Here is a 224,307-nt window from a genome sequence, read left to right on the forward strand (position 1 = left end):
TGGGGGACTGGCATGGCACAAAGAGGGTGGATGGCAAGACCTGGTATGCCGGCACGCCAGAGTCGGACCGGTTCAAGGCCAACGAGTCTGGCCAGGCACTGCTCGTAACCATCGAGACGGCAACCCTTGAGCCAGTTGTCACTGTTGTTCCCACCGGCAAGTTCGGCTGGCGTCAGATCGAGCAGCAGATAGCTGTCGATTCGGATGTCGACGAGGTTGTACGGACGCTCGATGCAGTGGTCGGCAGTGATGTCCTTCACGTGCGCTTATCCGGGGCCTGCAACTTGGCGGGGCACCGCAAGTTGTTGGCCTCGCTCGAGGCTGCACGCGCCAAAGCGCGGGCCGTCCTCTGGGACTTGGCGGCACTGAGGCTCGAGCCCACCGAGGAAGACATTCAAGCGCTGCATGCCGACGGCTTCGTGGGCGAGGCGCTGCAGGAGCTGCGCGAGCAGCAAGCAGGCCCCGAGCCTGAACTTGCGCGGGACGCGATTCTGGCGCTGGCCCGGATCCTGGACGACCAAGTCCCTGGTAGGGGAGCTGGCGTATGAAGCTCAAGCGGTTGCGAATCGAGAACTTCAAACGCTTTCGTGCGCCCCTGGAGCTGGGCGACTTCGCCGACGGGCTGAACCTGTTCGTCGCCCCGAATGAGGCGGGCAAATCCACCGTAGCCGAAGCAATTCGGGCGGCTTTCTTCGAGCGATACAAGTCCAAGTCGGTTAGCGGCTTGCGTCCGTGGAGCGACAGCTCCGCGACTCCCTCCGTGGAGATCGACTTCGAGCTTGGCGGCAAGACCGCGCGGTTCAGCAAGGCGTTCCTAGGCAAGAAGCGATGCCAGCTGAACATCGACGGCAGGCACCTAGACGGGACCGAGGCCGAAAATCACCTAGGAGAGCTGCTGGGGTTCAGTTTTGCCGGTAGCGGCGGAACCTCGCCCAGGCACATGGGAATTCCTGGTCTACTCTGGATCAAACAGGGCACCTCGCACGAGCTCGCCCAGGCCGTCGGCTTTGCCAGCGATCAACTGCGCAACGCACTGGGTGACTCTCTGGGTGAGTTGGCTGCTACCGCTGGCGACGATGTCATCAAGGCCGTGGAAATCGAGCGCAATCAGCTCCTGACGCCAGCCACCGAGGCGCCCCGCGGTGTGTATGCGGAAGCGCTCAAGCGCCGATCGGAGCTGGAGGAAGAGCTAGAAGTCCTTCGCGCGGAGATTGAAGCATACCGAACCGCCGTCGATCGGCTGGCGACCTTGCGCCGCGATCATGGGCGAGATGGCGAAGCGCAGCCTTGGCTGGCACTGCGTGAGCAGCTCGCGCAGGCTCAGACCAAGCTAGACGACGCCACGGGGCTGGCCGACAGGCGGGCCGCGCAGGAGTTGTTGCTCAAACAGGCCACAACGCAGGTCGTAGCCGTGCGCCAACAGCTCCAACTCATGGAGCGCGACGAGGAGGCACTGGCCCTGCGCGAAGCGAACCTGGAGACGGCTCAGGACAAGCTGATCAAGGCACAAGGACTGCTTCAGGCCTGGGAGCCCCGCCACTCAGAGGCCACACTCGCGAGCACGAAGGCACGCGAGCGGTTGGTGGCAGCACGCCAAGTGGCCGCGTGGCAGGCCCAGGAGAAATCCGTCGCCGACCTCATGACACGGGTGCAGGCTCTGCAGCGGAGCCAGAGTCAGGCGCAGCTCAAGCAGGAAGAGCTGACGCAGTTGCAAGCCGAGGCGCTGTCGCTCGCAATGCCCAGTGTCGAACTCAAGCGGCTGCGCGAGGGCACCGAGCACCTGCGAACCGCTCAAGCGAAGCTGGACGCGGTGTCCACCGCACTGGAGTTCGAACTCCAGCCTGGCGCGAAGGTGCGGGTGGCTGGTGCCGAGATGAATGGCGCCGAACGCCTGACCGTCGTGACGCGCACGGGCATCGACATCGAGGGTGTGGGTCGCATCACGGTGCTGCCGGGCGGTGAAGATCTCCAGAGCCTGATCGGTGACCGCGATCGTCAACGCGATGAGCTGGCCGTGCTGCTGCAGAGCCTGGGCGTTGCGAACCTGGCTGCCGCAGAAGCGCGTGAGCGGCTGCACGCGCAGCGTGTGGCCGAGGCCAAGGCGGCCACATCTGTGCTCGCCGCGCATGCCCCGAAGGGGCTGGCAGCCTTGGAAGCGGACGTGGCTGCGCTGTCGATCAAGCTGACCGAGGCTAAGCAGACGCAGGAGACCATGGTGCTAGCGGTCGGGGCTGAGACTGCCAGCGTGCCCGTGTCGCAAGCGGAATCGGACGAATCTTCGGCGAGGACGGCCCTGGATGACGCGTCGGCCCAGTTGAACGAGGCCAAGCTCGCCGTCAGCGAAGCGAATGCACTGGTCAGTGCCGCGCAAGATGAGCTGGCCGCAGCCAGAGCCACACTCAACGACCCGCTGCGTGCGGACAAAAAGGCGGCCGCCAGCCACGCGCTGACCGATGCGCTCGCGCACGAAACCACGACCCGGGCAGATGTGGACGCGCTCGCCGAGCAGCTGCGCACGCTCAACGTCTCGATCCTGCAGCAGGATGTCGAGCGGTTCGAGCGCAGCGCCAAGCAGCTGGAGGCCGCGCATGGCCTGCGCGCGGGCGAGATCAACCGGCTCGAGGCCGAGCTCGAGGCTAAAGGTGCTTTGGGGCTGGAAGAAGTGGCAGCCGACAAGCAGCGCGAACTCGACCAAGTGCGGCGGCGGTGCGCCGAGCTGGAGCGCCGGGCCAAGGCGCTAAGCCACCTGTGGAAACTGCTCACCGAGAAGCGCTCCGCACTGGCGAGGCGCTTGCGTGCGCCGCTTCAACGGCACCTGAACCACTACCTGCAGATCCTGTTTCCGGGCTCGAGTATCGAGGTAAGCGAGGACCTATCACCTGGGCGCATCACCCGGATAGGCACCAACGGCGCCGAGACTGGTGAGTTCGAGGAACTCAGCGTCGGGGCTCGTGAGCAGATGGGCGTCGTCGCACGGCTTGCGTACGCGGATCTACTACGGGAGGCCGCCAAACCCACCTTGCTTATTCTCGACGATGCGCTAGTCCACACCGACAAGGATCGCCTAGATCAGATGAAACGCGTGCTCTACGACGCCGCTAGCAGGCATCAGATTCTCGTCTTCAGCTGCCACCCGCAAGCCTGGCAGGATTTGGGGGTTACCCCGCGCGAGCTGTCTCACACGACCAAGCCTAGCGCAGCCACCGGTGGCGGAGCAGCTTCCGAATGACGGCCAACGATCGCCAAGTCAAATCCGAGGAGAGATCGTGACCGACCGCAGCGCAACCGCAACTATCAAAGGCTACTTCTACCAATTCGACCAAACAATCGTGGAATTGCTCCAAGCGACCAAGCATGGGAGCATCACGGTCGAAGGAGTAGAAGACATCGATCTGGATGATGGCGATGACAGTGCCTTCGTACAGTGCAAATACTACGAAGGCACGGAGTACAACCACTCGGTGATCAAAGAGGCTGTCATCCATATGCTGCGGCATTTCCATGCCGTAGGCTGTCCCGCCGGACAATTATTCAAGTACCGACTGCGCGGCCATTACAAAGGCGGTCAACACAAGCTAGTGCTTCCACTGACAGATGAGTTTCTGAAAGAACACTTCCTGACCTATACGAAGGACAAGCAGGCCCACAAGGTGCACGAGGAACTGGCAATTACCGATGTGCAGCTTGTCAACTTTCGCGGTCTGCTAGACATCGACGTAAACGCGCTGTCCTACGATGAACAGCAGGACAAGGTGCTCCAGCTCCTTATGTCCGAGGTCCCAGAGTGCAAGGCCGGCGACGCGCTGAGCTTTTTCTACCCAGTGGCGATCAACGTTATTCAGGGGTTGGCCATCGAGGCGGACGAGGCCAAGCGGAAGATCACCAAGGATCAGTTCTTGAGGGCCATCAATCGCAAGGAGGTTGTATTCAACGCCTGGCTGCGTGAACACCTGGGGCGCGAGTACTTCGCGCGGATGATCCGCCGCAAATACTTCTACTTCGGCAAAACAAAGATGCCTAAGGCCTCGCGGTTCTTCTTGATCGACATGGCCGGGGAGTACGAGGTGGACAAGGCGACCCGTATGCTCGTTCGAATCGGCCAGGTCTTCTCTCACAAGGAGCTCCTGCGAACGCCTGCGGCCGACCGGTTCTGCCCCTACGTGCTACTGCGAGGCGTGACGCTCGAGCAGTTGATCGAGCTCAAGCTCAGCCTGTGGACACAGGGCGTGGCCTTCAATGATGGCTATCCTTTCCAAGGTGCCGAATTCTCGCCCGCCATGCTGGCAGCGGCCCCCACCAAGGACAACCTTTGGACTATCAAGTTCGTGCCAGGTGAGCAGCAGCTGGCTCCGACCATCACAGCTTGCACTGGATCGGTCGTCGAGGTCTACGATTTCCACAAGGGCACGCCGCTCGACGGAGCCCTCGTGCCTAAGTCCGCAGGGTGTCATTCGATAAAGAGTAACAGTGCCTATCTACTTCAGGAGGTCATGCAGGCATGAGCGATTCTCAAGACATCAAAGCCGAAGTGATAGCGGTCTTCCCCGACAAGGTCAAGATCTCGGTTGGCAATATCTCGGCGTTCGCCAATGACAATAGCCTCAAGGTGGGATCGTACTTGCGCATCACTGACAGTGAGGACTGCGCGCTCATCGCCATCATCGAGAACTTCTGCATTGAGGTGAATGACAAGGCTGAACGCCGCCACATCATCGAGGCGCTGCCGCTGGGAATCATCGCCGACGGCAAGTTCATCCGCGGCGGCGATACGCTGACCATTCCGCCCACGGGCGTGACCCCGGCGACGGAAGACGACATCAAGAAGATATTCGAAGACTCCGTCGAGCCGGCCAAAAAGTTCGCCTTCAGCGCGCTGGTGTCCAACGAGAAGATAGCCGTGCCGGTGGACGGCGATCGGTTCTTCAACAAGCACCTAGCCGTAGTTGGATCCACCGGTGCCGGAAAATCCCACACAATTGCCAAGATCATCCAGACGGCGGTGAGCGCGAAGAACGGTCAGTACGCACTGAATAACTCGCACGTCGTCATCTTCGACATTCACTCCGAGTACCGAACGGCGTTCCCTGACGCGAACTTCCTCGATGCGAGCACGTTGACCTTACCCTATTGGCTACTCAACAGCGAGGAGCTGGAAGAGGTGCTGTTGGATACGGGGGAGCGCGACAACTACAACCAGTCGGCCGTGTTCCGTTACTTGGTAACGGAGAACAAGAAGCGCCACAACAAAGGGGCGAAGAACGTCTTCTACGACAGCCCGCTCAAGTTCAACATCCATGAGGTGCTGAACGCGCTGTACAACATCAAGAACGAGACCGTGAACTCGAAGAATGAGGCGCGGTACATGGTGGTAGACGCAAGCTACACGCTGCCCTCTGATGGCAAGACGGGACAAGGGGATGGCCTCAAACTAAATACTGACCAGCGGCTAGATAAGTACTTTGCGAACCGGCTCGATTTTCATCCAACGAAGCGAGAGAGCATCACCGCAGGAAGCTATGCCGACAAATCGTTGGACAAGTTCTTCACGCGATTCGAGGGCAAAGTGGAGCAGGACCGCCTACAGTTCCTCTTCGGCCCCTCTGCAGACACAGCGACGCTTGAGGGAACTCTTAAGAGCCTGATTGGTTACGGGGAAAAGAAATCCAACGTCACGATCGTCGATCTGAGCGGCGTCCCATTCGAGGTCTTGAGCATCACCGTGTCGTTGATTTCGCGGATCCTTTTCGAGTACGGGTACCACTACAAGGTGATGCGGACTGCTGCAAAGGAGAAGATCAACACCGATGCACCGCTTCTGCTTGTGTACGAGGAGGCTCACAAGTACGTGCCCAACAGCGACTTGGCGCGCTTCCGTGCATCTAGGTTCTCGATCGAACGCATCGCTAAGGAGGGGCGCAAGTACGGTGTGACGCTGCTCCTGTCGAGTCAGCGCCCCTCGGAAATCTCCGAAACGATTTTCTCCCAGTGCAGCAACTTCCTGGCAATGCGGTTGACCAACCCAAGTGACCAAAGCTACGTCGCGCGCCTGCTGCCTGACACGCTCGGCAATCTGTGCGACAAGCTGCCAACCTTGGGCGCCGGGGAGGCTCTGCTGATCGGTGAGTCTGTGGTGATGCCGTCGTTGGTCAAGGTCCAGCGCTGTGACCCGTCGCCCTCGTCAACCGACATCCCGTACTACCAGCTCTGGAAGGAAGAGTGGAGGCAGCTTAACTTCGAGGGGATCAAGAAGGCTTGGCTTAAGGAGTAAGGGGTGAGGCCTATCCGGACTGCCATGAACCTAGCCTCCCTTGGCAGTTAGTCATATTCAGGTCTTTCAAGATTCGACCTGCTCGCTATGGGGCAGCAATGCGTCGAAGCAGACGTTTCTATGAGTGATGAAGAAGGTCAGCTTTCGCTGCCAAGTCGACCTAAGTGCCGGAGGACGGTTCCCAGCGCCTACCCCAGGCCTTCACAAAGATTGGCAGGCCCGGGGTGCTCGATGCTTGCGCTACAGTATCCGCCGGATCCGATGGAATCGGTGTGGCCGAGTTTGTGTGCCTAAGCAGTAAAGCAAGTACTGAATATTCGCAAATGACATACCTCGATTCGAAGACACCGTATCTCATGCAAGACACAGCTCCGGGCAAGAAGTACCAGTTGCGCCGAATGATTCTGATCAATGTAGGCACGAACAAGAAGGTGCCTAGCAACCGCATTACGCAGATTGACCCGCGCGGCGGAGCGTCGGTGGTGGGCCCCAACGGAGTGGGTAAGACCACGACGCTGCGGCTGATCCCACTCTTCTTCGGTTATCAGCCCAGCCAGCTCATCTCCTCCACCAGTGGCCAGGACGCCATGGTGCAGTTTGTGCTGCCTACTGACGTAAGCGCTATTGCCTTCGAATACCAGCGTGGCTCAAACAGCGACGAAGATCTGCGGCTGGCCGTGATGCGGCGTGAGCCCACCGATTCCAATGTTCCCTTCTACCGGATCTACAAAAGCGGGTTTCGTAAGGAATTCTTCGTCAACGAGGGGCGCTTCCTCAGCGACGCAGAAACTCAGTTGCAGATATCCAGCCTGGGTGTGGAGACCACCGGCAAACTCAACTCCAGCGAATACCGAACGGTGGTGCTGAAGACGCCGTCGGTGTCCAAGAACCGGGACAAACTTATACGCTGGAGCCATACCTTCTCGTTCGGCCCCAAGCAACTGGACAGCATGGATAGGCTGGTGGCCACGATGGTCAAGCAGTCGGTGAACTTCAACGACTTCGTGCAGGTCGTGGTGAGCCAAGTGCAAAACGACATGGGCATGAGCGGTGATCGCTCTAAGCTCATGTTCAAGCAAAGCGCTAAGACCATCGACCAGTGGCTGATCGATCACAAGGCGTGTGAGCAGGCGCTGAAGCTGAAGCCAGAGTTCCAGTTGCTGCGTGAGGCGCAGGAGGACTTTTACAAGGCCGAGAGCCGCCTGCGCGAGCTGCGCGGTGATGTGCTGGCGCTTGGCACTATGCGCCAAAATCAGGTGAAGAATCGTCAGGCCGAGCGCGAACGACTCGACGCCGAGTGGGAGGGTACTGTCAAGCGCGAAGATGCTGAACTCGCGCGCCTGCAGGAATCCGCTTCGAAGTTGAGCGAGGCGAGTGTGGTGGCTGCGAACGCATACGCTTTCGCGCTGAACGTGGCAGCCGAATTCAAGGACGTGGACTTTGCCAAGCTGCAGATCGCCTTGCAGTCACTGCCTATTCTGCGCGAGGATAGTGCCAGCAAGGCGGCCCAGATCCGTCTGGCGCGCGCAGGCATGGAGGGCATCGTTGCCGAGTTCCAAGCTCAGATTGAGGGCGAGAAAGAGACGAACACCAAGCGTCGCTTTACGATGGAGCAAGACAAGCAGCCCCATCGCGATCAGCACGAGACAGCCTCCAAGTCGATCAACAAGGCGCGCGATGAGGCGCTTGTGTCGGCTCGCTCGGAGAACAAGGCCATCCTGGATGAACTGAGCGGTCGCAAGGACGATCAGCTGGGCTTGCGCGGGCAGTTGCAGCAGCTCACCAACGCGGCACAAGCCTCCGAGGACGCCCTGCGTGCGCAGAGCGAAGTGCAGGAAAAGCACCGCAAGCATGAGCAGGGCATTGCGGAACTGGAAGGCGCTGAGTTGCGCGCAAAGAGCGCTCAGAACACCGCTATGCACGAGTTCGAGAGGCAAGAGCGATTGGTAGATGAAGCGCGCAAGGCGCTGGAGACGGCCCAGGCACTGCAGCAGGCCGCGCAAGAGCGCGCCACTCCGGCCAAAGGCACCTTGCTGGCGGCACTTCGGCAAAGCCCGGACGAAACCTGGAAGCCAACGCTGGCGCGGATCATAAATCCGGCGTTGCTCAGCCGGGCTGACCTGAGCCCGCAGCTGGTGGATGAAGCGGCCGCAACTCTGGGCACGCTCTATGGCTGGACCGTGGACACCCAGGCGATTGCCGCACCGGAATGGGCGGACGATGGCTTGGCCCAAAAGGCGGTCGAGGATGCCCAAGCCCGCATGAAGGGGGCTGACGAAGCTCTGGCCGAAGCGCGGCGGGTGTTGGGCATCAAAAACAAGGCGGTCGAGGATGCAGATTTTTCTGTGAATGTGGCTAGCGCGACGCTGAGCCAGCGCAGAAATCAGGTGCCCGAGTTGGAGCGGCAACTGGCTGCGGCCGACGATCGCGTGAAGAGCGAGCGCAAGAAGGCCAAGGAAAATGCAGAGAAAAAGCTTTCAGAGGTCAATGCCCTGATCGGCAGCCTGACCACTCAGATTCGCGATCAAGGGAGCAAGCACGAGCGTGAACTGCATGCCGTCAATGCTGACTTTGACAAGCAAATCGAGATGTCCATGCGCCAGCGTGATGAAGCCATCCTGGCCCTGACGAAGGGGATCAGCGAACTGGAAGGGCAACTGAAAGCGCGGATCACCAGCCTGGAGAAGCAGCGTGACGATAGGTTGCGCGAGAAGGGGGTGGACACCGACTTCATTGCCAAGCTGGAGGGTGAGCGCCAGGGCATCGACAATCAGATCAGCGAGATCAGCGAAAAGGAGCCACTAGTCAAGCGCTGGAAAGTATGGCGCGAGGCGGGTGGCCAGAGCTTGGTCATCACGGTGCAGCGCAAGGCACAGGATGCAGCCGCGGCCGTGACGGCGGCTGCGGAAGTGGTCACTGCATTTGAGCTGAAGGCCAAAGAGGCGAAAAACAGTTTCGAGAAGCGCCAGGGCGAGGACTCGGTCCAGATCAGCAAGTGGACTAGTGATGTCAACGAGCTCGCGGCGTTGGACGAAAAGCTGTCGAGCTACAGGGCGGGCGCTGCCGCTCCTCTCGAAGCATCTGTCATCGACGACACGATGTCCGTGAAGAACCTAAGCGTTCAAGTGAACGAGATGATCACCAAGCGAGATAAGCACGACGGCGTCATGTCCACCAAGGTCGTGTCCTTGCGTTCTTCATTGCTGGCCCACAAAAGCTCTGTGGCCGAGCTCGTATCGCAAAGCCTCAATGGCGCAGAGACGGTGACTGCAAGAGCGGCTGCTTTGCTTCTTTGCGAACGGCAGATCCAGGGGGCTGTTGTGGACAACATCCGCAATATGCTGGACACCATCATGCTCTACGCGGGCAAGTTCAGGAAGACGATCTCCGATTTCGAAAGTGGAGTCGATACCTTCAACAAGCGCCTGCAGAACAATCTGCAGGATGTGACGTGCTTTGAGCGCTTCCGAGGCTTGCGGCTGCTGATCAGCACCGATTTCGGGAATTTAGACATCTACAAGAAGCTCAAGGCGCTGGACGAGATCCAGAAGAAGCAGGCTTTTGCGGCCCCCACGGTGGGCGTGTTGCCAGCCAAGGAAATCAAGCAGGCCATTGAGGACTTCAAGAGCGTTTTGGGCTCGGACGGCAGCTTGGAAGTGAACTTGTCCAGCTACATCACGTTGGAGGGCCATGTGGTGGAAAACGGTATGCCCAAGGCTTTCCACCGCACCGAGGAACTGCAAGGCGTTTCCTCCAACGGCCTATCCACCCTGGTGCTGATTACCCTGCTGATCGGCATGCTGGACATGATCCGAGGCAACGAGCCGGTTTTCGTGCCCTGGGTGACTGATGAGGTGGCGACCTTCGATGCGAATAACTTCTCGGCCCTGATGCAGCTGCTGCGCGACAACCGCATCGATGTGGTCACAGGCTCGCCGGATCTGGGCATGACCCAGAACGAAGAATTCTCTCGCCGCTACGCCATTGAGGATCGCGGGGTGATCCGCGAGTGCATCGATGGTGACGTCGACGTCGAACTGGAGGTACAGGCATGAGAGCACAGGTCTACAACCGCCTGCTGGCCGGCGAATACATCTGCCATATCCGCTATCCCAGCGAGTTCAACTTCCTGGAGGACCAGCAAGAGCGCGAGTGCACCGAGGCCTGGCTGGAGCAGATGGACAAGCGTCTGGCCCGTCTGGGCCGCGAGGGCGCCTTCTTCATGGCGCCGACGTTCCTGGGTAGCGGCGATCAGGCGCGCATTCGCGCTGAGCTGCTCGCCTTCCGGGATGTCTACGGCCCGGCGGTGCAGATGCTTGACTTCATCCGTCAAAGCGCCTCGGGCTTTGCCTATCTTTCCCCGGGCGAGATCATTGCCCTGTACGAGCTTCAAACGGCTGTCGCCCAGTCCACGATGCTGGAGAACCAGCTCAAGGCGCTGGGGCGCCTGATCAGCGGTGCCTCGATGCACCTGAGCAACCACGACAACCTCAAGCGCATGATGGAGCACTTGGCCAAGGATGGCTACGTGTTGCTGACCAACAAGGATGCGGGCATCTACCAGGTCACGGGCAAGATCGACCAGCTCTATGCGGTGCTACAGTTCCTGGACGAGAACAAGGTGATCCCTGACACCGATGTCGATGATCGGGAAGATGACCATGATGGCGCGGTCGCCGGCGATCTGGTGGACACAGCACGCACCGATGCCGAGCTGGATGCTGACGCAGGACCCGCTGCGACTGCGCAGGACGGCGCCGAGGAGCTATCTTGAGCGAGCGCGGCGAACAGGTTCGTAAGGTCCTCGATGCCCTGTCCAAGCACGCCGAGCTCATCGCCGAGGGCTTTGAGGGGGCGGTGCTGGGCGGTGACAAGCAGCGCGACGCCGGCATTGAAGCGCTGTACCGCATGGGGGTGCTCAAGCCCTACGAAGAGGGCGAGTACCGCCTCAACCCCCTGCTTCGCGACTTCCTCGCCGAGAACCTGAGCAACTACCATGCGCTGCAGGCGCTGCGCAACGTCATCGGCCCGATCCAGGAGGCTGGAGCACGCTGGCAGGAAATGCTCCAGCTGAGGCGAAGCGGCTCCATGCGCGACTTCGCACGCATGGCCAAGGCCTTTGACTTCGCGACGGTGGACATCGCACACGCGATTGAGCACAACCTGGAGCGGCTGCACAACTTGCTATCCACTCAGTACGGCAATGTCGAGGACCTGCACGCCAAGGTGCGTCAGAACCGCTACTACGCCGGTCAAGTTAGGAGCTTCCTGCAGCATGTGCAGCGCATTGACACGCTGGTGGAGACAGTGAGCGCGGATGCGGTGGCCTACAGCTTGCTCGAATACCGCCATATGGTCATCAAGCGGCTTGCCTCACGACAGTTGCAGTGGACTTCCCAGATCAAGGACGCCCAGACCCAAATCAGTAGCCGCCTTTTCGAGGCCAAGCTGATGGAGCTGCGCCTCTCTCGCCTGGCGCGCTTTTCCATGTGGCTGTCCCAGCACAAGACCGAAGATGGCTGGGAAGTTCCCGTGGACGAGAGCACCGACCTCGCTATGCTGCGGCCCGACACGATTGAGGTGCGGCCGCAGCCGGATGTGCAGGACGTGGATCAGAGCATCCAGGATGCACTCGTTGGTATCGTGACCAAGATGCCGCTGGCCAAGCGGCTGGAGCCCCCGCGCGAGCCGCCCCCACCGCAGATGATCATCGAGGATGAGAAGAGCGAGCCGGTGGTGGAGTTGAACCCGCTGAAGGTTATGTTCCGGGAGCTGATCGAGAGCATTGAGCTCGCGCAGCAGCCTTTGTCGCTGCGTGAGTGGAAGCGCGGCCGCCCGGACTTGGCACAGTTCACGGACGGTGCCTTCCTCATGTTCCTGATTCAGCCGCTGCGCAAGGTTGGCATGGAGCTCACCTACGTGTGGCCGCCTGATCCCGATCCCTTCCCGATCAATGAACCCTTCCACGACATCCAGGTGCAGTGGGTGGCGCGTAAGCGGGCCTGAGCACAGAGAGCGGGCTGAACACTCAATCGATCCTTCCTCGCACCCATGGCCTTCAACATCCAGCAGATCCAGTTCCTGCAACGCCTGGTGGCCGACAAGCCCGGCCGGCGCCGCGCCGGCGACGCGGCACGCTATCTGAGCGAGCACCATTACCTAGGCACCATAGTGGGGCGGGAAGTCTTCTATCGCGCTGAGCATTGGTCGCTAGCGCAGCAATTGCTCAGCACTAGTGACCTGCCGGTGGCTGCGTTGGGGAAGGGGAACCAGCGCCCCACGCGCGCCGATGTGGCCGCTTTTGGTGGCCTGTCAGAGAAAGCGCTGAGTGCGCGGCCGCATGATGATTCTGTGGCGATCCAATGCCTAGGTGGATGCTCCCTGGATGGCCAGGAGATGCGTTCGCCGCCGGGCGCATACTTGGTGGTGCGTCAGGAGCAGGGGCTGCGCATTGGATGCGATCGTATCCTCTTGGTTGAGAATTTCGAGACCTTCCGGCGCCTGAATGAGTATTCTTGGCTAGACTTGCAGGCTTTGCGTGTATTGGTGGTCTACAGGGGAGACCAGCGGCTACCAATCTCCCAGGCGGCGGCATTGATCAACAAACGTCGCGAGCCAATCTGGGCCATGGTGGACTTTGATCCCGCTGGTCTTGTGATCGCCAACGCACTGCCAACACAGCGCTTGGAGCAGGTGATGTTGCCGCAATTGGACTGGCTGCGAGCCAATGCAGTTACGCACCATGGAAAGTACCTCTACTCCCAACAAACTCCCCAGGCATCGCAGGTGCTGGGGAAAACGACTCATAGGCAGATCAGCATGCTTTGGGAACTGCTGCAGAAACTTCAGAGTGGCATTACTCAGGAGGCGATGCGCTGGGCGCGATGAAACAGCTCTAGCTCATCGCAGGTTAGGTGCGATTGCCCGGCCTTACGACCAAGCGGTCCAATCTCCCTCATAGGACGCGCATCCGCTGCTGCCTACCTGCATGACCGCTGCAAAGTTTCAGATCCTGCCAGTGTTCGAGGCGCCAGAAAAGCAGCCTGAACAAGAAGCTAACCAGCGGATGTGCCAAATCAAGCGTGATGAACCGAGCAGCCGAATGGTCGGTTCCGAGGATCAAGTGAACGCTCAGAACAGGCGGAGCTCAATGACCGGTGCTGGCGATTGCTGCCACTCAGACATTGGATCTCGAATGTCGCAGATCAGCCTTAACCAGCCGTCCGTGGCAGCGCACCAGACGAAAGCTCATGGCCGAGACTGCAACTTCACCAGCACGTCAGGAAGCAAACGTCTCGGCAGACGTTGGCAATCCCCGCGTCGCTGGCGTGGGTCTCACGCAAGACTGCAACTCCGGTCAGTTTTGAGGCACGCATCCTGTGGTTGGGTGCAGGTTCAAGCTGAACGCACAAGAGCAACAAGCTCGTGTGGGTGCGGGTTGTAATAGCGCAGCGTCATCTGCAACGACCTCCAGCCCATGAGCTTTGCGAGAGCTGTGGCAGGCATCCGTGGGGCATAGCGTGAGGCAGCTTCGTGGCGTAGATCGTGAAAGCGCAGGTTTTTAATGCCAGCTCTCTCGCATGCACAAGCAAATGACGCGCCGAGGCCGTTCGAATCGTGAAAAGTGAATACGCGCCCATCAATATTTCGCGGCAGTTGGCGCAATGCTAGTTCTGCACGCTCGGAGAGTGGAACGATGCGTTTATCTCCGTTCTTCGTCAGTTCAAGGGTGATGATGTGGGTGTAAAAATCTACATGCTCCCAGGTTAGCTGCGCAATCTCACCTCGCCGCATACCAGTTTCGATCGCCAGCACAACAGCACAGGCCAAGCCAACGTTTTTACTCTTTCGGCACGCAGCCATCAGCTTAGCTTCTTCATCTGAAACAAGCCTACGTTCCCTGTGTTTTCCTGGGGAGGGCTTGCGTACATGCCTGGCCCAGTTCTCCACGGGAATCGACCATTCTTCACGAGCTGTAGCGAGAACGGCAGACAGCAAGATCAATTCTTCCCTAACGGTCTTGCCTGACACTTCTTCGCCAAGGCGCTCCTCTCTGTAATCGGAGAAGTCGGCGGATTGCAGGGCGGCAAGGCGTTGAAGTGCGATAGGGTGAGCAATGAGCCGTTTGAGACGAGAGCGCTCTGGTCCTTGGCCTCGTTTTGTTGGAGTCACCTCTTTGCCGTAGCGTTCTAGAAGTTGTCCTAGAGTCGTGCGCTCTACTTCAGAACGATCAGCGAAGATGCCTCGGCGCATCTCAGACTCAACTGTCGCGGCCCAATCACGAGCATCGCGCATGGTCTCAAAAGTTCTGGCCTGCGTTGGGAACCCTACTCTACGAATGGTTGCTTGATACTGATGCGGGCCGCGTTTGGTGAAAGTTGCCATCCCTTGTCTCCGGTTGGTTTGCCGGAAGGGGACGTCCCTACCGGGACAAGGTATAGGGAAAAGTGCAGCAAAAGTGCAGCGATAATTCCAAGAAAAACCAAAAGGGGTTACGACAACGTCGTAACCCCTTGATTCTATTGGTTGCGAGGGATGGATTTGAACCACCGACCTTTGGGTTATGAGCCCAACGAGCTACCAAGCTGCTCCACCTCGCGGTAACCTTGTGTATTTTTGATCTGGCGGTGGAATGTTCCTATCCCTGGCGCCAAATCAAGCAAGAGGCGGATTGTAGCCTATTTTCAGGCTCAAGATTTGCTCGTGCCTTCGCTTTCAAGCTGGGCCAGGGCGGTGGTGCTGTTCAGCGACAGCAGACCGGCCTTGGCGTAGATGGCCAGTTTGTCGCGCGTGTCCATCAGGTCCAGGTTGCGCATGGTCAGTTGGCCGATGCGGTCGATGGGGCTGAACGGTGCGTCTTCGACCTTTTCCATGGACAGGCGCTCGGGTGCATAGGTCAGATTGGGCGATTCGGTGTTCAGGATGGAGTAATCGTTGCCCCGGCGCAGCTCCAGCGTCACGGTGCCGGTGACGGCGCGGGCCACCCAGCGCTGGGCGCTTTCGCGCAGCATGATGGCCTGGGGGTCGAACCAGCGGCCTTGGTACAGCAGGCGGCCCAGCTTCAGGCCATTCATGCGGTACTGCTCGATGGTGTCTTCGTTGTGAATGCCGGTGACCAGGCGTTCGTAGGCAATGTGCAGCAGGGCCATGCCGGGGGCTTCGTAGATGCCACGGCTCTTGGCTTCGATGATGCGGTTTTCGATCTGGTCGCTCATGCCCAGGCCGTGGCGGCCACCGATGCGGTTGGCTTCCAGGAACAGTTCCACCGGATCGGCAATCGCTTTGCCGTTCAGTGCAACCGGGCGGCCTTCTTCAAAGGTGACGGAGACTTCCTCGGCCTTCACTTCGACTTCCGGCTTCCAGAACGCCACGCCCATGATGGGATTGACGATGCGGATGCCGCTGTTCAAAAACTCCAGGTCTTTCGCTTCATGGGTTGCGCCCAGCATGTTGCTGTCGGTGGAGTACGCCTTTTCGGCGCTCATCTTGTAGCCGAAACCTTCCTTGGTCATGAAGGCCGACATTTCGGCACGGCCACCCAGTTCGTCGATGAAGGTGTTGTCCAGCCAGGGCTTGTAGATTTTCAGTTGCGGGTTGGTCAGCAGGCCGTAGCGGTAGAAGCGCTCGATGTCGTTGCCCTTGAAGGTGGAGCCGTCGCCCCAGATGTGGACGTCGTCCTCCTTCATGGCAGCCACCAGCATGGTGCCGGTCACGGCACGGCCCAGGGGGGTGGTGTTGAAGTAGGTGATGCCGCCGGTGCTGACGTGAAAGGCGCCGGCCTGGATGGCGGCGATGCCTTCGTTGGCCAGTTGCGGGCGGCAGTCGATCAGGCGGGCCTTTTCTGCGCCGTATTCCATGGCCTTGCGCGGGATTTCGTCGTAATCGGCCTCGTCGGGCTGGCCCAGGTTGGCAGTGTAGGCGTAGGGTAGGGCGCCCTTGTTCTTCATCCAGCGCAGGGCGGCGGAGGTGTCCAGGCCGCCGGAGAAGGCGATGCCGACTTTCTGGCCGACGGGGACGGATTGCAGAATGGTTTGCATGATCTCAACTTTCTTGCTATTGAATATATAGCTATTAGCGCTTTATGGATAAGCGTTTGACGGTGATTTTGTTTAAATTTGCTGCGGTGGATACGAAGATGCCCGGCGGGCAAACCGGGCATTTTAGAGCCTGTTCTCCAGGCTGGCCGTCAAGGCCGCGGGCGTGGGCCGGGGTGCGGTGGCCGGTCTGCCGGTACGCCCGGCACGGCAATGGGCCGGGTGCGGACATCGACCACGATGGGGATGTCCGGCTGCGTGCTGCGGTATTCGATGCTCTCGGTGCTGCCCGCAGCCGGGGCCGAGCCGTAGCTTTTGCGCCCCGGCTGCACGTTGCCGGAGGTTGGGACCGAGCCGTATTGGTGGCTGGCCCGTGGCGGCTGCACGACCACCGTCGGGCCGGGGTCGTAGGGCAGTTCGGTGGTAAAGCGCCGTCCCCGGTATTCGTAGATCACTTCGTAGCCCTGCGGTACCTCTTGCTGCACGGTCGTGGTGCGGCAGCGCTGGCGTTGCTGGGGCAGGTCGAGGCAATCCTCCAGCGGCACGTTTTCCTGCACCAGGATCGGGGCGACGGAGATGACTTCGGCCAGCTCGGTCTGTACCGGTTGCGCCCAGGGCGAGGCGGTTACAAGGCAGAGGCTGCACAGGGTGGCGGGAGGCAATAGGCGCATGGCACTCTCCGGGGGATGTCGCCGGTTTAATCCAGCAGGGCTTGCCAGTCTTGCGGGGCAAAGCCAATGGTGATGCGGCCATTGGGCCACTGCACCACGGGGCGTTTGATGGCGCTGGGCTGGGTTTGCAGGAAGGCGGCGGCGCTGGCAGCGTCGGTGATGGCCGCCTGGTCGGCAGCGTCCAACTTGCGCCAGGTAGTGCCCTGGCGGTTGAGCAGCTTCTCCCAGCCGACGGCCTGCTGCCAGCGGGCGATGTCGGTGGCGCTGGGCGCTTCCTTCTTGAAATCGTGAAACTGGTAGTCCAGCCCCTGGTCCGCCAGCCACTGGCGGGCCTTTTTCACCGTGGTGCAATTGGGAATGCCGAAAACGTGAATGCTTGTACTGGTAGTCATGTTCGGGATGATGTCATGCTTTGCTGGGTGACAATCGCAGCCCTTATGCAAAGCACTACTTTTTCTACCCTGGCGCAGTGGCTGGAACACTGCGAGCGCATTCATCCGGAAAACATCAGCCTGGGGCTGGAGCGCGTGCGCGAAGTGGCCCAGCGCCTGCAACTGACCATGCCGTGCCCGGTGATCACGGTGGCAGGCACCAACGGCAAAGGCTCCACCTGCGCCATGCTGGAGGCCGTGGCCCTGCAAGCGGGGTATCGGCCTGGAGTCTATACCTCGCCGCACCTGGTGCATTTCGAGGAGCGCTGCCGCGTGCATGGCGAGATCGTCGCGCCCGATGACCTGCTGCCGCACTTCGCCGCCGTGGAAGCGGCCCGCCTGGAGGGCGAGGAAGTGTTGCTGACCTATTTTGAGTTCACCACCCTGGCCATCCTGCGGCTGTTGAGTCAGGCGAAACTGGACGTCGCCATTCTGGAAGTGGGCCTGGGCGGGCGGCTGGATGCCACCAACATCATCGATGCCGACTGCGCCATCATTACCAGCGTCGATGTCGATCACACGGCATTCTTGGGTTCCGACCGCGAAACCATCGGCCGCGAGAAGGCGGGCATCATGCGCCCCGGTCGTCCCGTGGTGGTCAGCGATCCGGTGCCACCGCAAAGCGTGATCGACCATGCGCAGGCCATCGGTGCCGATCTGTGGCGTTTTGGCGAGGATTTCAACTACAACGGCGATCCGCAGCAATGGGCCTGGGCCGGGCGCGGGCGGCGCTATGCCGGGTTGTCCTATCCCGCCTTGCGCGGGGCCAACCAATTGGTAAATGCGGCAGGCGTGCTGGCGGCGTTCGAGGCGCTGCGTGACAAGGTGCCCGTTACCGCCCAGGCAGTGCGCACCGGGTTGGCCATGGTCGAATTGCCCGGGCGCTTCCAGGTGCTGCCCGGCGAACCGGTGCTGGTGCTGGACGTGGCGCACAATCCGCATTCGGTGGCGGCGCTGGCGGCCAACCTGGGGTCGATGGGGGCCACCTTCCCGACGACCCATGCCGTATTCGGCGCGATGGCAGACAAAGACCTTGCGCCGATGTTCGCCACCATCAGCCCGCTGATCGACCGCTGGTACTTCACCGATCTGCCCATCGCCCGCGCCGCTCGCGCCGCCGATTTGCAGCAGCAATGGCGCAGCCTGGAGAAAAACGCCGCCCCGCAAGACGCCCAGCCGCCCGAGGCCGTGCTGCCGGCGGCCCCCGGCGCCGGCGTGCGTCTGAGCGTGCATCGCAACAAGCAGGCCGAGACGCCGCAGGCGTTGGCCGTCGCTGCGCAAAAGTTCAGCCAGACCTTTGCCCGACCCGAGCAGGCATTGCAAGCGGCCCTGGCTGCGGCAGGCCCGGCTGATAGAATTGTCGTTTTTGGCTCGTTCTACACAGTGGGCGAGGTGGTCAAAGACGGGCCGCCGCGCCTTCATGCCAAACACCTGGGCTAAGGCCCTTGCTACTCTGCATTTCATGGCATTTTTCAAGTTTCCCTGGTTCGGCAAGCGCAGCCAAGCGGCTGAACCAGCGCCCCTGCGCCATTCCTCCCGGGCCGCACAAGCCCAAAGCGTGGAGCAACTGCGCCAGCGGGCCCGCCATCGCCTGATGGGGGCTGCTGTCCTGATCGGTCTGGGGGTGATTGGCTTTCCGCTGCTGTTCGACTCGCAGCCTCGGCCCATTCCTGTCGATATCCCGATCGAAATTCCTGACCGTAACCAGGTAGCGCCCTTGGTCGTGCCCGGCGAGCAGGCGCAGACCCAGGGCAATACCCCGGACATGCAGCGCACCGCCAAGGCGCCGTCCCCGCAGGATGAGCTGGACGATGGCGAAGAGTGGGTTCCCCCTGCGGCCCCCATTCCCCAGCCGCCGCGCCTGGTGCCCGCCCCGGCCAAGCCGGAGCCGCCTGCGCCTGCGCCCAAGCCGGAACCCAAACCAGAGCCTAAGCCCGAGCCGAAACCGGAACCCAAGCCGGAACCTGCCCCCAAGGTGGAGGCCAAGCCTGCGGTTCGGACTGCCGAGCAGGAAAGCGCCCGCGCCCGTGCCTTGCTGGAAGGGCGCACGCCGCCTGCCGCCGCCACCCCGGCCCCTGCGCCGGCGGCGGCCCAGAACGGGCGCTTCATCGTGCAGGTGGGGGCGTTTGCCGACGTGTTTGCGGCCAACGAGGTGCGCCGCAAGCTCGAAGGCGCAGGGCTGAAGACCTACACCCAGGCCATCGACACCAAGGACGGGCGCCGCATCCGCGTGCGCCTGGGGCCCTTTGCCAACCGTGACGAGGCCCAGCAGGCCGCCGACCGGGCCAAGGGGCTGGGGCTGCCAGGGGCGGTGCTGACCCTGTAACCTTTCTCAACACGCTGCGCAGACACGATGCTTTCCCTGGCGACCCTGGATTTTCTGGTACTGGCCGTGCTGCTGCTGTCGCTCGCCCTGGGGGCGTGGCGCGGTCTGGTGTACGAGCTGTTTTTTCTCGTCGGCTGGGTGGTGGCGTTTTTCGTCACCCGCCTGCTGGCGCCGCAGTTGCTGACCTTTGTCCGACCCTATGTCGATGGCCTGGAGCCGACGCTGGTCTACGCCCTGGTGTTCGTGGCGGTGTTCATCGCCCTGGTCTTTATCTGGGGGCTGCTGGCCAGTCTGGCCAAAAAGCTGGTGCAGATCGCGGGCCTGCGCCCGGTAGACCGGGTGCTGGGCGGCTGCTTTGGCGTCGTGCGTGCCTTGGTGCTGCTGCTGGTGCTGACCATGGTGGTGCAAGCCGGGCTTTGGCATCGGCAGAGCTGGTGGGGCCAGTCCTACGCCGGGCCATGGTTGCAGCAGACGCTGGCGTATGTGCTGCCGAGCTGGCCGGCGTCGGACTGGCGGCGCTTCTTGCCGGAGCTGGGCGTCGCCTCGCCCTGAGTGAAAAAAGATTCCGGGCTGGCGGCGTTCTTTCCGATGCCGTGCGTCAGCCTGACAACCCAACGCGGGGGTAGCCCCGCCAATGATGGAAACTTCCTATGTGTGGAATCGTCGGTGTCGTTAGCACCACTCCTGTCAATCAGCTGATTTATGACGCCTTGCTGCTGTTGCAGCACCGGGGCCAGGATGCCGCCGGCATCGTCACGCAGCAAGAGCGCAAGTTCTTCATGCACAAGGCCAAGGGCATGGTCAAGGACATCTTTCGCACGCGCAACATGCGGGCGCTGCCGGGCACGGTCGGCCTGGGCCAGGTGCGCTACCCCACGGCGGGCAATGCCGCCAGCGAGGAAGAAGCCCAGCCGTTCTACGTGAATGCGCCGTTCGGCATCGTCATGGCGCACAACGGCAACCTGACCAATGCCCGCCGCCTGCGCCGCGAGCTGTTCGATACCGACCACCGCCACACCAATACCGAAAGCGATTCGGAAGTGCTGCTCAACGTGCTGGCGCACGAGCTGGCCCGCGCCAACAGCGGCACGCCCCTGAGAACGCAGGACATCTTCACGGCCGTGCGGGCCGTGCATCGGCGCATCAAAGGCTCGTATGCCGTGGTGGCGCTGATTGCCGGTTATGGACTGCTGGCTTTCCGCGACCCCTACGGCATCCGCCCGCTGTGCCTGGGCAAAGGCCCGGACGGCACCGTCATGGTGGCCAGCGAATCGGTGGCGCTGGAAGGCACGCTGCACCAGCTCGACAGCGACGTGGCGCCGGGCGAGGCGGTGTTCATCCACCTCGACGGCCGCATCGAGCGCGAGCAGTGTGCCGAGCATAGCCAGCTGCATCCCTGCATTTTTGAATACATCTACCTGGCCCGCCCCGACTCGGTGATGGACGGCATCTCCGTCTACCAGGCCCGCCTGAACATGGGCGAGACGCTGGCCAAGCGCGTGATCTCCACCGTGCCGCCCAACCAGATCGACGCCATCATCCCCATCCCCGAATCCAGCCGCCCCAGCGCCATGCAGCTGGCGCAGCGCCTGGGCATTCCCTACCGCGAAGGCTTCGTGAAGAACCGCTACGTGGGCCGCACCTTCATCATGCCGGGGCAGGCCACGCGCAAGAAATCGGTGCGCCAGAAGCTCAACGCCATCGGTAGCGAGTTCAAGGGCAAGAGCGTGCTGCTGGTGGACGATTCCATCGTGCGCGGCACCACCTCCAAGGAAATCGTGCAGATGGCCCGCGATGCCGGCGCGGCCAAGGTCTACCTGGCATCCGCCGCGCCGCCGGTGCGCTACCCCAACGTCTACGGCATCGACATGCCGACCAGCGAGGAGCTGATCGCGCACAACCGCACGGAAGAGGAAATCCGCCAGTGGATCGGCTGCGATGCGCTGATCTACCAGGACCTGGAGGCCATGAAGGTGGCCGTCGCCCAGGTCAATCCGGCCGTGGCGGGGTTCGAGGCCTCGTGCTTCGATGCGCAGTACATCACCGGCGATATCTCCGACGAACCGCCCGCCCATCCCCTGAAGCCGGTCAGTGCCGATGGCGAGGACGATGGCGAAGGCAACTCGCGCCTGTCGCTGTGAAGCTTGCCCTGCGCTGCATATGCTAAAAAAGTGAGCTTGTCCCGCTTGAAATATAAAGATTTCAAAGTTATAAGCTTCTGAAATTATTTAAATACAAGCGGTGTAAGCTCCTATTTTTGAGAATCCAAGGAACTGCCGTGACCTATAAACCTCTGCCACCCGGCCTGCATCCCGAAACCCTGGCCGTGCGCCAGGCCCAGCCGCGCAGCCCCTGGGGCGAGCATTGCGAAGCGCTGTTCATGACCAGCAGCTTCGTCCAGCCCGATTGCGCCACCGCCGCCGCGCGTTTCGCCAATCCGCAGGAAGGCTTTACCTACAGCCGCACCGGCAACCCCACGGTGGCCAGCTTTGAAGAGCGCCTGGCCGCGATGGAAGGCACCGAATGCGCCGTGGCCACCAGCACCGGCATGAGCGCCATCCTGCTGGTGGCGCTCACTGCCTTGCAGGCGGGCGACCACATCGTCGCCTCGCAATCCATGTTCGGCTCCACCATGAAGCTGCTGGGCGGTGAAATGTCCCGCTTCGGCGTGGAAAGCACCTTCGTGCCGCAGACCGATGCCAAAGCCTGGGCCGCCGCCATCCGCCCCAACACCAAGCTGCTGTTTGCCGAGACGCCGACCAACCCGCTCACCGACCTGTGCGACATCCAGGCCCTGGCCGACATCGCCCACAACCACGGCGCCCTGCTGGTGGTGGACAACAGCTTCGCCACCCCGGTGCTGCAACGCCCGGTGGCGTTCGGTGCGGACATCGTCGTGCATTCCGGCACCAAGTTCCTCGACGGCCAGGGCCGCGTCATGATCGGCGCGGTGTGCGGCACCACCGCCCTGGTCGACAAGGTCATGGGCACCTTCTTGCGCAGCGGCGGCCTGAACGCCGCGCCGTACAACGCCTGGACGGCGATGAAGGGGCTGGAAACCCTGGCCCTGCGCGTCAAGGCCCAAAGCGCTGCCGCACTGGAACTGGCCGCGTGGCTGGAAGGTCATCCCAAGGTGGCCCGCGTCTATTACCCAGGCCTCGCCAGCCATCCGCAGCACCAGTTGGCCATGCGCCAGCAAAGCGGCATGGGCGGCGCAGTGCTGGCTTTCGACGTGGTGGGGCAGGGCGCAGAGCAACTGCGTGCGCGTGCCTTTCACGTCATCGACAGTACCCAGGTGTGTTCGCTGACCGCCAACCTGGGCGACGTGAAAACCACCATCGTCCATCCCCCCACCACCTCGCATGGCCGCCTGACCGAAGAGCAGCGCCAGGCTGCCGGTATCCAGCAGGGCCTGATCCGCATCAGCGTCGGCCTGGAACACCTCGACGACCTCAAGGCCGACCTGCTGCGCGGCCTGGACAGCCTGCAATAACCACAACGACAACGATTTATGACCCAAAAAATACGCACTCGCTTCGCCCCGTCGCCCACCGGTTTCATCCACCTGGGCAACATCCGCTCGGCCCTGTACCCCTGGGCCTTTGCCCGCGCCAACGGCGGCGACTTCATCCTGCGCATCGAAGACACCGATCTGGAGCGCTCCACCCAGGCCAGCGTGGACGTGATTCTGGAAGGCATGGCCTGGCTGCAACTGACGCACGACGAAGGCCCGTTCTACCAAATGCAGCGCATGGAGCGCTACAAGCAAGTGCTGGCCCAGTTGCAGGAAAGCGGCCACGTTTACCCCTGCTATATGAGCATGGCCGAGCTGGACGCCCTGCGCGAGCGCCAGATGGCCAACAAGGAAAAGCCCCGCTACGACGGCACCTGGCGTCCCGAACCGGGCAAAACCTTGCCGCCCGTCCCCGAAGGCGTGCAGCCGGTGCTGCGCTTCAAGACGCCCAAGGACGGCGTCGTCGCCTGGGACGACAAGTGCAAGGGCCGCATCGAATTTCAGAACAGCGAGCTGGACGACCTCGTCATCGCCCGTCCGGACGGCACGCCCACCTACAACTTCTGCGTCTGCGTGGACGACATGGACATGCAGATCACCCATGTGATTCGCGGCGACGACCACGTGAACAACACGCCGCGCCAGATTCACATCTTTGAAGCCCTGGGCGCTGCCGTGCCGGTCTTTGCCCACCTGCCCACCGTACTCAACGAGCAGGGCGAGAAGATGAGCAAGAGGAACGGCGCCAAGGCCGTCACGCAATATCGCGACGAAGGCTACCTGCCCGATGCCATGGTGAACTACCTCGCCCGCCTGGGCTGGAGCCACGGCGACGACGAAATCTTCAGTCGCCAGCAGTTCCTGGAGTGGTTCAACCTGGATCACCTGGGCCGCAGCGCCGGCCAGTTCGACGAAGCCAAGCTGCGCTGGGTCAATGCCCAGCACATGAAGCTGACCGACGACGCCCAGCTGGCCGCGCTGGTCACGCCCTTTGTCGTCAAGGCCGGCGTATCCGCCGAGACGCTGGACGAACGCCTGCCGCAAATTTGCGCCCTGTTCAAGGACCGTTGCGAAACCCTGGTCGATCTGGCGGCCTGGGTGCGCCGCTTCTATCTGGACAGCATCGAGCGCAATGCCGATGACTACGCCAAGCACGTCACGGCAGAAGCCGCCCCGCTGCTGGACGCCTTTGCCGCCGCCCTGCAAACCGTGGAGTGGAGCAAGGAAGCCATCGCCGCCGCCATCAAGCAAGTGCTGAAAGACCAGGGCGTGAAAATGCCGCAACTGGCCATGCCGGTGCGCGTCCTGACCCTGGGGACGGCACAGACGCCTTCGGTCGATGCCGTGCTGTATTTGCTCGGAAAGCAAAAAGTTTTGGCGAATTTGCAGAACCGGTAAAAATCTGTCTATAATTCGAGTCTTCGCAGACAACGACAAATTAGTTTGAAGTTGAAAGCAAGGGGGTATAGCTCAGTTGGGAGAGCGCTTGCATGGCATGCAAGAGGTCATCGGTTCGATCCCGTTTACCTCCACCAAGATTTTTTGGAAACGAGAAATCGGTTCTTAGGTTTTGACCCTATCGTCTAGAGGCCTAGGACATCACCCTTTCACGGTGAGTACCGGGGTTCGAATCCCCGTAGGGTCGCCAAGTTTGCAGCACTTGGCTCGCAAGAGCGCAAAAGCTGTCTGCCAGGAGTGGTAGTTCAGTTGGTTAGAATACCGGCCTGTCACGCCGGGGGTCGCGGGTTCGAGTCCCGTCCACTCCGCCAGTTTGGGGGTATAGCTCAGTTGGGAGAGCGCTTGCATGGCATGCAAGAGGTCATCGGTTCGATCCCGTTTACCTCCACCAAGATTTTTTGGAAACGAGAAATCGGTTCTTAGGTTTTGACCCTATCGTCTAGAGGCCTAGGACATCACCCTTTCACGGTGAGTACCGGGGTTCGAATCCCCGTAGGGTCGCCAAGTTTGCAGCACTTGGCTCGCAAGAGCGCAAAAGCTGTCTGCCAGGAGTGGTAGTTCAGTTGGTTAGAATACCGGCCTGTCACGCCGGGGGTCGCGGGTTCGAGTCCCGTCCACTCCGCCAGATCCAAGGGATTGCATTTTTTGCAATCCCTTTTTTATTGCCCGTTTTCTGGAGACGCTGCGATGGCAATTGCACATTACATCAAGGAAATTGGCCGGGGTGCCCGAGGCGCCAAGGCATTGGAGCGTGACGAGGCTGCCGACCTGATGGGGCAGTTGCTCGATGGTCGTTTGAACGATCTGGAAATCGGCGCATTTTGTGTCGCTATGCGCATCAAGGGCGAAACCGTGGAAGAAATGTGCGGCTTCCTGGATGCCGTCCAGGCGCGTTGCCAGTTGTTGCCTGCCACGGAGCGTCCGGTGCTGGTGCTGCCCAGCTACAACGGCGCCCGCAAACTGCCGGTGCTGACCCCTTTGTTGGCCCTGCTGCTGGCACGGGAGGGCTACCCAGTGCTGCTGCACGGTATGCGCACCGAAGCGCGACGGGTGCTGGCCGGCGATGTGTTGCAGCTTCTGGGCGTACCAGGCTGGACGGCGATGCAGCCCCTGACCGCCGGGCAGGTGGCCCACGTTGCTACCGAAGTGCTGCATCCCGGTTTGGCCCGTCTGCTGGCCGTGCGTGAAACCCTGGGTCTGCGCACGCCAGGGCATAGTCTGGTCAAGCTGCTTGCGCCTTGCCAGGGCGCGGCGGTGCTGGTCGGCAGCTATACCCACCCCGAATACAGCACCCTGATGTGCGAAGTGCTGGCCCGCCGCAGCATGGCGGGCTTGATTTCGCGTGGGCTGGAGGGCGAAGTGGTCTGCGACCCGCGCCGCCAGCCGCGTTACGACGCCGTATTTCAAGGTCAGGCATATTGCGTGGCCGAACAGCAGGCAGGCACGCTGGCCGAGGTGCCGGGCCTGCCGGGGGCGATCGATGCGCAGACGACGGCGGAATACACCCGCGCCGTGCTGGACGGGCAGTTGCCGGTACCCCAGGCGATAGCCCGGCAGGTGGCGCACATCGTGGCTTTGGCGCAGCGCTTGTCCGGTAGTGAAAAAGCATAAAAAACGCCTGCAATGCAGGCGTAGCAGGCGCTGGGTGCTATGGATTATTTCGGTGCGAGGCGAATCGCACCATCCAGGCGGATGACTTCGCCGTTGAGCATGTCGTTCTCGAAGATGTGACGCACCAGCTTGGCGAAATCCTCGGGCCTGCCCAGGCGGCTGGGGAAGGGCACGCCCGCCGCCAGCGCGTCCTGCACTTCCTGGGGCATGCCGAACAGCATTGGCGTGCCGAAGATGCCGGGGGCAATCGTCATGTTGCGGATGCCGTTGCGGGCCAGATCGCGGGCAATCGGCAGCGTCATCCCGACCACGCCGCCTTTGGATGCAGCATAGGCCGCCTGGCCGATTTGCCCGTCGTAGGCGGCCACGCTGGCGGTGGAGATCAGTACGCCGCGTTCGCCGGTGGCTTCGGGGTCGTTCTTGCACATGGCCTCGGCAGCCAGGCGCAGCATGTTGAAGCTGCCGATCAGGTTGATGGTGATGGTTTTGCTGAAATTGGCCAGGCTGTGCGCCCCGTTTTTGCCGACGATTTTCTCCGCCGGAGCAATGCCGGCGCAGTTCACCAGTCCCATCAGTTTGCCCAAGGCGGTTGCCTTAGCGATGACGGCTTGCCCATCGGCCTCGTTGGTGACATCGCAGTGGACGAATGCACCGCCGATGGCTTGTGCCACTGCCTGCCCTTTTTCGTCCTGCATGTCGGCGATCACCACCGTACCGCCTGCGGCAGCCAGCATCCGGGCGGCGCCTTCGCCCAAGCCGGATGCACCTCCTGTGACGATAAAGACCTTGCCTTGTATCTCCATGGTATTCCTTGATGTGTCGTTAACGTAAACGTCAATTATGCGAAAGTTTGCGTGTGCTGCCTATCCGCAGGAATACCAGGGTGACCACGTCAGGCTTGGAGGAGGGCCGTGCCTGTGGAAAATTTGCGGGCAAAAAAAAGCCCAGCTAAAAAACTGGGCTTGAAGGGATCCAGAAACTGGGTTTCAAGAGGATCCAAGGAGACAACCGAAAACTTGCATCAGCAAGCAGTGGGAGGAATTATAGGGTAAACCCTTTTATCTGTCATTCCCCCTCAGCTGCCAAGGGATTTAGGCCTTGCCTTTGGGTGCCGGAGCGGCGGTGGTGACGGCCTTGATGTTGGCTTCTGCCATGTCCGAAGCTTGCTTCACGGCTTTTTGTACCGATTCAAAAGCGTTGTTGGCAGCCGAGACGGCGCTTTTCATCATGGCCACAGCGGTTTCCGAACCGGCAGGGGCGTTCTTGGCGGTGGCTTCGACCAGGCCATTGAAGCTTTGCTGGTATTGGCCGGCCTTGTCTTCCAGGGCCTTTTGCAGTTCAGCGCTGGTGTTGCTGGCGATGTTGAAGATGTGGCGGTTGTAGGCAGTAGCCTTCTCGGCCAGGGGCTGGAAGTAGGCAGTCTGCAGGTTCACCAGTTCTTGCACATCCTTGGCGGCAGCCAGGGCCTGGCTGTGGGCGGCGGCTTCGGCCAGGGCGGCACGCGAAGCGTTCACGTTCAGTTCGATCAGCTTTTCCACGCCTTCAAAGGCTTTGGCGGTCAGGCCGAAAACGGTTTCGATGTTGGCTTTGTGGGCGCTCAGGATTTGTTCGGGGGTCAGTGCCATGGTGTGTTTCCTTCAAAAGTAAGGGGGTCAAAAGGATGCTGCAACTCATGGGGACCAATTATGTTGCGGTGCAGCATGGGGCGTATTGTAGCCAAGCTGTCGCTGGGTGCAAGCTTTTTTGTTGCGGTGCAACAAAATGAAGTGTTTCTTTTGGTACCGCACTTTGTCGGATGCCTCATGGGTGCTGTGAAATTTTCTAAAAATAGGAGCATAAAAGGCCGATTGACAAAGGTTTATTCAAGCTTTTTGCATCAAAATTCGATACACTTGCGGGTGTTTCTGCGATGAGGGCTTGCGGCCTCTGGGGTGGGAACAATGGAGCCAAAGTGGGTGGCCCAGGCCCCCTGGATTGAAAAAAACGTAAGGAGAACTACTTTGCTCAGAAAAAATCAATGGCTGGCGCTTTTTATCGGGTGCTGTTTATTGCCCGGTGTGGCCAGTGCCGCCGAAATCGATGGTGCGAGTCTGTCTCTGGCCTGGGGTGTACCGTTTGCCGGTGTGCTGCTCTCGATTGCCGTGATGCCCCTGGTCTTGCCCAATGTATGGCATCACCATTTTGGCAAGATTACCGCAGGCTGGGCGTTGGCGTTTCTCATCCCGTTTGCGGCGTACTTCGGCATGCATGCAGCCTGGGTAAATCTCGTCCATGCGCTATTGGCGGAATATGTGCCTTTCGTCATTTTGCTGACGGCGCTGTATGTCGTGGCGGGCGGTATCTATATTCGGGGCAGCTTGCAAGGCACGCCGGGGTTGAACACGGCCATTTTGGCGATTGGTGCGGTATTGGCCAGTTTCATGGGGACGACAGGTGCGTCCATGCTGCTGATTCGGCCCTTGATTCGGGCGAATGCCCAGCGCTCACGGGTCGTCCACGTCATTGTGTTTTTTATTTTCATTGTGTCCAACGCCGGTGGGTCGCTGACGCCGCTGGGGGATCCGCCTTTGTTCCTCGGTTTTTTGAAGGGTGTGCCGTTTGCCTGGACGCTGCAGCACATCTGGCCAGATACGCTGTTTCTGGTCGGGATTCTGCTGCTGGCGTTCTTCCTGCTTGACCACTGGATGCTGCGCCAGGAGCAAAGCTACGGTCAGCCTGCGCCGGTCGATACCAGCGCACGGGAACGCCTGGGCTTTGACGGCAAATTCAACTTCGTCCTGCTGGCGGCGGTTGTGGGCCTGGTGCTGATGAGCGGGATGTGGCAAAGCCTGGTGGTTTTTGATATTGCCGGAACCGAGGTCGGACTGCCGGGGCTGGTGCGTGATCTGGGGCTGGTGCTGGTGACGGTGGTGTCTTTGTCCATGACGGCCCGCCGGGTGCATGAAGCCAATCAGTTCGGCTGGGATCCGATGTTCGAAGTGGCCAAATTGTTTGCCGGGATTTTCCTGACCATCATTCCGGTGATCGCCATGCTCAAGGCGGGTACCGAAGGGCCGTTTGGCACCATTGTGCGGGCCGTCACGAATCCTGACGGTTCACCCAATCCGGCGATGTATTTCTGGGCGACGGGGGTGTTGTCGTCATTTCTGGATAACGCGCCGACCTACCTGGTGTTTTTCAATACGGCGGGCGGCGATGTGGCCCACTTGACCACGGAAATGGCCACGACCTTGGCTGCCATCTCGGCCGGGGCGGTATTCATGGGGGCGAATACCTATATTGGCAATGCCCCGAACATGATGGTCAAGGCGATTGCGGAAGATCGTGGCGTGCGGATGCCAAGTTTCTTTGGCTACATGCTCTGGTCGGGGTGCATTTTGATTCCGTTGTTTGTTGTGATGACTTTCATTTTTTTCCGTTGATGGAAAGGTGAGCGATGCCCCGCCCCCATATCTTGATTGCCCGGGCGATTGCGCCGCAGGTGGTGGATTTCTTGCGCGAGCACTTCGAGGTGCAGGACAACCAGGCTGACGTTGCCTGGGACGCCGAAGCCCTGATAGCCCAGCTGCAGGGCAAGGATGGCCTTTTGGCGACGGGTATCCAGCGCGTGGATGCTGTTTTGCTGGCAGCCTGCCCCCGGCTCAAGGCTGTGGCGAACATGACGGTGGGCTACAACAACTTCGATGTGGCCGCGCTGACGGCGGCCGGGGTACAGGGCAGCAATACCCCGGATGTGCTGACGGAAACCACGGCCGATTTTGGCTTTGCCCTGCTCATGGCGACGGCCCGGCGCATTACGGAAGGGGAACACTTCCTGCGGGCCGGCAAGTGGCGCGAATGGCGCTATGACATGCTGCTGGGCGCCGAGGTGCATGGCAGCACCCTGGGCATCCTCGGCATGGGGCGCATCGGCCAGGCGATTGCCCGGCGGGCGGCCAAGGGTTTTGGGATGCGGGTGCTGTACCACAACCGCTCGCAGCTGGCGCCAGCGTTGGAGGTCGACTGCTGCGCCCGGTATGTGGACAAGGAGACGCTGCTGCGCGAGTCGGACCACGTCATGCTGGTACTGCCGTTTACGCCGGAGAACCACCACGCCATCGGCGCCCCCGAGCTGGCGCTGATGCGCCCGGGTGCCACCCTGGTGAACATTGCCCGGGGCGGCATCGTGGACGATGCCGCGCTGGCCCGGGCTTTGCGCACCGGGCAGATTGCCGCGGCGGGCCTGGATGTGTTCGAGGGGGAGCCCCAGGTACATCCCGATCTGCTGACCGTGCCCAATGTGGTGCTGACGCCGCATATCGCCAGTGCCACCGAAGCCACGCGGCGCAGGATGTGCCAGTTGGCAGCCGATAACCTGGTTGCCGTGCTGCAAGGGCAAGCCGCCTTGACACCGATCAACACGCCTGATCCGGTGGCACGGGCGCAGCGCTGGGGCGGTTGAAGCAAATTCTTCCGGTATTGGTGAAATCGGCTTCCAACGCCTTGCCGGCAAGTGTTGGAAGCTATTTTTTTGTGCGCTTTCGATGGGGGCGTCAGGTGGCGGCAAAGTGCGTGGAGAAAAATCCACGGTGCGTAGGGGAAATTACCAATTTTTGACGTAAAGCAAATTTGACCATTTTGCTCATGGGCTTAATACACAGCACGGGGGTCGTCCCCGGACAACAAACTTTTCACCATGATGAAGAAAACTCTGCTGGCAGCTGCTGCCCTGTGTGCCCTGACCTCCGGCGCTGCCATGGCGCAACAACACCAACAAGACGGCAAGTGGATGGTGCGTGTCCGCGCTGTGCATCTGGACAGCCACAACGGCGGTGCCGCTGGCGACAAAGGCGTCAGCATCAACGACAAGGTCATCCCCGAGCTGGACATCTCCTACTTCTTCACGCCCAATTTTGCGGCCGAGCTGATCCTGACCTATCCGCAAAAGCACGACGTGCGGTTGAACGGTGCCAAGATCGGCACCCTGAAGCACCTGCCTCCCACGCTGACGGCGCAATACCACTTCACCAACCTGGGCGCTTTCAAGCCCTACGTGGGCGCTGGTATCAACTACACCCGCTTCTCCAGCGTGGATATCCTGAATGGCGCTTTGAGCGTCAAGAAAAACAGCTGGGGCCCGGCCCTGCAAGTGGGTTTCGACTACGCTCTGGACAAGAACTGGTCGATCAACTTCGACGTGAAGAAGGTGTATATCGACACCAAGGTGAGTGGCGGCATCGGCAAGTTCAAGGTCGATCCCGTGCTGGTCGGTGTGGGCCTGGGCTACCGCTTCTAAAGCTGGCCTCTTGAAACGCAGTCTGGCTGCGTGATGACTCCAAGGTTTCAGGGAAAAGCGCCACCGTTTAAGTGGCGCTTTTTTTATAGCTGTTACCGCTTATCATTATTGAATTTCAGATTGTTCTCTATCTAAAATCCTTTATTTTCAAGAGAAAACAGCTCTCTTTTTTAAACAGCTTCCAGGGCGCGGTTCAGGTCTTCCAGCAGGTCGTCGATGTGTTCGATGCCGATGGACAGGCGCACCATGCCCTCGGTGACGCCGGCCTTGGCCAGTTCCTCGGGGTTGAGCTGGCGGTGCGTGGTCGAGGCCGGGTGCGTGGCCAGCGACTTGGCGTCGCCGATATTCACCAGGCGCAGGAACAGTTGCAGCGCATCCAGGAAGCGGGCGCCTGCTGCGCGGGCATCTTCGCCGGGGGCGGTTTTCAGGCTGAACGACAGGATGCCCGAGGCCTTCCCGCCCATCTGGCGCTGCACCAGGGCGTGGTCGGCGTGGTCGGGCAGGCCGGCATAGCGCACCCATTCCACCTTGGGGTGGCTTTGCAGGGTTTCGGCAATTTTTTGCGCGTTGGCGCAGATGCGATCCATGCGCAGGGGCAGGGTTTCGATGCCTTGCAGCGTGGCCCAGGCGTTGAACGGCGACAGCGCCGCGCCCATGTTGCGCAGCGGCACCACGCGGGCGCGGGCGATGAAGGCGGCGGCGCCCAGGGCTTCGGTGTAGACCACGCCGTGGTAGCTCACGTCCGGCTCGTTCAGGCGCTTGAAGCGTTCCTTATGTTCCGCCCAGGGAAACTTGCCGCTATCGACGATGACGCCGCCGATGCTGTTGCCGTGGCCGTTCATGTATTTGGTCAGGGCGTGGACGACGATGTCCGCGCCATGCTCGAACGGGCGGCACAGGTAGGGGCTGGGCACGGTGTTGTCCACGATCAGCGGCACCCCGGCGGCGTGGGCCACGTCGGCCAGGGCGCGGATGTCGGTCACGTTACCCAGGGGGTTGCCGATGGATTCGCAGAACACGGCCTTGGTGCGCCCGTCGATCAGCTGGGCGAAGCTGGCCGGGTCGCGCGGGTCGGCAAAGCGCACTTCGATGCCTTGCTGCGGGAAGGTGTGGGCAAACAGGTTGTAAGTGCCGCCGTACAGGGTGCTGGCGCTGATGATGTTGTCCCCGGTTTCGGCAATGGTCTGGATGGCGGCGGTGATCGCGGCCATGCCCGAGGCCATGGCCAGGGCGCCGATGCCGCCTTCCAGCGCGGCCACGCGCTGCTCCAGCACGTCGGTGGTGGGGTTCATGATGCGGGTGTAGATGTTGCCGGCCACTTTCAGGTCGAACAGGTCGGCGCCGTGCTGGGCGTTGTCGAAGGTGTACGAGGTGGTCTGGTACAGCGGTACGGCAGCCGAGCGGGTGGTGGGGTCGGACTGGTAGCCGGCATGGACGGCCAGGGTTTCGATGCGCATGGTGGTCTCCATAAAAGATGCGCAGCATAGCCTGTTGCAGGCCTGGGTGGGCTGTGGATCGAAGCGGGAAAGGGACTGCTCTTGTAATAAGAACCTGTTCACGATCTCGGCGCGGGTGTGCAGTCGCGGTCTCGGGCGCTCTGCGGCGTTGCAAATCCTCGCCATAGCACCGCTATGGCTGCGGTCTGCGCCTGGCAGATCATCCCGATCCGCATCCTGCACCCCTTCGCGCCGAGATCGTGAACAGGTTCTCAGAGCAGCTGGCGCATCCTTTGAAAAGTGCCTCGTTTTGGCCGCCAGCGGTTTGCCGGCTTGTGTCAGCCGTCCAGGCGGGGAACGGTTGCCCCGGCGTCGATGCGAAACACTTCCACGCTGAGCGTCAGGCGGTTGGCCTGCTCGCGCAGGGCATCCGAGGCGGCAGCCGCCTGCTCGACCAGCGCGGCGTTTTGCTGCGTGGCCTGGTCCATCTGGGCCACGGCCTGATTGACCTGGGCAATGCCGCTGGATTGCTCGCCGGAGGCCTGGGCAATCTCCTGCATCAGGTGCATGACCTGATCGACGTTGTGCAGTACGCCCTGCATCCCTTCGCCGACGGTGCCGGCCTGGGTGGAGCCGGCGCCGATTTCGCTGGTGGCGGCTTCGATCAGGGCCTTGATTTCGCGGGCGGCCTCGGCGCTGCGCCCGGCCAGGGCACGCACTTCGCCGGCCACCACGGCAAAGCCCCGGCCCTGTTCGCCGGCGCGGGCCGCTTCCACCGCAGCGTTCAGGGCCAGGATGTTGGTCTGGAAGGCAATGCCGTTGATGACGCCGATGATGTCGGTGATGCGGGCCGAACGCTGGGCGATTTGCTCCATGGTCTGCGCCATGGCGGTAACGGCCTGCTGGCTTTGATGCGCAGCGCCCGAGGCGCTGGTGGCCAGCGTATGCGCATGGCGGGCGCTGGCGGCGTTTTGCTGCACGGTGGAAGACAGCTCTTCCATGCTTGCGGCGGTTTCTTCCAGCGCGGCGGCCTGCTGCTCGGTGCGGGCGGACAGGTCGTTGTTGCCCGTGGCGATTTCGTGGGCGCCGGTGCGGATCTGCTCCACGCTGTCACGTACCTGGCCAATGGTGGTGCGCAGCGTCTGCTGGGTGCTGTGCAGGCTGTGCAGCAGCAGATGCACTTCGTTGCGACTATCGGGCGGGCAGGTGGGTAGGGTATTGCTGAGGTTGCCGGCCCCCAAGGCCTGCAGGCCGTGGACCACGCTTTGCACCGGCGCCAGGGTGCTGCGGGCCAGCCAGCGGATCAGCAGGGCAATGAGCAGGGTGCCCGCCAGCATCAGCACCAGTTGCAATTGCATCTGGCGGGTGCTGGCGCCCAGGTAATCCCGCACGTCGCCGTAGCCGTAGACCACCCAGTTCCAGCCGGGGATGGTTTTCCAGCTGATGAACTTTTCCGCCCCGTCGATGGCGATGCGCTCCACCCCTTCGGGGGCAGAGGTAAACCTGCTGCGCAGGGCGGCGAAGGCTTCCGGGGAGTTGCCGGCGCTCAGCAGGTCGCCCGGCTGGCCAAAGCTGCCGGCAACACGCAGCCAGTCCTGCCCCGCTGCGGTCGGGCGCAGCACGAAGAGCTGGCCATGCTCGGCCAGCTTGACCTGGGCCAGATCCTGCAGCACGGGGTCGATCTGGGCGCTGATGTCCAGGCGGCTGACGATGCCGGCGTAGACCTGCCCTTGCGCATCCTTGAGCGGCAGGACGGTGGCCAGGTGCCACTTGCCGCCGACCAGATCGGGAAAGTCCGCCGTTTTGCCTTGCTCCAGCGCCTGGGCGATCGGGCTGTCGGCCGGTAAAGCCTGCCCCAGGCGGTACGCGTCCTGATCCTGGTAGGCGCTGGCAATGCGCAGCCACCGGCCCTGGGCCTGGGCGTACACCTCGGAGACGACGCCGGTGACGCTGCGCATCAAGTCCTGGTTGGCGTTGATGGTGGCTTGCGGGGTGGTCAGCAGCGGCCAGCCTTCGTCGGTTTGCCCGGTGGCTTGCGGCACGCCGCCCATGTAGCGCTGCAGCACGGGGTACAGGGACAGGCCGCGCTCGCGGGCGATGCGGTAGACCAGCAGCAGGGTGCGCTCGTAGCCGACCAATCCGGCCCGGTTGGCATCGCGCACGTTGCTGATGGCGGTTTGCCTGTTTTGCCAGGTGATGGTGCTGGCCAGAATGGCCATGACGATCACGGTGATCAGGGTGGCGGCAACGAAGAGCTGGTTGCCCAGCGTGGCCCGTGCCATGCGGCCTGTAATGGGGTTGGACATGCGGCGCTCCGTTCGTTTTGGCTATCGGTGCCTGGGTTGTGCAATGCCTGCAATACCCAGGAGGCAATAACGATAGCAGCCGCATTCCCTTGTGTCAGCCCGGCGCTGGCAAAACCGCTTTGCCTGAAACGTGCTGAAAGTCTGCCGGGAAAATAGGTATGCGCCTCCTTTGCACTGGCTGCGGGAGGCGCATTTTTTGGGTGAACAGATTCTTACAGGCCGAGGGTGAGCTGGGCTTCTTCGCTCATCATGGAGCGCGTCCAGGGCGGATCAAAGACCAGGTTCACGGTAATGTCTTCGATCTTGGGCAGGGCCAGCACCTTGTCGCAGACCTCGTTGGCAATGGCTTCGCCCATGCCGCAGCCGGGGGCGGTGAGGGTCATGTCGATGGTCACGCGCACGTCGCCGTGGGCGTCGATGGGTTCGACTTCGCAGCGGTAGACCAGCCCCAGGTCGACGATGTTCACCGGGATTTCCGGGTCGTAGCAGGTGCGCAGGGTTTCCCAGATCAGCGGCTCCACTTCTGCCGTGGAAATGTTTTCCGGCACGACGATGCTTTCGGGCGGCTCCTTGCCGATGGCATCGGCGTCTTCGCCGCGCAGGCGCACCAGCTGGCCTTCCACGACCAGGGTGAAGGAGCTGCCCAGCGCCTGGGTGATCTGTGCCAGCTGTCCTTCGTGCAGTTCGAAGGGCTGACCGCTGGGAATGGTTTCGACGGTGACGCTGCGGCGTACCAGCACGTCCTCGCGTTGGCGGCGGTTCATCATGCGGCACCCCCTTCGGTTGCGGGGATGCCGTCTTCGGTGCTGGCGGCGTCCTGGTTGCCTGCAATGGCGTGCATCAGGGCGTGCCAGCCGAGCAGGGCGCATTTGATGCGGCTGGGGTATTGGCGCACGCCCGACAGGCTGACCAGTTTGCCCAGGGGGGCTTCTTCCGGATCTTCCTCGCCGGTCAGCACGGCGCGGAAGTGCTTTTGCAGTTCCTGGGCGACGGCCACGTCCCGGCCTTTGACGGCCTCGGTCATCATCGAGGTGGAGGCCATGCAGATGGCGCAACCCTGGCCGCTGAAGCGGATGTCCTGCACGGTGCTGCCGTCCAGCAGCAGTTCGACGGCCACGCGGTCGCCGCAGGACGGATTGGTGCCCTGGGCCTGGTGGCTGGGGTGTTCCAGGTGGCCGAAATTGCGTGGCGCACGTTTGTGCTCCAGCACGACTTCCTGGTAGAGATCGTTTTCTACAGAACTCATCGCAAAACTTTCAGTGCACGGGCGACGCCGTCGATCAGGCGGGCCACCTCTGCTTCGGTGTTGTACAGGGCAAACGAGGCACGGGTGGTCGGCCCCAGCCCTAAATGGTTGTGCAGCGGCTCGGCGCAGTGGTGGCCGGTGCGCACGGCGATGCCGCGCTCGTCCAGCAGGGTGCCGATGTCGTGCGGATGCACATCCTGCACAACAAAGGAAACCAACGCTGCCTGTGGGGACTGGGCCGCAAAGACGGTGACGCCGTCCAGCGCCTGCAGCCCCGCCACGGCCTGGGCACGCAGATGGTGGAGATGGGCATCGATACGGCTGCGGCCCACCTGCTCGATGAAGCGGGCTGCGGCAGCCAGGCCGACGGCACCGGTCACGTTGGGCGTGCCGCCTTCCAGGCGGGTGGGGATGGCGGCGTAGCCTGCGCGGTCGTACTCGACCCATTCGACCATATCGCCACCCAGGCGCAGCGGATACAAAAGCTCCAGCGCCTTGCGCTTGCCTGCCAAGGCGCCGGTGCCCATCGGGCCGTACATCTTGTGGCCGGAAAAGGCCAGGTAATCGCAGTCCAGATCGGCCATGGCCGGCATGGTGTGGCCCACGGCCTGGGCGGCGTCCAGCACCGTCAGCGCCCCGGCCTGCTTGGCCAGGGTGAGCATGGCCTCATACGGCGGGCGTTCACCGGTGGCGTTGGCCCCGGCGGTCAGGGCCAACACGCGGGTTTTGTCGCCGACGAGGGCTTGCAAGTCCTCGATGTGCAGGCAGCCCTGGGCATCGGGCATCAGCACGCGCAGTTTTGCGCCGGTCATGCGGGCAGCCTGTTGCCAGGGCACCAGGTTGGCGTGGTGTTCCAGGCCGCTGACGATGATTTCATCGCCCGGGCGCAGCCAGGCTTTGTCCGGGCCGGCGGCCCACAGCCCCTGGGCGACGGTGTTCAGCGCTTCGGTGGTGCCGCTGGTGAAGGCCAGCTCATGCTCCTTGCCGGCACCGATGAAGGTTTTCAGCGTGGTGCGGGCTGCCTCGAAGGCGTCGGTGGCGCGTTGGCTCAGGGTGTGCACGCCCCGGTGGATGTTGGCGCGGTCGTGCTGCTCGAAGTCGAGCATGGCCTGCTGTACCGGCAGCGGGGTTTGCGTGGTGGCGGCGTTGTCCAGGTAGGCCAGGGGCTGGCCCTTGACCTGCTGTTGCAGCACGGGAAACAGGCTGCGCAGCAATGCAGGCTGGAGCAGGGGGGACTCTGCGGCGGTCATACCTCGTCCTTGGTCAAGTGGGCGGTGATGGCCTGGGCCAGCCAGTCGCCTTCCAGCCACTGGGTGAGCAGGGCGCTGGCGCTGTCTTCGTCGCCTTCGATGCCGGGCAGGGCGCGTTCCAGCAGGGCGCGGGCCTTGCCTTCGATGATCAGGCGCCGCGCCGTGGCCGGATCGAGGCCGCGCTGCTGGGCGTAGAACAGGGCATCTTCCGGCAAGGCGCCCCAGGTGGCGCCGTGAACGGCGGCGACCTGATCGTGCAGGATTTCCAGGTGCGGGCGCAGGATCAGGCGCGGCTGGCCGTCCAGCGCGATGCCCCACAGGCGCTGGTGGACGTTGGCGTCTTGCGCACCAGGGGCGATATAGGTAAAGGCATTCGCCACGCTGCGGGACTTGCCGCTGGCCAGGGCCAGCATTTGCACGTGGCTGTCGGTACCGGGCGCGTTGTGGCGGGTGTAGACCTGCTGATCCACGTTCAGGCTGCCGGTGATTAGCAGGCCCGCATGGCGCACCTGGGCGCCGGGGCCGTGCAGATCGACGTCGCTGCGCTGCAGCTGGTAGGCGCAGCCGCTGGTGCATAGCGCCTGGTGGTAGCGGGCGTGGCCTTGGATGGACACGTTCTGCGTATGCGCGAGGTGGTCGTCCGCGTGGACGTCGGCAATGCGCAGGTGTTGCAGCACGGCACCTTCCCCCAGGCCAATGTGCATGTGCAGGTTTTGGGTGATTTGTGCCAGATCGGCCCCACGGCTGTGGGTGTGCAGCAGCAGGCAGCGGGCACCGGGGGCCACGTCCAGCACCAGCAGGGGCGCGTCCACGGCGTTGTGGGCGGTGTGATGAATGTGCAGGCGCACGGGCGTTGCATCGGCGCTGGCCGCCACCTGCACGCGCACGCCCTGGCGGCACAGGGCGCGGTGCGCCCAGGCGAAGGGGGCCGCTTCGCCGCTGGGGGCAGGCAGGCCGGCAAACAGAGCCTGGCGCTCGGTGGCGTCCAGGGCGCTGAGTTGCTGCACTTTGACGCTTGCCGCACCGCTTTGCACGGTCACTTGCCAGTCCTGTTGTGTTGCAGGGGCGGCGGCCGGGTTGCCCAGCCATGCTTCCAGTGCCGGCGGGGGCAGGTGGTGGAAGGCTTCGCTGTGGCGGGCGATCCAGCCGAGCGTTTGCAGGCGCTCCTGGGCGTGGGGGATATCGAGGATGTCGCTCATACCGGCCACCTCAAGCGTTGGCGCGGGCAAAGCCGGTTTCCGCGATGCTGCGAGCCAGGGCCAGGTCGCCGCTTTCGGCGATGCGGCCTTGGTCCAGGCGCAGCACCTGGTCGGGCTGCAGGGATTCGATCATTTGCAGGTAGTGCGAGACGACGATGAACGCCGTGCCCTGGGCACGCATCCGTTGCACCAGTTCGACCACGGCCCGCACGCCGTCCACGTCCAGGCCGGAGTCGATTTCGTCCAGCAGGGCCACGCGGGGCTGGAGCAGGGTCAGTTGCAGCAGCTCGTTGCGCTTGCGCTCGCCGCCGGAGAAGCCTTCATTCACCGGGCGGCCCAGCATGGCGGCGGGCATGCCCAGCCCCTTCGCGCCTTGTTTGGCGCTGTTCAGGAAGTCGAAGGCATCCAGCGGCGTTTCACCGCGCGATTCGCGCACGGCGTTCAGGGCGGTGCGGATGAATAGGTTGTTCTTGACGCCGGGGATGTCCGGAGGCGATTGGAAGGACAGGAAAAAGCCGGCCCGGGCGCGTTCGTGCGCAGGCAGTTGCACCAGGTCCTTGCCGTTCAACAGCGCCTGTCCGGCGGTGACGTGGTAGCTGGGGTGGCCTGCCAGGGCCATGCCCAGGGTGCTTTTGCCGCTGCCGTTGGCCCCCATCAGCACGATCAGGCTGCCGGGCTGCACATCCAGCGATACCGATTGCAGCACGGTGCGCTCGCCAATTTCCACGCGCAGGTCACGCACTTGTAGGACGGGGGTGGTTGTGGTCATGAAACTTCCTTGAATCTTGAATTTGATAGCTTTAACTGCTTGCCTGGCAAGCGTTTGAGTGCAATTTTGTGCGTATTTAACCGACCGCGCCTTCCAGCGAGACGGCCAGCAGGGCCTTGGCCTCCAGGGCAAATTCCATCGGCAGTTCTTCGAGTACGGCCTGACAGAAACCGCCGACGATGAGGGAGGTGGCCTCTTCCGGGTCGATGCCGCGCTGCTGGCAATAGAACAGACGCTCTTCGGAGATGCGGGTCGTCGTGGCCTCGTGTTCGACCATGGCGTCGCTGCGGGCGGTATCGACATACGGGAAGGTGTGGGCACCGCAATGGCCGCCGATCAGCAGTGAATCGCATTGCGTATGGTTCTGCGCTCCTTCGGCCCCGGCGTTGATGCGCACCAGTCCCCGGTAGCTGTTCTGGGCGTGGCCTGCGCTGATGCCCTTGGAGACGATGCGGCTGGTGGTGTTCTTGCCGATATGGATCATCTTGGTGCCCGTATCGGCCTGCTGGCGGTGGTTGGACACGGCGATGGAGTAGAACTCGCCGCTGGAGTCGTCGCCGCGCAGCACGCAGGAGGGGTATTTCCAGGTGATGGCCGATCCGGTTTCGATCTGCGTCCAGGCGATGCGCGAACGTTTGCCTGCGGCCAGGCCGCGCTTGGTCACGAAGTTGTAGATACCGCCCACGCCGTTTTCATCGCCGGGGTACCAGTTCTGCACGGTGGAGTATTTGATGTAGGCATCGTCATGGGCGATCAGCTCGACCACGGCGGCGTGCAACTGGTTTTCGTCGCGCTGAGGGGCGGTACAGCCTTCCAGGTAGCTGACCTCGCTGCCTTCCTCGGCAATGATCAGCGTGCGCTCGAACTGGCCCGTGCCCTGGGCGTTGATGCGGAAGTAGGAAGACAGCTCCATCGGGCACTTCACGCCCTTGGGGATGTAGACGAAGGAGCCGTCCGAGAACACGGCGGAGTTCAGCGCCGCGTAGTAGTTGTCGCTTTGCGGCACGACCGAGCCGAGGTATTTCTCGACCAGCTCGGGATGGTTCTGCACGGCGTGCGAGAAGGAGCAGAAGATCACCCCCACGTCGGCCAGTTGCTGGCGGAAGGTGGTGCCCACGGACACCGAATCGAACACCGCATCCACCGCCACGCCGGCCAGCTTGGCGCGTTCGTGCAGGGGCACGCCCAGCTTTTCGTAGGTTTCCAGCAGCTTGGGATCGACTTCGTCCAGGCTCTTGGGCTTGTCCTTGAGCGACTTGGGTGCGGAGTAGTAGGACAGGGCCTGCAAGTCGATGGGGGCAATTTGCAGGCGTGCCCATTCGGGCAGTGCCATGCCTTGCCAGCGTTTGAGGGCCGCCAGGCGCCAGTTGAGCAGGAACTCCGGCTCCTTCTTGATGCGCGAAATGGCGCGAATGGTGCTTTCATCCAGGCCCGGGGGCAGGCTTTCGGACTCGATATCGGTCACAAAGCCATGCTGGTAGGGGCGCTGCAAAGCCTGGTTCAGGGCTTCTTCCTGGGGCTTGTCCGGGCTGATGGGGAGGGTCATGTCTGGAGAAGATGCCATGGAGTTGTACTGTGTGGAATAAACATGGATATCGTATGTATCTTTGCCATGTCCGGCGCAAAGCTACAGGGAGTCCGTACTTTGTTTATGGAGATTCACACCAAAGCCGTCAGTGGCAATGGCACTGCTTTTCAAGATTTAGCTAAACCGCTCATTTTAAAAGCAGATAAGGTGTATCTATTTCTGGATATGGAAAGTACCCTCAAACAATAGGCTCTAAGAACGTGTTTCTGCATAAAAAAAACAGCGCCTGCAAATGCAGGCGCTGGCGGGTGAAAAGCCTGGGTCGGGTTACATCCGGGCGGGGAGGGCGGTCACGATTTCCGGGAAGACCCACAGAATGGCCAATGCCAGCACCATCAGCAAGAAGTAGGGTGCGCAGACACGGGCGATGTAGGTGATTTGCTTGCCCGTCATGCTTTGCAGGACAAACAGGTTGAAGCCCACGGGCGGCGTGATCTGCGCGGTTTCCACCGTGATCACCAGGAAGATGCCGAACCACAGCAGGTCGATGCCTGCGGCCTGGACGATGGGCAGCACCACGCTCATGGTCAGAACGATGGTGGAAATGCCGTCCAGAAAACAGCCGATCAGGATGTAGAAAATGCCCAGCACCAGGATCAGCATGGCGGGCGACAGGTTCAGGCTGCCGACAAATTCGGCCAGCTGGCGCGGCAGGCCGATGTAGCCCATCGACAGCGTCATGAAGGCCGCGCCGGACAGGATCAGCGCAATCATGCAATACAGCCGCGTTGCGCCGAACAGCGAGGCCTGGAAGCTCTTCCAGGTCAGCGCCCCCTGCGAGGCCGACAGCACCAGCGCCCCGGCCACGCCGATGGCGGCGGCTTCGGTGGCGGTGGCAATGCCGGTGTAAATGCTGGCCACCACGCTGGCGATCAGCAGGACGACGGGGATCAGGTTGCGGGCTTCATAGAGCTTTTGTTTGAAGCTCATGGACGTATCCGCCTTGGGCACCTTGTCCGGGTTGAGCAAGGCCCAGACTGCGATCCAGCCGCTGAACAGCGCGGCCAGCATCAGGCCCGGCAGCACCCCGGCCATGAATAGCTTGGAGATGGACTGCTCTGCCGATACGCCGTAGACGATCAGGATGATGGAGGGCGGAATCAGCAGCCCGAGCGTGGCCGGGCCACCCAGCGAACCGATGATCTGCGCGTCGGTGTAGCCGCGCTTTTTCAGCTCCGGAATGTTCATCTTGCCCACGGTGGCACAGGTGGCCGCCGAAGAACCCGATACCGAAGCAAAGATGGTGCAGCCGATCACGTTGGTGTGCAGCAGCCGTCCCGGCAGGGCGTTGACCCAGGGCGCAAGGCCACGGAACATGCTTTCCGACAGGTTGGTGCGGTACAGGATTTCCCCCATCCACACGAACAATGGCAGGGCGGTCAGTGTCCAGCTGCTGGCTGAACTCCAGATCGTCATGGCCATGGCGTCGCCGGCGGCGCGGGCCGTGAAAAACTCCATGCCGAACCAGGCCACGCCCGCCAGGGTCAGGCCCACCCAGACGCCGCCGCTCAGCAGAACCAGCAGCACAACCATCAGCATCACACTGGCAAAAATCTCATTCATGGTGGGCATCCTCTAATTCGGCGTGCGAGCGTTTGCCCAGCAGTTCCAGGATCAACTCGTCGCAAAAGGCAATGAAGAACACCAGCGTGCCCGCCACCATGAACAGTTGCGGAATCCACAGGGGGGTGGCGTCGATGCCGACGGAGACGTCTTCAATCTCCCAGGACTGGTAGGCCAGTTGTGCCGAGTAATACGCCAGGAAGGCTGCCAGGAGGGTGGCGATCAGCAGGGCCAGGACTTCCGCCACCTTGTGGGCACGCCCTTTGAGCATTCCCGCGAACAGCGTCACGCGGATGTGTTCCCTGGCCTTGAGCGTGCTGGCCAGTGCCATGAAGCCGGCGCCTGCCATGGCATAGCCGGCGTAGGCATCGGTGCCGGGGGCCGAAAATCCGAAGAAGCGGCTGGCAATGGTCAGCAGCACCATCAGCAGTACGCCGATCATGCTGAGGCTGGCCAGCCAGGCGCTGCCAGCGTAGAGAAGATCAAGCAGTTTTCGCATATACGTAGGGGGTAAAAGGTGCCGCAGCCATGCAAACCCCCCGCCGAGGCGGGGACTGGGAAGGGTCCGAGCAGGAGGGCGGTTGGCTTACTTCACGCTGGCGGCGTAAGCATCCAGCACGGTCTTGCCGTCGGCCCCGGCCTTTTCCAGCCATTCCTTGACCACGATTTCCCCGACCTTGCCCAGATCGGTCATGAGCTGGGCAGAGGGTTCCTCCACCTTCATGCCGCCATCGCGCAGCACTTTCAGCGAATGCTCGTCCACTTCGCGCGAAGTCTTCCAGCCACGTTCTTCGGCTGCGGCTGCGGCTTTGCGCAGGGCATCCTGCTGCTCCTTGGTCAGTGCGTTGAAGGCCTTCTTGCTGACGGTGACGGCGTTTTTCGGAATCCAGGCCTGCACCTTGTAGAAGTACTTCAGATGCTCGAACAGCTTGTTGTCGGCTCCGGTGGCGCTGGAGGTGATGAGCCCCTCGATCACGCCGGTCGCCAGGGCTTGCGACAGTTCGGCTTCTTGAATGGTGGTCGGCTGTGCGCCCACCAGCTCGCCGATGCGGGCAGTGGTGGGGGAGTAGACGCGCCATTTCAGCCCTTTCAGGTCAGCGCCGGAGGTGATGGGTTTGTTGCTGAAGATGCTTTGCGGAGGCCAGGCTACCGAATACAGCAGGATTTGGCCTTGCCGGTCCAGCTGCTTTTCCAGCAGAGGCTTTTGCGCCTGGTAGAGCTTGAAAGCCTGGTCATAGTCTTTCACCAGGAAAGGCAGGCCATCGACGCCGAAAATTTGCGATTCGTTCTGGAAGCTGACCAGAAAGAACTCTCCCATCTGCGCGTTGCCGGTTTGCACGGCACGCTTGATTTCAGGCATCTTGAACAGGGATGCGCCGAAGTGCGGCGTGATCTTGAGCGAGCCGTTCGTGGCGGTGTCCACGTCCTTGATGAACTGTTCGATGTTCTTGGAATGGAAGTTGAAGGCCGGATAGGGCGTGGCCATGTCCCATTTGGTCTGGGCGTGCAGACCGGTGCTGAGGCAAAGGCTGGCTGCCAAAGCGGCGGTTGCGCAGAAAGTACGACGCTGCATGAGAGTTCTCCTTGAAAGTGGAACGGTTGCGGGTGCGGTAGGAAAGATGCGGCAGGCACCGGTGCGGGCCAGCTTTCTCGGAGAAGGAAGTTAGCAAAACTGTTGGGCCGTTCCTATTAGGGTTTTCAACAATTCTGAATTTTCGTTGATCTTTTATCTTATGTTTGTTGGTTGATATGGTTTGAATTGTTCAACAAAAATGGTTTGTTAGTTGATTTGGCGTGCGTACACCGCCAGCACCATGCGCTCGGACTGCACCAGATAGGACTCCAGGTTCTGGGCTGCGGCGCTGGCCTGGCCGTCCATGAAAAGTTGCAGCAGGCGGGTGTTGAGTTCTACATACGGAGCATGAAGGTATTCGGGATCGTCCAGCAGGCTGAAAGCCAGGCGCAGTTCGGCAGCCAGATGCTCGAACATGACCGACAGGCGCGGACTGTCGCTCAGGGCCACGATGGCGGCGTGAAAGGCCATGTTGGCCGAGCCTACGCTGCGCCAGTCTTTGGCCTGGGTGGCGGCCTGGCCCTGGGCGACGGCCTGCTGCATGGCCTTGTGCGCCGGGTGCAGGGGCCAGGCTTTTTCCAGCGCCTGGCATTCGATCAGGCGGCGCACGCGGTAGATGTCAATGATGTCGGCCATCGAGGGCACGGCCACCGACACGCCCCGGTTGGGTTCGTGGCGCAGCAGGCCCTCTTTCATCAGGATGCGAAACGCTTCGCGCAAGGTGTTGCGCGAGATATCGAGCTGCTGGCTCAGCGTGTTTTCCGACAGGTGCTGGCCCGCACGCAGTTCGCCGTGGATGAGTTGCTGGCGGATGGCGTGGGCCACGGTGTCGGCCAGGCTGTGGGGGGTGGCAGGAAATCGGGGGGGCATGGTGGTGTCTCCGTTTTTTGAATGTCGGATTGTTGAACAATCCGTAAAGATTTTTGACGCATAAAGGATACATGATGGACATCAACAGCGATCTGGGCGAGAGCTTCGGCGCATGGCGCATGGGCGACGATGCCGCCATGCTGCGCGTAGTGACCAGCGCCAACGTGGCGTGCGGCTTTCATGCGGGCGATCCGGCAGGCATTTTGCAAACCCTGCGCGGCGCGGCAGAGCGTGGCGTGGTGGTGGGGGCGCATGTGGCCTATCCCGATCTGGTGGGGTTTGGCCGCCGCAACATGGACCCCGCCAGCCATGAACTGGTGGCCGATGTGATCTACCAGATCGGCGCCTTGCAAGGGCTGGCCGCTGCGGCAGGTACGCGGGTGCGCTACGTCAAGCCCCACGGAGCGCTGTACAACACCATTGCCCAGGACGAACGTCAGGCCCAGGATGTGATTACCGCCATCCTGGCCGTCGACCCCGGGTTGACGCTGCTGGCGCTGGCCGGTTCGCCCCTGGTTGGCTGGGCGCGTGCCCGTGGCCTGTCCGTGATGGCCGAGGCCTTTGCCGACCGCGCCTACAACGACGATGGTTCTCTGGTGTCGCGCCGCCTGCCCGGTGCCGTGCTGCACGATGCCGAACAGGTGGCCCGGCGCATGTTGCAACTGGTGCAGACCGGGGAGCTGCCATCCATCAGCGGCCGCCGTGTGCGTATCGAGGCCGATTCGATCTGCGTGCATGGCGACAGCCCCGGTGCGGTGGAGATGGCGCAGCGCATCCACGCCACCCTGAGCGGTGCGGGTGTGGCTTTGCGGCCTTTTGCCGTGTAAGGGTGGAGCGCGATGCGTTTCTTACCCGTAAACGATCAGGCCTTGCTGGTGGAGCTGGACGATCTGGCCCAGACCATGGCCCTGTACCGCCAGCTCATGGCCCACCCTGTGGAAGGGGTGCTGGAGCTGGTGCCTGCGGCCCGCACGCTGCTGGTCTTCTACCAGCGCGGGCTGACCAGCCCCGCCGTCCTGCAAGCCCGGTTGCTGCAATCCTGGGCGCAGGCCGAACGCGCCGGGTTGCAGGCCGCTGCCGGGCGGACGGTGGAAATTCCCGTGCGTTACGACGGCGAAGACCTGGCGGAAGTGGCCGAGCGGCTGGGCATCAGCCCCCGGGAGGTGATTGCCCGCCATACCGGCCAGCTCTGGCAGGCGGCTTTTGCGGGCTTTGCCCCGGGTTTTGTCTATCTGGCGGGGGGGCATCCTTGCTTTCAGATACCCCGGCGCAGTACGCCGCGCACCAGGGTGCCTGCTGGCTCGGTGGCGCTGGGGGGGGCATTCAGCGCGGTGTACCCGAATGTCAGCCCTGGCGGCTGGCAACTGATCGGCACCACGCCCATCGCCATGTGGGACTTGCAGCGGCCCGAGCCTGCGTATGTGCAGCCGGGCTTTGGCGTGCAGTTCCGCGATGTGGCCGAGGCGGTGGCGCTGGTCAGTCTGCCGCAGCAGGTACGGGTGGCAGAAAAAAATCAGCAAAATCGGCCTGAAACCGTTTGTGGTAAAGCGGAAAAAGCTATAGAAATTGTTAGCGCTGGCCTGCAAACCCTGGTGCAGGATGCGGGCCGCAACGGCCTGTCCGGCCTGGGGGTTTCGCCCTCCGGGGCGCTGGACCAAACGGCCATGCGCCAGGCCAACCGTATGGTCGGCAACCCGGTCGGCACCCCGGTGCTGGAAAACCTGTTGGGCGGCCTGCAATTGCGCAGCCGGGGCCACACCACGCTGGCCGTGGCCGGGGCCAGCCTGGAACTGCACGGACGCACTGCCGAAGGCCAGGAGTGGACCAGCCATAGCCCGGCCACGGTGGCGCTGAACGATGGCGACACCCTGACCCTGGCCAGCCCCGGTGCCGGCGTGCGGGCCTATGTCGCCCTGCGCGGCGGCTGGCAGGTGGCCCCCGTGCTGGGCAGCTGCGCCACCGATACGCTGGCCCACGTAGGCCCTGCTGCCGTGCAGGCGGGCGATTGCCTGCCGGTCGGGGGCGTGGAGCCTGCCGCTTTGCAGGCGGTACATCTGCCCGAGATGCGCGAAGCCCTGCCCCGGCCAGGCCAGACCGTGACCCTGGATGTGGTGCTTGGCCCGCGTACCGATTGGTTTACCGCCGAGGCGGTGGCCTTGCTGCAAGCGCAGTCCTGGCAGGTCACCCCCCAGTCCAACCGCATCGGGATGCGCCTGCTCGGGGCGCAGCCCCTGGCCCGCAGCCGCCATGACGAACTGCCCAGCGAGGGCACGGTGGCCGGGGCCATCCAGGTGCCTGTCAACGGCCAGCCGGTGCTGTTTTTGGCAGACCATCCGCTGACCGGCGGTTATCCCGTGATTGGGGCCGTGGCCAGCCACCACCTGGACCTGGCCGGACAAATTCCGGTGGGGTGCTGGCTGCGCTTTCGCGTGACCGCGCCGTTTATTGAAGGAGCAAGCCCATGATTTCCAAAGTTCTGATCGCCAACCGTGGCGAAATCGCCATCCGCATCGCCCGTGCCTGCCGCGACTACGGGGTGCAATCCGTCGCCGTCTATGCCGATCCGGATGCCGACGCCCTGCATGTGCGTGCTGCCGACGAAGCCTGGGCCCTGGAAGGCACACGCCCGGCAGAGACCTATCTGCGCGTGGACAAGTTGCTGGACATCGCCCGCCGCAGCGGGGCCGATGCCGTACACCCCGGTTATGGCTTCTTGTCCGAGCGGGCTGACTTTGCCCGCGCCGTCATCGCGGCAGGGCTGACCTGGATCGGCCCGCGCCCGGAAACCATCGAAGCCCTGGGCGACAAAGTGGCCGCCCGCAAGATCGCCCTGAAAGTGGGCGCTCCCCTGGTGGCCGGCACGGCAGAGCCGGTCGGCAGCAGCGACGAAGTGCTGGCCTTTGCCCGCCAGCATGGTTTGCCGGTGGCCATCAAGGCCGCCTACGGCGGCGGCGGGCGGGGGCTGAAAGTGGCGTGGCACATGGAGGAAATCGCCGAGCTGTATGAATCGGCCGTGCGCGAGGCGACGGCCGCCTTTGGCCGGGGCGAATGCTTTCTGGAGCAGTTCCTGGACCGTCCGCGCCACATCGAGGCGCAAATCCTGGCCGACCAGCACGGCCAGGTGGTCGTGGTCGGCACGCGCGACTGCTCCTTGCAGCGGCGCAATCAAAAACTGGTCGAGGAAGCGCCCGCGCCTTTCCTGAGCGCGGAGCAAAGCCAACACATCCACGAAGCGGCCCGTGCCATCTGCCAGGCGGCAGGCTACGTCAGCGCAGGCACGGTGGAGTTTCTGTTGAGTCGCAGCGGACAGATTTCCTTCCTGGAGGTCAATACCCGCCTGCAGGTGGAGCATCCCGTGACCGAAGAAACCACGGGCGTTGATCTGGTGCTGGAGCAGTTGCGGATTGCCGATGGCCATCCCCTGTCGTTCACCACCACGCCGCCCGTGCGCGGCCACAGCTTCGAGTTCCGCATCAACGCCGAAGACCCGGGTCGGGGCTATTTGCCCACCCCCGGCTGGATTACCCGCTTCGACGCCCCCGGCGGCCCGGGCGTGCGCGTGGATGCGGGCGTGGCCGCAGGCAGCAGCGTGCCCGGCAGTTTCGATTCGCTGATGGGCAAGCTCATCGTCACCGGCCCCACCCGCGCATTGGCCCTGGCCCGCGCCCGCCGCGCCCTGGCGGAGTTCCGGATCGAAGGCGTGGCCAGCGTGCTGCCCTTCCATCGCGCCGTGGCCAGCGATCCGGCCTTTACCGCAGAACAGGGCTTTGGCGTTCACACCCGCTGGATAGAAACCGAAATGGGCACGCAATTCGAGAGTGCCCAGCGCCCGCTGGAGCAGGGTGCCGAGCCGCTGGTGCGAGCCTTCATCGAACTGGATGGCAAGCGCGTCAGCCTGGGCCTGCCAGCCAGCCTGGGGCTGCGTGCTCAGGGCCACGCAACCCTGCCGCTGCCCGCCGCGGCTCCCCAGGCCGGGCAGCCGGGAGATGTGACGGCCCCCTTGACCGGCAGCCTGGTCGCCTGGCACCGCCAGCATGGCGACGAGGTACAGGCCGGCGAGGTGATTGCCTTGATGGAAGCCATGAAGATGGAAACCAGCATCGCCGCGCCGCAGTCCGGCATCCTGGAATGTCTGGCCGAGGCCGGGCAGGCCTTGAGCGTTGGGCAAGTGTTGGCCCGGGTGCGCAGCGCCTGATGCACAGGACAAACACGTTTTCAGAAAACCAGAGCGTTTTGAGCAAAACGGGCTGCCGTTTGGCCTATGCTCAAGGCGTAGGTTTTACTTGTAAAGGAGGTGCGCATGTTTAAGCATATTTTGGTTCCTGTGGATGGTTCTTCGACATCGATGCAGGCCGTGAGCAAGGCCGCTGGCCTGGCCAAGGCGTTCGGCAGCGAGGTCACTGCGGTCTACGTGCTTGATCCCTATCCCTTCACCGGGGTGGGGGCTGACTTTGCCTATGGTCAGGCGCAGTACCTGAGTGCCGCTACGGCAGAAGCCAACAAGGCCCTGGAAGACGTGAAGAAGCTGCTGGAGGAAGCCGGTATTTCGGTCAAGACCCTGGTGGGCGAGGGCCACGCCATTCACGAAGGCATCGTGCGGGTAGCGGAAAACGTCGGGGCCGATCTGATCGTGATGGGCTCGCATGGCCGCCGTGGGCTGGAAAAACTGGTGCTGGGCAGCGTGGCGCAGCGTGTTCTGCAGGCCGCGCACGTGCCGGTGCTGGTGGTGCGTGCCTGAGCGGTTTGCTCCTTCGCGCGATAAAGACCGTCTCTGCGGGCAATGCCAGTCAGTTAAGCGCTGACTGGCATTTTTTCTGTGGGGAGCTTGCTGCCAGAGCCGTTGCGCTCAATGGCGTGCCATTCAAGAGATATGGAAGCACATCAAAGATGCTTCATGTGCCTGGAAATAAATTTTTGGGCATATATGCAAACGGAATGGCGCATGGCATGAAGACATTGGCTCATAAAGATAATTACTATTGTGACAGCTGTTTATAAATCATGAGGAAAAGTAAGTTTATTCACGGCTCTGAAATAACGCGTTCCTTGGTAACTATATCACTAGGCATTGCTTTATTTGCTCTGTATTTTGGATGGCCTAAAGCAGAGATCAGGCTGCCGCCGAAGGAGCTTGCTTCTATCATCCGGGTAACTCTTACTTCTGACCCTGTCGTTGTTAAAGAAAATGGGCTTTTAGAAGTACAAGGAGCAGAAGAGGGCGGAAAATCTGGATGGTGGTACTTCGCTCCTGTCGAATCTCTTGTCAATAATTTGCGCAAAGATCAGGTGCTGGATGTCTTGGTCTCTCAAAGCGATGATTCTGCTTATGGTGGCCGAGGCTATATCTGGCAAGTCCATGACGCCAGCGAGGGGCGATTGCTCATGTCCGCAAATCAGGCGGCAGAGTATCGGTCTTATGAGAACTTCACGCGATATTTAAAACTCTGCATAGGCTTATTGCTGTCCACCATCGTAGGCATTGCTGGTTATAGAAATCATTTGAAAGTCGGCGGAAAGATGGTTGATATGGCGCGGTAGTTTCATATTATTTTTATAGCTGCTTGCGCTTGTTGTTGAACGATTTCAGATATAAATGATATTGAAATATAGTAAATCAAAGCGGTAAAAGCTATTTTTTCACTAGCTAAGAACGACACGACCCCCGCCCATGCGCACGGCCTGGTGCAATGCGCGGGCGGCCCGTTCAAGGGTTTGCTGTGGTGTTTCCTGGGGATGCTTTTGCACGAGGCCGACGCTCAGTTCCACGGTAATGCAATCCTGCGCATGCAGCAGTGGGGATTGCGCCAGTTCGCTTTGCAGCCGTGCCAGGGCCTGGGCCGCCTGGTCGGACGGGCTATCGGGCAAGACCAGGACCAGGTGCTGGTCGCTGGTGCGGCCAATGTCGTCCTGGGGGCGCAGGGTGTTGCGGGCAATCTGCACCAGGTGGCACAGCGCCAGTTCCGGCAAGGCCGATGGCGCTTGCGCCGCATCCGGGCCGGCCAAGGCCGTGGCGGGAAGCTGTGCCTGCATGACGGCTACGCTCAAGGGCGATTGCAGGCGCTCGCTGCGCACCGACTCGGCCAGAAAGGCTTCCTGCAGCCCCTGGCCGTTCAGGGCGCCCGTGCTGGGGTCGTGCCGGCTGGTGTCCTCCATGCGTTGCAGGCGGCTGCTCAGTTGGTGGATTTGCTGTTCCTGCGCCTGGGCCTGCTCTTGCAGGTCGCGCATGGCGCTCATGGCATGGTGGCTTTCGCGGGCCAGGCGGTTGCCGGAGGCCACCACCGCTTCCAGCAGCGGGGCCAGGTCGCCCAGGTGCTGGGCTTGCTGGATGCGCTGGGCGTAGTCGGACAATTGATCCTGGTGCTGGCTGCTGTGGCTGCTCAGGTCGGCCATGTGGCTGGCGTATTGGGCCAAAAGGCCCTTGATGCGGTCATGGGCCTCCTGCTGGCTGTTGTGCAGTTCAAGGTGGCGAAACAGCAGGTTCTTCAGGTGCAACTGGATGTGCTGCAACTGCGGCGTCGTCCATGCGGGCTCCATGGCTGTCTGCAGTTTTTCCGCCAGGCCTTGCAGGGGCGGGTCTTGCGTGGCAATGGTGCGCAAGTGTTCCACCGCCATCGCCAATAACTGGGCAATCGTGCGGGCGCGTTGGGCTTGTTCCTGGCTGAGGAAGGACAGGCGGTAGCTGTAATTGTGCAGCATCTGCTCCAGCGTCCGGGGGGGCGGAGGGGCTTGCCGCAGGAATTCCACCAGTTGCATGGAGATTTCCCGGGTACGCAAATCTTCCGGACCCAGGGCGCCGACGGTGTTTTCGATGAGGCGGGCCAGCTGTTCGGCCAGGCTTTCGGGCAGCACTTCCAGCGGCGTACTCGGGCAGGACAGGGCGGTGGCCTGGGCGTTGCCGGTCAGCTCCAGCTGGGCGTACTCGACGATGGCGGTTTGCAACTGCTGCCAGTCCTTGGCTTCGACGGCCTGCAGGAACGATTGGGTCAGCTGCTTTTGCCGGGGTGTTTGCGATGGCAGCAGGGTGCCGATGTGGCGCAGGCGCCGCTGGGGGAAGGCTTCATGGGGAAGCAGCCCGGCAACTTCTTCGTACACCGCCTGGTAGTTTTCGGGCGTGGGCGGCAGGCGGCGGCGTGCCAGAACCTGCAGGCTTTGGCGGGCAATATCGGCGGGAGAGCGGGGGCGCATAAACGGATAACGGGATGATGGATTTTGCGGGGCTGCAAAGCGCCGGGAACCGGCCGGCACAGACCTACAATCGGCAGCCGGTAGAACCCCAGGTAGACATGAAAATACTTATTTCCAATGATGACGGCTTCCAGGCCCCCGGTATTGTGGCCCTGCACCAAGCCATCGCTGCGATCGAGGGCGTTGAAGTCGAGGTCGTTGCTCCGGAACACAACAACAGCGCCAAGTCCAATGCCCTGACATTGCACGCCCCCCTGTACGTCCATCGTGCGGCCAACGGGTTTCGCTATGTCAACGGCACGCCGGCCGATTGCGTGCATATCGCCCTGACCGGGCTGCTGGGGTACCGGCCCGACCTGGTGCTGTCCGGAATCAACAACGGCGCCAACATGGGGGACGATACGGTGTATTCGGGCACGGTGGGCGCGGCCATGGAGGGCTTTCTGTTCGGCATACCGGCGATCGCCTTCTCGCAGGTCGAGCGCGGCTGGGAGCACCTGGAGGCGGCAGCGCAGAAAGCCCGGGCCATGGTGGCGCAACTGCGCCAGCAGCAACTGGTGGGGGCGGCCCCCTGGCTGCTGAACGTGAATATTCCGAACCTTCCCCTGGATGCGCTGGGAGCGCTCAAGCTGTGCCGCCTGGGGCGCCGCCATGCGGCCGAGCCGGTGATTACCCAGACCAGCCCCCGTGGCGAAACGATGTACTGGATCGGCAGTGCCGGTGCCGCCAAGGACGAGTCGGAAGGGACCGACTTCCATGCCACCGCCCAGGGGCATATCGCCATCACGCCCTTGAAAGTCGACCTGACCGATCACCAGCATCTGGGGTACTGGGGGCAGACCGCAGCGCGGCTGCAGACGGCGATGGGGCAGGCATGAGCCAGGGCAACCCACCGCGCCGGCCCGGTTTCCCGGCCCGCCTGCCTTCGCTGGCCAATGCCCAGCCAGCCCCGGTGCGGCCGGCCACGGCGCCGGGTTCGGTCACTGCCTCGGGCTGGGGGCTGGATTCGGCGGCGGTGCGCCAGCGCATGGTGCAGCGGCTGGCCGCTGGCGGGATTCAATCGCCCCTGGTGCTGCAGGCCATGGGACAGGTGCAACGCCATGGATTCGTCGACAGCGCCCTGGTCACCCAGGCGTATGAAGACACCAGCTTGCCCATTGGCTGGCAGCAGACGATTTCCAAGCCCAGTGTCGTTGCCCGGATGGTCGAACTGCTTCTCGGCGCCCCGGCAGCGAAGGCGCAGGGACTGGGGCGGGTGCTGGAAATCGGCACCGGCTGCGGCTACCAGGCGGCAGTGCTGTCCATGGTGGCGCGGGAGGTGTATTCCATCGAGCGTTTGCGCAACCTGCATGAAAAAGCCCGCAGCAATCTGCGGCCGCTGCGTCTGGCCAACGTGCATTTGCTGCTGGGCGACGGGATGCTGGGCTACCCCCGGGGCGGGCCGTATGCCGGGATTATTTCTGCGGCCGGGGGGCAGGCGCTGCCAACGGCCTGGCTGGAGCAATTGGCCGTCGGGGGGCGACTGGTGGCCCCGATGGTGCAGGAAAACGGGCAGCAAATGCTGCTGGTGGTGGAGCGCCATGAACAAGGTTTTACCGAATCGGTTCTGGAAGCCGTGCATTTCGTCCCCTTAAAATCGGGGGTTGCCTGAATCAGGAAAAGGTCTATGTGCAAGCAAAAAAAATTCAGTCTCGGGTTCTGTGCTTTATTGGTGGCCGGTTTTTTGGCCGGTTGTGCGCAAACCAATGAAGCGCCCGTTGAAACCCGTGGGGGCTTTGGCCGCACGGCAACAACGGTGGACCCCGCCACTTTGCCCGGGGCAGAGAATGCCGGGAAGCCGGGGTATTACACCGTCAAGCCTGGGGATACGTTGATCCGCATCGGCCTGGAACATGGCCAAAGCTGGAAAGATATTGCGCAGTGGAGCCAGCTTGCCAATCCCAATGTGATCGAAGTCGGGCAGGTCGTCCGGGTCGTGCCGCCCGGCACGGCCCCTGGCGAAGGACGGGCAACCCCGACCGCCACGGCGCCCGTGCAGGCCACGCCATTGCCGCCTGCGGGCGGGACGGCCAGCGCTCCTGCCGCCAGCAGCACCAATACCAGTACCGGCAGCGCCCCGACAGCACCCAGCGCCGATGTGGCCAGCCTGGGGCTGATCTGGCCGGCTGCCGGGAACATCATCAGCGGTTTCAATGAAACGACCAATAAAGGCGTGGATATTGCCGGCAAGGCCGGTGATCCGATCGTGGCCGCTGCGGCAGGGAAAGTGATTTACGTCGGTGAAATGCGTGGCTATGGCCAATTGATCATCATCCAGCACTCCAAGGACTACCTGACGGCCTATGCGCACAACCAGAAAATGCTGGTCAAGGAAGAGCAAACCGTCAAAAAAGGTCAGCACATCGCCCAAATGGGCAGCAGCGATACCGATCGCGTAAAGCTGCATTTTGAATTGCGCCGCCAGGGCAAGCCGATCGACCCCGTGCGCTATTTGCCAGCGCGATAAAACCGTTTTGCCCATGTGGCAAGGTGCGTGAATGGCGCTTTTCAGCCCGGCATAGTGCCGGGCTTTTATTTTTCAGGACGGGTTGGCGTGGCAGGAAAATCCATGAATCAGGATGCGGAAATGGCCGAGTTGCCGGAAACCGGGGAGGACGACGCCCAGGCCGTCGAGGTGCGTCAGCTTGCGCTGCCTGCGGCCTTGCACGGCAACCGTCTGGACAAAGCCCTGGCCGAGCTGGTGCCGGAATTTTCCCGCAGCTACCTGCAGCAATTGCTGGCGCACGGGGCCGTGCAGCTCAATGGCCGCGAGGCGCAAAAACCGGCCACCAAAGTCCGGTTGGGCGACCACCTGGCCGTGACCATGCGCCCCACGGCGCAAAGCCAGGCGTTCAAGCCCGAGGCCATGGTCCTGGACGTCGTGTTTGAAGATGCACACCTGCTGGTGGTGAACAAGCCGGCGGGCCTGGTCGTCCACCCTGCACCCGGAAACTGGAGCGGCACCTTGCTCAACGGCTTGCTGGCCCACCATGCTGGGGCCGTGCAAGTGCCCCGGGCGGGTATCGTGCATCGGCTGGACAAGGACACCAGCGGCCTGATGGTGGTGGCGAAAACCCGCGCTGTCATGGATGCACTGGTGGCGCTGATCGCCCGGCGCGACGTTGGCCGCCGTTATCTGGCCCTGGCCCATGGCGCGTGGCAGGGCGAGTCGATGCAGACGGTGGCGGCCGCCATTGGCCGCGACCCGCGCAACCGCCTGCGCATGGCGGTGGTCGATTTGCAGCACAGCCCCGGCAAAGAGGCGCGGACGGACATCACCTGCCTGAGCAGCACCGACGCCCACTGCCTGGTGCATTGCAAGCTGCATACCGGGCGCACGCACCAGATTCGTGTCCACATGCAGCATTTGCACCATCCCCTGGTGGCCGATGCGGTGTATGGCGGCGCAGCGGCGGGCGATCTGCAACGCCAGGCGCTGCACGCCTTTCGGTTGCAATTCATCCATCCTGTGACCGGAGAAGACTTGCATTTGCGGGCCGAGCCGCCCCGGGATTTTTTGACGGCAGCCGAAAAACTGGGCCTCCAGTACAATTGCCCGCCTTAGAACTTGTTCGTAAGGCAGCCATCGCTGCAATCGCCCGCCCGGGAGGGTCGGATCTTTTTATTTTTCCCAAGGATGGATATGGACGCGAAAAAGGTGCTTGAAGCCGCCCTTTTATGCGCCGCCGGGCCGTTGCCCGAGCGCGATTTGCGTATTTTGTTCGACGGCGCCGTCGATACCGCCGGCTTGCGCACTCTCTTGCAGGAATTGCAGCACGACTGGCAGGGCCGGGGGGTGGAGCTGGTGCAGGTTGCTTCCGGCTGGCGCTTTCAGACCCGTCCGGAAATGCGTGTTTTTCTCGATCGCCTGAACCCGGAAAAGCCGCCGCGCTACAGCCGTGCCGTACTCGAAACTCTGGCCATCATCGCCTACCGCCAGCCGGTGACGCGCGGCGACATCGAAGACATCCGGGGCGTCACGGTCGGCAGCCAGATCATCAAGCAGCTGGAAGACCGGGGCTGGATCGAGGAAATCGGCTACCGCGAAACCGTGGGCCGTCCGGCATTGCTGGCAACCACGCGCCAGTTTCTGGACGACCTGGGCCTGCAATCCCTGGCCGACCTGCCGCTGCTGGGCGGCGAAGACGAGCGCGATGCCCAGGACGCCCTGGTGGCGGCATTGCAATCCGGTCAGGACGAAGACCGTGCCGCCTTTACCCCCGATCTGTTTGCCGAGGATGGCATGGCGCTGGTAACGGCGCCCGATGCCGCCCCTGACCCTGCCGCCGCGGATGCGCCCGCGCCAGCAGCATCCCCCGCCACCCCCACCAACATCCCCCCTGCCCAGGGGCAGTGAGAACCCCATGCCACACCATCCCAAGAACGAAGCCGCCGCTGCGGTAGGTTATGACTTTGCCGACATCGTCGGCGGCGCCCTGGACGCCCAGGAACTGCAAACCGAGTCGGCGCACGCGGCGCAACAGCCGCACAAGCGCGTGCTGCAGCCGCTGGCCGAAGCGCCCAAGCTGCACAAAGTGCTGGCCCAGGCCGGCCTGGGTTCGCGCCTGGAGATGGAGCGCACCATCGCCGCAGGCCGCCTGACGGTGAACAACGAGGTGGCCCACGTCGGCCAGCGCGTGCAGCCCGGCGACATCATCAAGCTCGACGGCAAGCCCGTGCGCATCCGCATCGAACCGCCCAGCGTGCGGGTGCTGGCCTACCACAAGCCCGCCGGCGAAGTCGTCACCCACGACGACCCGCAGAACCGCCCCACGGTGTTCCGCCGCCTGCCGTATCTGGGGCAGGGCAAATGGCAGTCCGTGGGCCGCCTGGATCTGAATACCGAAGGGCTGCTGCTGCTGACCAACTCCGGCGATCTGGCCAACAACCTGATGCACCCGCGCTTCGGCCTGGAGCGCGAATACGCCGTGCGCGTGCTGGGGGCGCTGACGCCCGAGGAAAAACAGCAGCTTCTCGACGGCGTGATGCTGGAGGACGGCCCGGCTGCCTTCGGCAGCATCGACGAGGGCGGCGGGGAGGGCGCCAACGTCTGGTACCGCGTCACCATCAGCGAAGGGCGCAACCGCGAAGTGCGCCGCATTTTTGAAGCCCTGGGCCGCGCCGTCAGTCGCCTCATCCGCATCCGCTACGGTGCCATGCAGTTGCCGCGCGGCCTGCGCCGGGGCGCCTGGATGGAGCTGGACGAGAAAGACATCAAGGCCCTGGCCCTGGCCAGCGGCGCCGATCAGGCGCTGCTGCGCAAAAAGCCCCAGGCTCAGCCCAATGTGCGCCGTCAGTCCGACCGTGCCGGTTCGCGGGCCAAAACCCGGGTGCACGAGGCCGAGGAAGCCCGCCAGCTTCGCGCCCGCCGTGCCAGCAAGCCGCGCCGGATCAGCACCCCGGAAGTGGCCCCCGACCGCATCGGCCAGGACAGCCTGCTGCGAGCGCGGGTGGCGCAAAAACGCAAACCCGCAGGCGGCAAGCGCTGATAAGAAAAAAATAGCTGCTTGCGCTGTCTATACAAGAATTTCAGGTATGAATGATGCTGAAAACCTTGTAGAGCCAGCGGAAGAAGCTATTAAAAATATAAAATTCTGACCGCAGCCCCTGCCAGGAATCCTCGGCACGATTAGAATGCCGGGTTTTGCCCGGTCGCGGCAAAAAAGATTTTTTATTTCCAAGGAAAACTTCTCATGGCTCTCGAACGTACCCTCTCCATCATCAAACCCGATGCCGTTGCCAAGAACGTGATCGGCCAGATCTACGCCCGCTTCGAAGGCGCCGGCCTGAAGATCGCTGCCGCCAAGATGGCCCACCTGTCGCGCGGCGAAGCCGAGCAGTTCTACGCCGTGCATAAAGAGCGCCCCTTCTTCAAGGATCTGGTGGACTTCATGGTCTCCGGCCCCGTCATGATCCAGGTGCTGGAAGGCGAAGGCGCCATCCTGAAAAACCGTGAACTGATGGGCGCCACCGATCCCAAGAAAGCCGAAGCCGGCACCATCCGCGCCGACTTTGCCGACAGCATCGACGCCAACGCCGTACACGGCTCCGACGCAGCGGAAACCGCCGCCGTCGAAATCGCCTTCTTCTTCCCCGGCATGAACGTCTACGCACGTTGATCGCCCCTGAACCCCGTGCAGCCCGCGCTGCATGGGGCGCTGCCCGGTGCGGGCAGACCCCTCCATGACCGCCACCAATCTTCTGAATTTTGACCTCCCCGGCCTGATCGCCTATTGCCAGGCGCTGGGAGAAAAACCGTTTCGCGCCACCCAGTTGTTCCGCTGGATGCACCAGCGCGGCGCCACCGACTTCGCCCAGATGACCGATCTGGCCAAGTCGCTGCGCGAGAAACTGAGCGTCCAGGCCCGCATCGAAGGCCTGAAAATCCTCACCCAGCAGGAATCGCGCGACGGCACCATCAAGTGGCTGTTCGACGTGGGCGATGGCAACGCGATCGAGTCCGTGTTCATCCCCGAAGACGATCGGGGCACGCTGTGCGTCTCCTCCCAGGCCGGTTGTGCCGTCGGCTGCCGCTTCTGCTCCACCGGCCACCAGGGCTTCAGCCGCAACCTGACCACCGGCGAAATCATCGCCCAGCTGTGGTTTGCCGAACACTTCCTGCGCAAGCACCTGAACACGTCCGAGCGCGTCATCACCAACGTCGTGATGATGGGCATGGGCGAGCCGCTGCAAAATTATTCCGCCCTGGTGCCCGCCCTGAAAATCATGCTGGACGACCACGGCTACGGCTTGTCGCGCCGGCGCGTGACCGTCTCCACCTCCGGCGTGGTGCCGATGATGCAGCGCCTGAGCCAGGACTGTCCGGTGGCCCTGGCCGTCTCGCTGCACGCCCCCAACGACGCGCTGCGCGACCATCTGGTGCCGCTGAACAAGAAGTACCCGCTGGACGAGCTGCTCCAGGCCTGCGTGGACTACCTGGAATTTGCCCCGCGCGACTTCGTGACGTTCGAATACTGCATGCTGGACGGCGTCAATGACCAGCCCGAACATGCCCAGCAGCTCATCGCCCTGGTGCGCCGCCACGGCAATGGCAAGGCGTGGTGCAAGTTCAACCTCATCCCGTTCAACCCCTTTCCGCAATCGGGGCTGCTGCGCTCCAGCAACGCAGCAGTGCAGCGCTTTGCCCAGCAATTGAGCGATGCGGGCATCGTCACCACCGTGCGCAAGACGCGCGGGGACGACATCGATGCGGCCTGCGGGCAGCTGGCGGGCGACGTAAAAGATCGCACGCGAGCGGCAGACCGCATGGCAAAGCAACGTACCATTAGCATTCACCGCGCCCGCTAGGGGCGCGGTGGTCGTGTCTTGTTCTGTTGCTGGTTGAAAGGATCTTCATGCACACCCCAATCCGGATTTCGCCTCCTGCCCTTGCCATGGTGCGCCGATGGCATCGGGCCTTGGGGGCCGGGGTGTTGCTGGCGGCGCTGGCCGGGTGCGCCGCCACCGGCGCGGTGTCCAATCCGGGGCAGGAGCCTGGTTCGGCCTCCGAGGACGAGGCCCATCGCCTGGCGCACACCCGGCTGCAACTGGGGGCCATGCACTTCAGCGAAGGGCGCAACGAGATCGCCCTGGGCGAAGTGGCCCGCGCCCTGCAGGCCTATCCCGGCTATGTCGATGCCTACAACCTGCAAGGCTGGATTTATCTGGCCGAGCGCGACTACCTGAAGGCCGATGCCAGCTTCGACCGGGCCCTGGGCCTGCGCCCGGGCGATCCGGACATTCGCTACAACCAGGGCTGGTCGCAGTGCCAGCAAAAGAAATTCGACATGGCCCAGCTGCACTTCGATGCAGCTCTGGCCGCCACCCGGTTTGCCGATCAGGGCCGGGCCCGCACCCTGCTGGCCAAGGCCGTCTGCCTGCGCGAAGCCGACAGCCGTGCGGACACTCTGACCCTGCTGGCCCAGGCGTATGAACTGGACCCGGGCAATCCGACCATCGAACTCAATTACGCCCAGGCGCTGTTCGACCGGGGCGAGGCCCGCAAGGCGCGGTTCTACGCGCAGCGGCTCAATAACAGCGATCGTGCCAGCGCCGCTTCCCTGTGGCTGGGCATGAAGATCGAGCGCCAGCAGGGCGACGCCATTGCCGTGCGGCAGTTGGCCGATCAGCTGATCCAGCGCTTCCCTACCTCCAAGGAACGCGAAAAATTTGACCGGGGAGCGTTTGATGAGTGAGTCCACCAGCGAGGCGGTGCAACCGGCTGCCGCGCCCATCCAGGCCGGTGCGGCCTTGCGCCAGGCCCGCGAAAGCCGGGGCGTGGCATTGGCCACCCTGGCGGCGACATTGAAAGTGCCGGTCGGCAAGCTCCAGGCACTGGAAGACGAGGACTGGCAGCGCCTGCCCGACATGGTGTTCGCCCGGGCGCTGGCGCAAAGCGTCTGCCGCACGCTGCAGATCGACGCCGGGGCCATCCTGGCCCTGCTGCCCCAGCAGAAGGTCGCGGCCCTGCAGCCCCGGCTGGGCATCAACGAACCCATGCGCGAACGCGCCGTGCCGTCGATTTTCCCGACTGCCTCGGCGGGCGGGGGCGGGCGCTGGCTGTGGGTGCTGCTGCTCCTGATCGTTCTGGGGGGCGTGGTGTATGGCGGCCTGCTCTGGCAGAAAGACCTGCTGCAAGACGACGACGCCCCGGCGGCCCACGCGCAGGCCGATGAGGATGCGCCGCTGTTCCCGCCGTCGGACGAGGAGGGCGATGAACCCTCCGCCGTGTCCCTGGCGCTGGCGCAGCCGCAACCGTCATCGGAAGAAAGCGCCGCCCCGGCCGAGGCCGCTGACCCTGTGGCGTCTGCGCCCGCACCTGCCGAGCCGGCGTCTGCCGATGCCGCCGTGCCGGTGCTGCGCCTGCAGGCCAAGGGCGCGACCTGGGTGCAGGTCGTCGATGCCCAGCAGCGTCTGCTGGTGGAAAAAATTCTGCAGGAGGGGGAGGTGTTCACCACCTCGGCCCCCAGGCCGCTGACGGTGGCCATCGGCAAGGCCGACCAGACGACCGTGGAAATTAATGGTGTCCCGTTCGACCCCCGGGCCAAGGCCCGCGACAACGTGGCACGTTTTGAGGTGAAGTAACAAGTGTCCGATTCGATCTGGGCCGCCAGCCCCATCGCGCTGGCCGCGCCCCTACCGCGCCGCAGCCGCCAGGCCCGCGTGGTGTGCGGGGAAAACGTGGTGACGGTGGGCGGCGATGCCCCCGTGCGCCTGCAGTCCATGACCAATACCGACACCGTGGAGGCGGTGGAAACCGCCATCCAGGTGCGTGATCTGGCCCAGGCCGGTTCGGAACTGGTGCGCATTACGGTCAATACCCCGGAAGCGGCCCAGGCCGTCCCCTACATCCGCGAGCAGCTCGACCGCATGGGCTGCAACGTGCCGCTGGTGGGCGATTTCCACTACAACGGCCACCGGCTTTTGAGCGATTTCCCGGACTGCGCCCAGGCGCTGTCCAAGTACCGCATCAACCCCGGCAACGTGGGCAAGGGCGACAAGAAGGACAAGCAGTTCGCCCAGATGATCGAGATCGCCGCCCGCCACGACAAGGCGGTGCGCATCGGCGTGAACTGGGGCAGCCTGGACCAGGAACTGCTGGCGCAGCTGATGGATGCCAACGGCCGGCGCCCCCAGCCCTGGGATGCGCGGCAGGTGATGTACGAGGCGCTGATCACCTCGGCCATCACCTCGGCGCGGCGGGCCGAGGAGCTGGGGCTGAACGGCAACAACATCATCCTGTCGTGCAAGGTCAGCGGCGTGCAGGATTTGATTGCCGTGTACCGTGAACTGGCGCGGCGCTGCGACTACGCCCTGCACCTGGGCCTGACCGAAGCAGGCATGGGCACGCGCGGCACGGTGTCCTCCAGCGTGGCCCTGGGCATCCTGCTGCAGGAGGGCATTGGCGACACCATCCGCGTCTCGCTCACGCCCCAGCCGGGCGAGGCCCGCACGCAGGAAGTGGTGGTGGCGGCGGAAATCCTGCAGGCGCTGGGGATGCGTTCCTTCGTGCCCAGCGTCACCGCCTGCCCCGGTTGCGGGCGCACCACCAGCACGGTGTTCCAGGAGCTGGCCAAGGAAATCGACGACTTCCTGCGGGCGCAAATGCCCGTCTGGCGTGCGCAATACCCTGGCGTGGAAAGCATGAAAGTGGCCGTCATGGGCTGCATCGTCAACGGCCCGGGCGAGAGCAAACATGCCGACATCGGCATCAGCCTGCCCGGCACCGGCGAAGCGCCCACCGCCCCGGTCTACATCGACGGCGAAAAGGCCATGACCCTGCGCGGCGAGCATATCGCCCGGGAGTTCCAGCGCATCGTGCTGGATTACGTCCAGCAGCGGTACGCGAATAAAGCAATAGCTGTTTCCGCAGGTGCATAAACGGTTTCAAAGCTAAAATTACCTGAAATCCTTGTATATCCAGCGGTAAAAGCTCCTTTTTTTAATAATCCAGAACAACATGGCAAAACCCGAAAAACTCAGCGCCGTCAAAGGCATGAACGACATCCTGCCCGGCCAGTCCGAGCGCTGGCAGTGGCTGGAAGCGCAGGTGCGCGACCTGATGGACAGCTTCGCCTACCGCAACGTGCGCACACCCATCGTGGAACACACCCAGTTGTTCGTGCGCGGCATCGGCGAAGTGACCGACATCGTCGAAAAAGAGATGTATTCGTTCGAGGACAAGCTCAACGGCGAACACCTCACCCTGCGCCCCGAAGGCACGGCCAGCCTGGTGCGGGCCACGATCGAGAACAATCTGCTCTACGACGGCGGCAAGCGCATGTGGTACATCGGCCCCATGTTCCGCCACGAGCGCCCGCAGCGCGGCCGCTACCGCCAGTTCCACCAGATCGGTGCCGAGGCCCTGGGCTTTGCCGGGCCGGACGTGGATGCCGAGCTGATCCTGCTGGCCGTGGCCCTGTGGAAGCGCCTGGGCCTGTCCCAGTGGCGGCTGGAAATCAACAGCCTGGGCCAGCCCGAGGAGCGCCAGGCGCACCGCGCCGCGTTGATTGCCTACCTGGAGCAGCACCAGGACGTGCTGGACGAAGAAGCCCAACGCCGCATGTACGCCAACCCGCTGCGTGTGCTGGACACGAAAAACCCCGCCATGCAGGACATGGTGAACAACGCCCCCAGGCTGATCGACTATCTGGGCGAGGCCTCGCTGGCGCACCTGCGCGGCGTGCAGGCCATCCTGGACGCCAACGGCGTGCCCTGGACGCTCAACCCCCGTCTGGTGCGCGGCCTGGATTACTACAACCTCACCGTGTTCGAGTTCGTCACCGACCTGCTGGGCGCCCAGGGCACCATTTGCGCAGGCGGGCGTTACGACTACCTGATCGAACAGGTCGGCGGCAAGCCTGCCCCGGCGGTGGGCTGGGCGCTGGGCGTGGAGCGCGTGCTGGAGCTGGTCAAGGAACTGGGCACTGACATCCCCACGCCGCAGCCCGATGCCTATGCCATCGTCCCCGATGCCGCCGCCATGCCCCAGGTACTGCAAACGCTGACGGCCTTGCGCGAAGCGGGCGTGCGCGTGCAGATGCACGCCGCCACCGAGCAGGGCATGGGCAGCATGAAATCGCAATTCAAGAAGGCCGATGGCAGCGGTGCCCGCTTTGCGCTGATTTTCGGCAGCGACGAGCTGGCGCGGGGCGAGGTCACCGTCAAGGCGCTGCGCGACGGACAAGGCGCCCAAACCACCCAGCCGCTGGCCGAGGCGGCCACCTGGGCGGCCAGCCTACAATCACACTCCTGATTTTTTACCGCTGAAGCATTACTAGGGCACTATGGCAACGCATCTGGACCTGGAAGAACAAGAGCAGCTTGACCAATTCAAGCATTTCTGGAACCAATGGGGCACCCCGATCACCACCGTGCTGGTCGTCGTCCTGGGGGGCTTTGCCGCCTGGAACGGCTGGCAGTTGTGGCAGCAGCGCCAGGCCACGCAGGCCGCGGCGCTGGCCGATGCGGTGACCGTCGCCGTGCAAAGCCAGGACCAGGGCCGCGTGGCCCTGGCCTTTGAAGAATTGAAGAAGGAATACGGCGCCACCGTCCAGGCCAGCCAGGCCGCCTTGCAGGTCGCCAAGGCAGCCCAGGATGCCGGCAAAACCGATGCCGCCAAGGCCGCCTTGCAATGGGCCGCCGACCACGCCGAGGATGCGGGCTACCGCTCCACGGCCAAGCTGCGTCTGGCCGCCCTGCACATCCAGGCCCAGGAGCTGGATGCCGCCGCAGCTCTGCTGCAAGGCGATTTCGCCCCCGAATTCAAGGCCCTGGCGCAAGACCGCCTGGGCGATGTGCTGCAACTGCAAGGCAAAACCCAGGAAGCCATCGCCGCTTACCAGCAAGCCTGGCACCAGCTCGATGAGCGGCTGGAATACCGCGCCCTGGTCGCCTACAAACTCAATGCCCTGGGGATTGCAACCACGGCAACTACTGCACCGACGACGGAGTCCGCATCGTGATGAAGCCATCTTCCCTTCCCCTGTGGGCGCGTCGCAGCGCCCTGGCGCTGGCCGTTGTGGCCGGCTTGGCCGCCTGCGGCTCCAAGGCGCCCAAGCCTGCCGATCTTGGCCCCAACGTGCCTGTGCTGCCGGTGCGCCAGGCGTGGCACAGCAGCATTCCCGCCCTGAAAAACGCCAGCATCGCACCGCAGGTGGTCGGCCAGAATCTGGTGCTGGCCGCTGCCGATGGCACCGTGGTCAGCCTGGATGGCGCAACGGGCCGCGAGCAATGGCGCAGCCAGGTCGGCAAGGCCCTGCAAACCGGGGTGGGCAGTGACGGCAGTCATGCCGCTGTCGTTACCGTCGCCAATGATCTGGTGGTGCTGGGCCAGGGCGGTACTCTGTGGAGCAAGCCGCTGAGTGCTGCCTCGTACACCGCCCCGCTGGTGGCGGGCGGGCGGGTTTTCGTGCTGACGGCCGACCGCCATCTGACTGCCTACGATGCCCAGGACGGCACCCAGTTGTGGACGTTGCAGCGCGATGGCGAGCCGCTGGTGCTGCGCCAGCAAGGCGTGCTGGCAGCGCATGGCAATACGTTGCTGGCGGGGCTGTCGGGCCGTCTGGTGGCCTTGAATCCGGACAACGGTGTCGTATTGTGGGAAGCGCCCCTGGCCACCCCGCGCGGCACCAACGATGTGGAGCGGCTGGTCGATCTGGTCGGCCCCTATGCCCGCAACAACGACGTGGTGTGCGCCCGCGCCTTCCAGGCCAGCGTCGGCTGTGTGGATGTCGGCCAGGCCCGCCTGATGTGGACGGCGCAGGCCAAAGGCTCGGTCGGCATCGGCAGCAACAGCGAACAGGTCTTCGGCGCCGAAAGCAATGGCACGGTGCAGGCCTGGAGCCGGCGCGACGGTGCCAAGCAATGGAGTACCGAGCGCCTGCAGCTGCGCCAATTGACCGCACCGCTGGCGCTGGGGCGCTCGGTTGTCGTGGGCGACAGCACCGGGCTGGTGCATCTGTTGTCCAAGGACGATGGCAGCCCGCTGAACCGCCTCAGCACCGACAGCAGCGGCATCGCTGTTGCCCCGGTGGTGGTGGCCGATACCTTGGTGGTGGTGACCCGCAACGGCGGGGTGTACGGCTTCCGCCCGGACTAAAGCGTTTTTAAGATTGTTTGCATGAAACCTGTGATTGCCCTGGTAGGGCGGCCCAACGTGGGCAAATCCACCCTGTTCAATCGGCTGACCAAGTCGCGCGATGCGATCGTCTCGGACTTTGCCGGGCTGACACGCGACCGCCACTACGGGCAGGGCCGCCAGGGCAAGCTGGAATACATCGTCATCGATACCGGTGGCTTCGAGCCGGACGCCTCCCAGGGCATCTTCCGGGAAATGGCCAAGCAGACCCGCCAGGCCGTGACCGAGGCGGATGTGGTGGTGTTCGTCGTCGATGCCCGCGATGGTCTCTCGGCCCAGGATCATGAAATCGCCAACTACCTGCGCCGCCTGGGCAAGCCCTGCCTGCTGGTGGCCAACAAGGCCGAAGGCATGCAGGCCGGCGCCCAGCTCACGGAGTTCTATGAACTCGGCCTGGGCGAGGTGTACCCCGTCTCGGCCGCCCACGGCCAGGGCGTGCGCGGTCTGGTGGAGTTGGCCCTGGCCCCCTTGCAGCTGCCCGAGGAAGAAGAGCTGCCGGAGCTGGAAGACGGCGAGCTGCGGCCCATCAAGCTGGCTTTGGCCGGGCGGCCCAATGCAGGCAAATCGACACTGATCAACACCTGGCTGGGCGAGGAACGGCTGGTCGCCTTCGACTTGCCGGGCACGACGCGCGATGCCATCAGCGTGCCGTTCGAGCGCAACGGGCAGAAGTTCGAGCTGATCGACACGGCGGGCCTGCGCCGCAAGGGCAAGGTGTTCCAGGCCATCGAGAAGTTCTCGGTCGTCAAGACCTTGCAGGCGATCGAATCGGCCAACGTGGTGCTGCTGCTGATCGACGCCACCGAGGGTGTGACCGACCAGGACGCGCACATTGCCGGCTACATCCTCGACAGTGGCCGTGCCGTGGTGCTGGCCGTGAACAAGTGGGATGCGCTGGACGAGTACCAGCGCGAGCTGGTGCAGCGCTCCATCGAAACCCGGCTGGGTTTCCTGAAGTTTGCCAATCTGCATTTCATCTCGGCCACCAAGCGCCAGGGGCTGGGGCCGCTGTGGAGTTCCATTGCCCAGGCGCACAAGGCGGCCACCTGCAAGATGCCCACGCCGGTGCTGACCCGCGTGCTGCAGGAATCCCTGCAATTCCAGACGCCCAAGAAAGTCGGCGCCTACCGCCCGAAAATGCGCTACGCCCACCAAGGCGGCATGAACCCGCCGGTTATCGTGATTCACGGCAATTCGCTGAATCTGGTCACGGATGCCTATAAACGTTTTCTGGAAGGGCGTTTCCGCAAGGAATTCAATCTGGTGGGCACACCGCTGCGCATCGAGCTGAAAACCGCGGACAACCCTTACGCAGACAAAAACAAGAAATAAAATCCCTGCACAGCCGGGCAGCACGCTTGCGCAAGCACGTAAGCTTTGTTTGGCTGTGTTAAGGTGTCGGTTTACAACAACATATCTCAACACGGAGTTATATCGTGAGCAATAAAGGCCAACTTTTGCAGGATCCTTTTCTGAATGCCCTGCGCCGTGAGCATGTGCCCGTTTCCATTTATCTGGTCAATGGCATCAAGCTGCAAGGACAGATCGAATCGTTCGACCAATACGTCGTGCTGCTGCGCAACACCGTTACGCAAATGGTTTACAAGCACGCCATCTCGACCATCGTTCCCGGTCGCCCGGTCAATTTCAGTATCACTGAAACTGGCGACAGCGCTGCCGCTTGAGGCCGCAGCATTTCGGTGCGCGGGCGCCTGAATTTCAGCAGGCCAGCGCCGCATGACTGCACCCACATCCTCCCAAGCTTCTGCCACTCCGGTGATCCTCGTCGGGGTGGATTTCGGTTTGCCCCATTTCGATGCCGAGCTGCAGGAACTGGGCCTGCTGGCGCAAACCGCCGGCCTGGTTCCGGTGGCCAGTCTGGTGTGCAAGCGCAAGGCGCCCGATGCGGCCCTGTTCGTCGGCAGCGGCAAGGCCGAGGAACTCAAACTCCTGGCCGATATGCACGGTGCCGAGGAGGTGTTGTTCGACCAGGCCCTGGGCCCGGCGCAGCAGCGCAACCTGGAGCGCTATCTGCAGCGCCCGGTCAATGACCGCACCTTGCTCATTCTGGAAATTTTTGCCCAGCGGGCCCGCAGCCACGAAGGCAAGTTGCAGGTCGAGCTGGCACGCTTGCAGTACCTGAGTACCCGGCTGGTGCGCCGCTGGAGCCACCTGGAACGCCAGCAAGGCGGTATCGGTCAGCGCGGCGGTCCCGGCGAGACGCAGATCGAGCTGGACAAGCGCATGATCGGCGAGGCCATCAAGCGCACCAAGGAAAAGCTGCTCAAGGTAAAAAAGCAGCGAGGCACCCAGCGCAGGCAGCGCCAGCGCCAGGGCGTGTTCACCATTTCCCTGGTGGGCTATACCAACGCGGGCAAATCCACGCTGTTCAACGCCTTGGTGAAAGCCCGGGCGTATGCCGCCGACCAGTTGTTTGCCACGCTGGATACCACCACGCGCCAGATGTACCTGGGGCAGGCACAGACTTCGGTGTCCTTGTCCGACACGGTGGGTTTCATCCGGGATCTGCCGCACGGTCTGGTCGAGGCTTTTCAGGCGACTTTGCAGGAAGCGGTGGATGCCGACCTGCTGCTGCACGTCGTGGATGGCGCCAATCCCAATTATCCCGAGCAAATCCAGCAGGTGCGCCAGGTGCTGGCGGAAATCGGCGCTGCCGATATTCCGCAGGTGCTGGTGTTCAACAAGCTCGATGCCATTCCCGCCGGGCAGCGCCCGCTGCGGATGCAGGACGAATACGAGGTCGATGGCCAAATGTTGCCGCGTATCTTCGTCAGCGCTGCGGCCAACCAGGGCCTGGATGTTTTGCGCCAGTGGCTGGCTGAAACGGTATTGCAGGCGCAGGCGGCTTCTGCTTCGCTGGAATTTTTTGATGCCAACCCTATCTCTATCCGTCAGTCCGATACGGCATCCGATAGGGACGAAAGCTTACTTTGATAACGGCGGCTGCACCGCCTTCTTTGATTGAGACTTTGCGCATGAATTTTCACCATCGCCTCCCTCGTTGGGTCGCACTTCTGCCAGGCTTGCGCGGCATGTTCAATTTGAATGATCCCCGCTGGGGCCGGGGGGAGGGGAAAGACGATGACCGTGCTTCCGATCCCGACCCTGCCGACCGCCCACCTCCGCCTCCTCCGCCGCCGCGTGGCCGTGGCCCGCAAGGCTCCGGGGGCGGGCAGCCGCCCGATCTGGATGAACTGTGGCGCGATTTGAACCGCAAGCTTACGGGCCTGCTGGGCAACAAGGGCGGCGGTGGCGGCGTGCGCGGCAACAGCCCCGAGCCGGACATGAAAGGCACGGGCATCGGCATCGGACTGATTGCCGGACTGGCCGGGCTGATCTGGCTGGGTACGGGCTTTTTCATCGTGCAGGAAGGTCAGCAGGCCGTCGTCACGCAGTTTGGCCGTTACCACTCGACGGTGGGCGCGGGTATCAACTGGCGCATGCCATACCCCATCCAGAGCCACGAGCTGGTGTTCGTCACGCAGATCCGCTCGGTGGATATTGGCCGCGACATGATCATCAAGAGTACCGGCCTGCGCGAATCGGCCATGCTGACCGAGGACGAGAACATCGTCGAGATCAAGTTCGCCGTGCAATACCGTCTGAGCGACGCCCGTGCCTGGCTGTTCGAGAGCAAGAACCCCGATATTGCCGTGGTGCAAGCGGCGGAATCGGCCGTGCGCGAAGTGGTCGGCAAGATGCGGATGGACTCGGCCCTGGCCGAGGAACGTGACCAGATCGCCCCGCGTGTGCGCGAGCTGATGCAGACCATCCTGGATCGCTACAAGGTCGGCGTGGAAATCGTCGGCATCAACCTGCAGCAGGGCGGGGTGCGTCCGCCCGAGCAGGTGCAGGCGGCATTCGACGATGTGCTCAAGGCCGGACAGGAGCGTGAACGCGCCAAGAACGAAGCCCAGGCCTATGCCAACGACGTGATTCCCCGCGCCACCGGTACGGCAGCGCGGCTGGCGCAGGAGGCCGAAGGCTACAAGGCCCGCATCATGGCCCAGGCCGAAGGGGATGCGCAGCGCTTCAGCTATTTGCTGACGGAATACAAGAAGGCCCCGCAGGTCACGCGTGACCGCCTCTACACCGAGGCGCTGGAAGAGGTCTACAGCAACGTCACCAAGGTTCTGGTCGATTCGCGCCAGGGTTCCAACCTGCTGTATCTGCCGCTGGACAAGATCATGCAAAGCGCGGGCGCCGCCCCGCGTGCGGTTCAGGATGCCGCTCCCCGCACAGCGGTGCCCAGCGCCAGCGGGGCGGAACCGGCCCTGGATGTGCGTGCCCGTGATGTCAGCCGTTCGCGCGAGCGCGAGTCGCGTTAAACGCTAAGGAGTAGCAAGAGTGAATCGACTAGCTTTTTTCGCCACCACCGTATTGATCGCCCTGGCCCTGGCCAGCTCCATGCTGTTCGTGGTCGATCAGCGCCAGTTTGGCGTCGTGTATGCCCTGGGCCAGATCAAGAGCGTGATTACCGAACCGGGCCTGAACTGGAAGCTGCCGCCGCCGTTCCAGAACGTGCGCTACATCGACAAGCGTCTGCTGACGCTGGAGAGTACCGACACCGAACCCATGCTGACTGCCGAGAAACAGCGCGTGGTCATCGACTGGTACGTGCGCTGGCGCATTACCGACCCGTCCGAATACATCCGTAACGTCGGCCTGGACGAAACCTCGGGCGCCATGCAGCTCAACCGCGTGGTGCGCAACGCTTTCCAGGAAGAAATCAACCGCCGCACGGTGCGCGAGCTGCTGTCCAGCCGGCGTGAAACCCTGATGGCCGACGTGAAGAAGGAAGTGCTGGAAGCCGTGCGCCGGGGCAAGCCCTGGGGCATGGATGTGGTGGACGTGCGTATCACCCGTGTGGATTACGCCGAGACGATCACCGAATCGGTCTACCGCCGCATGGAGGCCGAGCGCAAGCGCGTGGCCAACGAGCTGCGTTCCACCGGCGCGGCCGAGGGCGAGAAAATCCGTGCCGATGCCGACCGCCAGCGCGAGATCGTTGTCGCCAACGCCTACCGCGATGCGCAAAAGGTCAAGGGGGAGGGCGATGCCGGGGCGGCACGCACTTATGCCGAAGCGTTCGGGCAGGATGCGCAGTTCGCCAAGTTCTACCGCAGCCTGGAGGCCTACAAGGCCAGCTTTGCCAACAAGGGCGATGTGCTGGTGGTCGATCCGGCCAGCACCGAGTTCTTCAAGTCCTACCGCAGCGGTGGCGCTGCGGCGGCGGCCAATTGATGCGACCGCTGCACTGACTTCGGGGCACAGGCCCTGGCCTATACCACAGCACAGGCCGCGTCCTTTTCCAGGGGCGCGGCCTGTGAGCCGATAGAATCACGTTTTTAACAGCTCCCCTCTTTTTCCATGTCAGCCTGGCTCCTGCCGGATCACATTGCCGACGTCCTGCCTTCCGAGGCGCGGCACATCGAGGAACTGCGCCGAGGTCTTCTGGATACGGCCCGCAGTTACGGGTATGAATTGGTCATGCCCCCTTTGCTCGAGTATCTCGATTCCCTGCTTACCGGCGCAGGGGAAGCGCTCAACCTGCAGACCTTCAAACTGGTCGACCAGCTCTCGGGGCGCACCTTGGGCCTGCGGGCCGACACCACCCAGCAAACCGCCCGCATCGACGCCCACCTGCTCAATCGTCCGGGGATTGCCCGGCTGTGCTATTGCGGCCCGGTGCTGCACACCCAGCCCGATCGTCCCCGTGCCACGCGCGAGCCGTTGCAGTTCGGGGCGGAAATCTACGGGCACGAGGGCATGGAAGCCGACGTCGAAGCGCTGGCCCTGGCGCTGGACTGCGTGCGCGGCGCGGGCGTGCGTGACTTCAGCGTGGACCTGGCGGACGTGCGCATCGTGCGCCACCTGTGTGCCGGGGTCATGGTCGATCCGGCCGTGCTGCAGCGCGTCCATGCCGCATTGGCGGCCAAGGATGCGACCGAGCTGTCCAGTCTTACCCGAGGCTTCCCCGCCGCCACCCGTGAAGGCTTGCTCGCAATTTTGCAGCTTTATGGGGACGTCCAGGTTCTGAAAGAGGCTGAAACAGCCTTGAAAGCTACGCCTGCCGTGCGGCAGGTGCTAGAAAATCTGAAATCTCTGGCCGCGCAATTCCCCGAGGTGAACTTCACCTTCGATCTGGCCGACCTGCGCGGTTATTCCTATTACAGCGGCACGCGCTTTGCCCTGTACGTGCCCCAGGCCAGCGATGCCCTGGTACGCGGCGGTCGGTACGACGAGGTGGGGGCCGTGTTTGGCCGCAACCGCCCGGCAGCCGGTTTCAGCCTGGACATCAAGCAGCTGGTTGCCGTGGTGCCTGTACGGCCCTTGAAGGCCGCCATTCGCGCCCCCTGGGCGCAGGATGCTCAGCTCCAGGCTGCCATTGCCCAATTGCGCCAATCGGGCGAAACCGTGGTCTGCACCCTGCCGGGGCAGGACGACCGGGTCGATGAATTTCGTTGCGACCGCACGCTGGCCCTGGTCGATGGCCAGTGGACGGTGCAGGCGCTGGTGTAAGTTTTCCTTCTCTTATGGATGTGGACGTGATGAACGCAAACAAAGCTCGTAATGTGGTCGTGGTCGGAACCCAGTGGGGCGACGAAGGCAAAGGCAAGTTGGTCGATTGGCTGACCGAAAGCGCCCAGGCCGTGGTGCGCTTCCAGGGAGGCCACAACGCCGGTCACACCCTGGTGATCAATGGTCAGAAAACCGCCTTGCACCTGATTCCCAGCGGCATCATGCGCCCCGGGGTGAAGTGCTTCATCGGCAACGGCGTGGTGCTGGCCGTGGGCAAGCTGTTCGAGGAAATTGCCGGGCTGGAGAAAGCCGGCGTCAGCGTGCGCGAGCGCCTGCGCGTCTCCGAAGCCTGCCCGCTGATCCTGCCCTTCCACCAGGCGCTGGACGTGGCCCGCGAAGCTGCCCGCGAAGAGGGCGGCCAGCAAAAGATCGGCACCACCGGCAAGGGCATCGGCCCGGCCTACGAGGACAAGATCGCCCGCCGCGCCCTGCGCGTGCAGGACTTGAAGCACCCCGAGCGCTTTGCCGCCAAGCTGCGCGACCTGCTCACGCTGCACAACCACGTCCTGGTCGAAGTGCTGGGCAGCCGCACGTTCGAGTTTCCGGATGCGCTCAAACCCTACGTCGTTCATGGCGAGGTGCAGTTCGATGCCGTCTACCAGGAGGCCATGCAGCAGGCCGAACAGCTCAAGCCCATGATTGCCGACGTTTCGCGCGAACTGCACGACACCTACGCGGCGGGCGGCAACCTGTTGTTCGAAGGCGCCCAGGGCACGCTGCTGGACGTCGATCACGGCACCTATCCCTACGTCACCTCCAGCAACTGCGTGGCCGGCAATGCCGCAGCGGGCGCCGGCGTCGGCCCGGGCATGTTGCACTACGTGCTGGGCATCACCAAGGCCTATTGCACCCGCGTGGGCAGCGGCCCCTTCCCGACCGAGCTGGATTGGGAAAAGGAAGGCACCCCCGGCTACCACATGAGTACCGTGGGCGCGGAAAAAGGCGTCACCACGGGCCGCGCCCGCCGCTGCGGCTGGTTCGATGCCGCGCTGCTCAAGCGCTCGGCGCAGATCAACGGCCTGTCCGGCCTGTGCATCACCAAGCTGGACGTGCTGGACGGCCTGACCGAATTGCAACTGTGCGTGGGCTACGAGCTGGACGGCGAGAAAATCGACATCCTGCCCCTGGGCGCGGACGATATCGAGCGCTGCAAACCGATCTACGAAACCATTCCGGGCTGGACGGAAACCACCGTCGGCGTGACCGACTACGCCAAGCTGCCGGTCAATGCCCGCCGCTACCTCGACCGCATCCAGGAAGTGACCGGCGTGCCGATTGCCGTGGTGTCCACCAGCCCCGACCGCGACCACACCATCCTGCTCCACAACCCCTACAGCGCCGACTAAGGCCCAGAGGATGATCCCCATGCTGACTGAAGACGGCAAGCACCTGTACGTTAGTTACGACGACTACCACGGCCTGATCGAAAAACTGGCCCTGCAAATCCATAAATCCGGTTGGGAGTTCGACACCATCCTGTGCCTGGCCCGGGGCGGCCTGCGCCCGGGCGACATCCTGAGCCGGATTTTCGACAAACCCCTGGCCATCATGTCCACCAGCTCGTACCGGGCCGAGGCGGGCACCCAGCGCGGGCATCTCGATATCGGCCGCTTCATCGCCACGCCCAAGGGCGAAATCGCGGGCCGTGTGCTGCTGGTCGACGATCTGGCCGACTCGGGCGTGACGCTGACCGCCGTGGTCAAGCGCCTGCAGGAAAGCTACCCGCCGATCACCGAACTGCGCACCGCCGTGATCTGGACGAAGGGCATCTCCAGCTTCCGCGCCGATTATTCGGTGGAAGACCTGCCCACCAACCCCTGGATTCACCAGCCGTTCGAGGGCTACGACACCCTCACGCCGGAAAAGCTGCTGAAAAAGTGGCAGCTCTAAAATGCTGATCCACGCACAGAGCGCCGCTTGCGGCGCTTTGGCGTTTATTTCCCGATCCATCCTTTCCCCTTCCCGCCATGAGCCAACCTGTTTTTACCGTTGCCGATATTCGGAAGACCTTCCTCGACTTCTTCGCCTCCAAGGGCCACACCATCGTCGAATCCAGCCCCCTGGTGCCCGGCAACGACCCCACGCTGATGTTCACCAACAGCGGCATGGTGCAGTTCAAGGACGTCTTCCTGGGCACCGACAAGCGCTCGTACAGCCGTGCCACCTCGGTGCAGGCCTGCCTGCGGGCGGGCGGCAAGCACAACGACCTGGAAAACGTCGGCTACACCGCCCGCCACCACACCTTTTTCGAGATGCTGGGCAACTGGAGCTTTGGCGACTACTTCAAGCGTGAAAGCCTGAAGTGGGCCTGGGAGCTGCTGACCGAGGTCTACCAGCTGCCCAAGGAACGTCTGCTGGCCACCGTCTACGCCGAGGACGACGAGGCATACGACATCTGGACGAAGGAAATCGGCCTGCCGCCCGAGCGCGTCATCCGCATCGGCGATAACAAGGGCGGGCGCTACAAGAGCGACAACTTCTGGATGATGGCCGACACCGGCCCCTGCGGCCCGTGCAGCGAAATCTTCTACGACCACGGCGACCACATTCCCGGCGGCCCTCCCGGCAGCCCCGATGAAGACGGCGATCGCTTCATCGAAATCTGGAACAACGTGTTCATGCAGTTCGAGATGCACGAGGACGGCAGCGTCACCCCGCTGCCCGCGCCCTGCGTGGATACCGGCATGGGGCTGGAGCGGCTGGCCGCCATCCTGCAACACGTCCACAGCAACTACGAGATCGACCTGTTCGACGCCCTGATCAAGGCCGCCGCCCGCGAAACCGGCTGCACCGACCTGGCCAACCCGTCGCTGAAGGTGATTGCCGACCACATCCGCGCCACCAGCTTTTTGATCGTCGATGGCGTCATTCCCAGCAACGAAGGCCGGGGCTACGTGCAGCGCCGCATCGTGCGCCGCGCGATTCGCCACGGCTACAAGCTGGGCCAGAAAACGCCGTTTTTCCACAAGCTGGTCAAGGATTTGGTGCAGCAGATGGGCGCGGCCTATCCCAAGCTGGCCGCGCAGCAGGAGCGCATCACCGATGTGCTGCGCGTGGAAGAAGAACGCTTCTTCGAGACGCTGGCCCACGGCATGGAAATTCTGGACAACGCCCTGGCCGATGGCCAGAAGCAGCTGCCCGGCGAAGTCGCCTTCAAGCTGCACGACACCTACGGCTTCCCGCTGGATTTGACCAACGACGTGTGCCGCGAGCGCGGCGTCAGCGTCGATGAAGCGGGTTTCAACGCCGCCATGCAGCACCAGAAGGACACTGCCCGCGCCGCAGGCAAGTTCAAGATGGACAAGCTGCTGGACTACCAGGGCGCAGCCAACCGGTTCACCGGCTACGAACATCTGGCCGAATCTACAAAAATCGTAGCTCTTTACGCGCAAGGGACGCCGGTTTCAGTATTGAATGCCGGTGAAAGCGGCGTAGTCGTGCTGGAAAGCACTCCTTTTTATGCAGAAAGCGGCGGTCAGGTAGGCGACCAGGGCGTCATCAGCGCCATCGGCGCGGATGGCAGCCGTTTTGCCGTGCAGGACACGCAGAAGATCAAGTCCGACGTCTTCGGCCACCACGGCGTGCTGGCCGCAGGCAGCCTGAAGGTGGGCGATGCCGTGCAGGCCCAGGTCGATGCCGACCTGCGGGCTGCCACCATGCGCAACCACTCCGTCACCCACATCATGCACAAGGCGCTGCACACCGTGCTGGGCGAACACGTCCAGCAAAAAGGCAGCCTGGTGAACGCCGAGCGCACGCGCTTCGACTTCACGCACAACGCCCCGGTCACGGCGGCGCAGATCACGCAGATCGAAGCCCTGGTGAACGCCGAGGTTCTGGCCAACACCGCCACCGATGCCCGCGTCATGGACATCGAAGCCGCCAAGGCCACCGGCGCCATGATGCTGTTCGGCGAGAAATACGGCGAAACCGTGCGCGTGCTGGACATCGGCACCAGCCGCGAACTGTGCGGCGGCACCCACGTGCAGCGCACCGGCGACATCGGCCTGTTCAAGATCGTGGCGGAAAGCGGCGTGGCCGCCGGCATCCGCCGCGTCGAAGCCGTTACCGGCCTGAACGCGCTGGCCTACCTGCAAGGGCTGGAAGCCACCGTCGATGCGGCCGCCGCTACCCTGAAGGCACCCACGGCAGAACTGACCGGCCGCATCACCGGCACGCTGGAGCAGATCAAGGCGCTGGAGAAGGAAGTCGCCCAGCTCAAGGGCAAGCTTGCCTCCAGCCAGGGCGATGAACTGCTGGGGCAGGCCGTGCAAGTGCAGGGCGTGAACATCCTCGCCGCGCAACTGGAAGGGGCCGACGCCAAAACCCTGCGCGACACCCTGGACAAGCTCAAGGACAAGCTCAAGACCGCCGCCATCGTCCTGGCCGCCGTCGATGGCGACAAAGTCCAGCTGGCCGCAGGCGTCACGCAAGACACCGTGGGCAAGGTCAAGGCCGGGGAACTGGTGAACTTTGTCGCCCAACAAGTCGGCGGCAAAGGCGGCGGCAAGCCCGACATGGCGATGGCCGGCGGCACCCAGCCCGCCGCGCTGCCCCAGGCGCTGGCCAGCGTGCAGGCCTGGGTGGCGGGGAAGCTTTAAGCCCTTCGTCGCGGGATAAATTGACCCGGCCAAATTGGCTGCCAGCGCTTGCTAGTCAAGCGCTGGCAGCTATTTTTTTGGTTGTTGCGGTTTTTTGCGGCCAGCCGAGCTGTATGAAAAGACCGCGAACCGGTTCCTAGCCCGCCAGCGCTGCCCAGTGCCGGAACAGCGCTGCCGCCAGAATCCCGGCGGTAATCGCGGGCAGGGGTTTTTTCAGCAGCAGCATGGTGCAGGCGGTGACCAGCAGGGCCAGCCGTGCGCCGTGGTCGCCCTGGGCGGCCAGGGGGGCGAGCAGGGCGATCAGCACCGAGCCGGACATGGCGCGGATGAACTGCTGCACGCGGCGACTGATGGGAACGAAGGCCATGATGAACACCCCGCCCCAGCGCGTCGCCAGGGTGACAACGGCCATGACGAGGATGATGAGCAGGGTGCCCAGGTCGGTCGTGGCGATGTTCATGCGGCGGCCTCTTCCTGCCAGAACGCACCGAGCAGGCCGCCGGCGATGGCTCCGGCCACGACGTGGCTGTTTTCCGGCAGGTAGCCCCAGGCCAGCAGCGATGCCCCGGCGGCCACGGCCCAGATGGCCAACATGCGCGGGTTTTTCGGGCCGCCGATCACCATGGTCAGCAAAAAGCAGCCCATCACCATGTCCAGCCCCCAGCGCACCGGGTCGGCAATGGCGCTGCCCATGAACAGGCCCAGCCAGGTGCCCAGAATCCAGAACAGCCACAGCGCCAGCCCGCCGCCCAGCAGCAGGCCCAGGCCACGGCCCGTTTCGTTGCGGCCCAGCGCCTGGATGGACAAGGCCCAGTTGGCGTCCGAGGCCACCAGCATGACGGCGTAGCGCTGCGCGGGCGGCAGATGGCGCAGCCAGGGGTAAAGGGTGGCGCCCATCAGCAGATGGCGGGCGTTGATGGCAAAGACCGTGATTGCCAGCGCAATCACCGGCACCTGCGTGCCCCACAAATCCAGCGTGGCGAACTGGGCTGCCCCGGCAAAGACCAGGGTACTCATCAGCACGATGGCGCTGCCGCCCAGCCCGGTTTGTACGGCGGCCAGCCCGAAGGCCAGGCCAAAGACGGCGACGAACAGCGAAATCGGCAGCAGGTGCCGAAAGCCATGCCAGACCTCGTGGCGGTTCAGCGTCATCGTTGGGGTGGGGGCGGACAGGGGCGGCACGGGGAGGGCGCTTTCAGAAAATACGGACAGGAACGGACTGGGGCAGGAGCATGGCCCGCTTTGTTCTGTATGAAAAGCGGATAATTCAGCGCATAGCCATCTGAAAAACGAATAGATAAACACCACAGGAACGCCATGACCTTCCCCGACCTGCAAGTGGACTGGCTCAAATGCTTCGTCACCGTGGTGGATGCCGGTTCACTGTCCAGCGCCGCGCCGCAGATGCACCGTTCCCAGTCGGCGGTGAGCATGCAGCTCAAGAAGCTGGAGGCCGCCCTGGGGCGGCAGGTGCTGCTGCGCGGCCCGCGCCAGCACCAGCTCACGCCCGATGGGCAGTTGCTGCTGGGTTATGCGCGGCGCATTCTCGACCTGCACGCCGAAACCCAGGCCGCCTTTCGCGGCGAAGAGCTGACGGGCCGGGTGCGCCTGGGCGTGCCCGATGACTATGCCGCCGCCTACCTCACCCCCGCGCTCAAGCGCTTTGCGCCCCGGCACGGCACGGTCGAGATCGAGCTGGACTGCGAGCAATCGACCTCGCTGATTCCCCGCGTGGAGTGCGGCGATCTGGATCTGGCGCTGATCTCCCGCGACCACGCGCGGCGTGGCACCTGGCTGTTTTCCGAGCCGATGGTCTGGGTCGGCTCCCCGCAGTTCGAGGTCTGGCGGCGCGACCCTTTACCCATTGCCGTGTACGAAACCACCAGCCTGGCCCGCGCCAGCGCCGTGCAATCGCTGGGCTTGCAGGGGCGGCGCTACCGCGTGGTCTACAACAGCTCCAGCCTGGCCGGGCAGATTGCCGCCGTGGAAAGCGGCCTGGCCGTGGCGGCGCTCACGCGGTGCAGCGCCCCGGCGCATCTGCACATTCTGGGCAGCGCCCACGGCCTGGGGCCGCTGGAGCCGATGGAAGTGGCGGCCTACCGCAGCCGTGCATCGCGCGGGGCCAAGGCGGTGGACAGCTTGTACCGCCTGCTGATTCAGACCCTGCGCAGTGCTGAAACAGCGTGAATGGGCATGAATGGCCGTGAGCAGGTTCCGGGATTTTTGTCGCTATTTGCCGCTGCGCAGACAGTTTTTGCGCCGGGGCGGCCAGCCGCTTGCAGTATGGTGCTGGCTTTGCGCCGATCAAGGAGACGAAACACCATGACGCAGACCCCCGAACTGCTGTGCGAAGTGCGCGGCCACGTTGGATTTATCACTCTGAACCGCCCCAAGGCGCTGAACGCCCTGTCCCTGGGCATGGTGCGCGGCCTGCTGGCCCAGCTGCTGGCATGGCGCGACGATGCCGACGTGCTGGCCGTGGCCGTGCGCGGCAGCCACAAGGAGGGCGTTTTCGGCCACTTCTGCGCGGGCGGCGACATCCGCTTCCTGCACCAGGCCGTACAGGACGGCAACCCGCAGGTAGAGGATTTCTTCACCGAGGAATACACCCTCAACCACCTCATCTTCACCTACCCCAAGCCCTACATCGCCTTCATGGACGGCGTGGTCATGGGCGGCGGCATGGGCATCAGCCAGGGGGCCAGCCTGCGCATCGTCACGGAAAAATCCAAGCTGGCCATGCCCGAGGCGCTGATCGGCCTGTTCCCCGACGTGGGCGGCGGCTACTTCCTCTCGCGCTGCCCGGGGCATGTGGGCGAATGGCTGGGGCTGGCCGGCGAGAGCCTGGCCGCCAGCGAGGCCATTGCCTTCGGCTTGGCCGATGCCTACCTGCCCGCCGCCGAACAGGCCGCGCTGTGGGACGCCCTGGGCACGCAAGGCTTTGCCGACGGCGCCGCCGCGCAAGCCTTTGTCCAAAGCCGCACCCAGCCCCAGGGGCCGCAGGCCGTGCGCGACACCGCCGCCATCGACCGCGTGTTTGCCCTGCCCACGGTGCAGGCCATCATCGACACGCTGGAGGCCGAGGCGGCCAGCGCCAGCGATTCTGCCGAATGGGCACAGCAGACGGCGGCGGCCCTGCGCAAACGCTCGCCGCTGCTGCTGCACGTCGTGCTGGAACAAATCCGCCGCGCCCGAGGCATGAGCATGGCCGAAGACCTGCGCATGGAGCGCGATCTGGTGCGCAACTGCTTCTTCCAGCGCCTGGGCCAGAGCGAAACCGTGGAAGGCATCCGCGCCCTGGCCATCGACAAGGACCAGTCCCCGCGCTGGAACCCGCCGCGCATCGAGGACGTGGCCGAGGCCGACTGGCAGGCATTCTTCACCAGCCCCTGGCCGGCGCACAGCCATCCGCTGGCAGCACTGAAGGATTAAGAAAAATAGCTTCTTCCGCTCGATATATATGGATTTCAGACTTGTTTTATTGTGAAATCCACTGTTTACGTGCGGAATAAGCTATTTAATTGGTAGTTCAACCTATTGCCCATAAAAAAAACCGCTACGGCGCAAGTGCTGCCGCAGCGGTTTTTTGCGTCCTCAGGACGTGGCGGGCTTACTTCTTGGCGAAGGGCTCGGGCCGGGGGGTCTTGTCGCTCGAAGGCGGCAGGATGGGCATTTCCAGCTTGGGCTGGTCGCCGGTCAGGGTTTTCAGGAAGGCGACGATCTTGGCGTTTTCAGCCGGAGTGAACACCTTGCCCAGCTGGATGCGGCCCATGGTGTTGACGGCCTCTTCCAGAGTGTCGGCAGCGCCGTCGTGGAAGTAGGGGTAGGTCAATTCCACGTTGCGCAGCGTGGGCACCTTGAAGTTGAAGCGGTCGGCATCCGAGCCGGTCACGGCCGCCCGGCCTTCGGCGGGGTTGTCGGTCTTGTAGGGCTCCACCAGGCCCATGCGCTGGAAGGAGTTGCCGCCTACCGCCACGCCGTTGTGACAGGCCACGCAGCCGCTGTCGCGGAACAGCTTGTAGCCTTCCAGCTCATTTTTGGTCAGGGCCTTCTGGTCGCCCTTGAGCCACTTGTCGAAGCGGGAATTGGGCGTGACCAGGGTTTCTTCAAACGCGGCGATGGCATCGGTCACTTCGCTGATGCTGATCTTGTCTTTCTTGAACACCCGCTTGAATTCGGCCTGGTAGCCGGGGATGGAGTTGAGCATGTCCACGGCCAGCTCGTGGGTGAAGGCCATTTCCATCGGGTTGGCGATGGGGCCGCCCGCCTGCTCCTTCAGATCTTTGGCGCGGCCATCCCAGAACTGGGCCACGTTCATGCTGGAATTGAGCACGGTGGGCGAGTTGATCGGGCCTTCGGCCCAGTTGTGGCCGATGGAGGTCTTCAGGTTGTCGCTGCCGCCCATCGAGAGGTTGTGGCAGGAGTTGCAGGAGATGAAGCCCGATTTGGACAGGCGCGGATCAAACCACAGCTTCTTGCCCAGCTCGACCATCGCCGGGTTGGTGACTTTGGCTGCCGGGATGGGCGAAATCGGTTCGTTGTCGGGCTGCATGGCCCAACCGGGAGCGCTGATGCCTGCGGCCAGCGCAGCGGCCAGCACGAGGGGGCGGAAGGTGTTTTTCATGATCGAACTCCCTATTAAAAAAGTGGTGAAAAAAACAGTGATCTTGTGTTGAATCACAGGGTTGAGCGATGTTTTACGCTTCCTGTAAAACAACCTATCGTTTACCCTAGAATTAAGTTTAGTTGAAACCATATGATAAAAATGGTTATTGCTGATTAAAACGCTAAGGAATCGTTGCAATTCGGCAGAAATTCGGTAGCGCCCCGACGGGGCGCGTTTTCATGAATGATCCACGTGGAGGTTTTGAGGATGACAAGCAAATACGATCAACTGGAGCGAAACGGCGCCAACTTTGCCGAACTGACCCCTTTGGGGTTCCTGGAGCGCTCGGCCAGCGTTTACCCCGAGCGTCTGGCCATCGTGCATGGCGCCTTGCGCCAGACCTGGGCGCAGACCTATGCCCGCTGCCGCCAGCTGGCCCATGCCTTGCAGCAGGCCGGAATTGGTAAAAATGATACAGTCGCCGTGATTTTGCCGAATACGCCGCCGATGGTGGAGGCGCATTTCGGCATTCCGATGGCCGGGGCCGTGCTCAATGCCCTCAATACCCGCCTCGACCCCGAGGCCGTGGCCTTCATGCTCGACCACGGCGAAGCCAAGGCGCTGATCGTCGACCCCGAATTTGCCCCGCTGATTGCCAAGGCGCTGCAATTGCGCGAGCGCACCGAGCCGCTGCTGGTCATCCAGGTCGAGGATGCGCTGTACGGCGATGCTGCCGTGCAGGTGGGCAGCGTCGGCTACGAAGACTTCGTGGCCCAGGGCGACCCGGAATTTGCCTGGGTGCTGCCCGAGGACGAATGGGACGCCATCGCCCTGAACTACACCAGCGGCACCACCGGCAACCCCAAGGGCGTGGTCTACCACCACCGGGGCGCGGCCATCAACGCCATCAGCAATGTGCTGGAGTGGGACATGCCCAAGCACAGCGTCTACCTGTGGACGCTGCCCATGTTTCACTGCAACGGCTGGTGCTTCCCCTGGACGGTGGCGGCCCGTGCGGGCGTGAACGTCTGCCTGCGCCGGGTCGAGGCCAAGGCCATCTTCGATGCCATCCGTGACCATGGCGTCACCCACTACTGCGGGGCGCCCATCGTGCAGTCGCTGCTCATCAACGCCCCGGCGGAACTGAAAGAGGGCATCCCCGCCGGCGTGAAAGCCATGGTGGCCGGTGCCGCCCCCCCCGCGTCGATGATCGAAGGCATGGAGGAAATGGGCTTCGACCTGACCCACGTCTACGGACTGACCGAGGTCTACGGCCCCGCCTCGGTCTGCGCCAAACACGATGCCTGGAACGATGTGGACATCGGCGAACGCGCCCGCCTGAACGCCCGCCAAGGCGTGCGCTACCACCTGCAGCGCGACGTGCGCGTGATGAATCCTGAAACCATGCAGCCCGTGCCCATGGACGGCGAGACCATGGGCGAGATCATGTTCCGCGGCAACATCACCATGAAGGGCTATCTGAAAAACCCGGCGGCCACCGACGAAGCCTTCCGGGGCGGGTGGTTCCATTCCGGCGATCTGGCCGTGCAGTACCCGGACGGCTACATCAAGATCAAGGATCGCAGCAAGGACATCATCATCTCCGGCGGCGAGAACATCTCGTCCATCGAGGTCGAGGACGTGCTGTACCGCCACCCCGCCGTGCTGTCCGCCGCCGTGGTCGCCAAACCCGATGAAAAATGGGGCGAAACGCCGTGCGCCTTCCTGGAAATCAAGGCCGGGGCGAATGTGACGGAAGCGGACATCGTTGCCCACTGCAAACAGCATCTGGCCGGCTTCAAGGTGCCGCGCCACATCGTGTTTGGCGAACTGCCCAAGACCAGCACCGGCAAGATCCAGAAGTTTGAGCTGCGCAAGCAGGTTGGGTCGAGCAGCGCCATCGGCGTGTAAATCGGCTGGCGCATTGACGTGAAGGCTTCCGGCGCTGTAGCAGCGCCGGAAGCCTTGTTCATGGCGTCTATGCCCAAAAGCGTTGCAACAGCTTTAACCGTCGTAGTCCGGTGGGGAGGGCGGGATGGCTATACTGGCCGCTTGCTCCGGGGTGCATGAAGGAAATTTTTCCAGGCGTGCTGAGATGGCGGCCCAAGCCGCTGAAACCGCGAACTTGATCTGGTTAATACCAGCGTAAGAAGAGCTGCCATTGGGAATGGGATGGAAACGTGCGCCTTGCTGCCAATGCGGGCGGTGCGTGCTGTCGGTTCCCGATCGATTGCGGAGCATGTCCTGTTTGTGTGATTCCCAAGGAGACTGCCGCAATGAATGCCCCCGACAATTTCGTCCAACTGCTCGCCCGCACGCGCGAGTCCTTCCCCGCCTCCACCAAGTCCTACATCGCCGGCAGCCGCGCCGATCTGCGCGTGCCGGTGCGCGATATTCAGCTGACCAACGGCGAGGTGGTCAGCGTCTACGACACCTCCGGCCCCTACACCGACCCCACGGCCACCATCGACGTGAAAAAAGGTTTGGAAAGCGTGCGTGCCGCCTGGATTGCCGAGCGCGACGATACCGAACAGTACGAAGGCCGCAAGCCCGTTGCTTTGGACGACGGCAGCAAGAGCGAGGACGCCGCCCGCCTGGCCCAGCTGCGCCAGGAAGCCGCCGCCCTGCAACGCCAGCCGCGCCGTGCCAAGGCCGGCGGCAACGTGACGCAGATGCACTATGCCCGCAAAGGCATCGTCACCCCCGAGATGGAATACGTCGCCCTGCGTGAAAACGGCAAGCGCGAGTGGATGGAGCAGTACATGCAGGATGCTGCCCGCGAAAAGCGGCTGGCCGGCAACCCCCTGGGCGCGATGATTCCCAAGGTCATCACCCCCGAATTCGTGCGTGACGAAGTGGCCCGGGGCCGCGCCATCATTCCCGCCAACATCAACCACCCCGAGGTGGAGCCGATGGCCATCGGCCGCAACTTCCTGGTCAAGATCAACGCCAACATCGGCAACTCGGCGGTGACTTCCAGCATCGAGGAAGAAGTCGAAAAGCTGGTCTGGGCCATCCGCTGGGGTGCGGACAACGTGATGGATCTCTCGACCGGCAAGAACATCCACACCACGCGCGACTGGATCGTGCGCAACAGCCCCGTGCCGATCGGCACCGTGCCGATCTACCAGGCGCTGGAAAAAGTCGGCGGCATTGCCGAAGACCTGACCTGGGAAATCTTCCGCGACACGCTGATCGAGCAGGCCGAGCAGGGCGTGGACTACTTCACCATCCACGCCGGGGTGCGGCTGGCCTACATCCACCTGACGGCGGCACGGCGCACGGGCATCGTCTCGCGCGGCGGCTCGATCATGGCCAAGTGGTGCATGGCGCACCACAAGGAAAGCTTTTTGTACGAGCACTTCGAGGACATCTGCGACATCATGAAGACGTACGACGTCGCCTTCAGCCTGGGCGACGGCCTGCGCCCCGGCTGCGCCAGCGACGCCAACGACGAAGCGCAGTTTGCCGAGCTGCACACCCTGGGCGAACTCACGCAGATCGCCTGGAAGCACGACGTGCAGACCATGATCGAAGGCCCCGGCCACGTGCCCATGCACATGGTGCAGGCCAACATGACCGAGCAGCTCAAAACCTGCCACGAAGCGCCGTTCTACACCCTGGGGCCGCTGACCATCGACATTGCCCCCGGCTACGACCACATTGCCAGTGCCATCGGCGCGGCCATGATCGGCTGGTTCGGCACCGCCATGCTGTGCTACGTCACGCCCAAGGAACACCTGGGCCTGCCCGACCGCGACGACGTCAAGCAGGGCATCATCGCCTACAAGATCGCCGCGCACGCGGCCGACGTGGCCAAGGGCCACCCCGGCGCCCGCGCCCGCGACGACGCCTTGAGCCAGGCCCGCTTCGATTTCCGCTGGCAGGACCAGTTCAACCTGGGCCTGGACCCCGAAACCGCGCAGGAATACCACGACGAAACGCTGCCCAAAGATGCGGCCAAGGTGGCGCACTTCTGCTCCATGTGTGGGCCGAAGTTCTGCTCGATGAAGATCACCCAGGAAGTGCGCGAATTTGCCGCCGCCAAAGGCGTGGCCGAGGCCGAGGCGCTGGCCGAGGGCATGGCCGCCAAGGCCGAGGAATTCAACCGTGCGGGCGGGGAGTTCTATATCCCCATTCACAAGGCTTGAAAAAAATAGCTGCTTGCGCTGATGAATAAAGGATTTCAGATGGTTTTCTATCTGAAACCCTTGATAGTAAAGCGCAAGAAGCTATCGGAATAATGAAAAAGCGGGCCATGACAGCCCGCTTTTTTTGTCTGCATTTTGGGATTGTCAGAAGGTTTCCCAATCGTCCTCATGGCCCGATGCCGAGGGGGCCGGTTTTTTCAGGGCCGGCGCTTGCAGGCTGGGGGTGGCGGCCTTGGGCGCCGGTGCAGGCGATGCCTTGGGGGCTGCGGGCCGGGCCGCCGGTGCCTTGCTGGTTGCGCTGGCGGAGGGCAGCTTGGCAGGGGCGGCGGCAGCGGGAGCCGCTGTGCGCAGCGGGGCTTTGGACACCTGGGACATCTGGGGCGTGGCGGCCGCTTGCGGGCGGCGCAGGGCAGCGCGGTTGGCGTCCTGTTCGCTCAGGCGGAACTGGGCCACCACGTCGATCAGGCGGGCGGCCTGCTCGCGCAGGCTGTCGGCAGCGGCGGTGGATTCTTCGACCAGGGCGGAGTTTTGCTGCGTCATCTGGTCGAGGCGGTGCATGGCTTCGCTGACCTGGCCGATGCCCTGGCTTTGCTCGGACGTGGCGGCGCGGATTTCGCCAATGATGTCGGTCACGCGCTGCACGCTGGCCACGATGTCGCCCATGGTGCTGCCGGCGTTGCCGACCAGGCTGGTGCCGCTGTTGACCTGGGCGACGGAGTCGTTGATGAGCTGCTTGATCTCCTTGGCCGCCTGGGCGCTGCGCTGGGCCAGGGTGCGCACTTCGCCCGCCACCACGGCAAAGCCCCGGCCTTGTTCGCCGGCGCGGGCCGCTTCCACGGCGGCGTTCAGCGCCAGGATGTTGGTCTGGAAGGCGATGGAGTCGATCACGCCGATGATGTCGCTGATCTTGTTGCTACTGGTATTGATAGCGTCCATGGTGCTGACCACCTGGGCCACCACCTGTCCGCCGCGCCCGGCCACTTCGGCGGCCGAGGTGGCAAGCTGGCTGGCCGTCTGGGCCGAGTCGCTGGTCTGGCGCACGGTGCCGGAGATTTCCTCCATGCTGCTGGCGGTGGCCTGCAGGTTGCTGGCCGTGTCCTCGGTGCGGTGGGCCAGGTCGTTGTTGCCCTGGGCAATTTCCGTGGCGGCGGTGGCGATGCTGTCCGAGGCATGGCGCACCTCGGTGACCAGACGGCGCAGTGCCTGCACCATCTGCTCCAGGCCGTGCAGCAGCGAACCGGCTGGCGCGGCGGGGATGGCAACGTCCAGGCGGCCCTGGGCCACTTCGTCCATCACCGCCATGGCCTGGGCGGGGTCGCCGCCGATCTGGCGTGTGACCGAGCGAAACACGGCAAAGCCGATGGTGGCCACCACCAGCATGATGACCAGCACCAGTGCCAGATCTTTCAGGATGACGGTGCGCACCATGGCGTCGATGTCATCCATGTACAGGCCGGAGCCGACCATCCAGTTCCAGCCGTCGATGCGCACCGCATGTTGCAGCTTGGGCACCCAGGCGGTGCTGCCCGGGCGGGTGAACATGGCGGGCACGAAGGCCTGGCCATTCTGGTTGGCCCGGATGGTGTCGGCCAGCTGCTTCAGGGCATCCCGTCCTTCGCCGTCCTTGAGCTTGCCGCTCATGTTCTGGCCTTCCCACTCCGGCTTGATGGGGTGCATGACGCCGACCAGATCCATCGTCCAGATGTAAAGGTATTCCGTCTTGCCGTCGGCGCCGCCGTAGCGGGTCATGCGCAGCGCCTGCTTGGCGGCGTCTTGCGCGGCCTCCTGGCTGATGGCGCCGCTATCGGCCAGGGCCTTGTAGCCCGCGATGATGCTGACGGCCGATTGCACGGCGGTCGAGAGGGTGGCCTTGCGCTCCTGCATGATGAGCGAGCGCTCCTGCAGGAGTGCCAGGGTGGCCATGGCGATGAGTGCGACCAGCGCACTGGCCAGCATGAGCAGGATCTTGGCTTTGAAGCTGAGTTTTTCCATGGAGGTCGGAGTTTGTGGGAAATCGTTGGGGGAAGGGGGGAAGATTATCCACAATCTACACAGGAAGAAACTGTTGCTGTCTGCCTGCCAGGGAACGGTGTGCCGTTGACTGGCACGCCGTGCCTGTTGTGGTTATGGGGTGGGGCCGGCTGGAGCCGTGCGCGGGGTGACGGGCAAGGCCGTCCTGCCTTCCCGGGCAGCAGCCACGGCCTGGCCCAGCTCGTACACCGCCAGGGCGTAGTAGCTGGACCAGTTGTAGCGGGTGATGGTGTAGAAGTTCTGCGTGCCGACGATGTAGCTGGGCGGGTTGCTGCCGTTTTTCAGTTCGATCAGCGCCAGCAGGCCGGGGTGCTGCTGGCCGTCTTGCGGGGTCACGCCCAGCGCGGCCATGGCTTCGGGGGTAAAGCTGGGCCGGATGTCCGGGGCCAGCAGCGTCGGCAGGTCCAGCGTACCGGCATCGAACACCGGCAGGTAGGCCACGGGCAGGCCGCTGACCCAGCCGTGCGCCTGGAAGTAATGGGCGACCGAGCCGATGGCATCGGCCACGCTGTTCATCAGGTCGATGTGGCCATCGCCGTCGAAGTCCACGGCCCATTGCTCCTGGCTGCTGGGCATGAACTGGCCCAGGCCCGTGGCCCCGGCATAGCTGCCCAGCGGCTGGCCGGGGTCGGTGCCTTCGCGCCAGGCGGTGGCCAGGAATTGCTCCAGCTCCCCCTGAAAGTAGGCCTGGCGCTGGGCCGCGCGGGGGTGGGCCTGGGGAAAGTCGAAGGCCAGTGTGCTCAGCGTGTCCAGCACGCGCAGATTGCCCATGTGCTGGCCGTAGATGGTTTCCACGCCGATGATGCCGACGATGATGCTGGCCGGTACGCCATAGGTGGTCTCGGCGCGGGCCAGGGTGTCGGCGTGGCGGTTCCAGAACTGCACCCCGGCGCGGATGCGGATCGGCTCGACGAAGCGGTTGCGGTAGCCGGCCCAGTCGGGCGCAGTGCTGGTGGCCTTGGGCGCGGGCGTCATCAGGCGCGGCACCTGGGGCAGAAAGCGGGCCTGGGCCAGCTGGTGGGCGACCCAGTGGGCGCTCATGCCCCGGCGTTGGGCGGCTTCAGCCACCCAGGCCTGCACGTCGGCGCGTTGGCTATAGGGCGGGCGGGGGGCGGGGGTGGTTTTTTTCGGCGCAGCACAGGCTGGCAGCAGGGCGGCAGCCACAAGGCTGATCCCGATCAGGCGAAGCAGAGATTTCATGTTTTTGGTGGTAGGGGCGGCCAGCGCACGGCCCGCAGGCTGCGGCGCAGGTGCGACAGGCTGGGGCGCGGCTGGCGGTCAGGCGCATAGCGCCATTGTTCCATGGCCAGCAGCCAGTCCTGGGCAGATTGGCTGCTGCTGCCCCAGCGGGTGTGCAAGGCTGCGGCCAGCTGGCGCGGCCCCAGCCAGGCGGCATCGGCCACGCCCAGGGCGATCAGGCGCTGGCGGGCCTGGCCCAGCAGGCGCAGCCAGGGGTCGTGCTGGCGCAGCCGGTGCCAGCGCAGCGCAGCGGCGCCCGCAGCCAGCAGGGCCAGCAAGCCGCCCAGGGCGATGCCGATGCGCGTGATGGAGAGGCCGCCGAGGTCGAACTTGTTGAACAGGTTGTTTTGCCGGGTGCTGTTGTAGTTGAGTACCCAGTCGTTCCAGCGGTAGTTCAGCGCCTCCCAGTTGGAGCGCAACTGGCGCAGCACGTCGATGCCGATGACGCGCCCCACCGTGCCGGAGAGCAGGGTGGGTGCAGGTTCCAGGCGTTGCAGCCGTTCGACCCGGTCGGGCGCGATGGCGGCGGTGGGGTCGATGCGCAGCCAGCCCTGTTCGGGCAGCCAGACTTCCGTCCAGGCATGGGCATCGCTCTGGCGCACCGTCCACAGGCCATCGACCGGGTTGCGCTCGCCGCCCTGGTAGCCGGTGACGATGCGGGCGGGGATGCCCGCCGAGCGCATCAGCACGGCAAAGGCCGAGGCAATGTGTTCGCAAAACCCGCGCTGCACGTCGAACCAGAAGGCATCGGCGGTATCGCGGGGAAAAACGCCGGGCGCCAGCGTATAGACATAGCCGCCCGTGCGCAGCTGCTGCAAGGCCGCCTGGATGAGTGCCCCGTCGTTGTCGCCATGCTCCTGGCGCAAGGTCTGGCCCCAGGCCCGGGTGCGCGGGTTGCTGTCCGCCGGCAGGCGGCGCAGGGCGGCCTGCCGGGGGTGGTCCAGCACTTCGGCATAGCGGTAGCGCAACCGGGCCTGGGCCTGGTAGCGCAGCACCTCGGTCACGGGCTGGGGCGTGAGCCATTGCGACTGGCCCCCCGGACGCACCTGCCGCTGGGCCAGCACGGGCGGCTGGGCCGTGGCATCCAGGGTCAGCAGCCAGCGCTGGCGGTGCGGTTCCAGGGTCACTTCGTAGGCCAGGGCGTCGTCTTCGGCGATGACGGGCGGATTGTCGGCATGGCGCAGCCAGGGGCTGGCGCTCCAGTTGCGGCCATCGAACTCGGTCAGCACCGGGCCGCGAAAATACAGCCGTGCCTGCGGCGGCAGGCCATCCGCAAAGCGCACGCGCAGGGCGATGCTGCCGTCCTGCGCCAGTTCGGCCACCTGGCCGACCTGCATGTCCTCGGACAGCCCGGTTCTGCCTTGCAGGTGGTCGCCGGGCAGGCCCCACAGCGGCGGCAGGCGCGGAAAAAAGACGAACAGCAGCACCATCAGCGGCAGTCCCCACAGCAGCAACTGCGCCGCCTGGCGCAGCAGTTGCGCCAGGGGCGGCTGGCCCACGGGGCGGTGGGCGTTGATGAGCGCGGCCAGCAGCAGCCACAACGCCAGCAGCGCCGCCAGGGCCGTGAGCAGGCTTTGCGATTGCAGGAAGACCGTCACGAGGCTGAAAAAGCCCAGAAAGAACACCACCATGGCATCGCGGCGGGCGTGCATCTCCAGGGTTTTCAGGGCCAGCAGCAGCATCAGCAGCGTGGTGCCGGCCTCGGCCCCGACGATGCTGCGAAACTGCAACGCCGTGCCCCCCACTGCCAGCGCCAGCAAAGCGGCCCGCAGCCAGCGTCCGGGCAGGGCACGGCTACGCCAGGCCAGGTGCGCCCGCCACAGTAGCAGGCCGACGGCCAGGGCGCTGGCCCAGACGGGCAGATAGGGCAGTTGCGGCAGCAGCACGCAGGCGGCGGCCAGCACGGCCAGCAGACCGTCGCGGGCGCTGCGCGGCAGGGCGTGCAGGGTGGGCAGCAAGGCGGGCATGGCTTTGAAGGGGCGCTTAAGGCTGGCGCACGTCGGCAACCACGCAGGCGCCGAAATCGGGCCGCGCCAGCCAGGCCAGCACCTGGGCGGCGGCATCGTCGGCAGAGGTCAGCAGCCCCTGGGCGTGCAGTTGGGCAAAGCGCGGCATGTCGGGAAAAGCGGCGGCATCGGCACTGCGCAGCTGGGCCTGCATGGCGGTGTCGATCACCCCCGGGGCCAGGCTGCACACCCGTGCGCCCCAGGGTTTGGGCGCTTCTTCCAGCGCCAGGGCTTCAGAGAAATTGTCCAGCCCGGCCTTGGCCGCGCAATACGTCGCCTGGCTGGCCATGCCCCGGCGGCCCAGGCCGGAGGAAATGTTCAGCACCTTTTTGGGCACCTGCCAGTCTGCCGTGCCGCGCAGAAAGGCGCTGGCCAGCAGCATGGGTGCTTCCAGCCCCACGCGCAGCGCGTGGCCGATGTCCGCCCAGGCGGTATCGGCCAGCGGCGCAATGGGCGGGATGACGCCGGCGTTGTTGATGAGGGTGGCGCTGGCGTAGGCGCTGCGCCCCGCCGTTTGCAGCCAGTCGAGCAACTGCTGGGCGGCAGCGGCGGGCTGGCCCAGGTCCTGCTGCCAGTGCCAATGCACGGCCCCGGCCTGCGCAGGCAGTTCCAGCGGCCCGCGTGCTAGGGTGACGAGGGTGTGGCCCTGGCGCCAGAGCTGGCGGGCCAGCGCCAGCCCCATGCCGCGCGAAGCGCCGGTGAGGATGAAGAGATGCGGTGCAGTCATGCCCCGATGGTGCCATGAATGGCGCTGCGGGAAGGCCAGGGCGACAGACGCCGAAAAATATCAAAAAAATAGCTGCTACCGTTGGTAATCATTGAATTTCAGCATTGTTTGATACCAATTTTCAATGACTGCCAGCGGTAGCAGCTATTCAATTTGATTTTTTGGTTGTTTATCCGCCCAGATAGGCCTTGCGCACCGCGTCGTTGGTCAGCAGGGCTGCGCCCGTGTCTTCCAGCACCACGCGGCCGTTTTCCAGCACGTAGCCACGGTCGGCGATCTGCAAGGCGCGGTTGGCGTTCTGCTCCACCAGGAACACGGTCACGCCCTCGGCGCGGATGGTCTGGATGATCTCGAAGATCTGCGCAATGATCAGCGGGGCCAGGCCCAGCGTCGGCTCGTCGAGCAGCAGCAGGCGCGGCTTGCTCATCAGGGCGCGGCCGATGGCCAGCATCTGCTGCTCGCCGCCGCTCATGGTGCCGGCACGCTGGGCAGCGCGTTCGCGCAGGCGGGGGAACAGGTGGAATACGTGTTCGATGCCGCTGGCGATCTCTTCCTTGGACAGGAAGAAGCCGCCCATCTGCAGGTTTTCCGTCACCGTCAGCGCCGGGAAGATGCGCCGCCCCTCCGGGGAAATGGCGATGCCCTTGCGCATGATGTGGTGCGAGGGCTGGTTGGTGATTTCCTCGCCCTCGAACTGCACCGAGCCGGAGGTGGCCTGCGGGTTGCCGCAGACGGTCATCAAGAGCGAGGTCTTGCCCGCGCCGTTGGCGCCGATCAGGCTGACGATTTCCCCCCGATTGACGTGCAGGCTGACGTGATCGACCGCGCAGATGGCGCCGTAGTGGGTGCAGAGCTGGTCGATGACGAGCATGGGGTGTTGCGTGTTGGTTGCAGCTTGCATCATGCCTCTCCCAGGTAGGCCTTGATGACCCGTTCGTTGCTTTGGATTTCCTCGGGCAGGCCGACGGCAATCGGCTTGCCGTATTCCATCACCAGGATGCGCTCGGAGACGCCCATCACCAGCCCCATGTCATGCTCGATGAGCAGGATGGTCACGCCGTATTCGTCGCGCAGGCGGCCGATGAGGTGTTGCAGGTCCTTCTTCTCCTGAGGGTTCAGGCCCGCCGCCGGTTCGTCGAGCATGAGCAGCTTGGGTTCGGTAATCATGCAACGGGCAATTTCCAGGCGGCGCTGGTGGCCGTAGGCCAGGTTGCCCGCCTCGCGGTTGGCAAACTCGGCAATGCCCATGTAGCGCAGCCAGTGCATGGCCCGCTCAATGGATTCCTTCTCCTGCTTGCGGTAGCTGGGGGTGTTGAACAGCCCGGCCAGCACCGAGGCCTTGTTGTGCTGGTGCTGGGCGACGAGCAGGTTTTCCAGCGCCGTCATGGTCTTGAACAGGCGCACGTTCTGGAAGGTGCGCACCACGCCTTTTCGGGCCACGCTGTGGCTGCCCAGGCCGTCGATGCGCTGGCCCTCCAGGTTGATGTTGCCGGACGAGGGCGTGTAGAAACCGCTGATGCAGTTGAACACCGTGGTCTTGCCCGCCCCGTTGGGGCCGATGATGGCAAAAATCTCCTTGGGTTGCAGGTTCAGTTCGATGCCGTCGACGGCCACCAGGCCGCCGAAACGCATCCCCAGGTTGTGTATTTCAAGTAAAGATCCGCTATGTGTCATGCTGTGTTCTTTCCGTCTATCGCGATAGCGGCTTCAAGCCTGGCCGGCAGAGCCAGCGGGGCTGGTATCCACCTTGATCTGGTGGCGCTGCATGGGGAACAGCCCCTGGGGACGCCAGATCATCATCAGAATCATCACCAGACCGAAAATCAGCATTCGGTATTCCGAGAACTGGCGGGCCACTTCCGGCAAGGCCGTGAGCAGCACTGCCGCCACGATCACCCCCAGCTGCGAGCCCATGCCGCCCAGCACCACGATGGCCAGGATCAGCGCCGACTCGATGAAGGTGAACGACTCGGGGTTCACGATGCCCTGGCGGGCGGCGAAGAACGCGCCGCCAAAACCGGCAAACATCGCGCCCAGGGTGAAGGCCGAGAGCTTGATCTTCATGGGACTCAGGCCCAGCGAGCGGCAGGCGATCTCGTCCTCGCGCAGCGCTTCCCAGGCCCGACCGATGGGCATGCGGATCAGGCGGTTGCTGATGAACAGCGTCACGATCGCCAGCAGCAGGGCCATCAGGTACAGGAAGACCACCATGTGCATCGAGTTGAACGACATGTCGAAGAACTGGTGGAAGGTCTGCGTGCCTTCCACGCTGGGGTTGCGAGCCATTTCCAGGCCCATAACGGTGGGCTTGGGAATGCCGGAAATACCGTCCGGCCCGCCCGTCCAGTGGGTCAGGTTCACCAGCAGCAGGCGGATGATTTCCCCGAAGCCCAGGGTCACGATGGCCAGGTAGTCACCGCGCAGCCGCAGTACCGGAAAGCCCAGCAGGAAGCCGAACAGCGCGGCCATGGCGCCCGACAGCGGCAGGGCCTGCCAGAAGCTCCAGCCGGCCCAGTGGTAGAGCAGGGCGTAGGTGTAGGCCCCCACGGCGTAGAAGCCGACGAAGCCCAGGTCGAGCAGGCCGGCAAAGCCCACCACCACGTTCAGCCCCAGCCCCAGCATGACGTAGATCAGCGCCAGGGTGGCGATGTCCACCGCATTGCGGCCGGCAAAGAACGGCCAGGTCGCAGCCATCAGCAGGGCGGCAAACATCAGGGGCTTGGCCCACTGCGCGGGCAGGCGCGGGATTTTGGGCAGGCCCAGGCCGACGCTGCGGGCCTGCAGGGCCGGGCGCAGCAACTGCACGACGAACACCGCCAGACTGCCCCACAGCACGTAGTTCCAGTGCGCATCCAGGCTGAGTTTCATGCCGGCGCGTTTCAGCTCCAGGCCGAAAATCGGGATGATGACCAGGGCGGCAATCACGGCGGCCAGCAGGGCCGGGAGAAGGTTGTTTTGAATCTTGCGCATTACACCTTCTCCACTTCAGGTTTGCCGAGCAGGCCGGAGGGGCGGAACAGCAGGATCAGCACCAGCAGGCTGAACGCCACGATGTCCTTGTATTCCGACGAGATATAGGCCGCCGCCAGGGTTTCGGCCACGCCCAGGATCACGCCGCCCAGCATGGCGCCGGGAATCGAGCCGATGCCACCCAGCACGGCTGCCGTGAATGCCTTGATACCGGCGATGAAACCGATGAACGGGTTGAGCTTGCCCACGGCCAGGGCGATCAGCACGCCGCCGACGGCAGCCAGCATCGCGCCCAGCACGAAGGTGAAGGAAATCACCTGGTTGGTGTTGATGCCCAGCAGGCTGGCCATGTGCATGTCCTGCGAGCAGGCGCGGCTGGCACGGCCCATGCGCGAGTGGCGGATGAACAGCGTCAGGCCGATCATCAGTACCACCGTCACCACGATGATGAGAATGCGGGTGTAGGGAACAAAGACTTCAAACCCACTCTCGTCGCCAAAGCGCAGAGCGCCTGGCAGCAAGGCAGGAACGGCCATGTCGCGGGCGCCCTGGCCCAGCGCAACCCAGTTTTGCAGGAAGATGGACATACCGATGGCCGAGATCAGCGGCACCAGGCGCGGGCTGCCGCGCAAGGGCTTGTAGGCCACCTGCTCCACGGCGTAGCCGTACAGGCCGGTGATGAACACGGCGACCACCAGCATCAGGCCGATGACCATCCAGATCGGCAGGCCGCTTTGCGTGCCGACGGCCGAAAGCGTGACCAGGCCGACATAGCCGCCGATCATGTAAATCTCACCATGCGCGAAGTTGATCATGCCGATGATGCCGTAGACCATGGTATAGCCGATGGCAATCAAGGCGTAGATGGCCCCCAGTGAGAGGCCGTTGAAGAGCTGCTGTAACAGCTGAGGGATGAAGTCGTTCATATACGCATTTCCTGCGCCCGGGATGCCGCAGGCAAATACCGGGACGCATAGCTTTTGGAACTTAAAAGCCCACAGGCCTCGTCAAGGGGACACTGTGGGCCATCTGAAAAAAGACGGATTACTTGTCGGCGGCCGACTTGCTGCCATCCTTATGCCAGGCGTATACGGGGAAGTCGAAGGCCTTCAGGTCGCCCTTGGCATCCCAGGCAACGTTGCCGGTGGGCATGGCGAACGAGGTCTTGTGCAGGTAGTCCGCCACCTTGTCGGCATCGTCCCCCACGGCCTTGATGCTTTGGGCGATCACCTGGGTGGCTGTGTAGGCGCCCATCTGGAAAGCGCCGGAAGCATCGCGGCCCTTGTCCTTGAAGGCCTTGACCAGGGCGGCGTTTTCCGGCTTGGAGGATGGGTCGGCCGGCAGAGTCACCAGCATGCCTTCCACTGCGTCACCGGCAATGGCGTTGATCTCGGGGTTGCCCACGCCCTCGGGGCCCATCATGCGCACTTTCAGGCCCTGTTCGGCAGCCTGGCGCAGCAGCAGGCCCATTTCCGGGTGGTAGCCGCCGTAGTACACGAAGTCGGCACCGGCGCTCTTGAGCTTGGTGATCACGGCGGAGTAGTCACTGTCGCCGGCGTTGATGCCTTCAAACAGGGCCACTTCGACGTTGGCTTTCTTCAGCTCGTCACGCACGGAGGCGGCAATGCCCTGGCCGTACGACTGCTTGTCGTGCAGCACGGCCACTTTCTTGGGCTTGGCCTTGTTGATGATGAACTTGGCGGCAGCAGGGCCTTGCTGGTCGTCACGGCCGATGGTGCGGAAGATGTAGTGGAAGTTCTTGCCTTCCGTCAGCGCAGGCGAGGTGGCCGAGGGGGTGATGACCACCACACCTTCGTTGTTGTAGATCGGGGCGGCAGCGATGGCGGCACCGGAGCAGACGGGGCCGACGACGTAGCGGATCTTGTCATTGACCACGCGGTTGGCGGCGACCGGGCCTTGCTTGGGTTCGCAAGCGTCATCGACCACGGTGGTTTCGATTTTCTTGCCGTTGATGCCGCCAGCAGCGTTGATTTGTTCGACGGCGGTGGCAACACCTTCCTTGACCATGTCGCCGTATTGCGTCAGGGGGCCGGTGGCGGGAATGACCATGGCAATCTTGATGGTGTCTGCGGCGTGGGCCTGACCCAGCAGGGCGGCGCCAGCCAGACCCATAGTAGCTACCAGAGTTTGCAGACGGAAGGGAATGTGCATGGTGCTTGTCCTCTCTTTAGATGGTGTTGATGCGCACATGAAGTTTTCGGTTGATGGACAAACGTTGCAGTTTGCAAGCTTGTCACATGGGGCGAGAGGATAAAAATTGCGTGTGCAAGCCAGCAAGCGGGTTTTTACTATGGCAGCCTTTCCTTTTCACGAGGTCGTGGCGTGTATATGGACGTCTGTCGGCTTGTTCCACATAAAAATAGCAATAAATCGTTGTTCTATAAAGGGTGAGGTGGAAAAACAAACGGAAGATTTTTATGCTTGCGCTTGCAGCTGCCATAAAGGATTATTTTTTGGCAAGGGTTAATACCTAGTAAAAAAATCGATCAAAAATCCGCCGGGCAGTGAAAAAACAGCGCCTGTCCATGGGACGGATGGGCAAAACCCAGGCTTTGGGCGTGCAGCAGCAGGCGCGGAGCCAGCGTTTGCACGGCCCCGGGGGCGTACAAACCGTCGCCCGCCAGGGGCCGGCCCAGGTGGGCCATGTGAACGCGCAACTGGTGGCTGCGGCCGGTGATCGGCTCCAGCCACAGGCGGGTGCAGCCCGGGGGCACGCCGTCTTGCCCGGGCGCTGTGCAGTAGCGGGTGCTGCTGGGCTTGCCGGCGATGGCATCGACCATTTGCCGGGGGCGCCGCTCCCAATCGCAGCGCAAGGGGGCATCCACCTGCTGCCAGCCCGCAGGCAGCGCCGGCCCGGCAGCAATGGCCACATAGCGCTTGTGCACCCGGCGCTCGGCAAAAGCCTGGCTCAGTTGTGCCTGCGCTGTTTTATGGCGGGCCAGGACGATCAGGCCCGAGGTGGCCATGTCCAGGCGGTGTACGACCAGCGCATCGGGCCAGAAAGCCTGGGCGCGGGCGCTCAGGCAGTCCTGTTTGTCATCGCCCCGGCCGGGCACGCTCAGGAGGCCCGCTGGCTTGACCAGCACCAGCAGGTCGGCGTCTTCATACAGGCACAGCGGGCGCGGCGTCATGGGCAATCATTCCTGGCGGCCATGCCAATCGGCCTTGGGGTGCAGCAGCTGGTCGACGATGGCGCACAGCTCGCTGACGTCGTTGGGTTTGTGGATCAGCGCCAGGGCACCGGCAGCCAGGGCCTGTTCGCTGATGTCGGAAGTGACGTAGCCCGAGGCAAGGGCCACCGGCAAGTCCGGGCGAATGGTCTGGGCCGCCTTGAGCAAATCCAGGCCGCAGTAGCCGGGCATGTTGTAGTCGGTCACCACCAGATCGAAGGCCCTGGGGGTTTCCTGCAACGCCTGCACGGCGGCACGCGGGTCTTCGAAGGTCGTGACCTGATAGCCCCGGCGGCGCAGCAGGCGCTGCACCAGCAGCACCAGGGCCGGATCATCGTCCACGTACATCACGTGGTGCTGCACCTGGGGGGCGGTGTGCAAGGCCACGGGCAGGGCGGCCGGGGGCTGGGGCTTGACCCTGGGCAGGCGCGGGGCGGTAAAAATGGCCGCCGTACTGGCCGGCAGCAGCGGGAAGTACAGGGTAAAACAGCAGCCCTGCCCGGGCTGGCTTTGCACCTCGACGGCGCCTTCGTGGGTGCGCATCAGGCCATGCACCACGGCCAGGCCCAGGCCGGTGCCCTGGCCGACGGGCTTGGTGGTGAAGAAGGGCTCGAAAATCCGCTCCTGGGTGGCGGCGTCCATGCCGGGGCCGTTGTCGCGTACCGACAGGGCGATGTAGTTGTCCGGCATCAGGTCGAAGCGCTGCACCAGGCTGAGCTGCGGCATGGCCAGATGGGCGCTGATGGCGATGCTGCCCCGGGGGGTGCCTGCGCTGCCGATGGCGTGGACGGCATTGTTGGTCAGGTTGAACAAGGCCTGCTCGACCTGGGCCGGGTCGGCCAGCATGGGCGGCAGGTCGGGGGGGGCGTCGATCGTCAGCTCGATGGCCGGGGGCAGGCCCATGCGCAGGAGTTTTTCCGTCTCCCGGATGGCCTGCAAGGGGTGGACGGCGCGGCGGGCGGGCGGTTCGTTGCGGCTGAAGGTGAGGATTTGCCGCACCAGATCGCGGGCGCGGCGGCCGGCTTTCTCGATTTCCAGCAGGCTTTCCAGCAACTGCGGGTGGTGCAGGCTGTCCGTCTTGGCCAGTTCGACGTTGCCCAGAATGGCGCCGACGATGTTGTTGAAGTCGTGCGCGATGCCCCCGGCCATGGTGCCCAGGGCCTGCATCTTGTGCGCCTCGCGCAATTGCATCTCCAGGGCGCTGCGCTGCGCTTCGGTACGCTTGCGGCTGGTCAGGTCGCGGGCAAAAACGGTGGTGCTGGTGCCGTCGTGTTCGAACGCCACGCTGACCTCCACCGCCACGCGCTGGCCGCTGGCGGTGTGCGCCTGCATCTCGCCCAGCAGCGCCTGGGTGGTGACGTGGGCCAGGGGCAGGGTCGCCGCCACGTCCGGCAGGAACCGCGAGAGGTGGCTGCCCAGCGCTTCTTCGCTGGCGCAAGCGAACAGGGCGGCTGCCGTAGGGTTGAAAACGGTGATGCGCAGGTCTTTGTCGACGCTGATGATGGCGTCCATCGAGGCGTTGATGACCGCCTCCAGCCGTTTTTCGCTGGCCAGCAACTGGGTGTTGCGCTGCTGCAGGGTGCGCCGCTCGGCCAGCAGCGGCCCCTGGTCGATGATGGCGCACATGAATTGCGCCGTGGGCGGCCCTTCCTGGCGGGGCACTTCGATGCAGGCGATGTGCAGGTCGCCCTGCATGGTGCTGGCGTCGCCCAGGTTGAAGACCATTTCATGCACTTCGCTTTTGCCGTGGGCGCGGGCCTGGGCGAAGGCCTGCTCCACCCGGGCGCGGTCGGCCTGGCTGACGAACGGCATAAAGGAGGCCAGCAGCCGGTCGCTGCCCTGGGGCTGGAAGGCGCCCAGGGCCATGGCGTTGGCCTGGATGACCATGTCGTGGGCATCGTCCAGCACCAGCAGGGGCAGGGGCACGCTGGCAAACAGGGCCTCGAAGCGCTCGGAGGCGCTTTCGGCCACGGCCTGGCTGTAGTTGAGTACCTGGTTCTGCACCTCCAGCTCGGCCTGGTAGTTGCGCAGTTCGGCAATCAGGGTGGCCAGCGGGTCGTCCTGCGGGAGGTTGGCGGCGCTCTCCAGGACATCCAGGGGGGGCAGCGCTGCATCCGCCTGGAAGGAGGCATCGCCATCAGGCAGTTGCTGACGGTGGACGAGGAAGGAAAGATCGGGTTGGCGCATGGCGGCAGCGGGGCAAGGGTGGGCCAGAGGCCGGTTTTACCACCGCTGGCGCGGTATGCAAGGGGGGAACGTTTGCGTTCTTTTATTGGCAGAAGCTTTGGTAGGCGGCCTCGTCCATCAGCGCGTCGAGTTCGGCGGGCGCATCCAGGCGCAGGGTGAACAGCCAGCCGGCGTCCAGGGGGGCACTGTTGAGCAGGCCGGGGTCGGCCTGCACGTCGGGGTTGAGGGCCAGGACGGTGCCGCTGGCCGGGGCGAACAGGTCGGCAGCCGCCTTGACCGATTCGATCACCCCGGCCGCCTGCCCGGCAGTCACTTGCGTACCGGGGGCGGGCAGGTCGGTGAACACCACGTCGCCCAGGGCGTCTTGTGCGTGGACGGTGATGCCGACAATGGCGGCTTCGGGGTTGCTGGCGTCAATCCAGACGTGTTCGGCAGAGTATTTGCGGGGCATGGTGGCAGGGTGGAAGCTGAAAAAGCGCAGCGGCAACTGTAGCGGGTTCCGGTAGCAAAAAGAACATAGCTGCTTGCGCTTTATTTACAATGATTTCATGGTTGTTTAACCTTGAAAATATTGCTATTCAATCGCAAGCAGCTATTTTTATTGAACATGCACGGCAAAGTAGCCGCTTTCCGCCACGCCCAGCCCCTGCATGGCCGCTTCGGAGGCGGCCCGGGCGGCCTTGAGCCAGCGCTGGCACACGTCCTGGGCATCGGGCGGCACGTCTTCGGGGGCGGCTTCCTGCAATTGCTCCAGCAACTGCAGGGTGTCGCAGACGGCCTCGGCGCTGCCCAGTTGGCGCTCCAGCACCCGGGCATAGCGGGCTTCGGCACGCTCGCGCAATGCGTCGGTCAGTTCGGGGGTGTCGCACAGCTCGATGCGGAATGTGCGGGCAGGAAGGGTGTCGGTCATGGTCTGCATAAATTACCTGTATGAATGAACAGTGACTGTGTAAATATACAGTTTATTTTCCAGGGCTGGCAAGTTTTTCCGTGGCACCCGGGCGACAAGGCCGTCCTGCCATGCTCGGGACAATAGGCCGCTTCGTTTCACCCCCTTACCAACAGGAGACAGCGCCATGGCACGCAGCGTGCAACAACTTTTTGACTTGACAGGAAAAACCGCCCTGGTGACGGGTGGCTCCCGCGGCCTGGGGCTGCAGATGGCCCAGGCCCTGGGCGAGGCCGGGGCGCGGGTGCTGATCACCGCCCGCAAGGCGCCGGAGCTGGAAAGCGCCGCTGCAGCCCTGCAGGCCCAGGGCATCGAGGCGCACTGGATTGCCGCCGACTGCGCCAGTCCCGAGGGGATTGCCGCCCTGGTGCAGCAGGCCAGCGAACGCCTGGGGGTCATCGACATTCTGGTGAACAACGCGGGTGCCACCTGGGCGGCCAAGGCCGAGGAGCACCCCCTGGCCGCCTGGGACAAGGTGATGGACTTGAACATCCGGGGCTACTTCCTGTTGAGCCAGGCCGTGGCCCGGGCGGGGATGCTGGCGCGGGGCGGGCGCATCATCAATATCTCGTCCATCGCCGGGCTGGGCGGCAATCCGATCGCCATGCGCACCCTGGCGTACAACACGTCCAAGGGCGCGGTACTCAATTTCACCCGCGCCCTGGCCGCCGAATGGGGCCAGCATGGCATTACGGTGAACGCGGTCTGCCCCGGCTTTTTCCGCACCAAGATGGCTTCGGGCCTGATCGATGCCATGGGCGAGGCGCAGATGTGTGCCCAGGCGCCCCTGCGCCGCCTGGGCGACGAGGAAGACTTGAAAGGCATCACCGTGCTGCTGGCCAGCGCCGCCGGCAAACACATCACGGGGCAGTGGCTGGCCGTGGACGGCGGGGTCAGCGCGGTGCTGGGGTGATGGCATGGCGGGCCGGGCCGCGGCGGTGCGGTTTACAAAAACTTCATCTGGGCAGGTGACAATCCCGCATTGCGCCAAATCCCTTGGGCGCGTACTGCCCGGCTTTAGCCGCCTGTCTGCATGATGCCTGTCTGCCTTCCATCCGCTTTGTTTTCTGCTCCTGTCTCTGTTCCTCCCCCCCTTCGCCAGACCGTCCGGCGCCTGCTGCTGCTGGGCGGAATGGCCGTTCTGACCGCCTGCGGACAGGGCACGGGAAACAACGCGGCGCAGGACGAGCAGGAGGTGCCCACCGTCGGCGTGGTGGTGTTGCAGCCGCAAAGCCAGGCCCTGCAATCGACGCTGCCGGGGCGCACCCGTGCTTTCCAGATTGCGGAAGTGCGTCCCCAGGTCAGCGGCATCATCCAGAAACAGCTGTTTACCGAGGGTTCCGCAGTGCGCCAGGGGCAGGCGCTTTACCAGATCGACCCGGCCTTGCTGCAGGCCAACCTGAACAGCGCCCAGGCTGCCCTGGCCAAGGCCCAGGCCACGTTGCAGCGTCAGCAGCTTCAGGCCAAACGTAGCGCTGACTTGGTCAAAATCGCCGCCATCAGCGCCCAGCAGGACGAGGACAACCAGGCGGCTGCCAGCGTTGCCCAGGCCGAGCTCCAAGCCGCCCGCGCCAGTGTCGAGACGGCCCGTATCAACCTGCGCTACGCCCGGATCGAAGCGCCCATTGCCGGGCGCATCAGCCTGTCCAACGTCACCCCCGGCGCGTTGGTGACAGCCAACCAGACGAATGCCCTGACGGAAATCGTGCAGACCGATCCGATGTACGTCGACTTCACCCAATCGACCGCCGAATTGTTGCAACTGCAGCGCGACTGGGCCGCTGGCCGCTACGAAAAAATCGATGCCGACAGCATGGCCATCGCCATTCAGCTCGAAGATGGCAGCGCCTACCCGCACCAGGGCAAGCTGCAGTTTTCCGGCCTGATCGCCAATCCCGGCATGGGCACCGTCACCTTGCGGGCGGTGGTGCCGAACCCGCACGGCCAATTGCTCCCGGGGATGTTCGTACAGGCCCGGCTGCCCACGGGGCTGGCCGCCAATGCCCTGCTCATTCCGCAGCAGGCGGTGACGCGCGACACCACGGGCCGCGCCACGGTGCTGGTGATCGAGGAGCAGGGGGGGGGCCAAGCTGGCCGTCAAGCGCCCGGTGGTGCTGACCCAGGCGGTCGGCACGGACTGGCTGGCCGAAAGCGGCGTGCAGGCGGGCGACCAGGTGGTGGTCGAGGGCTTCCAGCGCTTCAAACCCGGGGAGGCCGTCCGGCCCGAACCCATGTCTGCGCAGGACTACCGCCCCGCTGCGGTCGATTCCCAGGCGGCAGCAGCAGCGCTGCGGGCCGCCCTGAACGGCGGCAAATAAAGGCAGCAGCGCATGGCACAGTTTTTCATCAACCGGCCCATTTTTGCCTGGGTCATCGCCATCATCATCATGCTGGCCGGGGCGCTGTCGATCTTCGTCCTGCCGCTGGAGCAATACCCGGACATCGCTCCGCCGCGCGTCACCATCGGGGCGCAATACACCGGTGCCTCGGCCGAGACGGTGGAAAACTCCGTCACGCAGATCATCGAGCAGCAGCTCAAGGGCATCGACCATGTGCTGTACATGAGTTCCACGTCCGATGCCTCGGGCCGGGCACGCACGACGCTGACGTTTGCACCGGGCACCGATATCGACGTTGCCCAGGTGCAGGTGCAGAACAAGCTGCAATCGGCCATGAACCGCCTGCCCGAGGCCGTGAAAAGCCGGGGCGTGTTCGTAAACAAGGGCGGGCAGGACTTCCTGGCCACCTACAGCTTTTATTCCACCGACCCGGGCATGGCCTCGGTCGATATCGGCGACTACCTGCAAACGTATGTGGTCGATGAAATCGGCCGTATCGACGGCGTCGGTGACGTGAACGTCTTTGGCACCAACTACGCCATGCGCATCTGGATGGATCCGGCCAAGATGCGCAAATATGCCTTGATTCCTTCCGACTTGGTGGCGGCGCTCAATGCCCAGAACGCCCAGGTCTCGGCAGGGCAGTTGGGCGCCTTGCCAGCGGTGGAAAACCAGCAGCTCAACGCCACCATCACGGCCCGCACCAAGTTGCAGACGGTGCCGCAGTTCGAGGCGATCGTCCTCAAGTCCACCGAGGACGGCGCCGTCGTCACCATGAAGGACGTTGCCCGGGTGGAGCTGGGGCCGGATTCGCTGACCGTCAAATCCAAGCTCAACGGCATGGGCGGCGCCGGCATGGGCGTGGTGCTGGCCGATGGGGCCAATGCCATGCAGGTGGCCGATGCGGTGGTGGCCAAGCTCAACGCGATGAAGCCGTTCTTCCCCAACCAGATCGACTATTTCGTCAGCTCCGACTCCACGCCGTTCGTGCGGGCCTCGATCCAGGAGGTGATCAAGGCATTGGGCGAAGCCATGGTGCTGGTGGTGCTGGTGATGTTCATCTTCCTGCAGAACCTGCGGGCCACCCTGATTCCGGCGATTGCCGTACCCGTCGTGCTGCTGGGCACCCTGGGGGTGCTGGCGGCGGCGGGCTTCTCCATCAACACCCTGACCATGTTTGCCATGGTGCTGGCCATCGGCCTGCTGGTGGACGATGCCATCGTGGTCGTGGAAAACGTCGAGCGCGTGATGCACGAAACCGGCCTGTCTGCCAAGGAGGCGACACGCCGGTCGATGCGCGAAATCACCCCGGCACTGGTGGGCATCGGCGTCACGCTGTCGGCGGTGTTCGTGCCCATGGCGTTTTTCGGCGGTTCCACCGGCATCATCTACCGCCAGTTCTCCATCACCATCGTGGCGGCCATGGCCTTGTCGGTGTTTGTCGCGCTGACGCTGACGCCTGCGCTGTGTGCCAGTTTGCTCAAGCCCCCGGCTGCGCGAACCGGTGTCGTGCGTTCGGGGCTGCTGGGCCTCAACGACCGTTTCTTTGCCTGGTTCAACCGCAACTTCGATGCCACCGCCAACCGCTACCAGGGCCAGGTGGCCCGGATTTTGCAGCGCAGCAAACGGATGCTGGTCATTTTCCTGGCGGTGCTGATCGCCATGTGGATACTGTTGCAGCGCCTGCCCACTTCCTTTCTGCCGGATGAGGACCAGGGTTTCATCTACGTGAACGTGAACCTGCCGGCCGGCGCATCGGACGCCCGCCTGCAGCGCGTGCTCGACCAGGTGCGCGAATATTTCCTGCAGCAGCCCGAGGTGGTCAGCTTCAACCAGGTCTCGGGCCTGAGCGGCGACCAAAGCTCGGCGCGGGGCTTTGTACGGCTGAAGACCTGGGCCGAGCGCCCGCTGGCCAGCCAGTCGGCCGAACAGGTGGCGCACCGGGCCACCGAGGCGCTCGCCGACATCCGGGACGCCAAGGTCTTCGTCACGCAACCGCCGGCAGTGCGCGGCCTGGGGTCGAATGCCGGGTTCAACGTCATGCTCAAGGATGTGGGCGGCCTGGGCCATGCGGCCTTGCTGGCCGCGAAAGACCAGTTCCTGCAGGAAGCCCGCAAGTACCCCGAACTGACCAATGTGCGCACGACCAACCTGGACGATGCCACCGAGCTGCGCCTGCACGTCGATGACCGCAAGGCCGCGGCACTGGGCCTGGGCTACAACGACATCAACAACACCCTGTCCAGCGCCATGGGCGGCACCTATGTGAACGACTTCCTGCACAACGGCCGGGTCAAGCGGGTCTATATCCAGGGCGATGCCCCGTACCGTATGCTGCCCCAGGACATCAACCTGTGGAGCGTGCGCAATGCGGCGGGGCAGATGGTGGCTTTCGATGCCTTCTCCACCAGCTACTGGGACTATGGCTCCCCGCAACTGATGCGCTACAGCGGCGCCAAGGCCTACGAGATCATCGGCAGCGCAGCGCCGGGCATCAGTTCCGGCGTGGCCATGCAAATCGTCGAAGACATTCTGCAATCCATGCCCCCCGGCATCGGCCATGAGTGGACGGGTGCGTCTCTGCAGGAGCGCCAGTCGGGCGCCCAGGCGCCCCTGCTGTACGCCATCTCGATCCTGTTCGTCTTCCTGTGCCTGGCGGCGCTGTACGAGAGCTGGACGGTACCGCTGTCGGTGATGCTGGCCGTGCCGCTGGGGGTGCTGGGGGCGCTGCTGGCCACCTATACCCGGGGGCTGACGAATGACGTGTATTTCCAGGTCGGGCTGCTGACCACCATGGGGCTGGCCTCGAAGAACGCGATTCTGATCGTCGAGTTTGCCGTGCAACTGCAGGAGCAGGGGCACAAGCTGGTCGATGCCACGGTACAGGCCGTGCGCCTGCGCCTGCGGCCCATTCTGATGACCTCGCTGGCCTTTGGCTTTGGCGTGCTGCCCCTGGCCCTGGGTACAGGCGCCGGTGCGGGGGGACGCAATGCCATCGGCACCGCCGTGCTGGGCGGGATGCTGGCCTCCACCGTGCTGGGGCTGTTCCTGGTACCGGTATTTTTCCTGCTGGTGCGCAGCTGGTTCCAGAGCCGCAGCCGCCGGGACGAAGACACTTCCGGCACGCCTGCCGGGGAGGGCATGGCATGAAAAAGATAAATATAGCTGTCAGCGCTTTCAGGGCAAGCGTTTCAGCCACTTTTATTGCAATTCTTGGCGGCTGCAATCTGGCGCCAACCTACCACCGGCCACAGGATGTCGTTCCGGCCACCCTGGCCCAGACGGCGTCGCAGCAAGCGGTGCCGCTTTCCCTGGCCGCTACGCAGGCGCACCACCTGCAGTGGCTGCAAAACGCGCCGCTGCGCCAGGCGGTCGCTCTGGCCCTGCAGGAAAACCGCGATCTGCGCATTGCCGCCGGCAATGTGGACAAGGCCCGTGCCCAGTACGGCATTGCCCGGGCCGATCAGCTGCCCGGCATCAACGCCCAGTTGCAGGAGCAGCGCAGCCGCAGCAGCGCCGACCTGGCCGGAGGCACCAGCCGGGTCAGCCAGCAGATCACGGCCAATATCGGCTTTGCCAGCTACGAAGTGGACTTGTGGGGCCGTATCCGCAACCTCAAGGCCGCCGCCTGGCAGCAGTTTTTGCAGGTGGAAGAAAACCGCCGGGGGGTGGAAATTGCCCTGATCGCCGAAGTGACCAATGCCTGGCTGACCCTGGCTGCCGATCAGGAGCGCCTGACTCTGGCCGAGCAGACCTTGCAAAGCCGGGAGCAGTCCTACGCCCTGATGGAGCGCATGGCGGCGCTCGGGGCAACGTCTGCGCTGGCCCTGGCGCAAAACCGCAGCACCGTGGCCGCTGCGCGGGGCGACGTGGCACAATTTACCGCCCAGCGGGACCGCAGCCGCAATGCCTTGCAGCTTTTGCTGGGCGGCACGGTGCCCGAGGCCGTGCTGCCGCCGCCGGGTGTCCTGCAAACGCCCGTGGCGTTGCTACAGCCGCTGCCGCCGTCCTTGCCATCCAGCGTTTTGCTGACCCGCCCGGACGTGCAGGCGGCAGAACATGCCCTGATTGCCCAGCACGCCAATATCGGGGCGGCGCGGGCGGCGTTCTTTCCCAGTATCGGCCTGACGGCGAATGTGGGCAGCGGCAGTACCCAGCTCGATGGCCTGTTCACCGGGCCCAACCGCAGCTGGAGCTTCATGCCCGTCATCCAGCTGCCGATTTTCAACGCGGGCCGTCTGCGTTTCGGGCTGGAGGCCGCGCAGGCCGCACAGCGCGTGGCCCTGGCCCAGTACGAGAAAACCGTGCAAACCGCTTTCGGGGAGGTGCTGGACACCCTGGCTGACCGTGCCCAGTGGGCCGAGCGGCTGGCCGCCCAGTACGAGGCCGTGTCCAGCACGCAGACGGCGCTGACCCTGTCGCAAGCCCGGTTTGACGCCGGGATGGACGACTTTCTGACGGTGCTGGATGCCCAGCGCAGCCTGTACGCTGCCCAGCAAACGCAGATCACCCTGCGCCTGGCCGAGCAGCAGAACCGCATTACCTTGTGGAAGGTGCTGGGCGGCCAGGCGCTGCCAGCAGCTGAATGAGCGCCGCCTCGATCTGCCGGTAGCGTTGCTGCCAATCGCCTGCGACATGCACCAATGGCTGCCGGTGGGTGGTCAGCCACTGCGCCAGTGCAGCGTGAAAGGCCCGGCGCTGCGCCACATCCGGCTGGCAGCGCAGGCCGTCGGCCTGCCAGGGCAAGCCCTCGGGGTCGAGCAGGAACACTGCGTCGTAGCGCTGGCGGGTCAGCCGACCGGTAATCCATGCCGGGCTTTGGCCGAACAGCGCCATGCTCCACTGGTGGTTGCTCAGCAGATGGGTGTCCAGCAGCAACAGCGGCGGGCGTGGCGCCCGAGCGGCCTGTTCATGCTGCCATTGCCTTTGGGCGATGGGCGTGATGTCGGCTAGACAAGTGTCCCGCCCCAGGCCGTCCATGTATTCCCGCACGTATTCGGGCACCACGGGGGCGGCAAAGCGCCTGGACAGGGCCGCGCACAGCGTGCTTTTGCCTGCCGATTCCGGCCCGGTAAGCACCACGACCTTCATCGCGCCGCCCGCCATTGCCGCCAGCCGTACAGGGCCAGTCCGACAAAGCCTGCGTACAGCAGTGCCGTGGTCATCAACCCGGCGGCCCAGAACATGCCCACGTAGGCCACATCCAGCACGATCCACAGCGGCCAGCACTGCAGGCGCTTGTTGGCCATCCAGTACTGTCCGACTAGGCTGAAACCGGTCAGTGCCGCATCCAGCCAGGGCATTTGTGCATTGGTTTTCAGGTGCATGAAGGCACCGAGGGCGGCCGTCAGCACCAGGCCGATACCCAGGTCACGCAGCACCAACGGGGTGCGCAGGGTGGTGACGGGCAACGCCCCGTGTGCAGCATTGCCGCCGCGCAGCCAGCGCCACCAGCCGTAGGCTTGCAGCACCGCGTAAACGGCTTGCAGCAGGGTTTCGGAATACAGCCGGGCCTCGAAGAACACCACGGCATACAGCACCACCATGGCGAAGCCGACCGGCCACGCCAGCGGCTTTTGCCGCGCCATCAGCCATACCGACAGCACGCCCAGGACGGCGGCCAGATTTTCGATCCAGAACATTTTGGAAAAGCGCTACCTTGGCTGCAGGTTCGGGTGCCAGGTGCATACCCGGTTGCGTCCGGTGTTTTTGGCGTGGTACAGGGCCATGTCGGCCCGCTGCAGACACAAGGCGGCATCGACCTCGTCGCCGGCCAGGGGGCAAATGCCGAAACTGGCCCGAAATTCCAGAGCCCCGGCCGAGGTGGGCGCCGGGTTCTGCTCCAGGCTTTGGCGCAGCCGCTCGGCCAGCGCCTGGGTCTGGGCCAGGCTGGTACGGGGCAGAAGGATGGCAAATTCCTCCCCGCCCACGCGGCCCGGAACGTCCGACGTGCGCAGGCCCTGGCGCAGCAGTTGCCCCAGGTGGTTCAGCACTTCATCGCCCACGCCGTGGCCGTAGGTATCGTTGATGCGCTTGAAGTGGTCGATGTCCAGGAAAATCAGTGCCGCTTCGGGCGCTTCCTGGGTGCGGATGGCGGCGCATTCGCTCTCCAGCGCCAGCATGAAGGCACGGCGGTTGGGCAGGCCGGTGAGGGCATCGGTCAGGGCGAGCTGTTCCAGTGCCGTCTGGCGCTGGTGGCGGGCAGTGACATCCTGCACCAGGGACAGGCGCCCCAGCGCCTGCTGGTCGGTTTGCAACAGGAACTGCACGACTTCAAGCACCCGGCCATCGCTGAGTGCCACCGCTTCGCCTTGCGGCGCTTCCACATCGGGCTGCGTCGGCAGCAAGACGGTCTGCAATTCCTCGGGAATCCGGGCCAACAGCATGGAGCGGGTGATTTTCTGGCCCGGTGGCAGATGCAGCAACTGCGTCAGGGCGGGGTTGATGGTGATCTTTTCCGGTTCCAGCGGGTGTTCCAGCACCACCCCGCCAGGAAAACGCTTGACCAGCGCGGCGAGCTGCTCCTGCGCCAGATGCAGCCGCGCGATCATGCGCTGGCGCTGGACGCTGAAGTGCGCCAGCAGGGCCGCGCCCAGAATGCCCAGCAGGGTGCCGATGGCGCTGAATACCAGGTTCTCGTGAATACTCTTTTCCAGCGGTGCGAGAACGGCCCCCTGATCCACCCCGGCAGTGATGCGCAGGCCGAACTGGGGCACCATCTCCCAGGCATAAAGACGTTGCACTTGATCGACGGGCGAGACGGCAACGGCACTGCCGTGGCTGGGCGAGGCATTGAGGACGGTGGCCACGTCCAGAATGCCGGTGCGGTCCAGCACCTGCTCAGGGTGCAAGGAGCGGGCCAGAAAGCGGCCATCGGCACGCCGCAGGGAAATCACGTCGTTGGGCTGGTTGAAAACGTCATGGAAAAAGCTGGTCAGGTAATCGCAGGGGATGGAAATGACCAGCACGCCACCGAACTGGCCGTTGCGCTGCAAAGCGCGGCTTACCTGCACCGTCCATTGCTGCGAGACGCGGCCCAGCACAGGCGCTCCGACGTACAGCCCGGAAATCCTGCCTTCGGCGTGGACGAGAAAATGTTCCCGATCGGTAATGAGCACCGTTGTTTGCGGCTGTCCATGCGGAGCCAGGGAGGAATAGACGATTTTCCCCTGGGCATCGGCAATGGCCACCTGGGCAATGGCCTGGTCGAAAGGCGGCCGGGCGAAGGACGCCAGAATGCGTTCCTCGGCCGGTAGCTCTGTGGCCGCATGGGCGAGGGCGAAGTTGGCCGTGGCGTAGTCGATGCTGGAAAACAGCATGCTCACCTGGTTGGCGAGGACGTGGGCTACCTGGGTGACGCGCAGCTGGGTCTGTTTTTGCAGACTCTGTCGCTGCTGCTCGTGGCTGTTCAGCAGCACCGCCCAGTAGCTGAACGCAAGGAACAGCAGCGCTACCAGCCCGGCAACGGTCTTGCCGGGCAGAAGACGGAGCGAACAGAATGCAGGCGGCGAAGGCATAAGGGGAGTATGCCGCCTTCGGCTCTCCGGGCGCAGCATTCCTGTGCAGATTTCGGCGCAGACTCACGCTGCCTGCGCAGTTTTACAACAGGTTCAGCGCCCGCCCTGCACATCCATCTCGGCATAGCGCACCACACGGCTGCCCTTGACCAGTCGGTAGCCCAGCCAGATGGCGGCAAACAGCGGCAGGCCGATATAGGTGGCGATCACGCCATTCCAGTCGATGCGCTCCTGCAGGAAGGCCTCCCAGTTCTGCCCCAGGGTGATGACCAGGCACAGCACGAAGGCAAAAATCGGCCCGAACGGAAAAGCCGCTGCGCGGTAGGGCAGGGCGGCGGTGTCGAAGCCCTGGGCCTCGCAGCCCTTGCGGAAGCGGTAATGGCTGATGGCAATCCCCAGCCAAGCAATGAAGCCGCACATGCCCGACAGGTTCAGCAGCCAGATATACACCGCCTGCGGGCTGAAGATATTCGTCAGAAAGCACAGCGCGGCAATCGCCGTGGTCGCCAGCAGGGCGGGCAGCGGCACCCCCCGGCGGTTGACGCGGGCAAACAGCCTGGGCGCCATGCCTTGCCGTGCCAGCGCGTACAGCATCCGGGTGGAGGCATACATGCCCGAGTTGCCCGCCGACAGCACCGAGGTCAGCACCACCGCATTCATCACCGCCGCGGCCGAGAGCAGGCCGGCCCGCTCGAACACCAGGGTGAAGGGGCTGACGCTGATGTCGCCCAGCTCGTTGCGCAGCAGCTGCGGATCGGTGTACGGGATGAGCAGGCCGATGATGAGAATGGCGAACACGTAGAACAGCAGAATGCGCCAGAACACCTTGCGCACCGCCTTGGGCACGTTGCGGGCCGGGTCTTCGGATTCGCCGGCGGCAATGCCGATCAGTTCCGTGCCCTGGAAGGAGAAGCCGACGATCATCGCCACCCCGATCAGCGCCGCAAAGCCCCCGGCAAACGGTGCATCGCCCTGGGTGAAATGGGCCAGGTTGCCCCACAGCCCCTCGGGCGAGCCGCCGCGCAGGATGCCCAGCACCATCAGCAGGCCGATGGCGATGAACACCAGCACCGTGACCACCTTGATGGCGGAGAACCAGAACTCCGACTCGCCAAAGCCCCGGGCCGACAGCGCGTTCAGGGCAAACATCAGCGCCAGGAAGGCCGCGCTCCAGAGCATTCCGTTGGCATCCGGAAACCAGTAGGCCATGACCAGTTGCGCCGCCACCAGATCGACGGCAATCGTCACTGCCCAGTTGTACCAATAGTTCCAGCCCAGGGCGAAGCCGAAGCCCTCGTCCACGTACTTGGCCCCGTAGGTGGCGAACGAGCCGGAGACGGGCAGGTGCGCCGCCATCTCGCCCAGGCTGGTCATGAGGAAATACACCATCAGCCCCACCACGGCATACGCCAGCAGGGCACCGCCGGGGCCGGCCTGCGAGATGGTGGCCCCCGAGGCAACGAACAATCCCGTGCCGATCGAGCCGCCGATGGCGATCATCGACATGTGGCGGGCCTTGAGCGTGCGTTGCAGCGACGGGGCGGTGGGGGCTGGAGAGGAGGAGGTGGCAGAGGCCATGGGCAGTTCGCAGGAGGCGGGCAAAAAAACGAAAGGCCGCAAAGCGGCCTGGGGGAAAGCACTCTGGAGTAACGCAGGGGCGATTGTCTGCGATGACACGCATCGCATGAAACGATGGGGTTAAAGAGAGTGAATAAGAAAACAGGAGCTGCTTGCGCTGATATATATTGGATTTCAATAATAAATCATATTGAAACCGTTGATATATCAGCACAAACAGCTCCTGTTTTCCATCATCCTAGCAGCAGCGCATCGTCCGAGAGCTTTTCGCCCCGCACCTTCTCGAACATCTGCAACAGGTCGGGCACGTCCATGCGGGCGCGTTCCTCGCCGCTGACGTCCAGCACCACCTGGCCCTGGTGCAGCATGATGGTGCGGCTGCCCACGTCCAGCGCCTGGCGCATGCTGTGCGTGACCATCATGGTGGTGAGCTTGGATTCCTCCACGATGCGGCAGGTCAGTTGCAGCACGAAGTCCGCCGTGCGCGGGTCGAGCGCCGCAGTGTGTTCGTCCAGCAGCAGGATGCGCGAGGGTTGCAGCGCCGCCATCAGCAGACTGATCGCCTGGCGCTGCCCGCCCGAGAGCAGGCCGATGCGGTCGGTCAGCCGGTTTTCCAGGCCCAGGCCCAGCATGGCCAGCCGTTCGCGGAACAGGTCGCGCATTTCGGCCTTGACGGCGCGGGTCAGCTTGCGAAAGCTCCCCCGGCACTGCGCCAGGGCCATGTTTTCCTCGATGGTCAGGTCTTCGCACGTCCCGGCCATCGGGTCTTGAAAGACGCGGGCCACGCGCTCGGCGCGGCTCCAGACGGGCATGTTGGTCACGTCCAGGCCGTCGATCTTGATGGTGCCGCCATCGACGCTCTGGTCGCCGGAGACGGAGTTCAGGAACGTCGATTTGCCCGCCCCGTTGGAGCCGATCACGGTGACGAACTGCCCGGTGGGAATCTCCAGCGACAGGCCGCGCAGGGCCTTGGTCTCGATCGGGGTGCCGGGGTTGAAGGTCAGACGCAGGTCTTGCGCACTCAGCATAAAACTTCCTTTTTCGTGCGCGTTACGAAACGCGGGCGTTGAGCTTGCGCTTGAGCTGGGGCAGCACCAGCGCCAGCGTGACCAGTACGGCAGTGACCAGATTCAGGTCCTGCGCCTTCAGGCCGATGAAGTCGCTGTTCAGCGCCGCTGCAATGAAAAAGCGGTAGACGATGGCGCCCAGCACCACGGCCAGCGTCGCCCAGATGATGCGGCGCGACGGCAGGATGGATTCGCCCACGATCACCGCGGCCAGACCGATCACGATGGTGCCGATGCCCATCGAAATGTCGGCCCCGCCCTGGGTCTGCACGAACAGGGCGCCGGCCAGCCCGACCAGCGCGTTGGAAATGGCCATGCCCAGCAGCACCATCGCCCCGGTATTGATGCCCTGGGCGCGGGCCATGCGGGCGTTGGAGCCGGTGGCACGAATCGCCAGACCGCGCTCGGTGGCAAAGAACCAGTCCAGCAGCACCTTGGCCAGCACCACGATCACCAGCAGCACCAGGGGGCGCAGCACGTAGTCTTCCATGCCCTCGGGCTGGAGCTGGGTGAACAGCGTCGGCTCGGTAATCAGCGGAATGTTCGGGCCGTCCATGATGCGCAGGTTGACCGAATACAGGCCGATCATCATCAGGATGGAGGCCAGCAGGTCCATGATTTTCAGCTTCACGTTGAGCCAGCCCGTCACCAGCCCGGCGGCGGCCCCGGCCAGAGTGGCGCCCAGGGTGGCAATCCACGGGTTGAAACCGGCGACGATCATCACGGCGCAGACGGCCCCGCCCAGGGGAAAGCTGCCGTCCACCGTCAGGTCGGGGAACCGCAGCAGGCGAAAAGAGATGTAAACGCCCAGCGCGACCAAGGCAAAAATCAGGCCGATTTCAACCGCGCCAAGCAAGGAAAACAAAGACATGGGAGAGCCACCATCGAAGGGGGAGGAACGAAAAAAGGCAGGGGCCGCCGGCACCTGCCTTTGCATTGAACGCAGAGGTTATTGCACGACCTGGGCCGCCTTGTCCAGCAGCGACTGGGGCAGCTTCACGCCTTGCTTCTCTGCCGCGCCGGGATTGACGAACAGCTCCAGCTTGTCGCTGGTTTCGGGCTTGATGTCACCGGGCTTTTCGCCCTTCAGGATGCGCACCACCATGCGGCCGGTCTGCTCGCCCAGATCGCGGTAGTTGATGCCCAGGGCGGCAATCGCTCCGCGCTTGACCGAATCGGTGTCCGAAGCGACCAGGGGAATCTTCGCTTCCTGGCCGACCTTGACCAGGGCTTCATAGGCCGAAACCACGTTGTTGTCGGTATTCGTATAGATCACGTCCACCTTGCCGATCAGGCTGCGGGCAGCGCTGCTCACGTCCACGGTGCGCGGGGCAGAGGCTTCGACCAGCGTCAGGCCCGCTTCGGGCAGCAGTTTTTGCAGTTGCTTGACCACGACCACCGAGTTGGCCTCGCCCGGGTTGTAGACCATGCCCACGCGCTTGGCGGTGGGGACGACTTCCTTGATGAGGTCGATCTGCTTTTCCAGCACCAGCATGTCCGAGACGCCCGTCACGTTGGTCTTGGATGCGTCCCAGCCCGGCACCAGCTTGGCGACCACCGGGTCGGTCACGGCCGAAAACACCACGGGCACGGATTTGCTGGCAGCCACGGCAGCCTGGGCCGAAGGTGTGGCGATGGCGACGATGGCATCGGGCTTGTCGCCGATGAACTTGCGGGCAATCTGCGCGGCGGTGCCGGTATTGCCCTGGGCGCTTTGGTACTGCCACTTGAGGTTTTTGCCGGCCTCGTAGCCGGCTTCCTTCAGGGCGGCCTGCACGCCGTCACGCACGGCATCGAGGGCAGGGTGTTCCACGATGGCGGTGACGGCCACGGATTTTTCTTCGGCGGCGTGCGCTGCCGTCAGGCTCAACAGGGACAGGGCGACGGCAGATGCCAGGGCTTTCAATTGCATGGTTTGTCTCCAGCGGAACGGATGGGGGAAATTTGAGGTGGGGCAAGTCTAAGTCAGCAGGTGTGACGAAAAGCTTTGAAATCCCAGGGTTTGCACGCAGACCGGGCAGTGCTTGCAAAGCGCTTGCATAAAAATGCTCGAACGTGCTTTTTTATGCAGAATTTGTGAGTTTTTATGAAAAATAGCCCAGTAAATGGGCTATTTTTTGCAGAAAACCTGAAACTGACGCAGTTTTACATGCCTGCGTAGGTCGGCCCGCCGCCGCCTTCGGGCGTCACCCAGGTGATGTTCTGGGTCGGATCCTTGATGTCGCAGGTTTTACAGTGTACGCAGTTCTGCGCATTGATCTGCAAGCGCTTGCCGCCGTTGTTTTCGTCATCGACCATCTCGTACACCCCTGCCGGGCAGTAGCGCGTCTCCGGCGCAGCGTATTGGGCCAGATTGATATTGACCGGCACGCTGGCATCTTTCAGCAACAGGTGCGCCGGCTGGTCTTCGCTGTGGTTGGTGCCGCTGATGAAGACGCTGGAGAGGCGGTCGAACGTCAGCTTGCCATCGGGCTTGGGGTAGTGGATGGGCTGGCACTGGGCGGCAGGCTTCAGGTAGGCATGGTCGGGCTTGTCGCGGTGCAACGTCCAGGGGATATTGCCCTTGAGCAGGAATTGCTCGATGCCGTTCATCACCGAAGCGGTGGACAGCCCCTTCTTGAACCAGGCCTTGAAGTTGCGCGACTTGTACAGCTCGTCGTACAGCCAGCTGTTTTCAAATGCCGCTTCGTAGGCCGAAAGGGTGTCGCCCTGGCGGCCTGCGGCAATCGCCTCGTAAGCGGCCTCGGCGGCCATCATGCCGGTCTTGATGGCGGCGTGGCTGCCCTTGATGCGGCTGACGTTCAGGAACCCGGCTTCGCAGCCCACCAGCGCCCCGCCTGGGAAGACGAACTTGGGCAGGCTCAAAATCCCGCCTGCGGTAATGGCCCGGGCACCGTAGGACAGGCGCTTGGCGGGCTTGATGCCTTTGGCCTCGTCGCCTTCGAGGTACCAGCGGATATTGGGGTGGGTCTTCCAGCGCTGCATCTCCTCGAACGGCGAGATGTACGGATTGGCGTAATCCAGCCCGGTGATAAAGCCCAGGGTGACCAGATTGCCCTCCAGGTGGTACAGGAAGCCACCGCCATAGGTGTCCGGTTGTAGCGGCCAGCCGGCGGTATGCACCACGGTGCCCGGCTTGTGGCGGGCCGGGTCGATCTCCCACAGCTCCTTGATGCCGATGCCGTAGGCCTGCGGGTCTTTACCCGCATCCAGCTTGAAGTGGGCAATCAGCTGCTTGCCCAGGTGACCACGGGCGCCTTCGGCAAAGATGGTGTATTTGCCGTGCAGCTCCATGCCCAGTTGGAAGTCCCCGGTCGGCTCACCGTCCTTGCCGATGCCCATATTGCCGGTGGCCACGCCCTTGATGCTGCCATCGTCGTTGAACAGCACCTCGGCAGCGGCAAAGCCCGGGAAAATTTCCACGCCCAAAGCTTCGGCCTGATCGGCCAGCCACTTGGAGACAAAGCCCAGGCGCACGATGTAGTTGCCCTCGTTGTGAAAGCACTTGGGCAACAGCCAGTTGGGCGTGCGCAGCGAGGATTTTTCGCCCAGGAACACCATCGCATCGTTGGTGACCGGCTGGTTCAGGGGAGCGCCCTTGGCTTTCCAGTCGGGAATCAGCTCGGTCAGGGCCTGCGGGTCCATGATGGCCCCGGACAGGGTATGCGCCCCGGGCTCGGAGCCTTTTTCCAGCACCACGACCGATACATCCTGGCCTTTTTCCTGCGCCAATTGCTTGAGGCGGATGGCCGTGGACAGGCCGGCCGGGCCGCCGCCGACGATGACGACGTCGTATTCCATGGCTTCGCGCGGCCCGTACTGGGCCAGGATTTCTTCGTTGGTCATAAGGGGTGTCTCGTAAAGTTGGTAAAAAATAGAACGACCGTTCTATTGTATTGCCGGAAAATCGCCGCGCATTCTATGCCCCTAGCGGGCACTCAAGTCTTCCGGCAGGGCGAGTGTCTAGACGGCTTTGTTTCTGGGGACGCGGCCCATCAGATAGAACTCGGGGTTGGGCTGCATTCCGGTCACGCTGACCAGACGGTTGGAGAGGCCGAAAAACGCCGTGATTGCGGCAATGTCCCAGATGTCTTCATCGTCAAAGCCGTGGGCATGCAGGGTGGCGAAATCGGCATCATCGACTTCGTAGCTGCGCTGGCACACCTTCATGGCAAAGCCGAGCATGGCCTTCTGGCGGGGCGTGATGTCGGCGTTGCGGTAGTTGACGGCCAGCTGGTCGGCAATCAGCGGGTTTTTCTCGTAAATCCGCAGCACGGCGCCGTGGGCCACCACGCAATACAAGCATTGATTGACGCTGCTGGTGGCCGTGACGATCATTTCGCGCTCGCCTTTGCTTAGATTTCCTTCTTCCTTGAGCATCAAGGCATCGTGGTAGGCAAAAAATGCCCGCCATTCCGCCGGGCGGCGTGCCAGCCCCAGGAACACGTTGGGAATGAACCCCGCCTTTTCCTGTATTTCCAGAATGCGGGTGCGAATGTCCTCGGGCAACCCCTCCAGTGCAGGAAAGGGATAGCGGACGGGGCCGGGCGTAGCAGGTGTGGTCATGGCGGTGAAGTTTACGTTTACGGAAACGTCAAGCATAAGAGCGAAAAATCTTACGGGTTGCTGACAATTTATCCGGATAAACCCTTGCTGTTTCTCGCGAACTCAACTGGCTCCAACCAGCTTGTGTACCAGATCTGCCGTGGTATTCGCACCGTATTTGCGCATCAGCCGGGCGCGGTAGATTTCCACCGTGCGGTGGCTGATGCCGAGGACGCGGCCAATTTCCTTGGAGGTCATGCCGTCGAGCAACCGGGCGGCCACTTCACGCTCGCGGCTGGTCAGGTCGGCTTTCACGGGGCGCTGCTGGCTCAGGTCCTCGAAACTCCAGATGCCGCTGGCGTGCGGATTGCTGCGCTCCAGCGCCCGGCCCGTGACGTGGCACCAGAAGGTCTCGCCATTGGCGCGTTTCATGATGCGGTTGTCGCTGTAAAAACCCTTGGCGTTCAGGATCGGGGCCATGCGCTGGCCCTGGCGCTCGTACTCCTCCAGGCTGGGGTAGAGCAGCAGAAACGATTGACCGATCAGTAATTCCCGCGAAGCGCAGAACATTTCACAGACGCGCTGATTGCAATCCACCATGTGGCGATCACGTGAAACCACCAAGCCCACGGGGGCCATTTCAAAGGCCAGACGGTAATCCAGTTCCATCGATGTCATGGGTGATCTGCTTCTTTCATCTTTCAGGGTAGATCGCTAGGAAATACTACGTAGCACATTACGTAGTATCGTATGCGACATTCGTTCTAACAAGGAGGCAATGTGAAAAAACTCTACCCCAGTGCAAGCGCAGCGCTGCAAGGCGTGGTTGCCGATGGCCAGCTGCTGGCCGTTGGCGGCTTCGGCCTGTGCGGCATCCCCGAGGCGCTGATCGACGCCCTGCGCGACAGCGGCGTGAAGAATCTGACCGTGGTGTCCAACAACGCCGGGGTCGATGGCTTCGGCCTGGGCAAGCTGCTGGAGACGCGCCAGATCAAGAAAATGATCAGCTCCTACGTCGGCGAGAACAAGGAATTCGAGCGCCAGTACCTCGCAGGAGAGCTGGAGCTGGAGTTCACCCCCCAGGGCACGCTGGCCGAAAAGCTGCGGGCCGGCGGCGCAGGCATTCCCGCCTTCTTCACCAAGACCGGCGTCGGCACCCTGGTGGCCGAAGGCAAGGAACTGCGCGAATTCGACGGTGAAACCTATGTGATGGAGCGCTCCATCGTCACCGACGTCTCGCTGGTCAAGGCCTACCGCGCCGACAAGAGCGGCAACCTGCAATTTCGCCTGACTGCACGCAACTTCAACCCCGCTGCGGCCACTGCCGGCAAGCTGTGCATCGTCGAAGTGGAAGAAATCGTGGAAGTGGGCGACATTGCCCCGGACGACATCCACCTGCCCGGCATCTACGTCCACCGCATCGTGCATAACCCCACCCCGGAAAAGCGCATCGAAAAACGCACCCTGAGCGAGAAAAAAGGAGACTGATATGCCTTGGACGCAAGACCAAATGGCCGCGCGTGCGGCGCAGGAGCTGGAAGACGGCTTTTACGTAAACCTGGGCATCGGCATCCCGACCCTGGTGGCCAACCACACCGGCGACAAGGAAGTGTGGCTGCAATCGGAAAACGGCATGCTCGGCATCGGCCCCTTCCCGACCGAGGACGAGGTCGATGCCGACCTCATCAACGCCGGCAAGCAGACCGTCACCACGCTGCCCGGTTCGTCGATTTTCGGCTCCGACCAGTCGTTTGCCATGATTCGCGGCGGCAAGATCAACCTGTCCATCCTCGGCGCGATGCAGGTCAGCGGCAAGGGCGACCTGGCCAACTGGATGATTCCCGGCAAGATGGTCAAGGGCATGGGCGGGGCGATGGATCTGGTGGCCGGCGTCAAGCGCGTGATCGTGCTGATGGAACACGTCGCCCGCAAGAAGGACGGCACCACCGACCTGAAAATCATCCCCGAATGCACCCTGCCGCTGACCGGCGTGGGCGTGGTCGATCGCATCATCACCGACCTGGGCGTGATGGACGTGACGCCCGAAGGCTTGAAGCTGGTCGAACTGGCCCCGGACGTGACGTTTGACGACATCCAGTCCAAAACCGGCGTGCCGCTGCTGCGGTAGGTTGTTATTGAAGCCGTTGCTTCTCAAAAGATAGCTTCTAGCGCCCGCCATGCGGGCGTTTTGCATTGTTTCATAGCTGAAACTGTTGATTGGTGTGCGGTAGCAGCTATCGTTTATCTCTGGAGCTAACGAGAAAACACGGCCCCTTTGATCTGGCTACCCGCCTTCAACCCCTTGCTGGCAAACCAGCCCTGGTTCATCTCCAGCACAAAGCGCACCGGCACGCGCGAACAGTGGGAGTTTTCGTCCAGCGGCTGCATGTCGGCCAGATTGACGATGGTGCCATCGTCGGCAATGAAGGCGGCAGTCAGCGGCAACGGGGTGTCCTTCATCCAGAAGCATTGCACCCCGGGGCGCTCGAAGACGAACAACATGCCTTCGTGGGGCGGCATGCTCTGGCGCTGCATCAGGCCGATCTGGCGCTCGATCGGGCGGCTGGCCACCTGGGCATCGATGCGGAACATGCCGGCCCGCAGCTCCATGCGGGGCAAGTCCAGTTGCGGAATCTGCTGAGCTAGGACGTTGCTGGCAAGGCAGGCCGTCAGGCCGAGCAGGGAGGTCATTTGGCGCAGCAGGGCGGGCATGGGGCGTTACTCCAGGCTGAAGCAATGCACCTGGGTGCCTTGCGGGTTTTCCAGAAACCGGCGCAGGGTGTAGCTGACGGTGCGAAAGGACAGTTCCTCCCACGGGATGTCCGCCGGGGCGAACAGGCGGGCTTCCTGGGTTTCAAAGCCGGGGTCGAATTCCAGGCTGCGCAGGCGAGCGCAAAAGAACAGATGCACCTGGGCGGCAGGGGGCACGCTGATGACGGAGAACAGCCGACCCAGTTCGATGTCGGCGCCGGCTTCTTCATCCGTCTCGCGGGCGGCGCCTTGCTCCAGGGTTTCGTCCAGCTCCATGAAACCGGCAGGCAGCGTCCAGGTGCCGAAACGCGGCTCGATGTTGCGCTTGCACAGCAGGATGCGGCCATCGTCGGCCACGGGGATGGTGCCGACGACGTTGAGCGGGTTCTGGTATTGGATGTGGCTGCATTGCGGGCAGACGGCCCGCACGCGGGCGTCGCCATCGCCCGGCAACTGGTGGCACACGGCATGGCCGCACTGGTTGCAGAACCGGATGGGGCGGGGGTAGTAGGACATAGGCCGCGCGTCCGCTTACACCAGCCGCACTTGCAACGGGGCCAGCCCGGCCACGGTGGCATCCAGAACGTCGCCGCGCTGCACGGCAGCCACGCCGGCGGGGGTGCCGGTCATGATGAGGTCGCCGGCTTGCAGCTCCCAGGCGGTGGAAAGCGCCGCGATGATTTCCGCAATGTTCCAGATCATCGCTGCCGTGCTGCCACTTTGGCGCGGCTGGCCATTGACGTGCAGGGCGATCTGCGCCTGCTGTACGTCACCGGCTTGCGCTGCGGGGGTGATGGCGCCGATGGGGGCGCTGGCATCAAAGCCCTTGGCAATGCACCAGGGGCGGCCCTGCTTTTTCAGTTGCGCCTGCAGGTCGCGGCGCGTCATGTCCAGCCCGACGGCATAGCCCCAGACGTGGCGCAGGGCATCCTGCACGGCAATGTTCCTGCCGCCGCTGCCCAGGGCTACGACCAGTTCCACTTCGTGGTGCAAGTCGCTGGTCAGGCTGGGGTAGGGCATTGCTACCGGGGCACCCGCAGGGGCGCTGACGACGGCATCGGCCGGTTTGGCAAAAAAGAAGGGCGGCTCGCGCCCGGTATCGCCCATCTCCTGGGCGTGATCGACGTAATTGCGGGCCACGCAATAAATGCGGTGGATGGGAAAACGCTGCGTACTGCCGGTCACCGGCAAACTGGCTTGGGGCGGGGGCGAAAAGACGAAATCCATCGAAAACTCTCACGGAAAAAGCATGGCAAAACCAGCGCCCAAGTGTGCCATGCCCAGCCGGCGCTGAAAGCCTCTTGCTATGCTGCACGCGATGAAGAACGATGCACCTTTGCCCTTCGCCTGGCTGCAACCCGACTGGCCCGCCATCGCCGGGGTACACGCCATTTTTACTACGCGTGCCGGCGGGGTGAGTGCCAGCCCCTGGGACAGCATGAACCTGGGCGACCATGTGGGCGACGTCCCGCGTGACGTGGCAGACAACCGGGAGCTTTTCACGCAGGCGCTCACGCAGATCGGCGGGCACAGCGTGCAGCCCCAATTCCTGCAGCAGGTGCATGGGGTACAGGTTGCCCGGTTGCCCCTGGCCGCAGCCGACGGTCTGGCGTTTGATGCCTGCATCACCGCCGAACCGGGCCATGCCTGCACCATCATGGTGGCCGATTGCCTGCCGGTTTTGATTGCGCACCGCTGCCTGGGCATTGTGGGCGCGGCCCATGCTGGCTGGCGCGGTCTGGCAGGCAGCGCCGGAATCGGGGTACTGGAGCAGTTGTGGCATGCGTATTGCAGTCTGGCTCGTCAGCAGGGCGGCGGCAGCGCTGCCGACATTGCCGCGCAAACCCAGGTCTGGCTGGGCCCGTGCATTGGCCCGCAGGCGTTCGAGGTCGGCGCCGAGGTGGTTGCCGCCTTCACGGCGGCTGCGCCGCCGCAGGCGCAGCGCTGTTTTACGCCTGGAAAGGCAGCACACAAATGGCAGGCCGATTTACCCGCACTGGCCCGCCAGCGGTGGCAGGCGCTGGGCGTGCAGCACCTTTACGGCAACGATTCCAGCGCACCGTGGTGTACGGTGGGCAATCCGCTACGTTTCTTCTCGCACCGCCGCGATGCCGGTGTTTTGGGCAGCACCGGGCGCATGGCCGCTGCGATCTGGCGCACCGGCGTCTGAAGGCGGCAGTTCGGTGGCTGCCGCTGCCGTGGCCTGGGCGGCATCCCATTGCTGCTGCTCGTGCTGCCGCCGGGCACGCAAGCGGCGCTTGCGCTCGGGGGTGCCCAGAATGTAAACCAGGATGACGCAAGGCAGCAGGCCGTAAAAAATGAACGTTATCGCAGCGCCCAATAGGCTGCCGTTGGGGGCGCTGGCTTCGGCTACGGTCATCATCACGGTGACGTAGAGCCAGGCAATCACGATTAAATACATCTCGGTAGTATCGGGGAAGGGTAAACGCGGAAAAGAACGGTTTTTAAAGCCTAGTCAGGTTACTCTGGTTTATATTGTCACTCTGATGTGAATTGGCAACAATCTGACGAAACGTACTTATCAAAAAGGAGTATTGGTCTATGGCCTCGGAACCCATCTGGACGGAGGGCGTTCAACAATTTTTCACCGAGCATTGGGCCAAAGCCATGCAGACCTTCGGTCAGTTGGGTGCAGCCCCCTCAGCGGAGGCAGCCCAGGTGCAGTTTGACATGGAAAAACTCCAGTCGCTGCAGCAAAACTATATTGCACAGGCAAGCCAGTTGTGGAGCGGTGGCATCAGCAACCCGCCGCAGGTGCCTGATGACCGTCGCTTTGCCAGCCCCAACTGGGCCAAGAATCCCCTGGCTGCATTTACGGCAGCAGCGTATTCGCTCAATTCGCAGGCACTGATGGGCATGGCCGAAGCGGTGCAGGCCGACGAAAAGACCCGCCAGCGCATCCGTTTTGCCGTCGAACAGTGGGTGGCGGCCATGGCACCGAGCAATTTTTTGGCGCTCAACCCCGATGCCCAGCAAAAAGCCCTAGAAACCAAGGGCGAGAGCCTGACCAAGGGGCTGCAGAATATGCTGCAGGATATGGGAAAAGGCTATGTTTCGATGACCGACGAGAGCGTTTTTCAGGTCGGGAAAAACGTTGCCACCACCGAAGGGGCCGTTGTCTATGAAAACGAAATATTCCAGCTGCTGGAATATAAGCCGTTGACGGAAAAGGTCCATGAGCGTCCATTTTTGCTGGTGCCGCCCTGCATTAATAAATTTTATATTCTGGATTTGCAGCCCGAAAATTCGCTGATTCGCTATGCGGTCAGCCAGGGGCAGCGCACCTTTGTCATCAGCTGGCGCAATCCCGATGCCTCGTGCGCCGAACTGACATGGGACGACTATATCGAACGCGCCGTCATCGAGGCCATTGGTGTGGTGCAGGAAATCGCTGGTGCCAAGCAAATCAATGCGCTGGGGTTCTGCGTTGGCGGCACCATGCTCTCCACGGCCCTGGCTGTTCTGGCGGCCCGTGGACAAAAGCCGGTTGCCAGCGTGACCTTGCTCACGACCTTGCTGGACTTTACCGATACGGGCATCCTGGACGTCTTTATCGACGAGGCTTTCGTGCAGACACGCGAAGCCCAGATGGGGCAGGGCGGCCTGCTCAAAGGCCAGGAGCTGGCCGCCACCTTCAGTTTCCTGCGCCCCAACGACTTGGTATGGAACTACGTGGTCGGCAACTATCTGAAAGGGGAAACCCCGCCTGCGTTCGACCTGCTCTATTGGAACAGCGACTCCACCAATCTGCCCGGCCCTTGGTACGCTTGGTATTTGCGCAATACCTACCTGGAAAACAATCTGATCAAGCCGGGCAAGCTCACCGTTTGCGGCGAGGTGCTGGATATGGGAACGCTGGACATGCCGGTGTATATCTACGGTTCGCGCGAAGACCATATCGTGCCCATTCATGCGTCTTACGCGGCCACCAAGGTGCTGCCGGGCGAAAAACGTTTTGTCATGGGCGCTTCGGGCCATATTGCCGGGGTTATCAACCCGCCGGCAAAAAACAAACGCAGCCACTGGATTCGTAGCGACGGCGCATTGCCCGAAACGCTGGAAGCCTGGCAGGAGGGCGCCGAGGAATTGCCCGGCAGCTGGTGGAGCGATTGGTCGAACTGGCTCAAAGGCCACGCAGGCAAGCTTGTTCCTGCGCCCAAGCGCTATGGCAAGGGCACGAAATTCAAGGAAATCGAGGCCGCACCCGGCCGCTACGTACTACAAAAAGCATAAGAACGCTTCGGCGTTCCGAAGGCTGTTTTGTATTTCTTTACCTTTAAGGAAAACTTATGGAAGACATCGTCATTGTTTCTGCGGTTCGTACCCCGGTCGGAAAGTTCGGCGGCAGCCTGGCCAAAGTGCCCGCCACCGAGCTAGGTTCCATCGTCATCAAGGAGGCACTGGCTCGCGCCAATGTGGGGCTGGATCAGGTCGGGGAGGTCATCATGGGCCAGGTTCTGGCGGCCGGGGTGGGCCAGAATCCGGCCCGTCAGGCCATGATGAAAGCCGGTGTGGCCAAGGAAACTCCGGCCCTGACCATCAACGCCGTATGCGGCTCGGGCCTGAAAGCCGTGATGCTGGCCGCGCAGGCCGTGGCAACGGGCGACAGCGAAATTGTCGTTGCCGGTGGACAGGAAAACATGAGCCTGTCGCCCCACGTCCTCAAAGGTTCGCGCGACGGCCAGCGCATGGGCGACTGGAAGATGCAGGACACGATGATCGTCGATGGCCTGTGGGATGTATACAACCAGTACCACATGGGCATCACGGCGGAAAACGTCGCCAAGGAAAACGCCATTACCCGCGCCCAACAAGACGAGCTGGCCATTGCCAGCCAGCAAAAAGCCGCTGCGGCGCAGGATGCTGGCCGGTTCAAGGACGAAATCGTGCCGGTGGTCATTCCTCAGCGCAAGGGCGATCCGGTGGTGTTCGATACCGATGAATACCTGAATCGCAAAACCAGCCTGGAAGCCCTGGCAGGTCTGCGTCCGGCGTTCGACAAAGAGGGGTCGGTGACGGCCGGGAACGCTTCGGGCATCAACGACGGCGCGGCTGCCGTGGTGGTGATGAAGGCCAGCAAGGCCGCTGCGCTGGGACTCAAGCCCCTGGCCACCATCAAGGCTTATGCCACCAGCGGTCTCGATCCTGCCACCATGGGCATGGGGCCGGTGTTGGCCACGCGCAAGGCGCTCGATCGTGCGGGCTGGACTGTGGCCGATGTCGATTTGTTCGAGCTGAACGAAGCCTTTGCCGCGCAAGCCTGCGCCGTGAACAAGGTGCTGGACATCGACGCCAGCAAGGTGAACGTCAATGGCGGGGCCATTGCCATCGGCCACCCCATCGGTGCTTCAGGCTGCCGTGTGCTGGTGACCTTGCTGCACGAAATGCAGCGCCGCGACGCCAAGAAGGGTATCGCCTCGCTGTGCATCGGCGGCGGCATGGGCGTGGCCCTGGCTGTCGAGCGTACCTGAAACAGAGTTTTATTCCCGTGGGCCATTGCCTCGGCCGTGGTCCGCAACCATCCGATAGAGATATGCAAGGAGGAGATTTATGAGTCAGAAAGTAGCTTATGTGACCGGCGGTATGGGCGGCATCGGTACCGCAATTTGCCAGCGTCTGCACGACGATGGTTTCAAGGTGATTGCCGGCTGCGGCCCGACGCGTGATTACCAAAAGTGGCTCGACGAACAAAAAGCCCTGGGCTACACGTTCTACGCCTCGGTGGGCAACGTGGGCGATTGGGACTCCACCGTCGAAGCCTTTGCCAAGGCCAAGGCCGAACACGGCACCATTGACGTGCTGGTGAACAACGCCGGCATTACCCGCGACCGCATGTTCGTGAAAATGACGCCCGACGATTGGCGTGCCGTGATCGAAACCAACCTGAACTCCATGTTCAACGTCACCAAACAGGTGGTGGCCGACATGGTGGAAAAAGGCTGGGGTCGCATCGTCAATATCAGCTCGATCAACGGGGCCAAGGGCCAGGCCGGGCAGACCAACTACTCGGCTGCCAAGGCCGGGATGCACGGTTTCTCGAAAGCGCTGGCGCAGGAACTGGCCAACAAGGGCGTGACAGTGAACACCGTCAGCCCCGGCTATGTCGGCACCGACATGGTGCGGGCGATCCGCGAGGATGTGCTGGAGAAGATTGTGGCCACCATCCCTGTCAAGCGCCTGGGCGAACCCAAGGAAATCGCTTCCATCATCGCCTGGCTGGTTTCCGACGAAGGCGGCTACGCCACGGGCGCAGAGTTTTCGGTGAATGGCGGCCAGCACATGCAATAAGCATGGTTTGAACGCCAAGCAAAACGCCTGCAGCAATGCAGGCGTTTTTTGTTGGGCCCAAGGAACACCGGGCCAGTCTGCGCTAGGATGCGCGGCCCGGCCGTGCAATTTAGCGCTTGCGATCGCGTTCGTCTTCGGGCCAGATGGCGATGGGGGCAGTGGGGTTCATGACAGACTCCAAAGGGGAAGGAAGTACCAGGGTGCCGGGGCGTGCATTACAGACGGTACAGGCGTGCCGGGCTGCGCTTGCGGTCACGTTCGTCTTCGGGCCAGATGGTGATCGGTTGGGTAATCGTCATTGCTTTACTCCTTTATGGAACCCTTAACGCCGGGGCGGGACGCTTGGTTTACCGCCTCGGCCAACTTTTTCTGGATTTTTTTCGATGTCTTTGAGTGTGTGGCTGCTGTACGTATCGCTGGCAGCGGCGGTGATTGCTTCGCCGGGGCCTTCGGCGCTGTTGTGCGTTTCGCACGCTGTCGGGCATGGTGCCCGCAAGGCGGTGGGCACGATCGTGGGCGGGATTACCGCGTCCATGACGCTGATGCTGCTCTCGGCCCTGGGCCTGGGGGCGGTGATTGCGGCGTCCGATACCCTGTTCAGCGCCATCAAGTGGGCCGGGGCGGCGTATTTGCTTTACCTGGGCGTGAGTGCCTGGCGCAATGCCAGCCGGGCCGGCCCCCAAGCAGGGGAGGAGGTCGATGCGGATGCGCCAGCTGTTGCGGCTGCCGTGCCGGAAAGCACGGCCTCGTTCTGGACGCTGTACCGCAAGGGGCTGATGGTCGGGCTGGGCAATCCCAAGGATTTGTTGTTTTTCAGTGCCCTGTTTCCGCAGTTCATGAACGCCAGCGCCCCGATTGCCGGGCAGCTCCTGATTCTGGGCAGTACCTGGATGGTGCTGGACGGTTCGATCATGCTGGCCTATGTGTTGGCCGGGGCCAAGCTGCTGGCCCGGCTGCACCGGGGAGGCGCGGGGCGCTGGTTCGACCGGGTGACGGGCGGCGCCTTCGTCACGGCAGCGGCGCTGCTGGCCAGCAGCCAGCGTTGATCACCAACAAACTTTAATAAAAGAAGCTGTTTCCGCTTGTCAACTCTGAATTTCAGACTGAAAACAGTCTGAAATCCTTGCAAATCAAACGGAAAAAGCTCCTTTTATTTTTTCTCTATCGGGTCTTCCTCTGCTGCGTCGTCCATCAGATACGCCGCCGGGTTGTGGATAGCGGCTTCGGCGCGGAAGTAGCCCAGCACCGTAGGCACGCTTTGGTGCCCCGTCAGCGCCATGGTTTGCGCCAGGGAGATATTGCGCCGCCCGGCTTCCGTAACAAAGCCGGAGCGCAGCGAGTGGGCGGAAAAGTCCCCTGCCACCCCCGCCAGACGGCAGCGCTCTTGCACGATCAGGCGCACGGCCGCCGGACTCAGCCCCGCACCGCTGGCATCGACGTGGCCGCCCTTGCGGATGCGCCGGAAGATCGCTCCATCTTGAATCCCGCTGGCGGTCAGCCAGGCCTCCAGAGCCGCCCCGGCAGCGCCCAGCACGGGTTTGACGCTGTCTGGCGTGGCCCGGCCTGCCTGGTTGGTTTTGCTGACCAGTAACTCATACATGAAACGCCCTGGCCCCAGGCGGCGCAGGAAACGCATGTCCGCTTGCGCCACTTCGGAGCGCCGCCGCCCGCCGCTGCTCCAGGCAAACAGCAGCAGCGCCCGGTCACGCAGACCCGTCAGGCTGTCGTCGCAGGTGGCCAGAAGTTGCTGTAGCAAATCTTTCGTGAGGGCGGCTTTTTTCTGTACCCGTCCGCCCTGGCGGGCATAGGTTTTGCGGGCCCGCGATAGCACCTCGCGCACGCGTGGATCGTGGCATGGGTTGGGCAGATTGCGGCTTTGGTGCGCTTTCGATAGCACGGCCAGCCGATGCACCAAGGTGGCGTGCGCCGGTGCGCCCAACCGATTCTTGCAGCCCGATTGCACCAGGGCGGCATCCACTTCGGGCGGCAGTTCCCCGCGCAGGCCAGTGGCCGTCTGGCGCGGCGCATGGTCGGCAATGAACTGCAGCACCACTTCCACCGACAAGGGCAGGGCGATGGTTTGCCCCAGGCGCAGTTGCAGCCAGCCCGCCCAATAGCGCATGGCGCTGGCGTAGCTGCGCAGGGTGTTTTCCGCTTCGCCCTGGTGCAGCAGCTCCTGCAGGGCTTGCAAGGTGGTGGCGCTCAGGCTGGCCAAGGGGGAGGGGGGCGCTGCTGGAGCAGATAACGCCAGCGCATTGGGGGCGGCGGATGCCTTTCGGGCTGCCAGAGACGAATCGGTGCCTGTAAAGCGGTAGGTATGGTTTTTCTGCATTTGTTTGTATAAAATAATATGTAATACAAATGTTATTTAATAAAATTGCTCAATAATTTTTGATAAACTTCACTTATCGAAAGTAAATTATCGCCTATGTCGTACATCACCCCAAAAACCACCCGTGGCGTGCAGGAGCAGGATGTCTGGACTGCTGCCGATGCCGTTTTGCAACAGGGCCAGCGCCCGACGATCGAGCGCGTGCGTCAGCACATGGGGCGTGGTTCGCCCAATACCGTCGGGCCGATGTTGGAGAGCTGGTTTGCCCGCCTGGGCGAGCGTTTGGTGGCGGTGCAGGGCGGCGCCGAAGCAGAGGAAAGGCTGCCCCGGCCGGTGCAGGAGGCAATGCACACGCTTTGGCAGACCGCGCTGACCCAGGCGCAAGCCGTTGCGCAAGAGGCGTTGCAGGCGCAGCAAGCCCAGCTTGCCGACGCGCAGGCCGCCTTGCAGGCGCGGGAACAGCAATTGCAGCAGCGCGCGGACAACCTGCAGCAGCAAAAACAGGCGCTGGATGAGGCGCTGAAACTGGCGCAGGCCCAGCAGGCCGACCTTTCCGAGCGCCTGGACGCCATGCAGCAGCAACTGGAGCAGCGCGAGCAGCTATTGCAGGCGCAGCGCAAGGAGTTCGACGCCCTGCAACAGCAACGCGATGGGGAGCGCCAGCAGCACCAGGCAGCGCTGGCCGCAGCCGCGCAGGAGCGCCAGCGCCTGGCCGAACAGTTCTCCGGCAATGAAAAGCGCTGGCTGGGCGAGCTTGATCGCAGCCGCCAGGAGGTGGAAAAGCTCAAGAAGCAGCAACAGCAAGCCAGTCAGGAGGCGCAGGAGCTGCTCGCCCAGGCCCGCAGCCGTCAGGCCGAGCTGGAAAACGAATACCTTGCCGCACAAGGCGCCTTGACGACCACGCAGCACAGCCTGGATCTGGCCAATGAGCGCATCGGTGAATTGAAGGAAACGCTGCAGCAGCAACGTCCGGCCCCAGAGGTGGCCGCGCCGCGCACCGGCCCATCGCTACAGCGGCGGGCTTTGGCGCAAAAGAGCCTGACGCGACGGCGCTAGGCGTAGAGCTCACCGCTCCCCGCTGTCACACCCGGGAAGGCGGGTGCCCAATAGCAGCGCTGGCGATGTCGTGAGCCGGTCATTCGTTGCCGGTTGCCGTTACCGGAGCGAACAAGGCGCTGACCTGGGCGATATCGTCCAGACTCAGGCGACCTGCGGCCTGGCGCAGTTGCAGGTAGCCAAGGAGGACTTGATAACGAGCCCGCAGCCAGTCCTTTTCCGCATTGGCGGCTTGCACTTGGGCAGCCAGCACATCGGCGTTGATGCGCACGCCCACCTGGTAGCCTGTTTTGGTAGCTTGCAGCGCGGTGTTGCTGGAGACGACCGCTGCCGCCAGCGCGGTGCTTTGCTCCTGCGCGGATTGCCAGCCAAGGAATGCCTGGCGCACGGCCAGCTCCACGCTGCGTTGTGCTTCTTCGTAATCGGCCTGGGCTTTGGCGGCCAGGCTCAAGGTTTCGCGCAAGCGGTTCTGGGTGGCGAACCCGGCAAACAGCGGCAGCTGCAAAGTCACGCCAACGGTGCCAACCGTGGCGCGGTGCGGCAGGGGTTGGGTGAGGGTGCCGTCAGGATTGCGCTGCTGGCCGTAGCTGGCCTGCAAATCCAGGGTAGGGCGGTGGCCAGCCTGGGCTTTTTCGACTTCCAGCTGGGCCACCGCCCGGGCTTTTTCCGCCTGCAGCAGCAGGGGGTGGGTGCCAGGCAGATCGTCCAGCCAGACATCGCGCTGCGCTGCATCGACGGTGGGCAGGATGGCGGATGTGGGTAGCCGCCAGGGGCGGGGAGCGGCCCAGGTGGTGAGTTTTTGCAGCGCAAGCGCCTGCATCGCCACGTCGTTTTGTGCAGCCAACCATTGCGCCTGCACGCCATCGAGGCGGGCCTGGGCTTCGCGCACGTCGGTAATCGTCACCAGCCCCACGTCGAAATTGCGCTGGGCCAGCGCGGCCTGCTCGGTAATCGCCTCGCGCAGCGCGGTTTGCACCTGGAGCAGGTCGTGCGCCTGCAGCAGGGCGACATAGGCCTGCGCCACTTGCAGCAACAGTTTTTGCTGTGCGGCCATTTGCTGGGCCTGGGCCAGCTCCAACCCCTGCTGCCCCTGGCGGTATTGGCGCAAGTTGGCTGGGCGGTACAGCGGCTGGGTCAGCACGACGGCGGCGCTGCGCTGCCAGGCGGGCAGATTCTGGGTTTGCGCACCGATGGGGGTGTCCAGCCGCACTTCGCTATCGCTGTGCTGGGTGCTGGCCTGCAGGCCTATTTGCGGCAGCAGCAGGGCGCGGCCCTGGGCCTGACGGTGGCTGGCTGCGTCCACGGCGAGTGCCTGCGCCTGCCAGCCGGCATCGTGGGCCAGGGTGCTTTGGGCGGCATCCAGCAGGCTTTGGGCATGGCTGGCGGCCCATGGCCCCAGCGAGAGCAACAAGCACAGGGCGGCAAGCCGAAGGGGCCGGAAGGGTTTCATTTGTGGGCTTCGAGACGGTTAGTAATGCCCGATGCCCGGGTCGCACTCGTGCGCCCAGGCATCGATGCCGCCGGTGATGTTGGCGACATGGGCAAAGCCTTGCTGCACCAGATAGGCCGCCACGCGCATGCTGCGGGCGCCGTGGTGGCACAGGCAGGCGACGGGGCGTTCTTTGTCCAGCTCGTGCCAGCGGGCAGGAATGTCGGCCATGGGGATGAACACCTGCTCGAACCGGGCATCCTGGCCCAGGCGCACCACGTCGCATTCCCAATGCTCGCGTACGTCCAGCACCAGCGGCAATTGCTCCTGCCCGGCGAACTGGGCCAGCCAGCTGTCCATTTGGTTGGGGCGTACTTGGTAGAACATGCCGCCGACAAGGCCCTGGCGGGCTTAGAAAACGAATTTGGACTTGCCTGCAAAGCCTTGCAGGCGCGGGGCGACCGTGTCCCACGGTGTCGTGGTGGTGGTTTGCCCGCCGTTTTTCTGCACGATGGTGACGCGCATCATGGGCTGTTCGCCCACGATGGCGATCAGGCGGCCACCGTCCTTCAGGTGCGCCAGCAGGTGCGTGGGCACTTCGGCCACGGAGCCGCTCAGGACGATGACGTCAAACGGGCCGTCGTTCAGGGCGTCCTTGCTGCCATCGGCCACGCGCACGGTGACGTTGTGGCATTCGGCGGTGGCCAGGTTTTCACGGGCGGTTTCGGCCAGTTCGGCGTCGATTTCCAGTGTGGTCACGTCCTGGCACAGGCGCGAGAGCAGGGCGGCCATGTAGCCCGAGCCGGTGCCGATTTCCAGCACGCGCTCGTGCGGCTGCAATTGCAGGTCGTTGGCGATGCGGGCGTCGATTTTCGGGGCCAGCATGCACTGGCCGCGCTCGACGGCGAAAGCATCGTCGCGCAGGGGGATTTCCGTGTCCATGAAGGCCTTCTGGTAGTGCGCTGGCGGCACGAAGTCTTCACGGCGCAGGGTGTGCAGGGCGTCCAGAACCGCCGCGTCCTTGACGTTCCAGGGACGGATCTGCTGCTCCACCATGTTGTAGCGGGTGTGGGCCAGGGTATCTTGGGTGTCGTCGATCAGACTGTTCAAAGGCAAGCTCATGGTGGTATCGGCTTCTCATCAAGGAAATCGGGGAGCAGGTAACCGCGACAGGCCCGGGCACCCGCAAACCTGTCGATTCTACGAGGCGAATCGGGCCTGGGGGTGCAATCACTGTCGCACAGGCGGAGATTGCACTGCCAGGAACCCTTATTTTTTCCCGCCCAGCAGGTTGCCCAGCACCCCGCGCAGCAACTGGCCTGCCGCGCGATTGACCATCGAACGGGCCTGGGACTTGACGACGCTTTGCACCAGGCCGTCCTTCTTCCCGCCGCGCGGGCCGGTGCTGCCGAACAGAAATTCGTTCAGCCCCTGGGCCAGACCGCCGGAAGGTGCGCTTTGGCCCTCCTGGCTTGTCTGTGCGGCGGCATTGGCGCGGTCACGCAGGATTTCAAAGGCCGACGCCCGGTCGACCATGTCCTCGTAGACACCGGCCACCAGCGAGTTTTTCAGCAAATCCTGGCGCTGCGCGTCGCTGATCGGGCCGATCTGGCTGCCCGGAGGAGCTACGAACGCACGCTGGGTAACGTTTGGACGGCCTTTTGTATCCAAAAAGCTTACCAGTGCCTCGCCAACAGCTAGCTCTGTGATAGCAGCCTCGATATTCAGCCCGGGGTTGGGGCGCATGGTCTGCGCCGTGGCCTTGACGGCTTTCTGGTCTTTCGGCGTGAAGGCCCGCAGGGCGTGCTGCACACGGTTGCCCAGCTGGGCCAGCACGCTGTCGGGAATGTCGGTGGGCACCTGGGTGACGAAATACACGCCCACGCCCTTGGAGCGGATGAGGCGCACGACCAGCTCGATGCGCTCGACCAGCACCTTGGGAGCGTCGTTGAACAGCAGGTGCGCCTCGTCGAAGAAGAAGGCCAGCTTGGGCTTGTCCAGGTCGCCCACTTCGGGCAGGCGCTCGTACAGCTCGGAGAGCAGCCACAGCAAAAAGGTCGAATACAGGCGCGGCGACTGCATGAGCTGGTCGGCGGCCAGGATGTTCACCATGCCCCGGCCCTGGGCGTCAGTCTGCATCAGGTCGTCGATGTTGAGCATGGGTTCACCGAAGAACGCATCGCCGCCCTGGGTCTGCAGTTGCAGCAAGCCGCGCTGGATGGCCCCCACGCTGGCGGCCGAGATGTTGCCGTAGTCGGTGGTGAACTGCTTGGCGTTGTCGCCCACGTATTGCAGCATGGAGCGCAGGTCTTTCAAGTCCAGGAGCAGCAGGCCGTTGTCGTCCGCCACCTTGAAGACGATGGTCAGCACGCCCATCTGCGTGTCGTTCAGGCCCAGCATCCGGCCGATCAGCTGCGGCCCCATGTCTGAAATGGTGGCCCGCACCGGGTGACCCTGCTGCCCGAAAACGTCCCATAGCTGCGTGGGACAGGCCACCGATTCGGGTGGCTCGATACCGCGCTCGGCCAGAACCTGGGCCATTTTGGTGCCGATGCTGCCGCTTTGGCTGATACCCGTCAGATCGCCCTTGATGTCGGCCATGAACACGGGGACACCGGCCAGAGAGAGGCTTTCCGCCATTTTCTGCAGGGTGACGGTCTTGCCCGTGCCGGTGGCCCCGGTGATCAGACCGTGGCGATTTGCCAACGGTAAAAGCAGTTCGCACGGGCCGCTGGCGTTAAGGGCAATGGGCAGGGCTAAGACCATATTCGGGTTTCCTCTCGGAGGGCTTGAAGTCAAACGTAGAATCCTCGGTTCCCGAGATTAAACCAAGACAAAAGGAATTCTTGTGGCAGGACACAGCAAATGGGCCAATATCCAGCACCGCAAAGGTCGCCAGGACGAGAAGCGTGGCCGTATCTGGACGCGCATTATTCGTGAAATCATCGTTGCCGCCCGCCAAGGCGGGGGTGACCTGAATGCCAACCCGCGCCTGCGCCTGGCCGTGGACAAGGCCAAGGCCGCCAACATGCCCGCCGACAATATCAAGCGCAACATCGACAAGGCCACGGGCAACCTCGACGGCGTGACCTACGAGGAAATCCGCTACGAGGGTTACGGCATCGGCGGTGCGGCCATCATCGTGGATACCATGACCGACAACCGCGTGCGCACGGTGGCCGAAGTGCGCCATGCCTTCAACAAATACGGCGGCAACATGGGCACGGAAGGCTCGGTGGCCTTCCAGTTCAAGCATGTGGGCCAGTTGATCTTTGCGCCGGGTACCAACGAAGACCAGGTGATGGAAGTCGCCCTGGAGGCCGGTGCCGAAGATGTCATCGCCGACGACGAAGGCGCCATCGAAGTGCTGACCGCCCCCGGCGATTTTGAAGCCGTGAAAAACGCCCTGGAAGCCGCGGGCCTGACGCCGGAAGTGGCCGAAGTGACCATGCGGGCCGAAAACACCATTGCCCTGGAAGGCGAAGACGCCGAGCGGATGCAAAAGCTGCTGGACGTACTGGAAGACCTGGACGACGTGCAAAACGTCTATCACAACGCAGAATTATGAAAATACTCGTTATCGGCGGCGGTGGCCGCGAGCACGCCCTGGCGTGGAAGCTGGCCCAGTCGCCCAAGGCGACCAAGGTCTTTGTCGCGCCCGGCAATGGCGGCACCGCCCTGGCCGGCGGCAAGCTGGAAAACCTGCCGATCACCGATGTGACGGCCCTGCGCGAATGGGCGCAGGCAGAAAAAATCGGCCTGGCCGTGGTCGGCCCCGAAGCGCCGCTGGCCGCTGGCGTGGTCGATGAGTTTCGTGCCCACGGCCTGAAAATCTTCGGCCCCACCAGGGCAGCTGCGCAACTGGAAAGCTCCAAGGCCTTTTCCAAGGCCTTCATGCAGCGCCACGGCATCCCCACCGCCGCTTACGACACCTTCACCGACCCGACCGCAGCCCACGTCTACATCGACAAGCTGGGCGCCCCCATCGTCATCAAGGCCGATGGCCTGGCCGCAGGCAAGGGCGTGGTCGTGGCCATGACGCTGGAGGAAGCCCACGCAGCCGTGGACTTCATGCTGGTGGACAACAAATTCGGCGTGCAGCACAACGAGGGCGGCGCCCGCGTGGTGATCGAGGAATTTCTGGCCGGGGAAGAAGCCAGCTTCATCGTGCTGGTGGATGGCAAGAACGTCTGCGCCCTGGCCACCAGCCAGGACCACAAGCGTCTGAAAGACGGCGACGAAGGCCCGAACACGGGCGGCATGGGGGCTTATTCGCCCGCACCCGTCGTCACTGCCGACGTTTATGGTCGCGCCATGCGCGAAATCATCCTGCCCACCGTGCGCGGCATGGAAAAGGATGGCGTACCGTTCACCGGCTTTCTGTACGCCGGGCTGATGATCGACGCCCAGGGCCAGCCGAAAACACTGGAATTCAACACCCGCATGGGCGATCCGGAAACCCAGCCCATCCTGATGCGCCTGAAGACCGATCTGGTCGATGTGCTGCTGGCTGCGACCGACGGGCGTCTGGAGCAAGTCGAGCTGGAATGGGATCGCCGCACCGCGCTGGGCGTGGTCATGGCCGCGGCAGGCTACCCGGAAGCACCCCGCAAGGGTGACCTGATCACCGGCCTGCCTGCAGAAGCGGATGATGCCGTGGTGTTCCATGCAGGTAGCGAACTGGATGCAGACGGCAAGCCGCGCACCAGCGGCGGGCGCGTGCTGTGCGTCACCGCCCTGGCCGACAGCGTGCGCCAGGCCCAGCAGCGTGCCTACGATGCAGCCCGCAGCATCCATTTCGACGGGATGCAGTACCGCCGCGACATCGGCTACCGCGCCATCAAGGGGTGACGACATGACGGCAGTGGACAGCGCCAGCGTGCGGGCCTATTTGCTGGGCCTGCAAGAGCGCATCACCAGCGCCCTGGAGCAAGCCGAAGGCCCGCAAGGTGCCCGCTTCGTGCGGGACGCCTGGGCCAAAGGCCCCGAGGAGCGGCTGCAGGGCGACGGCGTGACCAGAATCCTGGAACGGGGCCGGGTGTGGGAGCGGGCCGGTTGCGGCTTTTCCCACGTGCGTGGGGCGCAGTTGCCGCCTTCGGCCACCCAGCACCGCCCGGAACTGGCCGGTGCGCCGTTCGAGGCCATGGGCGTGTCGCTGGTGTTCCACCCCGTCAATCCCTACGTGCCCACGGTGCATATGAACGTGCGCATGATCCGCGCCCAGGCCGCCGGGCAAGAGGCCGTGTGCTGGTTCGGCGGCGGCATGGATTTGACGCCGGTGTACGGCTTTGACGAAGATGCCGTGCATTTTCATGGCGCCTGCCGCAATGCCCTGGCGCCTTTCGGTGCCGATCTGTACCCACGTTTCAAGACCTGGTGCGACGAGTATTTCTACCTCAAGCACCGGCAGGAGCAGCGCGGCATCGGCGGCATCTTCTTCGACGATTTTGCCGAGCTGGGCCAGGAACAGGGCTTTGCCATGCTGCAAAGCGTGGGCGATGCCTTTCTGGGCGCTTACCTGCCCATCGTGGAAAAGCGTCAGGCCATGCCGTATGGGGAGCCACAGGTCGATTTCCAGCGTTACCGCCGAGGCCGCTACGTGGAATTCAACCTGGTCTGGGATCGGGGTACGCATTTTGGTCTGCAATCGGGCGGGCGCACGGAATCGATCCTGCTGTCGATGCCGCTGCACGCCGACTGGAGCTACCAGCGCCAGGACCCGCCCGGCAGCCCGGAGGCCGAGCTGCTCACCAAATACCTGGTGCGCCGCGACTGGATTAACGCCTAAATCTATAATTTTTTTATCCGCCCCGGTTCTTTTCATGCCGGGGCATTTTTTACTCCACCAGATTCACCTGCCCTGATGAGCATCCCCCAAGACACCGCCGCCAAAAAAGACCTGACCAAACTGCAACGCGCCATCATCGATGGGCTGGAGGATGTCAAGGCCCAAGACATCCAGGTCTTCAACACCGAGCATTTGTCCCCGCTGTTCGAGCGCGTCATCGTTGCCACCGGTACCTCCAACCGCCAGACCAAGGCCATTGCCAGCAGCGTGCGCGATGCCGTGAAGAAGGCCGGTTTTGCCGTGCCGCGCCATGAGGGCGAGGCCAATGGTGAATGGATCATCGTCGATTGCAACCAGGCCGTGGTGCATATCATGCAGCCGGCCATCCGCCAGTACTACCGGCTGGAGGAAATCTGGGGCGAAAAGCCCGTGCGCGTGAAGCTGGGCGGCGGCAAGGTCTCCAAACGCACCGCTTCGGAAGACGCCAGCGCCGACACCGCTGCGGCAGCCCCGGCGAAAAAACCCGGTGTGCGCAAGACGGTCGGCAGCGCAGCGGCCAAAACAGGCGCCGCCAAACCGCGTGTCGCCAGCACGGCCAAAGCCGGTACTGCCAAGACTAGTACAGCCCGTACCGCCAGCGCCGCCAAGGCCCCTGCCAAAAAAGCCGTGACCACCACCAGGGTGGCCGGCGGTGCCGCCGCTGCGGTGAAAAAGGCCCCGGTCCGTAAAACCGCCGCGCCCAAGGCCGATGCGGCCGTGAAGACCGTGGTCATCAAGCCCACCACCGCCCGTGGCGCTGCCAAGAAGCCCGGCGCGGTTCGCGCGGCCGCCAAGACAACCGCTAAAACGACCACCAAGAAGGCATGAGGCTGTTCATCGTCGCCGTCGGCCAGCATGTGCCCGACTGGGCACAGACGGCCTACGACGATTACGCCAAGCGTTTTCCGCCCGAATTGAAGGTGGAACTCAAGGCCGTGAAAACCGAGCCACGCAGCTCCAAGACCCTGGCCACGCTGTACGCGGCCGAGCGCAAGCGCATCGAGGCCGCCATCCCCAAGGGCTGCCGCATTGTCGTGCTGGACGAGCATGGCACGGCGCTGCGCACCACGGCCCTGGCCCAGCGCCTGAAAAACTGGCAGCTGGAGGGCGACGACGTGGCCCTGGTCATCGGCGGGCCGGACGGGCTGGAGCCGGAGTTCAAGCAGGCCGCACACGAGCGCATCCGCCTGTCCGACCTGACCCTGCCGCATGCCATGGTGCGCGTGCTGCTGATCGAGCAGCTGTACCGCGCCTGGTCGGTGAATGCGGGCCATCCTTACCACCGTGAATAAAAAGGAGCTGTTGCCGCTTGATCTGATTGGATTTCAGACATAAAACACTCTGAAATTCTTATGGGTACAGCGGAAACAGCTCTCTTTACCGATATGCCCCCCTGGATTTACCTGGCTTCGCAAAGCCCCCGGCGCAGCCAATTGCTGCAACAACTGGACATTGCCCACGAACTGCTGCTGCCCGGCAGCGATGAGGATGCCGAAGCGCTGGAAACGGTGCTGCCGGGCGAAGCCCCGGTGGACTACGTGCAGCGCGTAACCGGCCTGAAGCTGGAGGCGGCCGTCCGGCGCCATGCTCGGCGCGGCTTGCCGCCAGCCGCCATTCTGTGTGCCGATACCACGGTGGCACTGGGCGCTGCCATTCTGGGCAAGCCGCAGGACGGCACCGATGCCGCCCGGATGCTGACGGAGCTTTCCGGGCAGATGCACCAGGTATTCACCGCCGTGGCGGTGGCCTGGGAAGACCGGCGCTGGGCCGCGCTGTCGGTATCGCAAGTGCAGTTTGCCCAGCTCACGCAGCAGCAGATTGCCGCCTACGTTGCCAGCGGCGAGCCGATGGGCAAGGCCGGTGCCTACGGCATTCAGGGCAGGGCGGCGGCGTTCATTGCCCATATCGAGGGCAGCTACACCGGCATCATGGGCCTGCCGCTGTTCGAGACGGCGCAGCTTTTGCGCAGCGCCGGGGTGTAGCGATGTAACAATGCGCTGCACAAAGGGAGCGGAATGACACCAGAAGCCAAAGCACGCCAGCCGATTGACCACAAGCTTGAACAAGCAGGCTGGGTCGTGCAAGACCTCCGGCAGCTCAACCTGTCCGCCGCACACGGTGTGGCGGTGCGCGAATTTCCAACCGATACCGGCCCGGCGGACTACCTGCTGTTCGTCGATCGCCAGCCCGTCGGCGTCATCGAAGCCAAGCGTGACGGCGCGGGCCAAAACTTGCACGTTGCCGAAAACCAGTCCCAACGCTATGCCAGCGCCACGCTCAAATGGCGCAAGGGGGCCGCGCCGCTGCGTTTTCTGCATGAAAGCACCGGGCAGATCATCTGGTTTACCGACGCCGCCGACCCGCAGCCCCGCGCCCGCGAGCTGTTCCATTTTTTCCAGCCGCAAACCCTCGCCGAATGGGCCGCGCAGCCCGATACCCTGCGCACGCGTTTGCAGCACATGCCCCCGCTGCCCACGAAAAACCTGCGCGACTGCCAGATCAACGCCGTCACTGGATTGGAGCAATCGCTGACGAAGAACAAGCCCCGCACCCTCATCCACATGGCCACCGGCGCGGGCAAGACCTTCACCGCCATCACCGCCGCGTACCGCTTGCTGAAGTTCGGCGGCGCCAAACGCATCCTGTTCCTCGTCGATACGCGCAACCTGGGCAAGCAGGCGCACCAGGAATTCATGGCCTACACGCCGCCCGACGATGGTCGCAAGTTCACCGAGCTGTACAACGTGCAGCGCTTGGCCAGCAGCCGCATCGACCCGCACGCGCAGGTCTGCATCTGCACCATCCAGCGCATGTATTCCATCCTCACCAACACCGATCTGGCCGAGGAGGGCGAAGACATTTCCGCTGGCGATATTTCGCCCGCCGCGCTGCGCGAAAAGCTCGTGCAATACAACCCGCAGGTGCCGGTCGAGCAGTTCGACTTCATCGTCATCGACGAATGCCACCGCAGCATCTACAACCTGTGGAAGCAGGTGCTGGATTACTTCGACGCCTTCCTCATCGGCCTCACCGCCACACCCGACCAGCGCACCTACGGTTTTTTCCAGCAGAACGTGGTGGCCGAATACAACTACGAGCAATCGGTGGTCGATGGCGTCAACGTCGGCTACGACGTGTACGAGATCGAAACCAAAATCACCCAGAAGGGCGCACGGCTCGAAGCGAAGGAATGGGTCGATCACCGCGACCGCCAGACCCGCGCCAAACGCTGGGCGCAGACCGAGGACGACGTGGACTACAGCGCCAGCGACCTGGACAAATCCGTCGTCAACCCCGACCAGATCCGCAAAGTCTTGCAGGCCATGAAAGACGCCGTGGAGCAGCGCATCTTCCCCGAACGCACCGAGACGCCCAAAACCCTGATCTTCGCCAAGACCGACAGCCACGCCGACGACATCATCCGCATCGCCCGCGAGGTGTACGGCCAGGGCAACGCCTTCTGCAAGAAAGTCACCTACCGCGCTGGCGTGGGCAATGACGGCAAACCCGTGCCCGGCGACGACGCCGACAGCGTGCTCGCCAGCTTCCGCAACGACTTTTATCCCCGCATCGCCGTCACCGTGGACATGATCGCCACCGGCACCGACGTTAAGCCGCTGGAGGTGCTGCTGTTCATGCGCGACGTGCGCAGCAAAGGCTATTACGAACAGATGAAAGGCCGTGGCGTGCGCAGCCTGAGCGAAGAAGGGCTGCGCAAAGTCAGCAAATCCGCGCACGGCGCCAAATCGCGCTTCGTGTTGATCGACGCCGTGGGCGTGGAAAAGTCGCTCAAGACCGAAAGCCGCCCGCTGGAGCGCAAACCCGGCGTCAGCCTGGATGCGCTGCTCAAGCAAATCGCCGTCGGTGCACACGATGACGACACCGTGCAAAGCCTGGGCAACCGCCTGGTGCGCCTGGCCAAACAGCTTGACGACAAGGCGCTGGCCAAGATCAAGCAGGCCAGCGGCGGCACCGGCCTGCACGACCTGGCGCGTGACCTGGTGCAGGCGCTCGACCCCGACCGCATCACCGCCGACGCGCTGGATGCCGCCAAGGCCGCCGGCATCACCCGCAACGTGGAAACGCTGACCGACGCCGAACTGGCCGCCGCCAAGGCCAAACGCATCGCCGCCGCCTGCACCCCCTTCGATGCGCCCGCGTTGCGCGACGCCATCGAAGGTGCACGCCGCGAACGCGAGCAGATCATCGACACACCCTGAACGCCGACAGCGTGGTGCGCAGCGAGTTCTCTGAACAGGCCCAGGCCAACGCCGAAGCCGCCGTGCGCAAGTTCGAGGACTACCTGCGCCAGCACCGCGACGAAATCGCCGCCCTCGGCTTCTTCTACGACCAGCCCTACGCCCGCCGCTGATGCTCACCTCCGAAAAACTCTGGAGCGCCTACGCCCGCGTGCGTGAAGACAAGGTGCGCGGCGCCAGCCTGCGCCGGCAACTGGTGGACGTACTCAGCCTGCTGCGCTTCGCCCTGGGGCTGGACGCCGAACTCGCCCCCTTTGCCGACCACGTGGACAAGAAGTTTGCCGACTGGGTCTGGCGCCACAACAGCCAGCGCACCACCGCCTTCACCCCCGAGCAGATGGACTGGCTGCGCCTGATGAAAGACCACATCGCCACCAGCCTGCGCATGGAGCGCGACGACTTCGACTACGCGCAACTGGCGGGCAAGGGCGGCTTGCAGCGGGCGTGGACGGTGTTTGAGGGGCAGTTGGATGGGCTGCTGGGGGAGATGAATGAGGAGTTGGTGGCGTGAGTGGTTTGCCGTGTGGTTGGGCGCGTGCGACGCTCGGTGAAATTGCAACCTTTGAGATGGGGCAAGCACCCGCTGGATCCGCCTCTAATTTCGACGGAATTGGAACAATCTTCGTGAAAGCTGGCGAGTTCGGGGCGTTATATCCAGTCATCAGAGAGTGGACAACGGAGCCGAAGAAGTTCGCCAGGGATGGCGATGTTCTCATCTGCGTTGTTGGCGCAACATCCGGAAAGCTCAACTTGGGAATTGACTGCGCCATCGGGCGCAGCGTTGCAGCAATTCGACCAATTTCTGGCATTTCTCAGAAATCTATCTACTACCAGTTGCTACCGCGCGTTGAGTTATTGCGGGCAAATTCAACCGGCTCTGCTCAGGGCGTAATCAGTCAAGCTGATCTCGCAAAGTTGGATGTTCTTTTGCCACCCCGCATCGAACAAACCCGCATCGTCGAAAAGCTCGAATCCCTGCTGGCCGACCTCGATGCCGGCGTGGCCGAACTCAAGGCCGCGCAGCGCAAGCTGGCCCGATACCGCCAATCGCTGCTGAAAGCCGCCGTGGAAGGTGCGCTCACCGCCGAATGGCGCGAGGCGAACGTGCCGCAGGAAACCGGTGCGCAACTGCTGCAACGCATCCTGCGCGAACGCCGCGCCCGCTTCGAGCAAAAGCACGGCCCCAAGAAGAAATACAAGGAACCAGCCACCCCGGATACCTCGCAACTGCCCGCGCTACCGGAAGGGTGGGTGTGGGCGAGCCTTGACCAGATCGTCACTGAATCCTCTTATGGAACATCAGAGAAGTGCGGCTACGAAGCTGGAGGGACGCCTGTCCTCCGCATCCCAAACGTGGGCAGTGGAACGCTTGATTTGCGTGACATGAAGTTCTCTCAGGCTGCGTTGCAACTTGATGATGACAACGCGCTGGCAGTGGGCGATGTATTGGTCATTCGCACAAACGGGAGCATTGGTTTGGTGGGGCGGGCTGCTGTTGTCACGAAGCCATTGCCCGCACCGCACTATTTCGCTTCCTATCTTTTGCGCCTCCGTTGCGTGGAAGTCACTTGCACGCACATCTGGATTCAAACGCTGCTTTGCTCGCCAGCAGGACGGAGCTGGTTGGAACAGCGGGCCGCATCTTCTGCGGGGCAGCACAACGTCAGTCTTTCGACACTGCTAACGATGGCGATTCCACTCCCCCCACTCGCCGAACAACACCAAATCCTCACCCAACTCGACACCGCCCTGTCCGCCTGCAAAGCGCAGGAAAACGCCGTCACCCACGCCCTAAAGCAGGCCGCCGCCCAACGCCGCAACCTGCTGCGTGCCGCCTTTGCAGGCGAGCTGGTGCCGCAAGACCCCGCTGATGAACCGGCCAGCGTATTGCTGGCTCGTATTTGTGCGAAGCGGGTACAGGAGGGGAAAGCTGTGCGAAAAAGCATAAAACGGTCTGGCGCATCTACATGACCTCACGAATTCCCTTTATCCTCCCCGCTTGCTGCTCCACATTCCGGTGACCGCTTCATGAAAATCGAATCCATCCGCCTGGCCAACTTCAAGGCCTTCAAGGACATTCATCTGACCGACATGCCGCCATTCATGGTGGTAGTTGGTGCCAATGGTTCGGGCAAGTCCACTCTGTTCGATGTGTTCGGTTTCCTGCATGACTGCCTGAGGGGCAATGTCCGCCAAGCATTAGACAAGCGTGGGCGTTTCCCGGAAGTGTTGAGCCGTGGCTGCGACCCAGCCACGGATACCATCCTGATCGAATTGCAATACCGCATGGAAATCACCAGTGTGGAACGTCTGGTCACGTATTCCTTACAAATCGGTCAAGTCAATGGTTCACCTGTGGTCAAGCGCGAAATCCTGCGCTACAAGCGTGGCCGCTATGGCAGCCCATTCCATTTCCTCAATTTCACCAATGGTGAAGGCTATGCCATCACCAATGAGGAAGATTTCAGCAAGTCGGATGAAGAGCTTGAGCGGGAAAACCAGAAAGTCTCTCCTGATACGTTGGCCATCAAGGGCTTGGGGCAATTCGAGCGCTTCAAGGCTGCCAATGCCTTTCGGCAGCTGATCGAGAACTGGCATGTATCGGATTTCCACATCAATGCTGCGCGGGGCCGCAAGGAGGCCGCTGGTGATACCGAACACCTGTCCCCTACTGGCGAAAATCTGCCGCTGGTTGCTCGTTATCTCAGCGAGCAGCATCCCAAGGTATTCCAGAACATCCTCAACACGATGGCCAAGCGCGTACCTGGCATATCGCAGGTCGAATCCAAGCTGATGGACGATGGCTACTTGGCCTTGCGCTTTCAGGACGGTGCATTCAAGACACCATTTCTTGATCGTTATGTGTCCGATGGCACCATCAAGATGTTCGCCTATCTGGTGCTGTTGCATGACCCCAACCCGCATCCGTTGTTGTGTGTGGAAGAGCCGGAGAACCAGCTTTATCCACGGCTGATGGCAGAATTGGCCGAGGAATTCAGACTTTACGCCAATCGTGGCGGGCAGGTGCTGGTATCAACGCACTCGCCGGACTTCCTCAATGCGATCGAGATGGATGAGGTCTGCTGGCTAGTCAAGCGCAGTGGCTATACCGAAATACGCCGTGCAAAGGATGATGCACAGATCGCAGCCTATGTGAGCGAGGGCGACCAATTGGGCTATTTGTGGAAGCAGGGCTTCTTCGAGGGAGTCGATCCACAATGAGCAAAGAACTGGTGTTTCTTCTGGAGGAACGCTCGGCAGAGGCGCTTCTGAAAAGCCTGCTTCCCCGTTTTTTGGATCGAAATATCGTGCCGCGCCTGATTCCATTCGAGGGCAAGCAGGATCTGGAAAAGCAACTGATCCGTCGCATTCGTGGCTATCAGAATCCAAATGCCCGTTTCATCGTGATGCGTGACCAGGACAGCCATCAAGACTGCATTGCCTTGAAGCAGCGGCTGCTTGACCTGTGCGTTCAATCTGGAAAATCGGCTGCTTGCTTGATACGTATTGCTTGTACCGAGCTTGAAACCTTCTACCTCGCGGATCTGGCCGCTGTGGAAACCGCTCTGGAGATTCATGGAATTGCAAAGCAACAAGGCAGCAGGAAGTTCCGCTCACCCGATCATCTCGGCAGCCCGAGTCGTGAGCTGAAAGCACTGACACATGGGCAATACCAGAAAATCGCCAGCTCTCGGGAGATCGGCAAACACCTTGATCTGGGCAATACCCGTTCGGCCAGCTTCCACAATTTCCTGAGCGGCATCCGGCGGATGGAAGCCGAACTTTTAGCTTGAGTGTTCATCATGAACACTTCCACCCTCGTCCAGAAACTCTGGAACTTCTGCCACACCCTGCGCGATGACGGGGTGGGCTATGACGACTATCTGGAGCAGCTCACCTACCTGCTGTTTCTGAAGATGGCGCACGAGTATTCGCAGCCGCCCTATAGCCGCGATACCCACGTGCCCATCGGCTGCGACTGGCTCAGCCTGCATGGCAAGGTGGGCGAGCCGCTGGAGGCGCATTACCTACACATGCTGCACCGGCTGGGCGAGCAGCCGGGCATGTTGGGCGCGATCTTCTTCAAGGCGCAGAACAAGATTCAAGACCCGGCCAAGCTGGCGCGGCTGGTGCAGATGATTGATGCCGAAAACTGGATCGGCCTGGGCACCGATGTGAAGGGCGATCTGTACGAAGGGCTGCTGCAGAAGAACGCCGAGGACACCAAGAGCGGCGCGGGCCAGTATTTCACCCCGCGCGTGCTGATCGAGGCAATAGTGGAATGCGTGCGGCCCGAGCCGGGCAAGACGATTGCCGACCCGGCCTGCGGCACCGGCGGCTTCTTTCTGGGTGCCTACCAGTGGCTAATGCGCGAGGGCGCGAAGCTGGACAAGAAACAAAAGGAGTTCTTGCGCCACAACACCTTTTTCGGCAACGAGATCGTGGCCGCCACGCGGCGGCTGTGTTTGATGAATCTGTTTTTGCACAACGTGGGCGATATGGAGGGCGAGTCGTCCGTCGCGCGTGCCGATGCGCTGATTGCCGCGCCCACGCAAACGGTGGACTATGTGTTGGCCAATCCGCCGTTCGGCAAAAAAAGCAGCATGACCATCACTAATGAGGATGGCGAGGAAGACCGCGACGCGCTGACCTACGAGCGGCAGGACTTCTGGCAGAGCACGTCAAACAAGCAGCTCAATTTTTTGCAGCACATCGTGTCGATGCTGAAAACGACGGGCCAAGCCGCCGTGGTGCTGCCCGACAACGTGCTGTTCGAGGGCGGCGCGGGCGAGAAGATTCGCCGCAAGCTGCTGGAGACCTGCGACGTACACACGCTGCTGCGCCTGCCCACGGGCATCTTCTACGCGCAGGGCGTGAAGGCGAACGTGCTGTTTTTTGACGCACGCCCCAAGGATGGCAAGGTGTAAACCAAAGGCGTGTGGATTTACGACCTGCGCACCAACAAACACTTCACACTGAAAACGCGGCCCCTGCGGCGCGAGGATTTGCAGGACTTTATTGACTGTTACCACCCTGAAGACCGGCATGTGCGCCAGGCCACGGAGCGCTTCAGGTACTATCGCTATGACGAGCTGATCGCCCGCGACAAGGCCAGTCTGGATATTTTTTGGCTCAAGGACGAGAGCCTGGACACCCTGGACGATATGCCGCCGCCCGAGGTTTTACAGCAGGAAATCATCGAACACCTGGAAGCCGCGCTGCTGGCGTTTCGGGAGGTGACGGCCAGCTTGCCGAAAGCGGTGCGAGACAGTCGCTGAGAAATTGGATCAGGTTGGGAGCGTAAACACGCTTTCAGGCGCAGTGGCTGGCCAGGCGGGCCGTGTCGGGGATGTGGATTTCGCGCTTGTCCACGGTGATCAGCCCGGCGCTTTCCAGCTCGTGCAGCACGCGCGAGAAATACTCCGGCGTGATCGACAGGCGCGAGGCGATGGTGGCCTTGCTGACCGGCAGGGAAACCTTCAAGGCCGCGCTGGCGCTGCCGGCGGCGGCCGGGTTCTCCTGGTGCAGCAGGTAGCCGATGACGCGCTGCATGCCGTTGTGCAGCGAGTAGGCCTGCACGTCGTGTACCAGCCCGTGCAGGCGCCGCGAGATGCCGGCCAGCATCCGCATGGCAAAGCGCGGATCGTCCTCGATCTCGCGCACCACGGCGGCCTTGCCGACACTCAGCACGATGGATTCACTGAGCGCCTGGGCGTTGATGATGTAGGGCTTGCCGGTGAACATCAGCGCCTCGGCAAAGCTCACGCCCGGGCCGGCCAGTTCGATGACCTTTTCCTGCCCGGCAGGGGAGAGGGCAAACAGCTTGACCTGCCCGGTGACGGTGACGTGAAACTCCTCGCAGGGCATTCCCACGGTGAAAACGCTCTCGCCCCGGCCCAGCTTGCGCAGGCGGCAGCCGCTGGCCAGGCGCTCCAGGTCGGGCGGAGCGATTTCCTGAAATAACGGCAAATTGGCCAGGTAGCGGGGAATGTCAAACTGCTGAAGATCCATGGGCCGGGATTATTAAGGGAAAGTGCAGGGGAAACGGCCTGTAGGTTTGATTTAAGTCAATTTCAAAGGCGGGCGGGTTTGATCCCGGTGCTGGCGGGGCCGGCGCAAACACGTTCTAAGAACCTGTTCACGCTCTTTTCCTGGTGCCCGCAAGGCAGCCAACCGCCGCAATCTAGGCGCGTGCCGCAGGCCAGGCTGGTGGCCTGGTCAAGGTGCGCAACGACGAGTGCGGCGGTTGGCTGCCTTGCCCGAAGGGTTGCCCCGCCAAGACAGCATCTGCGGCGTTGCAAATCCTCGCCGCCCCACCAGGGCGTCTGCGGTTTGCGCCTTGCACCTGTCGCCTTGGTGGGGCAACGGGCACCAGGAAAAGAGCGTGAACAGGTTCTAACGTGTCAGGCCCGCATAGGCGGCGGCCAGACGGCCGACCAGGTCCTGCGGGCGATGTACCAGCGCGTAGCCTTGCGAGCCGAACAGGTGGGGCAGGTAGTCGTGCGCATCGGCGTCGATGGTGACGCAAAACGGTGTCAGGCCCGCCTGCCGTGCTTCGCGGATGGCCTGCCGGGTGTCTTCCAGGCCGTAGCGGCCTTCGTACACGTCCAGGTCGTTGGGCTTGCCGTCGGTGAGGATGAGCAGCAGGCGCTGGTGTTCGCCGCGTTTGCTGAGTTGCGCCGTGGCGTGGCGGATGGCCGCGCCCATGCGGGTGTAGTAGCCGGGGCTGATGGCATTGACGCGGGCGATGCAGGACTTGTCCCAGCGCTCGTCAAAGTCTTTCAGGTGGTTGATGCGCACCTTGGTGCGGCGCACCGAGGAAAAGCCGAGCATGGCAAACGGGTCGCCGCTGGCGTGCAGCGCCTCGCCAAAAACGTAGAGCGCGTCCCGGATCACGTCGATCACCCGGGTGAAGTCGTCCACGTGGGCGTCGGTGGACAGAGACAGGTCGGCCAGCAGCAGGGTGGCCAGACTGCGCTCGGTGCGCACGCGCTGCTGGAAGACGGGCGGGGTGCTGCTGCGCGGGCCCTGGTCGGCCTGGTAGCGGATCCAGGCGTCCAGGTCGATGTCGTCGCCCTCGGTCTGGCCGCGCACGCGGCCCTGGGCGGCCCGCAGCGCTTCCAGGCGGCGGCGCATCCGCCGCGCAATGGTGCGCAGGGCCACGGGCGGGGTGTAGGGTTCGGCATCGCGGGCAGTGTAGGTCTGCACGCTGCAATGCTCGGGCACCAGCGCCTGGCGCTTGTAGTCCCATTCGGGGTATTTCAGGCCCAGGCCCAGCGGCAGGTCGTCGTGGGCGGCGCTGGGCAAATCCAGATCGAACTTGACGCGCGAGGCGCTGGACTGGCCGTCCGGGGCAATGGCCAGCTCGTCCATGTTGTTGGCGGCGTTGAGCTGGTTGCCGTCGTCGTCATCGTCGTCGGCGCGGTTGACCTTGGTGAACTCGGTCCACGACATAAAGGATTCGGCGCGGAACATCATGATGAAGGGCGCTTCGTTGCGTTCGTCGCGGATGGCCTGCGCGGCGCGGCGGCGCCGGTCGTTGGCGCTGAGGTTCTGCGTACCGTTCTGTTCGCCGTCCTGGTCTTTGGTTTTGCGGGCAGCGTCCAGCACAGCGGGCGGCTGGCCCAGCCACAGCCAGAGGGGGGCGACGTCGGCCTGGCTCAGATCGCCGGGGCGGTCATCGGGCAGCGCCTCGCCCCGCAGGGCGCATTGCACGGCCCGCTCGGCCTGGGCGGCGCGGCCCCGCAGACGGGAGAGGTCGGGGCGCTCGGCCAGTTGCGCCCGGCGCAGTTTTTCGTAGTTCTTCTGCAGGCCGGGGAAGGTGCGCAGGGCGGCCCGGGTGGCGGCCATCTGGCTGGTGAGCCAGTCGCCGCTTTCCTGCGTCTGCGCAGCCAGTGCGGCCAGCCACAGGTACAGGGCGCGGTTTTGCGCGGCGTTGCCGAACACGCTGATGGCCGGGGGCAGGGAAAGCACGTCCGGCTGCCATTGCCCCAGGTAGGCGTGGGTGCCGCTGCCGGCCACACGTTGCAGAAAGCTGCGCTGGTTGTGAACCCGGGTGGCATTGGCCGGGGCCAGGCGCACGGCCTGCGCCCCGCCGCCGGCGCGGAACATCAGGCCGATGCTGCGCTGCACTTCTTCCAGGCGCACGGCACCGGGGTTGTCCCGGCCATCGGCGGCGCGGGTGATGAAGCGGTGCCATTGAATGCCAACCCATTCTTCCATGGTGCGAATCTCTCGAAAAAATAGCTGTTGGCGCTTGGTCTATAAGGACTTCAAGGATAAACCTCCTTGAAATCCTTTAATGACCAGCGCAAACAGCTATTGAATTTTTAAAGCAGGAACGATGGTGTCGGTAACGTTAGGCGTCGCCCAGCACGGCAACGGCCACTTCGGCCAGGGCCGATGCGGTATCGGCATCGTCGGTCAGGGCGTCGATCACGGCGGCCTGGCAGGCCGTCTGCAGGGGGATGCCGCTGGCCACCAGGCGTCCGGCCATCACCAGCAGGCGGGTACTGACGGTTTCTTCCAGGTCTTGCTCGGTCAGGCGGCGCAGGGCTTGGGCCAGGCCGACCAGTTTCTGGGCGGTCAGGGTGTCCACAGCGGCTTCGTGCGCGACGATGCGCAGCTCCACTTCCGGGGCCGGGTAGTTGAAATTGAGGGCGATGAACCGCTGGCGCGTGCTGGGCTTGAGGCTTTTCAGCACGTTCTGGTAGCCAGGGTTGAAGCTGACCACCAGCATGAAGCCGGGGGCAGCGGTAATTTGTTCACCGGTGCGCTCGATGGGCAGCACGCGGCGGTCGTCGGCCAGCGGGTGCAGCACGACGGTGGTGTCTTTGCGTGCTTCCACCACCTCGTCGAGGTAGCAGATGGCGCCCTGGCGCACGGCGCGGGTGAGCGGTCCGTCCGACCAGACGGTGCCACCATCGGTCAGAAGGTGGCGCCCGACCAAGTCGGAGGCCGACAGGTCGTCATGGCAGCTCACCGTGATGAGCGGGCGCCCGAGGCGGGCGGCCATGTGTTCGACGAAACGGGTTTTGCCGCACCCCGTGGGCCCTTTGATGAGCACCGGCAGCTTCTGCTCGAAAGCATGGGCAAACAGCGCCGCTTCGCCGCCTTGTTCGGCGTAGTAGGGGGTCTGCTGCTCGGGCTGCAGGTTGCGGGTATCGCTGTGGTCCATGGGGCGGGTTCTCCGTTAGCAAAAGGAAATTATGCGGCTTTCAGGGCCATCGCATCGGCATCGTTGGCAACGTGCTTGCCACCGACGAAGAAGCTGTAGAAGTACATGAACTGGCCGACCAGGAAGGTCACGCCGCCGACGATACGCAGCCAGTAGTAGCCACGCAGTTCGTCCTGGGTGTTCATGAAGGACAGGGCCTCGCCTTCCGGCAGCCAGCGTTGCAGGTAGGCCTGCATCACGCCGGCGATGGTCAATGCCAGCACCATGACGCACATGCCGATGGTCATGACCCAGAAGCTCTTCTTTTCCATAGACTGGGCTTCGGGGCTGTTGGCCAGGCGGCCACGCAGGTGCGGCATGGCGTAGCTGATGATGGTGATGACCACCAGCACATAGGCGCCGTAGAAAGCCAGGTGGCCGTGCGCGGCAGTGAGCTGCGTGGCGTGGGTGTAGTAGTTGACCGGTGCCAGCGTGTGCAGGAAGCCCCACACGCCCGCGCCCAGGAAGCCCACCACCGCCGTGCCCTTGGCCCACAGGATGGCGGCCTGGTTGGGGTGGTTGCGGCGGCGTTGCGCGACCATGTTGTAGGCGAACAGCACCAGCAGGAAGAAGGGGATGGGCTCCAGCGCGGAGAACACCGAACCGATCCACAGCCAGTAGCCGGGCATGCCGATGAAGAAGTAGTGGTGCCCCGTGCCCAGCAGGCCGGACATCAGCGCGAAGGCGATGACCAGGTACATCCACTTGTCGATCACTTCACGGTCCACGCCGGTGGTCTTCACCAGCACGTAGGCCAGCAGCGAGGCCAGGATCAGCTCCCACACGCCTTCCACCCACAGGTGCACCACGAACCACCAGTACATCTTGTCGCGCACCAGGTTTTCCGGGTTCACGAAGCTGAACAGGAAGAAGATGGCCAGGCCCCACAGGCCCATCAGCAGCACCGTGGAGATGCTGGTCTTGCGGCCCTTGAGGATGGTCATGCTGATGTTGTACAGGAAGCCCAGGGCGACAACCACGATGCCTACCTTGGTCGGCAGCGGCTGCTCCAGGAACTCCCGGCCCATCGTGGCCAGCAGGTCGTTGCCCGTGGCCTCGGCCAGCCGTGCGTAGGGCACGAGCAGGTAGCCCAGGATGGTGGCAGCGCCGGCGACCAGGAAGATCCAGAACAGCGCAATCGCCAGCCCGGGGCTGTGCAGCTCGGTCTCTGCCTCTTCAGGCACCATGTAGTAGGCCGCGCCCATGAAGCCGAACAGCAGCCACACGATCAGCAAGTTGGTATGCACCATGCGGGCGATGTTGAAGGGGATGTAGGGGAAGAACAGATCCCCGATCAGATATTGCAGGCCCAAGGTGATGCCGAAGATGATCTGACCCGCAAACAGCCCCATGGCTGCAATGAAGTACAGCTTGGCGACCGACTGGCTTTTGTATTTCAAGACTTGGTTTGTCATAGTTGTTTCTCCCTGGGTCAGCCTTCGATGTTGGGCGGCCAGTTTTCGGTATCGATCTCACCGGTCCACTTCAGGAATTCAACCATGTCGTTCAGTTGCTCGTCGGTCAGGTTGAATTGCGGCATTTGGCGACGCCCCGGGGCGTTGGTGGGCATCCCCTGCATCCAGGCCTTGATGAAGTCCGGGCCACGGCGCTTGTACACGTTGCCCAGCTCCGGTGCGAAGTACGCGCCTTCGCCCAGCAGCGAGTGACAGCCGATGCAGTTGTTCGTCTCCCAGAGGTGCTTGCCGCGTACCACCGATTCGGTGATGTTCTGGGCGTTGGAACGCTCGGGGATGCGCCGTTCGCTGTCAAAGATCAAACCGGCGAACACCAACCCGAAAAAGACGGTGCCTCCGTAGAACATGTTGCGGGCCATTTGTTTGGTAAACCCGCTGTGTGTTTGGCTCATGTGCAAGCCCTCCTTCTTAAAAGAACAATCAAATCTTCATCTTTTGTAGGAAAAAAAACCTTGAACTTAATCAAGGAACGTAGCGATTAGTACCTAAGGGAATACCAAAGCGAGGCCGCAAACAGCAGGACGGCCATCACCACGATCCACGCCAGCATCAGGTAGCGCCACAGGCGCGGGCCGTGGCGCAGCTCCATGAAGTCCTGGATGATGCACCAGCCCTTCAGGACGGACAGGGTCAGCACGATGCCCGCCGTCACCAGGGCCGACTGGCCGGTGGCGTTGTGTTCCCCCAGCCACCAGGTAAGGGCGGTGGCACTGAGCAGGATGCTCCAGATGATGTTCAGGCGCAGGTCGGTCATGGTCAAATCCGTTCGGAAAGCTATTGATTCAGGTGCTGTTACCGCTGGTATTCAAACAATTTCAAGGATAAACGATGCTGAAAGTCTTTTATTTCAAGCGGAATGTGCTATGAAAAATCAGCGCAACACGTACACCAGCGGGAACAGGATCATCCACAGCAGATCGACCATGTGCCAGAACACGGTGACGCTCTCCAGCGTATGGCAGTTCTCGGGGGTGTACCGGCCGTTGCGCGTGGGCGCCCAGACCAGGGCGAACAGCACGCAGCCGACCAGGGCGTGCAGGAAGTGAAAGCCCGTCAGCATCACGTACAGCATGTCGAAGGTGTTGCCGGCAAAGTCCAGGCCCGTTTCCCACTTGTGCCAGTACTCGATGCCTTTGACCACCAGAAAGCCGATGCCCAGCGCCAGCGCCCCCAGCAGCCAGTAAGAACCCTGGCGGCTGCGCCGGGTGCGCACGGCATGCAGGGCCCAGGCCGCGCAGGCGCTGGCGCTGACCAGCAGCACGGTATTGACCGCGCCCGACCACAGCGCCAGCTTGGCCTGCCCGGCGGCAAACACCTCGGGCTGGGCCAGCCGCGCCCCGGCAAAGCCGATGAACAGGATGGCGAAGGTGGTCATCTCCAGCAGCACCAGAAGCCAGATGACGAAGTCACCCGGCAAGGTGGCTGCCGCCGCGCCCGGGGCGGCAGTGCTGGAAGATTTATTTTCCGTCGATGTTTTAAAAGACGGGTTGGGCGTCAATGCGAGGTGCCCTCGCTGCGTGATATCTTGTTCCATACGTTGTATTTGCCCACCGGCTTGACCATGGGCAGACGCTTGACCTCCTTAAAGTTGCGAGCGTCCAGGACGATGATAGCCCCGTCCATTTCCCACACGCTGGCCAGGGCGTAGCGACCATCCTTGGTGAACTCGATGTGCGCCAGGGTCTTGCCCGGCTCGCGCACCTGGGCCACCGGCTCCAGCGTGCGCTTGTCGATGATGGTCAGCGTGTCCTTGGCGGTGGGGCTCATCATCGAATCCGTCCAGGCGTAGGGCGTGTTTTCATGGCTGCGCATGAAAAAGCCCGCGCCGGGCGTGGGGATGGTGCGCACGGTCTGCCAGTTCTTCATGTCGATCACGTCGATGGTGCCGCCGCCCAGGTTGGGGCTGGCCAGCACCGTGGTGTCCTGGTAGGCAAAGGTGATGCCCGAACCCAGGTGCGGCATCCCGGCGATGGGCAGGTCGGCCACTTTCACCCGCGCATCCAGGTTCACCACCTGGGCGCTGGGCTTGCCGTCGCCCTTGCGCGGGCGGGTGGCGCCCAGGGCGTGCTGGTAGCTCTGGTCGAAGAAGAAGTCGTCCAGCGGTTCGCTCAAAGGCGTGCGGCGCACGTTCAGGTAGCCGGATTTGGCGATGCCTTCCTTCATCTTGTAGTCATGCACCAGCCCGTCGTAGATCGGCGCGGCGTTCTTGTCGTAGGAGATTTCCCAGATTTCCGGGATGTCCTTGAGCGCCACGACAAAGCTGTTGCGCGGCGTGGCGTCGTACACCGCCGAGGCGCGGGATGTCGCCTTGCCGTCCTGCGTGGCGGCGTCGTAGGTCTTGACCAGATTCAGGTCGGCATCGAACAGCGCCAGGGTGTGCGGCAGGTAGTTGGCCGCCATGACCCATTGCCCATCGCCGCTGACGGCGACGTTGCGCATGTTCAGGCCCGCCCGCACTTCGGCCACCACCTCCAGGCGGTACAGGTCGTACTTGGTGATCCAGCCGTCGCGCGAGCCGAAGAAGACGTAGCGCCCGTCCGGGGTGAACTTCGGCCCGCCATGCAGGGCAAAGCGGCTCTGGAAGCGCTTGATGACCTCGAACTTGTCGCCATCGAGCAGCGAGACATGGTGGTCGCCCCCTTCCACCACCACGAACAGATTCATCGGGTCGGCCTGCCACAGCGGCGTGTCGGGCGTGCCCGCTGGCAATGGCGTGGCGATGCGCGAGGCGGTGATGTCCGCCTCCGTCCAGCGCGGCGCGGGCACGACCGGGGTGCGAATCCAGTCGGCCAGCGCCTGGATTTCCGCCCCCGAGAGCTGGTCGGCAAAGCCCATCATCTGCGTGGCCTGGCGGCCTTCGGTAATGACGCGCAGCACTTCCGGGGCGCGGGTGCGTTCCAGGCTTTCGGGCAGCAGGGCCGGCCCCATCAGGCCGGTGCGCTGCTCGCCGTGGCAGCTGGCGCAATGCTGCTGGTACAGGGCGGCGGCGTTGATGGTGGCTGCCGGTACGGCGGTTTGTGTAGCTTGTGCCGCTGCGGCGCTGGCCAGGGCGGTCAGGGCCAGGCCCAGCAGGGGAGGGAGCAATTTACGCATGGTCAGTCTCCGGGCTACGGCTGCGGGTGATGCGGGAAGAAGTACGGGAGGAGGATGAGCGCGAGGCCGGGGCCTCGAACGGCGTGCTGGCCGCGCCGACTTCCTCGTCGGTCAGGTAACAGCCGGGGTCTTCGAACCAGGGGTTGCCGGTGAGCTGCTGGGCACGCACGCGGGTGTTGCCGTTGCAGATCGCCAGATACTTGCAGCCCGCACAGCGTCCCTCGACCGGGCGCGGGTGCTGCTTCAGCCCCGCCATCAGCGGGTCGGACGTGTCGTTCCAGATTTCCGAGAAGGGCCGCTCGCGCACGCAGCCCAGGTCGTGGTGCCACCACATGGTGTCGGGGTGGACGTGGCCCAGGTTGTCGATGTTGGCCACCATCTGCCCGCTGGCGTTGCCGCCCCAGCGGGTCAGGCGCTCGGCCATGGCGGCTTCCCATTGCGGCAGGTGCTGGCGCACCCAGTGCAGCAGGAAGGGGCCGTCGGCATCGTTGTTGCCGCTGACGTAATCGTCCATGCAGCCGGCCTGCGCATCCGCCCAGGCGCGGTCGAACAGCAGGTTCATGGCGGCGCGGGTGGACTGGTGGTGGGCATCCTTGTCGCGGTGGATGTTGCCGCGCCCGGCGTAGTTCAGGTGCGAGAAGTAGAACTTGTTCGCCCCCTCGTCCTTCATCAGTTGCAGCAGATTGGGCAAGTCGTGGGCGTTCATCGCCGTCATGGTGAAGCGCAGGCCCACCTTGACGCCAAATTCGCCCAGAAAGCGCACGGCAGCCAGGCTGCGGTCGAACGCGCCGTCCAGGCGGCGGAACTTGTCGTGCGTGGGTTTCAGCCCGTCCAGGCTGATGCCCACGTAGTCGAACCCGGCCTGGGCGATGCGCTGGGCCAGGGGCCGGTCGATCAGGGTGCCGTTGGTGGACAGGCCGGTGTAAAAGCCCATCTCCCGCGCCCGGGCGGAGATGTCGAAGATGTCCGGGCGCAGCAGCGGCTCGCCGCCCGACAGAATCAGTGCGGGCACGCCGAAGCCCTTCAGGTCGTCCATCACCGTGAACACTTCGGGCAGGCTCAGTTCGCCCACGTAGTCGTGGTCGGCGGACAGGGCGTAGCAGTGCTTGCAGGTCAGGTTGCAGCGGCGGATCAGGTTCCAGATCACCACCGGGCCACGGGCCTGGCGCTCGCACACCTGGGGGTAGCAGCCGGTTTTTTCGGCCTTTGCCAGTTCGCGCATGTATTGGCTGATACGAAACATGAGAGGCTCCTTTGCTCGTTAATCTTTCAGGCGCAGGCCGGTTTTTTTCAAAATCGCCGTGGAATAGAGGATGTCGTGGCTGCGGCAGGCGCTGCCCAGAATGGCCGCTACCTCTTCGGCCTGGGCCTGCACCGCTTCCCGGCTGGTGCCGTGCAGCATGGCAAACAGGTTGTACGGCCAGTCCGGCAGGTGGCGCGGGCGGCGGTAGCAGTGCGAGACGCCGGGCAGCAGGGCAATTTTTTGGCCCAGCGCGGCCACCTGGGCGTCGTCCACGTCCCACACGCTCATGCCGTTGGCGGTGTAGCCCAGGCGGTAGTGGTTGGGCACGGCGCCGATGCGGCGGATCAGGCCGCTGGCCAACATGCTGGCCATGCGCTCACGCACCTGCTCGCCGCTGACGCCCAGCATGGCCCCCACGGCTTCGTAGGGGCGGGCCACCAGGGGCAGGCCGCCCTGGGTGGCGGCGATCAGGGCACGGTCAAAATCATTCAAGGCCATCGTCGGCTCCTTGGCTGGCCAGGGCGGGCAGGCGCAGCTCGACAAAAAATTCTTCTTCCTTGGGAAAGGCATACACCGGCAGGCCCGCCGCCTCCTGGATGCGGGCAATGGCGTCCTGCGCCAGCGCCGGGGTTTCGGCGGCGACGACGAACCACATGTTCAGCCGGTGCGTGCGCCGGTAGTTGTGCGCCACCTCGGGGAAGCTGTTGACGATGGTGTTCACCACGTCGAAGCGTTCCTCGGGCACGGCCAGGGCGGCCAGCACGAACTGCCCCCCGGCGCGTTCGATCTGGAACAGGGGGCCGAAGCGGGTCAGCACGCCTTGCGCCAGAAGCTGGTGCAGGCGCTCGATGACGCGGTCTTCGCTCCAGCCCAGTTGCGCCCCGACGGTGGCAAACGGGCGGTCGTCCAGGGGAAAGCCGCCGTGCAGGTGGTTGATGAGCTGGGCATCGGCGGGCGTCAGGCCCAGGAGGGTGGAAGGGGGAGTGGGCATAGTGCTTATCTGGTACAAATTTAATATCTGCTTGCGCTGGATATATAAGGATTCAAGGCATAAAGCATTCTGAAATCAAGGTATATCAAGCGGTAGCAGCTATCGCTTGAAGAGTATTGGCAAACCGCTGCGCCCCGGTCTGCTTGAAGCGGCGCAGGGAAAACAGGGTGGCCCGGGGCACTTCATGCAGGCGGGCGTGGGCCATGGCCTGTTCCACCGTCTGCAACACGGCAGCGCGATCACGCCCATGCACCATGCAGTACAGGTTGAAGTTCCAGCCCGCCGCCCGTACGCGCTGGTAGGCCAGCGTCACGCCCGGCACCTGGGCCAGGGCCAGCCCGCAGGCATCCACCTGGGCGGCCGGCACGTCGAACACCGTCATGGCGTTGGCGGAAAAACCCAGCTCGTGGTGGCGCACGACGACGCCAAAGCGGCTCATCTGTCCGGCATCCAGCCAGGCTTGCAGGCGTTGCAGCACGGCTGCCGTGCTGCACCCCAGGGCGCCGGCCCAGGCATCGAAGGGCTGTTCGACCAGCGGCAGCCCCTGCTCGGCCAGGGCCGCCAGGGGCCAGTCCTGCGCTGCCAGGGGGGCGGCCCAATGCGTGGCCCCGCTGGCGGTGGATTGCTCCTGGCGCAGGTCGAACCCGGTATCGATGCGGTAGGGCCGCACCATGGGCAGGCGCAGCACTGGCAGACCGGTGGCCGCCTCGATGCCTTGCAGCAATTGCTCGACCTGGGCGGCATCGCTGCCCGTGGCGACGAACCACAGATTCACCGGGTGTTCGCGTTCGTAGTTGTGATTGACCCCGGCAAAGCGCGAGACGATGGCCGCCACAGCCTCCAGCCTTGCGGGCGGCACCGCCATGGCCGCCAGCAGCGAAGCGCCGCCCGCGCCGGGGGCAAAGACGGCGCCGATGCGGCTCAGCGACCCGCGCTCTTGCAGTTGGGCATAGCTGTCCAGCACCTGCGCGGTCGGCACTTGCTCGGCCCGGGCAATCGCCGCGAAGGGGGCCGCGCACAGCGGAAAGCCGCGCTGCCAGTGGTTGAGCAGGGCCAGTTCGGTCGGGCTGTGGGGCTGCTGCATGGCCTAGAACCCCATGCGCTGGGCGCGGGCGGTAAAGAAGATGCCGCTGGGCGCATCCACATCCAGGCTGGCCTGCAACTGGCGGGTGTGGGTATCGAACACCTGCACCTGGTTGCTGTCGCGACAACTGATCCACACCGACTCGCCCCGGGGGGTGAACTCCATGTGCAGCACGGCCTTGCCCGGCTCGATGGTCTGCACCACTTGCTGGCTGGGGGTGTCGATGACCTGCACGCGGTGGTAATCGGGCACCGAGAAGTTCACCCACACCTGACGGCCATCCGGGCGGGCCATGACGAACACGGGCTGGCCCGCCACCGGGATGCGGCCCACTTCCTGCCAGGTGGTGGTATCGACGATCAGCACCTCATGGCGGCCAATGGCCGGCAGATAGGCGTGGTTGCCCGCAATGGCCCAGCCGCGCAGGTGGGGCATTTTGTAGACGGGCAGGGGCTGCTCCCCGCGCCCGTAGCCGCCCAGAATGCGCCGTGCCTGCGGCTGCGCGGCCCACAGATCGACCATGGCCAGGCCATCTTCGCCAAACAGCCCGGCAATATAGGTGCGGCCATTGGGCGAGAGCAGGGCGTCGTAGGGCTGCTTGCCGATGTTCTCCAGCGTGGTGATCCGAGGCTGGCGCGGGTCGCTGCAATCGGCAATGCAGATGGCGCCCGCATCGAACAGGCTGTAGATAAAGCGCTGCTGGGGCAGGTCGGCCAGCCCCACCACGCGCGAGCGTTCGCCATTGGGCATGGTGGCGGGCACGTCGGCCAGAAGCTCCAGCGTGGCGGCATTGAACACCTTGATGCCGCCGGGGGTGTAGTTTTGCGCCACCACCAGCGAACCATCGGCACTGATGGCTCCGCCAATCGAATTGCCCGCCTGCATCACGCGGTGGGTGATCCGCTGGGCCAGGATGTCCACGCGGGTCAGCCCCCCGTCGCGCCCAAAGACAAAGGCGTAGCGGGCATCGCGCGAAAACACCACCGAGGCGTGCGACAGATCGCCCAGCCCCTCGACCCGGCCAATGGCCTGGCGCGTGCTGGTGTTGATCAGCGTCAAGGCGCCCTTGGCGCGTTCGATGACGACACCCAGGTCGCCCGTGCCCTGCACTTGTGCAGCTGGGGCTTGGGAAGTCGTGCGGCTGCTGGCGCAGCCCGTTGCCAGCAGGCTGGCCCCGGCGGTAAGCGTGAGTAAAGCGCGGCGTTGCATTTAATGGGCACTCCTATGTTCTTCGGGGAAACCTTGGAAAAGTTGTTCGGCAATCCATTGCGCCTCCTGGGGCGAGAGCATGGCGCTCCACGGCGGCATCGGGGTGCCGGGAATGCCGTTGAGGATCACCGCTTGCAGGTACTCGGGCGGCTTGTGGGCCAGGGCCTCGCTGGTCAGCGCCGGGCCAAGCCCCCCGGTCAGGCGCATCCCGTGGCAGGAGCCGCAGTCTTGGCGCACCATGTGCTTGAGCGCCTCGACGCGCTGCGGGCCGGGCGAGGGCGCTTCCGCCCACACCGCGCCGGCGGACAGCGCCAATACGGCGCCCCAGGCCCAGCGGGAAAATAACGATCGGGTCATGGCAAATCCTTCGGCTCAGGCCAGACTGCCGGGGCAGTTCTGGAACAATTCATGGCTGTCATCGTGCCGTGGCAATAGGGAATAGTCCTTAAACTGGTTCAAGGACGCCTGCCACGAATCTCAGAACAATGCCTTCACCCCATTGCCAACAAGGAAAAACCATGGATTTTGTTGAAGATGCACGCTGGTTCACACCCAGCGCCGAGCACAGCGGACCAGGGCATGTGACCCTGATCGGCGCAGGCCCGGGCGCAGCCGATCTGCTGACGCTGCGTGCTGCCAAAGCCCTCGGTCAGGCGCAGATGGTGCTGTACGACAACCTGGTCAGCAAGGATGTGCTGGCCCTTGTCCGCCCCGGGGCGGAATTGATCTACGTCGGCAAGGTGTCCTCGCACCACACCTTGTCGCAGGAATCCATCATCGACCTGATGGTGCGCCTGGCGCAAAGCGGGCGCAGCCTGGTGCGCCTCAAGGGCGGGGACGGCTACATTTTTGGCCGGGGCGGGGAAGAGGCCCAGGCCCTGGCGCAAGCGGGCCTCACCTTCGAGGTCATCCCCGGCATCACCGCCGCGCAGGGCGCGGGGGCCTGCGCCGGCATTCCGCTGACCCACCGCGACTACGCCGCCACCCTGGTGTTTGCCACCGGGCACCTGCGCGGCAAGGACGAAGTGGCGCTGGACTGGCAAACCCTCTCGCGCCCGCGCCAGACCGTGGTGATCTACATGGGCATCGGCACCCTGCCCATCATCTGCCGCGAGCTGCTGGCCCACGGCCTGGCCGGCGACACCCCGGCCGCGCTGGTCGAACGCGCCAGCCTGCCCGACCAGCGCTGCGTGACCGGCACCCTGGCCCGATTGCCGCAACTGGCCCAGGACGAGCGCATCAAGGCCCCGGCGCTCATCATCATCGGCCACGTCGTGCGCCTGCACGAGCAGCTCTATCCTGCGCAAACATCCGCACCGGCATTGCAGGCAGTGCTTTGAAAAAGGCCATGAGTTTCAGGCATGATCGTCGCTGATTCATGCCTGAAACCCGGCCTTCCCATGCAACAACAAGACATTCTCATCAACTGGGCACCCCAGGAAACCCGCGTCGCCATCGTCGAAAGCGGCGCAGTGCAAGAGCTGCACATGGAGCGCACGCTCGAACGCGGTCTGGTCGGCAACATCTACCTGGGCAAAGTCGTGCGCGTGCTGCCCGGAATGCAGTCGGCCTTCATCGACATCGGCCTGGAACGGGCCGCCTTTTTGCACGTTGCCGACGTCTGGCACCGCCAGGAGGGCGGCGAAGCGCCCATGTTCACCCGCGAAGCGCCCGAACCGATCGAGCGCCAGGTCTTCGAAGGCCAGCCCATCATGGTGCAGGTCATCAAGGACCCCATCGGCAGCAAGGGCGCCCGCCTGTCCACGCAGATCAGCATTGCCGGGCGGCTGCTGGTGTTTCTGCCGCAGGACGACCACATCGGCATCTCGCAAAAAATCCCCCTGCAAGAGCGCGACGCCCTGCGCAAGCGCGTCCATGCCCTGGCCCACGCCAGTTGCACCCAGGAGCCGTGCGGCGGCTTCATCCTGCGTACCAACGGCGAAGAGGCCACCGACGCCGAACTGACCGAAGACATCGCCTACCTGCGCAAAACCTGGGCGCAGATCAAAACCGGCGCTCAAACCCAGCCGCCGCTGTCGGTGCTGCACCAGGACCTGAACCTGTTGCAGCGCGTGCTGCGCGATCTGGTTGGCGAACACACCAACAGCATCCGCATCGACTCGCGCGAGCAATTCGACAAACTGCTGGCCTTTGGCCGCGAATTCATGCCCAGTGCGGCAGAAAAATTGCAGCTCTACAAAGGCGAACGGCCCATCTTCGACCTCTACGCCATCGACCAGGAAATCACCAAGGCGCTGGGCAAGCGCGTGGACTTGAAATCCGGCGGCTACCTCATCATCGACCAGACCGAGGCGCTCACCACCGTGGACGTGAACACCGGCGGCTTTGTCGGCGCCCGCAATTTTGACGACACCATCTTCAAAACCAACCTGGAAGCCGCCCAGGCCATCGCCCGGCAACTGCGCCTGCGCAACCTGGGCGGCATCATCATCGTGGACTTCATCGACATGGCCCACGAAGAGCATCGCGAGCAGGTGCTGGCCGAATTCAAGAAACAACTCGCCCGCGACCGCGTGAAGACCATGGCAGGCAATTTCTCCCACCTGGGGCTGGTGGAAATGACGCGCAAGCGCACCCGCGAATCGCTGGCCCACATGCTCTGCGAACCCTGCCCCGTCTGCCAGGGCAAGGGCAGCGTCAAGACCGTGCGCACCGTCTGCTACGAAATCCTGCGCGAAATCCTGCGCGAAGCCCGCCAGTTCAACCCCAAGGAATTTCGCATCGTCGCCCACACCGACGTGATCGATCTGCTGCTGGAAGAAGAAAGCCAGCACCTGGCGGGCCTGAGCGACTTCATCCAAAAGCCCATCTCCCTGCAAGCCGAAGCCGGGCTGGGGCAGGAGCAGTACGACATCGTGCTGCTGTGACGTTCAGGCCGTTTGAAGAGGGAGCGGTTGCCCGCCAGGGCCGGTGCTTTGCAAGAAAAATATCGTTTTAGATTAGTTTTGCCAGTTTTCTAGCAAAATAAGCGGCTTCATAGCGAAATTGCACGCCATGTCCGACACCTTATTGGGCTTTCACCGGCTCGCGCAGCTCTACGGTATCCAGTTGGTACAGCCACTCTTCACCCGCAGCCGTTTCGGGTCGGTGCGCCAGCGCGAGGCGGAGGCTGGCGGGGAGGTGCGTACCTGGACGGCGCAATACCAGCCCGCAGACAACTTCCGTGGGCACTTCGAGTTCGGCTTGAAGTATGAGCGGCTGAATTTCGAGTTCTTCTCGCGCTTGTTCCATCGGGTCGATCCGCAGGAAGTTGCGGCGTGGGTGAGGGATGCACCCACCGGGAGCTACGCCCGGCGTGCCGGGTTCTTCTATGAATGGTTTACCGGTCGGCAACTCGCCGTGCCGGATACGGCGCCGAACGTAGGTTACGTCGATGCCATCGACGCCCGGCAGTACCTGGTAGCCCAACGTCCGGATCGTGTCCGGCGCTGGCGCGTTAATGACAACCTGCCGGGTGTGCGTGACTTCTGCCCAATGATTTTTTTGGGTGAGCAGGCGCAGCGTGGCTGGCTCTATGACGTGGCGGCAGGTGTCCAGTCGCTTGACGCCACCTACGGGCCGGAGCTGTTGCTGCGCAGTGCGGCTTGGCTGACCTTCAAGGAATCGCGGGCCAGTTTCGCCATCGAGCATGAGGCGGACAAGCAGGACCGGGTGAAACGCTTTGCGGCAGCAATCGGCACGTACAGTGGCCGTATGGCCGATCCGATGGCACCGGAGCAACTGCTCATGCTGCAGCAGACCGTGCTTGGCGAAGCGGCGTTGCGCGTCGGTATCCGCCAGTCGCCGGTGTTCGTCGGGGAGCGCAGTTTCACGGGCGAGATCATCTACTACATCGCTCCATCCGAGGAATTGGTGGACGGCATGCTCGATGCGCTGCGCAGTTTCGAGGCCCGCACGCGGGGCGTGAACCCGGTGGCACGTGCAGCGGCCGTGTCGTTCGCCTTCGTCTACCTGCACCCACTCGCGGACGGCAATGGACGCATCCACCGCTTCCTGATCAATCACCTGCTCGCGGCGGACAAGGTGGTGCCGGCGAACATCATCGTCCCGGTCTCGGCGACGATCGCCGGCTCTGCCAAGGGGCGTGCCGACTATGACCAGGCCCTGGAGGCTTTCTCCCGGCCGTTCATGCAGGTCTACACCGATGCCTACCGCTTCGGGCCGAAACGGCTTTGCCCGGATGGTGTCGAGACCAACTTCGAATTCCTTCAAACCGAGGACGCGCAGCATGCCTGGCGCTATTTGGACATGTCCGAGCAGGCACGTTACCTGAGCGGGGTGCTGCGCCAAACGGTCGAGCAGGAGATGGCCCAAGAGGCGCTGGCACTGCGCCAGTACGACGAGGCGCGGGTGGCAATCAAGGATTTCGTCGAGATGCCGGATACGGACGCCGACCGCATCATCCGCTCACTCAAGAAGGGCGACTGGCAGGTGAGCGGCAAGCTGCGCAAGACCCTGCCACAGATCTTCGCGGAGGACGGGGCCTTCTATGCCAAGCATGCGCAGATCATTGCCGCGGTTCGTGCTGTATTCGAGGGCAAGCGGCCCGAAGCCGAGGAAGACTAGCCCAGCGCCCCCCACCGTCACACCCGCGCAGACGGGTGTCCAGCAGCGGCGTGGACAGTGTACGCGGCGGTGATTTAGACAAGACCGCCACGGAAAAGAAATAAACATAACTACAATAAACCCATGAACATCACGTTCGACAGCGCGAAAGACGCCATCAATCAAGCCAAGCACGGTATTTCATTGGCCGATGCTGCTGGTTTTGAGTGGGAAAGCGCCATAGTCTGGCCGGACACCCGCAAAGATTATGGGGAGGCCCGCATGGTAGCGCTGGGGTATATCGACCAGCGCATCATGGCGATGGTGTTCACTGATCGCCCTGCCAACCAGCCGACCGAGCGCCGGATCATCAGCTTGCGCAAGGCCAACAGCCGAGAGGTGAAACGCTATGCCGAAACTTAAACCGCAAACCATCCTGCCCACAGCCGAGGAAGACGCCGCCATCACTGCCGCCGCAATGGCAGACCCCGATGCCCAGCCCTTCACCGATGCCGAATGGGGGCAGGTCAAGCCCCAGGCCCGGCGTGGCCGCCCGCTGGGCAGCGGCACGAAGATGCAAGTCACCCTGCGCCTGGATGCCGAGGTACTGGAGTACTTCCGCTCGACTGGCGCCGGATGGCAGACGCGGGCCAATGAAGTGCTGCGCAATTGGGTGAAGCGTCACGTCTGAGTAGTGTGGGGAGTCCACTCCCTTCCCACCGTCACACCCGCGCAGGCGGGTGTCCAGCAGCGGCGTTTATTGGGCGCACTGGATTCTCGCCTGCGCGGGAATAACGAGGGGGAGGGCGGGAATGCCGGGGGATGAGGGGAACCGGGTATGAATACTACAAATAAGAGAGCATTCACTGCTTAAAAATAAACAACATCAGCGAAAAATAACCAAAAAACCTTTAAACAACAAGCACAACAAGCTCTCTTTTTGATACCGGAATACAAAAATATTTTTTTCGTGACTTAACAATTATCAAGAACGATTCGTCTCTTCATTTGAAAGAATGCGCCAGTTCTTGCAGTGCAGCAGAGGGGCTGACAGCAAGGAAAACTTCCACATTCTTTTAGACAAGAGGCGAAATGAGAATCAATCGAGAGGTCAAGAGGGCGGGTTTGCGCCGCAAGGCAAGCGCCGTATCCACAGCGGTGGCGCTGGTGTGCCTGCACACCGGCATGGCGTACGCGCAGGAGCGGGCGGCGGAACAGGCTGCTGCTGACGACGGCTGGCGTGCCCCGGCGGCCAGTGCCAAGGCGCACAACGCGGCCACGGCGGGCAGCAAGACCTTGAACGAAGTCACCGTCACCGGCGAGCGCAGCGCCGACGAAAAAGGCCGTGACGACGTGTATGACAAAAACGTCACCACCGTGTACCAGGGCCGGGAGGAGCTGCAACGCTTCCAGGCCGCCAACCCCGGCGACGTATTCAAAGGCATGGATGGTGTCTACAGCATGGACACACGCAGCAGTCAGGCTATTACGCCCAACATCCGCAGCATTTCCGGCGAAGGGCGCGTGCCGCTGACCATCGACGGCACCGAGCAGTCCACCAACATCTGGTTGCATATGTTTGGTGCTGGCAACCGCAGCTACGCCGACCCGGCACTGTTCCGCAGCATCGAGGTGGAAAAAGGCCCGTCGCTGTCGCGTGGCATCAAAAGTGGTGTCGGCGGGGCGGTGAACATCCGCACCATCGAGCCGGGCGACATTATTCCCGAGGGCAAGAAGTTTGGTATGGAGTTCAAGGCAGACACTTCCAGCAACAGCATCAAGCCCAGCATTGACGCCAATTCCTTCTTTGGCAAAGACTACAAGACGATTCCCGGTGCCCGCCGCCAGGACGGCACCAATGTGATCATTCCCACCGAGGTGCGCAACAAAGGCAATGGCGAAAATTTCAATTTCGACAGCCATTCCGGGATGCTGGCCATTGCCGCTCGTAATGAAATCACGGATTTTCTGGCCTCCTACAGCAAGCGTACCCAGGGTAATTATTTTGCCGGCACCAAAAATGCGGATAAGTACAAAGGCCACGATCCCTACGATAAAAGCAGCACGGACTCCTACATTCCCAATGTCACCAAATTGTATGAAGCAGGGGATGAGGTATTCAACACAGCCAGCGAAACAAAAACCACGCTGCTAAAAAACAATTGGTATTTACCGAATGAGCAAAAAATCGGCCTGCAATTCATGCGAACCGATATCAATTTCGGTGAAACCACACCCGGCGATTCCGTGCTGATGTGGGGCTACCGCGAAGCCTTGGAACGGGCCAAGCCAGAAATTGACTGGGCTAATGCGCCACGTTTTGTCGCAGAAAAACCCCACTCTGAAATGAAGGTCGATCGTTACAAAATTGATTATGAGTTCAAGCCGCAAGGTTCAAAATGGTTGAACCTGGAAACCAGCCTGTGGCATACCAAAACCACAGGCACCCGCTACCAGAGCGGTATTACTCCCTACGGGATTATTGTTGATGAGGATACCAAGAGAGCGCTGGACATTGACGAATGGGCGCGTACTGAATATCCAGAGTTAATGGAAGGCGTTCCCGTTCCAGACCATGATGGCACCATTCACTCCAATGGTCGTCAATGGACCAGCCATGACCGCATGGGCCTGGACTTCAGCAACCAGATACAACTGGCATCCAATCTGCAATTGACCGTGGGGGGCAGCTTTCAACGTGAGAAATTGAATGACCGTGTGCAAAAAAGTAATAGACAAAGCAACGGTTTTTTACCTGATGGGGCGCTCAATAATATGATTACCGACCGTGTCGGTCCTCGGGCCGGTGAGCGAAAAGAATATTCCGCTATGGCAAATTTCAGCTATCAACCGACGCCATGGCTGACATTGACGGCAGGTACGCGTTATATGCGTTACTCTGGTAAAGATACCGGTATTGCAGAACGTCTTCGTAACAAAGAAGAATTCTTTAAGGCGCAAAGAAAATTGGTGGGTGTTGAGCTGCAATGGGGTGAGGCAGTTAGTCCGGCAGATCTGCAAAAACTTTTTGAATTAAGTTTGCAATCAAACAATGCATGGAAGAATATAACCCAAGCGGATTACGATGCTATCCACAATGGTGTAATAACCCCTGCCTGGCAGGCAACCATAGATGCTAATAATGCGATGAATACATTTACCCAAGGGCGGCAGTTATGGAGTCCCCCCAACGACGGTACGCCCTATTGGAAGAATACCGTCACTCTCCCGGTAGTGGGGGGAAAACCTGATTCTTCGAACAATCCCTTTGCCCAAGGCAGCTGGGATATAAATGAAGCCGTAGATGGAACGATCAATCCATGGTTCACCCAGAACAGTGAAGTGGAATATACGGGAAAGAAGGTTCCAAAAATAATTCCCATCACCCCATACGGCGAGAAGGTTTACCAGCAATTGGATGCCGGTCAAGAATGGGAAATGCCTGAAGAGCAATCGGGCCATGCCTGGAGTCCGGTACTGAGTGCGACGGCCCGAGTGGGGAAGTTTGGCACTAGTTTTATCCGCTATGCCCAAACCACCCGCTTTCCCAATATCTATGAGCTGACTTCCAGCACTATTGTAGATGGCGCAGGCACCTTGGGCACCATGGCCATTAATGGCGCCAGCAAGCCAGAGCGCAGCATCAATTTTGAAATTGGCTACGCCCATAATCTGACGCAGTTCTTTCCGAATTTACAATTGGCCGATGCCCGTATCAGCTACTACAACACGGAAATCAAGGATTTTATTGATAGAACCAGTACGCTGGACACCATTCAGTTCGATAAAAAGAAAACCAGCGGGATCGAACTGCAATCGCGCTTTGACAGTGGGCGGTTCTTTGGCAGTCTGGGTGGCTCCTATCGGCTCAAGCAGCAGATTTGCGACAAGGATTACGCCAGCAGCATGGACTTTTATTACAACCGTATTCCTACCTGCATCACCGGGGGCTTTCCTGGCACATATAGCGGCAGCAGCCTGCTGCCCCAGTATTCCCTGAATATGGCACTGGGCACGCGGCTGATGAATGAGCGCCTGGAGTTTGGCTGGCGCGGTGTTTACCATGCCGGGGCAAAAAACAAACAGCTCAATGGTCTATTGGCTGATGGTAATACCCCTGGTGGTATGAATAGCGGCATTCGGGATATTTGGTTCAGACACGGTGGGGTGGATGCGTTCTATTGGAAGTCGGTATTTCTGCACGATTTGTATGCACGGTTTGAAGTCAATAAGAAAGTGACGTTGAACCTTAACGTGATTAACGCCACCGATGAATATTACCTGGATCCCATGGCAAAAACCGTCATGCCGGGGCCTGGGCGCACCATCACGGTCGGGGCAACATTCAAGTTTTAATTTTTTTATCTTGTTTTTCGTAAAAAACGAGTCCACCCTTTTGTTCAACCCTAACTTTCTCTACTTTTTTAATTTAAAGGATATTTGTATGAAAAAATCCATGATCGCCATCTCCGTAATGGCTCTGATCGGCAGCGGCGCTGCTATGGCCGCATCGGGCGGCACGTCCAATCCCGCCGGTGTGGCAGTGGGCAATTCCAACCACATCATGTTCGGCGGCGGCAATTCCGGCGTGGCATTGAATGGGGCCGGTTCTTATATTGATCTGGCCGGCGGCCCGATCAAGGGCTCCAACACGGCGATTGCCGCACGTGGCAATGGCACCATTCTGAAAGCCACGGACATGGGCCTGCCCCTGCCCATTGATGTGGCCCAGGTTTGGAAGGCTTCGGCCACCCAGGGTACGTCCAAGTTCGTGATCAACAGCGTGCGCCAGATCACCACCCTGTCTTTCGCCCCGCAGTTTGGCGGTCTGGTGATCGGGCAGGTGGCCAATGCCAGCGGCGTGCCCCTGGCCGTGGGCAGCGGTGTGTATTTTGGTGAGTGGGCGCCCCGTGCCGCCGGTACGCCCCCCAGCAACAGCACCGACCTGAACATGGGCAGCAACAACCGCACCGTGTGGTACGTGGGCGATAACCCCACCACTTCCATGCCCACACTGACCAATGCCACGTACAACGTGATCGGCATTCAGGGGGTCGGCACGGCGTCCAACAACCTGCCCACAGCGCCCAAGCTGTATGGCGGTACTTTGACGGCTAACTATGTGGCGGGTGGCTCCAACAACTTCCTGACAGGTTCCATCAACAACGGCACCAATACCGTGAGTTTTGCTGGCACGACCATTCTTGCAACTGGCAAGTTTGGCAACGGTCCTGGTGGGGCACCCGGAACAATCGAAGGTCAGTTCTACAACAACGCATCCGCGTTGGCTGGTATTTATAAAGTTGACGGAACCCCTGCCGCCAATGTTGCTTTCGGTGGCAGCCGCAGCAACTAATGCCTGAACTTAGCAAATAAGTCCCAAATGAAATGGAGGCCGGTTCCGCCGACCTCCATTTTTGTTGCCCGGCCCTGGAAGAGCCTGCGTGTCAGGGGATGCCAGGGCTGTTTTGTCGGGTATGGGGGCAGAAGGGGAGCGCAATGCCACACCAGAAATTGAACCAATTGAACCGTTTGCGCCCGCTGGCCTTGCTGCTGGCGCTGGCGCTGTTTGTGCCCACGGCGCGGGCCGATGAGGACGACACCCGCTTTTTGCTGCACCAACAGTCGCGCCAGGCGGCCGAGCGCATGGCCGGGCCGGAAGATGGCCTGGTGCTGCAAGCCCCGCCGGGGGCCTTGGTGTACGAGGGGCAGGTGCATGCCGTGCCCTCTACCGTGCAGGCGCTGGAGCCGGCGATCTACATCGCCATCAACACCGGCCAGTGGGAGCGGCTGGCTGAGTTTGTGAGCCGCTACCGCCTGCTGCAAGGCCACCGGCCTGCCCTGGCACACATGGCCCAGGCCTTGCTGGCCCGTCAGCAAGGCGACGTGGCGCAGGCGCTGCGCCTGATGCAGTCCGCCCAGGCGGCCGAGCCGCAGGATGCCCGCATTGCCCTGGAGCTGGCGCGGCTGCTGTTCGAGGACAACCGGGATACCGAGGCCCGCGCCGCCTTCACCCAGGCGCAGCAGGCCGGGCTACCGCAGACGGTGCAGGGCTTGGTGCAGCAGTACCAGCAGGCGCTGGATATGCGCGGCGGCTGGCACGGCAGCATGGCCGTGGGCCTGGGGCACAACAGCAATATCAACCAGGCCAGCGGGGACGTGACGTGTTTTCTGGAGCTGGCAGGGATGTGCGTGTTCGAGCGGCGCATGCCCGAGGCCATTCGCTCCGGGCTGCTCAATTACGAGCTGGCCTTGCAGCGGCGCTGGCATTTGGGCGGCAACCACAACCTGCAATTGCGCCCGGTGAGCTATGGCAGCTATTACCAGCGCCTGGATGAAAGGAGTGGGGCGGCCATCAGCGATTACGGCAATGCCACCAGCGTGCTGTACCTGGGCTACCAGTGGCTGGATGCCCGGCGCACCCTGAACGTGACGCCGTATGTGGAGCATTTCTACCGCAACCGCCACACCGACTATCTGGCGCACGGCCTGCAACTGGAAGGGCAGGTGGCGGTGGGCAGCCGCTGGCGGCTGGGGGCCACGGCGGACACCAAGCGCTATGTGCATACCGACGAGGGGCGGCGCGTCAGCGGCAGCGATTACACGCAGCACCAGTTCGGGCTGTCGGCCAGCTATGCGCTGTCGCCCCGCTCGGTGCTGTACGGCGGGGCGGACATGGTTCGCAAAAAATACTCCGTGGCCCAGGCCAGCACCCGCGACAAGGTGCTGCGGACTGGCGTCTACCACGGGTTTGCGGGCAAGGCCGGGCTGTTCGTGAACGCCACGGGCATCTGGCGCAACAGCCGTAGCGATGCGTTCGATGGCTTCTGGGGGGTGCGTCGCCATGACAGGCAGCAGGTATTCATCGCCAGCATCGGCGCGAACCACTGGAAAGTGGCGGGCCTGACGCCCGAACTGCGCGTGCGCTACAGCCGCAACCGCAGCAATGCGGATTGGGCCTTCAGCTTCGAGCAGACCGAGGTGAGCATGATGCTGCGGCATAATTTTTAATCAAAAGTAGAGCTGTTACCGCTTGCCAGATAAGCATTTGAATGGGTTTTTAATGAAAAATATGCACACACGATCGACACCTGCTTCCCCCCTGCGCCGCCGCCTGCTGGCGGGCGTAGGTTCTGCCGCGCTGGCTGCCAGTTGGCCGGTGCGGGCGCAGCAGGCACAGCACGAGCAGGGGCCACGGCAGCGCCTGCGGTTGGCGGGGCCGATGGCGGCGGTGTCTTTCCCGCTGCTGCGGGCGCTGGAGAGCGGGGCACTGGCGCCGCTGGCCGAGCAGGTGCAGTTCCAGGTCTGGAACAACCCCGACCAGTTGCGGGCGCTGGTGCTGGGCGGCGATGCGGATTTTGTGGCGGTGCCCAGCAACGTGGCGGCCAATCTTTACAACCGGGGGGCGCCGCTGCGGCTGCTGGACGTGTCGGTGTGGGGAATGCTGTGGCTGGTGTCGCGCAATGCGCAGTGGCAGACGCTGGCGGATTTCCAGGGGCAGGAGATTGCCATGCCGTTTCGCTCGGACATGCCGGACATCCTGTTTCAGCTCCTGGCCCGCAAGCAGGGGCTGGAGCCGCAGCGCGATTTCAAGCTGCGTTACGTGGCCTCGCCCCTGGATGCGATGCAGCTTTTGATTGCCCGGCAGGTGGAACATGCCTTGCTGGCCGAGCCGGCGATTTCCATGGCGCTGCGCAAGACGCGCTCGTTTCCGGTGTCGATGGTGGCGCCGCAGTTGTACCGCAGCGTGGATTTGCAGCAGGAGTGGGCCAGGGTGTTCCAGCGCCCGCCCGAGATTGCCCAGGCCGGCGTGGCAGCGGTGGGCGCGGTGCGCGAGGATGCGGCGCTGCTCACGCAGGTGCGCGACATCCTGGCCGACGCCCATGCCTGGTGCCAGGCCCATCCGCTGGAGTGCGGGCAGATGGCCCGGCGCCATCTGCCTTTGCTCAAGCCCCAGGCGGTGGCCGATTCCCTGCAGGCGGCGCCGGCCATCTGGCGCACGGCGGCCCAGGCACGGCCCGATCTGGAGTTTTTCTATACGCAACTGCTGGACAGCGCCCCCGCCCTGGTGGGGGGCAAACTGCCCGACGACGGGTTTTATTTCTGATGAAAGGCCGCTATGGAGACAACGGCAAGGGCTGCCCAAATGGTGGCCAGGGGGGCACTGCGCGGCCTGGGCGCGGTGCTGGGGTATTTGTGGAGCGGCTGGGGGGCGATGGTCAGCCTGCTGCTGTTTTGCGGCCTGTGGGAGTGGGGGGCGCAGCACTACGGCGCATTGCTGCTGCCCGGCCCGTACGCGACGATGCAGCAACTGGTGCAGATGCTGCACGAGGGGCTGGCGGGCGGGCCGCTGCATATTTCCGCGCGGCGGGCCTTTTACGGGCTGGTCGCGGCTGTGCTGGCGGGCAGTGTGCTGGGCATGGCGGCGGGCCGGTCGATGACGGCAGCCATGGCGGCGCGGCCCTTGGTGACGCTGCTGCTGGGTATGCCGCCGATTGCCTGGCTGGTGCTGGCCATGCTGTGGTTCGGCATGGGCGATGCCACGCCGGTGTTCACCGTATTCATCGCCTGCCTGCCGCTGGTGTTTGCGGCGGCCATGCAGGGCGCCCGCACGCTGGACGACCAGTTGCGCGATGTGGCCCATGTGCTGCGCCTGCCCTGGTGGATGCGTCTGACCGATGTGTACCTGCCGCACATGCTGTCGTGGCTGTTCCCGGCCTGGATCACGGCGCTGGGCAGCGCCTGGAAGGTGGTGGTGATGGCCGAGCTGCTGGCCACCACGGACGGCGTGGGCGCAGAGCTGGCGATCACGCGGGCGCAACTGGACAGCGCGGCCTCGCTGGCCTGGATTCTGGCCGTGCTGGTGCTGCTGCTGGCTGCGGAATACCTGGTGCTGGAGCCGTTCAAGCGGCTGGCCGAGCGCTGGCGGCAGTAACGCGGGAGGCCATGCCATGCAACTAGAGATAAGGCATTTGACGCACCGCTACGCCCTGGAGGATGTGCTGCGGGACGTGAATCTGGACTTGTATGCGGGCGAGACGCTGGCGCTGGTCGGCCCCTCGGGCTGCGGCAAAAGCACGCTGCTGCACATCATTGCCGGGCTGCTCACGCCCACGCAGGGGCAGGTGCAGTCGAGCTTTCGGGGGCTGGGCTGCATCTTCCAGCAGCCGCGCCTGATGCCCTGGAAGGATGCGCTGGGCAATATCGCCCTGGGCCTGAAGGCGCTGGGCGTGCCCGGGCACCGGCGCCGCACCCAGGCTGCGCAACTGGCGCTGCGCCTGGGGCTGGCCGAGGGCGACCTGGGCAAGTACCCGCACGCGCTTTCCGGCGGGATGCAAAGCCGCGTGGCCCTGGCCCGCGCCCTGGTGACGCAGCCGGATCTGCTGCTGATGGACGAGCCGTTTTCCGCGCTGGACGTGGGCCTGAAGCACGAGCTGTACGGCCTGCTGCGCGAGCAGGTGGCCCTGCGCGGCACGGCGGTGCTGATGATTACCCATGACCTGATGGAAGCGGTGCGGCTGGCCGACCGCATCGTCGTCATGGCCCCGCAGCCGGGGCGGGTGCTGCGCTCCTTCATGGTGCCGCTGGCGCAGGAACAGCGCAGCGAAGCCTGGATTTACGAGCGCACGGCCCGTCTGGTACAGATGCCGGACGTGCGCGAGAGCTTCGGCCTGCCGCCTTTGGCGCCCGTCTCGTCCGCACCGGCAGATGGGGCGTACGAGGAAGCACAGACGACGGACATGGACATGGAAACAGTCGCCAGCGCAACGCCTTGCTGTGCGCAGGATGCGACACCGCACCGGGGAGGGTGCGCCGTATGAAAAAAATAGCTGAATGGCCGCTGTTCATGTGCGGTTTCCGGCCTTTTTTCCTGGCAGGCAGCGCCATGGCCTGCGCCGTGATGGCCGCCTGGCTGCTGATGCTGGGCGGGCCGTGGCCGCTGGACTGGGCGCCGCCCGGCGGCGTGGCGCTGTGGCACGGCTACGAGCTGGTGGTGGGCTTTGGCAGCGCCGCCGTGGCGGGGTTCTTGCTGACCGCCATCCCGGAATTTACCGGCACTGCGCCGCCGCCGTCCGGGCGGCTGGTGGGGCTGGCGCTGCTATGGCTGCTGGGCCGGCTGGCCTGGGGTATTGGCGCATGGCTGCCTGCGCCGCTGGACGTGCTGGCCGTGGCGCTGACGCATCTGCTGTTTACCGCCGGGCTGCTGGCGCTGCTGCTGCCGGCGCTGAACCACGATGCGCAGGCCCGGGGCCACCTGAGCTTTGCCTGGGCGCTGCTGGCGCTGCTGCTGGTGCAGTCGGGCTTTTTTGCTGCTTTGCTGTGGCACTGGAGCGATCCGCTGGCCTGGGTGCGGCTGGCGGTGGGGCTGATGATGGTGCTGATCATCCTGGCGGGCAGCCGCATTTCCATGAACGTGGTCAATCGCCTGGTGGAGCTGGGCAAGCCCGACCTGGCCGAACACGGGACGGTGGGCTACCTGGCGCGGCCACCCCGGCGCAATCTGGCCACTTTCTGCATCTGCCTGTGCAGCGCAGCGGAGTTTTTCAAGGGCAGCGATCTGGTCACGGCGTGGCTGACGCTGGCGGCAGCGGCGGCCATGTTCAACTTGCTGAACGACTGGCACATTGGTCGCCCGTTGCTCTACCGCTGGGCGCTGATTCTGTATACCAGCTACTGGCTGGTGGCCTTGGGCTATGCGGCCATCGGCCTGTCCATGCTGGGGGCGCCCTGGCTGCCCTCGGCAGGGCGGCACTTGCTGATGGTGGGGGCCATGGGCCTGTCGATCTTCGCCGTGATGAATGTGGCAGGCCGCATCCACGCGGGGCAATGGCTGGATACCAGCCGCTGGGTGCCGGCCACGGCGCTGGCCCTGGTGGCATCGGCGCTGCTGCGTTTTCTGGCCGGGCATTTCAGCCTGGCGCCGTGGGCGCTGGGGCTGACGCTGGCGGCGGGCCTGCTCTGGGTGGCGGGCTTTGCCGCCTACCTGTGGCGCAACGCCCCCCTGCTGTCCACCCCGCGCGACGATGGCCAGTCCGGCTGCGCCGAGCCTTTGGAGCAGGTGCAGGCGCTGGCACAGCCGTCCTCCCCCAGTCATCACCACTGAGGGTTCAGGCCCTGGCTACAGCAGATTGCAGCATTCGAACATGCTGCCCCCCAGGTGGGCCATGGGGCGGCGCAGGTCTTTGGGGCTGGGCGGGGGCAGGCCGGCTTCGTGGCACAGGCCGGCGATGTCCAGCAGCACCAGTTCCTTGTTGCGGCCCCGGCCCACCAGCCCCTGGCGCTTGAGCTGCGAGAGGTGGCGCGAGAAGGTTTCCGGCGTGATGTTGAGCTGGCGGGCAATGACCTGGCTGCTGGCGGGCAGTTGCAGCCAGGCCGTGCCTTGCTGGGCGTGCATGTCCAGCAGGTAGCTGACCAGGCGTTGTAGCGAATTGTTGATGGTCAGCAGGTCGATGCGGTGGATGGCCTGGGTGATGCGGCTGGCCAGAATCTCGACCAGGGAGAAGGCAAATTCCGCCGACTGGCGCGTGAAGGCCAGCAGCGGTTCGCGCGGCATCCGGTAGAGCTGGCTGTCTGTATTGGCATAGGCCGAAAGCGGGTAGCAGCAGGGCTGGGCGTACATCATGGTTTCGGCCACCAGGGCGCCTGCGCCCAGCAGGCGGAAGGTTTTTTCCTCCCCCGTCAGGCTGGGGCTGTAGAGGGTGATGCCCCCGGTTTCGATCCAGTAGAAGTGCAGCGCCTCGTCCCCCGCGATGAACAGGTGCTGCTGGGCCGACAGCCGCACCGGCTGCGCATACTGCACCAGACCGGCCAGCATCGCCGGGTCGGCCTTGGAAAATATCTGCGAGGTCGAGAGCGCGTGCTGTAGCGCCTTTCTACTCATGGGGATCATCAACGGCTTTCATTTTCTGGCCGCAAGCAATGCGCAGGCCAAGACCCGGTAGTGTAAAGCGTACAAAAATTTATGAGAATCATTCTCAATCTAAAATTTCAATCAAATCGGCTGGGGATGACAGTTTTTGCTACTTACAAAAGAGCTGTTTGCGCTGACAAATAAACAATTTCAGCAACTATCCATCAAAAAATTGTTTATTTATCAGCAGAAACAGCTATCTTTTAAGAAGAATTTCCGGTCAGGAAGGCCCTGCACGAATCTCGCTGCCAAGCCTCTCTGGAATCAGCTCAGACCGGCACGCCGACGATCACGCTGGAGGCCTTGAACAGCGCCGATGCCGTCACGCCCGGCGCCAGGCCCAGTTCGGCGCAGCTTGCGTTGGTGACGATGGCGGCCACGGCGCCGCCGCCCGGCAGGGCAAGCGCCACTTCGCTGTTCACGGCCCCTTGCTGTACGCGCGAGACGGTGCCTTGCAGGCAGTTGCGGGCCGAGAATCTGGTGCTGTCCGCGTCCGTCACCACGATCACCGACGTGGCCTTGACCAGTGCAAACGCCTCGCTGCCCGGCACCAGACCCAAATCCACCGCGCTGCCGTGCGTGACGATGGCGGTAAGCGGCTGGCCCATGCCGGGCACGTCCAGCACGATCTCGTCGTTCACGATCCCGGGGGTCACGCGGGACACCGTGCCGAAGAATTGATTGCGGGCGCTGGTGCGTACCCCCATGCGCCGGATCAGCAGCAAATCGTCGGCCACGCCCTGCGCCTGTTCACTGAGCTGGTCGACAAAATGGCGGTGCGCCCGCTCGATGACGCCAAAGCTGCGCACCAGCCGCAGGCCCCGCTCGGTCAGCCTGGTGCCGCCGCCGCCCTTGCCGCCGACAAGCCGCTCCACCAACGGCTCGCCTGCAAGCTGGTTCATGGCGTCGATGGCGTCCCACGCAGCCTTGTAGCTCATGCCCATGGCCTTGGCCGCCCGGGTGATGGAGCCATGGGTGGCAATCAGCGTCAGCAGCTCGACCCGGCCCGGGCCGCCCAGGCTGCGGCCATCCACGGTCATCCATACCGAGCCGCGCAATTCGATGCGTCCGCTGTTGTTGTCCTGCTTGGCTGTTGTGGCCATGTCTGCCCTTTCGTTGAAGATTGGCGGTGGCAAAAATCCTGTGCGCCGAGTATAGAAAGGGACAGGGGGCGGACCAGGCTATAGCGGCACCACGCGCACCCCGACATCTGCGGGCGGGGCGTGGTGCAGGCTGCTGGTGACCAGGGCATCGACGCCGCTGGTGGCGTAATCCGCCGCGTTGCCCAGGTGGATGCCGCCGGCTGCCAGCAGGCGCAGGTGCGGATGGCGCTGGCGCAGCGGCGGGCACCAGGCCCGCAGCGCCTCGGGGGTGGCCTTGTCGAACTGCACCACGTCGGCCCCGGCAGCGGCGGCGTGCAATGCCTCGTCGAGCGAGTGGGCCTCGATCACGCATTTCTTCTCGGCCAGCGCGTGCGCCACGGCTGCCAGCCGTTCGGCCAGGGCGTCCCAGCCGCCAAGCAGTGCCCGGTGCTGGGGAAAGACCAGCACCGTCTCGCCCACGCCCAGGCGGTGCGGGAAGGCACCGCCGCTCAGGGTGGCCTTGAGCGCAATGCGGCGCAGCCCCGGTGCGTGCTTGCGCGTGGTGAGTACGGCCACGCCGGGGGCGGCGGCCTGCACGGCTTGCACCATGCGGGCGGTGGCACCTGCCACGCCGCAGGCGTACTCCAGCAGGTTCTGCGCCACCTTCCAGGCCCGCAGCAGGTCGGCGGCATGGCCGGTGGCGGCCAGCAGCACGTCGTCCGCAGCCACGGGCGTGCCGCTGGTCAGCCAGTGTTCCACCTGCCCGCCGCAGTGCTGCACGATGCGGGCGGCTTCCTCGGTGCAGGCCGCTACCGAGGCGCTGCGGATGCTCAGGCACATGCGTGCCTGCTGGCCGCCGACGGCAAGCAGGTGGGTGGTCAGATCGACCAGCGGTGCATCCTCGGCAATCCAGACGTCGATGGTTGCGTGGTCGAAAAATACGGAGTTCATGGCATTCGACTTTTTCACAGGCACAGGCAGATGCGTTCGACCGATTTGCCGAAGAAGTGGTAGCCCGAGCCGCCCTCGGCCAGCAGGTCGAGCAGCTCGGCAGCGGCCAGCACGCGCGTGCCGCCGACCACGGTGGCGCCCCGGCGGGCAAAGGGTGCGGCACGCAGCGTGGCCGTGGGGCCGACCACGGCGGCCTGGGCACCGGGGCGCAGGTGGCTTAGCAGGTCGTCCAGCGTGCCGTTGACGAGCGTGGTGCCGGTGGTGATGAGTACGTCGGCCTGGGCGACGATTTCAGGGGCGCGGTCGGCAGGGGCGTAGAAGGGCAGTTCTTCGGGCTTGAGCGTGGTCGGGTCGAGTTCCAGCACATGAAAAGGCTGGTGGCTGCGCCGCAGCGCCCGCAGATAGGGCGGAAAGGCGCCGACCAGAGCCACGCGCTGGCCGAGGGCAATCGCCAGGGCATCGAAGGCATCGCCTTCCACCACGCGGGCGCCGGGGGGCGGGCCGTCGTGCTGCCACAGGGTTTCGGCCAGGGCGTTGAGCGTGGCAATGGCCAGTGCCCGGCGCAGGTCCTGCGGGCGGTACAGGTCTTGCAGCACCTCGGCGGCGCTGCGCCCGGCGATGCGGCCCGGCACGGGCATGGCCAGGGCGGAGCTGGGGCAGCAGACGGCCTCGGGCACGCCCTTGATGGGGGTGGCGCACAGGCCGCCCACGCCGTTGTCCAGTTGTACGCCGGTGAAGAAAATGCCCAGCACGGCCCGCTGGATGCGCAGGCGGTCCAGGGCCCGTGCGCCCAGGGTGTCGCGCACGTCGGCGTGCAGCTCGGCCAGCAGGCTGTGGGTGGCTACGGGATTCAGCATGGCGATTTCTCCCAGGAGATGAAGGCCCAGCGCATGGGCTGGCCGATGCGCTGGGCGGGGGTGGCGCGGTCGTACCAGGCGTGCAGGCGGGCGGTTTCTTCCTCGTCCAGCCCGCCCATCGACCAGGCGACGCGGCGGGCGTAGTCGTCGAAATCCGGCGCATCCGCCAGGCGGCTTTCCTGCGTGAGGTAGGACAGGCAGGGGTGGATGCCCATCCGGTGCAGGATGTTCACGAGGTAGATGTAGTCGGGCACGGTGGGCACGCTGCGGCCGATCACGCGCTGGATGGCCGGGTCGGTGAAGTGCCCGCCTGCGGGGTGGGTAAGGTAGACGCGCCGCCGTGCATGGGCGTCGATCCTGATCAGGGCGGCGGCGATGTCGTCCACCAGGGTGGCCCGCGAGGCGACGGCAATGTCGCACACGGGCACGTCGCTCCAGTCGTCTTCCCAGGCGCGGTGCAGCGCCTGGACGTGGTTGAGGCCTTGCGCGGCGGCCCGGGTGCGCAGGGCGTCGAGCATGGCGGGGCTGTAGTCCAGCCCCACCACATGCCGTAGCCGGGGCGCCACGGCCAGCGCAATGGTGCCGGGGCCGCAGCCGATGTCGAGCAGCGATTCGGCCCCGGTGAGATCCATGCGGGCGACAAATTCCTGCGTATAGCGGCTGTGGGGCGCCTTGGCGGCCATGCCGGCAGCGCGGGAATCCCAGGCGTTGGCCGTCTTGCGCGTGGGCGCGGCGATGGCGAGGTGGTCGCGGTACAGGCGGCCAAAGTCGATGGCTTCGATGGTCATGCAGTCATCCGGTTCAAGAAGGGGGAGAGGGACGCGGCCACGGCCGCTTCGCTCACGCCATAGAGCGCGGCCAGCGCCGCAGGCGTCGCGGTGGTTTGCGGCGTGCCGATGGCCATCAGCCGCCCGCCGCCCAGCAGTGCGATGCGATCGGCAATGCGCAGTGCGTGTTCGGGCTGGTGCGTGGTCATGAGGACGGCCATGCCGCCTGAGCGCAGGCGTTCGATGTGTTCCAGCACGCGAATCTGGTTGCCGAAGTCCAGGCTGGCCGTGGGTTCGTCCATCACCAGCAGCGCCGGCTCCTGCGCCAGGGCGCGGGCGATCAGCGCCAGTTGCCGCTCGCCGCCGCTGATGGCGGTGTAGACGCTGGCGTGCAGGTGGGCAATGCCCAGCATCTCCAGGCAGCGGCGTGCGACCTGCCGGTCTGCCGCACCCGGAGCGGCAAAGCGCCCCACGCGGGCGGCGCGGCCCATCAGCACCACGTCCTGCACGGTGAAGGGGAACAGACCCGCGTGCGCCTGCGGCACATAGCCCACGTGGCGGGCAAAGGCCGCACGCTGCCATGCAGCCACATCCTGCCCGCCGCAGCGCACCGTGCCCGCCAGCGGCGGCAGCAGGCCCAGCAGCGTGCGCAGCAAGGTGGTCTTGCCGCTGCCGTTGGCGCCCAGCAGGCACAGCACCTCGCCGGGCGCCAGGGCAAAGTCCAGCCCTTGCGCCACGCGGCGTCGGCCGTGGCCGATGGCGAGTTGCTGCGCCTGGAGTACGGTGGGGGCCGTCATGTCGACCTCCCGGTGCGGGCCAGCAGGAACAGGAAGAACGGTGCGCCGACCAGCGCCGTCAGGATGCCCAGCGGTACCTCGATGCCCGCGATGGTGCGGGCCAGGGTGTCGGTTGCCACCAGAAAGCCCCCGCCCAGCAGCAGCGAAGCGGGCAGCAGCCGTGAAAATTCCGGCCCCACCAGCAGCCGGGCCACGTGCGGCACCACCAGCCCCACCCAGCCGATGATGCCGGTCAGCGACACGGCCGCCGCCGTAGCCAGCGTGGCCCCGGCCACCAGCACCAGGCGCAGGCGGGCGACGGAGACGCCCAGTGCCAGCGCTTCCTCGTCCGGCAGGGCCAGCAGGTTGATGCGCCAGCGCAGCAATGCCATCGGCACCAGCCCCATGAGCAGCGCGGGGGCGGTGGCCAGCAGGTCGGCGGTGGTGACGGCATTCAGGCCGCCCAGCAGCCAGAAGGTGATGGTGGGCAGTTGCGCCATCGGGTCGGCCAGAATTTTGACCAGCGAGATACCCGCCCCCAGCAGTGCGCCCACGGCAACACCGGCCAGCACCAGTACCAGCACCGGGTCGTGCCGCTGCACCAGCCCTGCGACTGCCAGCACCACGCCGACGGCCAGCAGCCCGCCGACAAAGGCCAGCACCTGCACGACGGCAATCGGCAGGCCCAGGTAGATGGCCGCCACCGCGCCCAGTCCGGCACCGGCAGAGACGCCCAGAATGTCCGGCGAGACCAGCGGGTTGCGGAACATGCCCTGGTAGGTAGCCCCCGCCGCCGCCAGGGCCGCCCCGACCAGCAGGGCCGCAGCCACACGCGGCAGGCGGATGTGCCACACCACCGTTTCCACGGCGGCGGGCAGGCCCGAATCCACCCCCAGCAGGCGTGACACCACGGCATGCCACAGGTCGGCCGGGGCCACCGGGAATTTGCCCGAAGCAAAAGCTGCCAGCACCACGGCCACGAGCAGCGCAACGGCCAGCAACCAGCGCAGCGGAATTGCTACTGAAAAAGAAGCTTCTTGCGCTTGCATGGCAAGGGATTTAGCCCGGTTTTCCTTATATTCCATCCAGCAGCCTTCGCACCGCCTGCGGCGACAGATCGGCACCGTAGAACCCCTGGTAGAAGTGCCGCACCGCTTCGGGCAAAGGTTCCAGTGCGTGCAGCGCCGGGTGGCCGGGGTGCAGGCGCTCCAGCAGCCAGCGCACGCCGATCAGGCGGTTGACGCCGGGCGGCCCGTCCAGCCAGCCGAAGGGCAGGGCGGGGGCGCAATGCACGCGCCCGGTACGCACGGCGGCAATGCTGCGCCACAGCGGGTCGGCCAGCACACGGCGGGCAAAGTCGGCATCCTGGGTGACGATGACCTCGGGGTTCCACAGCAGCAATTGCTCCAGCGACACCCGCGTGAGCGAGCCTTCGCCCATCTCGGCGGCCACGTTGCGGCCAGCGCAGAACTCCAGCAGCTCCAGGTTGATGGAACCGGCCCGCCCGGTTTCCAGCCCGTCGGCGCCGCGCCCGTAATAGACGCGCGGGCGCTGCGGCGGCGGGACGCTGGCACGCACCCGGGCGGCCAGCGCCAGGGCGGCATCGGCTTGCCGTGCCAGTTGCTCGCCGCGTTCGGCCACGCCCAGCAGGCGGCCCACCTGGCGCAGTTGTGCGGCATGGTCGGCAATGCGGCCCTGAATCAGCAGCGTGGGCAGGCCCGTCTGCTCGCTGACGCGGCGCATGCCGGAGACGTAGGTGGCATCGGCCGTGCCCGCATCCAGCACCAGGTCGGGGGCCAGTTGCAGCAGCGATTCCAGCGGCACCGTGCTGCCGCGCCCGGACAGGCGGCCCGTATGCGGCAACGCCCGCAATTGCGGGCCGAGAAAGGCCCGCGCCTCTGCCCCCAGGGTCAAGGGCCAGCCCAGCAGCTTGTCCGGCGCCAGGGCCGCGACCAGCACACCGGCAGGCGGGCCGGCTGCGAACACCTTGCGCACGCGCTCGGGCGCAGGCAGGGCACCCGAACGTCCGCCGAATTGGGCAACGACCACGTCCTCTACGCCCTGGGCACGCAGGCCCAGCGGCCACGCCCCCAGCGCCAGGGCGGCTTGCAGGTACAGACGACGGCGCATCATGCCGGCCCCTGCTGCGCCAGGGCGCGGGCGCACCATTCATGCAGCGCGGGCAGGTGCAGCGGTAATTCCGCCCCCGCGCCGCCGGTAAAGTCGCGCCAGGCGGCCAGATGCCGGCGGGCGATGACGGTCAGCACCGGAATACCGGCGCAGGCCAGTGCGGCCAGCTCGTCGGCCAGGCCACGGCCCGTGGCCTCCAGTGCGCCGAAGCGGTTGGCCACGGCCAGATCGACCCGGTCGGCCAGCGCCTGGCGCAGCACCACGCTGGCCTGGGCGACGCCGCCCGGGTCGAGGCAGCAGCCCTGGGACAATGCGCCGCAGTCCTGCGAGATGCCGAATACCTGGCCGGTGCGCAGGTCGACGACCTGCATCGGCGGCTTGCGGCCCGCTGCTGCCGGCACATGCTGTTGCCACAGTCCGCCCAGCCGCCAGCCCTGCTGTTGCAGGTCGTGGCACACGGTGCGGATCAGCGCGTCGGCAGCCTCGCCGCGCGTGGCCTCGTCCGCGTAGACGAGGGCCGCCAGGCTAGAAGCGGTAGCGGGCATTGACATACCAGTACCTCCCCGGCATGGGGTAGCCGTCGGCCAGTTCGTACCACTTGTCGGCCAGATTGTTCACGCCCAGCTCCAGCGACACATCACGCACGGGCGTGTAGGTCGCCTTGACTCCGGTGGTGGCAAAGCCACCCAGCTGGCGGTAGGCGCCGTCGAAATTCACATGGCGGCCCCGTTCGGCCTCCAGCGTGGCATCAACGGCCCACTGTGCATTGGCCTGCCACTGGACGGCGGCAAACAGGCGGTGGCGCGGCGTCTCGACCAGCGTCACGCTGCGGTTGCTGAGATTGGTGCGGTTCAGGTAGGTATAGCTGGCGCTGGCATTCCACTGGGTGGACAACTGCTGCGCCAGCGACAGCTCCAGTCCCAGGTTGCGCGTGCGGCCCACGTTCTGGGCCTGATCGCACACTGTGCCACCGCACGCCGTGGAGGGCACGACCACGGTCTGAATCTGGTCGTTCACGCGGCTGTGGAACAGCGCGGCCTGGCCCTTGGCACCGACCCAGGGCTGGCCGGTCACGCCCAGTTCAAGGTGGTTGGCGGTTTCGGGTTGCAGGTCGGGATTGGGCAGCGCCCGGCCCATGCGGGCCGAGTAGCGGTCCTTGATGGTGGGAAAGCGCGTCTTGTGCGACAGCACGGCATACACCTCGTTCTGCGGCGTGAGGGCATAACCCAGCCGCAGCAGGCCGTTGGTGGCGTTGGTCGAGCCTCTGGGCCATACGGCAACGTCCCTGGCATCGCGCTTCTCGCGGCTGATGCCCACCGTCAGGTGCCAGCGGTCGGTCAGCACGATGCGGTCCTCGGCCACCAGCGAGGTGGTGACGTCGCGGTAGTACTTGCCCGCGTCGTCGTGCTCATCCACCTTGTAGTGCGCGGCAAAGCGCAGTTCGTGCCGGTCCAGGCTGTAGTTGGCCCACTCGATGGCACCGCCCTTGCTGGTGTCCTTGTAGGCGCTGGTCGGGTCGTGCGCCGTGTAACCGGCGTTGGTATACATGTCCAGGCCGTTCTTGTAGCTGTCGTGGTACAGCCGCGTCTTGAGCACGTTGTTGGTGCCGATGCGCGTGCTGCTCAGGAAGTAGATGCTGTCCTTGTCCCAATAGGGCCAGCGCCAGTAGCGCGGCTTGGTGCTTGTCGATGCGCCGGTGTAGACCGGGTTGCCCTTGCGGCCTTCCTGGCGCACGTAGCCCAGGGCGTATTCGTCGGTGGCATTGGGCGTCAGGCCCAGCTTGAACGACAGGCGCTTGTCGGTGCGGCTGGCGTTCTCGCGGTCGCTGCCGGTGTCGGTGGGCGCTTTCTTGTAATCCGTAAACCCCTTGGGCAGCGGGAAGCTGTCGGCATCCAGGTACGACGCGCCGATCTGGTAATACCAGCTTCCCTGGTTGCCGCCCAGGTTCACGGCGGCCTTGCGCATCTGGCCTGCGCCCAGGCCCAGCAGGGCATCGCCCTCAAAACGCTTGACCGGCTTGCGCGTGACCAGATTGATCGCGCCGCCCAGCGTGTTGGGGCCGTAGAGCAGCGAGGCATCGGCCTTGGCAACGCGGATCTCGGCCAGGTCGAAGGTGGTGAAGCGGCCGAAGTCCACATAGCCGTCGTAGGGCACGTAGAGCGGAATGCCGTCTACATACACCGGCACCTGGCGCGAATCGAAGCCGCGCACGTAGACCATCTCTTCGTTGCGTGCGCCGACGCGCGACAGGCTGACCCCGGGCAGCAGGCGTACCGCGTCGGCAACGGTGTCGGCATTGCGGCGTGCGATCTCTTCCTGGCCCAGCACGGCCTCGTCGGCAGGCTGTGCCTGCGTCCGCGTGCCGGTGACGGTCACCGTGCCCAGCTCGAACACGCCGTCGGCGGCATACACCGCCCCGGCGGAAAGCCCCAGCGCCAACAGCACTGGACTGGCCCGTTTCATGGATACCCTCGCTGCCATTTCTACCCCCTGATTCGTTATTTAAAAATGTATATAACGCCAGGCAAAAAAATGCCACCTTGCTGTTGTGCGCAGTGGCATCGCGTGCCTTGTGTATCGGAATATACGTTCAAATATAGCGAAATTGCCTTTCCAGCCTTCTGATATGGATCAAGGCGGAACCGAGGCAACGCTACGGGGTGTTCTTACTTAATTTGATAGTACCTTCCGCTTTAAAACAAAGGGTTTCATAGCGATAACGCCATAAAACCCTTTATATATCAGCGCAAGCAGCTATCGTTATAACTTCTTCAACCGCTCCAGCGCTGCCAGCAGGGTGGCATCTTCCTTGGCAAAGCAGAAGCGCACCACCTGCTGGTCGAACCCGTCGCCGTAGAAGGCCGAAAGCGGAATCGCCGCCACGCCGATGTCCTGCACCAGCCAGCGGCAGAAGTCCGCTTCGTTCATCCCGGTGACGCCGGAAATGTCCACGCACTGGAAGTAGGTGCCGCGCGTGGGCAGGGGCCTGAGGCGGGTGGCCTGCAAGCCTTGCAGGAACAGGTCGCGCTTGCGCTGGTAGAAGGCGGGCAGTTCCAGGTAGGGCGCCGGGTCGCGCATGTAGTCGGCCAGGGCGGCCTGCATGGGCGTGTTCACGCTGAAGACGTTGAACTGATGCACCTTGCGAAATTCCGCCGTCAGCGCCGCCGGGGCGGCGACGGTGCCGACCTTCCAGCCGGTGACGTGGTAGGTCTTGCCGAAGCTGGAGACGATGAAGGCACGCTCGGCCAGGCCGGGGAAGCGGGCCGCGCTTTGGTGCTGCTGGCCGTCGAAGACCATGTGTTCGTACACCTCGTCGCTGAGCAGCAGCACGTTGGTGGGGGCCAGCAGTTCTTCAAGCTGGCGCATCTGCGCATCGCTCCACACCGTGGCACTGGGGTTGTGCGGGGTGTTGATGACGATGAGGCGCGTGCGCGAGGTGAGGGCGGCGGCAATCTTGGCAAAGTCCGGCGCAAAGCTGCCGGGAGTGAGCGGCACGCGCACGGCAGTGGCCCCGGCCAGTGCGATATTGGGCACGTAGCTGTCGTAGCAGGGGTCGAGGACGATCACCTCGTCCCCCGGCTGGGTGCAGGCGAGGATGGCGGTCAGAATGCCCTGGGTGGCCCCGGCGGTGACGGTGATTTCGCTGCCCGCGTCATAGCGGCGGCCATACAGGGCGTGCATCTTGTCGCTGACCGCCTGGCGCAGCGCGGGCGTGCCGGGCATGGGCGCGTACTGGTTGTGGCCCGCCTGCATGGCAGCGGTGACGGCTTGCAGCAGGCGCGGATCGCAGCCGAAATCCGGGAAGCCCTGGCCAAGATTGACGGCCCGATGCTCCTGTGCCAGGGCGGACATGGTGGTGAAGATGGTGGTGCCCACCTGGGGCAGACGGCTGGGGAAGTGGGGCGTGGCAGTCATGGCAGGAAAAGGGAAGGGGAGAATTACAAACCGTAGTCGCTGGCTTCGCCCTGCATGGCCCGCACGATCAGGTCGCGGCTGAGGCGGTCGCTCAGGGTTTCGGCAAATTTGTAGACGAAATTGCGCAGGTAGGCGCCGCGCTTGAACGCCACGCGGGCCACGCTCTGGCCGAACAGATGGCCCAACGGGCGGGCCACCAGATCGGTGCCGGGGTCTTCGCGCATGGCCATTTCCGCGACGATGCCCACGCCCAGTCCCAGGCGCACGTAGGTTTTAATGACGTCCGAGTCGATCGCCTCCAGCACCACGCGCGGCTGCAACTGACGGGCGGCAAAGGCGGCGTCGACCTTGTTGCGCCCGGTAAACGACGGGTGGTAGGTGATCAGCGGCTCGATCGCCAGATCGTCCAGGCCGATGCGTTCCTTGGCCGCCAGCGGGTGGCCGGGCGGCACGACCAGCACATGCTCCCATTCGTAGCAGGGCAGGGTGACGAGATCGGGGTAGTCGGACAGGGATTCGGTAGCCATGCCGATTTCCGCCTGCTCGTCCAGCACCATGCGGGCCACTTCGTGCGGCGTGGCCTGGTGCAGGCTGATATGCACCTTGGGGTAGCTGCTGCGCAGCCTGGCCACGGCATGGGGCAGCACGTAACGGGCCTGGGTGTGGGTGGTGGCAATGCTCAGGGTGCCGCTGTCCTGGGCGCTGAACTGCTCGCCGATGCGCTTGAGGTTGCCCACCTCGCGCATGATGATGGCAACGCTTTGCAGCACATGCTCGCCCGGCTCGGTCACGCGCTTCAGGCGCTTGCCGTGGCGGGCGAAGATATCCACGCCCAATTCCTCTTCCAGCTCGATGATGGCCTTGGAGACGCCGGGCTGCGAGGTGTGCAGGGCCTTGGCTGCTTCCGTCAGGTTGAGGTTGCGGCGCACGGCCTCTTGCACGAAGCGAAATTGGTGAAGGTTCATAAAACACACCCTGAATAAAACTGAGCGTCATTATGAACTATTTATATATAAGACCGCAAAAAAGAGCGATCAGCGTCTAAGCACCAGCCAGCCGAACGCGGCCAGCGACAGCACGGAATACGCCAGCCCCGGCGCCGCAGCGCTCCACAGGGGCGACCAGTTCTGCAAGCTGCCGGCGTAGCCAAAGACGTTGTTGAGCAGGAAAAAGCTGATCCCGGCCATCACCCCGCCAAAGACATAGCCCGCAATCCCGCCGGAACGGAAATGCAGATAGGCAAAGGGCAGGGCCAGCACCACCATCACCAGACAGCTCAGCGGGTAGAACACCTTGCGCCAGAAGGCCATCTCGTACTTTTGCGCCGATTGCTCGTTGGCCTTGAGATGCTGGGCAAAGCGCCACAGCTCCAGCATCGGCATGTGGTCGGGCTTGTGCGCGGCTGCCAGGGCCATGTCGCCGGTGATGCTGCTATGGAAGGTGAAATTCGATAGCTGTTCCCGCTGAACACTCAACGCTTCCCCAGAAGAAGCATAGTCAAACTGGCTGCGCTGCACGTCATTCAGCTCCCATTTTCCAGTATTGGCCGCCACCTGGCCGCTGCGGGCGTGCAGTTGCTGGCGCATCCGTCCCTCGGTATCGAAGGCGAAAATGCGCACCGGCCCCAGGCGGCCATTGGCGTCGATGGCCCCCACGTTCACGGCCAGCATCTGCCCCTCGGGCGAGCGCTCTTTCAGCCAGGCGCCGGTGCTGCCGGCCGATTTGCTGGCCCCCAGATACTTGGCCTGGGCCTGCAAGGCCAGCCGCTGCGCCGCCGGGGCTGCGTAGTCGCCCAGGAAACCGGTGAACAGCACAAAGCCCAGCCCCAGCACCACCATGGTGCCCAGCGCCCGCCACGGCCCCATGCCGCTGGTGCGCATGATGGTGAATTCGGAACTTTGCGCAAACCGCGCCATGACGAAAATCGTGCCGATCAGCACGGTGATCGGCAGCAGTTCATACAGGTGATTGGGGATTTCCAGGGCTACGGCCAGCAGCGCATAGCTCAGGGTGTAGCCCGGCGCCCGGCCCACACTGCGCATTTCATCGAGCAGGTCGAAGAAGAAAAACAGGGCCAGAAAACCCAGCGAGACAAAGGCCACGGCACTGATGACCTCTTTGAAAATCAGGCGGCGAAAAATCTTCATGGCCGACCTCCCGCGCTACGGGTGAAAAACTCCCACAGCGTACATTGCCGATGCCGCATCAGCAGGCCGCCGATGCCCAGCAGCAAAACCCCGCCATGCAACACCAGCAAAAAGGCCCAGACATTGATGCGCCCGGCCGAGACCCAGCCTTGCCCGGCATTCACCAGGTTGTAGTAGACGACAAAGGCCAGCAACGCCAGCATCAGGCTGCTGCTCTTGCCGACGCGGGGGTTCACCCGGGTCAGTGCCAGCGCCAGAAACACCAGGGCCAGGCCGAGCAGGGGCTGGCTCAACCGCCAGGCCAGCTCGCCATGCCGCTGCGCGTCGGCATCGCCGAGCAGGGCGGTCGTGGGCAGCGCCCGCACGCTGTATTCGGTACGTGCCTGCGCATCGGCCTGCAACAGCACCCGGTAGCGGGCAAACTGCGTCAATTTGCTCGTCTGGTCGCTGTACCGGGTTTCCACCCGCTGGCCGTTTTCCAGCACGGCGTAGCGCAAGCCGCCCACCACCTCGACGTGGGCCGACTGGGCCGAAGTCACCAGCTCCTGGTCGGGACGCTTCTCCACCACGAAGACGTTGCTGGCGGCATCCGCGCTGAGTTTTTCCTTGTCAATGAAGAAGACGCGGCTGCCATCGGCCGATTCCTGGAACTCCCCCGGAGCGATGCGATCCAGGTCGCTGCGCTGCTCGAACTGCGTGCGCAGTTGCAACACCTGGTCATTGCTCCATGGCCAGACAATCAGCGACAGCCCCAGCACCGCCGCCAAAATTGGCCAGGCAAAGCGCAGAAAGGGCCGCAGCAGGCTCAAAAGCCCCTGACCACTGCTCATCCAGATGGCCATTTCGCTGTCGCGGTACATGCGCGAGAGGGTGGACACCATGGCGACGAACAGGCTCAAGGTCAGAATCGTGGCCAGATAGCCCAGCACGGTAAACCCCATGACAAGCAGCACGTCCGACGGGCTGATGACCCCCTTGGCCGCCTGCCCCAGCATGCGGATGAGCATCATGGTCATGACCACGGTAATCAGGACCAGCAGCGTCGCGCCAAAGCTGCGGGATAGCTCTTTGCGGATGGATGAATCGAATAACATTGGCTGAAAAGGAAAACCCCGATTATGAACTTTGAACTCAAAGCTTTAAGCCTTGGCGCAGCTGCCACGCTGCAATGCGATCTGTTGGTGCTGCCCATCACCGAAAAAATGGCCGGAAAAGCCGCTGCGCTGGAAAAATCCGGCGACGCCCTCTCACAATGGATCGCTGCCGCCCTGGCGCAGGGTGACGCCTCTGCCGCAGCGGGCAAGCAATTGCACGGCTACCAGGTCAGCGGCATCCAGGCCCGCCGCGTGCTGCTGCTGGGCGCAGGGCAGGGCAGCGCCAAGGAATTGCGCAACGCCCTGGCTGGCGCCGCCGGTTTCCTGAAAGCCGAAGGCGTAGCCCATGCCGCCGTCTGCCTGAGCGCCCTGGAAAGCCCGGACATCGCCATGGCCGTGCAAAGCCTGAACGAAGCGCTGTACCAGTACCAGCACACCAAGCCTTCGGCCAAAGCTGTTGCCATCAAAAAAATTACCCTGGGCGTTGCCAACAAACGCAATGCCAGCGCCGCTTTCGCCTTGGGTCAGGCCCTGGCCGCTGGGCAGACCCTGGCCAGGGAATGGGGCAACCGCCCCGCCAACCACGCTACCCCGACGCACCTGGCCCAAGTCGCCCAGGAGATCGCCCAGGCGCCCCAGATGCGTTGCAAAATCCACGGCCCCAAGGACGTCGCCAAACTGGGCATGAACGCTTTCCTGGCCGTGGCCCAGGGCACAAAAGAGCCGTTGCAATTCATCGAGCTGCACTACCAGGGCGCGGCCAAAAAACAGGCTCCGGTGGTTTTGGTGGGCAAGGGTATTACTTTTGACACCGGCGGTATCAGCATCAAGCCCGCCGCCGCCATGGACGAAATGAAGTTCGACATGTGCGGTGCGGCCAGTGTCCTTGGCGTGTTCGCTGCCTTGGCACAGTTGCAGCCAGCCATCAACGTGGTCGGACTGATCCCAGCCTGCGAAAACATGCCCGATGGCGGCGCCGTCAAACCCGGCGACGTGGTCACCAGCATGAGCGGACAGACCATCGAGATCCTCAACACCGACGCCGAAGGCCGCCTGGTGCTGTGCGATGCACTGACCTACGCGCAGCGCTTTGCCCCCGCAGCATTGATCGACATTGCCACGCTTACCGGCGCATGCGTCATTGCCCTGGGCGGCGTGCGCAGCGGCATGTACGCCAGCGAAGAAGGCTTGGCCGCACAGTTGCAGGCGGCAGGCGAGCAGGCCCTCGATCCCTGCTGGCGGATGCCTCTGGACGACGACTACGCCGAGGGGCTGAAAAGCAATTTTGCCGACGTCGGCAACGTCGCCGGCCGCGCCGGCGGCTCGATCACTGCCGCCAAGTTCCTGCAACGCTTTGCCGGAACCGCACCCTGGGCGCACCTGGACATTGCCGGCACGGCCTGGAAGGAAGGCAGCGCCAAAGGGGCCACGGGCCGCCCCGTTGGACTGCTGGTGCAGTATTTGCTCAACCGTGCGCAAGATGACTAACTATCCGCAAAAACAGCCGCCGCGGTTTGTGCCGACCCTGACCCAGACCGTCGAGCACATTGCCGCCGTCGCTCCTGATACTCAGGTTCCGCCTGCTGCGCTGCTGCCAGAGTCCCCGCCAGCCCCCGATTTATCGATCGATGCCAAAGCGTCGTCTCCATCCTGGCAACTGCTAGAGAGCCAGTTGGAAGAAAAAATCAACACGCTTATTGCCAAGCACCTAGGCCAACTGGAACAGAAAATCCGCGAAGAAATCAGAACCGCACTGAGAGAGTGGCGCGATAAGCCTTAAGGGATGCATTTTTAGATAAAATTCTCTGCAGTGAATTGATATTCAATATTACCAAATAATACGACAAAATCCACGTGGGATTTATTTCCCATAGCCAACATCATACTAAACATTACCTCTTCAAAGAATGCCTATTTACATATTATTGTAATAATAAAATTTGAAGTGTAAATAAGAAGAATCTTAAAATCAAAATGAGAAAATACAGTAGCACAATGATTAAAAAAATATTATTGACAGAACAACAACCATGGCCTTGTAGACCAGTGGGGCCGCATGGAAACTTTTCTGGCTGCTTGTAGTCGTAGCATCTCCCATTCAGACCGAACCCAAGGATTTACATCATGAAATGTCCTCATTGTGCCGACACGACGCTGGCCATGACACAACGCAACGATATTGAAATCGACTATTGCCCGAAATGTCGGGGGGTCTGGCTTGACCGGGGTGAGCTCGACAAAATTATCGAGCGTTCGAGCCAAACGCTTTCTTCGTCAGGATCTGCCGTGCAGCGTTCATCAGTTCCGCCTCGCGAGCATTACGACAATGGGTACTACAAAAAAAAGAAGAAACGCGAAGGATTCTTGAGCGACTTGTTCGATTTTGATTGATCGGCATAAATTCAAAGACCCTAGGAAATCAGAGCTCCTTGCTCTATAACCCCATTTTTTTCTTTTGTACAGGAACTTCTTATATGGCTGGTGCCAGTTTGCTGACCTTGCTGGACGATATTGCCGCCATCCTGGACGACGTGGCCGTGATGACCAAGGTCGCTGCCAAAAAGAGCGCAGCAATTGCGGACGACGTCACAACCATGACCAAGGTGGCAACGCACAAAACGGCTGGCGTTCTGGGTGACGACTTGGCACTCAATGCCCAGCAGGTTGCAGGTGTGCGTGCAGATCGTGAACTTCCCGTGGTGTGGGCTGTGGCCAAGGGATCGATGATCAACAAATGCGTTCTGGTTCCTGCCGCTTTGCTGATCAGTGCATTTCTGCCTGGCCTGATCACACCATTGCTGATGCTAGGCGGTGCTTTTTTATGCTTTGAAGGGGCCGAAAAGCTGCTGCACAAATTGCTGCACCGCAAAACGGATGCCGAGGCGGCCCACGCGCAACACGCTCACGCCAATGCCAATCCGGAAGTGGATCTGGTTGCTCTGGAAAAAGACAAGATCAAGGCTGCCGTGCGCACGGATTTCATTCTGTCCGCTGAAATCATTGTCATTGCCCTGGGCACGGTCGCTGCAGCCACCTTCGTTCAACAGATCGCGGTTCTGACCGCCATTGCCATTCTCATGACGGTAGGGGTCTACGGCCTGGTGGGAGGTATCGTCAAAATGGACGACCTGGGACTCTGGCTATGCCGTAAACCTCAGGCTGCAGTTCAAGCACTCGGGCGCTTCCTGTTGGTTCTGGCTCCCCGACTGATGAAATTCCTGGCCATTGCAGGCACGGCAGCCATGTTTCTGGTGGGCGGAGGAATCTTGGTACACGGCATCGGGTTCGTACACCATGCCGTCGAAGGCGCGGCGCAAACCGTTGCCCAGGGCAGCATGGGGTGGTTGTGGCAGGCGCTGGTAAGCAACGGCCTTAATGCCATAGCCGGTGTTTTGATAGGACTGTTCGTGCTAGGTGCAGTGCTGCTGGTGCAACGCTTGCGTCGAACCTGAATTTCAGCAATTACCAAGCGTTTTGTTTAGGGTTGCCGGCATATAAGCAATTCTCAATTTTTTTAAAAAATACAATGTTGTTTTATGTATACAAAAAACAACAAAATCAAGAATAAACAAGCGAAGCTGTAAACAAAAAACACGCGCTACTCACGCCATTCATCGTCAAACTTCCTCTTTGCGCGGATGTATGCGTTTGCACATTCAACGGTCGCATTCGCGTTGCAGAATGCACTAGGCTGATAGAAACGACTCCATGCGGCAGCCTTTGCAGCTTCGCGCCGCTCTTGGGCTTCCAGGCGTTGCCGTTCCAGCTCCAAGCGCTGGCTTTCCAGATGGAGCCGTTCAACTTCTACGGAAATTGGGTTTTTTTGTTCTGCTGGCTGGTGCAGGATTGGCAGGCGCAAACTGCGCAGGGCTTGGTTTGGTTGCTCAAAATATTTGTAAGCGTAGTAGATACTCAAAAAGAAGCATCCCCAAAAAAAGATGGTTGTCAAGAGAGTACGGCCTTTTTTTGATGCTGTTTTTCTGTCCTGGCGCATGGAATGCAATTCATCCTCGCGCCAGTGAGTGGGATCAGAAGAACCAACTCGGAAATCAGATTTTTCCGTGTAGTTGGTTGTTTTGTTGTATTTTTCGCGCCAGTAGTCGCGGTCATTGGTTCCCACTTTTTAATCTCCTGTAGATGATCAAAGGTTGTTAGGGCGAATTTTTCGCAAGCGAAAAACCGCGCTCTGGCCCTACGGGTTGAGCCTAGCGGCTGTCCAGGCTTGGGGCCAGTAACGTAATCTCTTCGTTCGTTCTGGAACCCTGTAACGTAATCTCTTCGTTCGCTCTGGAACCCTGTAACGTAATCTCTTCGTTCGCTCTGGAACCCTGTAGCGTAATCTCTTCGTTCGTTCAGCAAGCTGTAACGTAATCTCATCGTTCGTTCAGGAACCCGGTAGCGTAATCTCATCGTTCGCTCAGGAACCCGGTAGCGTAATCTCATCGTTCGTTCAGGAACCCGGTAGCGTAATCTCATCGTTCGTTCAGGAACCCGGTAACGTAATCTCATCGTTCGTTCAGGCCCCAAGCCTGGACAGCCGCTAGTCTCAATCGGTCAAGCCGACTAACGATCGCTTTCGCGGGGCTTTGCCCCCGGCCTTTGGCCTCCCCCTGTCGCTTCGCTCTATCTAGTTTGCCTACGGCAAAAGGGGGCCATGGCACGCCATGGCCTGTCTTGCCGCCTTCAGGGTTCGTGCCCTATCACCATCTTTCCTGAGTTCGTCGCCTCTTCGGCCTACGCTAAATCAGGGCCGCGCCTTCGGCGCTTTCGGGCTTTCCGGGGGGTATTCATAAAGCTGCAAGCAGCTTTACAAAGCTTCCCCCCTCCAAGCCCGAACCCTGATACCGCTAAAGGCACGGCGACGAACTCAGGAAAGACGGTGAAAGATGAGAGCAGAGGTAAGGCGTCAAGACCCGACGAGCCCGGCTCGGAATCTTGGAATCCGGTGAACTTTGGGGGTGTTTTATGGCTATCGCACAGAATTTTTTGAAGTTTCCGCAGGCTCTGGCGTTGCAGCTTCCTTTGCCGCTGGGCCGCCCGGCTTGGAACACTTCGCGGCCGACGACGCGCCAGGGGCGGGCCGTTCGCGCGTTCATCAGTCGCGCCGTGAAGGTTGCCGCTGCGCTGCCGTTTGCTGCGCGGCTGGAGCTGGCCGGGGCCGTAAAGAAGGTGATCCCGCAGTGGGCGCGGGATTTCCGGCATCGCGCCCAGGCGCTGGCGCGTGTTGTCAAGGATCGTCGGATGTGCCTGGATTTCTCGGAGAGCCGTTTTTTAACGTGATGGAGTAGACTTTGCTTATGGAACTCGAAATTTACACAGCTTTTCGGAAGGTGGGCATTGAAGATGCCGAGGCCCGTGCGGTTGTTGAGTCGATCAACAAGGAGATCGACCGCCGCTACTCGCTGCACGCCCAGCAGTTGGCGACGCGCGGTGACGTGGAGGCCGTCAGGAAAGATGTCGGTGAGCTACGCGGCGAGATGAAAGCCGAGGTGGCCAAGGCCCAGGCCGAGATCATCAAGTGGTGCATGGGGTCAATTTTTGCCGCTGTCGGCCTGTTCGTTGCATTGAGCCGGTTTGCGAACTGAATCTTTCCAGATCGAAACAAAAAAGCCCTGATTTCTCAGGGCTTTTTTTCATGTTGTTTCAGCTCGTGCCGCCTGGGGTGGTGGCTGTGGAGGTTGCTGATCTTTCGCGTAGGCATCGAAGCGCGGATTCTCGATTTCATGCTTGCATTCTTCGCTGCCAAGGCCTGCATTCGTGCCTTGTTGCGTGAAGCATTTGCAGATGCCTCGCATACAGATGCCGCCGATGACGCGCGGGAATATAGCGACCTTGCGCACTTCGTCATAGGCCCGGGCGCTTTCGGGGTAGGTGGAGACGCGGGGAACCCAATCAACACGATCATCTATCAGTTTCATCGGGGGGGCGTCGGCGTGGTCAGAGATCCCGCCAGAGATGACTGATACAGACGTTGGGCCAGCAGCGGGCGAATTTTCAGGGGGTTTTGGGGTGTCGTTAAGACGGCCATAAATGACAAAGGCCAGGACGCAGAAGGCAAGCAGCAACACCCCGACGATGTAAACCATTCTGGGAATGTTGCGCACCGGCTTTGTGTGCAGGCTTGCCGATTTGTAAAGGTTAAAGACGTGCTTCGGCAGTTTGTAGCGCCTTTTGTTTTCGCAGCGCTTCCAGTTGTTGTTTAAGTCTGCTTCGGGCCATTCGTAAAGCCAACGGCCCAAAAAGCCGGTATCTCTGATATGCAGGTGACGCCCCGTTAAAGACCTGACGTTCACATCAACCAGTTTCAGATTTTGGGTTATGACGATGAAGTCAATACCCCGATGGCGGTGGGTTTCCAGGGCTGCAACAGAAAGAGGCACTTTTGCAGATGGCCCACGCGGACGCCATTTGCGCTGCACTTCATCAACGATGATTAGCGCCCCATCCGGGGCATCTTCATGCCATTTCAATGCGTCAATGGGGGTGTTTTCAACCTGCAAGCCTTCAAGGCCATCATTATAAATAAGACGGTCTTTATATTCGCTGATAATCAAATCTACGCAAAGCGCAGATTTTCCAGAGCCGGGAACGCCGGTAATAATGGTAATCATGAGCCTATAAATACAATGGATTTCATAAATCGAATGAATGTGACGTAAGAAACCGCACCCAGCACAATACCGAAATATTCAGGAACTCCGGCAATCGCCATAAAATTCAAAATATCAGATGGCAAGCTGTTGTAGCCGGTTTTTATTTCCGCAATCCCTCGATTCAATGCGTAAGTGACGCCGCCGTAAGTCAAAATGCCGAATCCAAGAGCAATAATCGTCCTGATAATCGCAAATTTAATAATTAAAGAAATTAATGCACTCATTTTCTTCCAAACCTCAAAATAATCATGACTGCTGAAAGCCAAGCAAAGGCAAGAACTAGGGGACGGATTCTTGCAAGCTGGTCACAAAATGGTTGCCAGGAAAGACCAGGAAGCATGTCGATAGTCGGAAATGATGGGCATACTTTAGAACCCGCAAACCCGCCAAGTATTTCAAAATCACCGCCTATATCTATAGTTTTTAATGGCCCTGGGTTTTCCGGCTCTTCTAATTTTGCACAAGCGAGAATGTCAGGATATTGATCACAAAGTCCTGGGTTTGCGGGCTCAGTTCCTGGCTGATTTTGAGAACCGCTGTCAGGTTGTACATCTGGCAATGGGGTTGAATCAGACTTAGGCCTATTTTGCGGTTGTAAATCAACGCGCCAGGGTTGAGCTGGCGTAGGGGAGGGCTGCACCCTTACGCCGGGTTGTATCCAAGGCTGGTTTTCTGGAGTTGGTTCAGCCTGGGGGTTGTATTTTGGATTCAGTATAGGGTCACCAGTTGGAATAAACACCGGGGAAATTTCCGGCAATTCGACGGGCAATGGAGCCGGAATTTCTAAAGGCAATTCTTCCGGCATGGGGGCTTTTGTCAGTTCCTCAATAAATTCTTCTTCTGTTACTGCTTTTGGCTGTTGAGTTTGTGTACAGCCTGCCGGTGTGACATACCAGCCAGAAGGGCAAGAAGAATCAAGGAATTTTGTAGGAGAGGTAGGATACCAATATCCGTTGCGATAATTTTCAACAGATAAACCATCTGATGATATACGGCATGCAGAATGTGTAGAACCAATAGTAGAGACACAAAGATCGTATAAACCGGCAAGCGCAGAAGAATAAGAAGAATACTTAGACCCAATAAGAGTATTTTTAATATAACAACTTTGATAAATTAAAGCGCTATCTGTTCTATGGCAATAAGAATAACCGTCAGAAACTGGAATAGATGAAGAATCAGAAATTTCCCACAATCCAGAAGCAGCATCATAAACAAGGCCAGCAATTCCAAGCCATGTAGCAATAGCCGCAGCAGTACGAAGACCAGGATGTAAATAAATAGCAGCAGCAGCAAAACGCGGAGCATTAGACGCAAAACGCATAGATGCAGGCAACGTGACAGACCGACCGCCTACATTAATTGATGCCGATGACCTTACACCGCCCGGATAATATGTAGCACTATTTGCAGCCACACCGCCATTAAAACCAGCAGTACTCCACCCTTTCGGAGGTACTGCCTGTGCATATCCGGCATTAGCTGCTGTGTTTCCCAGGAACAAAAAAAGCGCCAGGGTTAGCGCTTTGAAACTATTAGCCATGTCGCCCCCAGGATAGCAATTAACATAATGAAAAAATCAGGCGTCATTTTCTACCCTCGCGTTTAATAGTGACAGAATGCCGTAAATTACCAGCCAACCCGCTGCAATAGAGCTGCCGATCAATGCGCCATCCTCTGCCGTTAATAACTGGCAATCTAGCGGCTGCTGTGGGGCTTGGATAATGGTAGGGACGCCGCCGGAAAGCGGCTGTAGTGTGTAGGTAACGGCAGTTTCATCAACAGCGGTGACAGTCACTAAATGCGCCTGTCCCGCGTGTTCAAGGACTTTTCCAGATTCGGCGGACGCCCTGGCCGTGTTGGCCTGGGTTTTCGTTTTAAAACATTGTCCGCCGAATTGGTACATATGGCCTCCGATTTACTTGGAGCGCCAGAGCAATTTGATGCCCCAAATTGCGAACAGGCCCAGGACAACGGCGGTAGCAATCGCTGCGCCGCTGGTGAGGGTGCTTTCGACCTTGGTCACGATTTCCGCGCCGGGGTCGGTAGACTGAGCCATTGCGGGGGCGGTGATGGCAGACAGTACCAGGGCACCGGCTGCGGTTTTTGCCAGAGTGGCATTTTCTTTCAGTTTTTGAAACATGGTTTTTCCTTTTGGTACGGATGAAAAATAATCTTGCCTAGTACCATCGGCAGATTAAAAATTCATAAATCATTCAGATTGATAATGATGGCTTTATGATCAAAATCCAAATGATCAATGACCATTTCAGCAGCGGTTTCATAATCAGAAACCGTTCCTGCATCGGTCAGAAGCATTACCCAATCCGGCATTCCGCAAGAATCGGGTGCTAGAAACTTTCCAGTTTCGGCGGATTGGATAACGAACATTAAGCGGCCTTTTGGGTCGGGGCGGGTTTGATGCTGACCAGGGTAAGTTTTGCTGTATTGTCAACACTTGCCGTTACGTCAAAGACGCATTGCACAGGCACGCCAACAACCGGCCATTTATCTTTGTAGACGCGCCATTTATCAAACTCGGCAGAGGTGCCCAGTTTGAAAGGGCGGGTGACGTTGCCCATGCTTTCCCCGGTGGACTTTTCGGGCAAGTCCACGGACAGATGGAAGGTGGTGGAATCAAAGGCGCGGCCTTCGTATTCCCCTTTGCTGGTGGCAATGGCCGTCAAGATGGCTTGTGCTTCAAATCGCATGGTGTTTTCCTTTTCGGGCATTAACAAAAGGCCGCATCAGCTCGCCCTGATTGGCTGACGCGGGTAAAAACTTTGGAATAGACTTTTTTTAATTCTTGTTCTGAAAACTTCTTCAGACGAGCAGGGATAGCAGTAGGATCTTCTAAAAGATCAAGAACGATATTTTCGGAAAGATAAGAAAAAGCAAGACGAAAAGAAGGGCCACACGTATTTAAAAACCATCTTGCATTGCGCTCGACTTCAGCTTCAATGGTTTGAATCGGAAGCTCTTTTTCTACCGAGACTTTTTGCGGGATGGCCTGGGCACCGCGTTCTTTCAGAATTGAGGCGTGCCAGTCGGATGCACCGGCAAAGAAGTCAGCGGGGCGGCGGAGCATGTCGGTAGGCAGAACGCGCTTTTTGTTGCCGTAGCGCAGTTCGAAGCGCACCCAGGGATTGCCGGATTTGTAGCCAAACTCTTTCAAGCCTTTTTCGTAGACGTTGGTTTGCTTGCCTGCTTCGCGGCTGCCGATGTAGTAGCTACGGCCTTTGTTGGGGCTGCGGTCGTCACAGTCCCAAGTACCATCACGCTTGTGCGCTGGGCGCTGGCCCAGGTGGTCCATGACGCCGGTTTTGTACTGTTCGGGCAGGCGTTCGATTCCGCCTTGGATGCCGTCGAAGAAATCCACGGCCAAATCGATGCGGGTGAGCAGCCCCCGGTGTTCATCGATGTAGTCGGCCATGCCATCGCGCCAGCCTGGGCGGGCGAATGTGCAGCCCATGCCTTCCAGGTTCACGTGGATGGTTTTGGACTGAGCTGCGCCGCGCAGTCCCTGGGAGTTGGAGAGAAAGCCGACCCAGCCAATGGGGTGGCCTTTGCGCAGGATGTCAAAACGCCATGCGTAGAAGTCTTTGCCCTTTTGCGGCTGCAATTCGGCTTTGTAGTCAGGGCCAAGGATGCGGGCAACGTCAGAAGCGATCTGTGCAGCCTGGGAGGCAACGCCGTAGTGTTCATCGGCGATTTCATCGTAGAAATCCGCTGGGGGCGGGAAGCAGATTTCTTGCGCTGGGGCGTGCCGGGTGTAGATCGTGAAGCGCAGCCAGTCAGTATGAACGTAGCTGGGGTTTTTGACTTGTTCAGCGTGGATACGGGCCTTAACTTCCCCGGCTTCAAGAACGAGGTCGTTACGCATAGACGACCCCGCTATCAAATTCTGTCCCCGTGTTACCTACGGGGACGGGAAGGGCAGGGGTACTAGCACCGCCTTGGACACCAAAAAGCATAGCATCGGCCCGCACCGCGCCCGGACTCCGCTTTCCGGGCGCGGTGCGGGCCGATGCTATGGATTCAAGGGTGTTGCGAGGCATTGCGGCTACTTAAAAAAAACTGTTGGAAAATCAGGCTAGGAAGATGTTTGGAAATGGCTTACATCGCCGACGAATGTAAAGAGTAAGGTTTACTTCATGACACTAGTAGAAACCCTAATTGCAAAAGCTTCAGAAAAGACAGGCTCTCAGGCAGCGCTAGCCCGAGAACTTGGCGTTCACCGTGCTCAGATCACAAACTGGAAAAATGGAACCGACAAGTGCCAACCAGCAGATTTGGCTGCGATTGCTTATTTGGCGGGATATAACGCTCTCAATGTACTAGCAGCAGCTACGCTAAAAGAGCATGAAGGGACGCAGAAAGGTGCAGTGTTGAATGCAGCTTTGGGAAAAGAGATACCGGCGCTTACATGGTTAAGCGCCGGTGGTTTGACGGCCCCCAAGGGGGGGGTAGCTAAAAAATACAATGTGTCTTATGTCAAATATAAAAGATATGAGAAGAGCGCATTGCACATACAGACACTGGCAGCAAGCCCACGTCCAAGTGACTGCGCTGATGATGAATACAACGGCCATGAGTCAAGCAAAGAAAAAGCAGCCGAAGCTGCTTTTGGGGTAGTTGGATCAGGCCTTGGCGGCTTTATTTGCGCTGTGGCGGCACGTCGGTGCAGCTGCCGTGGGCGACTTCTGCTGCCATGCCGATGCTTTCGCCCAGCGTGGGATGCGGGTGGATGGTTTTGCCGATGTCCACGCTGTCTGCGCCCATTTCGATGGCCAGGGCGATCTCGCCGATCATGTCGCCGGCATGGGTGCCGACGATGCCGCCGCCCAGGATGCGGTGGCTGGCTTCGTCGAACAGCAGCTTGGTGAAGCCTTCGTCGCGGCCATTGGCGATGGCGCGGCCGGAGGCGGCCCAGGGGAACAGGCCTTTCTTGACATTGATGCCCTGCTGCTTGGCCTGGTCCTCGGTCAAGCCCACCCAGGCGACTTCGGGGTCGGTGTAGGCCACGCTGGGGATGACGCGGGCGTTGAAGGCGGCGGCTGCCAGCTCCTTGTTGCCTTGCAGTTCCCCGGCGATGACTTCGGCGGCCACGTGCGCTTCATGCACGGCTTTGTGCGCCAGCATGGGCTGGCCGACGATGTCGCCGATGGCGAAGATGTGCGGCACGTTGGTGCGCATCTGGATGTTCACGTCGATGAAGCCACGGTCGGTCACGGCCACGCCAGCAGCTTCCGCGCCGATCTTCTTGCCGTTGGGCGTGCGGCCCACGGCTTGCAGCACCAGGTCATAGGTGCCTTCGCTTTGGGTGCCGTCCAGCCCCTCGAACTGCACCTTGATGCCTTCGGGCGTGGCCTGGGCGCCGACGGTTTTGGTTTTCAACATCACGTTGTCGAAGCGGTGCTGGTTCATCTTCTGCCAGACCTTGACCAGATCGCGGTCGGCGCCCTGCATCAGGCCGTCCATCATTTCGACCACGTCCAGGCGGGCGCCCAGGGTGGAATAGACGGTGCCCATTTCCAGGCCGATGATGCCGCCGCCGACGATGAGCATCTTTTTCGGCACGCCTTGCAGCGCCAGTGCGCCGGTGGAATCGACGACGCGCGGGTCATCGGGCATGAAGGGCAGATGCACGGCCTGGCTGCCGGCGGCGATGATGGCGTTCTTGAATTGCACGACCTTCTTGCTGCCGGTCTTGTCCTGCCCTGCCCCGGTGGTTTCTTCCACTTCCAGATGGTGGCTGCCGACGAAGTGGCCGAAGCCGCGCACGATGGTGACTTTGCGCATCTTGGCCATCTGGCCCAGGCCGCCGGTGAGCTTGGCGATGACCTTTTCCTTGTGGCCGCGCAACTGGTCGATGCTGACTTCGGGAGCGCCGAACTTCACGCCCGCCATTTCCAGGTGCTGGACTTCGTCCATCACGGCGGCGACGTGCAGCAGCGCCTTGGAGGGGATGCAGCCGACGTTCAGGCACACGCCGCCCAGGGTGGCGTAGCGCTCGACGATGACGACTTTCAGCCCCAGGTCGGCAGCGCGGAAGGCGGCGGAATAGCCGCCGGGGCCGCCGCCCAGCACCAGCACGTCGCAATCCAGATCGGCACTGCCGGCATAGCTGCTTGCTACCGATGTAGGAGCTGTTTGCGCAGGTGATACCTGGGTTTCAGGTGCTTTTGTTGCTGAATCTGGCGCAGCAGCAGCGGGAGCAGCTTCTGTTTGCGCAGCAGCGCCCTGCCCTGCCTCGGCAGCGACCTCCAGCGTGGCGATGATGCTGCCCTTGCTGACCTTGTCGCCCAGCTTGACGGTCAGGGCTTTCAGCACCCCGGCGTGGCTGGAGGGGATTTCCATCGAGGCTTTGTCGCTCTCCACGGTAATCAGGCTTTGTTCCACGGCGATCTGCTCGCCCGGTTGCACCAGGATTTCGATCACGCCGACTTCGTCGAAGTCGCCAATGTCGGGCACTTGAATGTCCACGGTTGTCATAGTGCGGCCCTTTCTTACAGCAGGATGCGACGGTAGTCGGCCAGCACGGCGCCCAGATAGGCGTTGAAGCGGGCGGCGGCAGCGCCGTCGATGACGCGGTGGTCGTAGGACAGCGACAGCGGCAGCATCAGGCGCGGCTCGAACTGCTTGCCGTTCCACACCGGCTGCATGGCGCTCTTGGACAGGCCGAGGATGGCCACTTCCGGCGCGTTGATGATGGGGGTGAAGTGCGTGCCGCCGATGCCGCCCAGCGAGGAGATGGACATGCAGCCGCCCTGCATGTCGGCAGCGCCCAACTTGCCGTCGCGGGCCTTTTTGGCCAGCTCGCCCATTTCCTGGCTGATTTGCAAGATGCCCTTCTGGTCGGCGTTTTTCAGCACCGGCACCACCAGCCCGTTGGGCGTGTCGGCGGCAAAGCCGATGTGGTAGTACTGCTTGTAGACCAGGGTGTCACCATCCAGGCTGGCGTTGAATTCGGGGAATTTCTTCAGTGCAGCAACCACGGCCTTGATGACGAAGGCCAGCATGGTGACTTTCACGTCGCTCTTGGCCTTGGCGGCTTCGGCGTTGGTCTGCACGCGGAAGGCTTCCAGCTCGGTAATGTCGGCCTGGTCGTTGTTGGTGACGTGGGGAATCATCACCCAGTTGCGGTGCAGGTTGGCGCCGCTGATCTTCTTGATGCGCGAGAGATCCTTGCGCTCCACCGCGCCGAACTTGGCGAAGTCCACCTTGGGCCAGGGCAGCAAATCCATGCCGACGCCGCTGCCGCCTGCGCTGGCCGCAGGGGCCTTGGCGGCCTGGGCCTGGGTTTGCGTGGCACCGCTCATCACGGCCTTGGTGAAGTTCTGGATGTCGTCAAACGTGATGCGGCCCTTGCTGCCGCTGCCCTGCACTTCGGTCAGGGGCACGCCCAGTTCGCGGGCGAACTTGCGCACCGAGGGGCTGGCGTGCGGCAGCTTGCCCGAAGGCGCAACCGTGGGGTTGTGCGCGGGCACGGCGGCAGCCGCCACCGGTGCTGCGGTGGCTGCAACAGGCGCAGCCACCGCCGCTGGTGCAACAGCAGCCGGGGCCGGTGCGGCAGGCGCAGCAGCGGGGGGCGCAACAGGTGCCGCCCCGGCCACGCGCATCTGGCCGACCACGTCGCCCACGTTCACCTTGTCGCCCAACTGGACGGTCAAGGCGGCGATGGTGCCCGCTGCGGGGGACGGGATTTCCATCGACGCCTTGTCGGACTCGACGGTGAACAGCGATTGCTCTTCGGCCACGGTATCGCCCACCTTGGCCAGCAGTTCGATGACGGCCACGTCCTTGAAGTCGCCGATGTCGGGGATGCGGATGTCCACGGTGGTTTCTGCTGCGGATACCGAAGCTGCTGTCGTTGGTGCTGCCTGGGTTTCAGGTGCTTTTACATCTGAAACTTCGGCAGGCTGTGCGGAAGCAGCTTCTGCTTTAGGAGCAGCGGCGCTGTCTGCCGTCTCTAGCAGCAAAACCACTGCGCCTTCGCTGATCTTGTCGCCCAGGGCGACTTTCATTTCCTTGACCACCCCGGCCTGGCTGGACGGGATTTCCATGGAGGCCTTGTCGCTTTCCACGGTGATCAGGGACTGTTCGACCTTGATGGTGTCGCCCACTTTGACCAGGACTTCGATCACGCCCACGCTGTCGAAGTCGCCAATGTCCGGTACCTTGATTTCTACGAGTGCCATAACTGTCTTCTCCGATTAAGCGTGCAAGGGGTTGATCTTGTCGGTCTTGATGCCGTACTTGGCGATGGCTTCGGCCACCTTGGCGATGGGCAGCTTGCCCTCCTCGGCCAGGGATTTCAACGCTGCAACCACGACGTAATGGCGGTTTACCTCGAAATGCTCGCGCAGCTTGCTGCGGAAGTCGGAGCGGCCAAAGCCGTCGGTGCCCAGCACCTTGTAGCTGCGCCCTTTGGGAATGTAGGGGCGGATTTGCTCGGCAAAGGCCTTGACGTAGTCGGTCGATGCCACCACCGGGCCAGCGTGGCCCGAGAGCTGTTCGCTGACGAAGGACTGTTTGGGTGTCTCCAGCGGATGCAGCAGATTCCAGCGGTCGGCTTCCTGGCCGTCGCGGGCCAGTTCGTTGAAGCTGGGGCAGCTCCACACATCAGCGGCAATCTGCCATTCTTTTTCCAGAATTTCCTGCGCTGCCAGCGATTCGCGCAGGATGGAGCCGCTGCCCAGCAGCTGCACGCGCAAGCCGCTTTGCGGCACTTTCTGGCCAGGCTTGCACAGGTACATGCCTTTCAAAATCTGCTGCTCGGTGCCAGCTGCCAGGCCCGGCATGGCGTAGTTCTCGTTGAGCAGGGTGATGTAGTAGAAGACGTTTTCCTGGTTCTGCACCATGCGGCGCATGCCGTCCTGCATGATGACGGCCACTTCGTGGGCGAAGGTGGGGTCGTAGCTGATGCAGTTGGGGATGGTGGCCGACAGGATGTGGCTGTGGCCGTCTTCGTGCTGCAAGCCTTCGCCGTTGAGCGTGGTGCGCCCGGAGGTGCCGCCCAGGATGAAGCCGCGGGCTTGCATGTCGCCGGCGGCCCAGGCGAAGTCGCCAAAACGCTGGAAGCCGAACATCGAGTAGTAGACGAAGAACGGAATCATGATGCGGTTGTTCGTCGAGTACGACGTGGCCGCCGCAATCCACGAGCACATGCCGCCCGCTTCGTTGATGCCCTCTTGCAGAATCTGGCCGTCGGTCTGCTCCTTGTAGTACATGACCTGTTCGCGGTCGACCGGGGTGTACTGCTGGCCCTTGGGGTTGTAGATGCCGATCTGGCGGAACATGCCTTCCATGCCGAAAGTGCGTGCCTCGTCCACCAGAATGGGCACCACGCGCGGGCCAAGCGCCTTGTCGCGCAGCAGTTGCGTCAGGAAGCGCACGTAGGCCTGGGTGGTGGAGATTTCGCGGCCTTCGGCGGTCGGCTCCAGAATGGCCTGGAAGGTTTCCAGCGGCGGCACGGTAAAGCTTTCGTCGCTGTGCGTGCGGCGCTTGGGCAGGTAACCGCCCAGGGCCTTGCGGCGCTCGTGCAGGTACTGCATTTCCGGCGTGTCGTCCGCGGGCTTGTAGTACGGCAGGCTTTCCAGCTCGGCGTCGGAAATGGGGATATTGAAGCGGTCGCGGATGTACTTGATGTCCTCGTCGGCCAGCTTCTTGGTCTGGTGTACGGTGTTCTTGGCTTCACCGGCCTTGCCCATGCCGTAGCCCTTGACGGTCTTGACCAGCAGCAAGGTCGGCTGACCTTTGTGTTCATTGGCGGCGTGGAAGGCGGCGTAGACCTTTTCCGGGTCGTGGCCGCCACGGCGCAGTTCCCAGATGTCGTCGTCGGTCAGGTGTTCGACCAGCTTGGCGGTTTCCGGGTATTTGCCGAAGAAGTGCTTGCGGATGTAGGCACCGTCCATGGCACGCATGGTCTGGTAGTCGCCGTCCAGGGTTTCCATCATCAGCTGCTTGAGCTTGCCGCTCTTGTCGCGGGCCAGCAGGTCGTCCCAACCCTTGCCCCACAGCAGCTTGATGACGTTCCAGCCCGCGCCGCGGAAGTCGCCTTCCAGCTCCTGGATGATCTTGCCGTTGCCGCGCACCGGGCCGTCCAGGCGCTGCAGGTTGCAGTTGATGACGAAGATCAGGTTGTCCAGGTTCTCGCGGGCGGCCAGGCTGATGGCACCCTTGCTTTCGGGTTCGTCCATTTCACCGTCGCCCAGGAACACCCAGACGCGGCGGTTGGCCGTATCGGCAATGCCGCGGGCGTGCAGGTACTTCAGGAAGCGGGCCTGGTAGATGGCCATCATCGGCCCCAGGCCCATGCTGACGGTGGGGAACTGCCAGAAGCCGGGCATCAGCTTGGGGTGGGGGTAGCTGGACAGGCCGTTGCCGTCCACTTCCTGGCGGAAGTTTTCCAACTGCTCTTCGGTGATGCGGCCTTCCAGGTAGGCGCGGGCGTAGATGCCGGGGGCGCTGTGGCCCTGGAAGTAGATGCAGTCGCCGCCGTGGTTTTCGCTCTCGGCGTGCCAGAAGTGGTTGAAGCCCGCGCCCCACATGGACGCCAGCGAGGCAAACGAGCCGATATGGCCGCCCAGGTCGCCGCCGTCGGCCGGGTGCAGGCGGTTAGCACGCACGACCATCGCCATCGCATTCCAGCGCATGAAGGCCCGCAGGCGTTTTTCGATGTGGATGTTGCCGGGGCAGCGGGCTTCCTGCGCCGGTTCGATGGTATTCACGTACCCGGTGTTGGCCGAGAACGGCAGATCGATGCTGTTCTGGCGGGCGTGCTCCAGCATTTCTTCGATGAGCTGGTGGGCGTATTGCGCACCTTCGCGGTCGATGACGGCGGACAGCGCGTCCATCCATTCGCGGGTTTCCTGTGGGTCCAGGGCAGGCGTGTTCGGTGTCGTAGGTTGGGTGGTCATGGTGGTCGTCTCCAGGTCAAGAGGCTTGGCTTTACTTGTAAAACGCACGCAGCACAGTACGAGGGGGTGTCGGCAGTATGCAAAGACGGGATATACCCTCTGGATACAGGCCTGTGCAATCCCGATTAGCGCGGGTCTGCAATGCGTCTGCGGGCAACAGTGTCGCATATTTCTTTTCAATTTCAAATAGTGCCTTTACTTTTCTTAATATGAAATATTGCTGCAAACGCACATTGCCGGCCAGGCAACATTTGCAGCAGCGGTGGCCGGCATCTCCCCTACACTTTCGTCCATGCCGACGCCGCCATCGCACCACCATTCCGACCTCGCCCCGACCAATCCCTTTTCGCTGGAACCGCCGACCCGCTGGTGGCGCTCGTGGTGGCGCAGCCTGTCGCCCACCCGGCAAGACCGGCTGGCAGCGATTGCGCCCTTGGTTTCGGTGGCGTTGTTTCTCGTCGCCATTGCCGCATCGTTCTGGTACCTGCGCACCGAGGAGCAGGAGCGCGAACAGGACGCCCTGATCCGGGCCGTGGACTACGCCCAGCAACGCATGCGCCTGCGCCTGCTGGAGCGCCAGGAACAAATCATGCGTCTGGCCCGCGACGTCGCCACCGAGCAGGTCGGCACGGCCGAATTTGCCAGCCGGGCCGAAACCTTCATCACCCAGTACCCGGAGCTGCAGGCCATCACCTGGATCAACGCCGAGGGCCGCGTCATCATCAGCCAGGCAGCGCCCACCGTGCCCCCCGAACAGCTGCACATCGCCGCCCTGCCCTTGCCACCCGGGCCGACCTTCGATGTATTCACCGCCATCCGCCAGCAGCCGCACAGCGTCTACCTCCAGCCGCTGGCCCGCACCGGAATGCCCGTGCCCATGCTGCAGTTGCAAGTGCCGATTACCGCCGGAACACGCTTTCTGGGCACGGTGCTGATCGAGTATTCCGTCGACAACCTGCTGCGCTACGCCACGCCGACAGAGGTTCTCTCGCGCTACACGGTAAACATGCTCGATGCCCAGGGGCAGGTACTGTCCAACCCGGTGGCTTCGCACACCCAGCCGCGCCTGAGCCTGCCCTGGCTCAGCTTCAAGCCCCTGAAGGCCTACACCATCCCCATCATGCCGGTCGGCGATTCGCTGTCCATGTCGGCGCAGGCCTACCGCACCTCCCCCGGACTGGTCGGCAACGGCCTGTTCTGGCTGGTCGGTTCGCTGAGCGTGCTGACGGCCTGGCTGCTGCTGGGCACCTGGCGCCATACCGGCAAGCGCCTGCGCACGCAGGAAGCGCTGGTGGCCGAGACCAACTTCCGCCGGGCGATGGAAAACTCCATCCTGACCGGCATGCGGGCCCTGGACCTGCACGGGCGCATCACCTACGTGAATGCCGCCTTCTGCCAGATGACCGGCTGGGACGAGGCCGAGCTGGTCGGGCAGCTGCCGCCCTACCCCTATTGGCCCAAGGAAGAGCAAAACAGTTTGATGCTCAAGTTAAAGGACGAGCTTTCCGGCAAAACCATGCCCGGCGGTTTCCAGGTGCGCGTGCAGCGCAAGAACGGCAGCTGTTTCGATGCCCGGCTGTATGTCTCGCCCCTGATCGATGCGCATGGCCAGCATACGGGCTGGATGTCGTCGATCACCGACATTACCGAGCCCAACCGCATCCGCGCCCAGCTGGCCGCCTCGCACGAGCGCTTCACCATCGTGCTGGAATCGCTGGACGCCTCGGTTTCCGTGGCCCCGCTGGGCAGCGCCGAACTGCTGTTTGCCAACAAGCTGTACCGCCAGTGGTTCGGCTCGCAGACCGGCGGCCACCTGCAACTGCTGCAACAGGCAGGCATCCTGAAAACCAGCCCGCAGGAGGACGACAACGCCATCAGCCTGCGCCCCAAGGTGCGCAACAAGAATGCCGAGGTGTACTGGCCCGAGCTGGGCAAATGGCTGGAAGTGCGCTCGCGCTACCTGACCTGGGTCGATGGCCGCCTGGCGCAGATGGTGATCGCCACCGACATCACCGCCCGCCATCTGGCCGAGGAACAGGCCGCCCAGCAGGCCGAACGCGCCCAGACCGCCAGCCGCCTGATCACCATGGGGGAAATGGCCTCCAGCGTGGCGCACGAGCTGAACCAGCCGCTCACCGCCATCAACAACTACTGCAGCGGCATGCTCTCGCGCCTGGACAGCGGTAGCCTGACCGAAAGCCAGATGCGCTTTGCCCTGGAAAAAACCGCCCATCAGGCACAACGTGCCGGGCAGGTGATCCAGCACATCCGCTCCTTCGTCAAGCGCAGCAAGCCCAATCGCGCCCCGGCGCAGGTCGAGGACATGGTGGCCGAAGCCATGGAGCTGGCCAACATCGAGCTGCGCCGACGCAACGTGCGCCTGTCGCACCACATCGCCGCGCGGCTGCCGCCGGTGCTGGCCGATGCGATCCTGATCGAGCAGGTGCTGGTAAACCTGATGAAGAACGCCGCCGAAGCCATCGACCACGGCGGCCGCCCCGAAGGCCAGCGCAGCGTCGAACTGCTGGTGCGTCCGAAAACGCTGGAACAGCGCCCGGGCGTGGAGTTCGCCATCCAGGACACCGGCCCCGGCCTGCCGCCGCAGGTACTGGAGCGTTTGTTCGAAGCGTTTTTCAGCACCAAGAGCGAAGGCATGGGCATTGGCCTGAACCTGTGCCGCAGCATTGTCGAGTCGCACAGCGGCCGATTGCAGGCGCAGAACCTCTACAATGGTTCGGAGGTCACGGGCTGCTGCTTCTCCTTCTGGATTCCACTGGCCGATCCGGCGGCCCTGCAGGAAGACAAGGACACCCACCCCCAACAATAAGGAACAAAGGAACTCCATATGAATATGACTGCGAAAAAAGGCATCGTTTACGTGGTGGACGACGACGAAGCAGTGCGCGACTCCCTGCAATGGCTGCTGGAAGGCAAGGACTACCGGGTGCGCTGCTTCGAATCGGCCGAAGCCTTTCTGGCCCGTTACGACCCGCGTGAAATTGCTTGTCTGATCGCCGATATCCGGATGCACGGCATGACGGGCCTGGAGCTGCAGGACAAGCTGATCGAGCGCAATTCCCCCCTGCCCATCGTCTTCATCACCGGCCACGGCGACGTGCCCATGGCGGTCGAGACGATGAAAAAAGGCGCCCTGGACTTCATCCAGAAACCCTTCGACGAAAGCGCCCTGGTCAGCGTGGTCGAGCGCATGCTGGAACATGCCCGCACCGCGTTTTCCGACCAGCAGCAGCAGGCCACGCGCGAGGCGCTGCTGTCCAAGCTCACCGGGCGCGAATCGCAGGTGCTGGAACGCATCGTTGCCGGCCGCCTGAACAAGCAGATTGCCGACGACCTGGGCATCAGCATCAAGACCGTGGAAGCGCACCGCGCCAACATCATGGAAAAAATGGGTGCCAACACCGTGGCCGACCTGCTCAAGGTGGCCCTGGGCCCCGGCCAAAAAGTGACGGCGTAAAATCGCCCCCAGCCCTCGGACTGCCAGGATGCTTGCCCCAGCATCGCTGGCAGCGTTTTTTTATCCCTCTCCTTTTTCAGCAAACCACCATGACTGCCCAGATCATTGACGGCAAAGCCCTCTCCGCCCAACTGCGTACCGAAGTCACCCAGCGTGCCGCCGCACTGACCGCCCAGGGCGTGCAGCCCGGCCTGGCCGTGATCCTGGTGGGCGACAGCCCGGCCAGCCAGGTCTACGTGCGCAACAAGGTGCAGGCCTGCGCGGACGTGGGCTTTCATTCGGTGCTGGAAAAATACGATGCCGACCTGACCGAAACCGCCCTGCTGGCCCGCATCGAGGCGCTGAACAACGACCCTCGCATCCACGGCATCCTGGTGCAACTGCCCCTGCCGGCGCACATCGACGACCACAAGGTGATCGAAGCCATTTCGCCGCTGAAGGACGTGGACGGCTTTCACGTCGCCAGCGCCGGGGCGCTGATGGTCGGTGAAGTGGGCTTCAAGGCCTGCACGCCCTACGGCTGCATGAAGATGCTCGAATCCATCGGCATGAAGGATTTGCGCGGCAAGCACGCCGTCGTCATTGGCCGCAGCAACATCGTCGGCAAGCCCATGGCGATGATGCTGCTGGCGGCCAATGCCACCGTCACCGTCTGCCACAGCGGCACCGCCGACCTGGCGGCCATGACGCGCCAGGCCGACGTGGTGGTCGCCGCCGTGGGCAAGCGCAACGTGCTGACCGCCGACATGGTCAAGCCCGGCGCCGTGGTGATCGACGTGGGCATGAACCGCGACGACGCCGGCAAGCTGTGCGGCGACGTGGACTACGCCGGTTGCCGGGAAGTGGCCGGTTTCATCACCCCCGTGCCCGGCGGCGTCGGCCCCATGACCATCACCATGCTGCTGGTCAATACGCTGGAAGCGGCAGAGCGCACCGCCGCCGCCCGGCAGTAATCGGGCCGTCCTTCCCTTCCTGGTCGCCACCATGCCCTCCTCCATGTCTACCGTCTTCAATTTCACTTTCGTGCCGTGGTTTCGCTCGGTGGCGCCGTACATCCACAAGTTCCGCCACCAGACCTTTGTCGTCGGCATCACCGGGGAGGCGATTGCGGCGGGCAAGCTCCAGGCGCTGGTGCAGGATTTGGCGATGATCCAGGCCATGGGCGTGCAGATCGTGCTGGTGCATGGCTTTCGCCCCCAGGTCAATGAGCAACTGCGCCTGAAAAACCACGAACCGCAGTACGCCGCCGGGCTGCGCATTACCGACAGCATCGCCCTCGATTGCGCCCAGGAGGCCGCCGGCCAGTTGCGCTACGAGATCGAGGCCGCCTTCAGCCAGGGCCTGCCCAACACCCCCATGGCCGGGGCGCGGGTGCGGGTGATGTCCGGCAACTTCCTCACCGCCCGGCCCGTGGGGATTGTCGATGGCGTGGATTTCCAGCACACCGGCCTGGTGCGCAAGGTGGACATCGAAGGCATCCGCCGGGCGCTGGCGTCGGACGCGATGGTGCTGATCTCGCCCTTCGGCTTCTCGCCCACGGGCGAGGCGTTCAACCTGTCGATGGAAGAAGTGGCCACTCGCGTGGCCAGCGAACTGCAGGCGCACAAGCTGATCTTCCTGACCGAAGTGCCCGGCGTGGCTACCAACCCGCTGCTGCCGATCAGCGACGACAACCCGATCGACACCGAAATCCCCCTGGCCACGGCGCGGCGCATGCTGGCGCAATTGCCCCCGGCAGAAAAGCCGACCGACACCAGCTTCTACCTGCGCCACTGCGTGCGGGCCTGCGAGCATGGCGTGGAGCGCAGCCACATCCTGCCCTTTGCCGTCGATGGCGCCCTGCTGCTGGAGATCTACGTCCACGACGGCATCGGCACCATGGTGATCGACGAAAAGCTGGAAGAACTGCGCGAGGCCACCATCGACGACGTGGGCAGCATCATCCAGCTGATCGAACCGTTCGAGAACGACGGCACCCTGGTCAAGCGCGACCGCACCGAGATCGAGCAGGATATCGCCAGCTACACCGTCATCGAGCATGACGGGGTGATCTTCGGCTGCGCGGCCCTGCACATGTACCCCAGCGCCGACACGGCGGAAATGGCCGCCGTCACCGTCTCGCCCACCAGCCAGGGCACGGGCGACGGCGAAAAACTACTCAAGCGCATCGAGCAACGCGCCCGCGCCCAGGGGGCCAAAACGCTGTTCGTGCTGACCACCCGCACCATGCACTGGTTCATCAAGCGCGGCTTCGAGCCGGTCAGCCCCGACTGGCTGCCGCAGGAGCGCAAGGCCAAATACAACTGGAACCGCAAGAGCCAGGTGCTGGTGAAGAATCTTAAATAACAGGAGCTGTTACCGCTGATAAATAAAGGGTTTCAGGTATAAAAGTATCTGAAATCCTTTGCTTATCAGCGGTAACAGCTTCTTTTTTTAAATAAAGGGACGAAAAAGCACCATGCCCTCCTCTCGAAAAAAATGGCTGCTGGCCAGCCTGACGCTGGCCCTGCTGACGGCTTGCAGCACCGCACCCCTGCCACCTGCGGCGGCGGTGCTGGCGCCGACCACGGCCACCGCGCAGGCTGCCGCCGCCTACGACGCGGGCATGGACGTGTTCCACCCCGTGGTGGCCAGGCATGGCATGGTGGCCACCGAGCAGGCGCTGGCCTCGCGCATCGGTCTGGACATCCTCCAGGCCGGCGGCAACGCGGTGGATGCCGCCGTGGCCGTGGGCTTTGCGCTGGCCGTGGCGCTGCCCAACGCGGGCAACATTGGCGGCGGCGGTTTCATGCTGGTGTACGACGCCGCCACCGGCCACAGCGTGGCCCTGGATTTTCGGGAGATGGCGCCTGCCGCCGCCCACCGCAGCATGTACCTGGACGACCAGGGCCAGGTGATCGACGGCCAATCGCTCTACACCCACCATGCCGTCGGCGTGCCCGGCACCGTGGCGGGCATGGCCCATGCGCTGAAAAAATGGGGCACGCTGCCGCTGCCCCGCGTGCTGCAACCGGCCATCGAACTGGCCGAAACCGGCTACCCGGTCAGCGAAACCCTGGCCAAGGCGCTGGAACGGGAAAAAACCACCATGGGCCGGTGGGATGCCACCCAGGCCATCTTCTGGAAAAACGGCGCCCCGCTGCGTGCCGGCGACCTGCTGGTGCAAAAAGACCTGGCGCATTCGCTGCGCCTGATCGCCCGGGACGGCGCCCAGGCGTTTTACGAGGGCGACATCGGCCAGCAAATCGCCGCCGAAATGGCCCGCCACGGCAGCCCCATGGGCTTGCACGACCTGCGCAACTACCGGGTGGTCGAACGCGAGCCGGTGCGCGGCAGCTACCGGGGCTACCAGATCGTGACCATGCCGCCGCCCTCCTCCGGCGGCGTTCACCTGGTGCAAATCCTGAACATCATGGAGCGCTGGCCGCTCCGGGACTGGGGCAACAACAGCGCACAGACCATCCACCACATGGCCGAGGCGATGAAGCTGGCCTACGCCGACCGGGCCGAATACCTGGGCGATCCGGCCTTCGTCACCATCCCACTGGCGGGCCTGACCGCCAAAAAGTACGCCGACGCGCTGGCCCGGCACATCCACCCCGACCAGGCACGCAGCGCCCGGGACATCCAGCCCGGCAAGCCGCAGCCCTACGAAAGCGACCAGACCACCCACTACTCGGTGGTGGACCAGGCGGGCAACATGGTGGCCGTCACCTACACGCTCAACACCAACTTCGGCACCGGCATCGTCGCGCCCGGCACAGGCATTTTGCTGAACAACGAAATGGACGATTTTTCCGCCAAGCCCGGCGTGCCCAACGCCTACGGCCTGATCGGCGGCGATGCCAACGCCGTGGCGGCGGGCAAGCGCCCGCTGTCGTCCATGACGCCGACCTTCGTCCTCCAGGAGGACGGCAAGCCCTGGCTGGTCACCGGCAGCCCCGGCGGCGCACGCATCATCACCACCGTGTTGCAGCAGATCGTCAATGGCATCGACTTCGGCATGAACCCCGCCGAGGCCGCCGCCACGCCGCGCTTCCATCACCAGTGGATGCCCGACGAGCTGCGGGTGGAAAAGGGCTTCTCGCCCGACACGCTGAACCTGCTGCGCCGGAAGGGCCAGAACGTCGCCGTCAAACCCGCCATGGGCCGCACCCAGACCATCCAAATCCAGCGCCAAGGCCAAGGCCAGGAACTGTGGGGCTACTCCGACCCGCGCAACCCCGACGGGCGCACGCTGGGGTATTGAACAGCCTCTTCTTCTTCCCCCAATCGCTGCAAAGCGGCCTGCCACGCCTGCGGCGTAGTCAGCAGCCGCATCGGCGGCAAGGCGGCCAGCAGGCGCGGGCCGTAGGTTTTTTCCAGCAGACGGGTGTCGGCAATCGCCACCATGCCCTGGTCGGTTTCGCTGCGGATGAGGCGGCCCACGCCCTGCTTCAGGGCCATCGCCGCCTCGGGCAGCAGGTAGTCGGTGAAGGCATTCAGCCCCAGCCCCTGCATCTGCTGCGAACGGGCCTGCACCAGCGGGTCGTCCGGCGGGACAAAGGGTAGCTTGTCGATGACGAGCAATTGCAGCGCATCGCCCGCAATGTCCACCCCTTCCCAGAACGTGGCCGAGGCCACCAGCACGCAGCCCCGGCCCTGCTCCGTGCCCTGGCGAAAGCGCTCCAGCAGCGCGTGTTTGGAGCCTTGGCCCTGCACCAGCACGTCGATGCCGCCAAACAGCCCCCCCGCCTGCCCGAACTGCTGCTGCAACTGCGCCCCGATGGCCTCCAGTGCCTTCAGCGTGGTGGTCAGCACCAGGGTGCGCCCGCCCAATGCCTGCGCCCCTTCCTGCGCCAGGCGGGCCACAAAGGCGCTGTGCGCGGCCTGCGTCAGTACGGGCGGGGCATCGGGCGGCACGTACAGCCGGGCCTGCGTGGGGTAGTCGAAGGGGCTGGCCACGCGCAGCGTGCGGGCATCGGGCAGGCCGCAGGTGCGGGTGAACCATTGCAAATCATCGCTATCGCCCAGCGTGGCCGAGGTGAACACCCAGGCTTGCGGCGTTGCCGGTGCCTGCATGATGGCCTGCAACAGCGGGGCCACCGTCAAGGGCGCCTGGGTCAGCACCAGATGCCGGGCATGGCGATCCAGCCAGCGCACGCTGTCCAGCGGCGCGGGGCGGGCAAACAGGGCCAGGGTCTGCAAAAGCTGCCCGGCCCGCGTCTGGAGCTGTGCCAGGGCGGGGGCGACCTCCTGCACGCTGTCCAGCGCCTGCCAGATCAGGCGCAGGCTGCGCCCGACGGTGTGCAGTTGCGTCTGCCACTGCACAGGGGCAATCCCTTGCGGGGCGTCGGCCAGCCAGCTTTGGCGCACGCCCGTGGGCACGGCGGCTGCCGTGGCGCACCACTGCTGCACGGTGTGTTCCAGGGCTACCAATAAATCCAGCCAGGGCCGCAGACCCCGCGCATGTTCGGTGGTCACGGCCATGGCGTCGCGGGCAAAGCCCAGGAGCTGGCGCGTACTCAAGGTCACGCCGGCAAACTGCACCCCGGTGTCGTTGAGCTGGTGCGCTTCATCGACGATGACCACGCCGGCCTGCGGCAGCAAAGGGGCCACGCCCTCCTCCTGCAACTGCTGGTCGGCAAAGAACAGGTGGTGATTGACCACGCAGACATCGGCCTGCAATGCCTGGGCGCGGGCGCGATTGACGTGGCAGGCGTCCCAGAACGCGCAGTCCCGGCCCACGCAATTGCTGCGCGTGGAAGTCACCAGGGGCAGCAGGACTTCGGGCAGGCCGGGCAGCTCGGCCATGTCGCCTGCCGTGGTCGCCAAGGCCCATTGCTGCACCTGGGCAATGTGGCGCAGCACCTGCGGGTCGTGCGGCGTGCGGCCTTGGTGCATCTTCCCTTGGTGAATGTGCGCCAGGCGGTGCAGGCACAGATAGCTGCTGCGCCCCTTGAGCCGCGCGGCCCGCAGGGGCAGGCACAGCAGGCGCAGCAACTGGGGCAGATCGCGCTCGAACAACTGGTCTTGCAGCGCCTTGGTGGCGGTGGAGATCACCACTTTGCGGCCACTGAGCAAGGCAGGCACCAGATAGGCAAAGGTCTTGCCCACGCCCGTGCCTGCTTCCACGACCAGGGTGGCGGCATCGTCGATCGCCCGGGCCACGGCCTGCGCCATGGCCTGCTGCCCGGCGCGGGGACGCAACTGCGGTAGCCCCCGCGCCAGCCAGCCCTCGGGGGCAAAGGCCGCCTCAACGTGTTCGGCAAGGGGGCGCGATGACGGCATGGTGGACATGGGCACGAGGGATAAGGCCGCAGAACGGCAGGCCGAAATGGCTTGGACTAGGATGCGCGGCCTTCACTTTTTTGCCTTTTTTCTATGCCCATGCGCCCCGCTTACTGGACGATTCTGTTGCTGCTGATGAGCAATGTATTCATGACGTTTGCCTGGTACGCCCACCTGCGTGAACTCAGTACCAAGCCCTGGTTTATCGCCGCCCTGGTCAGTTGGGGCATTGCGCTGTTCGAGTATCTGCTGCAAGTGCCCGCCAACCGCATCGGCTACCAGGAGCTGAACCTGGGCCAGCTCAAAATCCTGCAGGAGGTGCTGACCCTGACGGTGTTCGTGCCGTTTGCGGTGTTCTACATGAAAGAGCCGCTCAAACTCGACTACCTGTGGGCCGGGCTGTGCCTGCTGGGGGCGGTGTATTTCATCTTTCGGGGGGATTGACGCCCGCAGCGGGCACCGGCAGGTGCTGGCCGCGCTGATTTTGCTCGGCTTTTTGCTGGCGCTCGTAACGCTGCTGGGCGCGGCGCTGTTTTTCCTGCCAGTCGTGCTGGGCCTGCTGGCGCTGCCGGGCCGCGTCGGCATTCTGGGCCTGCACCCGCTCGGCATGGTCGGCCTGGCGCTGGCGCTGCTGGGCAGCACGGGCTGCGGCTTCCTCGGCGCGGGCGCCCTGCATTTGCTCCAGCGCCTGCCCATCCGGGGCCGGTTTGCGCGTATGCGTCTGTAGCGGCGCCGGCGGTGCGCTCTGCGCCTGCTTGGCCTCGATGTCGCGTAGGCGCTTGGCCGTGCGCTCCTGGCGCTCCTGCTGGTTCAGCTCCAGTTCACGGGCCCGCAACGGGGCCAGCGCGGCGCGAGCGGCATCGCGCACGTCCTGCAGGCAGCTTTCCACGGCAAAGCGCTGGTGGCAGGCTTTTTCATCCCGGGCCTGCGCCTGGGCGATGGCCGCGCGTTTTTCAGCCATCGCGGCACGCTCTGCCGCCCTGGCCTGGGCGGAAGGTGTGCCGGTTTCTGCCTGTCCTGTTCCATACGCCGCCAGGCAGACTGCGGCAATCCATAAACGATGCATGGGGCGCATTATCAGGTCAGCGCCGTCAGGCAGAGGCGCATTTGCGGTCGGGGGAAAGCACCAGGCCGAATCCGGGACGCAGGACAAGCAGCAGACAAACCCCCAGCGCAAGGGCGGCAAACACCCCCAGCATTCCGCCATGGCCGTAGCGATCAAGCAGCAGGCCCGCCGATGCGGCTGCGGCAATGCGTCCCAGCGTGAAAATGCTGGACTGCAAGCCGTAGTCGGACGCGTGCCGTCCACTGCGTGCGAACTCCATGATCAGAACGAAGGCCAGCGCGGAGGCCACGCCCATCGCCAAGGCCAGCAGCGCAGCAGCGGCAAGCAGCCACGCCTGAGAGGCCTGTACGGAGGCAAGCGCCAGCAGTGCAACCGCCAGGGTGTTGACAACGGCCGACCAGGGCAAGACCGCCGCCAGCCGCCGACGCGGCAAAAAGCCGGTGGCCAGACTGGCCAGCGCACCAAGAACGCTGCCACCGATACCGGCGATCCACGCGACCTGCCCTGCCGGAAAGCCATGGTCCAGCAAGAGGGGCTTGAGATAAATCCAGGCCACCGCCACGGGCGGATAGTAGGTGGCCAGCAGAATCACCCACATCCTGACACCTGTCCGCGCAAAGAAACCGCGCCAGTCGGCTACCGGCCCCGCCCTTTCGGCTACCGGTGTGCCGTCGCTTTCGTGGACCGACCCCAGCAGCGCCAATGCCAGGAGCAGGCAACCGGCCAACATGAAGAAAGGGGCCGCCCAGCCGAAGGCCTGCTCGACAAGCAGCATGGCACCGCCGCCGACAATGGCACCAGCAAAGGTGACCGCCGAGCGTATGCTGCCCGCCAGCGGCCGTTCGGCGGGTGGGAACAACCGGATGGCCAGGGCGTTGACCGGTATGTCTGCCCAGGTGGCAAACAGGGATGCACCCAGCGTCAGCGCGAACAAGGCGGCTTTGCCGGCATCGGCACTCAGTGCTGCCAGCGCCAGCAGCGATGCGAAGTAGCCGCCCCCCGTCAGCCACGCCCAATACACCTGCGGACGCCGCCCTGGCCGCCAGTTCTGCACCGGCAAGGCCAGGAAAATTTTGAATACAGCCGGCAGGCCGGCCAACTGGAAAATGCCGATTTCCGCGCCCGACCAGCCGTGCTGGCGCATGACCAGCGGCAGGCCGATCCACAGATAGATGCCGGGTGCCGTCAGCGCAAAATTGATCAGGCCGAACAGCGCGTGGCGCAGGACGGGGCGCGGCATGGTCAGTTCGCCTTGCATGGAGAACCTTTGGCCGGTGAATCCGGCATTGCCGGCTGCTTTCGCAGGCGAGTTGCCAGAATGACGTTGAAGAGTTTGTCAATGACTTCACCCGTCTCCGCAGTGCTGGCTTCGGCAATTTGCCGGACGCCATGGACAAGAAAGCCCGCGTCTTCCAGCAACGCCGTCACGTCCTGCGCGTGGTAAAGCTTGAATCCGAACTGGGCGAAGGGCATTTTTTCGGTGAACGTGCGGTCGGCAAATGCCATGCAGAGCAGTCCCCCCGGCTTGAGGACGCGGGCAAGCTCGGCCAGTTGCCTGGCCGGGTCGTCCCAGAAGTAGATGGTGTGTACCGTCAGCGCCTTGTCGAAGTGCTGCGCCTCGAAAGGGAGGGATTCGGAGTCTCCCAGCAGAAACCGGACACGCCCGCTTGCGATCAGGCGGGCATGCAGGCTTCGCGCCTGCTGCACCATGTCGCTGGACCAGTCGATGCCGGTGTAGCAGACGTTCTCCAGGTTCCCGACGATTTCGCCGGCGAAAGCCCCGTTTCCAGGCCCGGTTTCCAGAATGCGGTCTCCAGGCCCGATCTGCAGGAGTTCGATGCACTGGCGATTGAGCGTGCCGTGGATCTCGTTCATCTTCCGCGCAGCCTCGACGGCCTGCCCGCCGCTGGGGCAGCGCAATTGCGCTGCCATGTCTTGTGGTGATTGCATTTCAAGTTCCTTGTTTTTCATAGGCCCGGCTGTTGCGGGCGTTCCTGCCAGCGGATGCCTACATGCGCCAGGTCATCCGCAGGCCAAACTCCCGAGGCGGGCTGTAGATGGTGGTGGTGCCGTTGAGAAATCCGAAGGTGTCGTACTGCCTGTTCCCGGCGTTGCGCACATACGCCGACCACTCGGTGCGCCCGTGGGTGTAGCCCGCCGTCAGGTCGATGACGCCGTACCCGGGTCGGCCATATTGGTTCGCCGCATCGAGATAAACCTTGCCGGCGCCACTGACGTGGGCCTGGACGTACCAGTCCTGCGCCGCGTCGTAGCGCACGCCAAGGTGGCCCGTGATGTCCGGTGCCAGCGGGTTGTGCTTGCCCTGGTAGTCGTTGGCCCCGTCGCGGAACTCGCGAAAGCGGGTGCGGTTCAGCCCCAGTGCGGCCTGAATCTGCCAGCCCGAGCCAAGCAGGTACTGGAACTCCGCATCGATGCCCACGGGGCGTGCCGAGGCCGCATTGGTCAGAAACATCTGACCCGGCAGGCCGATCTGCTGAACGTGCATGTCGCTCACGTCCATGAGGTAGGCCGAAACGCTGTAGCGAAGCCGCCGGTTCAGCAGCCGCCCCTTGGCGCCCAGCTCGAACGAGCGCACATGCTCCGGCTGATAGCGCCGATAGGCTTCGGGCGCAAAGGCGTTGAAACCGCCCGCGCGAAAGCCGTCGGCAATGCTGGCATAGACCTGGGCGTCCTTGTGCCACTGGTATTGCAGCGCGAGCTTGGGCGAGAAGCGCGTCCATGCCCGCGACTGTTCGCTGCCGCCCTCCAGGGAAAAGCGCACCTCGTCGCGCTCGATGCGCCCGCCTGCCGTGACCGTCCACCGATCCGCCAGCGGAACGACCCAATGGGTGAACAGCGCCGCCGAATCGCCTTTCTGGGTCGCGGAGGTCGTACTTGAACCCAGCGGAATCTTCTGCCCGAAGCTCAGGTCATGGTCATCGCGGTCGGCATAGAAGCCGGCCAGCCATTGCGCCCGGCCCAGCCGGCCTTCCAGGCGAAGCTCCTGCGACAAGGTGCGGAAGCGGTGATTGCGCCCCACATGCAGCATGTCGGGCGGCATGTAGTCGATGTCCTGCAGGATGCGGTCGGTAAATTCGTTGTTGGCCGTGATCGAACGCAGGCGCAGGCCGGATGCCAATGCGTGCGACACGTCCAGCGACGCGGTACGCGCCGTCGACCGGTTCCAGCTGTCGGTTCCAGAACGCACCGTGGCACGCGGGGCCGTGACCGCCCCCCACAGCGAACCCGCGTCGCGATACGCCCGCTGGGCGTAACGGAAGGTGGCGTCGGTGCGCTCGCCGGGCGTCCAGCGCAGCGCCAGCCGGCCATTGCGGCGCTTGCGGTCATCCTCCTTGCCGCCCTTGAAGGCGTTGTCGATGAAACCGTCCTGCGCAAAGAGCTCGCCAGCCACGCCGAGGTAGAGGGTGTCCTGCACCAGCGCCCGGCTCGCATCGAAGCGCAGCGCACGTTTGTCCCGGCTGCCGATCTCCGCGGAAACGACGGCATAAGGGTCGTTGCCCGGCTTGCGCGTGACGATGCTGATCACGCCAGCCTCGGCATTGCGCCCGTACAGCGTGGACTGCGGGCCGCGCAGCACCTCCACCCGCTCGATGCCCAGCAGGTTGTCGTCGAAGCCCTGGCCTCGCAAGGTCGGAACGCCGTCCACCACCAGCGCGACCGAGGACGAGAACCCCATGATGTTGGCCGTCATGCCGCGCATCACGGGCGGCTGTAAACCGGACTGCCCCGACGCCTGGAAGGTGAAGCCGGGCGTCATTCGCGCCACGCCTTCAAGGCTGTCGATGCCTGCGGCCTCCAGATCCTCGCCCTCGAATGCCGAGACACTGGCCGGAACGCTTTCCAGCGATTGCGCCCGCTTGTCGACGGTGACCATGACGGTGGGCAGCTCTGCCATGTCCCGTGCGTACGCCGATGCGCTGCCAAACCCTAGCGCCAATACCGTCGCCATCATGCGATGCCATGCCGTTGATTCCATTACCGATCTCCCAAAGTTGTGCATCGATAAATACTACGGTTAATTAAGAATTATTCTCATGTAATATCGAATGGATTCGGGTGGAATACGTATGCAATGCGGCAAAGGATGTTCATGGAAGCGACTCAACCAGATGCCATGGGCCAGGGCCCGGACGTCGGCGGCACGAAAAATCGGCCAGTGTCCCGGTTCACCGAGGAATGCCATATCGAACGCCTGCCGCTGGACGACGGGCTGACTTTGGTGCGCTCGTTCTGCTGTCCGACCCGGGATCTGACCGAGACAACCGTGCAGTCCGACGAACACCGGACGCTGGTCATCACCTTCGGGCTGGCGGGCGAGTCCGCCTATGCGGAGCGCGGGGGAACGCGCCTGCGTTTTCGCCAGGGGCACACGACGCTTTCGGTCTTTGCTTCGTGCCAGGGCGAGCGCCAGTTCCTCGCCAACACCCCTGTCCGCCAGCTACGGCTGGCCATCAGTGAAACCGCCCTGCGGCGCTACCTGGGCACGCCCGGCACACTGCTGGCCGACCGTGCGGGCGTGCGCCCGCTGGGCGAAGGCGTCACGCCCCCCTGGTGCCTGGCGCTGGTACGCTCCCTGGCGCAGCCGGGTTCCCTCTCGTACCTGGATGCACACATTGCCGCGCTCAGTCTGGTCGGCGAACACCTGCGGCATCTGGGGCCGCTGGCGGCAGGCCCTTCGCCTGCGGCCCGATGGACGCCCTCTGACCTGGAAAAGCTCAGGCGGGCGCATGACCTCATGCGCAGCCAGATGGACCGGGCGCTGACCATTTCCTACCTATGCACGGCAGTAGGAATCAATCCATCCAGGCTCAAACAAGGCTTCCGCGAAATTTACGGCACGACGCCATACCAGGCGTTGCTGGAGATGCGGA

202 protein-coding genes, 7 tRNA genes, 2 pseudogenes and 1 riboswitch (2 of these 212 only partly in view) are annotated in these 224,307 nt (G+C 63.2%); of the genes and pseudogenes, 110 read left to right on the forward strand and 101 right to left on the reverse strand.

The features are described 5' to 3' along the window. The 8 genes from ACFO3A_RS03230 to ACFO3A_RS03265 all read left to right on the forward strand — a co-directional run. Positions 1 to 548, forward strand: partial view of a metallophosphoesterase family protein gene (locus tag ACFO3A_RS03230; RefSeq protein WP_377723951.1) — the final stretch only. Its footprint begins 577 nt before the window's first position; the window shows 548 of its 1,125 coding nt (coding positions 578–1,125); the start codon falls outside the window, past its left edge; it ends in the stop codon at positions 546 to 548. Continuing rightward, on the forward strand, positions 545 to 3,229 hold the full coding sequence (locus ACFO3A_RS03235; protein WP_377723953.1) for an AAA family ATPase: 2,685 nt from the start codon (positions 545 to 547) through the stop codon (positions 3,227 to 3,229). Before ACFO3A_RS03230 ends, ACFO3A_RS03235 begins: the two co-directional genes overlap by 4 nt. 37 nt (positions 3,230 to 3,266) lie before the next feature. Beyond that, positions 3,267 to 4,502 (forward strand): DUF4297 family anti-phage-associated protein, encoded by a 1,236-nt coding sequence (locus tag ACFO3A_RS03240; RefSeq protein WP_377723955.1) that lies wholly within the window; start codon positions 3,267 to 3,269, stop codon positions 4,500 to 4,502. Beyond that, positions 4,499 to 6,268 (forward strand): anti-phage-associated helicase HerA, encoded by a 1,770-nt coding sequence (gene herA / locus ACFO3A_RS03245; RefSeq protein WP_377723957.1) that lies wholly within the window; start codon positions 4,499 to 4,501, stop codon positions 6,266 to 6,268. The genes ACFO3A_RS03240 and herA overlap by 4 nt, the downstream gene beginning before the upstream one ends. 356 nt (positions 6,269 to 6,624) lie before the next feature. Next, positions 6,625 to 10,323 carry an ATP-binding protein gene (locus ACFO3A_RS03250; protein WP_377723959.1) on the forward strand — a complete coding sequence of 1,233 codons (3,699 nt, stop codon included), beginning with the start codon at positions 6,625 to 6,627 and terminating at the stop codon, positions 10,321 to 10,323. Next, on the forward strand, positions 10,320 to 11,042 hold the full coding sequence (locus ACFO3A_RS03255; RefSeq protein ID WP_377723961.1) for a hypothetical protein: 723 nt from the start codon (positions 10,320 to 10,322) through the stop codon (positions 11,040 to 11,042). Before ACFO3A_RS03250 ends, ACFO3A_RS03255 begins: the two co-directional genes overlap by 4 nt. Further along, positions 11,039 to 12,274 (forward strand): hypothetical protein, encoded by a 1,236-nt coding sequence (locus ACFO3A_RS03260; protein ID WP_377723963.1) that lies wholly within the window; start codon positions 11,039 to 11,041, stop codon positions 12,272 to 12,274. The genes ACFO3A_RS03255 and ACFO3A_RS03260 overlap by 4 nt, the downstream gene beginning before the upstream one ends. Positions 12,275 to 12,319: 45 nt before the next feature. Beyond that, positions 12,320 to 13,156: a DUF7281 domain-containing protein gene (locus tag ACFO3A_RS03265; protein WP_377723964.1), complete on the forward strand. Its 837-nt coding sequence runs from the start codon at positions 12,320 to 12,322 to the stop codon at positions 13,154 to 13,156. 507 nt (positions 13,157 to 13,663) lie between these two features. Here the strand turns inward: ACFO3A_RS03265 and ACFO3A_RS03270 are convergent. The 5 genes from ACFO3A_RS03270 to ACFO3A_RS03290 form a co-directional block, all read right to left on the reverse strand. Then, positions 13,664 to 14,653, reverse strand: coding sequence for a site-specific integrase (locus ACFO3A_RS03270; protein WP_377723966.1), 990 nt, complete (start codon positions 14,651 to 14,653; stop codon positions 13,664 to 13,666). A gap of 138 nt (positions 14,654 to 14,791) precedes the next feature. Beyond that, positions 14,792 to 14,868, reverse strand: a tRNA-Met gene (locus ACFO3A_RS03275). A 90-nt stretch (positions 14,869 to 14,958) separates the two neighbouring features. After that, complete coding sequence (argG, locus tag ACFO3A_RS03280) at positions 14,959 to 16,305, reverse strand: argininosuccinate synthase (RefSeq protein ID WP_377723968.1); 1,347 nt, start codon at positions 16,303 to 16,305, stop codon at positions 14,959 to 14,961. Positions 16,306 to 16,454: 149 nt separating this feature from the next. Beyond that, positions 16,455 to 16,973, reverse strand: a complete 519-nt coding sequence (locus ACFO3A_RS03285) for a hypothetical protein (RefSeq protein WP_377723970.1) — start codon at positions 16,971 to 16,973, stop codon at positions 16,455 to 16,457. Between the two features lie 26 nt (positions 16,974 to 16,999). Continuing rightward, on the reverse strand, positions 17,000 to 17,365 hold the full coding sequence (locus tag ACFO3A_RS03290; protein WP_377723972.1) for a Spx/MgsR family RNA polymerase-binding regulatory protein: 366 nt from the start codon (positions 17,363 to 17,365) through the stop codon (positions 17,000 to 17,002). Between the two features lie 45 nt (positions 17,366 to 17,410). Here ACFO3A_RS03290 and folC point away from each other — a divergent pair, with 45 nt between their 5' ends. The 13 genes from folC (at position 17,411) to ybiB (ending at position 26,313) form a co-directional block, all read left to right on the forward strand. Next, positions 17,411 to 18,844, forward strand: a complete 1,434-nt coding sequence (gene folC / locus ACFO3A_RS03295; RefSeq protein WP_377723974.1) for a bifunctional tetrahydrofolate synthase/dihydrofolate synthase — start codon at positions 17,411 to 17,413, stop codon at positions 18,842 to 18,844. Positions 18,845 to 18,866: 22 nt separating this feature from the next. Next, positions 18,867 to 19,730, forward strand: coding sequence for an SPOR domain-containing protein (locus ACFO3A_RS03300; protein WP_377723975.1), 864 nt, complete (start codon positions 18,867 to 18,869; stop codon positions 19,728 to 19,730). A 27-nt stretch (positions 19,731 to 19,757) separates the two neighbouring features. Then, a complete protein-coding gene (locus ACFO3A_RS03305; RefSeq protein WP_377723977.1) occupies positions 19,758 to 20,282 on the forward strand; it encodes a CvpA family protein in 525 nt (174 codons plus the stop codon). Between the two features lie 98 nt (positions 20,283 to 20,380). Beyond that, positions 20,381 to 21,871, forward strand: coding sequence for an amidophosphoribosyltransferase (gene purF, locus ACFO3A_RS03310; protein ID WP_377723979.1), 1,491 nt, complete (start codon positions 20,381 to 20,383; stop codon positions 21,869 to 21,871). A gap of 137 nt (positions 21,872 to 22,008) precedes the next feature. After that, positions 22,009 to 23,223: an O-succinylhomoserine sulfhydrylase gene (locus ACFO3A_RS03315; RefSeq protein ID WP_377723981.1), complete on the forward strand. Its 1,215-nt coding sequence runs from the start codon at positions 22,009 to 22,011 to the stop codon at positions 23,221 to 23,223. A gap of 18 nt (positions 23,224 to 23,241) precedes the next feature. Beyond that, the gene (gene gltX, locus ACFO3A_RS03320) at positions 23,242 to 24,642 is read left to right on the forward strand and encodes a glutamate--tRNA ligase (RefSeq protein WP_377723982.1); all 1,401 of its coding nucleotides are present in this window, start codon (positions 23,242 to 23,244) and stop codon (positions 24,640 to 24,642) included. A 61-nt stretch (positions 24,643 to 24,703) separates the two neighbouring features. Then, positions 24,704 to 24,779, forward strand: a tRNA-Ala gene (locus tag ACFO3A_RS03325). 37 nt (positions 24,780 to 24,816) lie between these two features. Then, positions 24,817 to 24,892, forward strand: a tRNA-Glu gene (locus ACFO3A_RS03330). A 44-nt stretch (positions 24,893 to 24,936) separates the two neighbouring features. Continuing rightward, positions 24,937 to 25,013 (forward strand) — tRNA-Asp (locus ACFO3A_RS03335). Between the two features lie 4 nt (positions 25,014 to 25,017). Next, positions 25,018 to 25,093 (forward strand) — tRNA-Ala (locus tag ACFO3A_RS03340). Between the two features lie 37 nt (positions 25,094 to 25,130). Beyond that, positions 25,131 to 25,206: transfer RNA gene (locus ACFO3A_RS03345), tRNA-Glu, on the forward strand. A 44-nt stretch (positions 25,207 to 25,250) separates the two neighbouring features. Further along, positions 25,251 to 25,327: transfer RNA gene (locus ACFO3A_RS03350), tRNA-Asp, on the forward strand. 62 nt (positions 25,328 to 25,389) lie between these two features. Then, positions 25,390 to 26,313, forward strand: coding sequence for a DNA-binding protein YbiB (ybiB, locus tag ACFO3A_RS03355; protein WP_377723984.1), 924 nt, complete (start codon positions 25,390 to 25,392; stop codon positions 26,311 to 26,313). 44 nt (positions 26,314 to 26,357) lie between these two features. Here the strand turns inward: ybiB and ACFO3A_RS03360 are convergent, their stop codons facing one another. Both ACFO3A_RS03360 and ACFO3A_RS03365 read right to left on the reverse strand, forming a co-directional pair. Further along, positions 26,358 to 27,116 (reverse strand): 3-hydroxyacyl-CoA dehydrogenase, encoded by a 759-nt coding sequence (locus tag ACFO3A_RS03360; RefSeq protein WP_377723986.1) that lies wholly within the window; start codon positions 27,114 to 27,116, stop codon positions 26,358 to 26,360. A gap of 288 nt (positions 27,117 to 27,404) precedes the next feature. Beyond that, positions 27,405 to 27,938 carry a phasin family protein gene (locus ACFO3A_RS03365; protein WP_377723988.1) on the reverse strand — a complete coding sequence of 178 codons (534 nt, stop codon included), beginning with the start codon at positions 27,936 to 27,938 and terminating at the stop codon, positions 27,405 to 27,407. A gap of 396 nt (positions 27,939 to 28,334) precedes the next feature. Here ACFO3A_RS03365 and ACFO3A_RS03370 point away from each other — a divergent pair, with 396 nt between their 5' ends. The 3 genes from ACFO3A_RS03370 (at position 28,335) to ACFO3A_RS03380 (ending at position 31,588) form a co-directional block, all read left to right on the forward strand. Beyond that, positions 28,335 to 29,735 carry a sodium:proton antiporter gene (locus ACFO3A_RS03370; RefSeq protein ID WP_377724328.1) on the forward strand — a complete coding sequence of 467 codons (1,401 nt, stop codon included), beginning with the start codon at positions 28,335 to 28,337 and terminating at the stop codon, positions 29,733 to 29,735. Between the two features lie 14 nt (positions 29,736 to 29,749). Continuing rightward, on the forward strand, positions 29,750 to 30,754 hold the full coding sequence (locus tag ACFO3A_RS03375) for a 2-hydroxyacid dehydrogenase (RefSeq protein ID WP_377723989.1): 1,005 nt from the start codon (positions 29,750 to 29,752) through the stop codon (positions 30,752 to 30,754). A 237-nt stretch (positions 30,755 to 30,991) separates the two neighbouring features. Then, positions 30,992 to 31,588: an OmpW/AlkL family protein gene (locus ACFO3A_RS03380; RefSeq protein WP_377724330.1), complete on the forward strand. Its 597-nt coding sequence runs from the start codon at positions 30,992 to 30,994 to the stop codon at positions 31,586 to 31,588. A gap of 170 nt (positions 31,589 to 31,758) precedes the next feature. On the opposite strand, the gene ACFO3A_RS03385 is transcribed toward ACFO3A_RS03380, so the two are convergent. The 8 genes from ACFO3A_RS03385 to sufB form a co-directional block, all read right to left on the reverse strand. After that, positions 31,759 to 33,045, reverse strand: coding sequence for an O-acetylhomoserine aminocarboxypropyltransferase/cysteine synthase family protein (locus tag ACFO3A_RS03385; protein WP_377723991.1), 1,287 nt, complete (start codon positions 33,043 to 33,045; stop codon positions 31,759 to 31,761). Positions 33,046 to 33,362: 317 nt separating this feature from the next. After that, entirely contained in the window at positions 33,363 to 35,330 is a 1,968-nt protein-coding gene (locus ACFO3A_RS03390; RefSeq protein WP_377723993.1) for a methyl-accepting chemotaxis protein, read from the reverse strand. A 212-nt stretch (positions 35,331 to 35,542) separates the two neighbouring features. Next, a complete protein-coding gene (gene sufT, locus ACFO3A_RS03395) occupies positions 35,543 to 36,097 on the reverse strand; it encodes a putative Fe-S cluster assembly protein SufT (protein ID WP_377723995.1) in 555 nt (184 codons plus the stop codon). After that, positions 36,094 to 36,576, reverse strand: coding sequence for a Fe-S cluster assembly sulfur transfer protein SufU (sufU, locus tag ACFO3A_RS03400; RefSeq protein WP_377723997.1), 483 nt, complete (start codon positions 36,574 to 36,576; stop codon positions 36,094 to 36,096). Before sufU ends, sufT begins: the two co-directional genes overlap by 4 nt. Continuing rightward, the gene (locus ACFO3A_RS03405; RefSeq protein WP_377723998.1) at positions 36,573 to 37,826 is read right to left on the reverse strand and encodes an aminotransferase class V-fold PLP-dependent enzyme; all 1,254 of its coding nucleotides are present in this window, start codon (positions 37,824 to 37,826) and stop codon (positions 36,573 to 36,575) included. The genes sufU and ACFO3A_RS03405 overlap by 4 nt, the downstream gene beginning before the upstream one ends. Continuing rightward, positions 37,823 to 39,025 (reverse strand): SufD family Fe-S cluster assembly protein, encoded by a 1,203-nt coding sequence (locus tag ACFO3A_RS03410; protein ID WP_377724000.1) that lies wholly within the window; start codon positions 39,023 to 39,025, stop codon positions 37,823 to 37,825. Before ACFO3A_RS03410 ends, ACFO3A_RS03405 begins: the two co-directional genes overlap by 4 nt. Positions 39,026 to 39,035: 10 nt before the next feature. Beyond that, positions 39,036 to 39,794, reverse strand: a complete 759-nt coding sequence (gene sufC, locus ACFO3A_RS03415) for a Fe-S cluster assembly ATPase SufC (RefSeq protein ID WP_377724002.1) — start codon at positions 39,792 to 39,794, stop codon at positions 39,036 to 39,038. Positions 39,795 to 39,870: 76 nt separating this feature from the next. Then, positions 39,871 to 41,340, reverse strand: a complete 1,470-nt coding sequence (gene sufB / locus ACFO3A_RS03420; protein WP_377724004.1) for a Fe-S cluster assembly protein SufB — start codon at positions 41,338 to 41,340, stop codon at positions 39,871 to 39,873. A 42-nt stretch (positions 41,341 to 41,382) separates the two neighbouring features. Here sufB and ACFO3A_RS03425 point away from each other — a divergent pair, with 42 nt between their 5' ends. Then, positions 41,383 to 41,571, forward strand: coding sequence for a hypothetical protein (locus tag ACFO3A_RS03425; RefSeq protein WP_377724006.1), 189 nt, complete (start codon positions 41,383 to 41,385; stop codon positions 41,569 to 41,571). A gap of 78 nt (positions 41,572 to 41,649) precedes the next feature. Here the strand turns inward: ACFO3A_RS03425 and ACFO3A_RS03430 are convergent, their stop codons facing one another. The 4 genes from ACFO3A_RS03430 to ACFO3A_RS03445 all read right to left on the reverse strand — a co-directional run bounded on the left by ACFO3A_RS03430 (position 41,650) and on the right by ACFO3A_RS03445 (position 45,388). After that, complete coding sequence (locus ACFO3A_RS03430) at positions 41,650 to 42,945, reverse strand: TRAP transporter large permease (RefSeq protein ID WP_377724008.1); 1,296 nt, start codon at positions 42,943 to 42,945, stop codon at positions 41,650 to 41,652. Then, positions 42,938 to 43,444, reverse strand: a complete 507-nt coding sequence (locus ACFO3A_RS03435; protein ID WP_377724009.1) for a TRAP transporter small permease — start codon at positions 43,442 to 43,444, stop codon at positions 42,938 to 42,940. Before ACFO3A_RS03435 ends, ACFO3A_RS03430 begins: the two co-directional genes overlap by 8 nt. A gap of 87 nt (positions 43,445 to 43,531) precedes the next feature. Next, positions 43,532 to 44,518 carry a TRAP transporter substrate-binding protein gene (locus ACFO3A_RS03440; protein ID WP_377724012.1) on the reverse strand — a complete coding sequence of 329 codons (987 nt, stop codon included), beginning with the start codon at positions 44,516 to 44,518 and terminating at the stop codon, positions 43,532 to 43,534. Between the two features lie 207 nt (positions 44,519 to 44,725). Then, complete coding sequence (locus ACFO3A_RS03445) at positions 44,726 to 45,388, reverse strand: GntR family transcriptional regulator (protein WP_377724013.1); 663 nt, start codon at positions 45,386 to 45,388, stop codon at positions 44,726 to 44,728. Positions 45,389 to 45,462: 74 nt separating this feature from the next. Between ACFO3A_RS03445 and ACFO3A_RS03450 the strand changes: the two genes are divergently transcribed. From ACFO3A_RS03450 to ACFO3A_RS03470, 5 genes are all read left to right on the forward strand, one after another. After that, positions 45,463 to 46,215 (forward strand): LamB/YcsF family protein, encoded by a 753-nt coding sequence (locus tag ACFO3A_RS03450; RefSeq protein ID WP_377724332.1) that lies wholly within the window; start codon positions 45,463 to 45,465, stop codon positions 46,213 to 46,215. Between the two features lie 12 nt (positions 46,216 to 46,227). Continuing rightward, entirely contained in the window at positions 46,228 to 47,853 is a 1,626-nt protein-coding gene (locus ACFO3A_RS03455) for a 5-oxoprolinase subunit B/C family protein (RefSeq protein ID WP_377724014.1), read from the forward strand. After that, positions 47,853 to 49,583 carry an acetyl/propionyl/methylcrotonyl-CoA carboxylase subunit alpha gene (locus ACFO3A_RS03460; protein WP_377724334.1) on the forward strand — a complete coding sequence of 577 codons (1,731 nt, stop codon included), beginning with the start codon at positions 47,853 to 47,855 and terminating at the stop codon, positions 49,581 to 49,583. The genes ACFO3A_RS03455 and ACFO3A_RS03460 overlap by 1 nt, the downstream gene beginning before the upstream one ends. Before the next feature lie 105 nt (positions 49,584 to 49,688). Further along, entirely contained in the window at positions 49,689 to 50,126 is a 438-nt protein-coding gene (locus tag ACFO3A_RS03465; RefSeq protein ID WP_377724016.1) for a universal stress protein, read from the forward strand. Between the two features lie 263 nt (positions 50,127 to 50,389). Continuing rightward, positions 50,390 to 50,926: a hypothetical protein gene (locus ACFO3A_RS03470; protein WP_377724018.1), complete on the forward strand. Its 537-nt coding sequence runs from the start codon at positions 50,390 to 50,392 to the stop codon at positions 50,924 to 50,926. A gap of 102 nt (positions 50,927 to 51,028) precedes the next feature. Here ACFO3A_RS03470 and ACFO3A_RS03475 read toward each other — a convergent pair whose 3' ends face one another. Next, a complete protein-coding gene (locus ACFO3A_RS03475) occupies positions 51,029 to 52,573 on the reverse strand; it encodes a GGDEF domain-containing protein (protein WP_377724019.1) in 1,545 nt (514 codons plus the stop codon). A 98-nt stretch (positions 52,574 to 52,671) separates the two neighbouring features. Between ACFO3A_RS03475 and surE the strand changes: the two genes are divergently transcribed. The 23 genes from surE to alaS all read left to right on the forward strand — a co-directional run bounded on the left by surE (position 52,672) and on the right by alaS (position 77,455). Continuing rightward, entirely contained in the window at positions 52,672 to 53,451 is a 780-nt protein-coding gene (gene surE / locus ACFO3A_RS03480; RefSeq protein ID WP_377724020.1) for a 5'/3'-nucleotidase SurE, read from the forward strand. Beyond that, positions 53,448 to 54,224: a protein-L-isoaspartate(D-aspartate) O-methyltransferase gene (locus ACFO3A_RS03485; RefSeq protein ID WP_377724021.1), complete on the forward strand. Its 777-nt coding sequence runs from the start codon at positions 53,448 to 53,450 to the stop codon at positions 54,222 to 54,224. Before surE ends, ACFO3A_RS03485 begins: the two co-directional genes overlap by 4 nt. Before the next feature lie 15 nt (positions 54,225 to 54,239). Then, positions 54,240 to 55,079 (forward strand): peptidoglycan DD-metalloendopeptidase family protein, encoded by an 840-nt coding sequence (locus ACFO3A_RS03490; RefSeq protein ID WP_377724022.1) that lies wholly within the window; start codon positions 54,240 to 54,242, stop codon positions 55,077 to 55,079. A 102-nt stretch (positions 55,080 to 55,181) separates the two neighbouring features. Next, the gene (locus ACFO3A_RS03495) at positions 55,182 to 56,177 is read left to right on the forward strand and encodes an RluA family pseudouridine synthase (protein WP_377724023.1); all 996 of its coding nucleotides are present in this window, start codon (positions 55,182 to 55,184) and stop codon (positions 56,175 to 56,177) included. Positions 56,178 to 56,255: 78 nt separating this feature from the next. Beyond that, positions 56,256 to 56,969, forward strand: coding sequence for an SMC-Scp complex subunit ScpB (gene scpB, locus ACFO3A_RS03500; RefSeq protein ID WP_377724024.1), 714 nt, complete (start codon positions 56,256 to 56,258; stop codon positions 56,967 to 56,969). Further along, positions 56,905 to 58,101, forward strand: a complete 1,197-nt coding sequence (locus ACFO3A_RS03505) for a pseudouridine synthase (RefSeq protein WP_377724335.1) — start codon at positions 56,905 to 56,907, stop codon at positions 58,099 to 58,101. The genes scpB and ACFO3A_RS03505 overlap by 65 nt, the downstream gene beginning before the upstream one ends. A gap of 204 nt (positions 58,102 to 58,305) precedes the next feature. Continuing rightward, positions 58,306 to 58,731, forward strand: a complete 426-nt coding sequence (gene ndk / locus ACFO3A_RS03510; protein ID WP_377724025.1) for a nucleoside-diphosphate kinase — start codon at positions 58,306 to 58,308, stop codon at positions 58,729 to 58,731. 64 nt (positions 58,732 to 58,795) lie between these two features. Beyond that, a complete protein-coding gene (gene rlmN, locus ACFO3A_RS03515; protein WP_377724026.1) occupies positions 58,796 to 59,920 on the forward strand; it encodes a dual-specificity RNA methyltransferase RlmN in 1,125 nt (374 codons plus the stop codon). A 47-nt stretch (positions 59,921 to 59,967) separates the two neighbouring features. Next, positions 59,968 to 60,807, forward strand: a complete 840-nt coding sequence (locus ACFO3A_RS03520; protein ID WP_377724027.1) for a tetratricopeptide repeat protein — start codon at positions 59,968 to 59,970, stop codon at positions 60,805 to 60,807. Continuing rightward, the gene (locus tag ACFO3A_RS03525) at positions 60,800 to 61,696 is read left to right on the forward strand and encodes a helix-turn-helix domain-containing protein (protein ID WP_377724028.1); all 897 of its coding nucleotides are present in this window, start codon (positions 60,800 to 60,802) and stop codon (positions 61,694 to 61,696) included. The genes ACFO3A_RS03520 and ACFO3A_RS03525 overlap by 8 nt, the downstream gene beginning before the upstream one ends. A 3-nt stretch (positions 61,697 to 61,699) precedes the next feature. After that, a complete protein-coding gene (gene ispG / locus ACFO3A_RS03530; RefSeq protein WP_377724030.1) occupies positions 61,700 to 62,992 on the forward strand; it encodes a flavodoxin-dependent (E)-4-hydroxy-3-methylbut-2-enyl-diphosphate synthase in 1,293 nt (430 codons plus the stop codon). A 79-nt stretch (positions 62,993 to 63,071) separates the two neighbouring features. Beyond that, complete coding sequence (gene hisS, locus ACFO3A_RS03535) at positions 63,072 to 64,367, forward strand: histidine--tRNA ligase (RefSeq protein WP_377724031.1); 1,296 nt, start codon at positions 63,072 to 63,074, stop codon at positions 64,365 to 64,367. A 31-nt stretch (positions 64,368 to 64,398) separates the two neighbouring features. After that, positions 64,399 to 65,076 (forward strand): YfgM family protein, encoded by a 678-nt coding sequence (locus ACFO3A_RS03540; protein WP_377724034.1) that lies wholly within the window; start codon positions 64,399 to 64,401, stop codon positions 65,074 to 65,076. Further along, complete coding sequence (bamB, locus tag ACFO3A_RS03545) at positions 65,076 to 66,212, forward strand: outer membrane protein assembly factor BamB (RefSeq protein WP_377724036.1); 1,137 nt, start codon at positions 65,076 to 65,078, stop codon at positions 66,210 to 66,212. Before ACFO3A_RS03540 ends, bamB begins: the two co-directional genes overlap by 1 nt. Positions 66,213 to 66,233: 21 nt before the next feature. Continuing rightward, complete coding sequence (gene der / locus ACFO3A_RS03550) at positions 66,234 to 67,583, forward strand: ribosome biogenesis GTPase Der (RefSeq protein WP_377724038.1); 1,350 nt, start codon at positions 66,234 to 66,236, stop codon at positions 67,581 to 67,583. Between the two features lie 104 nt (positions 67,584 to 67,687). Further along, a complete protein-coding gene (hfq, locus tag ACFO3A_RS03555) occupies positions 67,688 to 67,936 on the forward strand; it encodes an RNA chaperone Hfq (RefSeq protein WP_377724039.1) in 249 nt (82 codons plus the stop codon). A gap of 52 nt (positions 67,937 to 67,988) precedes the next feature. Next, positions 67,989 to 69,206 carry a GTPase HflX gene (hflX, locus tag ACFO3A_RS03560; RefSeq protein ID WP_377724040.1) on the forward strand — a complete coding sequence of 406 codons (1,218 nt, stop codon included), beginning with the start codon at positions 67,989 to 67,991 and terminating at the stop codon, positions 69,204 to 69,206. 41 nt (positions 69,207 to 69,247) lie between these two features. Next, complete coding sequence (gene hflK, locus ACFO3A_RS03565; protein ID WP_377724041.1) at positions 69,248 to 70,600, forward strand: FtsH protease activity modulator HflK; 1,353 nt, start codon at positions 69,248 to 69,250, stop codon at positions 70,598 to 70,600. 19 nt (positions 70,601 to 70,619) lie between these two features. Next, the gene (gene hflC / locus ACFO3A_RS03570; protein WP_377724043.1) at positions 70,620 to 71,516 is read left to right on the forward strand and encodes a protease modulator HflC; all 897 of its coding nucleotides are present in this window, start codon (positions 70,620 to 70,622) and stop codon (positions 71,514 to 71,516) included. Between the two features lie 126 nt (positions 71,517 to 71,642). Beyond that, the gene (locus tag ACFO3A_RS03575; RefSeq protein ID WP_377724044.1) at positions 71,643 to 72,794 is read left to right on the forward strand and encodes an ATP phosphoribosyltransferase regulatory subunit; all 1,152 of its coding nucleotides are present in this window, start codon (positions 71,643 to 71,645) and stop codon (positions 72,792 to 72,794) included. Between the two features lie 29 nt (positions 72,795 to 72,823). Next, entirely contained in the window at positions 72,824 to 74,200 is a 1,377-nt protein-coding gene (locus tag ACFO3A_RS03580; RefSeq protein ID WP_377724045.1) for an adenylosuccinate synthase, read from the forward strand. Between the two features lie 19 nt (positions 74,201 to 74,219). After that, entirely contained in the window at positions 74,220 to 74,744 is a 525-nt protein-coding gene (locus tag ACFO3A_RS03585) for a phosphoribosyltransferase (RefSeq protein ID WP_377724046.1), read from the forward strand. A gap of 77 nt (positions 74,745 to 74,821) precedes the next feature. Next, a complete protein-coding gene (gene alaS, locus ACFO3A_RS03590) occupies positions 74,822 to 77,455 on the forward strand; it encodes an alanine--tRNA ligase (RefSeq protein WP_377724048.1) in 2,634 nt (877 codons plus the stop codon). Between the two features lie 136 nt (positions 77,456 to 77,591). On the opposite strand, the gene ACFO3A_RS03595 is transcribed toward alaS, so the two are convergent. Next, the gene (locus ACFO3A_RS03595) at positions 77,592 to 77,915 is read right to left on the reverse strand and encodes an AzlD family protein (protein WP_377724049.1); all 324 of its coding nucleotides are present in this window, start codon (positions 77,913 to 77,915) and stop codon (positions 77,592 to 77,594) included. Then, complete coding sequence (locus ACFO3A_RS03600; RefSeq protein ID WP_377724051.1) at positions 77,912 to 78,637, reverse strand: AzlC family ABC transporter permease; 726 nt, start codon at positions 78,635 to 78,637, stop codon at positions 77,912 to 77,914. The genes ACFO3A_RS03595 and ACFO3A_RS03600 overlap by 4 nt, the downstream gene beginning before the upstream one ends. Positions 78,638 to 78,772: 135 nt before the next feature. Between ACFO3A_RS03600 and ACFO3A_RS03605 the strand changes: the two genes are divergently transcribed. Together ACFO3A_RS03605 and ACFO3A_RS03610 are read left to right on the forward strand one after the other, a co-directional pair. After that, a complete protein-coding gene (locus ACFO3A_RS03605) occupies positions 78,773 to 79,642 on the forward strand; it encodes a LysR family transcriptional regulator (RefSeq protein WP_377724053.1) in 870 nt (289 codons plus the stop codon). Positions 79,643 to 79,777: 135 nt separating this feature from the next. Beyond that, the gene (locus tag ACFO3A_RS03610; RefSeq protein WP_377724055.1) at positions 79,778 to 80,887 is read left to right on the forward strand and encodes an enoyl-CoA hydratase/isomerase family protein; all 1,110 of its coding nucleotides are present in this window, start codon (positions 79,778 to 79,780) and stop codon (positions 80,885 to 80,887) included. Between the two features lie 178 nt (positions 80,888 to 81,065). On the opposite strand, the gene ACFO3A_RS03615 is transcribed toward ACFO3A_RS03610, so the two are convergent. Further along, on the reverse strand, positions 81,066 to 82,079 hold the full coding sequence (locus tag ACFO3A_RS03615) for a cytochrome-c peroxidase (RefSeq protein ID WP_377724056.1): 1,014 nt from the start codon (positions 82,077 to 82,079) through the stop codon (positions 81,066 to 81,068). A 249-nt stretch (positions 82,080 to 82,328) separates the two neighbouring features. Here ACFO3A_RS03615 and ACFO3A_RS03620 point away from each other — a divergent pair, with 249 nt between their 5' ends. Next, complete coding sequence (locus ACFO3A_RS03620) at positions 82,329 to 83,972, forward strand: acyl-CoA synthetase (protein ID WP_377724058.1); 1,644 nt, start codon at positions 82,329 to 82,331, stop codon at positions 83,970 to 83,972. A gap of 137 nt (positions 83,973 to 84,109) precedes the next feature. Further along, a riboswitch (TPP riboswitch) is annotated at positions 84,110 to 84,230 on the forward strand. A 107-nt stretch (positions 84,231 to 84,337) separates the two neighbouring features. After that, positions 84,338 to 86,212, forward strand: a complete 1,875-nt coding sequence (gene thiC, locus ACFO3A_RS03625) for a phosphomethylpyrimidine synthase ThiC (protein ID WP_377724059.1) — start codon at positions 84,338 to 84,340, stop codon at positions 86,210 to 86,212. Between the two features lie 144 nt (positions 86,213 to 86,356). On the opposite strand, the gene ACFO3A_RS03630 is transcribed toward thiC, so the two are convergent. The 13 genes from ACFO3A_RS03630 to ACFO3A_RS03690 all read right to left on the reverse strand — a co-directional run bounded on the left by ACFO3A_RS03630 (position 86,357) and on the right by ACFO3A_RS03690 (position 101,473). After that, positions 86,357 to 88,204: a methyl-accepting chemotaxis protein gene (locus tag ACFO3A_RS03630; protein WP_377724060.1), complete on the reverse strand. Its 1,848-nt coding sequence runs from the start codon at positions 88,202 to 88,204 to the stop codon at positions 86,357 to 86,359. Between the two features lie 132 nt (positions 88,205 to 88,336). Further along, entirely contained in the window at positions 88,337 to 89,443 is a 1,107-nt protein-coding gene (gene mltB / locus ACFO3A_RS03635; protein ID WP_377724061.1) for a lytic murein transglycosylase B, read from the reverse strand. Then, entirely contained in the window at positions 89,440 to 91,449 is a 2,010-nt protein-coding gene (locus ACFO3A_RS03640; protein WP_377724062.1) for a transglutaminase TgpA family protein, read from the reverse strand. Before ACFO3A_RS03640 ends, mltB begins: the two co-directional genes overlap by 4 nt. Before the next feature lie 16 nt (positions 91,450 to 91,465). After that, positions 91,466 to 92,215, reverse strand: coding sequence for an SDR family NAD(P)-dependent oxidoreductase (locus ACFO3A_RS03645; RefSeq protein WP_377724063.1), 750 nt, complete (start codon positions 92,213 to 92,215; stop codon positions 91,466 to 91,468). 169 nt (positions 92,216 to 92,384) lie between these two features. Continuing rightward, the gene (locus ACFO3A_RS03650; protein WP_377724336.1) at positions 92,385 to 93,086 is read right to left on the reverse strand and encodes an ABC transporter ATP-binding protein; all 702 of its coding nucleotides are present in this window, start codon (positions 93,084 to 93,086) and stop codon (positions 92,385 to 92,387) included. 29 nt (positions 93,087 to 93,115) lie between these two features. Then, complete coding sequence (livG, locus tag ACFO3A_RS03655; RefSeq protein WP_377724064.1) at positions 93,116 to 93,889, reverse strand: high-affinity branched-chain amino acid ABC transporter ATP-binding protein LivG; 774 nt, start codon at positions 93,887 to 93,889, stop codon at positions 93,116 to 93,118. Positions 93,890 to 93,922: 33 nt separating this feature from the next. Then, positions 93,923 to 95,185 (reverse strand): high-affinity branched-chain amino acid ABC transporter permease LivM, encoded by a 1,263-nt coding sequence (locus tag ACFO3A_RS03660; protein WP_377724066.1) that lies wholly within the window; start codon positions 95,183 to 95,185, stop codon positions 93,923 to 93,925. After that, entirely contained in the window at positions 95,185 to 96,111 is a 927-nt protein-coding gene (gene livH / locus ACFO3A_RS03665) for a high-affinity branched-chain amino acid ABC transporter permease LivH (protein WP_377724067.1), read from the reverse strand. The genes ACFO3A_RS03660 and livH overlap by 1 nt, the downstream gene beginning before the upstream one ends. A 118-nt stretch (positions 96,112 to 96,229) precedes the next feature. Further along, a complete protein-coding gene (locus ACFO3A_RS03670) occupies positions 96,230 to 97,357 on the reverse strand; it encodes a high-affinity branched-chain amino acid ABC transporter substrate-binding protein (RefSeq protein WP_377724068.1) in 1,128 nt (375 codons plus the stop codon). Between the two features lie 335 nt (positions 97,358 to 97,692). Further along, the gene (locus ACFO3A_RS03675) at positions 97,693 to 98,337 is read right to left on the reverse strand and encodes an RluA family pseudouridine synthase (RefSeq protein WP_377724069.1); all 645 of its coding nucleotides are present in this window, start codon (positions 98,335 to 98,337) and stop codon (positions 97,693 to 97,695) included. Positions 98,338 to 98,343: 6 nt separating this feature from the next. Further along, entirely contained in the window at positions 98,344 to 100,563 is a 2,220-nt protein-coding gene (locus tag ACFO3A_RS03680) for a PAS domain-containing hybrid sensor histidine kinase/response regulator (protein ID WP_377724071.1), read from the reverse strand. A gap of 82 nt (positions 100,564 to 100,645) precedes the next feature. Then, complete coding sequence (gene gcvH, locus ACFO3A_RS03685) at positions 100,646 to 101,014, reverse strand: glycine cleavage system protein GcvH (protein ID WP_377724073.1); 369 nt, start codon at positions 101,012 to 101,014, stop codon at positions 100,646 to 100,648. Positions 101,015 to 101,161: 147 nt separating this feature from the next. Next, on the reverse strand, positions 101,162 to 101,473 hold the full coding sequence (locus ACFO3A_RS03690; protein WP_377724075.1) for a hypothetical protein: 312 nt from the start codon (positions 101,471 to 101,473) through the stop codon (positions 101,162 to 101,164). A 166-nt stretch (positions 101,474 to 101,639) separates the two neighbouring features. Here ACFO3A_RS03690 and ACFO3A_RS03695 point away from each other — a divergent pair, with 166 nt between their 5' ends. The 5 genes and pseudogenes from ACFO3A_RS03695 (at position 101,640) to ACFO3A_RS03715 (ending at position 108,440) form a co-directional block, all read left to right on the forward strand. Beyond that, positions 101,640 to 102,425, forward strand: coding sequence for an SDR family oxidoreductase (locus ACFO3A_RS03695; protein WP_377724077.1), 786 nt, complete (start codon positions 101,640 to 101,642; stop codon positions 102,423 to 102,425). A 219-nt stretch (positions 102,426 to 102,644) separates the two neighbouring features. Beyond that, positions 102,645 to 103,556 (forward strand): annotated as a pseudogene (locus ACFO3A_RS03700) (efflux RND transporter periplasmic adaptor subunit); the annotation flags it as partial. A 67-nt stretch (positions 103,557 to 103,623) separates the two neighbouring features. Further along, the gene (locus tag ACFO3A_RS03705; protein WP_377724340.1) at positions 103,624 to 103,830 is read left to right on the forward strand and encodes a permuted SH3 domain-containing protein; all 207 of its coding nucleotides are present in this window, start codon (positions 103,624 to 103,626) and stop codon (positions 103,828 to 103,830) included. Between the two features lie 12 nt (positions 103,831 to 103,842). Further along, positions 103,843 to 107,001, forward strand: coding sequence for an efflux RND transporter permease subunit (locus ACFO3A_RS03710; protein WP_377724078.1), 3,159 nt, complete (start codon positions 103,843 to 103,845; stop codon positions 106,999 to 107,001). Continuing rightward, positions 106,998 to 108,440: an efflux transporter outer membrane subunit gene (locus tag ACFO3A_RS03715; protein ID WP_377724080.1), complete on the forward strand. Its 1,443-nt coding sequence runs from the start codon at positions 106,998 to 107,000 to the stop codon at positions 108,438 to 108,440. Before ACFO3A_RS03710 ends, ACFO3A_RS03715 begins: the two co-directional genes overlap by 4 nt. Here ACFO3A_RS03715 and ACFO3A_RS03720 read toward each other — a convergent pair. From ACFO3A_RS03720 to ACFO3A_RS03765, 10 genes are all read right to left on the reverse strand, one after another. Next, positions 108,391 to 108,957 (reverse strand): AAA family ATPase, encoded by a 567-nt coding sequence (locus tag ACFO3A_RS03720; protein WP_377724081.1) that lies wholly within the window; start codon positions 108,955 to 108,957, stop codon positions 108,391 to 108,393. The two genes, ACFO3A_RS03715 and ACFO3A_RS03720, sit on opposite strands and share 50 nt — an antisense overlap. Continuing rightward, positions 108,939 to 109,493, reverse strand: coding sequence for a nicotinamide riboside transporter PnuC (pnuC, locus tag ACFO3A_RS03725; protein ID WP_377724083.1), 555 nt, complete (start codon positions 109,491 to 109,493; stop codon positions 108,939 to 108,941). The genes ACFO3A_RS03720 and pnuC overlap by 19 nt, the downstream gene beginning before the upstream one ends. A gap of 12 nt (positions 109,494 to 109,505) precedes the next feature. After that, positions 109,506 to 111,368, reverse strand: coding sequence for a diguanylate cyclase (locus ACFO3A_RS03730; RefSeq protein WP_377724085.1), 1,863 nt, complete (start codon positions 111,366 to 111,368; stop codon positions 109,506 to 109,508). 93 nt (positions 111,369 to 111,461) lie between these two features. Then, a complete protein-coding gene (locus ACFO3A_RS03735) occupies positions 111,462 to 112,946 on the reverse strand; it encodes an amino acid permease (protein WP_377724087.1) in 1,485 nt (494 codons plus the stop codon). Positions 112,947 to 113,179: 233 nt separating this feature from the next. Continuing rightward, on the reverse strand, positions 113,180 to 113,974 hold the full coding sequence (locus ACFO3A_RS03740; protein WP_377724089.1) for an ABC transporter ATP-binding protein: 795 nt from the start codon (positions 113,972 to 113,974) through the stop codon (positions 113,180 to 113,182). 22 nt (positions 113,975 to 113,996) lie between these two features. Continuing rightward, complete coding sequence (locus ACFO3A_RS03745) at positions 113,997 to 114,884, reverse strand: ABC transporter permease (RefSeq protein ID WP_377724091.1); 888 nt, start codon at positions 114,882 to 114,884, stop codon at positions 113,997 to 113,999. Positions 114,885 to 114,962: 78 nt separating this feature from the next. Beyond that, positions 114,963 to 115,925 (reverse strand): ABC transporter substrate-binding protein, encoded by a 963-nt coding sequence (locus tag ACFO3A_RS03750; RefSeq protein WP_377724093.1) that lies wholly within the window; start codon positions 115,923 to 115,925, stop codon positions 114,963 to 114,965. 233 nt (positions 115,926 to 116,158) lie between these two features. Then, positions 116,159 to 117,859 carry an electron transfer flavoprotein-ubiquinone oxidoreductase gene (locus tag ACFO3A_RS03755; protein WP_377724094.1) on the reverse strand — a complete coding sequence of 567 codons (1,701 nt, stop codon included), beginning with the start codon at positions 117,857 to 117,859 and terminating at the stop codon, positions 116,159 to 116,161. A 117-nt stretch (positions 117,860 to 117,976) separates the two neighbouring features. After that, positions 117,977 to 118,579 carry a peroxidase-related enzyme gene (locus tag ACFO3A_RS03760; protein ID WP_377724095.1) on the reverse strand — a complete coding sequence of 201 codons (603 nt, stop codon included), beginning with the start codon at positions 118,577 to 118,579 and terminating at the stop codon, positions 117,977 to 117,979. Between the two features lie 102 nt (positions 118,580 to 118,681). Beyond that, entirely contained in the window at positions 118,682 to 119,227 is a 546-nt protein-coding gene (locus ACFO3A_RS03765) for a LuxR C-terminal-related transcriptional regulator (protein ID WP_377724337.1), read from the reverse strand. A 111-nt stretch (positions 119,228 to 119,338) separates the two neighbouring features. Here ACFO3A_RS03765 and ACFO3A_RS03770 point away from each other — a divergent pair, with 111 nt between their 5' ends. After that, positions 119,339 to 120,046 carry a CoA transferase subunit A gene (locus ACFO3A_RS03770; RefSeq protein ID WP_377724097.1) on the forward strand — a complete coding sequence of 236 codons (708 nt, stop codon included), beginning with the start codon at positions 119,339 to 119,341 and terminating at the stop codon, positions 120,044 to 120,046. A gap of 1 nt (position 120,047) precedes the next feature. Further along, positions 120,048 to 120,686: a 3-oxoacid CoA-transferase subunit B gene (locus ACFO3A_RS03775; RefSeq protein ID WP_377724099.1), complete on the forward strand. Its 639-nt coding sequence runs from the start codon at positions 120,048 to 120,050 to the stop codon at positions 120,684 to 120,686. 125 nt (positions 120,687 to 120,811) lie between these two features. Here the strand turns inward: ACFO3A_RS03775 and ACFO3A_RS03780 are convergent, their stop codons facing one another. From ACFO3A_RS03780 to ACFO3A_RS03790, 3 genes are read right to left on the reverse strand one after another with little or no spacing between them, the layout of a single operon-like run. Continuing rightward, positions 120,812 to 121,270 (reverse strand): DUF192 domain-containing protein, encoded by a 459-nt coding sequence (locus ACFO3A_RS03780; protein WP_377724102.1) that lies wholly within the window; start codon positions 121,268 to 121,270, stop codon positions 120,812 to 120,814. Between the two features lie 6 nt (positions 121,271 to 121,276). After that, positions 121,277 to 121,825 carry an NUDIX hydrolase gene (locus ACFO3A_RS03785; protein ID WP_377724103.1) on the reverse strand — a complete coding sequence of 183 codons (549 nt, stop codon included), beginning with the start codon at positions 121,823 to 121,825 and terminating at the stop codon, positions 121,277 to 121,279. Between the two features lie 15 nt (positions 121,826 to 121,840). Further along, the gene (locus ACFO3A_RS03790; protein WP_377724105.1) at positions 121,841 to 122,536 is read right to left on the reverse strand and encodes a fumarylacetoacetate hydrolase family protein; all 696 of its coding nucleotides are present in this window, start codon (positions 122,534 to 122,536) and stop codon (positions 121,841 to 121,843) included. 79 nt (positions 122,537 to 122,615) lie between these two features. Between ACFO3A_RS03790 and ACFO3A_RS03795 the strand changes: the two genes are divergently transcribed. Then, complete coding sequence (locus ACFO3A_RS03795) at positions 122,616 to 123,479, forward strand: purine nucleoside phosphorylase YfiH/LACC1 family protein (protein ID WP_377724106.1); 864 nt, start codon at positions 122,616 to 122,618, stop codon at positions 123,477 to 123,479. Here the strand turns inward: ACFO3A_RS03795 and ACFO3A_RS03800 are convergent. Next, a complete protein-coding gene (locus tag ACFO3A_RS03800; protein WP_377724108.1) occupies positions 123,393 to 123,731 on the reverse strand; it encodes a hypothetical protein in 339 nt (112 codons plus the stop codon). The genes ACFO3A_RS03795 and ACFO3A_RS03800 overlap by 87 nt on opposite strands. Positions 123,732 to 123,871: 140 nt before the next feature. Between ACFO3A_RS03800 and phaC the strand changes: the two genes are divergently transcribed. The 3 genes from phaC to phbB all read left to right on the forward strand — a co-directional run bounded on the left by phaC (position 123,872) and on the right by phbB (position 127,618). After that, complete coding sequence (gene phaC / locus ACFO3A_RS03805) at positions 123,872 to 125,563, forward strand: class I poly(R)-hydroxyalkanoic acid synthase (RefSeq protein WP_377724110.1); 1,692 nt, start codon at positions 123,872 to 123,874, stop codon at positions 125,561 to 125,563. A gap of 56 nt (positions 125,564 to 125,619) precedes the next feature. Next, positions 125,620 to 126,801, forward strand: a complete 1,182-nt coding sequence (locus tag ACFO3A_RS03810; protein WP_377724112.1) for an acetyl-CoA C-acetyltransferase — start codon at positions 125,620 to 125,622, stop codon at positions 126,799 to 126,801. A gap of 79 nt (positions 126,802 to 126,880) precedes the next feature. Then, complete coding sequence (gene phbB, locus ACFO3A_RS03815; protein ID WP_377724114.1) at positions 126,881 to 127,618, forward strand: acetoacetyl-CoA reductase; 738 nt, start codon at positions 126,881 to 126,883, stop codon at positions 127,616 to 127,618. A 109-nt stretch (positions 127,619 to 127,727) separates the two neighbouring features. Here phbB and ACFO3A_RS03820 read toward each other — a convergent pair whose 3' ends face one another. Continuing rightward, complete coding sequence (locus ACFO3A_RS03820) at positions 127,728 to 127,874, reverse strand: hypothetical protein (protein WP_377724116.1); 147 nt, start codon at positions 127,872 to 127,874, stop codon at positions 127,728 to 127,730. Between the two features lie 127 nt (positions 127,875 to 128,001). Between ACFO3A_RS03820 and ACFO3A_RS03825 the strand changes: the two genes are divergently transcribed. After that, entirely contained in the window at positions 128,002 to 128,664 is a 663-nt protein-coding gene (locus tag ACFO3A_RS03825; RefSeq protein ID WP_377724118.1) for a LysE family translocator, read from the forward strand. A gap of 104 nt (positions 128,665 to 128,768) precedes the next feature. On the opposite strand, the gene ACFO3A_RS03830 is transcribed toward ACFO3A_RS03825, so the two are convergent. Beyond that, positions 128,769 to 129,950 (reverse strand): site-specific integrase, encoded by a 1,182-nt coding sequence (locus ACFO3A_RS03830; RefSeq protein ID WP_377724120.1) that lies wholly within the window; start codon positions 129,948 to 129,950, stop codon positions 128,769 to 128,771. 96 nt (positions 129,951 to 130,046) lie between these two features. On the opposite strand from ACFO3A_RS03830, the gene ACFO3A_RS03835 reads away from it, so the two are divergent. Further along, complete coding sequence (locus tag ACFO3A_RS03835; protein WP_377724122.1) at positions 130,047 to 131,006, forward strand: DNA-binding protein; 960 nt, start codon at positions 130,047 to 130,049, stop codon at positions 131,004 to 131,006. Positions 131,007 to 131,085: 79 nt separating this feature from the next. Here ACFO3A_RS03835 and ACFO3A_RS03840 read toward each other — a convergent pair whose 3' ends face one another. From ACFO3A_RS03840 to ACFO3A_RS03855, 4 genes are all read right to left on the reverse strand, one after another. Then, positions 131,086 to 132,456, reverse strand: coding sequence for a TolC family outer membrane protein (locus ACFO3A_RS03840; RefSeq protein ID WP_377724124.1), 1,371 nt, complete (start codon positions 132,454 to 132,456; stop codon positions 131,086 to 131,088). Between the two features lie 18 nt (positions 132,457 to 132,474). Beyond that, positions 132,475 to 132,822, reverse strand: coding sequence for a rhodanese-like domain-containing protein (locus ACFO3A_RS03845; protein WP_377724126.1), 348 nt, complete (start codon positions 132,820 to 132,822; stop codon positions 132,475 to 132,477). 24 nt (positions 132,823 to 132,846) lie between these two features. Continuing rightward, the gene (locus tag ACFO3A_RS03850) at positions 132,847 to 133,557 is read right to left on the reverse strand and encodes a protein-L-isoaspartate O-methyltransferase family protein (protein WP_377724129.1); all 711 of its coding nucleotides are present in this window, start codon (positions 133,555 to 133,557) and stop codon (positions 132,847 to 132,849) included. A 147-nt stretch (positions 133,558 to 133,704) separates the two neighbouring features. Beyond that, positions 133,705 to 135,201, reverse strand: a complete 1,497-nt coding sequence (locus tag ACFO3A_RS03855) for a helicase HerA-like domain-containing protein (RefSeq protein WP_377724131.1) — start codon at positions 135,199 to 135,201, stop codon at positions 133,705 to 133,707. A gap of 82 nt (positions 135,202 to 135,283) precedes the next feature. Between ACFO3A_RS03855 and ACFO3A_RS03860 the strand changes: the two genes are divergently transcribed. The 14 genes from ACFO3A_RS03860 (at position 135,284) to ACFO3A_RS03925 (ending at position 147,800) form a co-directional block, all read left to right on the forward strand. Beyond that, complete coding sequence (locus ACFO3A_RS03860; RefSeq protein ID WP_377724133.1) at positions 135,284 to 136,003, forward strand: YebC/PmpR family DNA-binding transcriptional regulator; 720 nt, start codon at positions 135,284 to 135,286, stop codon at positions 136,001 to 136,003. Continuing rightward, a complete protein-coding gene (gene purD / locus ACFO3A_RS03865) occupies positions 136,000 to 137,286 on the forward strand; it encodes a phosphoribosylamine--glycine ligase (protein ID WP_377724136.1) in 1,287 nt (428 codons plus the stop codon). The genes ACFO3A_RS03860 and purD overlap by 4 nt, the downstream gene beginning before the upstream one ends. A gap of 4 nt (positions 137,287 to 137,290) precedes the next feature. Then, positions 137,291 to 138,223 carry an oxygen-dependent coproporphyrinogen oxidase gene (hemF, locus tag ACFO3A_RS03870; RefSeq protein ID WP_377724139.1) on the forward strand — a complete coding sequence of 311 codons (933 nt, stop codon included), beginning with the start codon at positions 137,291 to 137,293 and terminating at the stop codon, positions 138,221 to 138,223. A gap of 75 nt (positions 138,224 to 138,298) precedes the next feature. Next, positions 138,299 to 139,090, forward strand: coding sequence for a ribosome silencing factor (gene rsfS, locus ACFO3A_RS03875; protein WP_377724142.1), 792 nt, complete (start codon positions 138,299 to 138,301; stop codon positions 139,088 to 139,090). Further along, positions 139,087 to 139,554 carry a 23S rRNA (pseudouridine(1915)-N(3))-methyltransferase RlmH gene (rlmH, locus tag ACFO3A_RS03880; RefSeq protein ID WP_377724144.1) on the forward strand — a complete coding sequence of 156 codons (468 nt, stop codon included), beginning with the start codon at positions 139,087 to 139,089 and terminating at the stop codon, positions 139,552 to 139,554. The genes rsfS and rlmH overlap by 4 nt, the downstream gene beginning before the upstream one ends. 93 nt (positions 139,555 to 139,647) lie before the next feature. Beyond that, positions 139,648 to 140,244: a Maf family protein gene (locus ACFO3A_RS03885; RefSeq protein WP_377724146.1), complete on the forward strand. Its 597-nt coding sequence runs from the start codon at positions 139,648 to 139,650 to the stop codon at positions 140,242 to 140,244. Between the two features lie 33 nt (positions 140,245 to 140,277). Beyond that, positions 140,278 to 142,482, forward strand: a complete 2,205-nt coding sequence (locus ACFO3A_RS03890) for a type I restriction endonuclease subunit R (protein WP_377724149.1) — start codon at positions 140,278 to 140,280, stop codon at positions 142,480 to 142,482. A gap of 11 nt (positions 142,483 to 142,493) precedes the next feature. Continuing rightward, entirely contained in the window at positions 142,494 to 142,634 is a 141-nt protein-coding gene (locus tag ACFO3A_RS03895; RefSeq protein ID WP_377724151.1) for a hypothetical protein, read from the forward strand. Next, positions 142,634 to 143,032: a type I restriction-modification enzyme R subunit C-terminal domain-containing protein gene (locus ACFO3A_RS03900; RefSeq protein WP_377724153.1), complete on the forward strand. Its 399-nt coding sequence runs from the start codon at positions 142,634 to 142,636 to the stop codon at positions 143,030 to 143,032. Before ACFO3A_RS03895 ends, ACFO3A_RS03900 begins: the two co-directional genes overlap by 1 nt. Continuing rightward, entirely contained in the window at positions 143,029 to 144,492 is a 1,464-nt protein-coding gene (locus tag ACFO3A_RS03905; protein ID WP_377724155.1) for a restriction endonuclease subunit S, read from the forward strand. Before ACFO3A_RS03900 ends, ACFO3A_RS03905 begins: the two co-directional genes overlap by 4 nt. Positions 144,493 to 144,549: 57 nt before the next feature. Then, the gene (locus ACFO3A_RS03910; protein ID WP_377724156.1) at positions 144,550 to 145,743 is read left to right on the forward strand and encodes an AAA family ATPase; all 1,194 of its coding nucleotides are present in this window, start codon (positions 144,550 to 144,552) and stop codon (positions 145,741 to 145,743) included. Further along, positions 145,740 to 146,315 carry a DUF4276 family protein gene (locus tag ACFO3A_RS03915; protein ID WP_377724157.1) on the forward strand — a complete coding sequence of 192 codons (576 nt, stop codon included), beginning with the start codon at positions 145,740 to 145,742 and terminating at the stop codon, positions 146,313 to 146,315. The genes ACFO3A_RS03910 and ACFO3A_RS03915 overlap by 4 nt, the downstream gene beginning before the upstream one ends. A gap of 9 nt (positions 146,316 to 146,324) precedes the next feature. Beyond that, positions 146,325 to 147,449, forward strand: a complete 1,125-nt coding sequence (locus ACFO3A_RS03920) for a class I SAM-dependent DNA methyltransferase (protein WP_377724158.1) — start codon at positions 146,325 to 146,327, stop codon at positions 147,447 to 147,449. A gap of 9 nt (positions 147,450 to 147,458) precedes the next feature. Further along, positions 147,459 to 147,800 (forward strand): hypothetical protein, encoded by a 342-nt coding sequence (locus tag ACFO3A_RS03925; RefSeq protein WP_377724160.1) that lies wholly within the window; start codon positions 147,459 to 147,461, stop codon positions 147,798 to 147,800. 34 nt (positions 147,801 to 147,834) lie between these two features. On the opposite strand, the gene ACFO3A_RS03930 is transcribed toward ACFO3A_RS03925, so the two are convergent. From ACFO3A_RS03930 to ACFO3A_RS03995, 14 genes are all read right to left on the reverse strand, one after another. Continuing rightward, a complete protein-coding gene (locus ACFO3A_RS03930) occupies positions 147,835 to 148,533 on the reverse strand; it encodes a Crp/Fnr family transcriptional regulator (protein ID WP_377724161.1) in 699 nt (232 codons plus the stop codon). A 384-nt stretch (positions 148,534 to 148,917) separates the two neighbouring features. Next, positions 148,918 to 150,744: a nitric oxide reductase activation protein NorD gene (locus ACFO3A_RS03935; RefSeq protein WP_377724162.1), complete on the reverse strand. Its 1,827-nt coding sequence runs from the start codon at positions 150,742 to 150,744 to the stop codon at positions 148,918 to 148,920. Between the two features lie 136 nt (positions 150,745 to 150,880). Next, positions 150,881 to 151,699, reverse strand: coding sequence for a CbbQ/NirQ/NorQ/GpvN family protein (locus tag ACFO3A_RS03940; protein WP_377724163.1), 819 nt, complete (start codon positions 151,697 to 151,699; stop codon positions 150,881 to 150,883). Positions 151,700 to 151,728: 29 nt separating this feature from the next. Continuing rightward, positions 151,729 to 153,153 carry a cbb3-type cytochrome c oxidase subunit I gene (locus tag ACFO3A_RS03945; protein ID WP_377724165.1) on the reverse strand — a complete coding sequence of 475 codons (1,425 nt, stop codon included), beginning with the start codon at positions 153,151 to 153,153 and terminating at the stop codon, positions 151,729 to 151,731. 17 nt (positions 153,154 to 153,170) lie between these two features. Then, on the reverse strand, positions 153,171 to 153,605 hold the full coding sequence (locus ACFO3A_RS03950; protein ID WP_377724167.1) for a c-type cytochrome: 435 nt from the start codon (positions 153,603 to 153,605) through the stop codon (positions 153,171 to 153,173). Positions 153,606 to 153,691: 86 nt separating this feature from the next. Next, positions 153,692 to 153,967: a cytochrome C oxidase subunit IV family protein gene (locus ACFO3A_RS03955; RefSeq protein ID WP_377724168.1), complete on the reverse strand. Its 276-nt coding sequence runs from the start codon at positions 153,965 to 153,967 to the stop codon at positions 153,692 to 153,694. Between the two features lie 117 nt (positions 153,968 to 154,084). After that, on the reverse strand, positions 154,085 to 154,747 hold the full coding sequence (locus ACFO3A_RS03960) for a cytochrome c oxidase subunit 3 family protein (protein ID WP_377724170.1): 663 nt from the start codon (positions 154,745 to 154,747) through the stop codon (positions 154,085 to 154,087). Further along, positions 154,708 to 156,306: a cytochrome D1 domain-containing protein gene (locus tag ACFO3A_RS03965; protein ID WP_377724172.1), complete on the reverse strand. Its 1,599-nt coding sequence runs from the start codon at positions 156,304 to 156,306 to the stop codon at positions 154,708 to 154,710. Before ACFO3A_RS03965 ends, ACFO3A_RS03960 begins: the two co-directional genes overlap by 40 nt. Beyond that, the gene (nirJ, locus tag ACFO3A_RS03970) at positions 156,299 to 157,549 is read right to left on the reverse strand and encodes a heme d1 biosynthesis radical SAM protein NirJ (protein ID WP_377724173.1); all 1,251 of its coding nucleotides are present in this window, start codon (positions 157,547 to 157,549) and stop codon (positions 156,299 to 156,301) included. Before nirJ ends, ACFO3A_RS03965 begins: the two co-directional genes overlap by 8 nt. Before the next feature lie 18 nt (positions 157,550 to 157,567). Next, positions 157,568 to 158,047 (reverse strand): siroheme decarboxylase subunit beta, encoded by a 480-nt coding sequence (ahbB, locus tag ACFO3A_RS03975; RefSeq protein ID WP_377724175.1) that lies wholly within the window; start codon positions 158,045 to 158,047, stop codon positions 157,568 to 157,570. After that, positions 158,034 to 158,540 (reverse strand): Lrp/AsnC family transcriptional regulator, encoded by a 507-nt coding sequence (locus ACFO3A_RS03980; protein WP_377724176.1) that lies wholly within the window; start codon positions 158,538 to 158,540, stop codon positions 158,034 to 158,036. The genes ahbB (ACFO3A_RS03975) and ACFO3A_RS03980 overlap by 14 nt, the downstream gene beginning before the upstream one ends. An 85-nt stretch (positions 158,541 to 158,625) precedes the next feature. After that, positions 158,626 to 159,624: a siroheme decarboxylase subunit beta gene (gene ahbB / locus ACFO3A_RS03985; protein ID WP_377724177.1), complete on the reverse strand. Its 999-nt coding sequence runs from the start codon at positions 159,622 to 159,624 to the stop codon at positions 158,626 to 158,628. Positions 159,625 to 159,627: 3 nt separating this feature from the next. Continuing rightward, on the reverse strand, positions 159,628 to 160,833 hold the full coding sequence (locus ACFO3A_RS03990; protein WP_377724178.1) for a cytochrome D1 domain-containing protein: 1,206 nt from the start codon (positions 160,831 to 160,833) through the stop codon (positions 159,628 to 159,630). Next, entirely contained in the window at positions 160,834 to 161,190 is a 357-nt protein-coding gene (locus tag ACFO3A_RS03995; RefSeq protein WP_377724179.1) for a c-type cytochrome, read from the reverse strand. It abuts the gene before it with no gap. A 161-nt stretch (positions 161,191 to 161,351) separates the two neighbouring features. Between ACFO3A_RS03995 and cobA the strand changes: the two genes are divergently transcribed. From cobA to ACFO3A_RS04055, 12 genes are all read left to right on the forward strand, one after another. Further along, the gene (gene cobA / locus ACFO3A_RS04000; RefSeq protein ID WP_377724181.1) at positions 161,352 to 162,173 is read left to right on the forward strand and encodes a uroporphyrinogen-III C-methyltransferase; all 822 of its coding nucleotides are present in this window, start codon (positions 161,352 to 161,354) and stop codon (positions 162,171 to 162,173) included. A gap of 60 nt (positions 162,174 to 162,233) precedes the next feature. After that, positions 162,234 to 163,721, forward strand: a complete 1,488-nt coding sequence (gene rng, locus ACFO3A_RS04005) for a ribonuclease G (protein ID WP_377724183.1) — start codon at positions 162,234 to 162,236, stop codon at positions 163,719 to 163,721. Between the two features lie 127 nt (positions 163,722 to 163,848). Then, positions 163,849 to 165,420 (forward strand): Fic family protein, encoded by a 1,572-nt coding sequence (locus ACFO3A_RS04010; protein ID WP_377724185.1) that lies wholly within the window; start codon positions 163,849 to 163,851, stop codon positions 165,418 to 165,420. A 123-nt stretch (positions 165,421 to 165,543) separates the two neighbouring features. Continuing rightward, positions 165,544 to 165,822 (forward strand): BrnT family toxin, encoded by a 279-nt coding sequence (locus tag ACFO3A_RS04015; protein WP_377724186.1) that lies wholly within the window; start codon positions 165,544 to 165,546, stop codon positions 165,820 to 165,822. After that, positions 165,809 to 166,090 (forward strand): BrnA antitoxin family protein, encoded by a 282-nt coding sequence (locus ACFO3A_RS04020; protein ID WP_377724187.1) that lies wholly within the window; start codon positions 165,809 to 165,811, stop codon positions 166,088 to 166,090. The genes ACFO3A_RS04015 and ACFO3A_RS04020 overlap by 14 nt, the downstream gene beginning before the upstream one ends. Positions 166,091 to 166,491: 401 nt before the next feature. Next, positions 166,492 to 169,755: a TonB-dependent receptor domain-containing protein gene (locus ACFO3A_RS04025; RefSeq protein WP_377724188.1), complete on the forward strand. Its 3,264-nt coding sequence runs from the start codon at positions 166,492 to 166,494 to the stop codon at positions 169,753 to 169,755. An 88-nt stretch (positions 169,756 to 169,843) separates the two neighbouring features. Next, positions 169,844 to 170,755 (forward strand): Slam-dependent surface lipoprotein, encoded by a 912-nt coding sequence (locus ACFO3A_RS04030; RefSeq protein WP_377724189.1) that lies wholly within the window; start codon positions 169,844 to 169,846, stop codon positions 170,753 to 170,755. Positions 170,756 to 170,898: 143 nt separating this feature from the next. Beyond that, positions 170,899 to 172,410: a surface lipoprotein assembly modifier gene (locus ACFO3A_RS04035; RefSeq protein WP_377724191.1), complete on the forward strand. Its 1,512-nt coding sequence runs from the start codon at positions 170,899 to 170,901 to the stop codon at positions 172,408 to 172,410. A 61-nt stretch (positions 172,411 to 172,471) separates the two neighbouring features. Further along, positions 172,472 to 173,506 carry an ABC transporter substrate-binding protein gene (locus ACFO3A_RS04040; protein ID WP_377724192.1) on the forward strand — a complete coding sequence of 345 codons (1,035 nt, stop codon included), beginning with the start codon at positions 172,472 to 172,474 and terminating at the stop codon, positions 173,504 to 173,506. Between the two features lie 12 nt (positions 173,507 to 173,518). After that, complete coding sequence (locus ACFO3A_RS04045; protein WP_377724193.1) at positions 173,519 to 174,334, forward strand: ABC transporter permease; 816 nt, start codon at positions 173,519 to 173,521, stop codon at positions 174,332 to 174,334. Positions 174,335 to 174,350: 16 nt separating this feature from the next. After that, complete coding sequence (locus ACFO3A_RS04050; protein ID WP_377724195.1) at positions 174,351 to 175,220, forward strand: ABC transporter ATP-binding protein; 870 nt, start codon at positions 174,351 to 174,353, stop codon at positions 175,218 to 175,220. Continuing rightward, a complete protein-coding gene (locus tag ACFO3A_RS04055; protein WP_377724196.1) occupies positions 175,217 to 176,503 on the forward strand; it encodes an NnrS family protein in 1,287 nt (428 codons plus the stop codon). Before ACFO3A_RS04050 ends, ACFO3A_RS04055 begins: the two co-directional genes overlap by 4 nt. Positions 176,504 to 176,518: 15 nt before the next feature. Here ACFO3A_RS04055 and ACFO3A_RS04060 read toward each other — a convergent pair whose 3' ends face one another. From ACFO3A_RS04060 to lptF, 14 genes are all read right to left on the reverse strand, one after another. Beyond that, complete coding sequence (locus tag ACFO3A_RS04060) at positions 176,519 to 177,289, reverse strand: Crp/Fnr family transcriptional regulator (protein WP_377724197.1); 771 nt, start codon at positions 177,287 to 177,289, stop codon at positions 176,519 to 176,521. 290 nt (positions 177,290 to 177,579) lie between these two features. Continuing rightward, positions 177,580 to 178,413, reverse strand: a complete 834-nt coding sequence (locus ACFO3A_RS04065; RefSeq protein ID WP_377724198.1) for a TOBE domain-containing protein — start codon at positions 178,411 to 178,413, stop codon at positions 177,580 to 177,582. A 78-nt stretch (positions 178,414 to 178,491) separates the two neighbouring features. Next, the gene (gene modD, locus ACFO3A_RS04070; protein ID WP_377724199.1) at positions 178,492 to 179,343 is read right to left on the reverse strand and encodes a ModD protein; all 852 of its coding nucleotides are present in this window, start codon (positions 179,341 to 179,343) and stop codon (positions 178,492 to 178,494) included. Between the two features lie 14 nt (positions 179,344 to 179,357). Continuing rightward, positions 179,358 to 180,200, reverse strand: coding sequence for a Rossmann-like domain-containing protein (locus ACFO3A_RS04075; RefSeq protein ID WP_377724200.1), 843 nt, complete (start codon positions 180,198 to 180,200; stop codon positions 179,358 to 179,360). Continuing rightward, positions 180,194 to 180,988: a methyltransferase domain-containing protein gene (locus ACFO3A_RS04080; RefSeq protein WP_377724202.1), complete on the reverse strand. Its 795-nt coding sequence runs from the start codon at positions 180,986 to 180,988 to the stop codon at positions 180,194 to 180,196. The genes ACFO3A_RS04075 and ACFO3A_RS04080 overlap by 7 nt, the downstream gene beginning before the upstream one ends. Next, entirely contained in the window at positions 180,985 to 181,764 is a 780-nt protein-coding gene (locus ACFO3A_RS04085) for an ABC transporter ATP-binding protein (RefSeq protein ID WP_377724204.1), read from the reverse strand. Before ACFO3A_RS04085 ends, ACFO3A_RS04080 begins: the two co-directional genes overlap by 4 nt. Then, on the reverse strand, positions 181,761 to 182,792 hold the full coding sequence (locus ACFO3A_RS04090) for a FecCD family ABC transporter permease (RefSeq protein ID WP_377724207.1): 1,032 nt from the start codon (positions 182,790 to 182,792) through the stop codon (positions 181,761 to 181,763). The genes ACFO3A_RS04085 and ACFO3A_RS04090 overlap by 4 nt, the downstream gene beginning before the upstream one ends. Positions 182,793 to 182,817: 25 nt before the next feature. Continuing rightward, on the reverse strand, positions 182,818 to 183,876 hold the full coding sequence (locus tag ACFO3A_RS04095) for an ABC transporter substrate-binding protein (protein ID WP_377724209.1): 1,059 nt from the start codon (positions 183,874 to 183,876) through the stop codon (positions 182,818 to 182,820). Beyond that, positions 183,873 to 184,424, reverse strand: a complete 552-nt coding sequence (locus ACFO3A_RS04100) for a DUF2478 domain-containing protein (RefSeq protein WP_377724212.1) — start codon at positions 184,422 to 184,424, stop codon at positions 183,873 to 183,875. The genes ACFO3A_RS04095 and ACFO3A_RS04100 overlap by 4 nt, the downstream gene beginning before the upstream one ends. Beyond that, positions 184,399 to 186,354 (reverse strand): TonB-dependent receptor plug domain-containing protein, encoded by a 1,956-nt coding sequence (locus ACFO3A_RS04105; RefSeq protein WP_377724214.1) that lies wholly within the window; start codon positions 186,352 to 186,354, stop codon positions 184,399 to 184,401. Before ACFO3A_RS04105 ends, ACFO3A_RS04100 begins: the two co-directional genes overlap by 26 nt. A gap of 279 nt (positions 186,355 to 186,633) precedes the next feature. Then, the gene (locus tag ACFO3A_RS04110; RefSeq protein ID WP_377724215.1) at positions 186,634 to 187,788 is read right to left on the reverse strand and encodes a pyridoxal phosphate-dependent aminotransferase; all 1,155 of its coding nucleotides are present in this window, start codon (positions 187,786 to 187,788) and stop codon (positions 186,634 to 186,636) included. Between the two features lie 23 nt (positions 187,789 to 187,811). Continuing rightward, a complete protein-coding gene (locus ACFO3A_RS04115; RefSeq protein WP_377724217.1) occupies positions 187,812 to 188,753 on the reverse strand; it encodes a CysB family HTH-type transcriptional regulator in 942 nt (313 codons plus the stop codon). A 69-nt stretch (positions 188,754 to 188,822) separates the two neighbouring features. Further along, positions 188,823 to 189,935, reverse strand: coding sequence for an LPS export ABC transporter permease LptG (gene lptG, locus ACFO3A_RS04120; protein WP_377724219.1), 1,113 nt, complete (start codon positions 189,933 to 189,935; stop codon positions 188,823 to 188,825). After that, positions 189,932 to 191,029 (reverse strand): LPS export ABC transporter permease LptF, encoded by a 1,098-nt coding sequence (lptF, locus tag ACFO3A_RS04125; RefSeq protein WP_377724220.1) that lies wholly within the window; start codon positions 191,027 to 191,029, stop codon positions 189,932 to 189,934. Before lptF ends, lptG begins: the two co-directional genes overlap by 4 nt. A 24-nt stretch (positions 191,030 to 191,053) precedes the next feature. Between lptF and ACFO3A_RS04130 the strand changes: the two genes are divergently transcribed. The 4 genes from ACFO3A_RS04130 (at position 191,054) to ACFO3A_RS04145 (ending at position 194,481) form a co-directional block, all read left to right on the forward strand. After that, positions 191,054 to 192,517 carry a leucyl aminopeptidase gene (locus tag ACFO3A_RS04130; protein WP_377724221.1) on the forward strand — a complete coding sequence of 488 codons (1,464 nt, stop codon included), beginning with the start codon at positions 191,054 to 191,056 and terminating at the stop codon, positions 192,515 to 192,517. Beyond that, complete coding sequence (locus tag ACFO3A_RS04135; protein ID WP_377724222.1) at positions 192,501 to 192,809, forward strand: hypothetical protein; 309 nt, start codon at positions 192,501 to 192,503, stop codon at positions 192,807 to 192,809. Before ACFO3A_RS04130 ends, ACFO3A_RS04135 begins: the two co-directional genes overlap by 17 nt. Positions 192,810 to 193,153: 344 nt before the next feature. Next, on the forward strand, positions 193,154 to 193,420 hold the full coding sequence (locus ACFO3A_RS04140) for a TFIIB-type zinc ribbon-containing protein (RefSeq protein ID WP_377724223.1): 267 nt from the start codon (positions 193,154 to 193,156) through the stop codon (positions 193,418 to 193,420). Positions 193,421 to 193,503: 83 nt separating this feature from the next. Next, positions 193,504 to 194,481 carry a DUF808 domain-containing protein gene (locus ACFO3A_RS04145; protein ID WP_377724225.1) on the forward strand — a complete coding sequence of 326 codons (978 nt, stop codon included), beginning with the start codon at positions 193,504 to 193,506 and terminating at the stop codon, positions 194,479 to 194,481. Between the two features lie 146 nt (positions 194,482 to 194,627). Here the strand turns inward: ACFO3A_RS04145 and ACFO3A_RS04150 are convergent, their stop codons facing one another. Next, complete coding sequence (locus ACFO3A_RS04150) at positions 194,628 to 195,149, reverse strand: hypothetical protein (RefSeq protein WP_377724226.1); 522 nt, start codon at positions 195,147 to 195,149, stop codon at positions 194,628 to 194,630. Between the two features lie 845 nt (positions 195,150 to 195,994). Between ACFO3A_RS04150 and ACFO3A_RS04155 the strand changes: the two genes are divergently transcribed. Then, a complete protein-coding gene (locus ACFO3A_RS04155) occupies positions 195,995 to 196,309 on the forward strand; it encodes a hypothetical protein (protein ID WP_377724228.1) in 315 nt (104 codons plus the stop codon). A 17-nt stretch (positions 196,310 to 196,326) separates the two neighbouring features. Beyond that, a complete protein-coding gene (locus ACFO3A_RS04160) occupies positions 196,327 to 196,614 on the forward strand; it encodes a hypothetical protein (RefSeq protein ID WP_377724229.1) in 288 nt (95 codons plus the stop codon). 48 nt (positions 196,615 to 196,662) lie between these two features. On the opposite strand, the gene ACFO3A_RS04165 is transcribed toward ACFO3A_RS04160, so the two are convergent. The 8 genes from ACFO3A_RS04165 to ACFO3A_RS04200 all read right to left on the reverse strand — a co-directional run bounded on the left by ACFO3A_RS04165 (position 196,663) and on the right by ACFO3A_RS04200 (position 201,565). Then, positions 196,663 to 197,640 (reverse strand): zonular occludens toxin family protein, encoded by a 978-nt coding sequence (locus ACFO3A_RS04165; RefSeq protein WP_377724231.1) that lies wholly within the window; start codon positions 197,638 to 197,640, stop codon positions 196,663 to 196,665. Next, positions 197,637 to 197,906, reverse strand: coding sequence for a DUF2523 family protein (locus ACFO3A_RS04170; protein WP_377724233.1), 270 nt, complete (start codon positions 197,904 to 197,906; stop codon positions 197,637 to 197,639). Before ACFO3A_RS04170 ends, ACFO3A_RS04165 begins: the two co-directional genes overlap by 4 nt. Further along, entirely contained in the window at positions 197,903 to 199,225 is a 1,323-nt protein-coding gene (locus ACFO3A_RS04175) for an IgG-binding virulence factor TspB family protein (RefSeq protein ID WP_377724236.1), read from the reverse strand. Before ACFO3A_RS04175 ends, ACFO3A_RS04170 begins: the two co-directional genes overlap by 4 nt. A gap of 36 nt (positions 199,226 to 199,261) precedes the next feature. Then, entirely contained in the window at positions 199,262 to 199,588 is a 327-nt protein-coding gene (locus ACFO3A_RS04180; RefSeq protein ID WP_377724238.1) for a hypothetical protein, read from the reverse strand. 12 nt (positions 199,589 to 199,600) lie between these two features. Next, on the reverse strand, positions 199,601 to 199,825 hold the full coding sequence (locus ACFO3A_RS04185; protein ID WP_377724240.1) for a hypothetical protein: 225 nt from the start codon (positions 199,823 to 199,825) through the stop codon (positions 199,601 to 199,603). A 62-nt stretch (positions 199,826 to 199,887) separates the two neighbouring features. Further along, complete coding sequence (locus tag ACFO3A_RS04190; RefSeq protein ID WP_377724243.1) at positions 199,888 to 200,073, reverse strand: hypothetical protein; 186 nt, start codon at positions 200,071 to 200,073, stop codon at positions 199,888 to 199,890. Beyond that, the gene (locus ACFO3A_RS04195; RefSeq protein ID WP_377724244.1) at positions 200,073 to 200,414 is read right to left on the reverse strand and encodes a hypothetical protein; all 342 of its coding nucleotides are present in this window, start codon (positions 200,412 to 200,414) and stop codon (positions 200,073 to 200,075) included. The genes ACFO3A_RS04190 and ACFO3A_RS04195 overlap by 1 nt, the downstream gene beginning before the upstream one ends. Then, the gene (locus ACFO3A_RS04200; RefSeq protein ID WP_377724245.1) at positions 200,414 to 201,565 is read right to left on the reverse strand and encodes a replication initiation factor domain-containing protein; all 1,152 of its coding nucleotides are present in this window, start codon (positions 201,563 to 201,565) and stop codon (positions 200,414 to 200,416) included. The genes ACFO3A_RS04195 and ACFO3A_RS04200 overlap by 1 nt, the downstream gene beginning before the upstream one ends. Positions 201,566 to 201,836: 271 nt before the next feature. On the opposite strand from ACFO3A_RS04200, the pseudogene ACFO3A_RS04205 reads away from it, so the two are divergent. Next, positions 201,837 to 201,962 (forward strand): annotated as a pseudogene (locus ACFO3A_RS04205) (YdaS family helix-turn-helix protein); the annotation flags it as partial. A 376-nt stretch (positions 201,963 to 202,338) separates the two neighbouring features. Here the strand turns inward: ACFO3A_RS04205 and lpdA are convergent. The 3 genes from lpdA to aceE are packed head-to-tail and all read right to left on the reverse strand — an operon-like array spanning position 202,339 to position 208,604. After that, on the reverse strand, positions 202,339 to 204,177 hold the full coding sequence (lpdA, locus tag ACFO3A_RS04210) for a dihydrolipoyl dehydrogenase (protein ID WP_377724247.1): 1,839 nt from the start codon (positions 204,175 to 204,177) through the stop codon (positions 202,339 to 202,341). A gap of 14 nt (positions 204,178 to 204,191) precedes the next feature. Beyond that, positions 204,192 to 205,883, reverse strand: coding sequence for a dihydrolipoyllysine-residue acetyltransferase (aceF, locus tag ACFO3A_RS04215; RefSeq protein ID WP_377724248.1), 1,692 nt, complete (start codon positions 205,881 to 205,883; stop codon positions 204,192 to 204,194). Between the two features lie 15 nt (positions 205,884 to 205,898). Then, positions 205,899 to 208,604, reverse strand: coding sequence for a pyruvate dehydrogenase (acetyl-transferring), homodimeric type (gene aceE / locus ACFO3A_RS04220; RefSeq protein WP_377724251.1), 2,706 nt, complete (start codon positions 208,602 to 208,604; stop codon positions 205,899 to 205,901). Positions 208,605 to 208,896: 292 nt separating this feature from the next. Between aceE and ACFO3A_RS04225 the strand changes: the two genes are divergently transcribed. The 5 genes from ACFO3A_RS04225 to ggt all read left to right on the forward strand — a co-directional run bounded on the left by ACFO3A_RS04225 (position 208,897) and on the right by ggt (position 216,328). Continuing rightward, positions 208,897 to 211,431 (forward strand): PAS domain S-box protein, encoded by a 2,535-nt coding sequence (locus ACFO3A_RS04225; protein WP_377724253.1) that lies wholly within the window; start codon positions 208,897 to 208,899, stop codon positions 211,429 to 211,431. A gap of 18 nt (positions 211,432 to 211,449) precedes the next feature. After that, positions 211,450 to 212,079, forward strand: coding sequence for a response regulator transcription factor (locus ACFO3A_RS04230; protein ID WP_377724255.1), 630 nt, complete (start codon positions 211,450 to 211,452; stop codon positions 212,077 to 212,079). Positions 212,080 to 212,168: 89 nt separating this feature from the next. Further along, a complete protein-coding gene (gene folD, locus ACFO3A_RS04235; RefSeq protein ID WP_377724257.1) occupies positions 212,169 to 213,032 on the forward strand; it encodes a bifunctional methylenetetrahydrofolate dehydrogenase/methenyltetrahydrofolate cyclohydrolase FolD in 864 nt (287 codons plus the stop codon). 43 nt (positions 213,033 to 213,075) lie between these two features. Next, a complete protein-coding gene (argA, locus tag ACFO3A_RS04240) occupies positions 213,076 to 214,425 on the forward strand; it encodes an amino-acid N-acetyltransferase (RefSeq protein WP_377724258.1) in 1,350 nt (449 codons plus the stop codon). A 112-nt stretch (positions 214,426 to 214,537) separates the two neighbouring features. Beyond that, entirely contained in the window at positions 214,538 to 216,328 is a 1,791-nt protein-coding gene (gene ggt / locus ACFO3A_RS04245) for a gamma-glutamyltransferase (protein WP_377724260.1), read from the forward strand. Here ggt and ACFO3A_RS04250 read toward each other — a convergent pair. Further along, complete coding sequence (locus ACFO3A_RS04250; protein WP_377724262.1) at positions 216,283 to 218,358, reverse strand: ATP-dependent DNA helicase; 2,076 nt, start codon at positions 218,356 to 218,358, stop codon at positions 216,283 to 216,285. The two genes, ggt and ACFO3A_RS04250, sit on opposite strands and share 46 nt — an antisense overlap. An 84-nt stretch (positions 218,359 to 218,442) precedes the next feature. Here ACFO3A_RS04250 and ACFO3A_RS04255 point away from each other — a divergent pair, with 84 nt between their 5' ends. Beyond that, positions 218,443 to 218,793: a DMT family protein gene (locus ACFO3A_RS04255; RefSeq protein WP_377724263.1), complete on the forward strand. Its 351-nt coding sequence runs from the start codon at positions 218,443 to 218,445 to the stop codon at positions 218,791 to 218,793. Here ACFO3A_RS04255 and ACFO3A_RS04260 read toward each other — a convergent pair. From ACFO3A_RS04260 to ACFO3A_RS04275, 4 genes are read right to left on the reverse strand one after another with little or no spacing between them, the layout of a single operon-like run. Next, complete coding sequence (locus ACFO3A_RS04260; RefSeq protein WP_377724265.1) at positions 218,774 to 219,415, reverse strand: hypothetical protein; 642 nt, start codon at positions 219,413 to 219,415, stop codon at positions 218,774 to 218,776. The two genes, ACFO3A_RS04255 and ACFO3A_RS04260, sit on opposite strands and share 20 nt — an antisense overlap. A gap of 25 nt (positions 219,416 to 219,440) precedes the next feature. Continuing rightward, positions 219,441 to 220,655 (reverse strand): MFS transporter, encoded by a 1,215-nt coding sequence (locus ACFO3A_RS04265; protein ID WP_377724267.1) that lies wholly within the window; start codon positions 220,653 to 220,655, stop codon positions 219,441 to 219,443. 2 nt (positions 220,656 to 220,657) lie between these two features. Then, positions 220,658 to 221,386 (reverse strand): class I SAM-dependent methyltransferase, encoded by a 729-nt coding sequence (locus tag ACFO3A_RS04270; protein ID WP_377724269.1) that lies wholly within the window; start codon positions 221,384 to 221,386, stop codon positions 220,658 to 220,660. Positions 221,387 to 221,423: 37 nt separating this feature from the next. Beyond that, positions 221,424 to 223,331, reverse strand: a complete 1,908-nt coding sequence (locus tag ACFO3A_RS04275) for a TonB-dependent receptor (protein WP_377724271.1) — start codon at positions 223,329 to 223,331, stop codon at positions 221,424 to 221,426. Between the two features lie 195 nt (positions 223,332 to 223,526). Here ACFO3A_RS04275 and ACFO3A_RS04280 point away from each other — a divergent pair, with 195 nt between their 5' ends. Next, positions 223,527 to 224,307, forward strand: the 5' portion of a protein-coding gene (locus ACFO3A_RS04280; protein WP_377724273.1) for a helix-turn-helix domain-containing protein. It continues 152 nt past the right edge of the window; 781 of the gene's 933 nt are visible here — the first part of the coding sequence; it begins with the start codon at positions 223,527 to 223,529; the stop codon falls past the right edge of the window.

The organism is Comamonas nitrativorans, from assembly GCF_042654765.1.
GTDB classification, from domain to species: Bacteria; Pseudomonadota; Gammaproteobacteria; order Burkholderiales; family Burkholderiaceae_C; genus Comamonas; species Comamonas nitrativorans.

What these genes read in the sequence shown, in the direction of transcription:
- ACFO3A_RS03235 (WP_377723953.1), top strand. Translation starts at nt 545, where the DNA reads ATGAAGCTCAAGCGGTTGCGAATCGAGAACTTCAAACGCTTTCGTGCG.
- herA (WP_377723957.1), top strand. Translation starts at nt 4,499, where the DNA reads ATGAGCGATTCTCAAGACATCAAAGCCGAAGTGATAGCGGTCTTCCCC.
- ACFO3A_RS03250 (WP_377723959.1), top strand. Translation starts at nt 6,625, where the DNA reads ATGCAAGACACAGCTCCGGGCAAGAAGTACCAGTTGCGCCGAATGATT.
- ACFO3A_RS03255 (WP_377723961.1), top strand. Translation starts at nt 10,320, where the DNA reads ATGAGAGCACAGGTCTACAACCGCCTGCTGGCCGGCGAATACATCTGC.
- ACFO3A_RS03265 (WP_377723964.1), top strand. Translation starts at nt 12,320, where the DNA reads ATGGCCTTCAACATCCAGCAGATCCAGTTCCTGCAACGCCTGGTGGCC.
- ACFO3A_RS03270 (WP_377723966.1), bottom strand. Translation starts at nt 14,653, where the DNA reads ATGGCAACTTTCACCAAACGCGGCCCGCATCAGTATCAAGCAACCATT.
- argG (WP_377723968.1), bottom strand. Translation starts at nt 16,305, where the DNA reads ATGCAAACCATTCTGCAATCCGTCCCCGTCGGCCAGAAAGTCGGCATC.
- ACFO3A_RS03285 (WP_377723970.1), bottom strand. Translation starts at nt 16,973, where the DNA reads ATGCGCCTATTGCCTCCCGCCACCCTGTGCAGCCTCTGCCTTGTAACC.
- ACFO3A_RS03290 (WP_377723972.1), bottom strand. Translation starts at nt 17,365, where the DNA reads ATGACTACCAGTACAAGCATTCACGTTTTCGGCATTCCCAATTGCACC.
- folC (WP_377723974.1), top strand. Translation starts at nt 17,411, where the DNA reads ATGCAAAGCACTACTTTTTCTACCCTGGCGCAGTGGCTGGAACACTGC.
- ACFO3A_RS03300 (WP_377723975.1), top strand. Translation starts at nt 18,867, where the DNA reads ATGGCATTTTTCAAGTTTCCCTGGTTCGGCAAGCGCAGCCAAGCGGCT.
- ACFO3A_RS03305 (WP_377723977.1), top strand. Translation starts at nt 19,758, where the DNA reads ATGCTTTCCCTGGCGACCCTGGATTTTCTGGTACTGGCCGTGCTGCTG.
- purF (WP_377723979.1), top strand. Translation starts at nt 20,381, where the DNA reads ATGTGTGGAATCGTCGGTGTCGTTAGCACCACTCCTGTCAATCAGCTG.
- gltX (WP_377723982.1), top strand. Translation starts at nt 23,242, where the DNA reads ATGACCCAAAAAATACGCACTCGCTTCGCCCCGTCGCCCACCGGTTTC.
- ybiB (WP_377723984.1), top strand. Translation starts at nt 25,390, where the DNA reads ATGGCAATTGCACATTACATCAAGGAAATTGGCCGGGGTGCCCGAGGC.
- ACFO3A_RS03360 (WP_377723986.1), bottom strand. Translation starts at nt 27,116, where the DNA reads ATGGAGATACAAGGCAAGGTCTTTATCGTCACAGGAGGTGCATCCGGC.
- ACFO3A_RS03365 (WP_377723988.1), bottom strand. Translation starts at nt 27,938, where the DNA reads ATGGCACTGACCCCCGAACAAATCCTGAGCGCCCACAAAGCCAACATC.
- ACFO3A_RS03375 (WP_377723989.1), top strand. Translation starts at nt 29,750, where the DNA reads ATGCCCCGCCCCCATATCTTGATTGCCCGGGCGATTGCGCCGCAGGTG.
- ACFO3A_RS03380 (WP_377724330.1), top strand. Translation starts at nt 30,992, where the DNA reads ATGAAGAAAACTCTGCTGGCAGCTGCTGCCCTGTGTGCCCTGACCTCC.
- ACFO3A_RS03385 (WP_377723991.1), bottom strand. Translation starts at nt 33,045, where the DNA reads ATGCGCATCGAAACCCTGGCCGTCCATGCCGGCTACCAGTCCGACCCC.
- ACFO3A_RS03390 (WP_377723993.1), bottom strand. Translation starts at nt 35,330, where the DNA reads ATGTCCAACCCCATTACAGGCCGCATGGCACGGGCCACGCTGGGCAAC.
- sufT (WP_377723995.1), bottom strand. Translation starts at nt 36,097, where the DNA reads ATGATGAACCGCCGCCAACGCGAGGACGTGCTGGTACGCCGCAGCGTC.
- sufU (WP_377723997.1), bottom strand. Translation starts at nt 36,576, where the DNA reads ATGAGTTCTGTAGAAAACGATCTCTACCAGGAAGTCGTGCTGGAGCAC.
- ACFO3A_RS03405 (WP_377723998.1), bottom strand. Translation starts at nt 37,826, where the DNA reads ATGACCGCCGCAGAGTCCCCCCTGCTCCAGCCTGCATTGCTGCGCAGC.
- ACFO3A_RS03410 (WP_377724000.1), bottom strand. Translation starts at nt 39,025, where the DNA reads ATGAGCGACATCCTCGATATCCCCCACGCCCAGGAGCGCCTGCAAACG.
- sufC (WP_377724002.1), bottom strand. Translation starts at nt 39,794, where the DNA reads ATGACCACAACCACCCCCGTCCTACAAGTGCGTGACCTGCGCGTGGAA.
- sufB (WP_377724004.1), bottom strand. Translation starts at nt 41,340, where the DNA reads ATGACCCTCCCCATCAGCCCGGACAAGCCCCAGGAAGAAGCCCTGAAC.
- ACFO3A_RS03425 (WP_377724006.1), top strand. Translation starts at nt 41,383, where the DNA reads ATGGATATCGTATGTATCTTTGCCATGTCCGGCGCAAAGCTACAGGGA.
- ACFO3A_RS03430 (WP_377724008.1), bottom strand. Translation starts at nt 42,945, where the DNA reads ATGAATGAGATTTTTGCCAGTGTGATGCTGATGGTTGTGCTGCTGGTT.
- ACFO3A_RS03435 (WP_377724009.1), bottom strand. Translation starts at nt 43,444, where the DNA reads ATGCGAAAACTGCTTGATCTTCTCTACGCTGGCAGCGCCTGGCTGGCC.
- ACFO3A_RS03440 (WP_377724012.1), bottom strand. Translation starts at nt 44,518, where the DNA reads ATGCAGCGTCGTACTTTCTGCGCAACCGCCGCTTTGGCAGCCAGCCTT.
- ACFO3A_RS03445 (WP_377724013.1), bottom strand. Translation starts at nt 45,388, where the DNA reads ATGCCCCCCCGATTTCCTGCCACCCCCCACAGCCTGGCCGACACCGTG.
- ACFO3A_RS03450 (WP_377724332.1), top strand. Translation starts at nt 45,463, where the DNA reads ATGGACATCAACAGCGATCTGGGCGAGAGCTTCGGCGCATGGCGCATG.
- ACFO3A_RS03455 (WP_377724014.1), top strand. Translation starts at nt 46,228, where the DNA reads ATGCGTTTCTTACCCGTAAACGATCAGGCCTTGCTGGTGGAGCTGGAC.
- ACFO3A_RS03465 (WP_377724016.1), top strand. Translation starts at nt 49,689, where the DNA reads ATGTTTAAGCATATTTTGGTTCCTGTGGATGGTTCTTCGACATCGATG.
- ACFO3A_RS03470 (WP_377724018.1), top strand. Translation starts at nt 50,390, where the DNA reads ATGAGGAAAAGTAAGTTTATTCACGGCTCTGAAATAACGCGTTCCTTG.
- ACFO3A_RS03475 (WP_377724019.1), bottom strand. Translation starts at nt 52,573, where the DNA reads ATGCGCCCCCGCTCTCCCGCCGATATTGCCCGCCAAAGCCTGCAGGTT.
- surE (WP_377724020.1), top strand. Translation starts at nt 52,672, where the DNA reads ATGAAAATACTTATTTCCAATGATGACGGCTTCCAGGCCCCCGGTATT.
- ACFO3A_RS03485 (WP_377724021.1), top strand. Translation starts at nt 53,448, where the DNA reads ATGAGCCAGGGCAACCCACCGCGCCGGCCCGGTTTCCCGGCCCGCCTG.
- ACFO3A_RS03490 (WP_377724022.1), top strand. Translation starts at nt 54,240, where the DNA reads ATGTGCAAGCAAAAAAAATTCAGTCTCGGGTTCTGTGCTTTATTGGTG.
- ACFO3A_RS03495 (WP_377724023.1), top strand. Translation starts at nt 55,182, where the DNA reads ATGAATCAGGATGCGGAAATGGCCGAGTTGCCGGAAACCGGGGAGGAC.
- scpB (WP_377724024.1), top strand. Translation starts at nt 56,256, where the DNA reads ATGGACGCGAAAAAGGTGCTTGAAGCCGCCCTTTTATGCGCCGCCGGG.
- ACFO3A_RS03505 (WP_377724335.1), top strand. Translation starts at nt 56,905, where the DNA reads ATGCGCCCGCGCCAGCAGCATCCCCCGCCACCCCCACCAACATCCCCC.
- ndk (WP_377724025.1), top strand. Translation starts at nt 58,306, where the DNA reads ATGGCTCTCGAACGTACCCTCTCCATCATCAAACCCGATGCCGTTGCC.
- rlmN (WP_377724026.1), top strand. Translation starts at nt 58,796, where the DNA reads ATGACCGCCACCAATCTTCTGAATTTTGACCTCCCCGGCCTGATCGCC.
- ACFO3A_RS03520 (WP_377724027.1), top strand. Translation starts at nt 59,968, where the DNA reads ATGCACACCCCAATCCGGATTTCGCCTCCTGCCCTTGCCATGGTGCGC.
- ACFO3A_RS03525 (WP_377724028.1), top strand. Translation starts at nt 60,800, where the DNA reads ATGAGTGAGTCCACCAGCGAGGCGGTGCAACCGGCTGCCGCGCCCATC.
- hisS (WP_377724031.1), top strand. Translation starts at nt 63,072, where the DNA reads ATGGCAAAACCCGAAAAACTCAGCGCCGTCAAAGGCATGAACGACATC.
- ACFO3A_RS03540 (WP_377724034.1), top strand. Translation starts at nt 64,399, where the DNA reads ATGGCAACGCATCTGGACCTGGAAGAACAAGAGCAGCTTGACCAATTC.
- bamB (WP_377724036.1), top strand. Translation starts at nt 65,076, where the DNA reads ATGAAGCCATCTTCCCTTCCCCTGTGGGCGCGTCGCAGCGCCCTGGCG.
- der (WP_377724038.1), top strand. Translation starts at nt 66,234, where the DNA reads ATGAAACCTGTGATTGCCCTGGTAGGGCGGCCCAACGTGGGCAAATCC.
- hflX (WP_377724040.1), top strand. Translation starts at nt 67,989, where the DNA reads ATGACTGCACCCACATCCTCCCAAGCTTCTGCCACTCCGGTGATCCTC.
- hflK (WP_377724041.1), top strand. Translation starts at nt 69,248, where the DNA reads ATGAATTTTCACCATCGCCTCCCTCGTTGGGTCGCACTTCTGCCAGGC.
- ACFO3A_RS03575 (WP_377724044.1), top strand. Translation starts at nt 71,643, where the DNA reads ATGTCAGCCTGGCTCCTGCCGGATCACATTGCCGACGTCCTGCCTTCC.
- ACFO3A_RS03580 (WP_377724045.1), top strand. Translation starts at nt 72,824, where the DNA reads ATGAACGCAAACAAAGCTCGTAATGTGGTCGTGGTCGGAACCCAGTGG.
- ACFO3A_RS03585 (WP_377724046.1), top strand. Translation starts at nt 74,220, where the DNA reads ATGCTGACTGAAGACGGCAAGCACCTGTACGTTAGTTACGACGACTAC.
- alaS (WP_377724048.1), top strand. Translation starts at nt 74,822, where the DNA reads ATGAGCCAACCTGTTTTTACCGTTGCCGATATTCGGAAGACCTTCCTC.
- ACFO3A_RS03595 (WP_377724049.1), bottom strand. Translation starts at nt 77,915, where the DNA reads ATGAACATCGCCACGACCGACCTGGGCACCCTGCTCATCATCCTCGTC.
- ACFO3A_RS03605 (WP_377724053.1), top strand. Translation starts at nt 78,773, where the DNA reads ATGACCTTCCCCGACCTGCAAGTGGACTGGCTCAAATGCTTCGTCACC.
- ACFO3A_RS03610 (WP_377724055.1), top strand. Translation starts at nt 79,778, where the DNA reads ATGACGCAGACCCCCGAACTGCTGTGCGAAGTGCGCGGCCACGTTGGA.
- ACFO3A_RS03615 (WP_377724056.1), bottom strand. Translation starts at nt 82,079, where the DNA reads ATGAAAAACACCTTCCGCCCCCTCGTGCTGGCCGCTGCGCTGGCCGCA.
- ACFO3A_RS03620 (WP_377724058.1), top strand. Translation starts at nt 82,329, where the DNA reads ATGACAAGCAAATACGATCAACTGGAGCGAAACGGCGCCAACTTTGCC.
- thiC (WP_377724059.1), top strand. Translation starts at nt 84,338, where the DNA reads ATGAATGCCCCCGACAATTTCGTCCAACTGCTCGCCCGCACGCGCGAG.
- ACFO3A_RS03630 (WP_377724060.1), bottom strand. Translation starts at nt 88,204, where the DNA reads ATGGAAAAACTCAGCTTCAAAGCCAAGATCCTGCTCATGCTGGCCAGT.
- mltB (WP_377724061.1), bottom strand. Translation starts at nt 89,443, where the DNA reads ATGAAATCTCTGCTTCGCCTGATCGGGATCAGCCTTGTGGCTGCCGCC.
- ACFO3A_RS03640 (WP_377724062.1), bottom strand. Translation starts at nt 91,449, where the DNA reads ATGCCCGCCTTGCTGCCCACCCTGCACGCCCTGCCGCGCAGCGCCCGC.
- ACFO3A_RS03645 (WP_377724063.1), bottom strand. Translation starts at nt 92,215, where the DNA reads ATGACTGCACCGCATCTCTTCATCCTCACCGGCGCTTCGCGCGGCATG.
- ACFO3A_RS03650 (WP_377724336.1), bottom strand. Translation starts at nt 93,086, where the DNA reads ATGCTCGTCATCGACCAGCTCTGCACCCACTACGGCGCCATCTGCGCG.
- livG (WP_377724064.1), bottom strand. Translation starts at nt 93,889, where the DNA reads ATGACACATAGCGGATCTTTACTTGAAATACACAACCTGGGGATGCGT.
- ACFO3A_RS03660 (WP_377724066.1), bottom strand. Translation starts at nt 95,185, where the DNA reads ATGCGCAAGATTCAAAACAACCTTCTCCCGGCCCTGCTGGCCGCCGTG.
- livH (WP_377724067.1), bottom strand. Translation starts at nt 96,111, where the DNA reads ATGAACGACTTCATCCCTCAGCTGTTACAGCAGCTCTTCAACGGCCTC.
- ACFO3A_RS03670 (WP_377724068.1), bottom strand. Translation starts at nt 97,357, where the DNA reads ATGCACATTCCCTTCCGTCTGCAAACTCTGGTAGCTACTATGGGTCTG.
- ACFO3A_RS03675 (WP_377724069.1), bottom strand. Translation starts at nt 98,337, where the DNA reads ATGACGCCGCGCCCGCTGTGCCTGTATGAAGACGCCGACCTGCTGGTG.
- ACFO3A_RS03680 (WP_377724071.1), bottom strand. Translation starts at nt 100,563, where the DNA reads ATGCGCCAACCCGATCTTTCCTTCCTCGTCCACCGTCAGCAACTGCCT.
- gcvH (WP_377724073.1), bottom strand. Translation starts at nt 101,014, where the DNA reads ATGCCCCGCAAATACTCTGCCGAACACGTCTGGATTGACGCCAGCAAC.
- ACFO3A_RS03690 (WP_377724075.1), bottom strand. Translation starts at nt 101,473, where the DNA reads ATGACCGACACCCTTCCTGCCCGCACATTCCGCATCGAGCTGTGCGAC.
- ACFO3A_RS03695 (WP_377724077.1), top strand. Translation starts at nt 101,640, where the DNA reads ATGGCACGCAGCGTGCAACAACTTTTTGACTTGACAGGAAAAACCGCC.
- ACFO3A_RS03710 (WP_377724078.1), top strand. Translation starts at nt 103,843, where the DNA reads ATGGCACAGTTTTTCATCAACCGGCCCATTTTTGCCTGGGTCATCGCC.
- ACFO3A_RS03715 (WP_377724080.1), top strand. Translation starts at nt 106,998, where the DNA reads ATGAAAAAGATAAATATAGCTGTCAGCGCTTTCAGGGCAAGCGTTTCA.
- ACFO3A_RS03720 (WP_377724081.1), bottom strand. Translation starts at nt 108,957, where the DNA reads ATGGCGGGCGGCGCGATGAAGGTCGTGGTGCTTACCGGGCCGGAATCG.
- pnuC (WP_377724083.1), bottom strand. Translation starts at nt 109,493, where the DNA reads ATGTTCTGGATCGAAAATCTGGCCGCCGTCCTGGGCGTGCTGTCGGTA.
- ACFO3A_RS03730 (WP_377724085.1), bottom strand. Translation starts at nt 111,368, where the DNA reads ATGCCTTCGCCGCCTGCATTCTGTTCGCTCCGTCTTCTGCCCGGCAAG.
- ACFO3A_RS03735 (WP_377724087.1), bottom strand. Translation starts at nt 112,946, where the DNA reads ATGGCCTCTGCCACCTCCTCCTCTCCAGCCCCCACCGCCCCGTCGCTG.
- ACFO3A_RS03740 (WP_377724089.1), bottom strand. Translation starts at nt 113,974, where the DNA reads ATGCTGAGTGCGCAAGACCTGCGTCTGACCTTCAACCCCGGCACCCCG.
- ACFO3A_RS03745 (WP_377724091.1), bottom strand. Translation starts at nt 114,884, where the DNA reads ATGTCTTTGTTTTCCTTGCTTGGCGCGGTTGAAATCGGCCTGATTTTT.
- ACFO3A_RS03750 (WP_377724093.1), bottom strand. Translation starts at nt 115,925, where the DNA reads ATGCAATTGAAAGCCCTGGCATCTGCCGTCGCCCTGTCCCTGTTGAGC.
- ACFO3A_RS03755 (WP_377724094.1), bottom strand. Translation starts at nt 117,859, where the DNA reads ATGACCAACGAAGAAATCCTGGCCCAGTACGGGCCGCGCGAAGCCATG.
- ACFO3A_RS03760 (WP_377724095.1), bottom strand. Translation starts at nt 118,579, where the DNA reads ATGACCACACCTGCTACGCCCGGCCCCGTCCGCTATCCCTTTCCTGCA.
- ACFO3A_RS03765 (WP_377724337.1), bottom strand. Translation starts at nt 119,227, where the DNA reads ATGGAACTGGATTACCGTCTGGCCTTTGAAATGGCCCCCGTGGGCTTG.
- ACFO3A_RS03775 (WP_377724099.1), top strand. Translation starts at nt 120,048, where the DNA reads ATGCCTTGGACGCAAGACCAAATGGCCGCGCGTGCGGCGCAGGAGCTG.
- ACFO3A_RS03780 (WP_377724102.1), bottom strand. Translation starts at nt 121,270, where the DNA reads ATGCCCGCCCTGCTGCGCCAAATGACCTCCCTGCTCGGCCTGACGGCC.
- ACFO3A_RS03785 (WP_377724103.1), bottom strand. Translation starts at nt 121,825, where the DNA reads ATGTCCTACTACCCCCGCCCCATCCGGTTCTGCAACCAGTGCGGCCAT.
- ACFO3A_RS03790 (WP_377724105.1), bottom strand. Translation starts at nt 122,536, where the DNA reads ATGGATTTCGTCTTTTCGCCCCCGCCCCAAGCCAGTTTGCCGGTGACC.
- ACFO3A_RS03795 (WP_377724106.1), top strand. Translation starts at nt 122,616, where the DNA reads ATGCTGCACGCGATGAAGAACGATGCACCTTTGCCCTTCGCCTGGCTG.
- ACFO3A_RS03800 (WP_377724108.1), bottom strand. Translation starts at nt 123,731, where the DNA reads ATGTATTTAATCGTGATTGCCTGGCTCTACGTCACCGTGATGATGACC.
- phaC (WP_377724110.1), top strand. Translation starts at nt 123,872, where the DNA reads ATGGCCTCGGAACCCATCTGGACGGAGGGCGTTCAACAATTTTTCACC.
- ACFO3A_RS03810 (WP_377724112.1), top strand. Translation starts at nt 125,620, where the DNA reads ATGGAAGACATCGTCATTGTTTCTGCGGTTCGTACCCCGGTCGGAAAG.
- phbB (WP_377724114.1), top strand. Translation starts at nt 126,881, where the DNA reads ATGAGTCAGAAAGTAGCTTATGTGACCGGCGGTATGGGCGGCATCGGT.
- ACFO3A_RS03825 (WP_377724118.1), top strand. Translation starts at nt 128,002, where the DNA reads ATGTCTTTGAGTGTGTGGCTGCTGTACGTATCGCTGGCAGCGGCGGTG.
- ACFO3A_RS03830 (WP_377724120.1), bottom strand. Translation starts at nt 129,950, where the DNA reads ATGCAGAAAAACCATACCTACCGCTTTACAGGCACCGATTCGTCTCTG.
- ACFO3A_RS03835 (WP_377724122.1), top strand. Translation starts at nt 130,047, where the DNA reads ATGTCGTACATCACCCCAAAAACCACCCGTGGCGTGCAGGAGCAGGAT.
- ACFO3A_RS03840 (WP_377724124.1), bottom strand. Translation starts at nt 132,456, where the DNA reads ATGAAACCCTTCCGGCCCCTTCGGCTTGCCGCCCTGTGCTTGTTGCTC.
- ACFO3A_RS03845 (WP_377724126.1), bottom strand. Translation starts at nt 132,822, where the DNA reads ATGTTCTACCAAGTACGCCCCAACCAAATGGACAGCTGGCTGGCCCAG.
- ACFO3A_RS03850 (WP_377724129.1), bottom strand. Translation starts at nt 133,557, where the DNA reads ATGAGCTTGCCTTTGAACAGTCTGATCGACGACACCCAAGATACCCTG.
- ACFO3A_RS03855 (WP_377724131.1), bottom strand. Translation starts at nt 135,201, where the DNA reads ATGGTCTTAGCCCTGCCCATTGCCCTTAACGCCAGCGGCCCGTGCGAA.
- purD (WP_377724136.1), top strand. Translation starts at nt 136,000, where the DNA reads ATGAAAATACTCGTTATCGGCGGCGGTGGCCGCGAGCACGCCCTGGCG.
- hemF (WP_377724139.1), top strand. Translation starts at nt 137,291, where the DNA reads ATGACGGCAGTGGACAGCGCCAGCGTGCGGGCCTATTTGCTGGGCCTG.
- rsfS (WP_377724142.1), top strand. Translation starts at nt 138,299, where the DNA reads ATGAGCATCCCCCAAGACACCGCCGCCAAAAAAGACCTGACCAAACTG.
- rlmH (WP_377724144.1), top strand. Translation starts at nt 139,087, where the DNA reads ATGAGGCTGTTCATCGTCGCCGTCGGCCAGCATGTGCCCGACTGGGCA.
- ACFO3A_RS03885 (WP_377724146.1), top strand. Translation starts at nt 139,648, where the DNA reads ATGCCCCCCTGGATTTACCTGGCTTCGCAAAGCCCCCGGCGCAGCCAA.
- ACFO3A_RS03890 (WP_377724149.1), top strand. Translation starts at nt 140,278, where the DNA reads ATGACACCAGAAGCCAAAGCACGCCAGCCGATTGACCACAAGCTTGAA.
- ACFO3A_RS03900 (WP_377724153.1), top strand. Translation starts at nt 142,634, where the DNA reads ATGCTCACCTCCGAAAAACTCTGGAGCGCCTACGCCCGCGTGCGTGAA.
- ACFO3A_RS03910 (WP_377724156.1), top strand. Translation starts at nt 144,550, where the DNA reads ATGAAAATCGAATCCATCCGCCTGGCCAACTTCAAGGCCTTCAAGGAC.
- ACFO3A_RS03915 (WP_377724157.1), top strand. Translation starts at nt 145,740, where the DNA reads ATGAGCAAAGAACTGGTGTTTCTTCTGGAGGAACGCTCGGCAGAGGCG.
- ACFO3A_RS03920 (WP_377724158.1), top strand. Translation starts at nt 146,325, where the DNA reads ATGAACACTTCCACCCTCGTCCAGAAACTCTGGAACTTCTGCCACACC.
- ACFO3A_RS03930 (WP_377724161.1), bottom strand. Translation starts at nt 148,533, where the DNA reads ATGGATCTTCAGCAGTTTGACATTCCCCGCTACCTGGCCAATTTGCCG.
- ACFO3A_RS03935 (WP_377724162.1), bottom strand. Translation starts at nt 150,744, where the DNA reads ATGGAAGAATGGGTTGGCATTCAATGGCACCGCTTCATCACCCGCGCC.
- ACFO3A_RS03940 (WP_377724163.1), bottom strand. Translation starts at nt 151,699, where the DNA reads ATGGACCACAGCGATACCCGCAACCTGCAGCCCGAGCAGCAGACCCCC.
- ACFO3A_RS03945 (WP_377724165.1), bottom strand. Translation starts at nt 153,153, where the DNA reads ATGACAAACCAAGTCTTGAAATACAAAAGCCAGTCGGTCGCCAAGCTG.
- ACFO3A_RS03950 (WP_377724167.1), bottom strand. Translation starts at nt 153,605, where the DNA reads ATGAGCCAAACACACAGCGGGTTTACCAAACAAATGGCCCGCAACATG.
- ACFO3A_RS03955 (WP_377724168.1), bottom strand. Translation starts at nt 153,967, where the DNA reads ATGACCGACCTGCGCCTGAACATCATCTGGAGCATCCTGCTCAGTGCC.
- ACFO3A_RS03960 (WP_377724170.1), bottom strand. Translation starts at nt 154,747, where the DNA reads ATGGAACAAGATATCACGCAGCGAGGGCACCTCGCATTGACGCCCAAC.
- ACFO3A_RS03965 (WP_377724172.1), bottom strand. Translation starts at nt 156,306, where the DNA reads ATGCGTAAATTGCTCCCTCCCCTGCTGGGCCTGGCCCTGACCGCCCTG.
- nirJ (WP_377724173.1), bottom strand. Translation starts at nt 157,549, where the DNA reads ATGTTTCGTATCAGCCAATACATGCGCGAACTGGCAAAGGCCGAAAAA.
- ahbB (WP_377724175.1), bottom strand. Translation starts at nt 158,047, where the DNA reads ATGGCCTTGAATGATTTTGACCGTGCCCTGATCGCCGCCACCCAGGGC.
- ACFO3A_RS03980 (WP_377724176.1), bottom strand. Translation starts at nt 158,540, where the DNA reads ATGCCCACTCCCCCTTCCACCCTCCTGGGCCTGACGCCCGCCGATGCC.
- ahbB (WP_377724177.1), bottom strand. Translation starts at nt 159,624, where the DNA reads ATGCAGCAGCCCCACAGCCCGACCGAACTGGCCCTGCTCAACCACTGG.
- ACFO3A_RS03990 (WP_377724178.1), bottom strand. Translation starts at nt 160,833, where the DNA reads ATGCAACGCCGCGCTTTACTCACGCTTACCGCCGGGGCCAGCCTGCTG.
- ACFO3A_RS03995 (WP_377724179.1), bottom strand. Translation starts at nt 161,190, where the DNA reads ATGACCCGATCGTTATTTTCCCGCTGGGCCTGGGGCGCCGTATTGGCG.
- cobA (WP_377724181.1), top strand. Translation starts at nt 161,352, where the DNA reads ATGGATTTTGTTGAAGATGCACGCTGGTTCACACCCAGCGCCGAGCAC.
- rng (WP_377724183.1), top strand. Translation starts at nt 162,234, where the DNA reads ATGCAACAACAAGACATTCTCATCAACTGGGCACCCCAGGAAACCCGC.
- ACFO3A_RS04010 (WP_377724185.1), top strand. Translation starts at nt 163,849, where the DNA reads ATGTCCGACACCTTATTGGGCTTTCACCGGCTCGCGCAGCTCTACGGT.
- ACFO3A_RS04015 (WP_377724186.1), top strand. Translation starts at nt 165,544, where the DNA reads ATGAACATCACGTTCGACAGCGCGAAAGACGCCATCAATCAAGCCAAG.
- ACFO3A_RS04020 (WP_377724187.1), top strand. Translation starts at nt 165,809, where the DNA reads ATGCCGAAACTTAAACCGCAAACCATCCTGCCCACAGCCGAGGAAGAC.
- ACFO3A_RS04025 (WP_377724188.1), top strand. Translation starts at nt 166,492, where the DNA reads ATGAGAATCAATCGAGAGGTCAAGAGGGCGGGTTTGCGCCGCAAGGCA.
- ACFO3A_RS04030 (WP_377724189.1), top strand. Translation starts at nt 169,844, where the DNA reads ATGAAAAAATCCATGATCGCCATCTCCGTAATGGCTCTGATCGGCAGC.
- ACFO3A_RS04035 (WP_377724191.1), top strand. Translation starts at nt 170,899, where the DNA reads ATGCCACACCAGAAATTGAACCAATTGAACCGTTTGCGCCCGCTGGCC.
- ACFO3A_RS04040 (WP_377724192.1), top strand. Translation starts at nt 172,472, where the DNA reads ATGCACACACGATCGACACCTGCTTCCCCCCTGCGCCGCCGCCTGCTG.
- ACFO3A_RS04045 (WP_377724193.1), top strand. Translation starts at nt 173,519, where the DNA reads ATGGAGACAACGGCAAGGGCTGCCCAAATGGTGGCCAGGGGGGCACTG.
- ACFO3A_RS04050 (WP_377724195.1), top strand. Translation starts at nt 174,351, where the DNA reads ATGCAACTAGAGATAAGGCATTTGACGCACCGCTACGCCCTGGAGGAT.
- ACFO3A_RS04055 (WP_377724196.1), top strand. Translation starts at nt 175,217, where the DNA reads ATGAAAAAAATAGCTGAATGGCCGCTGTTCATGTGCGGTTTCCGGCCT.
- ACFO3A_RS04060 (WP_377724197.1), bottom strand. Translation starts at nt 177,289, where the DNA reads ATGATCCCCATGAGTAGAAAGGCGCTACAGCACGCGCTCTCGACCTCG.
- ACFO3A_RS04065 (WP_377724198.1), bottom strand. Translation starts at nt 178,413, where the DNA reads ATGGCCACAACAGCCAAGCAGGACAACAACAGCGGACGCATCGAATTG.
- modD (WP_377724199.1), bottom strand. Translation starts at nt 179,343, where the DNA reads ATGAACTCCGTATTTTTCGACCACGCAACCATCGACGTCTGGATTGCC.
- ACFO3A_RS04075 (WP_377724200.1), bottom strand. Translation starts at nt 180,200, where the DNA reads ATGCTGAATCCCGTAGCCACCCACAGCCTGCTGGCCGAGCTGCACGCC.
- ACFO3A_RS04080 (WP_377724202.1), bottom strand. Translation starts at nt 180,988, where the DNA reads ATGACCATCGAAGCCATCGACTTTGGCCGCCTGTACCGCGACCACCTC.
- ACFO3A_RS04085 (WP_377724204.1), bottom strand. Translation starts at nt 181,764, where the DNA reads ATGACGGCCCCCACCGTACTCCAGGCGCAGCAACTCGCCATCGGCCAC.
- ACFO3A_RS04090 (WP_377724207.1), bottom strand. Translation starts at nt 182,792, where the DNA reads ATGCAAGCGCAAGAAGCTTCTTTTTCAGTAGCAATTCCGCTGCGCTGG.
- ACFO3A_RS04095 (WP_377724209.1), bottom strand. Translation starts at nt 183,876, where the DNA reads ATGATGCGCCGTCGTCTGTACCTGCAAGCCGCCCTGGCGCTGGGGGCG.
- ACFO3A_RS04100 (WP_377724212.1), bottom strand. Translation starts at nt 184,424, where the DNA reads ATGTCAATGCCCGCTACCGCTTCTAGCCTGGCGGCCCTCGTCTACGCG.
- ACFO3A_RS04105 (WP_377724214.1), bottom strand. Translation starts at nt 186,354, where the DNA reads ATGGCAGCGAGGGTATCCATGAAACGGGCCAGTCCAGTGCTGTTGGCG.
- ACFO3A_RS04110 (WP_377724215.1), bottom strand. Translation starts at nt 187,788, where the DNA reads ATGACTGCCACGCCCCACTTCCCCAGCCGTCTGCCCCAGGTGGGCACC.
- ACFO3A_RS04115 (WP_377724217.1), bottom strand. Translation starts at nt 188,753, where the DNA reads ATGAACCTTCACCAATTTCGCTTCGTGCAAGAGGCCGTGCGCCGCAAC.
- lptG (WP_377724219.1), bottom strand. Translation starts at nt 189,935, where the DNA reads ATGAAGATTTTTCGCCGCCTGATTTTCAAAGAGGTCATCAGTGCCGTG.
- lptF (WP_377724220.1), bottom strand. Translation starts at nt 191,029, where the DNA reads ATGTTATTCGATTCATCCATCCGCAAAGAGCTATCCCGCAGCTTTGGC.
- ACFO3A_RS04130 (WP_377724221.1), top strand. Translation starts at nt 191,054, where the DNA reads ATGAACTTTGAACTCAAAGCTTTAAGCCTTGGCGCAGCTGCCACGCTG.
- ACFO3A_RS04140 (WP_377724223.1), top strand. Translation starts at nt 193,154, where the DNA reads ATGAAATGTCCTCATTGTGCCGACACGACGCTGGCCATGACACAACGC.
- ACFO3A_RS04145 (WP_377724225.1), top strand. Translation starts at nt 193,504, where the DNA reads ATGGCTGGTGCCAGTTTGCTGACCTTGCTGGACGATATTGCCGCCATC.
- ACFO3A_RS04155 (WP_377724228.1), top strand. Translation starts at nt 195,995, where the DNA reads ATGGCTATCGCACAGAATTTTTTGAAGTTTCCGCAGGCTCTGGCGTTG.
- ACFO3A_RS04160 (WP_377724229.1), top strand. Translation starts at nt 196,327, where the DNA reads ATGGAACTCGAAATTTACACAGCTTTTCGGAAGGTGGGCATTGAAGAT.
- ACFO3A_RS04165 (WP_377724231.1), bottom strand. Translation starts at nt 197,640, where the DNA reads ATGATTACCATTATTACCGGCGTTCCCGGCTCTGGAAAATCTGCGCTT.
- ACFO3A_RS04170 (WP_377724233.1), bottom strand. Translation starts at nt 197,906, where the DNA reads ATGAGTGCATTAATTTCTTTAATTATTAAATTTGCGATTATCAGGACG.
- ACFO3A_RS04175 (WP_377724236.1), bottom strand. Translation starts at nt 199,225, where the DNA reads ATGGCTAATAGTTTCAAAGCGCTAACCCTGGCGCTTTTTTTGTTCCTG.
- ACFO3A_RS04180 (WP_377724238.1), bottom strand. Translation starts at nt 199,588, where the DNA reads ATGTACCAATTCGGCGGACAATGTTTTAAAACGAAAACCCAGGCCAAC.
- ACFO3A_RS04185 (WP_377724240.1), bottom strand. Translation starts at nt 199,825, where the DNA reads ATGTTTCAAAAACTGAAAGAAAATGCCACTCTGGCAAAAACCGCAGCC.
- ACFO3A_RS04190 (WP_377724243.1), bottom strand. Translation starts at nt 200,073, where the DNA reads ATGTTCGTTATCCAATCCGCCGAAACTGGAAAGTTTCTAGCACCCGAT.
- ACFO3A_RS04195 (WP_377724244.1), bottom strand. Translation starts at nt 200,414, where the DNA reads ATGCCCGAAAAGGAAAACACCATGCGATTTGAAGCACAAGCCATCTTG.
- ACFO3A_RS04200 (WP_377724245.1), bottom strand. Translation starts at nt 201,565, where the DNA reads ATGCGTAACGACCTCGTTCTTGAAGCCGGGGAAGTTAAGGCCCGTATC.
- lpdA (WP_377724247.1), bottom strand. Translation starts at nt 204,177, where the DNA reads ATGACAACCGTGGACATTCAAGTGCCCGACATTGGCGACTTCGACGAA.
- aceF (WP_377724248.1), bottom strand. Translation starts at nt 205,883, where the DNA reads ATGGCACTCGTAGAAATCAAGGTACCGGACATTGGCGACTTCGACAGC.
- aceE (WP_377724251.1), bottom strand. Translation starts at nt 208,604, where the DNA reads ATGACCACCCAACCTACGACACCGAACACGCCTGCCCTGGACCCACAG.
- ACFO3A_RS04225 (WP_377724253.1), top strand. Translation starts at nt 208,897, where the DNA reads ATGCCGACGCCGCCATCGCACCACCATTCCGACCTCGCCCCGACCAAT.
- ACFO3A_RS04230 (WP_377724255.1), top strand. Translation starts at nt 211,450, where the DNA reads ATGAATATGACTGCGAAAAAAGGCATCGTTTACGTGGTGGACGACGAC.
- folD (WP_377724257.1), top strand. Translation starts at nt 212,169, where the DNA reads ATGACTGCCCAGATCATTGACGGCAAAGCCCTCTCCGCCCAACTGCGT.
- argA (WP_377724258.1), top strand. Translation starts at nt 213,076, where the DNA reads ATGTCTACCGTCTTCAATTTCACTTTCGTGCCGTGGTTTCGCTCGGTG.
- ggt (WP_377724260.1), top strand. Translation starts at nt 214,538, where the DNA reads ATGCCCTCCTCTCGAAAAAAATGGCTGCTGGCCAGCCTGACGCTGGCC.
- ACFO3A_RS04250 (WP_377724262.1), bottom strand. Translation starts at nt 218,358, where the DNA reads ATGTCCACCATGCCGTCATCGCGCCCCCTTGCCGAACACGTTGAGGCG.
- ACFO3A_RS04255 (WP_377724263.1), top strand. Translation starts at nt 218,443, where the DNA reads ATGCCCATGCGCCCCGCTTACTGGACGATTCTGTTGCTGCTGATGAGC.
- ACFO3A_RS04260 (WP_377724265.1), bottom strand. Translation starts at nt 219,415, where the DNA reads ATGCATCGTTTATGGATTGCCGCAGTCTGCCTGGCGGCGTATGGAACA.
- ACFO3A_RS04265 (WP_377724267.1), bottom strand. Translation starts at nt 220,655, where the DNA reads ATGCCGCGCCCCGTCCTGCGCCACGCGCTGTTCGGCCTGATCAATTTT.
- ACFO3A_RS04270 (WP_377724269.1), bottom strand. Translation starts at nt 221,386, where the DNA reads ATGAAAAACAAGGAACTTGAAATGCAATCACCACAAGACATGGCAGCG.
- ACFO3A_RS04275 (WP_377724271.1), bottom strand. Translation starts at nt 223,331, where the DNA reads ATGGCAGAGCTGCCCACCGTCATGGTCACCGTCGACAAGCGGGCGCAA.